Source organism: Caulobacter sp. LARHSG274 (genome assembly GCF_052871235.1).
In genome coordinates this window covers 394,523-616,224 of record NZ_JBIXJO010000002.1, presented here as the reverse complement: position 1 = coordinate 616,224, position 221,702 = coordinate 394,523, and the positions used below count along the sequence as shown (strand labels likewise).

At 69.8% G+C, this 221,702-nt stretch carries 213 protein-coding genes, 1 tRNA gene and 2 pseudogenes (2 of these 216 running past the window's edge); 108 read left to right on the top strand and 108 right to left on the bottom strand.

Annotated elements, in window-relative coordinates; all coding sequences use genetic code 11:
• The 4 genes from ACIPQB_RS07200 to ACIPQB_RS07185 form a co-directional block, all read right to left on the bottom strand.
• On the bottom strand, window positions 1-124 hold the 5' portion of the coding sequence (locus ACIPQB_RS07200; protein ID WP_446484532.1) for a copper resistance system multicopper oxidase. Its footprint begins 1,745 nt before the window's first position; 124 of the gene's 1,869 nt are visible here — the first part of the coding sequence; its start codon is at window positions 122-124; its stop codon lies off the left edge, out of view.
• 112 nt (window positions 125-236) lie between these two features.
• On the bottom strand, window positions 237-812 hold the full coding sequence (locus ACIPQB_RS07195; protein WP_446484531.1) for an RNA polymerase sigma factor: 576 nt from the start codon (window positions 810-812) through the stop codon (window positions 237-239).
• Window positions 809-1,249: a periplasmic heavy metal sensor gene (locus ACIPQB_RS07190; protein WP_446484530.1), complete on the bottom strand. Its 441-nt coding sequence runs from the start codon at window positions 1,247-1,249 to the stop codon at window positions 809-811. Before ACIPQB_RS07190 ends, ACIPQB_RS07195 begins: the two co-directional genes overlap by 4 nt.
• A complete protein-coding gene (locus ACIPQB_RS07185) occupies window positions 1,246-1,536 on the bottom strand; it encodes a hypothetical protein (RefSeq protein ID WP_446484529.1) in 291 nt (96 codons plus the stop codon). Before ACIPQB_RS07185 ends, ACIPQB_RS07190 begins: the two co-directional genes overlap by 4 nt.
• Window positions 1,537-1,698: 162 nt before the next feature.
• Here ACIPQB_RS07185 and ACIPQB_RS07180 point away from each other — a divergent pair, with 162 nt between their 5' ends.
• Both ACIPQB_RS07180 and rpmG read left to right on the top strand, forming a co-directional pair.
• Complete coding sequence (locus tag ACIPQB_RS07180; protein WP_446484528.1) at window positions 1,699-2,427, top strand: NUDIX hydrolase; 729 nt, start codon at window positions 1,699-1,701, stop codon at window positions 2,425-2,427.
• A gap of 162 nt (window positions 2,428-2,589) precedes the next feature.
• The gene (gene rpmG, locus ACIPQB_RS07175; RefSeq protein WP_007673017.1) at window positions 2,590-2,757 is read left to right on the top strand and encodes a 50S ribosomal protein L33; all 168 of its coding nucleotides are present in this window, start codon (window positions 2,590-2,592) and stop codon (window positions 2,755-2,757) included.
• A gap of 63 nt (window positions 2,758-2,820) precedes the next feature.
• On the opposite strand, the gene ACIPQB_RS07170 is transcribed toward rpmG, so the two are convergent.
• From ACIPQB_RS07170 to ACIPQB_RS07160, 3 genes are all read right to left on the bottom strand, one after another.
• Window positions 2,821-3,288: a hypothetical protein gene (locus ACIPQB_RS07170; RefSeq protein WP_446484527.1), complete on the bottom strand. Its 468-nt coding sequence runs from the start codon at window positions 3,286-3,288 to the stop codon at window positions 2,821-2,823.
• 243 nt (window positions 3,289-3,531) lie between these two features.
• Entirely contained in the window at window positions 3,532-4,896 is a 1,365-nt protein-coding gene (locus ACIPQB_RS07165) for a PleD family two-component system response regulator (RefSeq protein ID WP_446484526.1), read from the bottom strand.
• A gap of 4 nt (window positions 4,897-4,900) precedes the next feature.
• The gene (locus ACIPQB_RS07160) at window positions 4,901-5,269 is read right to left on the bottom strand and encodes a response regulator (RefSeq protein ID WP_446484525.1); all 369 of its coding nucleotides are present in this window, start codon (window positions 5,267-5,269) and stop codon (window positions 4,901-4,903) included.
• Between the two features lie 122 nt (window positions 5,270-5,391).
• Here ACIPQB_RS07160 and ACIPQB_RS07155 point away from each other — a divergent pair, with 122 nt between their 5' ends.
• Together ACIPQB_RS07155 and ACIPQB_RS07150 are read left to right on the top strand one after the other, a co-directional pair.
• Window positions 5,392-6,039, top strand: coding sequence for a hypothetical protein (locus ACIPQB_RS07155; protein WP_446484524.1), 648 nt, complete (start codon window positions 5,392-5,394; stop codon window positions 6,037-6,039).
• Complete coding sequence (locus ACIPQB_RS07150) at window positions 6,036-7,292, top strand: DNA polymerase IV (RefSeq protein WP_446484523.1); 1,257 nt, start codon at window positions 6,036-6,038, stop codon at window positions 7,290-7,292. The genes ACIPQB_RS07155 and ACIPQB_RS07150 overlap by 4 nt, the downstream gene beginning before the upstream one ends.
• A gap of 187 nt (window positions 7,293-7,479) precedes the next feature.
• Here the strand turns inward: ACIPQB_RS07150 and ACIPQB_RS07145 are convergent, their stop codons facing one another.
• Window positions 7,480-8,040 (bottom strand): gamma-glutamylcyclotransferase, encoded by a 561-nt coding sequence (locus ACIPQB_RS07145; RefSeq protein WP_446484522.1) that lies wholly within the window; start codon window positions 8,038-8,040, stop codon window positions 7,480-7,482.
• A 26-nt stretch (window positions 8,041-8,066) separates the two neighbouring features.
• Between ACIPQB_RS07145 and ACIPQB_RS07140 the strand changes: the two genes are divergently transcribed.
• The 7 genes from ACIPQB_RS07140 (at window position 8,067) to ACIPQB_RS07110 (ending at window position 14,728) form a co-directional block, all read left to right on the top strand.
• Window positions 8,067-9,077 carry a DUF2125 domain-containing protein gene (locus tag ACIPQB_RS07140; protein WP_446484521.1) on the top strand — a complete coding sequence of 337 codons (1,011 nt, stop codon included), beginning with the start codon at window positions 8,067-8,069 and terminating at the stop codon, window positions 9,075-9,077.
• 104 nt (window positions 9,078-9,181) lie between these two features.
• Entirely contained in the window at window positions 9,182-9,982 is an 801-nt protein-coding gene (locus tag ACIPQB_RS07135; protein ID WP_446484520.1) for a chorismate mutase, read from the top strand.
• Window positions 9,983-10,019: 37 nt separating this feature from the next.
• Entirely contained in the window at window positions 10,020-11,147 is a 1,128-nt protein-coding gene (gene hisC, locus ACIPQB_RS07130) for a histidinol-phosphate transaminase (protein ID WP_446484519.1), read from the top strand.
• Window positions 11,144-12,082, top strand: coding sequence for a prephenate/arogenate dehydrogenase family protein (locus ACIPQB_RS07125; RefSeq protein ID WP_446484518.1), 939 nt, complete (start codon window positions 11,144-11,146; stop codon window positions 12,080-12,082). The genes hisC and ACIPQB_RS07125 overlap by 4 nt, the downstream gene beginning before the upstream one ends.
• 75 nt (window positions 12,083-12,157) lie before the next feature.
• Complete coding sequence (locus ACIPQB_RS07120) at window positions 12,158-12,460, top strand: EF-hand domain-containing protein (RefSeq protein ID WP_446484517.1); 303 nt, start codon at window positions 12,158-12,160, stop codon at window positions 12,458-12,460.
• A gap of 333 nt (window positions 12,461-12,793) precedes the next feature.
• On the top strand, window positions 12,794-14,011 hold the full coding sequence (locus ACIPQB_RS07115; RefSeq protein ID WP_446484516.1) for an RtcB family protein: 1,218 nt from the start codon (window positions 12,794-12,796) through the stop codon (window positions 14,009-14,011).
• A 111-nt stretch (window positions 14,012-14,122) separates the two neighbouring features.
• Window positions 14,123-14,728 (top strand): LysE family translocator, encoded by a 606-nt coding sequence (locus tag ACIPQB_RS07110; protein WP_446484515.1) that lies wholly within the window; start codon window positions 14,123-14,125, stop codon window positions 14,726-14,728.
• A 9-nt stretch (window positions 14,729-14,737) separates the two neighbouring features.
• Here ACIPQB_RS07110 and ACIPQB_RS07105 read toward each other — a convergent pair whose 3' ends face one another.
• From ACIPQB_RS07105 to ACIPQB_RS07095, 3 genes are all read right to left on the bottom strand, one after another.
• The gene (locus ACIPQB_RS07105) at window positions 14,738-15,010 is read right to left on the bottom strand and encodes a helix-turn-helix domain-containing protein (protein WP_446484514.1); all 273 of its coding nucleotides are present in this window, start codon (window positions 15,008-15,010) and stop codon (window positions 14,738-14,740) included.
• 106 nt (window positions 15,011-15,116) lie between these two features.
• A complete protein-coding gene (locus tag ACIPQB_RS07100) occupies window positions 15,117-15,557 on the bottom strand; it encodes a hypothetical protein (protein WP_446484513.1) in 441 nt (146 codons plus the stop codon).
• Window positions 15,558-15,623: 66 nt separating this feature from the next.
• Window positions 15,624-18,455: an ATP-dependent DNA helicase gene (locus ACIPQB_RS07095; protein WP_446484512.1), complete on the bottom strand. Its 2,832-nt coding sequence runs from the start codon at window positions 18,453-18,455 to the stop codon at window positions 15,624-15,626.
• A gap of 60 nt (window positions 18,456-18,515) precedes the next feature.
• On the opposite strand from ACIPQB_RS07095, the gene ACIPQB_RS07090 reads away from it, so the two are divergent.
• From ACIPQB_RS07090 to ACIPQB_RS07080, 3 genes are all read left to right on the top strand, one after another.
• Window positions 18,516-20,999 carry a ligase-associated DNA damage response DEXH box helicase gene (locus ACIPQB_RS07090; protein WP_446484511.1) on the top strand — a complete coding sequence of 828 codons (2,484 nt, stop codon included), beginning with the start codon at window positions 18,516-18,518 and terminating at the stop codon, window positions 20,997-20,999.
• 20 nt (window positions 21,000-21,019) lie between these two features.
• The gene (gene pdeM, locus ACIPQB_RS07085) at window positions 21,020-21,724 is read left to right on the top strand and encodes a ligase-associated DNA damage response endonuclease PdeM (protein WP_446484738.1); all 705 of its coding nucleotides are present in this window, start codon (window positions 21,020-21,022) and stop codon (window positions 21,722-21,724) included.
• 68 nt (window positions 21,725-21,792) lie between these two features.
• Complete coding sequence (locus ACIPQB_RS07080; RefSeq protein ID WP_446484510.1) at window positions 21,793-22,260, top strand: hypothetical protein; 468 nt, start codon at window positions 21,793-21,795, stop codon at window positions 22,258-22,260.
• 2 nt (window positions 22,261-22,262) lie between these two features.
• On the opposite strand, the gene ACIPQB_RS07075 is transcribed toward ACIPQB_RS07080, so the two are convergent.
• Together ACIPQB_RS07075 and ACIPQB_RS07070 are read right to left on the bottom strand one after the other, a co-directional pair.
• Window positions 22,263-22,739, bottom strand: a complete 477-nt coding sequence (locus ACIPQB_RS07075; RefSeq protein ID WP_446484509.1) for a DUF3429 domain-containing protein — start codon at window positions 22,737-22,739, stop codon at window positions 22,263-22,265.
• A 157-nt stretch (window positions 22,740-22,896) separates the two neighbouring features.
• Window positions 22,897-25,839 carry a peptidoglycan-binding protein gene (locus tag ACIPQB_RS07070; protein WP_446484508.1) on the bottom strand — a complete coding sequence of 981 codons (2,943 nt, stop codon included), beginning with the start codon at window positions 25,837-25,839 and terminating at the stop codon, window positions 22,897-22,899.
• A gap of 297 nt (window positions 25,840-26,136) precedes the next feature.
• Between ACIPQB_RS07070 and ACIPQB_RS07065 the strand changes: the two genes are divergently transcribed.
• Window positions 26,137-26,349: a hypothetical protein gene (locus ACIPQB_RS07065; RefSeq protein ID WP_446484507.1), complete on the top strand. Its 213-nt coding sequence runs from the start codon at window positions 26,137-26,139 to the stop codon at window positions 26,347-26,349.
• Here ACIPQB_RS07065 and ACIPQB_RS07060 read toward each other — a convergent pair.
• A complete protein-coding gene (locus ACIPQB_RS07060; protein WP_446484506.1) occupies window positions 26,309-27,982 on the bottom strand; it encodes a phosphatidylglycerol lysyltransferase domain-containing protein in 1,674 nt (557 codons plus the stop codon). The genes ACIPQB_RS07065 and ACIPQB_RS07060 overlap by 41 nt on opposite strands.
• A gap of 189 nt (window positions 27,983-28,171) precedes the next feature.
• On the opposite strand from ACIPQB_RS07060, the gene ACIPQB_RS07055 reads away from it, so the two are divergent.
• The 4 genes from ACIPQB_RS07055 to ACIPQB_RS07040 all read left to right on the top strand — a co-directional run bounded on the left by ACIPQB_RS07055 (window position 28,172) and on the right by ACIPQB_RS07040 (window position 31,711).
• Complete coding sequence (locus tag ACIPQB_RS07055) at window positions 28,172-29,377, top strand: acyl-CoA dehydrogenase family protein (protein WP_446484505.1); 1,206 nt, start codon at window positions 28,172-28,174, stop codon at window positions 29,375-29,377.
• Window positions 29,378-29,391: 14 nt separating this feature from the next.
• The gene (locus tag ACIPQB_RS07050; RefSeq protein WP_446484504.1) at window positions 29,392-30,003 is read left to right on the top strand and encodes a DsbA family protein; all 612 of its coding nucleotides are present in this window, start codon (window positions 29,392-29,394) and stop codon (window positions 30,001-30,003) included.
• A 1-nt stretch (window position 30,004) separates the two neighbouring features.
• On the top strand, window positions 30,005-31,138 hold the full coding sequence (locus ACIPQB_RS07045; RefSeq protein WP_446484503.1) for an acyl-CoA dehydrogenase family protein: 1,134 nt from the start codon (window positions 30,005-30,007) through the stop codon (window positions 31,136-31,138).
• 72 nt (window positions 31,139-31,210) lie between these two features.
• Window positions 31,211-31,711: a pyridoxamine 5'-phosphate oxidase family protein gene (locus ACIPQB_RS07040; protein WP_446484502.1), complete on the top strand. Its 501-nt coding sequence runs from the start codon at window positions 31,211-31,213 to the stop codon at window positions 31,709-31,711.
• Window positions 31,712-31,717: 6 nt separating this feature from the next.
• Here the strand turns inward: ACIPQB_RS07040 and pyk are convergent, their stop codons facing one another.
• The 7 genes from pyk to ACIPQB_RS07005 form a co-directional block, all read right to left on the bottom strand.
• The gene (gene pyk / locus ACIPQB_RS07035) at window positions 31,718-33,148 is read right to left on the bottom strand and encodes a pyruvate kinase (RefSeq protein WP_446484501.1); all 1,431 of its coding nucleotides are present in this window, start codon (window positions 33,146-33,148) and stop codon (window positions 31,718-31,720) included.
• 186 nt (window positions 33,149-33,334) lie between these two features.
• Window positions 33,335-34,351 carry a LacI family DNA-binding transcriptional regulator gene (locus tag ACIPQB_RS07030; protein WP_446484500.1) on the bottom strand — a complete coding sequence of 339 codons (1,017 nt, stop codon included), beginning with the start codon at window positions 34,349-34,351 and terminating at the stop codon, window positions 33,335-33,337.
• Window positions 34,352-34,507: 156 nt separating this feature from the next.
• Window positions 34,508-35,497 carry a glucokinase gene (glk, locus tag ACIPQB_RS07025; protein ID WP_446484499.1) on the bottom strand — a complete coding sequence of 330 codons (990 nt, stop codon included), beginning with the start codon at window positions 35,495-35,497 and terminating at the stop codon, window positions 34,508-34,510.
• Between the two features lie 12 nt (window positions 35,498-35,509).
• Complete coding sequence (gene edd, locus ACIPQB_RS07020) at window positions 35,510-37,321, bottom strand: phosphogluconate dehydratase (RefSeq protein ID WP_446484498.1); 1,812 nt, start codon at window positions 37,319-37,321, stop codon at window positions 35,510-35,512.
• A gap of 4 nt (window positions 37,322-37,325) precedes the next feature.
• Window positions 37,326-38,024, bottom strand: coding sequence for a 6-phosphogluconolactonase (gene pgl / locus ACIPQB_RS07015; protein ID WP_446484497.1), 699 nt, complete (start codon window positions 38,022-38,024; stop codon window positions 37,326-37,328).
• Window positions 38,025-38,026: 2 nt separating this feature from the next.
• Window positions 38,027-39,490, bottom strand: a complete 1,464-nt coding sequence (zwf, locus tag ACIPQB_RS07010; RefSeq protein ID WP_446484496.1) for a glucose-6-phosphate dehydrogenase — start codon at window positions 39,488-39,490, stop codon at window positions 38,027-38,029.
• A gap of 232 nt (window positions 39,491-39,722) precedes the next feature.
• On the bottom strand, window positions 39,723-40,025 hold the full coding sequence (locus ACIPQB_RS07005) for a hypothetical protein (RefSeq protein WP_446484495.1): 303 nt from the start codon (window positions 40,023-40,025) through the stop codon (window positions 39,723-39,725).
• 174 nt (window positions 40,026-40,199) lie between these two features.
• On the opposite strand from ACIPQB_RS07005, the gene ACIPQB_RS07000 reads away from it, so the two are divergent.
• Entirely contained in the window at window positions 40,200-41,081 is an 882-nt protein-coding gene (locus ACIPQB_RS07000; RefSeq protein WP_446484494.1) for a sigma-70 family RNA polymerase sigma factor, read from the top strand.
• A 197-nt stretch (window positions 41,082-41,278) separates the two neighbouring features.
• On the opposite strand, the gene ACIPQB_RS06995 is transcribed toward ACIPQB_RS07000, so the two are convergent.
• From ACIPQB_RS06995 to fliL, 5 genes are read right to left on the bottom strand one after another with little or no spacing between them, the layout of a single operon-like run.
• Window positions 41,279-44,146, bottom strand: coding sequence for a tetratricopeptide repeat protein (locus ACIPQB_RS06995; RefSeq protein WP_446484493.1), 2,868 nt, complete (start codon window positions 44,144-44,146; stop codon window positions 41,279-41,281).
• A gap of 21 nt (window positions 44,147-44,167) precedes the next feature.
• On the bottom strand, window positions 44,168-44,959 hold the full coding sequence (locus tag ACIPQB_RS06990) for a MotE family protein (protein WP_446484492.1): 792 nt from the start codon (window positions 44,957-44,959) through the stop codon (window positions 44,168-44,170).
• Complete coding sequence (locus tag ACIPQB_RS06985; RefSeq protein WP_446484491.1) at window positions 44,956-45,549, bottom strand: DUF6468 domain-containing protein; 594 nt, start codon at window positions 45,547-45,549, stop codon at window positions 44,956-44,958. Before ACIPQB_RS06985 ends, ACIPQB_RS06990 begins: the two co-directional genes overlap by 4 nt.
• Window positions 45,546-46,673 (bottom strand): flagellar motor switch protein FliM, encoded by a 1,128-nt coding sequence (gene fliM, locus ACIPQB_RS06980; protein WP_446484490.1) that lies wholly within the window; start codon window positions 46,671-46,673, stop codon window positions 45,546-45,548. Before fliM ends, ACIPQB_RS06985 begins: the two co-directional genes overlap by 4 nt.
• A gap of 33 nt (window positions 46,674-46,706) precedes the next feature.
• Window positions 46,707-47,315: a flagellar basal body-associated protein FliL gene (gene fliL, locus ACIPQB_RS06975; RefSeq protein WP_446484489.1), complete on the bottom strand. Its 609-nt coding sequence runs from the start codon at window positions 47,313-47,315 to the stop codon at window positions 46,707-46,709.
• Between the two features lie 222 nt (window positions 47,316-47,537).
• Here fliL and flgF point away from each other — a divergent pair, with 222 nt between their 5' ends.
• The 14 genes from flgF to ACIPQB_RS06905 all read left to right on the top strand — a co-directional run bounded on the left by flgF (window position 47,538) and on the right by ACIPQB_RS06905 (window position 61,387).
• Window positions 47,538-48,275 carry a flagellar basal-body rod protein FlgF gene (gene flgF / locus ACIPQB_RS06970; protein ID WP_446484488.1) on the top strand — a complete coding sequence of 246 codons (738 nt, stop codon included), beginning with the start codon at window positions 47,538-47,540 and terminating at the stop codon, window positions 48,273-48,275.
• Window positions 48,276-48,288: 13 nt separating this feature from the next.
• Window positions 48,289-49,077, top strand: a complete 789-nt coding sequence (gene flgG / locus ACIPQB_RS06965) for a flagellar basal-body rod protein FlgG (protein ID WP_446484487.1) — start codon at window positions 48,289-48,291, stop codon at window positions 49,075-49,077.
• 4 nt (window positions 49,078-49,081) lie between these two features.
• On the top strand, window positions 49,082-49,834 hold the full coding sequence (gene flgA, locus ACIPQB_RS06960) for a flagellar basal body P-ring formation chaperone FlgA (protein WP_446484486.1): 753 nt from the start codon (window positions 49,082-49,084) through the stop codon (window positions 49,832-49,834).
• A gap of 14 nt (window positions 49,835-49,848) precedes the next feature.
• Window positions 49,849-50,571, top strand: a complete 723-nt coding sequence (gene flgH / locus ACIPQB_RS06955; protein ID WP_446484485.1) for a flagellar basal body L-ring protein FlgH — start codon at window positions 49,849-49,851, stop codon at window positions 50,569-50,571.
• Between the two features lie 117 nt (window positions 50,572-50,688).
• The gene (locus ACIPQB_RS06950) at window positions 50,689-51,216 is read left to right on the top strand and encodes a hypothetical protein (protein WP_446484484.1); all 528 of its coding nucleotides are present in this window, start codon (window positions 50,689-50,691) and stop codon (window positions 51,214-51,216) included.
• A 119-nt stretch (window positions 51,217-51,335) separates the two neighbouring features.
• Complete coding sequence (locus tag ACIPQB_RS06945; protein WP_446484483.1) at window positions 51,336-52,097, top strand: FadR/GntR family transcriptional regulator; 762 nt, start codon at window positions 51,336-51,338, stop codon at window positions 52,095-52,097.
• 75 nt (window positions 52,098-52,172) lie between these two features.
• The gene (gene trxC, locus ACIPQB_RS06940) at window positions 52,173-52,613 is read left to right on the top strand and encodes a thioredoxin TrxC (protein WP_446484482.1); all 441 of its coding nucleotides are present in this window, start codon (window positions 52,173-52,175) and stop codon (window positions 52,611-52,613) included.
• A 67-nt stretch (window positions 52,614-52,680) separates the two neighbouring features.
• A complete protein-coding gene (locus ACIPQB_RS06935; RefSeq protein ID WP_446484481.1) occupies window positions 52,681-54,024 on the top strand; it encodes a PQQ-dependent sugar dehydrogenase in 1,344 nt (447 codons plus the stop codon).
• A gap of 81 nt (window positions 54,025-54,105) precedes the next feature.
• Window positions 54,106-54,627, top strand: a complete 522-nt coding sequence (locus tag ACIPQB_RS06930; protein ID WP_446484480.1) for an RNA polymerase sigma factor — start codon at window positions 54,106-54,108, stop codon at window positions 54,625-54,627.
• Window positions 54,624-55,703 carry a FecR family protein gene (locus tag ACIPQB_RS06925; protein ID WP_446484479.1) on the top strand — a complete coding sequence of 360 codons (1,080 nt, stop codon included), beginning with the start codon at window positions 54,624-54,626 and terminating at the stop codon, window positions 55,701-55,703. The genes ACIPQB_RS06930 and ACIPQB_RS06925 overlap by 4 nt, the downstream gene beginning before the upstream one ends.
• Window positions 55,704-55,759: 56 nt before the next feature.
• Window positions 55,760-58,324 (top strand): TonB-dependent receptor domain-containing protein, encoded by a 2,565-nt coding sequence (locus ACIPQB_RS06920; protein WP_446484478.1) that lies wholly within the window; start codon window positions 55,760-55,762, stop codon window positions 58,322-58,324.
• Window positions 58,325-58,437: 113 nt separating this feature from the next.
• A complete protein-coding gene (gene treF / locus ACIPQB_RS06915; protein ID WP_446484477.1) occupies window positions 58,438-60,024 on the top strand; it encodes an alpha,alpha-trehalase TreF in 1,587 nt (528 codons plus the stop codon).
• A gap of 75 nt (window positions 60,025-60,099) precedes the next feature.
• A complete protein-coding gene (locus ACIPQB_RS06910) occupies window positions 60,100-60,768 on the top strand; it encodes a class I SAM-dependent methyltransferase (RefSeq protein ID WP_446484476.1) in 669 nt (222 codons plus the stop codon).
• Window positions 60,769-61,129: 361 nt separating this feature from the next.
• A complete protein-coding gene (locus ACIPQB_RS06905; RefSeq protein ID WP_446484475.1) occupies window positions 61,130-61,387 on the top strand; it encodes a GlsB/YeaQ/YmgE family stress response membrane protein in 258 nt (85 codons plus the stop codon).
• Between the two features lie 70 nt (window positions 61,388-61,457).
• Here ACIPQB_RS06905 and ACIPQB_RS06900 read toward each other — a convergent pair whose 3' ends face one another.
• Together ACIPQB_RS06900 and ACIPQB_RS06895 are read right to left on the bottom strand one after the other, a co-directional pair.
• A complete protein-coding gene (locus ACIPQB_RS06900; protein WP_446484474.1) occupies window positions 61,458-62,795 on the bottom strand; it encodes an MFS transporter in 1,338 nt (445 codons plus the stop codon).
• A 367-nt stretch (window positions 62,796-63,162) separates the two neighbouring features.
• A complete protein-coding gene (locus tag ACIPQB_RS06895) occupies window positions 63,163-64,515 on the bottom strand; it encodes an FAD-dependent oxidoreductase (protein ID WP_446484473.1) in 1,353 nt (450 codons plus the stop codon).
• 300 nt (window positions 64,516-64,815) lie between these two features.
• Between ACIPQB_RS06895 and ACIPQB_RS06890 the strand changes: the two genes are divergently transcribed.
• From ACIPQB_RS06890 to ACIPQB_RS06880, 3 genes are all read left to right on the top strand, one after another.
• On the top strand, window positions 64,816-65,385 hold the full coding sequence (locus ACIPQB_RS06890) for an NUDIX hydrolase (protein WP_446484472.1): 570 nt from the start codon (window positions 64,816-64,818) through the stop codon (window positions 65,383-65,385).
• Window positions 65,386-65,470: 85 nt separating this feature from the next.
• Window positions 65,471-66,199 carry an endonuclease III domain-containing protein gene (locus ACIPQB_RS06885; RefSeq protein WP_446484471.1) on the top strand — a complete coding sequence of 243 codons (729 nt, stop codon included), beginning with the start codon at window positions 65,471-65,473 and terminating at the stop codon, window positions 66,197-66,199.
• 48 nt (window positions 66,200-66,247) lie between these two features.
• Window positions 66,248-66,985, top strand: coding sequence for a DUF72 domain-containing protein (locus tag ACIPQB_RS06880; RefSeq protein ID WP_446484470.1), 738 nt, complete (start codon window positions 66,248-66,250; stop codon window positions 66,983-66,985).
• Here ACIPQB_RS06880 and ACIPQB_RS06875 read toward each other — a convergent pair.
• The 3 genes from ACIPQB_RS06875 to ACIPQB_RS06865 all read right to left on the bottom strand — a co-directional run bounded on the left by ACIPQB_RS06875 (window position 66,933) and on the right by ACIPQB_RS06865 (window position 70,049).
• On the bottom strand, window positions 66,933-67,931 hold the full coding sequence (locus ACIPQB_RS06875) for a M15 family metallopeptidase (protein WP_446484469.1): 999 nt from the start codon (window positions 67,929-67,931) through the stop codon (window positions 66,933-66,935). The two genes, ACIPQB_RS06880 and ACIPQB_RS06875, sit on opposite strands and share 53 nt — an antisense overlap.
• 25 nt (window positions 67,932-67,956) lie before the next feature.
• Window positions 67,957-69,453 (bottom strand): CoA-acylating methylmalonate-semialdehyde dehydrogenase, encoded by a 1,497-nt coding sequence (locus ACIPQB_RS06870; protein ID WP_446484468.1) that lies wholly within the window; start codon window positions 69,451-69,453, stop codon window positions 67,957-67,959.
• Window positions 69,454-69,527: 74 nt separating this feature from the next.
• Complete coding sequence (locus tag ACIPQB_RS06865) at window positions 69,528-70,049, bottom strand: flavin reductase family protein (RefSeq protein ID WP_446484467.1); 522 nt, start codon at window positions 70,047-70,049, stop codon at window positions 69,528-69,530.
• A 618-nt stretch (window positions 70,050-70,667) separates the two neighbouring features.
• On the opposite strand from ACIPQB_RS06865, the gene ACIPQB_RS06860 reads away from it, so the two are divergent.
• A complete protein-coding gene (locus ACIPQB_RS06860) occupies window positions 70,668-73,508 on the top strand; it encodes a TonB-dependent receptor (RefSeq protein WP_446484466.1) in 2,841 nt (946 codons plus the stop codon).
• Window positions 73,509-73,547: 39 nt separating this feature from the next.
• Here ACIPQB_RS06860 and ACIPQB_RS06855 read toward each other — a convergent pair whose 3' ends face one another.
• The 4 genes from ACIPQB_RS06855 to ACIPQB_RS06840 form a co-directional block, all read right to left on the bottom strand.
• Window positions 73,548-76,754, bottom strand: coding sequence for a family 78 glycoside hydrolase catalytic domain (locus ACIPQB_RS06855; RefSeq protein ID WP_446484465.1), 3,207 nt, complete (start codon window positions 76,752-76,754; stop codon window positions 73,548-73,550).
• Window positions 76,755-76,823: 69 nt separating this feature from the next.
• Entirely contained in the window at window positions 76,824-77,564 is a 741-nt protein-coding gene (locus ACIPQB_RS06850; RefSeq protein ID WP_446484464.1) for a GNAT family N-acetyltransferase, read from the bottom strand.
• A gap of 77 nt (window positions 77,565-77,641) precedes the next feature.
• Window positions 77,642-77,845: a cold-shock protein gene (locus ACIPQB_RS06845; RefSeq protein WP_446484463.1), complete on the bottom strand. Its 204-nt coding sequence runs from the start codon at window positions 77,843-77,845 to the stop codon at window positions 77,642-77,644.
• Between the two features lie 172 nt (window positions 77,846-78,017).
• On the bottom strand, window positions 78,018-78,650 hold the full coding sequence (locus ACIPQB_RS06840) for a TlpA family protein disulfide reductase (protein WP_446484462.1): 633 nt from the start codon (window positions 78,648-78,650) through the stop codon (window positions 78,018-78,020).
• Between ACIPQB_RS06840 and argH the strand changes: the two genes are divergently transcribed.
• The 3 genes from argH to lysA all read left to right on the top strand — a co-directional run bounded on the left by argH (window position 78,651) and on the right by lysA (window position 81,800).
• A complete protein-coding gene (argH, locus tag ACIPQB_RS06835; protein WP_446484461.1) occupies window positions 78,651-80,075 on the top strand; it encodes an argininosuccinate lyase in 1,425 nt (474 codons plus the stop codon).
• Window positions 80,072-80,386, top strand: a complete 315-nt coding sequence (locus tag ACIPQB_RS06830; RefSeq protein ID WP_446484460.1) for a hypothetical protein — start codon at window positions 80,072-80,074, stop codon at window positions 80,384-80,386. The genes argH and ACIPQB_RS06830 overlap by 4 nt, the downstream gene beginning before the upstream one ends.
• 148 nt (window positions 80,387-80,534) lie before the next feature.
• On the top strand, window positions 80,535-81,800 hold the full coding sequence (gene lysA / locus ACIPQB_RS06825) for a diaminopimelate decarboxylase (RefSeq protein WP_446484459.1): 1,266 nt from the start codon (window positions 80,535-80,537) through the stop codon (window positions 81,798-81,800).
• Window positions 81,801-81,959: 159 nt separating this feature from the next.
• Here the strand turns inward: lysA and ACIPQB_RS06820 are convergent, their stop codons facing one another.
• From ACIPQB_RS06820 to fucP, 11 genes are all read right to left on the bottom strand, one after another.
• Window positions 81,960-84,923: a TonB-dependent receptor gene (locus ACIPQB_RS06820; protein WP_446484458.1), complete on the bottom strand. Its 2,964-nt coding sequence runs from the start codon at window positions 84,921-84,923 to the stop codon at window positions 81,960-81,962.
• Between the two features lie 484 nt (window positions 84,924-85,407).
• Window positions 85,408-87,129 (bottom strand): PAS domain S-box protein, encoded by a 1,722-nt coding sequence (locus ACIPQB_RS06815; protein ID WP_446484457.1) that lies wholly within the window; start codon window positions 87,127-87,129, stop codon window positions 85,408-85,410.
• Between the two features lie 123 nt (window positions 87,130-87,252).
• Complete coding sequence (locus ACIPQB_RS06810) at window positions 87,253-88,107, bottom strand: fumarylacetoacetate hydrolase family protein (RefSeq protein WP_446484456.1); 855 nt, start codon at window positions 88,105-88,107, stop codon at window positions 87,253-87,255.
• Between the two features lie 27 nt (window positions 88,108-88,134).
• Window positions 88,135-88,863, bottom strand: a complete 729-nt coding sequence (locus tag ACIPQB_RS06805) for an SDR family oxidoreductase (RefSeq protein WP_446484455.1) — start codon at window positions 88,861-88,863, stop codon at window positions 88,135-88,137.
• Window positions 88,864-88,877: 14 nt separating this feature from the next.
• Window positions 88,878-90,077 carry a UxaA family hydrolase gene (locus tag ACIPQB_RS06800; RefSeq protein ID WP_446484454.1) on the bottom strand — a complete coding sequence of 400 codons (1,200 nt, stop codon included), beginning with the start codon at window positions 90,075-90,077 and terminating at the stop codon, window positions 88,878-88,880.
• 2 nt (window positions 90,078-90,079) lie between these two features.
• Window positions 90,080-90,376: a UxaA family hydrolase gene (locus tag ACIPQB_RS06795; protein WP_446484453.1), complete on the bottom strand. Its 297-nt coding sequence runs from the start codon at window positions 90,374-90,376 to the stop codon at window positions 90,080-90,082.
• Window positions 90,373-91,413, bottom strand: a complete 1,041-nt coding sequence (locus ACIPQB_RS06790) for an aldo/keto reductase (RefSeq protein WP_446484452.1) — start codon at window positions 91,411-91,413, stop codon at window positions 90,373-90,375. The genes ACIPQB_RS06795 and ACIPQB_RS06790 overlap by 4 nt, the downstream gene beginning before the upstream one ends.
• A 100-nt stretch (window positions 91,414-91,513) precedes the next feature.
• Entirely contained in the window at window positions 91,514-92,278 is a 765-nt protein-coding gene (locus tag ACIPQB_RS06785; protein WP_446484451.1) for an IclR family transcriptional regulator, read from the bottom strand.
• A 7-nt stretch (window positions 92,279-92,285) separates the two neighbouring features.
• Entirely contained in the window at window positions 92,286-93,110 is an 825-nt protein-coding gene (locus tag ACIPQB_RS06780) for an amidohydrolase family protein (protein ID WP_446484450.1), read from the bottom strand.
• Window positions 93,104-94,117 carry a zinc-binding alcohol dehydrogenase family protein gene (locus ACIPQB_RS06775; RefSeq protein ID WP_446484449.1) on the bottom strand — a complete coding sequence of 338 codons (1,014 nt, stop codon included), beginning with the start codon at window positions 94,115-94,117 and terminating at the stop codon, window positions 93,104-93,106. Before ACIPQB_RS06775 ends, ACIPQB_RS06780 begins: the two co-directional genes overlap by 7 nt.
• Entirely contained in the window at window positions 94,117-95,424 is a 1,308-nt protein-coding gene (gene fucP / locus ACIPQB_RS06770) for an L-fucose:H+ symporter permease (protein WP_446484448.1), read from the bottom strand. Before fucP ends, ACIPQB_RS06775 begins: the two co-directional genes overlap by 1 nt.
• A gap of 117 nt (window positions 95,425-95,541) precedes the next feature.
• Here fucP and ACIPQB_RS06765 point away from each other — a divergent pair, with 117 nt between their 5' ends.
• The 3 genes from ACIPQB_RS06765 to ACIPQB_RS06755 all read left to right on the top strand — a co-directional run bounded on the left by ACIPQB_RS06765 (window position 95,542) and on the right by ACIPQB_RS06755 (window position 97,060).
• On the top strand, window positions 95,542-95,895 hold the full coding sequence (locus ACIPQB_RS06765) for an L-rhamnose mutarotase (RefSeq protein ID WP_446484447.1): 354 nt from the start codon (window positions 95,542-95,544) through the stop codon (window positions 95,893-95,895).
• Window positions 95,896-95,987: 92 nt separating this feature from the next.
• Window positions 95,988-96,908 (top strand): NADP-dependent oxidoreductase, encoded by a 921-nt coding sequence (locus ACIPQB_RS06760; RefSeq protein WP_446484446.1) that lies wholly within the window; start codon window positions 95,988-95,990, stop codon window positions 96,906-96,908.
• Window positions 96,908-97,060, top strand: a complete 153-nt coding sequence (locus ACIPQB_RS06755; RefSeq protein ID WP_446484445.1) for a hypothetical protein — start codon at window positions 96,908-96,910, stop codon at window positions 97,058-97,060. Before ACIPQB_RS06760 ends, ACIPQB_RS06755 begins: the two co-directional genes overlap by 1 nt.
• 87 nt (window positions 97,061-97,147) lie before the next feature.
• On the opposite strand, the gene ACIPQB_RS06750 is transcribed toward ACIPQB_RS06755, so the two are convergent.
• Together ACIPQB_RS06750 and ACIPQB_RS06745 are read right to left on the bottom strand one after the other, a co-directional pair.
• Window positions 97,148-99,484, bottom strand: coding sequence for a glycoside hydrolase family 31 protein (locus ACIPQB_RS06750; protein ID WP_446484444.1), 2,337 nt, complete (start codon window positions 99,482-99,484; stop codon window positions 97,148-97,150).
• A 188-nt stretch (window positions 99,485-99,672) separates the two neighbouring features.
• Entirely contained in the window at window positions 99,673-101,118 is a 1,446-nt protein-coding gene (locus ACIPQB_RS06745) for a glycosyl hydrolase family 28 protein (RefSeq protein ID WP_446484443.1), read from the bottom strand.
• A gap of 370 nt (window positions 101,119-101,488) precedes the next feature.
• On the opposite strand from ACIPQB_RS06745, the gene ACIPQB_RS06740 reads away from it, so the two are divergent.
• The 3 genes from ACIPQB_RS06740 to ACIPQB_RS06730 are packed head-to-tail and all read left to right on the top strand — an operon-like array spanning window position 101,489 to window position 104,883.
• Window positions 101,489-102,754, top strand: a complete 1,266-nt coding sequence (locus ACIPQB_RS06740; protein ID WP_446484442.1) for an oligosaccharide MFS transporter — start codon at window positions 101,489-101,491, stop codon at window positions 102,752-102,754.
• A gap of 3 nt (window positions 102,755-102,757) precedes the next feature.
• Window positions 102,758-103,966, top strand: coding sequence for a glycoside hydrolase family 88 protein (locus ACIPQB_RS06735; RefSeq protein WP_446484441.1), 1,209 nt, complete (start codon window positions 102,758-102,760; stop codon window positions 103,964-103,966).
• Window positions 103,963-104,883 (top strand): ROK family protein, encoded by a 921-nt coding sequence (locus ACIPQB_RS06730; RefSeq protein ID WP_446484440.1) that lies wholly within the window; start codon window positions 103,963-103,965, stop codon window positions 104,881-104,883. The genes ACIPQB_RS06735 and ACIPQB_RS06730 overlap by 4 nt, the downstream gene beginning before the upstream one ends.
• A gap of 182 nt (window positions 104,884-105,065) precedes the next feature.
• Here ACIPQB_RS06730 and ACIPQB_RS06725 read toward each other — a convergent pair whose 3' ends face one another.
• From ACIPQB_RS06725 to ACIPQB_RS06715, 3 genes are all read right to left on the bottom strand, one after another.
• On the bottom strand, window positions 105,066-106,139 hold the full coding sequence (locus ACIPQB_RS06725; RefSeq protein ID WP_446484439.1) for a LacI family DNA-binding transcriptional regulator: 1,074 nt from the start codon (window positions 106,137-106,139) through the stop codon (window positions 105,066-105,068).
• A gap of 117 nt (window positions 106,140-106,256) precedes the next feature.
• Window positions 106,257-107,978 (bottom strand): glycoside hydrolase family 43 protein, encoded by a 1,722-nt coding sequence (locus tag ACIPQB_RS06720; protein ID WP_446484438.1) that lies wholly within the window; start codon window positions 107,976-107,978, stop codon window positions 106,257-106,259.
• Window positions 107,979-107,989: 11 nt separating this feature from the next.
• Window positions 107,990-110,011, bottom strand: a complete 2,022-nt coding sequence (locus tag ACIPQB_RS06715) for a glycoside hydrolase family 97 catalytic domain-containing protein (protein WP_446484437.1) — start codon at window positions 110,009-110,011, stop codon at window positions 107,990-107,992.
• A gap of 236 nt (window positions 110,012-110,247) precedes the next feature.
• On the opposite strand from ACIPQB_RS06715, the gene ACIPQB_RS06710 reads away from it, so the two are divergent.
• Entirely contained in the window at window positions 110,248-111,825 is a 1,578-nt protein-coding gene (locus tag ACIPQB_RS06710) for an aldehyde dehydrogenase (NADP(+)) (protein WP_446484436.1), read from the top strand.
• A gap of 203 nt (window positions 111,826-112,028) precedes the next feature.
• Here the strand turns inward: ACIPQB_RS06710 and ACIPQB_RS06705 are convergent, their stop codons facing one another.
• Both ACIPQB_RS06705 and ACIPQB_RS06700 read right to left on the bottom strand, forming a co-directional pair.
• Window positions 112,029-115,616, bottom strand: a complete 3,588-nt coding sequence (locus ACIPQB_RS06705; protein ID WP_446484435.1) for a hydantoinase B/oxoprolinase family protein — start codon at window positions 115,614-115,616, stop codon at window positions 112,029-112,031.
• Window positions 115,617-115,691: 75 nt separating this feature from the next.
• On the bottom strand, window positions 115,692-116,258 hold the full coding sequence (locus ACIPQB_RS06700) for a TMEM165/GDT1 family protein (RefSeq protein WP_446484737.1): 567 nt from the start codon (window positions 116,256-116,258) through the stop codon (window positions 115,692-115,694).
• Window positions 116,259-116,605: 347 nt separating this feature from the next.
• On the opposite strand from ACIPQB_RS06700, the gene ACIPQB_RS06695 reads away from it, so the two are divergent.
• Entirely contained in the window at window positions 116,606-118,780 is a 2,175-nt protein-coding gene (locus ACIPQB_RS06695; protein ID WP_446484434.1) for a prolyl oligopeptidase family serine peptidase, read from the top strand.
• 6 nt (window positions 118,781-118,786) lie between these two features.
• On the opposite strand, the gene ACIPQB_RS06690 is transcribed toward ACIPQB_RS06695, so the two are convergent.
• The gene (locus tag ACIPQB_RS06690) at window positions 118,787-119,524 is read right to left on the bottom strand and encodes a DUF2793 domain-containing protein (RefSeq protein ID WP_446484433.1); all 738 of its coding nucleotides are present in this window, start codon (window positions 119,522-119,524) and stop codon (window positions 118,787-118,789) included.
• A gap of 90 nt (window positions 119,525-119,614) precedes the next feature.
• Window positions 119,615-120,622: an NAD(P)H-dependent flavin oxidoreductase gene (locus ACIPQB_RS06685; protein ID WP_446484432.1), complete on the bottom strand. Its 1,008-nt coding sequence runs from the start codon at window positions 120,620-120,622 to the stop codon at window positions 119,615-119,617.
• Window positions 120,623-120,790: 168 nt separating this feature from the next.
• Here ACIPQB_RS06685 and ACIPQB_RS06680 point away from each other — a divergent pair, with 168 nt between their 5' ends.
• The 3 genes from ACIPQB_RS06680 (at window position 120,791) to ACIPQB_RS06670 (ending at window position 124,940) form a co-directional block, all read left to right on the top strand.
• Entirely contained in the window at window positions 120,791-122,248 is a 1,458-nt protein-coding gene (locus ACIPQB_RS06680) for a methylmalonyl-CoA mutase subunit beta (protein WP_446484736.1), read from the top strand.
• Window positions 122,245-124,398 (top strand): methylmalonyl-CoA mutase, encoded by a 2,154-nt coding sequence (scpA, locus tag ACIPQB_RS06675; protein WP_446484431.1) that lies wholly within the window; start codon window positions 122,245-122,247, stop codon window positions 124,396-124,398. The genes ACIPQB_RS06680 and scpA overlap by 4 nt, the downstream gene beginning before the upstream one ends.
• A gap of 71 nt (window positions 124,399-124,469) precedes the next feature.
• Window positions 124,470-124,940 (top strand): hypothetical protein, encoded by a 471-nt coding sequence (locus ACIPQB_RS06670; protein WP_446484430.1) that lies wholly within the window; start codon window positions 124,470-124,472, stop codon window positions 124,938-124,940.
• 105 nt (window positions 124,941-125,045) lie between these two features.
• Here the strand turns inward: ACIPQB_RS06670 and ACIPQB_RS06665 are convergent, their stop codons facing one another.
• The gene (locus ACIPQB_RS06665; RefSeq protein WP_446484429.1) at window positions 125,046-126,311 is read right to left on the bottom strand and encodes an amidohydrolase family protein; all 1,266 of its coding nucleotides are present in this window, start codon (window positions 126,309-126,311) and stop codon (window positions 125,046-125,048) included.
• A 169-nt stretch (window positions 126,312-126,480) separates the two neighbouring features.
• Between ACIPQB_RS06665 and ACIPQB_RS06660 the strand changes: the two genes are divergently transcribed.
• Window positions 126,481-126,756 (top strand): hypothetical protein, encoded by a 276-nt coding sequence (locus ACIPQB_RS06660; RefSeq protein ID WP_446484428.1) that lies wholly within the window; start codon window positions 126,481-126,483, stop codon window positions 126,754-126,756.
• Between the two features lie 143 nt (window positions 126,757-126,899).
• Here the strand turns inward: ACIPQB_RS06660 and ACIPQB_RS06655 are convergent, their stop codons facing one another.
• The 4 genes from ACIPQB_RS06655 to rlmJ form a co-directional block, all read right to left on the bottom strand.
• The gene (locus tag ACIPQB_RS06655; protein ID WP_446484427.1) at window positions 126,900-127,367 is read right to left on the bottom strand and encodes a DUF4112 domain-containing protein; all 468 of its coding nucleotides are present in this window, start codon (window positions 127,365-127,367) and stop codon (window positions 126,900-126,902) included.
• 45 nt (window positions 127,368-127,412) lie between these two features.
• Window positions 127,413-128,078, bottom strand: a complete 666-nt coding sequence (locus ACIPQB_RS06650) for a hypothetical protein (protein WP_446484426.1) — start codon at window positions 128,076-128,078, stop codon at window positions 127,413-127,415.
• Between the two features lie 82 nt (window positions 128,079-128,160).
• Window positions 128,161-129,441: a chromate efflux transporter gene (chrA, locus tag ACIPQB_RS06645; protein ID WP_446484425.1), complete on the bottom strand. Its 1,281-nt coding sequence runs from the start codon at window positions 129,439-129,441 to the stop codon at window positions 128,161-128,163.
• The gene (gene rlmJ, locus ACIPQB_RS06640; RefSeq protein WP_446484424.1) at window positions 129,438-130,268 is read right to left on the bottom strand and encodes a 23S rRNA (adenine(2030)-N(6))-methyltransferase RlmJ; all 831 of its coding nucleotides are present in this window, start codon (window positions 130,266-130,268) and stop codon (window positions 129,438-129,440) included. Before rlmJ ends, chrA begins: the two co-directional genes overlap by 4 nt.
• 116 nt (window positions 130,269-130,384) lie before the next feature.
• On the opposite strand from rlmJ, the gene ACIPQB_RS06635 reads away from it, so the two are divergent.
• The 5 genes from ACIPQB_RS06635 to ACIPQB_RS06615 are packed head-to-tail and all read left to right on the top strand — an operon-like array spanning window position 130,385 to window position 134,352.
• Complete coding sequence (locus ACIPQB_RS06635) at window positions 130,385-131,401, top strand: DNA topoisomerase IB (RefSeq protein WP_446484423.1); 1,017 nt, start codon at window positions 130,385-130,387, stop codon at window positions 131,399-131,401.
• 58 nt (window positions 131,402-131,459) lie between these two features.
• Window positions 131,460-132,062, top strand: a complete 603-nt coding sequence (locus tag ACIPQB_RS06630; protein WP_446484422.1) for a DUF2975 domain-containing protein — start codon at window positions 131,460-131,462, stop codon at window positions 132,060-132,062.
• On the top strand, window positions 132,062-132,310 hold the full coding sequence (locus ACIPQB_RS06625) for a helix-turn-helix domain-containing protein (protein WP_446484421.1): 249 nt from the start codon (window positions 132,062-132,064) through the stop codon (window positions 132,308-132,310). The genes ACIPQB_RS06630 and ACIPQB_RS06625 overlap by 1 nt, the downstream gene beginning before the upstream one ends.
• A gap of 24 nt (window positions 132,311-132,334) precedes the next feature.
• Complete coding sequence (locus tag ACIPQB_RS06620) at window positions 132,335-133,183, top strand: alpha/beta fold hydrolase (protein ID WP_446484420.1); 849 nt, start codon at window positions 132,335-132,337, stop codon at window positions 133,181-133,183.
• 53 nt (window positions 133,184-133,236) lie between these two features.
• Window positions 133,237-134,352, top strand: a complete 1,116-nt coding sequence (locus ACIPQB_RS06615) for an NADH:flavin oxidoreductase/NADH oxidase (protein ID WP_446484419.1) — start codon at window positions 133,237-133,239, stop codon at window positions 134,350-134,352.
• Between the two features lie 6 nt (window positions 134,353-134,358).
• Here the strand turns inward: ACIPQB_RS06615 and ACIPQB_RS06610 are convergent, their stop codons facing one another.
• Window positions 134,359-135,339 (bottom strand): helix-turn-helix transcriptional regulator, encoded by a 981-nt coding sequence (locus ACIPQB_RS06610; protein ID WP_446484418.1) that lies wholly within the window; start codon window positions 135,337-135,339, stop codon window positions 134,359-134,361.
• Window positions 135,340-135,433: 94 nt separating this feature from the next.
• On the opposite strand from ACIPQB_RS06610, the gene ACIPQB_RS06605 reads away from it, so the two are divergent.
• Together ACIPQB_RS06605 and ACIPQB_RS06600 are read left to right on the top strand one after the other, a co-directional pair.
• Complete coding sequence (locus ACIPQB_RS06605) at window positions 135,434-135,778, top strand: hypothetical protein (protein ID WP_446484417.1); 345 nt, start codon at window positions 135,434-135,436, stop codon at window positions 135,776-135,778.
• A 221-nt stretch (window positions 135,779-135,999) separates the two neighbouring features.
• On the top strand, window positions 136,000-136,821 hold the full coding sequence (locus ACIPQB_RS06600; RefSeq protein WP_446484416.1) for a flagellin: 822 nt from the start codon (window positions 136,000-136,002) through the stop codon (window positions 136,819-136,821).
• Window positions 136,822-136,878: 57 nt separating this feature from the next.
• Here the strand turns inward: ACIPQB_RS06600 and ACIPQB_RS06595 are convergent, their stop codons facing one another.
• The 8 genes and pseudogenes from ACIPQB_RS06595 to ACIPQB_RS06560 form a co-directional block, all read right to left on the bottom strand.
• Window positions 136,879-137,367 carry a GNAT family N-acetyltransferase gene (locus ACIPQB_RS06595; protein WP_446484735.1) on the bottom strand — a complete coding sequence of 163 codons (489 nt, stop codon included), beginning with the start codon at window positions 137,365-137,367 and terminating at the stop codon, window positions 136,879-136,881.
• A gap of 280 nt (window positions 137,368-137,647) precedes the next feature.
• A complete protein-coding gene (locus tag ACIPQB_RS06590; RefSeq protein ID WP_446484415.1) occupies window positions 137,648-137,848 on the bottom strand; it encodes a hypothetical protein in 201 nt (66 codons plus the stop codon).
• 106 nt (window positions 137,849-137,954) lie between these two features.
• Window positions 137,955-138,332, bottom strand: coding sequence for a Rieske (2Fe-2S) protein (locus ACIPQB_RS06585; protein WP_446484414.1), 378 nt, complete (start codon window positions 138,330-138,332; stop codon window positions 137,955-137,957).
• Window positions 138,329-139,336 (bottom strand): fumarylacetoacetate hydrolase family protein, encoded by a 1,008-nt coding sequence (locus tag ACIPQB_RS06580; RefSeq protein ID WP_446484413.1) that lies wholly within the window; start codon window positions 139,334-139,336, stop codon window positions 138,329-138,331. Before ACIPQB_RS06580 ends, ACIPQB_RS06585 begins: the two co-directional genes overlap by 4 nt.
• Window positions 139,337-139,363: 27 nt before the next feature.
• Window positions 139,364-140,647: a homogentisate 1,2-dioxygenase gene (gene hmgA, locus ACIPQB_RS06575; RefSeq protein WP_446484412.1), complete on the bottom strand. Its 1,284-nt coding sequence runs from the start codon at window positions 140,645-140,647 to the stop codon at window positions 139,364-139,366.
• A 28-nt stretch (window positions 140,648-140,675) separates the two neighbouring features.
• A pseudogene (locus ACIPQB_RS06570) lies at window positions 140,676-140,767 on the bottom strand (hypothetical protein); the annotation flags it as partial.
• Window positions 140,768-140,791: 24 nt separating this feature from the next.
• Window positions 140,792-141,853, bottom strand: coding sequence for a 4-hydroxyphenylpyruvate dioxygenase (gene hppD / locus ACIPQB_RS06565; RefSeq protein ID WP_446484411.1), 1,062 nt, complete (start codon window positions 141,851-141,853; stop codon window positions 140,792-140,794).
• Window positions 141,854-141,947: 94 nt separating this feature from the next.
• A complete protein-coding gene (locus tag ACIPQB_RS06560) occupies window positions 141,948-143,069 on the bottom strand; it encodes a pyridoxal phosphate-dependent aminotransferase (RefSeq protein ID WP_446484410.1) in 1,122 nt (373 codons plus the stop codon).
• 511 nt (window positions 143,070-143,580) lie between these two features.
• Here ACIPQB_RS06560 and ACIPQB_RS06555 point away from each other — a divergent pair.
• The 3 genes from ACIPQB_RS06555 (at window position 143,581) to ACIPQB_RS06545 (ending at window position 145,209) form a co-directional block, all read left to right on the top strand.
• Window positions 143,581-144,069 (top strand): VOC family protein, encoded by a 489-nt coding sequence (locus ACIPQB_RS06555; RefSeq protein WP_446484409.1) that lies wholly within the window; start codon window positions 143,581-143,583, stop codon window positions 144,067-144,069.
• Between the two features lie 307 nt (window positions 144,070-144,376).
• Window positions 144,377-144,829, top strand: a complete 453-nt coding sequence (locus tag ACIPQB_RS06550) for a hypothetical protein (protein WP_446484408.1) — start codon at window positions 144,377-144,379, stop codon at window positions 144,827-144,829.
• 62 nt (window positions 144,830-144,891) lie between these two features.
• Complete coding sequence (locus ACIPQB_RS06545; RefSeq protein WP_446484407.1) at window positions 144,892-145,209, top strand: hypothetical protein; 318 nt, start codon at window positions 144,892-144,894, stop codon at window positions 145,207-145,209.
• A gap of 41 nt (window positions 145,210-145,250) precedes the next feature.
• Here ACIPQB_RS06545 and ACIPQB_RS06540 read toward each other — a convergent pair whose 3' ends face one another.
• From ACIPQB_RS06540 to ACIPQB_RS06470, 15 genes are all read right to left on the bottom strand, one after another.
• The gene (locus ACIPQB_RS06540) at window positions 145,251-145,721 is read right to left on the bottom strand and encodes an Lrp/AsnC family transcriptional regulator (protein WP_446484406.1); all 471 of its coding nucleotides are present in this window, start codon (window positions 145,719-145,721) and stop codon (window positions 145,251-145,253) included.
• Between the two features lie 149 nt (window positions 145,722-145,870).
• Entirely contained in the window at window positions 145,871-147,403 is a 1,533-nt protein-coding gene (ftsZ, locus tag ACIPQB_RS06535; protein ID WP_446484405.1) for a cell division protein FtsZ, read from the bottom strand.
• 573 nt (window positions 147,404-147,976) lie between these two features.
• Window positions 147,977-149,302: a cell division protein FtsA gene (gene ftsA, locus ACIPQB_RS06530; RefSeq protein ID WP_446484404.1), complete on the bottom strand. Its 1,326-nt coding sequence runs from the start codon at window positions 149,300-149,302 to the stop codon at window positions 147,977-147,979.
• 30 nt (window positions 149,303-149,332) lie between these two features.
• The gene (locus ACIPQB_RS06525) at window positions 149,333-150,244 is read right to left on the bottom strand and encodes a cell division protein FtsQ/DivIB (RefSeq protein WP_446484403.1); all 912 of its coding nucleotides are present in this window, start codon (window positions 150,242-150,244) and stop codon (window positions 149,333-149,335) included.
• Window positions 150,213-151,199, bottom strand: a complete 987-nt coding sequence (locus ACIPQB_RS06520) for a D-alanine--D-alanine ligase (protein ID WP_446484402.1) — start codon at window positions 151,197-151,199, stop codon at window positions 150,213-150,215. The genes ACIPQB_RS06525 and ACIPQB_RS06520 overlap by 32 nt, the downstream gene beginning before the upstream one ends.
• A 79-nt stretch (window positions 151,200-151,278) precedes the next feature.
• Window positions 151,279-151,479 carry a hypothetical protein gene (locus ACIPQB_RS06515; RefSeq protein ID WP_446484401.1) on the bottom strand — a complete coding sequence of 67 codons (201 nt, stop codon included), beginning with the start codon at window positions 151,477-151,479 and terminating at the stop codon, window positions 151,279-151,281.
• A 268-nt stretch (window positions 151,480-151,747) separates the two neighbouring features.
• Entirely contained in the window at window positions 151,748-152,632 is an 885-nt protein-coding gene (locus ACIPQB_RS06510) for a TraB/GumN family protein (protein WP_446484400.1), read from the bottom strand.
• Between the two features lie 49 nt (window positions 152,633-152,681).
• On the bottom strand, window positions 152,682-153,608 hold the full coding sequence (locus ACIPQB_RS06505; protein WP_446484399.1) for an alpha/beta fold hydrolase: 927 nt from the start codon (window positions 153,606-153,608) through the stop codon (window positions 152,682-152,684).
• A 45-nt stretch (window positions 153,609-153,653) separates the two neighbouring features.
• The gene (locus ACIPQB_RS06500; protein WP_446484398.1) at window positions 153,654-153,848 is read right to left on the bottom strand and encodes a helix-turn-helix transcriptional regulator; all 195 of its coding nucleotides are present in this window, start codon (window positions 153,846-153,848) and stop codon (window positions 153,654-153,656) included.
• A complete protein-coding gene (locus tag ACIPQB_RS06495) occupies window positions 153,845-154,255 on the bottom strand; it encodes a hypothetical protein (protein ID WP_446484397.1) in 411 nt (136 codons plus the stop codon). The genes ACIPQB_RS06500 and ACIPQB_RS06495 overlap by 4 nt, the downstream gene beginning before the upstream one ends.
• Window positions 154,256-154,278: 23 nt before the next feature.
• Window positions 154,279-154,512 carry a hypothetical protein gene (locus ACIPQB_RS06490; RefSeq protein ID WP_446484396.1) on the bottom strand — a complete coding sequence of 78 codons (234 nt, stop codon included), beginning with the start codon at window positions 154,510-154,512 and terminating at the stop codon, window positions 154,279-154,281.
• Window positions 154,513-154,622: 110 nt separating this feature from the next.
• Entirely contained in the window at window positions 154,623-154,895 is a 273-nt protein-coding gene (locus ACIPQB_RS06485) for a hypothetical protein (protein ID WP_446484395.1), read from the bottom strand.
• A 130-nt stretch (window positions 154,896-155,025) separates the two neighbouring features.
• Window positions 155,026-155,898 (bottom strand): kinase, encoded by an 873-nt coding sequence (locus ACIPQB_RS06480; protein WP_446484394.1) that lies wholly within the window; start codon window positions 155,896-155,898, stop codon window positions 155,026-155,028.
• 170 nt (window positions 155,899-156,068) lie between these two features.
• On the bottom strand, window positions 156,069-156,953 hold the full coding sequence (locus ACIPQB_RS06475; RefSeq protein ID WP_446484393.1) for a TraB/GumN family protein: 885 nt from the start codon (window positions 156,951-156,953) through the stop codon (window positions 156,069-156,071).
• Between the two features lie 79 nt (window positions 156,954-157,032).
• On the bottom strand, window positions 157,033-158,052 hold the full coding sequence (locus tag ACIPQB_RS06470; RefSeq protein WP_446484392.1) for a 2'-deoxycytidine 5'-triphosphate deaminase: 1,020 nt from the start codon (window positions 158,050-158,052) through the stop codon (window positions 157,033-157,035).
• A 173-nt stretch (window positions 158,053-158,225) separates the two neighbouring features.
• On the opposite strand from ACIPQB_RS06470, the gene metZ reads away from it, so the two are divergent.
• Window positions 158,226-159,410: an O-succinylhomoserine sulfhydrylase gene (gene metZ, locus ACIPQB_RS06465; RefSeq protein ID WP_446484391.1), complete on the top strand. Its 1,185-nt coding sequence runs from the start codon at window positions 158,226-158,228 to the stop codon at window positions 159,408-159,410.
• Window positions 159,391-159,855 (top strand): Co2+/Mg2+ efflux protein ApaG, encoded by a 465-nt coding sequence (apaG, locus tag ACIPQB_RS06460; protein WP_446484390.1) that lies wholly within the window; start codon window positions 159,391-159,393, stop codon window positions 159,853-159,855. The genes metZ and apaG overlap by 20 nt, the downstream gene beginning before the upstream one ends.
• Window positions 159,856-159,868: 13 nt before the next feature.
• Here the strand turns inward: apaG and ACIPQB_RS06455 are convergent, their stop codons facing one another.
• Complete coding sequence (locus tag ACIPQB_RS06455; RefSeq protein ID WP_446484389.1) at window positions 159,869-160,363, bottom strand: hypothetical protein; 495 nt, start codon at window positions 160,361-160,363, stop codon at window positions 159,869-159,871.
• Window positions 160,364-160,424: 61 nt separating this feature from the next.
• The gene (locus tag ACIPQB_RS06450) at window positions 160,425-161,345 is read right to left on the bottom strand and encodes an Hsp33 family molecular chaperone (protein ID WP_446484388.1); all 921 of its coding nucleotides are present in this window, start codon (window positions 161,343-161,345) and stop codon (window positions 160,425-160,427) included.
• A 141-nt stretch (window positions 161,346-161,486) separates the two neighbouring features.
• Here ACIPQB_RS06450 and ACIPQB_RS06445 point away from each other — a divergent pair, with 141 nt between their 5' ends.
• Window positions 161,487-162,629 carry a hypothetical protein gene (locus tag ACIPQB_RS06445; protein ID WP_446484387.1) on the top strand — a complete coding sequence of 381 codons (1,143 nt, stop codon included), beginning with the start codon at window positions 161,487-161,489 and terminating at the stop codon, window positions 162,627-162,629.
• A 12-nt stretch (window positions 162,630-162,641) separates the two neighbouring features.
• Here ACIPQB_RS06445 and ACIPQB_RS06440 read toward each other — a convergent pair whose 3' ends face one another.
• The 4 genes from ACIPQB_RS06440 to ACIPQB_RS06425 form a co-directional block, all read right to left on the bottom strand.
• Window positions 162,642-162,881, bottom strand: coding sequence for a DUF2164 domain-containing protein (locus tag ACIPQB_RS06440; protein ID WP_446484386.1), 240 nt, complete (start codon window positions 162,879-162,881; stop codon window positions 162,642-162,644).
• Window positions 162,882-162,889: 8 nt separating this feature from the next.
• Window positions 162,890-163,825: an ornithine carbamoyltransferase gene (argF, locus tag ACIPQB_RS06435; protein ID WP_446484385.1), complete on the bottom strand. Its 936-nt coding sequence runs from the start codon at window positions 163,823-163,825 to the stop codon at window positions 162,890-162,892.
• A 115-nt stretch (window positions 163,826-163,940) separates the two neighbouring features.
• Window positions 163,941-165,155, bottom strand: a complete 1,215-nt coding sequence (locus tag ACIPQB_RS06430; RefSeq protein WP_446484384.1) for an acetylornithine transaminase — start codon at window positions 165,153-165,155, stop codon at window positions 163,941-163,943.
• A gap of 130 nt (window positions 165,156-165,285) precedes the next feature.
• Window positions 165,286-166,107, bottom strand: coding sequence for an ABC transporter permease (locus ACIPQB_RS06425; protein ID WP_446484383.1), 822 nt, complete (start codon window positions 166,105-166,107; stop codon window positions 165,286-165,288).
• A 247-nt stretch (window positions 166,108-166,354) separates the two neighbouring features.
• Between ACIPQB_RS06425 and gcrA the strand changes: the two genes are divergently transcribed.
• From gcrA to xseA, 3 genes are all read left to right on the top strand, one after another.
• Window positions 166,355-166,873, top strand: a complete 519-nt coding sequence (gene gcrA, locus ACIPQB_RS06420) for a cell cycle sigma 70 cofactor GcrA (protein WP_446484382.1) — start codon at window positions 166,355-166,357, stop codon at window positions 166,871-166,873.
• A gap of 303 nt (window positions 166,874-167,176) precedes the next feature.
• The gene (locus tag ACIPQB_RS06415; protein ID WP_446484381.1) at window positions 167,177-167,683 is read left to right on the top strand and encodes a hypothetical protein; all 507 of its coding nucleotides are present in this window, start codon (window positions 167,177-167,179) and stop codon (window positions 167,681-167,683) included.
• A gap of 202 nt (window positions 167,684-167,885) precedes the next feature.
• The gene (xseA, locus tag ACIPQB_RS06410) at window positions 167,886-169,466 is read left to right on the top strand and encodes an exodeoxyribonuclease VII large subunit (protein WP_446484380.1); all 1,581 of its coding nucleotides are present in this window, start codon (window positions 167,886-167,888) and stop codon (window positions 169,464-169,466) included.
• A gap of 234 nt (window positions 169,467-169,700) precedes the next feature.
• Here the strand turns inward: xseA and ilvC are convergent, their stop codons facing one another.
• Window positions 169,701-170,720, bottom strand: a complete 1,020-nt coding sequence (ilvC, locus tag ACIPQB_RS06405; RefSeq protein ID WP_446484379.1) for a ketol-acid reductoisomerase — start codon at window positions 170,718-170,720, stop codon at window positions 169,701-169,703.
• A 167-nt stretch (window positions 170,721-170,887) separates the two neighbouring features.
• On the opposite strand from ilvC, the gene ACIPQB_RS06400 reads away from it, so the two are divergent.
• Window positions 170,888-171,823, top strand: coding sequence for an NAD(P)H-dependent oxidoreductase (locus ACIPQB_RS06400; RefSeq protein ID WP_446484378.1), 936 nt, complete (start codon window positions 170,888-170,890; stop codon window positions 171,821-171,823).
• Between the two features lie 47 nt (window positions 171,824-171,870).
• Here the strand turns inward: ACIPQB_RS06400 and ACIPQB_RS06395 are convergent, their stop codons facing one another.
• A complete protein-coding gene (locus tag ACIPQB_RS06395) occupies window positions 171,871-172,818 on the bottom strand; it encodes an RcnB family protein (RefSeq protein WP_446484377.1) in 948 nt (315 codons plus the stop codon).
• 104 nt (window positions 172,819-172,922) lie between these two features.
• On the opposite strand from ACIPQB_RS06395, the gene ACIPQB_RS06390 reads away from it, so the two are divergent.
• The 5 genes from ACIPQB_RS06390 to ACIPQB_RS06370 all read left to right on the top strand — a co-directional run bounded on the left by ACIPQB_RS06390 (window position 172,923) and on the right by ACIPQB_RS06370 (window position 176,416).
• Complete coding sequence (locus ACIPQB_RS06390; protein ID WP_446484376.1) at window positions 172,923-173,477, top strand: DUF924 family protein; 555 nt, start codon at window positions 172,923-172,925, stop codon at window positions 173,475-173,477.
• Window positions 173,478-173,546: 69 nt separating this feature from the next.
• Window positions 173,547-174,497: an SH3 domain-containing protein gene (locus ACIPQB_RS06385; protein ID WP_446484375.1), complete on the top strand. Its 951-nt coding sequence runs from the start codon at window positions 173,547-173,549 to the stop codon at window positions 174,495-174,497.
• Window positions 174,498-174,595: 98 nt separating this feature from the next.
• Complete coding sequence (locus ACIPQB_RS06380) at window positions 174,596-175,435, top strand: thymidylate synthase (protein WP_446484374.1); 840 nt, start codon at window positions 174,596-174,598, stop codon at window positions 175,433-175,435.
• Between the two features lie 64 nt (window positions 175,436-175,499).
• Window positions 175,500-176,015, top strand: coding sequence for a dihydrofolate reductase (locus ACIPQB_RS06375; protein ID WP_446484373.1), 516 nt, complete (start codon window positions 175,500-175,502; stop codon window positions 176,013-176,015).
• Window positions 176,015-176,416 carry a hypothetical protein gene (locus ACIPQB_RS06370; RefSeq protein WP_446484372.1) on the top strand — a complete coding sequence of 134 codons (402 nt, stop codon included), beginning with the start codon at window positions 176,015-176,017 and terminating at the stop codon, window positions 176,414-176,416. Before ACIPQB_RS06375 ends, ACIPQB_RS06370 begins: the two co-directional genes overlap by 1 nt.
• A gap of 133 nt (window positions 176,417-176,549) precedes the next feature.
• Here ACIPQB_RS06370 and ACIPQB_RS06365 read toward each other — a convergent pair whose 3' ends face one another.
• From ACIPQB_RS06365 to ACIPQB_RS06355, 3 genes are all read right to left on the bottom strand, one after another.
• The gene (locus ACIPQB_RS06365; protein WP_446484371.1) at window positions 176,550-177,641 is read right to left on the bottom strand and encodes an NADH:flavin oxidoreductase; all 1,092 of its coding nucleotides are present in this window, start codon (window positions 177,639-177,641) and stop codon (window positions 176,550-176,552) included.
• A gap of 351 nt (window positions 177,642-177,992) precedes the next feature.
• Window positions 177,993-178,304: a hypothetical protein gene (locus tag ACIPQB_RS06360; RefSeq protein WP_446484370.1), complete on the bottom strand. Its 312-nt coding sequence runs from the start codon at window positions 178,302-178,304 to the stop codon at window positions 177,993-177,995.
• A 104-nt stretch (window positions 178,305-178,408) separates the two neighbouring features.
• Window positions 178,409-179,104 carry a TerB family tellurite resistance protein gene (locus tag ACIPQB_RS06355; protein WP_446484369.1) on the bottom strand — a complete coding sequence of 232 codons (696 nt, stop codon included), beginning with the start codon at window positions 179,102-179,104 and terminating at the stop codon, window positions 178,409-178,411.
• Between the two features lie 311 nt (window positions 179,105-179,415).
• On the opposite strand from ACIPQB_RS06355, the gene ACIPQB_RS06350 reads away from it, so the two are divergent.
• Entirely contained in the window at window positions 179,416-180,303 is an 888-nt protein-coding gene (locus ACIPQB_RS06350; protein WP_446484368.1) for a hypothetical protein, read from the top strand.
• A 139-nt stretch (window positions 180,304-180,442) separates the two neighbouring features.
• Window positions 180,443-181,018, top strand: coding sequence for a Uma2 family endonuclease (locus tag ACIPQB_RS06345; protein WP_446484367.1), 576 nt, complete (start codon window positions 180,443-180,445; stop codon window positions 181,016-181,018).
• A 134-nt stretch (window positions 181,019-181,152) separates the two neighbouring features.
• Here ACIPQB_RS06345 and ACIPQB_RS06340 read toward each other — a convergent pair whose 3' ends face one another.
• A complete protein-coding gene (locus ACIPQB_RS06340; RefSeq protein WP_446484366.1) occupies window positions 181,153-181,758 on the bottom strand; it encodes a DUF1134 domain-containing protein in 606 nt (201 codons plus the stop codon).
• Between the two features lie 144 nt (window positions 181,759-181,902).
• Between ACIPQB_RS06340 and lepA the strand changes: the two genes are divergently transcribed.
• The gene (gene lepA / locus ACIPQB_RS06335; RefSeq protein ID WP_446484365.1) at window positions 181,903-183,711 is read left to right on the top strand and encodes a translation elongation factor 4; all 1,809 of its coding nucleotides are present in this window, start codon (window positions 181,903-181,905) and stop codon (window positions 183,709-183,711) included.
• A 115-nt stretch (window positions 183,712-183,826) separates the two neighbouring features.
• Here the strand turns inward: lepA and ACIPQB_RS06330 are convergent, their stop codons facing one another.
• Window positions 183,827-184,561 (bottom strand): DUF3800 domain-containing protein, encoded by a 735-nt coding sequence (locus ACIPQB_RS06330; RefSeq protein WP_446484364.1) that lies wholly within the window; start codon window positions 184,559-184,561, stop codon window positions 183,827-183,829.
• Between the two features lie 115 nt (window positions 184,562-184,676).
• Between ACIPQB_RS06330 and ACIPQB_RS06325 the strand changes: the two genes are divergently transcribed.
• Complete coding sequence (locus tag ACIPQB_RS06325; protein WP_446484363.1) at window positions 184,677-186,311, top strand: NAD(P)/FAD-dependent oxidoreductase; 1,635 nt, start codon at window positions 184,677-184,679, stop codon at window positions 186,309-186,311.
• Window positions 186,312-186,326: 15 nt separating this feature from the next.
• Window positions 186,327-186,950, top strand: coding sequence for a glutathione S-transferase family protein (locus tag ACIPQB_RS06320; protein WP_446484362.1), 624 nt, complete (start codon window positions 186,327-186,329; stop codon window positions 186,948-186,950).
• Here the strand turns inward: ACIPQB_RS06320 and ACIPQB_RS06315 are convergent.
• Window positions 186,947-187,729 carry a DUF3883 domain-containing protein gene (locus ACIPQB_RS06315; protein WP_446484361.1) on the bottom strand — a complete coding sequence of 261 codons (783 nt, stop codon included), beginning with the start codon at window positions 187,727-187,729 and terminating at the stop codon, window positions 186,947-186,949. The two genes, ACIPQB_RS06320 and ACIPQB_RS06315, sit on opposite strands and share 4 nt — an antisense overlap.
• An 86-nt stretch (window positions 187,730-187,815) precedes the next feature.
• On the opposite strand from ACIPQB_RS06315, the gene ACIPQB_RS06310 reads away from it, so the two are divergent.
• On the top strand, window positions 187,816-187,998 hold the full coding sequence (locus ACIPQB_RS06310; RefSeq protein ID WP_446484360.1) for a hypothetical protein: 183 nt from the start codon (window positions 187,816-187,818) through the stop codon (window positions 187,996-187,998).
• Window positions 187,999-188,049: 51 nt separating this feature from the next.
• On the top strand, window positions 188,050-188,643 hold the full coding sequence (locus ACIPQB_RS06305) for a hypothetical protein (protein WP_446484359.1): 594 nt from the start codon (window positions 188,050-188,052) through the stop codon (window positions 188,641-188,643).
• Between the two features lie 18 nt (window positions 188,644-188,661).
• Here ACIPQB_RS06305 and ACIPQB_RS06300 read toward each other — a convergent pair whose 3' ends face one another.
• Window positions 188,662-189,384 (bottom strand): sensor histidine kinase, encoded by a 723-nt coding sequence (locus ACIPQB_RS06300; RefSeq protein ID WP_446484358.1) that lies wholly within the window; start codon window positions 189,382-189,384, stop codon window positions 188,662-188,664.
• 317 nt (window positions 189,385-189,701) lie between these two features.
• On the opposite strand from ACIPQB_RS06300, the gene ACIPQB_RS06295 reads away from it, so the two are divergent.
• The 6 genes from ACIPQB_RS06295 (at window position 189,702) to ACIPQB_RS06270 (ending at window position 193,454) form a co-directional block, all read left to right on the top strand.
• Window positions 189,702-189,950 (top strand): hypothetical protein, encoded by a 249-nt coding sequence (locus tag ACIPQB_RS06295; RefSeq protein WP_446484357.1) that lies wholly within the window; start codon window positions 189,702-189,704, stop codon window positions 189,948-189,950.
• Window positions 189,951-190,064: 114 nt separating this feature from the next.
• The gene (locus ACIPQB_RS06290; RefSeq protein WP_446484356.1) at window positions 190,065-190,199 is read left to right on the top strand and encodes an entericidin A/B family lipoprotein; all 135 of its coding nucleotides are present in this window, start codon (window positions 190,065-190,067) and stop codon (window positions 190,197-190,199) included.
• A gap of 301 nt (window positions 190,200-190,500) precedes the next feature.
• Complete coding sequence (locus ACIPQB_RS06285; RefSeq protein ID WP_446484355.1) at window positions 190,501-190,884, top strand: DUF983 domain-containing protein; 384 nt, start codon at window positions 190,501-190,503, stop codon at window positions 190,882-190,884.
• 64 nt (window positions 190,885-190,948) lie between these two features.
• Window positions 190,949-191,104 carry a DUF3309 family protein gene (locus ACIPQB_RS06280; RefSeq protein WP_081684590.1) on the top strand — a complete coding sequence of 52 codons (156 nt, stop codon included), beginning with the start codon at window positions 190,949-190,951 and terminating at the stop codon, window positions 191,102-191,104.
• A gap of 97 nt (window positions 191,105-191,201) precedes the next feature.
• Complete coding sequence (locus ACIPQB_RS06275) at window positions 191,202-192,650, top strand: MFS transporter (RefSeq protein WP_446484354.1); 1,449 nt, start codon at window positions 191,202-191,204, stop codon at window positions 192,648-192,650.
• A 66-nt stretch (window positions 192,651-192,716) separates the two neighbouring features.
• A complete protein-coding gene (locus ACIPQB_RS06270; protein ID WP_446484734.1) occupies window positions 192,717-193,454 on the top strand; it encodes a DUF599 domain-containing protein in 738 nt (245 codons plus the stop codon).
• Here the strand turns inward: ACIPQB_RS06270 and ACIPQB_RS06265 are convergent.
• Window positions 193,451-193,798 carry an MmcQ/YjbR family DNA-binding protein gene (locus ACIPQB_RS06265; RefSeq protein WP_446484353.1) on the bottom strand — a complete coding sequence of 116 codons (348 nt, stop codon included), beginning with the start codon at window positions 193,796-193,798 and terminating at the stop codon, window positions 193,451-193,453. The genes ACIPQB_RS06270 and ACIPQB_RS06265 overlap by 4 nt on opposite strands.
• Window positions 193,799-193,966: 168 nt before the next feature.
• Window positions 193,967-194,590, bottom strand: a pseudogene (msrA, locus tag ACIPQB_RS06260) (peptide-methionine (S)-S-oxide reductase MsrA); the annotation flags it as partial.
• Between the two features lie 152 nt (window positions 194,591-194,742).
• Between msrA and ACIPQB_RS06255 the strand changes: the two are divergent.
• Window positions 194,743-194,832 (top strand) — tRNA-Ser (locus tag ACIPQB_RS06255).
• 182 nt (window positions 194,833-195,014) lie between these two features.
• On the opposite strand, the gene ACIPQB_RS06250 is transcribed toward ACIPQB_RS06255, so the two are convergent.
• A complete protein-coding gene (locus tag ACIPQB_RS06250) occupies window positions 195,015-195,800 on the bottom strand; it encodes an alpha/beta fold hydrolase (RefSeq protein WP_446484352.1) in 786 nt (261 codons plus the stop codon).
• Window positions 195,801-196,217: 417 nt separating this feature from the next.
• On the opposite strand from ACIPQB_RS06250, the gene ACIPQB_RS06245 reads away from it, so the two are divergent.
• From ACIPQB_RS06245 to ACIPQB_RS06220, 6 genes are all read left to right on the top strand, one after another.
• A complete protein-coding gene (locus ACIPQB_RS06245; protein WP_446484351.1) occupies window positions 196,218-196,649 on the top strand; it encodes a DUF427 domain-containing protein in 432 nt (143 codons plus the stop codon).
• Window positions 196,650-196,677: 28 nt separating this feature from the next.
• A complete protein-coding gene (locus tag ACIPQB_RS06240; RefSeq protein WP_446484350.1) occupies window positions 196,678-197,556 on the top strand; it encodes a hypothetical protein in 879 nt (292 codons plus the stop codon).
• Window positions 197,557-197,766: 210 nt separating this feature from the next.
• Window positions 197,767-198,150: a response regulator transcription factor gene (locus ACIPQB_RS06235; protein WP_446484733.1), complete on the top strand. Its 384-nt coding sequence runs from the start codon at window positions 197,767-197,769 to the stop codon at window positions 198,148-198,150.
• A 187-nt stretch (window positions 198,151-198,337) separates the two neighbouring features.
• Window positions 198,338-199,123, top strand: a complete 786-nt coding sequence (locus ACIPQB_RS06230; protein ID WP_446484349.1) for an SDR family oxidoreductase — start codon at window positions 198,338-198,340, stop codon at window positions 199,121-199,123.
• 5 nt (window positions 199,124-199,128) lie between these two features.
• Window positions 199,129-199,905, top strand: a complete 777-nt coding sequence (locus ACIPQB_RS06225) for an SDR family oxidoreductase (RefSeq protein WP_446484348.1) — start codon at window positions 199,129-199,131, stop codon at window positions 199,903-199,905.
• A complete protein-coding gene (locus tag ACIPQB_RS06220; protein ID WP_446484347.1) occupies window positions 199,902-200,564 on the top strand; it encodes a hypothetical protein in 663 nt (220 codons plus the stop codon). Before ACIPQB_RS06225 ends, ACIPQB_RS06220 begins: the two co-directional genes overlap by 4 nt.
• Window positions 200,565-200,692: 128 nt before the next feature.
• Here ACIPQB_RS06220 and ACIPQB_RS06215 read toward each other — a convergent pair whose 3' ends face one another.
• Entirely contained in the window at window positions 200,693-201,448 is a 756-nt protein-coding gene (locus tag ACIPQB_RS06215) for an SDR family oxidoreductase (protein WP_446484346.1), read from the bottom strand.
• A gap of 381 nt (window positions 201,449-201,829) precedes the next feature.
• Between ACIPQB_RS06215 and ACIPQB_RS06210 the strand changes: the two genes are divergently transcribed.
• The 4 genes from ACIPQB_RS06210 (at window position 201,830) to ACIPQB_RS06195 (ending at window position 204,397) form a co-directional block, all read left to right on the top strand.
• The gene (locus ACIPQB_RS06210; RefSeq protein ID WP_446484345.1) at window positions 201,830-202,291 is read left to right on the top strand and encodes a carboxymuconolactone decarboxylase family protein; all 462 of its coding nucleotides are present in this window, start codon (window positions 201,830-201,832) and stop codon (window positions 202,289-202,291) included.
• A gap of 161 nt (window positions 202,292-202,452) precedes the next feature.
• Window positions 202,453-202,863, top strand: coding sequence for a hypothetical protein (locus ACIPQB_RS06205; RefSeq protein WP_446484344.1), 411 nt, complete (start codon window positions 202,453-202,455; stop codon window positions 202,861-202,863).
• On the top strand, window positions 202,860-203,417 hold the full coding sequence (locus tag ACIPQB_RS06200) for a helix-turn-helix domain-containing protein (RefSeq protein WP_446484343.1): 558 nt from the start codon (window positions 202,860-202,862) through the stop codon (window positions 203,415-203,417). The genes ACIPQB_RS06205 and ACIPQB_RS06200 overlap by 4 nt, the downstream gene beginning before the upstream one ends.
• A 140-nt stretch (window positions 203,418-203,557) precedes the next feature.
• The gene (locus ACIPQB_RS06195; protein ID WP_446484342.1) at window positions 203,558-204,397 is read left to right on the top strand and encodes an alpha/beta fold hydrolase; all 840 of its coding nucleotides are present in this window, start codon (window positions 203,558-203,560) and stop codon (window positions 204,395-204,397) included.
• A 44-nt stretch (window positions 204,398-204,441) separates the two neighbouring features.
• Here ACIPQB_RS06195 and ACIPQB_RS06190 read toward each other — a convergent pair whose 3' ends face one another.
• Together ACIPQB_RS06190 and ACIPQB_RS06185 are read right to left on the bottom strand one after the other, a co-directional pair.
• Window positions 204,442-205,788, bottom strand: coding sequence for a sensor histidine kinase (locus ACIPQB_RS06190; protein ID WP_446484341.1), 1,347 nt, complete (start codon window positions 205,786-205,788; stop codon window positions 204,442-204,444).
• A gap of 3 nt (window positions 205,789-205,791) precedes the next feature.
• The gene (locus ACIPQB_RS06185) at window positions 205,792-206,502 is read right to left on the bottom strand and encodes a response regulator transcription factor (protein WP_446484340.1); all 711 of its coding nucleotides are present in this window, start codon (window positions 206,500-206,502) and stop codon (window positions 205,792-205,794) included.
• 194 nt (window positions 206,503-206,696) lie between these two features.
• Here ACIPQB_RS06185 and ACIPQB_RS06180 point away from each other — a divergent pair, with 194 nt between their 5' ends.
• Both ACIPQB_RS06180 and ACIPQB_RS06175 read left to right on the top strand, forming a co-directional pair.
• Window positions 206,697-209,756, top strand: a complete 3,060-nt coding sequence (locus ACIPQB_RS06180; protein WP_446484339.1) for a two-component regulator propeller domain-containing protein — start codon at window positions 206,697-206,699, stop codon at window positions 209,754-209,756.
• Window positions 209,749-210,384 (top strand): response regulator, encoded by a 636-nt coding sequence (locus ACIPQB_RS06175; protein ID WP_446484338.1) that lies wholly within the window; start codon window positions 209,749-209,751, stop codon window positions 210,382-210,384. Before ACIPQB_RS06180 ends, ACIPQB_RS06175 begins: the two co-directional genes overlap by 8 nt.
• Here the strand turns inward: ACIPQB_RS06175 and ACIPQB_RS06170 are convergent.
• A complete protein-coding gene (locus ACIPQB_RS06170) occupies window positions 210,381-211,499 on the bottom strand; it encodes an acyltransferase family protein (RefSeq protein ID WP_446484337.1) in 1,119 nt (372 codons plus the stop codon). The genes ACIPQB_RS06175 and ACIPQB_RS06170 overlap by 4 nt on opposite strands.
• Window positions 211,500-211,508: 9 nt before the next feature.
• A complete protein-coding gene (locus ACIPQB_RS06165) occupies window positions 211,509-213,827 on the bottom strand; it encodes an alpha-N-acetylglucosaminidase (protein ID WP_446484336.1) in 2,319 nt (772 codons plus the stop codon).
• Window positions 213,828-214,267: 440 nt separating this feature from the next.
• On the opposite strand from ACIPQB_RS06165, the gene ACIPQB_RS06160 reads away from it, so the two are divergent.
• Window positions 214,268-215,638: an FAD/NAD(P)-binding protein gene (locus tag ACIPQB_RS06160; RefSeq protein ID WP_446484335.1), complete on the top strand. Its 1,371-nt coding sequence runs from the start codon at window positions 214,268-214,270 to the stop codon at window positions 215,636-215,638.
• Here ACIPQB_RS06160 and ACIPQB_RS06155 read toward each other — a convergent pair.
• Window positions 215,627-216,460, bottom strand: a complete 834-nt coding sequence (locus tag ACIPQB_RS06155) for a LysR substrate-binding domain-containing protein (protein WP_446484334.1) — start codon at window positions 216,458-216,460, stop codon at window positions 215,627-215,629. The genes ACIPQB_RS06160 and ACIPQB_RS06155 overlap by 12 nt on opposite strands.
• Window positions 216,461-216,590: 130 nt before the next feature.
• Between ACIPQB_RS06155 and ACIPQB_RS06150 the strand changes: the two genes are divergently transcribed.
• The 6 genes in view from ACIPQB_RS06150 to ACIPQB_RS06125 are tightly spaced (at most 11 nt apart) and all read left to right on the top strand, a layout consistent with a single transcriptional unit that may run on beyond the window.
• Window positions 216,591-217,412: an ABC transporter permease gene (locus tag ACIPQB_RS06150; protein ID WP_446484333.1), complete on the top strand. Its 822-nt coding sequence runs from the start codon at window positions 216,591-216,593 to the stop codon at window positions 217,410-217,412.
• Window positions 217,409-218,221: an ABC transporter ATP-binding protein gene (locus tag ACIPQB_RS06145; protein WP_446484332.1), complete on the top strand. Its 813-nt coding sequence runs from the start codon at window positions 217,409-217,411 to the stop codon at window positions 218,219-218,221. Before ACIPQB_RS06150 ends, ACIPQB_RS06145 begins: the two co-directional genes overlap by 4 nt.
• Window positions 218,218-219,390 (top strand): acyl-CoA dehydrogenase family protein, encoded by a 1,173-nt coding sequence (locus ACIPQB_RS06140; protein ID WP_446484331.1) that lies wholly within the window; start codon window positions 218,218-218,220, stop codon window positions 219,388-219,390. The genes ACIPQB_RS06145 and ACIPQB_RS06140 overlap by 4 nt, the downstream gene beginning before the upstream one ends.
• A complete protein-coding gene (locus ACIPQB_RS06135; protein ID WP_446484330.1) occupies window positions 219,387-220,337 on the top strand; it encodes a D-isomer specific 2-hydroxyacid dehydrogenase family protein in 951 nt (316 codons plus the stop codon). The genes ACIPQB_RS06140 and ACIPQB_RS06135 overlap by 4 nt, the downstream gene beginning before the upstream one ends.
• An 11-nt stretch (window positions 220,338-220,348) precedes the next feature.
• The gene (locus ACIPQB_RS06130) at window positions 220,349-221,200 is read left to right on the top strand and encodes a class II aldolase/adducin family protein (RefSeq protein ID WP_446484329.1); all 852 of its coding nucleotides are present in this window, start codon (window positions 220,349-220,351) and stop codon (window positions 221,198-221,200) included.
• Window positions 221,200-221,702, top strand: partial view of an ABC transporter substrate-binding protein gene (locus ACIPQB_RS06125; RefSeq protein WP_446484328.1) — the 5' portion only. 487 nt of this gene lie beyond the right edge of the window; 503 of the gene's 990 nt are visible here — the first part of the coding sequence; it begins with the start codon at window positions 221,200-221,202; its stop codon lies off the right edge, out of view. Before ACIPQB_RS06130 ends, ACIPQB_RS06125 begins: the two co-directional genes overlap by 1 nt.

The window sequence follows — 221,702 nt, the reverse complement described above, 5'->3', positions numbered from 1 at the left end:
GCAGCCCCGAAGTGGCGCTCTGCGCCCAACCCGGCAGCAGGGCGTCGAGCGCCGCGGCCGCCCCGGCGCCGGCGGCGACCTGAAGCAGGCGTCTGCGGTCGAGGGCCAGGGAGGGTCGGCGCATGACAAGGTCCTGTCGGCAAAGGTCGCGAAGGCGGACTGGCCATCATCGGAACGGCCGGCGGCTGGCCGCTTCCTACACATACGCGCGAGGCGGGCCGATCCCTTGCGCCCTGTCAAATGTCATCGTCGGAAAGCCATTCGCCCAGCTTGCGCCGGGCGCGGTAGACCCGCGTCTCCACCGCCTTGACGCTGACGCCGAGCAGGTCGGCGGCCTGCTGCTGGGAAAAGTCCTCCAGCCAGGTGAGGATCAGCGGCTCCTTGAGACTGGCCGGCAGCCGGGCGATGGCGGCCTCGAGGGCGGCGCGCCGGCGGCTGGAGAGCAGCGCCTGCTCGCCGCCCGGGGCGGGGTCGGCCTGGCGCTGGGCCTCCGGGGACTCAAGGTCGCGGTCGCCGAACACCAGCCGGCGCACGGCCCGCCGCCGCCCTCGGTCGCGACACTTGTTCAGGGCGATGGCCCGCAGCCAGACTGGGAACGACCGGGCGGCGTCAAAGCGCTTCAACGCCTTCCAGGCCGAGACGAAGGTCTCCTGCACGATGTCCGCCGCGGCGTCGGCGTCGCCGACATGACGCCGCGCGAAGGTGAACAGCCCCGCCTGGTGGCGGCGCATCAGCAGGGTGAACGCCTGGTCCTCGCCGTTCGCCGCCCGCCTGGCCAACTGCGCGTCGTCGCCGCCGTCGGACACGGTCACGAGGCCGGTTCGGTCAGGGCCTCGCTGACTTTGCGGTCGAACTTGGCCGCCTGCTGCGGCGTCAGCACCTTCCGCATCGCCAGCACGTGCTGGACGGTCTCCTTCTGCAGCTCGCCCATCGCCTGGTCGAAGCGCTCGACCGCCGCCTGCACCTGCGGCGAATAGTCGTGCCGCGCCTGGATGGCCGCCGCCAGCTGGGCGTTGGCGGCGCGCAGCTCGGCCTCGCGGGCCCGGCGGCGCACCGCGAAGTCGCGCTCCAGGGCGTCCAGCTGTCGTTCCTGGGCCGGCGACAGGTCGAGCTCCTCATGGACCAGCTCATGCAGCGAGGGCCTGTGGTGGGCCTTGAAGACGTAGGCGGCCCCGATGCCCGCCCCGCCGGCCCCGGCCAGGACCGCCAGCAGGACGGTCAGGACCAGGCCCCGGCTCAGCCGCCTCATCGATGGCCGCCCAGCAGGCTTGAGGGGGCCAGATAGGCGTCGACCGAAAAGGCCGAGATCTCGTGGGCGTCGCGGGCCGAGGTCGCGGCTGCCAGCCCGCCGCCGGCCATGCCGGCGCCCAGGGCCGCGAGCACGCAGGCCGCCCGGACCGGAACCATGACGGGGGCGAGCCGCCGCGACTCGCGCACCGCCTCGATGCGACGCCAGACGGCCTGCTCCAGCCCACCGGGCGCGGCCGGGACGACGCCCTTGAGGGCCTGAAGTTCAGCGTCGAGCCTGTCGCCCATGGGTCGTTCCTCCGCTCGCTCCCAAGCTATACGTCCGCCGCGGCCGTTCCCCTCGCCCGCGAGCTTGGGCGGGGCCGCGACGAGGGTCAAGCGAAGGTCCGAGGCCTTGCTTCATCGCAAGTGCGGCTGGTTTCCCGCGGCCGCCCGACTAAGCTGTGCATCATGGACGAGCCGCCCGACGCCAGATTCGACACCCGCCACGACGGCGACGTCCGCGACGCCGGGGCCGCCGCGCTGCGGCCGCGCCACGCCGCCACCCTGATCATCGTCCGCGACGACGGGCCCAAGCCGCGGCTGCTGATGGGCCGGCGCAACCGCGGCCTGGCCTTCATGGCCGACAAGTGGGTGTTCCCCGGCGGCCGGGTCGACCGCGGCGACTTCGCCGCGCCCGCGGCCAGCGAACTGTCGCCGGACACCGCCGCCCGCCTGGCGGTCGAGCCGCGCCACCCCGCCCCCGCCCGCCTGGCCCGCGCCCTGGCCCTGGCGGCGGTGCGCGAGACCTTCGAGGAGGCCGGCCTGCTGCTGGCCCGTCCCGCCTCGCCGCGGCCCGGGGCCGGGCCCTGGCGGCCGTTTCTCGAGCAGGGCGCCCTGCCCGACCTGGCGGCGCTGTCGTTCGTGGCGCGGGCCATCACCCCGCCCTATCGCAGCCGCCGCTTCGACGCCCGGTTCTTCATGGCCCCGGCCAGCGCCCTGCTCAGCCTGGAGCGCCAGCCCGACTGCGGCGAGCTGGATGAGATCGGCTGGTTCGACTTCGACGAGGCCCGCGCCCTGGACCTGCCCAACATCACCCGCTTCATCGTCCAGGAGACCGCCCAGCGCCTGGCCGAGCCTGGACGTCCGGCCCCGTTCATGCGCTTCCTGCGCGGGGCGCGACGGCTGAGCTATCTGTAGGGCGCTTACATCGAGGGCGAAATCGGCGGCCAGGCCGGGGGCGTCGATTTCCCGTGCAAACGATGCCCGACCGGCAATTGACTTTGCTCCGCCGATGAGTATGTTCCGCGCCTCTTATTTCGACCGCGTAGGGACCTGCGCGACCATCGCAGGGATTCGACCATGGCCAAACCGGCTTCCATCAAGATCCGCCTGAACTCGACGGCGGACACCGGCTTCTTCTACGTGACCAAGAAGAACGCCCGCACCAAGACCGAAAAGATGGTGCTGAAGAAGTACGATCCGGTCATCCGCAAGCACGTCGAATTCAAGGAAGGCAAGATCAAGTAGGATCCTGCCCCTTCGAGCGACGACATCGAAAGAGCCCGGCGGCGACGCCGGGCTCTTTTGATTCTAGGTTTGCGGCGGTGCGGCTGGCAGGGCCAGGCCGGCGGCGGTGCGGCTGGCCCGAAGACTGTCGATGTCCTGCCGGGTCAGGGCGGCCATCTCGCGGAACACCCGCAGGCTGCACCACAGATAGCCCCACATGAAGCCCGCTGCGGAGAAGAAGATGATCGCCGCGCCGGCGGCGACGACCGCCCCCGGCTTGCCCACCTGATCGCCCACCGCTTGGAACAGCTGCCCCATGCGCGCGGCCAGCGGCCCCAGCTGCACCAGGGTGGCGCCGACGATGATCTTGGTCAGCCAGTCGGAGATCTGTTCGAGATTGGTGTTGGGCAAGATGCGGTTGGTGTCCGCCTGGGGGTCGGCCTGGAAGCGCGGCACGCCGAACAGGAAACCCAGCAGGCTGCCGCTGAGCCAGGCCGCGCACCCGACGAGGAAGATGATGGCGAAGGTGCGAGCGCCGTCGCCGACAGCCATGGCGTAGACGGCGCTGCAGCAGGCCGGTGACGAAGGCGAAGATCGCCATCTGCTCCCAAAACGCCAAGGCTTCGGGCCATCGCTGGGCGATCCCGGAACGCCCGCCCCGCCTGCCGGGCGCGTTGACGCCCCCTGTGTGAGCGCCCTCCGTGTGGCCGCCGGTCTTGTCGCCGCTCGCGTCGGTCATTGACGATCCTCCACCACCCGCAAAGGTAGAGCAAGGATCAAGTCGGGACAACGACCTTAAGCCGCCTTGCCCACCACGGCGTTGCGGCCCAGCTTCTTGGCCTCGTAGACCGCCTCGTCGGCGCGCTTGAGCAGGGCCTCGGGGCTGTCATTGGGGCCGCTGGTGGCCGAGACGCCGATCGAGATGGTCACCGTCAGCAGCTCGCTGCCCTGGGCCACCCGGAACGGCGAGCCGGACACGTGCATGCGGATCCGTTCGGCGATGCGCAGGGCGTCGGTCATCTGGGTGTCGGGCATAATCACCGTGAACTCCTCGCCGCCGTAGCGGCAAGGCAGGTCGATGGCCCGGACGTTGGAGGCCAGGCGTAGGGCGAACTCGCGCAGCACCTCGTCGCCGACATCGTGGCCGAAGCCGTCGTTGATCTTCTTGAAGTGGTCGATGTCGATCAGCAGGGCCGCGACCGGGTCGCCGCCCAGGGCCGCGCGCTTGGCCAGGGAGTCGAGCTGGCCGGACATGTAGCGGCGATTGTGCAGCCCGGTCAGCTGGTCGGTGACCGCCAGTTCCAGGCTGTTGTCGAGATTCTGCCGCAGATAGTCGGTGTAGCGCTTGCGCTGGATCTGGGTCTTGACCCGGGCCGACAGCTCCTGCGGGTCGATCGGCCGCGGCAGGATGTCGTTGATGCCGATCTCCAGCGCCTTGACCAGCCGGGCGCGCTCGTCCGGGTCGACCATGGCCAGGATCGGCAGGTGGCGGGTGCGCTCGTCCGAGCGCAGGCCGGCGGCGAAGCGCAGGCCGTCGAAGCCCTTGGCGGCGGCGTTGATGATCACCAGGTCGACGGGGCCGCCGGCGGTGATCTGGGCCTTGGCGGGATCGGACTCGACCACCGGCCGATGCTCGACCGCCAGTTCGGCCGCCACGCGCTGGGCCTGGCGTTCGTTGTCGTCGACGACCAGCACCCGGCCGCCCAGGCCGTCGAGGCGCGAGGCGGCGCCGGCGATCACGCCGATGCGCCGGCCCGAGGCCTCGCGCTGGCGCAGCTCGTCGATCACCAGCTTGAAGCGGGTCAGGCTGCGCACGCGGGCGAACAGCATGACGTCGTCGATCGGCTTGGTCAGGAAGTCCGAGGCCCCGGCCTCCAGGCCCTGGATGCGGTCGGCGCGGCCGTCCAGCGCCGTGACCAGCACGACGGGGATGTGGCGGGTGGCCGGATCGTCCTTCAGACGGCGGCAGACGGTGAAGCCGTCCATGCCCGGCATCATCACGTCCAGCAGGATGACGTCGGGCAGCTCATCGGCCGCCATCGCCAAGGCCGTCGGGCCGTCGTGGGCCGTCGAGACCTGATAATATTCGGCCGAAAGCTTGGCCTCGAGCAGGCGGACATTGGCATCGATGTCGTCGACGACCAGGATGCGCGCGCTCACGAGCCTACCTCTCCAGCAACCGGGTGATGGTGTCGAGGAAGTGTGACACCGAGATGGGCTTGGAGATATAGGCCTCGCAGCCGCCCTCGCGAATGCGCTCCTCGTCGCCCTTCATGGCGAATGCCGTAACGGCGACGACGGGGATATGTGACAGATCGTCGTCCTCCTTGAGCCACTTGGTGACTTCGAGGCCGGAGATCTCGGGCAGCTGGATGTCCATCAGGATCAGGTCGGGACGGTGCTCGCGAGCGATCGACAGCGCCTGCAAACCCTCGCGGGTCTGCAGGATCTGGTAACCCTGGGCTTCGAGCAGATCATGAAACAGCTTCATGTTCAGCTCATTATCCTCCACGATGAGGACCTTCTTCGTCATCCTGACCCCGACCATTCCGGTCCGTGGCGACGCGTGAGGGATTCGCGCCGCTTCTGAATTCCAGATCGCACGAATATCCTTAAGCCCGCGCTAATCGCGTTTACCTTGCTCTATCGTAGATCATGGAACCCTGTTTTTCAGACCTCCAGGCCTGCACGGTTCAACCCCAGGCGCCGCTCGTCATCGTCGACGTCGACGAGGTGCTGGCCCAGTTCATGGCCGGCTTCGGCGCGTTCATCGCCCGCCACGGCTTTGAGCTGCGCATCGACCGCTACGCCCTGTTCCAGAATATCTACCGCCCCGGCGAGGCCGAGCATGTCGACCTGATCGTCGGCCGGGGGCTGTTCGACGACTTCTTCCGCGACGGGGCCGAGGACCTGCCGCCCGCGCCGGGCGCCGCCGACGCCCTGGCCGACCTGTCGACCCGGGCCGGGGTGGTGATTCTGACCAACGCCCCCGAGCACGGCCGCCAATCCCGGATCCGCTGGCTGAAGACCCATGGCTTCGACTATCCGCTGGTGATCAACAGCGGCCCGAAGGGACCGGCGGCCGCCGACCTGGCCGCCCGGACCACCGGTCCGTCGGTGTTCATCGACGACCTGCTGCCGCAACTGGACTCGGTGGCCGAAAGCGCTCCGGCCGTGGCCCGCTTCCAGATGGTGTCGGACACGCGGCTGCGGCCCCTGGCCCCCTGCGCGCCCGAGCGCCACGTGCGCATCGACCTGTGGCCGGAGCTCAAGACCGCCGTCGCCGGCAGGCTGTTTCCGTGAAGTCTCTCTGCCGCGACTGCCTGTGGACGGGGGACGTGACGGCCCCGCGCTGCCCGGCCTGCGGCTCGCCGCGCACCCTGTTCCACGAGGAGCTGGGCCAGCTGACCATGGCCCACCTGGACTGCGACGCCTTCTACGCCTCGGTCGAGAAGCGCGACGATCCGAGCCTGCGCGACAAGCCGGTGATCGTCGGCGGCGGCAAGCGCGGGGTGGTGACCACCGCCTGCTACATCGCCCGCCTCAGCGGCCCGCGCTCGGCCATGCCGATGTACAAGGCGCTGAAGCTGTGTCCCGACGCCGTGGTCATCAAGCCAAACTTCGCCAAGTACAAAGCCGAGAGCCGGCGGATCATGGCCAAGCTGGAGGCCCTGACCCCGCTGGTCCAGCCGCTGTCGCTGGACGAAGCTTGGATCGACCTGGCCGGCACCGAGCGCCTGCACCGGGCGCCGCCGGCCGCCATGCTGGCCCGGGTCCAGCGCGAGATCGAGGCCGAGGTCGGCATCACCGTCTCGATCGGCCTGGCGCCCAACAAGTTCCTGGCCAAGATCGCCTCGGAGCTGGACAAGCCGCGCGGCTTCTCGGTGATCGGCGCGGCCGGCATCGAGGCGTTCCTGGCCCCGCGGCCGGTGTCGATCCTGCCCGGTGTCGGCCCGGCCACCGTCACGGCCCTGGCCGCCGAGGGCCTGCGCACGGTCGGCGACATCGCCCGGGCCGACCTCAAATGGCTGGTCAAGACCCTGGGCTCGGGCGGCCTGCGCCTGCACCACCTGGCCCATGGCCGCGACGCCCGGGCGGTCGATCCCGAGCAGGAGCGCAAGACCATCAGCGCCGAGACCACCTTCAACGACGACCTCTACAGGCGCGAGGACTTGGAGGACGAGCTCTGGCCCCTGTGCGAGAAGGTCGCCCGCCAGGCCCGGGCCGGGGCGGTGGCCGGAAGGGTGGCGACCCTGAAGCTGCGCACGCCCGACTTCAAGATCCACACCCGCCGCCGCACCCTGCCGGTGCCGATCCAGACCGCCCGCACCCTGTTCCAGGTGGCGCGCGAACTGCTGGCGGCCGAGCCCAAGGGCCTGTCCTACCGGCTGATCGGGGCCGGCCTGACCGACTTCGTCCCGGCCGCGGGCGCAGCCGACGACTTCTTCGCCGGCGACGAGCGGCGGGCCCTGAAGAGCGAGACGACGATCGACGCCCTGCGCGGCAAGTACGGCGCGGGGGCGGTGATGACTGGGCGGGCGCTGAAGGGCAAGTGAGGGGCCGGGGACGCTGGCGCGGGATGGTGGACGGCGCCCCCATCTTCCCCCCCGCCCCCCCGGCGCAGGCCGGGGCCCAGGTTCAGTCGTCGTATTGGACGCTTATCCGAAACACACCGCCTTATGATCTGGGCCCCGGCCTTCGCCGGGGAGACGGAGTAGGATGGAGGCGTCGGGCCTCGGCCTGCTAGGCCGCCTCGCGCGCCTCGACCATCTTCAGCAGAGTCTCCATCGCATGGTCGCGCACCCCGTCCTCGCGCAGGTGTTCGACCAGGTCACGCAGGTAGTCGACATTGCGGCCCGACAGGCCCGAGGCCCCGGCGATCAGCTCGGCCTGTTGCTCCAGCGACAGGGCCCCGGCCCACTGGCCATGGCTGCGGTCGGACAGGAAGATCAGGGCCGGGGTCTTGCCCCCTTTTTCGCCAGGAGGCCCGTCGATGCGCACTTCGGACCAGGCTTCGAAATAGGTCTCGGTCGGCTGTTCGCGCTCGCGCAGATAGGCGTAGACCTCAGGCCAGGCCTCGCCCGCCACCCGGTAGGCCGCCCCGCGCACCGCCCCGCCCGGCGCCAGGCCCAGCACCAGGCCGGGCCGCTCATAGGTGCCGCGGTGATGCACCGAATAGATGCAGAAGGCGCGCCGCCGGCCATGGAGCACCGCCGTTCTTCGCTCTATGAACGGGAACCCGGGACGCCACATCAGCGATCCATACCCGAACACCCAGCGATCTTCGCTGTCTGTCGCCATCATGCTTCCCGACCGGAGCCGCCCATTCCATGACCCATAACGCCGCCGCTCCATCCCGCAAGCCCCGGCGTCGCGGTCTTTGGGCTCCTTTCGTGGTGCTGGCGATCGTCGCCTTCGCCTGGAGTCTCGGCTGGCTGTGGTTGCGCGGCCAGGCCGAGCAGCGGATGGACGCCACGGCCCTGTCGATGAAGGCCCGCGGCTACGACCTGTCGTGGAAGGTCCGCACCTTCACCGGCTATCCGTTCCGGATGGACGTCGACCTGACCGACGCCCGGATCGCCGAGCCGTCCGGCTGGGCCGTGCGCGCGCCCGAGCTGAAGGGCGAGGCCCTGGCCTATGACATCGGCCACTGGGTGGTGACCGCCCCGGCCGGGGTGGTGATGACCCGCCCGGTCGGCGGCGACGTGGCGATCACCGGCCAGGCCCTGCGGGCCAGCTTCGCCGGCTTCGACCAGTATCCGCCGCGCATCTCGGTCGAGGGGGCCAATCTGGTCTTCACCCCCGCCCCGGGCGCCGCGCCCTTCCCCTTGCTGTCGACCGCCGGCCTGCAGTTGCACATCCGGCCCGGTCCCGACGACCAGGGCGCGGTGCTGTTCAAGGCCGACGGCGCCAAGGCCCGTTTCACCGGCCTGCTCGGCCGCGTCGCCGCCGACCGCACCGCCGCCCTGTTGTGGGACGCGCGGCTGAGCAAGGTCAGCGCCCTGCGCGGGGCCAGCTGGGCCGACGCCGTCCGCGACTGGACCAAGGCCGGGGGGGCCCTGACCGTGCAGCAGGGTCGGCTGACCGCCGGCGAGGCGCTGCTGGAGGCCCGCTCGGGCGCGCTGAGCGTCGGGGCCGACGGCCGGCTGCGCGGGGCTCTCGAGGTCACGGTCCGCGAGACCCCGACCCCGGGCCAGGCCTTGAAGAGCCCCGAAGCCGCCGCCGCAGCGGTCGCCCAGGCGATGGGCGAGGATCCCGCCCTGTCGGCCACCCTCAGCTTCGAGGAGGGCCGCACCCGCCTGGGCCTGTTCGACACCGGGCCGGCGCCGCGCATCTATTGAGCGCTCAACCGGCGCCAACCACGCAAGTTTCTTGCCGCCGACACGGCCTATTGCGCCCTCGGCGGCAAAGTCTATGGTCCGCCCTCCAATTTCGGGGACAAATCATGGGTAGCGACGCAGGCGACGCGACGCCTTCGCTGGACGAGGTCCGATGGCGTATCGACGCCATCGACGGTGAGCTTCTGGCCCTGATCGACGAGCGCGCCAGCCTGGCCCGGGCCGTGGCCGCGGCCAAGGCGGCGGCCGGCGACACCGGCTTTGGCCTGCGCCCCGGCCGCGAGGCCCTGATCGTCCGCAAGCTGCTGGCGACTCCGCGCACCGCCGCCGGCGACGCCCTGGTCATCCGCGTCTGGCGCGAACTGATGTCCGACAGCCTGGCGCGCCAGGGCCCCTATCACCTGACCGTCTGGGGCGGCCGCGACCCGGCCCGGGCCGTCGAGCTGGCCCGGCTGCGGTTCGGCGTCGCCCCGCCGATGCGGGTGGCCGCGACCGACAAGGACGCCCTGGCCGCCGCCAAGACCCCGTGGGGCGTGGCCGTGCTGGCCCTGTCGCCCGACAGCGCCTGGTGGGCCCGGCTGCTGGCCGAGCCCAGACTGAAGATCTTCGCCGCCCTGCCCTGCCTGGAGCGCTGGGGCCCGCAGGCGGCCTTTGCGGTGGCCGAGGTCGAGGTCGAGCCGACCGGCGGCGACCAGACCTTCTGGGTCACCGACAGCGCCAGGAGCGCCGCCGCCGTGGTCGAGGCCCTGGCGGTCGATGGCGTCGCCGCCGAGCTGGTGGCCGAGGCCGGCGGGCTGAAGCTGTTCTCGCTGCTGGGCTTCTACCAGGCCGGCGACGAGCGCCTGGCGCGCGCCCCGGGCCATCTGACGGGCGTCATCGGGGCTGCGCCCACCCCCTTCGACGTGTAAGAAGACCCGCTCTCCGCTACCCCCCGGAATTTCCAGAATGACCGCTCCCGCCGCCGACCGCTTCGCCGCCCCGCGCCCCGTTCCCAAGCCCGGCGTGCTCGACATCGCCGCCTATGTCGGCGGCAAGTCGAAGGTGGAAGGCATCGCCCATCCGGTGAAGCTGTCGAGCAATGAGAACGTCCTGGGCTGCAGCGAGGCGGCCCGGGCGGCCTTCCGCGACGCCGCCGACCGCCTGCACATCTATCCCGACGGCAAGGCCAGCGCCCTGCGCGCCGCCGTCGCCGCACACTACCGTCTGGAGCCCGAGCGCCTGACCTTCGGCGACGGCTCCGACGAGATCTTCGCCCTGCTCAACCAGGTCTATCTCGAGCCCGGCGACAACATCATCCAGGGCGAGCACGGCTTCGCCGCCTACGCCATCGGGGCCCGGGCCTGCCAGGGCGAGGTCCGCTTCGCCCGCGAGCCGAACCAGCGCATCGACATCGACGAGGTGGTCAAGTGCGTCGACGAACGCACCCGCCTGGTGTTCATCGCCAACCCGGCCAACCCGACCGGCACCTGGCTGACCGGCGAGGAGGTCCGCGCCCTGCACGCGGCCCTGCCGCCGTCGGTGATCCTGGTGCTGGACGGGGCCTATGCCGAGTTCTGCACCGATCCGCGCTTCGAGGACGGCCTGGACCTGGCCCGCACGGCCGAGAACGTCATCGTCACCCGCACCTTCTCCAAGCTGCACGGCCTGGCCGCCCTGCGGGTCGGCTGGGCCTATGCCCCCAGCGGGATCATCGACCCGATCGAGCGCATCCGCCCGCCGTTCAACACCTCGATCCCCGGCCAGCAGGCCGCCATCGCCGCCCTGGCCGACCTGGAGTTCCAGAAGCGCTCGGTGGCCCTGGTCGAGCAGTGGCGGCCGTGGCTGGCCCAGCAGCTGGGCGGGCTGGGCCTGGAGGTCACCCCCTCGGCCGCCAATTTCGTGCTGGTCAGCTTCCCCGACGCGCCCGGCAGGACCGCCCGCGAGGCCGAGGCCTTCCTGGCGTCGAAGGGTTATCTGGTCCGCGCAGTCGCCAATTACGGCCTGCCCAACGCCATCCGCATCACCGTCGGGCTGGAGGACCAGAACCGGGCGGTGGTGGAGCTGATCGCCGCGTTCCTGGGCCGCAAGGCATGACCCACCCCGGCATCCTGTACCCCAAGCTCACCGTCATCGGCTTTGGCCTGATCGGCGGCTCGATCGTCCGCGCCGCCCGCGAGCAGGGGCTGGTCGGCGAGGTGGCGGTGGTCGACGCCAACCCCGCCCACCGGGCCCGGGTCGAGGAACTGGGCCTGGCCGACAAGGTCACCGCCGACGTCGCCGAGGGCGTGGAGGGCGCCGACCTGGTGGTCATCGCCACCCCGGTCCTGGCCACCGGCGAAGTCGCCGCCCAGGCCGCCGCCGCCCTGAAGCCGGGCGCCACCCTGACCGACGTCGGCTCGGTCAAGGCCGGCCCGGCCGAGGCCATGCACGCCGCCGCCCCGGCCGGCGTCCACGTGATCCCCGGCCACCCGATCGCCGGTACCGAGCATTCCGGCCCCGACGCCGGCCTGGCCGAGCTGTTCGAGAACCGCTGGACCATCCTGACCCCGAAGATCGCCGACGACGAGCCCTACGCCCTAGCCGTGGCCCGGCTGTCGAGCTTCTGGCGGGCCATGGGGGCCAATGTCGAGCTGATGGACGAGAAGCACCACGACCTGGTGCTGGCCGTCACCAGCCACCTGCCCCACCTGATCGCCTACACCATCGTCGGCAGCGCGGCGGACCTGGAGAACGTCACCGAAAGCGAGGTGATGAAATATTCGGCCGGCGGCTTCCGCGACTTCACCCGCATCGCCGCCAGCGACCCGACCATGTGGCGCGACATCTTCGTGGCCAACAAGGACGCGGTGCTGGAGATGCTGGGCCGCTTCACCGAGGACCTGCAGGCCATGAGCCGCGCCATCCGCTGGGGCGACGCCGACACCCTGCACGCCCACTTCACCCGCACCCGCGCCATCCGCCGCGGCATCGTCGCCGCCGGCCAGGAAAGCGCCGAGCCGAACTTCGGCCGCGACCGCGGGAAGCATTAGGGCGGCCGCTCGCCCCAATAAGGCCGCAACACCCGCGCAGATGGTCGCCAAGGGACCTATCCAGGAAAGACGCCCATGCGCCGCAAGACCGCCCTCCTCGCCCTGGCCTCGGCCGCCCTGCTCGCCCCGCTGGCCGCCCAGGCCCGGATGCCGTCGCCGGAAACCATCTTCAAGGCCTGGGACAAGAACGCCGACGGCGCTATCGACAAGGCCGAATGGGTCGCCGCCGGCCGCAAGGAAGCCAGCTTCGGCAAGGTCGACGTAGACGCCGACGGCAAGATCACCCTCGAGGAACTGACCGCCGCCATGGCCCGCCGCAAGGCCCGCAAGCAGGAGCAAGGCGCCCCGGAACAGACGCCGCCGCCGGCCGAGCACTAGGCGATCCCCGGAGCGTGGCTTTTGCGCCACGCTCCGCACAACCTTGGCGCGCCCCTCTTCCCATCGTCCGGCGAACGCTGTAATCGCTCGCCTCCCGAAGGATGAGGACCATGGCGCACAAAGCCCCGACCTATCTGCCCGCACTCAATCAGTTTGACCGCCTGGTCGAACAGATGGGCGCGTGCGCGTCGGTAGGGGTTCCGGTCTAGGGTTCGTCTGAACTCGGGATGTTCGTAGGAGCCCCTCCTGGCCTGGCCGGAGGGGTTTCTTCGTTTTGTGCGGGAAGTTCTCCGACCAGTCGCCAGGAGGGGCGGTTTGGAAAAGGAGAAGCCCATGAGCGGCTTCACACACATCGAAAGCGACGGCGCGCCGATCAAGGCGTGGACGCGGGGCGTGGCCATCGAGGACGCGGCCCTCAAGCAGCTGCGCAACGTCGCCGCCCTGCCCTTCATCCACAAGCACGTGGCGGTGATGCCCGACGTGCACTGGGGGATGGGCGCGACGGTCGGTTCGGTGATCCCCACGGTGGGGGCGATCATCCCCGCCGCCGTGGGCGTCGACATCGGCTGCGGCATGATGGCGGTGCGCACCTCGATCCGCGCCGAGCACCTGCCCGACACCCTGGCCGGCGTCCGTTCGGACATCGAGGCGGCCGTCCCGCACGGCCGGACCGACAACGGCGGGCGCAACGACGTGGGCGCCTGGCAAGTCGAGCCGCCGGCGATCGCGGCCGAGAAGTGGACCAACCTGAAGGAGGGCTACGACGCCGTCGTGGCCAAGCACCCCAAGGCGGCCCACCCGCGCGGCTTCGGCCACCTGGGGACGCTCGGCACCGGCAACCACTTCGTCGAGTTGTGCCTCGACGAGGCGGGCGACGTCTGGGTGATGCTGCACTCCGGCTCGCGGGGCGTCGGCAACCGGTTCGGGACCTACTTCATCGAGCGAGCCAAGCACGAGATGCGGCGGTGGTACATCAACCTGCCGGACCAGGACCTGGCCTACTTCGCCGAGGGCAGCGAAGGGTTTATTGACTACGTCCGGGCGGTTTCCTGGGCGCAGCGGTACGCCCGGGCCAACCGCGAGGTGATGATGGACCAAGTGCTGGCCGTGCTGCGGCGCACGTTCCCGGATCTCGCGATCACGCAGGAGGCGGTGAACTGCCACCACAACTACGTCTCGCGGGAGAAGCACTTCGGCAAGGACGTGTACCTGACCCGGAAGGGCGCGGTCTCGGCCAAGGACGGAGAGCTGGGGATCATCCCAGGCTCGATGGGCGCCAAGTCGTTCATCGTGCGCGGTCGGGGCAACCCGGACTCGTTCTGCACGTGCTCGCACGGCGCGGGACGGGCGATGAGCCGCAACGAGGCTCGGCGGCGGTTCACCGTCGCCGATCACGTGGCCGCCACCGCCGGCGTCGAGTGCCGCAAGGACGCCGAGGTGATCGACGAAACGCCGATGGCCTACAAGGACATCGACGCGGTGATGGCCGCCCAGAGCGATCTGGTCGACATCGTCCACACGCTGCGCCAGGTGGTGTGCGTGAAGGGGTGACGGGCGCCGCCCGGTCGAAGGACCGGGCGGCGTCTCCGATCGTCGACCCCGTCATGGCCGGGCGCTCCAAAATCATATAAGGATATCTTTATGTGATTTTGGAGACTCGGGATGCCCTTCGATGCGGCCAATGCCGGCCTATTCACCCTCGCCGCCGTCGCTCTGTTGGGCTCGCCGGGTCCCGGCATCGCCGCCCTGATCTCGGTCGGACGCGCCAAGGGGTGGGTCGGCGGTCTGCGGTTCTATGGCGGATTGCAGCTGGGACTAGCGGTTGCTGCGGCGATCTCGGCGGCGGGCCTGTTCTCGGCGGTCCAGGTCGCGCCTCTGCGGCCTCAGCTGATGATCGCCGCCACGGCCTATCTGCTGTGGCTGAGCTGGCGGATCGCCAGCGCCCCGGTAGGACGCACCGGCGACGATCGGCCTTCCGGCTTCACCGACACCGCCATGGGCGGCGCCCTGCTAGGCCTCACCAATCCCAAGGCCTATATCGCCTTCGCCGCGCTGTTGGCCGCCTATCCGATCTTCGCCGCTCGCCCGACTACCGACCTGGGCGTCAAATGGCTGATCTGCATCGCCGTCATGGTGGTGGTCGACCTGGCTTGGCTCGCACTGGGCGTGGCGGTGGGCAAGGCCCCGCTTCCGCCGCACGCAGAACGGGCGATGAACCTGACGATGGGCGGACTGATCCTTGTCACCGCCCTGCTGGCGCTCGCCTAGCCCCTTCCCCTACAGCCCCGCCCGGCCCAGCGCCTCGCCCACTGCGTCCGGGGCGTGGTCGATGACCCGCAGATAGGCGGTTAGGGCGGCGTCGGGGCGGACCTGGCCGGACTCCAGGGCGGCCAGCTGATCGAGGGGGATGTGGAAGGCGCGGGCGAACTCGCCCTGCGACAGGCCGCTGCGCCAGCGCACCGCCTGAACCAGGGCCCGGGCGGAGCGGGCGGCGCCGGGATCGGCGGTTTCGTCGATGGCCAGGTCGGCGGTGGTTTCGGCTCTGGTCATGGCGACGCTCCTCGCACTGGCCCCCTAGCCCGAGCGAGGGTGTAGCCCGGTTCCGTTGCAGCAATTGGACCGCAATGCGTCTTCGCAGCGACCCTGTCGGGGCGGGCTAGCGGGGAGATTGCGCCGTCATCGCCCTCGCCCGGGCCTCGACCGCCTCGACGCCCTTCAGCGGGTCGCCGGCGGCTTCGAGCATGGCGTTGAAGCGCCTGAGATCCTTGGTGCTGATCTTCTGGACCTGCTTGTCCTTGGCCCATTCCAGGCCGATCAGCTGGCCCAGGCGGCAGGCCTTGGGCAGCAGGACCGGCTGCTCGGCCGGGCCGCCCTTGGCCAGCAGCTTGCCGACGATGTCGTTCCAGTTGGGCGAGCCGGAGAAGCAGAACGACAGGTGGTCGCAGGTGCCGGTCCAGAACCGCTTGTACCAGCGCAGGTGCTCGTCGGTGTCGAAGGTGATGGCCTCGGTCGGCTTGACCACCAGGCGGCAGTCGGCCCGCACGAAATCGCCGGCCTGGGCGACGGAGGCCGCGCCCAGCACGACCGCGGCGGCCAATAACGCCCCTGCTGCTTTCGACGACACGGCTTTCCCCGACACGCTACTCAAGGTCGCCGGTTTAGATCAGCCTTCGGACAGAAATGCGGCCGTGGCCTCGATCGCCTCGACCAGGCTGACCCGTTCCAGGGTCACCCCCTCGGGCAGGCTGGAGAACAATCGGGTGGGCGCGGCGGCGTCGAGCATCACGAACACGCCCTTGTCGTCGGCCCGGCGGATCAGCCGGCCGAAGGCCTGGCTGATGCGGGCCCGGGCGGTCGAGTCGTCATAGCCCTTGCCGCCGAACCGGGCGCGGCGGGCCTTGTGCAGCACGTCGGGGCGCGGCCAGGGCACGCGGTCGAAGACCAGCAGCCGCAGGCTGCGGCCCGGCACGTCGATGCCGTCGCGGATGGCGTCGGTGCCCAGCAGGCAGGCGTCCTCCTCGGCCCGGAAGATGTCGACCAGGGCCCCGGCCTCCAGCGGGTCGACATGCTGGGCGTAGAGGGCCAGGCCCCTGTCAGCCAGCGGGGCGGCGATGCGCTCGTGCACGGCCTTCAGCCGGCGGATGGCGGTGAACAGGCCCAGGCCGCCGCCGCCGGCCGCCAGGAACAGCTCGCGCATCGCCGCCGACACCTGGCGCGGGTCGTCCTTGCCGACGTCGGTGACCACGAAGGCCTTGGCGTTGCTGGCATAGTCGAACGGCGAGACCAGCTTCAGCACCTTGGGGCTCTGCGGCAGGCGCGCGGCCCCGGTGCGCATCTCGGCCAGGGCGAAGGGGTCCTCCAGGGCCGGGTCGGTCAGGGTGGCGCTGGTCACCAGCACCCCGTGGGCGGGGCTGAGCACCGCCGCCCGCAGCGGCTCGGTCGGGTCCACCCAGTGCCGGCGGCAGGCGGCGTCGACGACGCGGCCGTACAAGAACGTCGCTTCGAACCAGTCGACGAAATCGGGATCGTCCTCGGCGTCCTCGTCGATGGCCTTGAGGATCGAGCGCCAGGCCGGCAGGGTCATGCGGGCCCGGCGGTCCAGGCCGCGCAGCGCCCCCTCGATCCGCGCCCGCTCCGAGGTGGGCAGGGTGTCGGCCTCCTCGTCGAGCACGTCCTCCAGGTGGCGGGCCAGGGCCAGCAGCGGGGCCTCGATGCCGGCCAGGGCCTTGGCCGCCTCGCCGGCCCGCTCGCGCACCAGTTCGATGGCCGGGCGGGCGGCGCATTGCAGGCCCTGCTCGGCCGCGCCGGGGCGGTCGGTGACCCGGGCCCGCAACTGCTCGATGACGGCGACCAGGAAGGACTCGATCGGGCCGATCGGATTGACCTGGCCGTCGGGCGGCGCGATCCGCCCCGACCACCCTTCGCCCGGCAGGGCCGCGGCGGCGTGCAGGGCGGCGGTCAGCGAGGCCCGCGCGCCCTCCCGCTCGCCGATGATGTCGAGCAGCCGGGCCTCCAGCCCCCGGCCCCTGCGGCCGCGCCCTTCAGGGCCTCGCAACCACCGTCGCAGCTCGGCGGCTTCGGCCCCGGACAGGGCGGCCGAAAAGGCGCTGTCGGCGGCGTCGAACAGGTGGTGGCCCTCGTCGAAGACGATGCGCTTGAGCGAGGTGGTCTCGTTGTCGCCCTTCAGGCCGCGCGCCGCCCGGGCCCCGTCGAAGGCCGCCTGACTGAGCACCAGGGCGTGGTTGGCGATGACGATGTCGGCCCGCTTGCTGGCCCGCACGGCCTTTTCGATGAAGCAGACGCGATAGTGCTGGCAGCCGGCGTGGATGCACTCGCCGCGCCGGTCGACCAGGTTGGCCGGGCCGGCCTGGGCCGCCGGCGCGATCGCGAACAGGGTCGGCAGCCAGGCCGGGAAGTCGCCGCCGGTCATGTCGCCGTCGCGGCTGGCGCGGGCCCAGCGGGCCGCCAGGGCCAGGCCGATCAGATCGCCATTGCCCAGCTGGGCGGTGTTGACCTGTTCCTGGAAGTTCAAGAGGCAGATGTAGTTCTCGCGGCCCTTGCGAACCACGGCCTTACGGGCTCGCACCGCCGGGTCGGGATAGATCGAATGGCTCTCGCGCTCGATCTGCCGCTGCAGGGCGCGGGTATAGGTGCTGATCCACACCGAGGGGCCGTTGGCCTCGGCCCACAGCGAGGCGGGGGCCAGGTAGCCGAGGGTCTTGCCGACCCCGGTGCCGGCCTCGGCCAGCATCATGTGCGGCTCGCCCTCGCGCTCGCGGGGGGCGAAGGCGAAGGCGGCCTCGCGGGCGAAGGTGTCCTGGGCGACGCGCACCTCGTCCAGGCCCGAGCGCTGCAGCAGTTCCTTCAGCCGCTCGCTGGCTCGTTCGGGATCGACCGGCCGCGAACCGGGCTCGCCGGCCGGGGCCTGATCCTCCCATTCGGTCGCGCGGGCCCAGACGTCGAGGCCGGAGCTGCGGAACTGGTTGCCGACCGGGGCCGAACGCAGCGCCCCGATCACCGCCGCGCCCCAGGCCCAGCCGGCCCGGGCCATGGTCTCGGCCACCGCCAAGGCTTCCTCGCGCGACGGCCGCGGGGTCAGGGCCAGTTCGCGCAGCAGGGCGTCGGCGGCCTCGCGCAAGGTCTGGGCCTGGGCCGGCGCGCCCTTGGGCTCGGGCAGGCCCAGGGCCGTGGCCAGCCCCACCGCCGACGGCGCGCAGAAGGTGGCTGGACGGGTGAAGGCGTAGAGCTCCAGCACGTCGAACACGCCCTGGCCGCGGGTCGGGGCGTGCAGGTTCAGCCGCTTGGCGGTCATCGCCGCGTGGGCCACCAGCACCGGGCCGTGCTCGAACAGGTCGCGGGCGTCAGGCGTACGCAGCGGCCGGCCGCCGCCCTCGTCGCCCGGACGGCCAGGACCGCCGTCGGCATAGCCGGCGCGCGGCCCCGGCAGCACCACCAGGGCCGGGGCGAGATCGAGGGTGGGAATCTGTGCGCTCACCCGTGTTTTACTAACCCGGATCGCATGGAAACGGAACGGGAACATGCTATAGGCGAAGCGATGCTCGCGGCGAACGCCCTTCCTCCCCGTTTTTCCGACTGGTTCGCCGCTCGCGGCTGGACGCCCAGGCCGCACCAGCTGGCCATGGTCGAGAAGGGCCGGCAGGGCCGCGACGTGCTGCTGATCGCCCCGACCGGCGGCGGCAAGACCCTGGCCGGGTTCCTGCCCAGCCTGATCGAGCTGGCCGAGCGCCCGCCGCGCAACGCCCCCGCCGGCGTCCACACCCTCTACATCTCGCCGCTGAAGGCCCTGGCCGTCGACATCGAGCGCAACCTGGCCACGCCGATCCGCGAGATGGGGCTGAAGATCGTCGCCGAGAGCCGCACCGGCGACACCGGCGAGGCCCGCAAGCAGCGCCAGCGCCTGCGGCCGCCCGACATCCTGCTGACCACCCCCGAGCAACTGGCGCTGTTCTGCGCCTGGGAGGGGGCGCGGGAATACTTCGCTGACCTGTCCTGCGTGATCATCGACGAGGCCCACGCCCTGTGGCCGTCCAAACGCGGCGACCTGCTGGCCCTGGGCCTGGCCCGGCTGCAGACGTTCGCGCCGAAGATGCGGCGGGTCGGACTGTCGGCGACGGTGGACGATCCGGACCTGGTGCGGCGGTGGCTAGGTCATCACCACCCCCCTGCCCCTAGCGGGGAGGCGACGAGAGGCTCGCACGCCGTCGACCTCGTCCTCGGCTCCGGCGGGGCCCAGCCGATCGTCGAGGTGCTGGTCAGCGGCGGCCGCGTGCCCTGGGCCGGCCACACCGCCGAGCACGCCATGGCCGAGGTCTATCAGATCATCCGAAGCGCCAAGACCGCCCTGGTCTTCGTCAACACCCGCTTCCAGGCGGAATTTGCCTTCCAGGAACTATGGAAGCTGAACGACGACGGCCTGGCCATCGCCCTGCACCACGGCAGCCTGGCGGCCGAGCAGCGGCGCAAGGTCGAGGCGGCGATGGCGCGCGGCGAGATCCGCGCCGTGGTCTGCACCTCGACCCTCGACATGGGCATCGACTGGGGCGACGTCGATCTGGTGATCCAGCTGGCCGCGCCAAAGGGGGCCTCGCGGATGGTCCAGCGCATCGGCCGCGCCAACCACCGGCTGGACGAGCCGTCGCGGGCCCTGCTGGTGCCGGCCAGCCGCTTCGAGATGCTGGAGTGCCGCGCCGCCGCCGCCGCCATCCTCGGCGGCCACCTGGACGGCGATCCGGCCCGGACCGGTACGCTCGACACCTTGGCCCAGCACATCATGGGCTGCGCCTGCTCCGAGCCGTTCGCCCTGACCGACCTGCATGACGAGATCCGCGCCGCCGGCCCCTATGCCGACCTGTCCTGGGAGGACTTCGAGGCGGTGGTCGATTTCGTCTCGACCGGCGGCTACGCCTTGAAGAGCTACGACAAGTTCCGCCGCATCGTGCCCGGCCCGGACGGCCTGTGGCGGGCCCGCAATGCGCAGACCGTGCTGCGGCACCGGATGAATGTCGGGGCCATCGTCTCGCCGGCGACGATCAATGTCCGCATCGGCGGCGGCAGGCGGCCGATGGGAGGCCGCAAGGTCGGCGAGGCCGAGGAAGGCTTCTTCGAGCAGCTGAAGCCGGGCGACACCTTCATCTTCGCCGGCCAGGTCTGGCGGTTCAACAGCCTGGTCGGGGCCGACGCCTTCGTCACCCCGGCGCCGGACAAGGACCCGATGATGCCCAGCTGGGGCGGGTCGAAGTTCCCGCTCTCGACCTATCTGGCCAGCCGGGTGCGCAAGATGATGCACGACGAACGCGAATGGGGCGCCCTGCCCGCCGACGTCCAGGAATGGCTCGGCTATCAGAAGGTCCGCTCGCACATTCCCGAGGAAGACGAGCTGCTGCTGGAGACCTTTCCGCACGGCAAGCGCTTCCACCTGGTGTTCTACAGCTTCGAAGGGCGCCTGGCCCACACCACCCTGGCCATGCTGCTGACCCGGCGGCTGGACCGGATGGGCGTCGGGCCGCTCGGCTTCGTGGCCAACGACTATGCGGTCAACATCTGGTCGCTGAAGCCGATGGACGAACTGGACCTCGACGAGCTGTTCGCCGAGGACATGCTCGGCGACGACCTGGAGGCCTGGCTGAACGAGAGTTTCCTGATGAAGCGGGCCTTCAAGGCCTGCGCCCTGATCGCCGGCCTGATCGAGCGGCGCCATCCGGGTCAGGAAAAATCCGGCCGCCAGGTGACCTTCTCGACCGATCTGATCTATGACGTGCTGCGCCGCCACCAGCCCGACCACCTGCTGCTGCGCTGCGCCCGGGCCGACGCCGCCACCGGCTCGCTGGACGTGGGCCGGCTGGGCGACATGCTGGCGCGGATCAAGGGCTGCATCCGTCATGCGGCGCTGGACCACGTGTCGCCCTTCGCCGTACCGATCATGCTGGAGATCGGCCGCGAGCGCGCGCCGGGCGATGCGGCCAGCGAAATGATCCTGGCCGAGGCCGAGGAAGACCTGATCGCCGAGGCGATGTCGTGAGAGTATGCAGCGTGACCAGCCTGGCGTTCCAGATCGGCGATTGCGGCGGCCTGCGGGTCGAGATCGCGGGAGCGCGCGCGGTGCTGCGCCCGTCCGGGGCCTTGTGGCTGGAGAGCGCGCGGACCCTGGTGGTCGCCGACCTGCACTTCGAGAAGGGCAGCAGCTACGCCGCCCGTTTCGGCCAGATGCTGCCGCCCTATGACACCCGCGAGACCCTGGACCGGCTGGAGCGCGAACTGACCGCCCTGTCGCCGGCGACCCTGGTGTTCCTGGGCGACAGCTTCCATGACGGCGCCGGCGAGGACCGCCTGCCGGCCGACGACTACGCTCGCATCGCCGCCCTGGCCCTGGGCCGCGCCCTGGTCTGGGCGGTGGGCAATCACGACGCCGACGGGCCCAGGACCCTGCCCGGCGACCTCGTCGACGAGGCGCGGATCGCCGGCCTGACCTTCCGCCACGAACCCCTGCCCGGCGCCCAGCCCGGCGAGGTGGCCGGCCATCTGCATCCGGCCGCGCGGGTGACCAGCGGCCGCGCCACGGTGCGCCGGCGCTGCTTCGTCACCGACGGCGCGCGCCTGGTGCTGCCGGCGTTCGGGGCGTTTACCGGCGGGCTGAACATCCTCGACCAGGCCTTCGCGCCGCTGTTCGGCGGTCCGCCCCTGGCCGCGGCGCTGGGCGCGCGGCGGGTGCATGCCGTGGGTTGGAAGTCGCTGCGGCCGGACTGAGATCTGGCGGGACGGATCACCCTTCCCGCCCGGGCGTTTGATTTCCGGGACGTGGAAGGAGTACCGTCATGCGACCGATCCTGATCGGCGTCGGCGCCGTTCTGGTCCTGTCGGGCGCGCCCACGGCCGCCGTGGCTGGCGAAGCCCCGGTCAAGACCGTGGCCAAGCTCGACGCCAAGGATCCCAAATACGACACCGAAGCCTGCAAGGCCCTCCGCACCAAGGCCATCGACTACGAAGAGCCCGGACTGGTCAAGAAGGCGCTGAAGATGGGCGGCAACGCCGTCGTACCGCTCGCCGGAACCGTGGCCTCGGCCGCCTTGGGCATGAAGCAGGACAGCAAGGCGGAAAAGCTGAGCAAGCAGGTGGCGGCGGCCTGCGTGTCCGACCCGCTGAATGAAACGACACCGCTGATCAACGCGCCGAAGTCGGAGGCCAGCGCGGCCGTGATTGCGGTCCAGGCGCCGGTGGCCGATGTCGCCACGGCCGCGGCGGTGAACGCGGCGGCGACCGAAACGGCGGCCACTACTCAGTAGACTTAGAGGTGGAGCGCCTGCTCCAGCGCGAAGGCCAGCGAGATAGCGGCGCCGGAGGTCAGCAGGGTGCGCAGGCGCGGGCGCCAGGCCGGGCCGTCGTGGTTGGTGACGTCCCACAGCCATTGCAGGATGAAGACCAGCAGGAACCCCGACAACTGCCAGGCCGGCTCGAACTTCAGTCCGCCCAGCAGCAGGCCGAACCCGGCCAGGGGCGACAGCAGCGACAGGCCCAGGGTCAGCCAGCGGGGACGCGGGCGCTCGATCTCGAGCCCGCAGCGGACGCCGCCCAGATAGGACAGCATGGCGGTGGAATAGGCCAGCAGGCTGATCAGCGCCACCTGGCGCATGTCGATCGGCCCATAGCAGAACAGCGCCGAACAGACGACAAACGGCGCCAGGGTCGCCAGGCCGCAAACCCAGACGGCCAGGGGGACCGGCACGCGATCCGGCATGTGATCGGTTGCTGCTTGAAACGCCATATCCACTCCTTCGGAAGGCGGCCAAGGCCGCTTCTCCCGTTCCCCCCGGAATGGGCGACTATTACCGACCTCGGCCCACAGGTCCACGGAGGATATTTAGCCGCACAGCACAGCTTGCGACCGAAAGGGAGGCGTTATCGCCTCCCGCCCGCCAAGTCTAGCGCGAGAACACCGACAGGCGGTTCAGCGTCTCGCCGTCCAGGCCGCCCGAGCTGGGCAGATTTTGGTCGCGCTGGTAGGCGGCGATGGCCATCTGCAGGGCGGGCGAGGCGGCGCCGTCCTGGGGACCTTGATAATAGCCCAGCTTCGACAGGGCCCGCTGGGCGGTGGCCAGGCCGGCGCTGGGCGCGGCCGCGGCGGTCTGGGTCGGGGCGGCGGAGGCCTGCGAGCGGAAGCTGTAGGCCGAGCGCTCGGCGATCCGCTGGCCTTCGGCGGTCAGCTGGGCGCGCAGGGCCATGGCCCGGCCGCGCGCGGCGCCGTCGCCGGCCTTGGCGGCGATCAGGTACCATTTGTAGGCCTCGGCCGGGTTCTGGCTGACGCCCCAGCCGCCTTCATAGAGCTGGGCCAGATTGAACTGGCTGTCGACCAGGCCCAGGTCGGCGGCCTTGCGGAACCAGCTAGCGGCCTTGGTCGAATTGCGCTCGCCGCCGTCGCCCTTGTAATAGTAGAGGGCCAGGTTGTGCATGGCGCGGGGCTCGCCGGCCGTGGCGGCGCGTTCGGTCCAGCGGCGGGCCTCGGCCAGGTCCTTCTTCACCCCGCCCTCGCCGACCTCGTACATCTTGGCGAGATAGAACTGGGCGCGCGGCAGGCCGAGATTGGCGGCCTTGCGCAGGGGCTCCAGGCCCGAACGGTCCTTGGCCTCGATGCGGCGCACGCCGTCGTCATAGAGCGCCACGGCGTTTTCGGCTGGCGGCGCGAGGACCGGCGTCGTCTCGACCAGGGTCGCGGCGGGATCGGTGGAAACCTGCGAGGTCAGGGCGATGGCCGCGCGCGGTCCGGCCGGGCTGGTGTCGGCTTCCGGGGCGCGGATCTCGCCTTGCGACCGCTTGCCGGCCGCGGCCATGGCCACGCGATCGGGAACGGCGCCCGTGCCATGAGCCATGCTCATGATGTAGCCGGCGGCGCCGACGCCCAGGCAGGCGGCGGTCGCCGACACCATCAGCCCGGTCTTGATCGTCGAGCTGTTCTTGCGCTTCTTCTCGGAGCTCTTGACGCCGAAACCGGCGAACAGCGAGGTTCCGGACTTCTTGGCCTTGTCCTTGCCCTTGGCGTCGCCGGCGGCGGCGGCCTGGCGGGCGGCGGCGCGGGCCTGCTCGATGACTTCGCGCGTCGACAGCGGACGCGGCGGCGCAGCGGGCTCGGCCTCGGGTTCAGCTTCGAATTCGGGCGCGAAGTCAACGCTGTCGTCCGGCTCGAACTCCGGTTCGAACACCGACTCCGGTTCGGGCGCAGCGACCGTATCGAAGCCGTCGGCGGCCTCGAAATCCTCGTCGCCGAACACCGGATCGATCGGCTCGCTGGCCGGGAAGGCCGGGGCGGCGAATGTCGGGGCTTCGAAGGCGGCGGGGGCCACGGTCCGGGCCGGGGTCGAAACCGGCGCCGGGATGAACGCGGCCGGCTGATGGAAGACGTCCTCGGGCACGGCCTCGCCGCCGAACGAGAAGCGCTCGCCGTCGAACGGCGACGGCTCGTGGCGCGGCGGGGGCGGGGCGGCGACCGTGGCGGCGGCCTGTTCGGCCAGGCGGCGCTGGGCCTCGCCGAGCTTGGCGTCGATCTTCTCGCGGGCTTCCTCCAGCAGGCGGGCGGTGCGCTCCTCGCTCTGGCGGATGCGGTCGACCAGCTCCTGCGAGCTGCGCTCGTGGCGCTGGTTCAGGCGGTCGGTGACCCGGGTGACCTGGTCGCCGACATCGTCGATGGCCAGGGCGTTGCGGCGCTCGGCGTTGCTGATCCGCTCGGCCAGCTTCTCGGTGATGCGGGCGATCTCGCCGCCCAGCTTTTCCAGAGCCTGGGCCTGGACGCTGTCGGCGCGGTTCAGCTTCTGCTCGACGGTGGTGGCGATACGGGCCACCTCGCCGCCGATCTGCTCGACGGCGGCGCTGGTGCGGGCTTCCGAGGTCTGGACGCGGCGGTTCAGGGCGTCGGCCATGCCGACCACTTCGCGGCCCATGCGCTCGATGGCCTGGGCCGAGCGCTGCTCGGCGGCCTGCACGTGGGCGGTCATTTCGCCCAGCTTGTGCTCCATGCGATCGAAGCGGCCGTCGGCCGACTCGCGCAGCTTGGCCGCCATTTCCAGGCGCGCGGCCTCCATGCGCTGGATCAGGCCGTTGGACAGGTCGTCGAGCCGCTGCTGGACGCCGCTGGCCGGATCGGCGGTCTCGACCACGTTGAGGCGGCCGTCGAGGGCGCTGAACGACGCGCCCAGGGCCTGCAAGGCTTCGGCGGTGCGCGCCTCGGCGGCTTCCAGCCGCTGGCCGAGCCGGGCAACGACCTCTTCCACCAGGGCGGAAGGATCGGCCGCGCCCTGGTTGTCCAGGCGGGCTTCGAGACTGGCGATGGTCTCGCGGGTGCGGGCCTCGCCTTCATAGAGGTGGCCGGCGACCTTGCCCAAGGCGCCTTCCAGCGCACGAAGCGCTTCGGCCGAGCGCGGGCCGACGGCCTCGGCCTCCATGCGGCGCAGGCGTTCGGCGGCGCGGGCCTGGTCGGTCTTGATCTCGTCGACGGCGCCCTCGAAGCGGGCGGCGACGGCGACCTGTTCGCGCTCGGCCTGGGCCAGGCGCTGCAGGGCGCCGCGCACGGATTCGTCGATGCCGGAGATGGCCTGGGTCGAGCGCCGCTCGGCGGCCTCGATGCGATGGGTCAGGCGGTCGAGGGCGACAGCCACGCGACCGACCTCGTCGGCCGGATGCTCGAGCGCCTCGATGCGGGCCGGCGCGTCGCGGCGGCTGGTCTCGTAATAGCTGCTGCCGGCAGGACTGTTGGCGGCGCCGCTATTGGCGGGAAAGGGGGGACGTCCGGCGCCGCTGAAGGTTTCGAGGGCTGCTGCGGGATCGCCGCCTTCGCCCTCGATGATCATGCGGTTGAGCCATTCGCCCAGGGTCATGCCGGAGCGACGCGCGAGGTCCTTGGCGACCTCCCGTGCCTTGGGGTCTATCCCCTTTACGCTCCATGGCGCCGCGGCCGTCATCCGAATCGATCTCCCAACACCTGGGGACCAACGCTAGACACCGATTCCTAGCGTGTAAACGCGACCAAAAACGCTACATATAGCGTCGGTCAATCTTAGCTGTGGATGGTTAACAGACACAACTCCGACCCCTATGTACCTAAGATTCGGCCAGACGTGGTTAACGACCGTTAACCATTTGCATGGCCGATTGTCGCAGGCCATGAGGGGCCGATGGACCTGATCACGACAAGCATCGCCGCCCTGGTCGCCCTCGCCCTGGCCGTGTTCTGCGGCTGGCGCGGGGCGCGTCCGATCAATGTTTTAAAGGGCCCGCGGATGATTCCGTGGCGGGTGCTGATGATGGGCTCGGCCGTCGTCCTGCTGCTGATGGCCGCCCATCTGCTCAACCTGCTGGGGCTGAAGACGGGCGACCCGCGCTACTAGGTCGCGGCCGTTTCGTCAGTCCGGAGACGCCGCCGGACGACAGCAGGCCGATGTCGGCGAGCAGAAAAGGGATCGCCCACTTGTGGGGCGCGGCAATGTAGCGCGGCTGCCAGACCGGATCGTACTTGTCCTTGTAGCGCCGCACGCCCTGGAAATTGTAGATTTCCTCGCCGCGCTCGTAGAGCAGCCGGCCCACCCGCGACATGATCGGGGCCAGCGGGCGATCCTCCAGGCCGGCCAGCGGCGCGACGCCGAACTCGAACGCCTGGTAGCCCTGCTCCTTGCCCCACTGCAGCAGCTCGACGAACAGGTAGTCCATGACGTTCTTGGGCGCGTCGTCGGAATAGCGCATCAGGTCCATGGAGAACGACACCTTGCCGGCCGTGGTCCACAGGGTGGCGAAGGCGACGATCTGGTCCTCGACGCGCACCAGGGCGACCGGGAACTCGGCCACGTAGCGCTCGTCAAAACCGCCCATCGAGAAGCTCTTCTCGCCGCCGGCGTGGTGGGCCAGCCAGGCGTCGGAGATCGCCTTCAGCTCGTCCATCACCGCCACGGCCCCGCCGACCGGCAGCACCTCGAAGGCCGCCCCGCCTTCGCCGGCCTTGCGCCAGTTGCGGCGCAGCACCTCGCGGCGGCGACCGGCCAGGGAGAAGGCCTCCAGCGGCACGGCGGCGCTCTCGCCGGTCTTCTGGATCGCCAGGCCCAGATCGACGCTGTCGGGCAGGTCGGCCGGGCCCAGGGCGTAGAAGCCGGCCCGGGCGGCATGGGCGTCGGCCAGCTCGCGGAACCGCCAGAACAGCTCCATGCGCTCGTCGTCGCGGCCGACCGGCGGTCCCATGGCGATCCACGAGCGGCCGCGCACCCCGAACATCAGGAAGCTCTCGCCCGAGGCCGAGAACAGGAAGCGCTTGTCGCCCAGCAGGGCCAGGTTCGACGGCGGCTCGGCGTTCTCGGCCTTGGCCAGGATGGCGCGCACCTTGTCGAAATCCGGGTCGGCGTCGTCGACGACCGGCGGGGTGGCCGGGGTGGCGATCAGCCGCCAGACGCCGATGGCCATCAGCACGATGGCGGCGGCGGCGGACGAGCGGATGGCCCGCGCCGCCTCCTGGTCGCCCATCATCTTGATCCACGACTGGTCGGCGTATTCGGTGTGGGTGAAGGTCCACCAGCCGCACAGGGCCACGCCGACCAGGGCGGCGGCGGCCGAAAGCAGCCAGCCGGGAGTGATCTCCATCCGCGACAGGGCCGCCTTGCGCGGGAAGGCCTCGTGGAACGGCAGCATGGCCAGCAGGATGGCGGTCAGGATGACCGTCTCCTCCCAGTTCAGGCCCTTGAACAGGGCCAGCACCGCCCCGGCCGCCAGGGTGAACAGCGCCGCCCACCAGGCTGCGTCCAGCCGCGCGCGCAGGCCGAAGGCCAGCAGCACCAGCACCAGGCCCAGGATCGACGACACGAAGTGGCTGACCTCGATCAGCGGCCCGGGAGCGATGGCCACCCACAGGGCGAAGCGGGTCGGTTCGGACGGCGTGGCGCCGGAGGCCAGCAGCAATATGCCTGCGCCGGCGGCGAGAACCGCCGACAGGGTCGGCGCCACGGCCAGGGACGCAGGTCTCAATTCAGGCGCGGACATCAAGACCCCTGATCGGCGAATCCCTGAGGGACACGTCATCGGCCTTCACTATAGCGCGCCCGGCGGGGCGCGGTCGCCCGCCCCATGACGAACGGTCGTTTGAATCTTGGCTTGCTCCGCGCGCCGCCTGGCGTAGTCTGCGCGCCGACGACGCGGAAAAGCGGCGCGGACGACATCGGGAGCACGGTCATGGCGGATTTCGGCGGCGGCGATCTGGAGACCTTTCGCGCCGAGACGCGCGCCTGGCTGGAGGCGAACTATCCGCCGTCGTTGAACGCGCCGATGGGCGAGGACGAGGCGCCGTGGGGCGGCCGCCAGGCGGTGTGGAGGAACCCCGACGCCAAGCTGTGGCTCGACCGCATGGCGCAGCGCGGCTGGACCGCGCCGATGTGGCCGCGGCAATACGGCGGCGGCGGCCTCTCCAAGGACCAGAACAAGGTGCTGGAGCAGGAGCTGCACCGGCTCAAGGCCCGCCCGGCCCTGCTGAGCTTCGGGGTCTGGATGCTGGGCCCGGTGCTGCTGGAATACGCCACCGAAGAACAGAAGCAGCGCTTCATCCCGCCGATCGTGCGCGGCGAGATCCGCTGGTGCCAGGGCTATTCCGAGCCGGGAGCCGGCTCCGACCTCGCGGCCTTGCAGACCCGGTGCGAGGACCAGGGGGACCATTGGCTGATCAACGGCCAGAAGGTGTGGACCAGCTATGCCGACCAGGCCGACTGGATCTTCTGCCTGGTGCGCACCGACACCAGCAAGAAGCACGAGGGCATCTCGTTCGTGCTGTTCGACATGACCTCGCCCGGCATCGAGGCTCGGCCGATCAAGCTGATCAGCGGCTCCTCGCCGTTCTGCGAGACCTTCTTCGACAATGTGAAAGTCCCCAAGGACCAGCTGGTGGGCAAGGTCAATGGCGGCTGGGACATCGCCAAGCGGCTGCTGCAATACGAGCGCCAGAACATCTCGGCCTCGGGCTTCGGGGCCGGCGGCGGGCTGGACCTGGTCGAGGTCGCCAAGCAGGAGGTCGGCGTCGACGCCGCGGGCCGGCTGGCCGACGGCGACCTGCGCGGCCGCATCGCCCAGCACCGCATGGACGCCCAGGCTTTCACCCTGACCGTCCACCGGGCCGAACAGGAGTCCAAGGCCGGCAACGGCCCCAGCGCCGCGGTGTCGATCATCAAGTACGCCGCCGCCAAGCTGAACCAGGATCGCTTCGAGCTGATGGTCGAGGCCATGGGCCTGCAAGGCCTGGGCTGGGCGGGCGAGGGCTTCACGCCCGAGGAACTGGCCGTCACCCGCGGCCTGCTGCGCTCGAAGGGCAATTCGATCGAGGGCGGCACCAGCGAGGTCAATTTGAACGTCGTGGCCAAGCGGGTGCTAGGCTTGCTGGATCACCAGTAAGCGCGCGAGGGACCATGATCGAGTTCTGGTACGAGTTCGGCTCCACCTACAGCTATCCCGCCGCCATGCGGGTCGAGCGGCTGGCCGCGCAGGCCGGCGTCGCGATCGAATGGCGGCCGTTCCTGCTGGGGCCGCTGCTGCACGACCAGCAGGGCCTGGAGGACAGCCCGTTCAACGCCTTCCCGGTCAAGGGCGACTACATGTGGCGCGACCTGCAGCGGATCTGCGACCAGGAGGGCCTCGCCCTGGTCCATCCCAGCCAGTTTCCGCGCAACGGCCTGCTCGCCGCCCGCGTGGCGATCGTCGGCCTGGACGCCGGCTGGACCCCCGCCTTCAGCCGCACCGTCTACCAGGCCAATTTCGTCGACGACCGCGACATCTCGCAGGCCGAGGTGCTGGCCCCGCTGATCACCGCGGTCGGGGCCGATCCCGACCAGGTGTTGGCCGCGGCCAACAGCGATCCAGTCAAGGCCCAGCTGAAGGACCATGTCCGCCAAGCCCGCGAGCGCGGCCTGTTCGGCGCGCCGAGCTTCATCACCGCCGACGGCGAGCTGTTCTGGGGCAACGACCGTCTCGAAACCGCCCTGGACTGGGCCGTCCGCCACCAAAATCTGGAGCAAGCCTGACATGGCCGTCCTGACCGAAGAACAGTCGATGCTGCGCGACGCCGCCAAGGGCTGGACCCAGGACAGCGCGCCGGTCGCGGCCCTGCGCCGCCTGCGCGACGGCGGGTCGGGACAAAGCTTCGAGCCGGCGACCTGGAACGAGATGGCGGCCATGGGCTGGGCCGGGGTGCTCGTGCCCGAGGCCCATGACGGCTCGGCCTTCGGCTATCTGGGCCTGGGGCTGATCCTCGAGGAGACCGGCCGCAACCTGGCGGCCTCGCCCCTGCTGTCCACCGCGATGATCGCCGCCAGCGCCCTGGTCCTGGGCGGCTCCGAGGCCCAGCAGGCCGCCTGGCTGCCCAGGATCGCCGCCGGGACGGCGATCGGGACCCTGGCCGTGGACGAGGGCTCGCACCATGCCCCGCTGAACACGGCGCTGGCGGCCACCCGCACCGGCGACGGCTTCGTGCTGAACGGGACCAAGACCTTCGTGATCGACGGCGAGACGGCTGACCTGCTGGTCGTCGCCGCCCGCACCGCCGGCCAGCCGGGCGACAGCGACGGGATCACCCTGTTCCTGGTTCCCGGCGACGCGGCCGGCCTCACCCGCACCCACCTGGCCCTGGCCGACAGCCGCGGCGCGGCCCGCATCGCCTTCGACGGCGTGGCCGTGGCGGCCGAGGCGGTGCTGGGCGAGGTCGACCAGGGCTGGGCGATCCTCGAGCCGGTGCTCGACCGCGCCTATGCCGGCCTGGCCGCCGAGATGCTCGGCTCGGCCACGGCCGCCTTCGAGATCACCCTCGACTATCTGAAGACCCGCACCCAGTTCGGCCAGCTGATCGGGACCTTCCAGGCCCTGCAGCACCGCGCCGCCAAGCTGTTTACCGACCTGGAGACCACCCGCTCCTGCGTAGAGGCGGCGCTGGAGGCCGCCGATGCCGGTTCGGACACCCGGCTGCTGGCCTCCATCGCCAAGGCCAAGGCCAGCGAGGTGCTGCACCTGGCCTCCAACGAGATGGTCCAGATGCATGGCGGCATCGGCATGACCGACGCCCACGACGCCGGCCTCTACATGAAGCGGGCCCGGGTCGCCGAGGCCCTGTTCGGCTCGGCCGCCTTCCACCGCGACCGCTATGCGCAGCTGTCAGGGTTCTAAGACCTTGGCCCTGGGAACTCCCCCGCGATCCTGACGGTTCTCCCTCCTCTCCCGCGAGCAAGGAGGTCCGCCATGAGCACCGACCCCGACGACAGGGCCGCCGTCGAGAAACGCCTGTGGAAGGAGCTGGAGGACGCCCGCGTCGGCATGCTGGGCCTGATCGACACGCGCCAGCACTTCCAGCCGATGACCGCCTTCGCCGAGCCCGAGCACAACCTGATCTGGTTCTTCACCCGGGACGACACCGACCTGGCCGACAGCGCCAAGGGCGGGGCCGAGGCGATGCTGGTGGTGCAGTCCAGGGACCACGATTTCCACGCCTGCATCAGCGGGGCCCTGTCCCTGGCCCGCGACCCGCTGCGGATCGACAAGTACTGGGGTCCGGTGGTCGCCGCCTGGTTCCCGGAGGGCAAGGACGATCCGCGCCTGACCCTGTTGCGCCTGGACGCCCGCGACGCCGAGCTGTGGATCTCCAAGGGCGGCCCGATCCGCTTCGCCTGGGAGGTGGCCATGGCCAACCTGACCGACACCACCCCCGACCTCGGCGACACCGCCCACGTCAGGCTGGGCTAAGCGCGCCTACCGCTTGCGCGTCGGGACCGGCGCATGGGCCAGCCGCAACAGGTTGGCCGCGCCGGGGGCGCCGAACGGCGTGCCGGCGACGATCAGCACCCGCTCGCCCGGCCCGACCAGACCCAGTTCGGCGGCCTTGGCGACGGCGTCGGTGGTCACCACCTCCAGGCTGTCGGGCTGGGCCGAGACCCGGGCCTCGACGCCCCAGACCAGGCACATCCGGCGAACGGCGTTGATCCGCGGCGACAGGGCCAGCACCGGCTGCAACGGCCGCTCGCGGGCCAGGCGGCGGGCCGTGGCCCCGGTGGTGGTGAAGGCCACCAGGCACTTGGTCGAGCCGGCCTTGGCGGCCTGGGCGGCGGCGACCACCAGCACGTCGGCGTCCTCGTCGTCGTGCGGCTGCTCGGCCTGCATCAGTTCGGGCCAGCGCGGGTCGCGCTCCACGCGCTCGATGATGCGGTTCATCATCGTCACGGCCTCTTCCGGATACTCGCCGGCCGCCGATTCCGCCGACAGCATCACCGCGTCCGCGCCCTCATAGACGGCGTTGGCGACGTCCGAGGCTTCGGCCCGGGTCGGGATCGGCGAGGTGGTCATGGATTCCAGCATCTGGGTGGCGACGATCACCGGAATGCCGCGCTCGCGAGCGGCGCGCAGGATGACCTTCTGGGCCACCGGCACCTCCTCCGGCGCCATCTCGACGCCGAGGTCGCCGCGGGCCACCATCACCCCGTCGCAGAGGTCGAGGATCGGGCCCAGGACCTGCAGGGCCTGCGGCTTTTCGATCTTGGCCAGGACGGCGGCCCGGCCCTCGACGATGCGGCGCAGCTCGGCCATGTCCTCGGGGGCCTGGACGAACGACAGGGCGATCCAGTCGACGCCCAGGCGCAGGGCGAAGGCCAGATCCTCGCGGTCCTTCGGCGTCAGCGGCGACATCGGGATGACCACGTCGGGCACCGCCACGCCCTTGCGCTCCGACAGCTTGCCGCCGTTGACGACGGTGGTGTTGGCGTAGCCGGGGCCGGCCTCGACCACCGTCATCCGCAGCTTGCCGTCGTCCAGCAGCAGGGTCGCGCCCGGCCGCATGGCGGTCAGGATTTCCGGATGCGGCAGATAGACTCGGGTGGCGTCGCCGGGCGTGGGGTCGTTGTCGAAGCGGAACGCCTGGCCCGCCTTCAGCATCACCGGCCCCTCGGCGAACTTGCCGACGCGCAGCTTGGGGCCTTGCAGGTCGGCCAGCACCCCCAGCGGCCGGTCCACCACCGCCTCGGCGGCGCGAATGGCGGCGTAGGAGGCGGCGTGGTCGTCGTGGCTGCCGTGGCTGAAGTTCAGGCGGAACACGTCGGCCCCGGCCTTGGCCAGGGTCACGATCATCTCCGGCGAGCTGCTGGCCGGGCCGATGGTGGCGACAATGCGGGAGCGGCGCGCGCGGATCATGAACCTGGTCCCGTGAGGCTAAACTATGCTGCGACGCGACATAAAATGCCGCACAGCGGAAAGGATTTGTCTCGGCCCAAGGCCATTTGTCGGTTTTCGCGCCCGACAAGGCCGGACAACGTTGACGTTACGTCTAGCGTTCCGAAGCCGGATTCGCCACCGTTCAAGTGTGAAGGCCCCGCGGGCTTAGCGTGCGGGACCCGTGGATTCGCGAACCACCAGTTCGAAGTCGAGCAGGCGCGAGGGCGGGCCCTCGCCCTCGCCGCCGGTCGTGCGGCTCAGCAGCAGGTCGGCGGCGGCGGCGGCCATGGCCTGGATCGGCTGGCGCACCGTGGTCAGCTGCGGCCAGACCACCTTGGCGCCGGGGGTGTCGTCGAAGCCGGCCACCGACAGGGTCTCGGGCACGTTGAGGCGCAGGCGGTTGGCCACCGCCATCACCCCCAGGGCCATGTCGTCGTTGGAGGCGAAGACGGCGGTCGGGCGATCCTCGCCGGCCAGCAGCCGTTCGGCCGCCTCGAAGCCGGAGCGGAACGAGAAATAGCCCTGCTCCACCCGGTCCTCGCGCACCGGATGGCCATGCTCGGCCATGGCCGTCGCATAGCCCTCATAGCGCAGGTGCGAGGCGCCGTGGTCGGGGTGGCCCTTGATGAAGCCGATGTCCACATGGCCCAGGCCGATCAGGTGGGCCGTCATCTCATAGGCGGCGCGCACATCGTCCATCCGCACATGGGCCGAGCGTCCCCGGTCCTGGTCGGGCGACAGCCGCACATAGGGCACGCCCTCGGCTTCCAGCACGTCCAGCACTGTCGGGTTGTCGCAGACCGGCGGGGTCAGGATCACCCCGTCCATCCGCAGGGTGGCCAGCATCGGCTGCACCTGGGCCGCGACGTCGCCCTCGGAGTCGATCGGCTCGACGATCAGGTGATAGCCCTCCTCCCGGCAGCGGGCGATCGCGCCCAGCTGCACGTCGGTGACGTAGGCGGGGCTGGGATTGTCGAAGAACACCCCGATCAGATAGGCCTTCGAGCCGGCCAGGCTGCGGGCCGAGATGTTGGGCCGGTAGTTCAGGGCGGCGACCGCCTCCTGCACCCGCGTGCGGGTGTCGTTCTTCACATTGGGCTCGCGATTGAGCACCCGCGACACGGTCTTGATCGAAACGCCCGACAGGCGGGCGACCTCGTGGATCGTAACCTTGGAATTCAAGACGGCCTCGCCCAGCGTCGGAAATCGACAAGCCCCGCAATAAGCCATGACAACCTTGTCATGGCGAGCCCACTTTTTGACATGGCCCGCAACATCGCGCGTCCGTTGGGACCCGCCAGGCTGGTCCCTCAGGATTAGGGATTCCGGGGCGACCGCCTAAGCGATCGCGGCCCGGCCGTCGGGCGTCATGGCCACGGCCGCGCCGATCAGGGCGGTGTGGGGATTCATCACCACATGGGTGGGGATGGCGCGGGTGTAATCGCTGAGCCGGCCCTTGGACTCGAAGCGGGCGCGGAACGCCCCGGCCTCCAGCAGGTCGATGATGCGCGGGGCGATGCCGCCGGCGATGAACACCCCGCCGCGCGCGCCCAGGGCCAGGGCCAGGTCGCCGGCCGCCGAGCCAAGGATCGCGCAGAAGCGTTCGATGGTGATCTTGCAGCATTCGTCGCCGGCCATGCCGTGCTCGGTGATCTGCTTGGCGGTCAGTTCGTCGGTCTTGCGGCCTTCGACCTCGGCCAGGGCCATGTGAAGGTCTTCCATGCCCGGACCCGACAGGATCCGCTCGATCGAGCAGCGGCCGAAGCGCTTCATCAGGATGCGCAGGATCTCGATCTCGACCTCGTCGAACGGCGCAAAAGCGATGTGGCCGCCCTCGGTGGTCAGGGGCGTCTCGACGCCGTGCCGGCGCACCATGCCCGCCGCGCCGAAGCCGGTGCCGGGGCCGATGATCGCCAGGTCGCCCTCGCCGGAGGTCTGCAGCGGCCCGATCTGGCGCAGGTCCTTGGGCGCCAGGCGCGGCGCGGCCAGGGCCTGGGCGGTGAAGTCGTTGATCAGCCTGGCCGAGCGGAAGCCGCCGGCCCGGCGCAGGCTGTCCTCCGACAGCTTCCAGTCGCTGTTGGTGAAGTGGACGGCGCCGTGCTCGATCGGCCCGGCGACGGCGACCACCGCCTGGTCGGGGTGCTTGAGCCCCATCTTGGCCAGATAGGCCTCGATGGCGTCCTCGGCCTGGCCGTAGTCCTCGCCCCTGTAGGAGGTCGGCTCGATCAGCTGGGGATCAGGTCCATCGAAATCGACCAGGGCGAACCGCGCGTTGGTGCCGCCGATGTCGCCGACCAGGCCTAGTCCGATGGAGTTCAAGCCGCTCATCTGTGTCTTTTCCTAAGCAAACAGCACGGAGCCGCCGTGGTCGGACGCGCCGACCCCCGCGCGCATCCAGCCGAACAATTCCCGCCCGAAGCCCGGCTTGGACGCCGGGACGCTCGCCGGCGTGCGGGCGCGCAGGGTCGCCTCGTCCACCAGGATTTTCAGTTCGCCCGTCTGGGCGTTCAGAGAGATGATGTCGCCGTCCTGGACATAGGCCAGGGCCCCGCCCTTGGCCGCCTCGGGCGTCACGTGGATGGCCGCCGGGGTCTTGCCCGAGGCGCCCGACATCCGGCCGTCGGTGACCAGGGCCACCTTGAAGCCGCGGTCCAGCAGCACCGAGATCGACGGCGACAGGTTGTGCAGCTCGGGCATGCCGTTAGCCGACGGGCCCTGGAAGCGGACCACGACGACGACGTCGCGGTCGAGCTCGCCGCGCTTGAAGGCGGCGATGAAGTCTTCCTGCTCCTGGAACACGGCGGCCGGGGCGGTGATCACCTGGTGCTCGGGCTTCACGGCCGAGACCTTGATCACCCCGCGTCCCAGATTGCCGGTCAGCAGGCGCAGGCCGCCCTCCGGATTGAACGGATCGGACGCCGGCCGCAGGACGTTGAGGTCCAGCGACTCTTCGGCCCCCTCGCGCCAGGCCAGCTCGCCGTCGATCAGCACCGGCTCCTGGGTGTAGCGCGACAGGCCCGGGCCGGCGACGGTCAGCACGTCCTCGTGGGCCAGGCCGGCCTTCAGCAGTTCCCTGACGACGAAATGGATGCCGCCGGCGGCCTGGAAGTGGTTCACATCGGCCGAGCCGTTCGGATAGACCTTGGCCAGCAGCGGGGTGACCTTGGAGATGTCGTCCAGATCCTCCAGCGTCAGGATGATGCCGGCGGCGTGGGCCATGGCCACCAGGTGCAGGGCCAGGTTGGTCGAGCCGCCGGTGGCCATCAGCCCGGCCACGCCGTTGACCACGGCCTTCTCGTCGATCACCCGGCCGACCGGGATCCAGTCGTTGCCCTTGTGGGTGATGGCCGCGACGCGCTTGGCGGCTTCCTTGACCAGGGCGGTGCGCAGCGGGGTGTTGGGATGCACGAAGGCCGAGCCCGGCAGGTGCAGGCCCATCAGCTCCATCAGCATCTGGTTGGTGTTGGCCGTGCCGTAGAAGGTGCAGGTGCCCGGGCCATGATAGCTGGCGCTTTCGGCGGCCAGCAGTTCCTCGCGGCCGACCTTGCCCTCGGCGTAGAGGGCGCGGATGCGGGCCTTCTCCGAATTGGGCAGGCCCGAGGTCATCGGCCCGGCCGGCACGAAGATCGCCGGCAGGTGGCTGAAGGTCAGGGCGCCGATCAGCAGGCCCGGCACGATCTTGTCGCAGACGCCCAGATAGAGCGCGCCGTCGAAGGCGTCGTGGGTCAGGGCGATGCCGGTGGCCATGGCGATGACGTCGCGCGAGAACAGCGACAGCTCCATGCCCGGACGGCCCTGGGTGACGCCGTCGCACATGGCCGGCACGCCGCCGGCGAACTGGGCGGTAGCCCCGACCTCGCGCGCCGCCGCCTTGATCAGCGCCGGATACTCCTCCAGCGGCTGGTGGGCCGACAGCATGTCGTTATAGGCCGAGACGATGCCCAGGTTGGGAGCGTTGACGTCCAGGGCGCGGACCTTGTCGACCGCCGGCGAGGCGGCGAAGGCGTGGGCCCAGTTGGCGCAGCTGAGCTTGGCCCGGCCCGGCTGGGCGGCCGCGGCGGCGTCGAGATTGGCCAGGTAGGTCGCGCGGCTGTCGCGGCTGCGCTCGATGATCCGCGCGGTGACTTCGGCGATGACGGGGTTCATGACCATGCGACTACTCCGCCCAGAGGATACGGACCGGGGCGCGGTCCTGATTGAGAATGGCGGCGATCGGCAGGCCGGGATCGACCGGAGCTTCGAGCAGGGCCTTCTTCGCTTGGCCGGTGACCAGCAGCACGATCAGCGACGCCTGGATCAACGCCTGGAAGGTCAAGCTGATCCGCGGCAGGTCGGGCGCGGGCGAGCCCGGCGGCACCGCGATCACGCTGCGCGCGGTCTTCGGATCCAGACCCGCCTCCAGGGCCGGATTGCCGGGGAACAGCGACGCGAAGTGGCCGTCGCCGCCAACGCCCAGCAGCACGACGCCGAACGGCAGGGCCGCGGCGACGCCGTCCTGGGCCTTCAGCGCCGCCTCTTCCGGGTCGGCGCCGTCGAAATAGAGCGGCGCGAACGCCGCCTTGGCCGCCGCGCCGACCAGCAGATGGCGACGGACCAGGCCCTCGTTGCTGCTGGCGTCCGAGGGCGGCACGAAGCGCTCGTCGGTCAGGGTGACGGTGACCTTGTCCCAGGGCAGAGTCAGGGTCGCCAGGCGGTCATAGACCGGGGCCGGGGTGGTTCCGCCGGTGGCGGCGAAGCCGGCGTGGCCGCGCTTGGCCACCGCGTCGTTCAGCGCCGCCACCAGCACCGAGGCCGTGGCGTCGAACAGGGCCTCGCGCGAGGCGAAGGCTTCGATCTTGGGAGGGGCCATGATCATGCCTATTCGTTCCACGCCCGGCCTTGCGGCGAGATCAGGGCGTGGGCGCTCTGCGGTCCCCAGGTGCCGGCGGCGTAGGGCGCGGGCTCGATGCCGGCCTGGGCCCAGGCGGCGGCGACGCCGTCGACGAACGTCCAGGCCTGCTCGACCTCGTCGCGGCGCACGAACAGGGTGCGGTCGCCGCGGAACACGTCCAGCAGCAGCTTCTCATAGGCGATCCGCCGGCGGCTGCCGGGCGCGGCCATGGTCAGGGACAGCGGCAGGGACTGCAGGCGCATGCCCTCCTCCGACAGCCCCGGACGCTTGGTCATCACCGTCAGCGAGATGTCCTCGTCGGGCTGCAGGTCGATGACCAGCCGGTTGGCCTTGGTCTCGCGCTGGGCGGCCGAGCCGAAGATGTTGTGCGGCACGGGCTTGAACTGCACGACGATCTGGGTGCGGCGGTCGGGCAGGTTCTTGCCGGTGCGCAGGAAGAACGGCACCCCGGCCCAGCGCCAGTTGTCGATGTCGACCTTCATGGCCACGAAGGTCTCGGTCTTGGTGCCCTTGCCGACTTCTTCCAGATAGCCCTCGCGGGCCGTGCCCTCGACCACGCCGGCCACGTACTGGCCGCGCACGGTGTCGTGGGCGACATTGGCCTTGGTGAAGGGGCGCAGGGATCGCAGCACCTTGACCTTCTCGTCGCGGACCGCATCGGGATCGAAGCCCGAGGGCGCCTCCATGGCGACCAGGCAGAGCAGCTGCAGCAGGTGGTTCTGCAGCATGTCGCGCAGGGCGCCGTACTCGTCGTAATAGGGCCAGCGCTCGCCGACCTTCTCGGTCTCGGCGATGGTGATCTGCACGTGGTCGATGTGGTTGTTGTCCCACAGGGGCTCGAACAGCACGTTGCCGAAGCGCAAGGCGGTCAGGTTCTGGACCGTCTCCTTGCCCAGATAGTGGTCGATGCGGAAGATCTGGCTTTCGTCGACCACGGCGCCGACTGCGGCGTTGGTGGCGCGCGAGCTCTTCAGGTCGCGGCCGATCGGCTTTTCCAGCACCAGGCGGGTGGCCGGTCCGGTCAGGCCGGCCGATTGCAGGGCGTTGCAGACCGAGCCGTAGAGGCTGGGCGACAGGGCGAAATAGATGACCAGCTCGCCGTGCTCGCCGACCTTGTCGGCCAGGGCCTTGGCGCCGGCGTCGGTGGTGATGTCGACCGACAGGTAGTCGAGGCGGGCCGCCAGGCGGTTCCAGGCGGCGTCCTCGACCGTGGCGCGCTTGCCCAGCTGTTCGCGCACCAGCTTGCGATAGCTGTCGGCGTCATGGTCGTGGCGGGCCAGGCCGATGATCCGCAGGTCGTGCGGCAGCAGGCGGTCGACCTCGAGGAAATAGAGGGAAGGCAGCAACATGCGCAGGGCCAGATCGCCCGCGCCGCCCAGCAGGACCAGCACTTCGCGGCCCGCTTCGCCGGTGTTCGTCTCTTTGGTCAATGCTTCCACCCTATGACAACGTTGTCATGCCATGCCCGTCCGAGCAATGCAAGCGGGCCCCTGTCGACGTCCCGGCAAGACCGCGCGCGCGGCGCTTACCTAAGGGGTTTGCGCCGCCAGGACCATATGACCAATCGCTTTTCCGGGGGGAAGTTTACCCGGCGGCAGCATGAAAAGCGGCCGCCGAGGGAACGGCGGCCGCTTGAAACGCAGATTGCCGAAAAAGCCGGCCCTAGAGGCCGTGCGAGGCCAGCAGGTTCAGGCCCAGCCGAATCGTCTCCGGCGGCGCCTCGCAGCGTTCGCCGATCTCCTTGGCGTAGGCCTTGAAGGTCGGCAGCTCGACCAGGGCGCTGGCGTCCTCGTCGCGGGTGTTGACGAACAGGTGGACGAAATTGACCCCGTCGCGGAACAGCGCATAGGCCACGTGCTCAGGCTGGGTGATCTTCAGCTCGTTGAACACCGCCAGCGACAGCGCCTCGTTCTCGTCGGCCCGGTCCGGCTTGGCCGCATAGCGCACCAGTGTCACTCTTTGCATGATCTTGGTCCTCGTGGAGCGGCGCGCGAAAGTGCGGCCCTCGGGAACAAGGACGACGGGACGGACCGAAAGGATTCGGCGCGAAAAATTCAGGGCCGCCGCGAATCCTTCGCCGCGCGCCGGACGTCATCAAGACGGGCCGTCGTTGGCGATGGCGAATCGAGAGGAAACCACATGGCGGACGGCGGCTTGGCTCCCGAGGCGTTCAGCCGGTTGATGGCGGACCTGCGCCCCAGCCTGCATCGCTACTGCGCGCGGATGGTCGGCTCGGCCTTCGACGGCGAGGACGTCGTCCAGGACGCCCTGGCCAAGGCGGCCTTGGCCTGGTCCGACGCCGGCCAGATCGAGCGTCCCGACCGCTGGCTGTTCCGCATCGCCCACAACACCGCGCTGGACGCCTTGCGTCGCCGCAAGCGCCAGGCCGTGCTCCGCGCCGACGAGGACCTGGGCGACGTCGCCGACCTCGCCGCCGCGACAGACGCCCGGGTGGCGGCGACCGCCAGCCTGGCCGTGCTGCTGCGCTTGCCGGTCGCCCAGCGGTCCTGCGTGGCCCTGGTCGACGTGCTGGGCCACTCGCTGGACGAGACCGCCGAGCTTCTCGACTTCACCCTGGCGGCCGCCAAGGCGGCCCTGCATCGCGGCCGCGTGCGGCTGAAGGACCTGGCGCAGGAACCGGACGAGGCCCCTCCCCGGCTGGACGCCGCCGAGCGCGAGCGCCTGCGCGCCTATGCCGACCGCTTCAACGCCCGCGACTTCGACGCCCTGCGCGCCCTGCTCAGCGAAGACGTCCGGCTCGATTTGGCCAACCGCGCCCGCCTGGACGGCCGCAAGGACGTCTCGGTCTACTTCACCCGCTACGACGCCATCTTCGACTGGCGGTTCGAAGTCGGCCTGGCCGAGGGCCGCCCGGCCCTGCTGGTCAGCGACCCCGCCGACCCGACGGCCGCCGTCCGCTACGTGGTGCTGCTGGACTGGCGAAGCGACGAGATCGCCGCGATCCGCGACTATCTCTATGCGCCTTACGTGATGGACAGCCTGGCGGTGGCGCGAGCCTAGAAACCTACTGATTTCAGACCGACGCGCCCTTCCCTCCTCCGTCTCCCCGGCGAAGGCCGGGGCCCAGATCGTAGGACTGTGTATTTCGGATAAGTGGCCAACACGACGGCTGAACCTGGGCCCCGGCCTTCGCCGGGGAGACGGGTGAAAACGGGTGAAAGGGGGTTCCAGCCTTCAATCATCATGCTGTTGCCGCCCTACCCCCGCGCCTGGGTCCGGAAGCGGTCCTTCATCTTGGCGACCCAGCCGTTGAAGGCTTCGTTGTCGGCGGTGACCTTGCTGAAGTCGCTGCTGGACAGGGCGCCCGGATCGGCGCCGGCCAGGGCCACGCGCAGGCCGTCGGGATTGCGCGCCCCGTCGACGAAGCCGCTGTAGCGCTGGCGCAGCCGGCCCAGCGAGGCGTCGTCGTCGGCCAGGCTGAAGGCGACCCCGGCCCGCAGCAGCTTGGCCTCCTCGGCGGCGGTCAGGGTCCCCGACGTCTTCCAGCGGTCGGCCAGGGCCCGCTCGTACATCGCCCCGGCCAGGGGCCAGGCGTGCTGCTTCCAGGCGGTGTCGGCGCGGATGTCCTCGGCGTCGCGGCTCTTGTCGCTCTCGATCACCTCCAGGGCGGCGTCGTAGCGGCCCAGGCCCATCAGGGCGCGGGCGGTGGCCAGGCGGCGCTCGGCGTTGAGGGCCGGCGGCAGGACGGTGGTGCGGGTGTTGTTGATGGCGTCCAGGGCGCTCTCGGGCTTGCGGTCCATCAGGTAGATCCAGGCGAGATCCGTGGCCACCTGGGCCTTGGGCACGCCGTTCAGGCGGTTGTCGACCTGGTACTTCAGCAGCTTGGCGGCTTCGTCCAGCAGATCGACATCGACCAGGCGGCGCACCAGGTTGCGGACCATCTGGTCGCCGTCGGCGCCGATCGGGGTCAGGTCCTGGAAGTCGTAGAACAGGCCCACGGCCTGGATCGGCTGCATGCCGTCGGCCAGGCCGTCGAGGAACAGCGCCCGGAAGGCGGTGTTGAGGTCGTTGCGCAGCGCCACCGCCTGCGGCAGGTCGGGCAGGTTGTTGCCTGCCGAATGCAGCACCTCCAGCGCCTCGCGGTAGCGGCCCTGGCGGATCTGCAGCTGGCCCAGCGCCCGGATGGTGTCCAGCTCGACGCCGTCGCCGCGCCAGCGGAAGCGCAGCTGGTCCAGGCCCTTGGCGGCGAGGTCGGGACTGATCTGGTTCTTGGCCAGGCGCAGCTGGATGGCGTGCAGGGTGGCGGGCGCGGCCAGCCGGTCGATCCCCGACCGGGCGATGGCCTGGAACACCGGCAGGGCCCGCGAGTCGCCCTTGGCCTCGAAGGCCTTGGCCAAGGTCAGGCGCAGCTCCAACTGGTCCTCGACCGGGATGTTGGGCAGCTTCAGGGCCTGGTTGACCAGGCGGATGGCGGTGTCCGGCGCGCCGCCGCCGACCGCCGCCTCGGCCTGGGCGCCCAGGAACCGCGCCTGCCACAGGGCCGGGAACATGTTCAGGGCCCGCTGGCCGTCGGCGAACCTCTGGTTGGCGTCGGTCCACTGGCCGGCCTTGGCGGCGACATAGCCCCGCCACAGGGCCGCCGACGGATCGTCGGCCAGGACCGGCGAGGCGAAGTCGGTCTCGGCCTCGGCGTAGCGGCGGGCCAGCACCTTGGCCACGCCGCGCAGGCCGCGGAACTCGGCGTCGCCCATCAGGGTCTGGTGGGCGCGGCCGGCCGCGTTGAGCACGCCGATCGCCTCATAGGACAGGTTCGAGCCGACAAGGAAACGGGCCAGGGCCATGCGGGCGGCGGTGTCGTCGCCCTTGCCGGCCCCGTCGCTGGCCGCCGGGATCGCGCCCAGCAGGGCGTCGTAGCGGGCCATGAAGCCGCCCGATCCGGTCTTGGCCCAGTGCTCGGGATCGATCAGGGCCGGCATGGCCAGGGCCTGGGGCGCGCCGACCAGGCTCTCGCCCCGGGCCTGGCCGCCGGCCGCCGCCGACAGCTGCAGGCCCTTGGGCCGGCCGATGCGGACGATGTCGCCGTCGGCGGTCATCTGCAGGTCGCCGGAATAGCTTTCCACCGCCAGGCCGGTAGCCGATTGCAGCAGGGCCATCTCGACATAGTCGCGGCGCGACGGCAGGCCCTTGGCCGGCGCGAGCGCCGTGGCCACGGCGATGCGGTCGCCGACGGCGGGGTCGGCCACCCACAGGGCCCTGGTCGCCCCGGCCACGGTGGCGGTCAGGGTGGCGGGACTGGCGGTGTCGTCGCGGGCGATGTTGATCGGATCAGGCGCATCCATGATCCCCGAGCCCAGCGACACCGTCCAGTTGGCGCCCACGCCCTCGGCGTAGAACGCGCTGCCCTGGGGCGTGCTGATGCGCAGGGCCGCGTAGTCCTCGCCCTTGAAGACCTGGATGTGGCCGTACTGGCTGGTCGAGGGCGGCAGCCGGCCGACGTCCAGCCGGGCGGGGGCGTCGAACACCACCCAGACCGCCTCGCCGCGGCGGAACACCGCGGCCCCGGCCGGCGCGGCCCAGTCGAGGCTCAGCCGCACCTGGCTTCCGACCTTGGAGAACTTCACCGGCACGACGCCGCTGGCGGGCAACGGATTGGGGCGGCGGGAGACCGGCGCGGCCTCCGGCGTCGGCGCGGCGGCCGTCGGCGGACGGGCGAACAGGTTGACGAAGTCGTCGCCGTCGGCGTTGCCGGCCCGGAAATCGGCGTCCTCGTCCAGGGCGACGACGATCTCGACGACGCCGCCGACATGGCGCGCCTCGGCGGTCCTGACCCAGCGCGGCGGGGCGATCTTCAGGGTGGTCAGGTTGGGATTGGCGTCACGCGGAAACCGCAGGACCAGGTTGGATCCGTCGCGATGGGCCTGCATGCCGCGCGAGCCGGGAAACTCCAGCCGGGTGAAGTCGGGCGCCTGGGCGACGCGCACCTCCAGGCCGCGCGAACTGGTCGGGCGGGAAACGGGCTTGGCGGCGCGATGCGACGGCGCGGCCGAGATCGCCGCCGTCGGGGTCGCCACCCCGAGGATGCAGATCGCCGCGACGGTCGATCTCAGGAACGCCCCCAGCCTCATGCCCCTGCCTTCACGTCCTCTCTAGCCGGCCTTCTTGGCGGCGGCCGGACCGGCGCCGGCCAGCGGCACAGCCGCGGCCTGGCCGCTCGGCGCCGCGCCGCCGGCGGCCGGCGCGGCTTCGGTCAGGGCGGCCCGGCCCTTGGCGATGGCCTCGCTCGACATCCGGTTGGCCAGCCGCTCGGTCAGGATCTTGGCGTCGTTCGGCGACATGTTGGCCAGGATCATGCTCAGCGTCCGCTCCTTCATCTTGGCGGCGATCGGCAGGCGCACGCTGTCGTCGAGCACGCTCATGCGGGCGGCGGCGTCCTTGGGCTTCATGGCCGAATAGACCAGCACCATGCGCTGGGCCTCGGCGTCCTTCTGGGCGTCGGCCTGGCCCAGCAGGCCCTGGATCTCGCCCTTCATGCCGTTCAGCGCCTTCATCTTGGCGTCGAGCTTGGCCTCGGCGGCGGCCAGCAACTGCAGCTGGACGTCGATGTCCTGCTCGCGCTGGTCCAGCTGGCCGCGACGCTGGCCCAGGCTCTGCAGCACGCGCAGCTCGGCGGGCGACAGGCCGGCCTCTCGGGCGAGGTCGGTGGACGACGGGGCGCAGACGCGCGGCGGCGGCGCGCTGGCCGCGGCGTCCTTGCCGGCGTCGGCGGCCGAGGCGGCCTTCTCGCCGGCCTTGGCGTCCGACTTGGCGGCGCCCTCGGCGAAGGCCTTGGCCCCGCTCAGCAGGCCGGGCAGCGACTTGGCGCCGGCCAGGGCGTTGAGCGCCAGCACGCCGACCACGGCGACCCCGACGATGGGCAGGATGCGCGGAACAGTCTTCATCGGCGGCCTCTGAAGGTCGAGCCGGGGCGCGGCGGATCTTCCGGGCCCTCGAACAGGTCATCATCGATCCGCGCCCGTGAACGCGGGGTTTCTTTCGGCGCTGGGGCGCGCGGCGAGGGCGGAGCCGGCGGCGCGTTGCGCGGCAGGCGGGCCTCGCGCTCCAGCAGCTTCTCGAAGTCTTCGGCCCGCAGGCGGCGGGCGGTTTCGGCGGGGCGCTCCGGCTCGGGGGCCAAGCGTTCGGAGGCGGGGCGTTCGACCGGCGGACGCGGCGCCGGCCGCTCCAGCGTCTTGGCCGGCGGCGGGGTGACCATCGGCCGGTCCAGGCGCTCGTCGAGCTGGGCGGCCAGCGCCTTGGCCTGGTTGATGCGGTCAGCCAGGGTGTCGGCGGCCTCGTCGGTGGCGGCGCGCAGGTCGGCCAGGCCCTGCTCGGCCCGCATGGCGGCGCGGTCGAGGTCGGCCACGGCCTTGGCGAAGCCCTCGTGGCTGTCGCGCAGGGCCTTCAGCCGCCGCTCCAGCCGCATGCCGAGCGCCAGGGCGACCAGCAGCAGGATCGCCAGCAGACCGTTGAGGGCGATGGCCGTCATGCTCATTTCAGCTTCTGAACCGCCTTCTTGGCCGCCATGGTCAGGGGCGCGTCGGCGCGCACGGCGATCGAGTGGTTGCGGCGGCCCATCCGGCCCCGGGTCAGCGGGATCGAGCCGGCGCGCAGCTCCACCGGGCTGTCGGGCGTGGCGTTGAGCATCAGGGTGTCGCCGACCTGCAGGTTCAGCACCTTGGAGAGCGGCAGCTGCTGCTCGTCGAGCACGGCGCGCACCTCCATCTGGGTGGTCCAGAGCTCGGTGGCCAAGTGGCCTTCCCAGATGTTGTCGCGGCCGAACTTCTCGCCCATGAACTGCTGCAGCAGCATCTTGCGGATCGGTTCGAGGGTCGCATAGGGCAGCAGAAGCTCGATTCGACCGCCGCGGTCTTCCATGTCGATCCGAAGCTTCACAAGAATCGCGGCGTTGGCCGGCCGGGCGATGGCGGCGAAGCGCGGATTGGTCTCCAGGCGGTCGAGGGTGAAGCTGACCGGATGCAGCGGCTCGAAGGCGGCCTTGGCGTCGTGCAGCACCACCTCGACCATCCGCTGCACCAGCACCCGCTCGATGGTGGTGTAGGGCCGGCCCTCGATGCGCATGGCCGCGGTGCCGCGACGGCCGCCCAGCAGCACGTCGACGATCGAATAGATCAGGTTGGAGTCGACCGTCAGCAGGCCGTAATTGTCCAACTCCTCGGCCCGGAACACCGCCAGGATGGCCGGCAGCGGGATCGAGTTCAGATAGTCGCCGAAGCGGATCGAGCTGATGTTGTCGAGGCTGACCTCGACGTTGTCGCTCGTGAAGTTGCGCAAGCTGGTCGTCATCAACCGCACCAGGCGGTCGAAGACGATTTCCAGCATCGGCAGGCGCTCGTACGAGACCAGGGCCGAATTGATGATCGCGCGGATGCCGGTGCGGTCGTCATTGCCGTCGCCGGACATGTCGAAGCCCAGCAGGCTGTCGATCTCGTCCTGGTTTAGGATGCGCTCGGCGCCCATGCCGTCGCCGCCGCCGTCGTCCCAGCCGCCCATGCCGCCGCTGAAGTCGCCGAACTGGTTGTCGCCGACGCCGGGCTCCGGCGGGTTTTCCGAGGCCCACTGGGCCATCGCGGCCTGATCGTCTATTTCTTCCGCCATGCTTGGTTCGCCTTCAAGCAGGCCCTTGCGGGCCTAGTTGATCAGCATCTCCTCGATCAGCACCGCATTCACCTTCGAGGGCGCGGCGACAAGGTTTACACGACGCAGCAGCTCGGCGCGCAGCTGGTAGCTGCCCTGGCTGCCGTTGAGGTCTTCGGGGCGCAGTTCGCGCAGGAAGGTCTGGAACATGTCCTGCAGCCGCGGGAGGTTCGGGGTCAGGGCCTCGGCCGTGTCCTCGTCGGGCAGCTCGAAGGTCAGCTTCAGCTTCAGGAAGGTCGAGCGGCCGTCGGCCGCCTGCATGTTCACCACGATGTCGGGCAGGGTGTAGAACACCACCCCGTCGGGGCCTTCCTTGATCACCGGAGCGCCGGCCGCCGCAGCGCCGTCCTTGCCCTCGCCGTGACCGCCCTTCTCGTCCTTCTTTTCCTTTTTCTTCGGCTTTTCGTGGCCCTTTTCGGCGTGCGCCTCGGGCTTGGGCTTCAGCAGCAGGAACGCGCTGACGCCGCCGCCGATCACCAGGACGCCGGCGGCCGCCGCGATCAGGATGATCATCGGCGGCTTCTTCTTGGCGGGAGCTTCGCCCTCGGCGGCGCCCTCTTCGCCTTCGGGGGCGGGGGCTTCCTTGGGGGGTTTGTTGGCCACGCGCGCGGTTCCTTGGAATCTACCGGTCTACTCATGCGCGGGCATGGTTAACGATCCCTTTTGAAGGCCATTTCGCCGCAGGCTGAATCTGCCCGGCAGACTCCGCCGCCGAGTGCGCGTTAACCTTTCTTTTCGTTGAAATTGCTTGGCTTTTCGAGTTGGCACGAGGGTTGCTTGCCAGAGTGCGGCGCATTTGTCGCGCCAGCCGTTTCGGTAACCGCCATGGACAACGCGCTGTATGTAGGACTTTCGCGGCAGATGACCCTGCGCCGCGAACTCGACATCGTGGCCAACAACATCGCCAACGCCAACACGACCGGCTTCAAGGTCGAGCAGCTGATGGTGCGCACCGAGCCGGCCAAGCCGGCCCGGACCGTGGGCGGCTCCTATCCCGTCAAGTTCGTGCTCGACGACGGCGTGGCCCGCGACTTCAGCCAGGGCGCGCTGAACCAGACCGGCGGCGATTTCGACCTGGCCATCGAGGGCCAGGGCTTCTTCAAGGTCTCGACCGCCAGCGGCGAGCGCTACACCCGCGACGGCCGCTTCACCATGAGCCCCGAGGGCAAGCTGGTCACCCAGAACGGCGCGCCGGTGCTGGACGACGGCGGCGGCGAGATCCTGATCGACCCGCTGAAGGGCGCGGTGACCATCGCCCGCGACGGCTCGGTCAGCCAGGGCGCCGAGCGCGTCGGCAAGATCGGCGTCGTGCGCATGGCCGACCTGGCCTCGCTGCGCAAGGACGGCGACAACCTCTATCGCAACGTCTCCAACGACACCCCCCAGCCGGCCACGGACGCCATCGTCCACCAGGGCATGCTGGAAGCCTCCAACGTCCAGTCCATCCAGCAGATCACCAAGCTGATCGAAGTGAACCGCGCCTACGAGAGCGTGGCCAAGATGATGGATCAAACCACCGAACTTTCCCGGTCCGCCGTCGAGCGGATGGGCAAGGTCCAGTAAGGGATAACTGAAGATGCAAGCGCTCCGCACCGCCGCGACCGGCATGTCGGCCCAACAGCTGAACGTCGAGGTCATCTCCAACAACATCGCCAACATGAACACCGTCGGCTTCAAGCGCGGACGGGCCGAGTTCCAGGACCTGATCTACCAGACCATCGAGCGGGCCGGCGCCCAGTCGTCCAGCGACGGCAACATCGTGCCCACCGGGGTCCAGGTCGGCGGCGGCGTCAAGGCCGGCTCGGTCTATCGGATCCACGAGCAGGGTACGCCGACGATGACCAACAACGAGTTCGACGTGGCCATCCAGGGCAAGGGCTTCCTGCAGATCCTGCTGCCCTCGGGCGAGACCGCCTACACCCGGGCCGGCAACTTCTCGACCAACGACCAGGGCCAGTTGGTCACCGAGGACGGCTACACCGTCCAGCCCGGCATCACCATTCCGCAGAACGCCGTGGCCACCACGATCAGCAAGACCGGCCTGGTGCAGGTGACCATGGACGGCCAGACCACGCCCCAGACGGTCGGCCAGCTGGAACTGGCCAACTTCATGAACGAGGGCGGCCTCGAGGCGGTCGGCGACAACATGTACATGGAGACCGCCGCCTCGGGCCCGGCCAACATCGCCGCCCCCGGCCAGCCGGGCTTCGGCACCCTGCTGCAGAACTACACCGAGGCCAGCAACGTCGACTCGGTCAGCGAGATCACCGCCCTGATCGTCGCCCAGCGCGCCTACGAGATGAACTCCAAGGTCATCACAACGGCCGACCAGATGCTCCAGACCACCTCGAACCTGAGGTCGTAAGCGGATGAAAGCCCTGGCTCTTTCCCTCGCCGCCCTGCTGGTCGCCACGCCCGCCCTGGCCGGCCAGGCCGTGTCCCTGCGGTCGGACACCACCGACGGCGACGGCCGCATCACCCTGGGCGAGCTGTTCGACGGCGCCGGCGCGGCCTCGGACGTGGTCATCGGCCTGCGGGTCGGTCCCAGCGCGGTACTCGACGCCGCCCAGGTGCAGGTCGCCGCCCGCCGCGCCGGCCTGGACTGGTCCAACCCCAACGGCGTGCGCCGGATCATCGTCCGCGGCGGTTCGGACAGCGCCCTGGCGGGCGCCCAGCCCGGCGCCCTCCGCGGCAATGTGGAAGTTCTTGCCTACGCCCGCAGCCTGGCGGCCGGCGAGATCGTCCAGCCCGAGGACCTGGTGTGGATCAAGGCCGCCGCCGGCCCCGCCGACGCCCCCAACGACGCCGACGCCCTGATCGGCATGAGCGCCAAGCGCCCGCTGCGCCAGGGTTCGGCCGCCAGCCTGCGCGACGTCTCCACCCCGCAGGTGATCAAGGCGGGCGATATTGTCGCAGTCACCTACGAGGACGCCGGCGTGGCGCTCACTTTGCAAGGGAAAGCCATGGCGGCGGGGGCGGTCGGCGAAAGCCTGATGGTCCAGAACACCGCCAGCAAGAAGATCATCGAGACCGTGGTCACCGGGCCCGGCTCGACCGCCGTCGGCCCGCAGGCGATGCGCCTGAAGGCCTCCCGCAACACCCTGCGCTACGCCGCGCGCTGACAAGGTTCCATCCGATGCGCCCCGCCCTCGCCGCCCTCCTGCTGCTCGCTCCGCTCGCCGCCTGCTCGACCGTCGCCGAGGCCGTCAAGGGTCCGGAACTGGCCCCCGTCGGCTATCCGGCCCAGTTGGCGCCGATGACCCAGCAGATCATCGCTCCGCGCGAAACCCCGGCCGCCTCGTCCAACTCGCTGTGGCGGGTGGGGGCGCGGGCCTTCTTCAACGACCAGCGGGCCAGCAAGGTCGGCGACATCCTGACCGTCAATATCGACATCGACGACAGCGCCACGACCAAGAACCAGACCAATTCGTCGCGCGCCTCCAACGGCTCGCTGGGCGTGCCCAACTTCCTGGGCCTGGAATCCAGCCTGGGCAAGGTCCTGCCCGGCGGCTTCGATCCGGCCAACATGGTCAGCACCAAGTCGGGCTTCTCCAACGCCGGGGCCGGCGCGATCACCCGCTCGGAAAAGATCAGCCTGACCATCGCCGCGGTGGTGTCGGGCGTGCTGCCCAACGGCAACCTAGTGATTCAAGGCACCCAGGAGGTGCGCACCAACAGCGAACTGCGGCAGCTGACGGTGGCCGGCATCGTGCGGCCCGAGGACATCTCCTCGGCCAACACCATCAAGCACACCCAGATCGCCGAGGCGCGCATCAGCTACGGCGGCCGCGGCGACCTCAGCCGCGTCCAGAAGACCCCGGCCGGCCAGTCGCTGGTCGAGAAGTTCTCGCCGTTCTGACCGCCAGGACACGGACCGCCTGCCAGACGGCTTGAACGGGCGAACGCGCGGGGCCAAGTTACCCTGCGTCACAGCGTTCGCCCGGACCGAGCCGGGCTGTCGATCGGAGCTGTCCCCATGAGCACCGCGCGCGTCTTCGCCGGCCTGTCCGGCGCCGTCCTGCTGGCGGCCGCCCTGCCCCATGCCGCCCAGGCGCAGGCGGCGGGCGCCCAGGCCTTCAGCGGTCCAATGGGCGTGGCCGGGCGCTGGGCCATCGACCTGCCGCGCTCGAAGTTCAATACCGCCCTGACCGGCCCGCCGCCGCTGAGCGGCGAACTCGACGTCACCATCGATGACGGCAAGGCCCTGGCCTGGACCCTGGTCGAGGAGGACGAGTCCGGCGTCGCCGCCCTGCAGTTCGCCCACGCCACCCTCGACGGTGCCCCGACCAAGGCGGTGGTCAATCTCAACCGGGTGACCATCAGCGTCGAACGCGTCGGCCCCAGCATGGTGACCGTGACCACCCACGGCGAGGCCGGCTCGCGCCATCAGTCGATGAAGGTGACCCGCACCGACCCCGACACCCTGCTGGTCGAGCAGGACATCGACGGCCGTCCCGGTCCGCCGGACCAGACGCTGATCCTGACACGCGTGAAGGGACGCTAGCTGCGCCTTGCTCGCAGGCGATTTGTCAGGCCAATTGTCAGGTGCGTGGCCGTAGCGTCCTGACCAGGCTTGCTCTACCCTAGCGTTATTCGGCGATGTGCGCCGAGCGGGAAAGTTCCATGACCACTTCGACCGCCGAAACCCGTAAGCTCTACCAGCAGGTCGCCAGCGCGATCGCCGAATCGATCCGCGAGGGCGCCTACCAGCCCGGCCATCGCCTGCCCTCCGAGCGCGACCTGGCCGAGGATTACAAGGTCAGCCGGCCCACCGTGCGCGAGGCGATGATCGCCCTGGAGATCCGCGGCCTGGTCGAGGCCCGCCACGGCTCGGGCGTCTATGTCACCGAGGCCGCGCCGGCCGAGGTTCCCGCCCCCGAGCTCGACATCGGCGCCTTCGAGCTGACCGAGGCCCGCCGCCTGATCGAGGGCGAGTCCTGCGCCCTGGCCGCCACCACCATCACCGACCAGGAACTGATCGACCTGGAAAAGATCCTCGACGACATGGTCGAGGAGAACGAGAACGACGTGCGCGGCGACCTGGCCGACCGCCGGTTCCATGTCACCATCGCCCGCGCCACCCGCAACAGCGCCCTGGTCACCGTCATCGAGAATCTCTGGGACCTGCGCTACAAGTCGCCCCTGTGCCGGGCGATGCTGGAGCGGGCCCGGCAGGTCGGCGTGCGGCCGCTGATCCACGACCACCAGGAAATCCTGACCGCCCTGCAGGCCCGCGACCCCAAGGCGGCCCGCAACGCCATGCGCGAGCACCTGGGCCGGGTGATCGACAACCTGCTGACCGCCACCGAGATCGACGCCATGCAGCAGGCGCGCAGCGAGGTGGCGGCCCGCCGCAGCGAACTGGCACGACGCTCGCAGATCTGAGCATTTCTGGCCGCGGCGGGCGGCCCGACGCATCCCAGGCCCGCGCCTGTTCGTTGAAGGGCGTGAAGGAAGGTCATGGCGCAAACCGTCAACATCGTCTGCCCGCACTGCGACGCCACCAATCGCCTGCCGGCGGCGCGCGATGCGCGGGCGGCCAAGTGCGGCCGCTGCGCCAGGCCGCTGTTCGAGGGCCAGCCGGTCGACCTGACCACCGCCCGCTTCCGCAAGCACCTGGCCGCCAGCCAGGTGCCGATCGTCGCCGACTTCTGGGCCGCCTGGTGCGGCCCCTGCCGCGCCGTCGCCCCGGTGTTCGCCAAGGCCGCCGCCGAGCTGGAGCCGCGCGCCCGGTTCGTGAAGATCGATGTCGACGCCGAACCGGCTCTCGCCCAGGCCTATGGCGTGCGGGGCATCCCGGCCCTGTTCCTGTTCAAGGACGGCAAGGTCGCCGCCAACCAGGCCGGCCTGCCCGACCCGGGGTTCTTCCGCCGCTGGCTGGACGAACACGCGCCGGCCTAGCTGTCCCGGACCCCGGCAGGCCGTGCCGCGTTTTACTTCGGACGCAACGGCGTGACGGAAGATCGCGATGTCCAGATTGAGCCGTGTCCTGCTGATCCTGGCCCCCGCGGCCCTGGCGCTGTCGGCCTGCGGCGGCGGCCCGGCCTTGCCGCCCGAGCAGGGCTATGGTCCAAACCCCACGCTCCCCGCCGCCCAGAAACAGCTGCTGCCGGTGATGAAGATCGCCCCCGCCGTCGGCTGGGCCGAGGGGCAGACGCCCGAAGCCGCGCCCGGCTTCGTCGCCACCGCCCTGGTCCGCGACCTGGAGCATCCGCGCTGGCTCTATGTGCTGCCCAACGGCGACCTGCTGGTCGCCGAGACCAACGCCCCGCCCAAGCCGGAGGACGGCAAGGGCATCCGCGGCTTCTTCCAGAAGATGCTGATGAAGCGGGCCGGGGCGACGCCGCCCTCGGCCAACCGCATCACCCTGGTGCGCGACGCCGACCACGACGGCACGCCCGAGGTCCGCACCACCTTCCTGTCGGGCCTGAACTCGCCGTTCGGCATGGCCCTGGTCGGCGACACCTTCTATGTCGCCGACAGCGACGCCCTGCTGGCCTTTCCCTACCAGGCCGGCCAGACCCGGATCACCGCCCCGCCGCGCAAGGTCGCCGACCTGCCGGCGGGGCCGATCAACCACCATTGGACCAAGAACGTCATCGCCAGTCCGGACGGGTCCAGGCTCTATGTCACCGTCGGCTCCAACAGCAATGTCGGCGAGAACGGCGTGGCGGCCGAGGAACGCCGGGCCGCCATCCTGGAGGTCAATCCCGCCACCGGGGCCAGCCGCGTCTTCGCCTCGGGCCTGCGCAACCCCAACGGCATGGGCTGGCAGCCGCAGAGCGGCGCCCTGTGGGCGGCAGTCAACGAGCGCGACGAGATCGGCAACGACCTGGTCCCCGACTACATGACCGCGGTCAAGGACGGCGGCTTCTATGGCTGGCCCTACAGCTATTACGGCCAGATCGTCGACACCCGGGTCAAGCCGCAGCGGCCGGACCTGGTGGCGCGGGCCATCAAGCCCGACTACGCCCTGGGGGCCCACACCGCCTCGCTGGGCCTGACCTTCTACGACGCCGACGCCTTTCCGGCCCGCTATCGCGGCGGGGCCTTCATCGGCCAGCACGGCTCGTGGAACCGCAAGCCGCTTAACGGCTACAGGGTGGCCTTCGTGCCCTTCGCCGGCGGCCGCCCCGCCGGTCCGGCCGAAGACTTCCTGACCGGCTTCGTCAACGCCAAGGGCGAGGCCCTGGGCCGGCCGGTGGGCGTGACCGTCGACAAGGCCGGGGCCTTGCTGGTCGCCGACGATGTCGGCAACGTGGTCTGGCGGGTGACGGCCAACCGCGCGCCGCCGGCGGCCGGGGCGAAATAATTTTCCGCCTTCGCTGTGGGTTGGGCGACGGTGCGCGTCATGCACCGTGAGACAAGCTTCGAAACCCCTTGGGCGGAACCCGTGCGGCCAGCCATCGAGCCAGATCTGAACGGGCTGAACCGGCGCTATCGGCCGGCGCTGATGGCGTTCTTCATGCGTCGCGCCGCCAGCCACAGCGACGCCGAGGACATGACCCAGGAGCTGTTCGCCAAGCTGGCCACAGCCCAATCTGGTCCAGCGGGGGCCAGTCCGATGGACAATCCCGACGCCTACATCTTCCAGATGGCAGCCAACCTGCTGCGCGACCGCGGCCGGCGCGAAAAGGTGCGGGCCAATTACCGCGCCAGCCTCGACACCGGCTCGGTCGACCTCGAGCCCCTCGATCCGGCCCGGGTGCTGCTGGGCCGCGAGAGCCTGGGCGAGGCGGCCGACGCCCTGCGCGAACTGCCCGAGCGCACGCGGGCGATCTTTCTCCTGTTCCGCCTGGAGGGCATGAAGCAAGCTGAGCTGGCCGCCCTCTACGGCGTCTCCATCAGCGCGGTGCAGAAGCACATTCTCAAGGCCATGACCCACCTGACCCGACGCTTGAGGGCCGGCGAATGACCGCCTCGTCATCCCAGGCCCATCTGGACGCCGCCCGCGAACAGGCGGCGCTGTGGTGCGTGCGGCTGGCCGACGGCGACCTGACCGCGGCCGAGCAGGCGGCGCTGCAGGCCTGGTTCGAGGCCGACGAGGCCCATCGCGGCCTGCTGGACCTGGCGGTCGAGGCCTGGCGCGCGGTCGAGGAGCAGGCCGCCCATCCCGGCATGATCGCCCTGCGCGGCGAGGCGCTGGAGGACCTGCGCCGCGCCCAACGCCAAAGGTGGCGGCGACCGGGTCGCCGGCCGGCCGTCTGGGCCGCCCTGGCCGCCTGCCTGGTGGCGGCGGTCGCCGGCGGCCTCGCCTGGCGCGCCGCCCAGCCGGACGTCTATCGCACCACCGAGGGCGAACGACGCATCGTCGAGCTGGCCGACGGCTCACGCGCCTCGCTCGACAGCGCCACGGTGCTGAAGGTGAAGTACGAGAGCGGTCGCCGCCGCCTGTGGCTCGACCGCGGCCGGGCCAAGTTCTCGGTCGCCAAGGATCCGCTGCGTCCGTTCTCGGTGGCGGCTGGCGGCAAGCTGGTGGTCGCCACCGGCACGGTGTTCAGCGTCGAGCGCCTGACCGGCCAGATGCGCGTGGTGCTGTACGAAGGCCACGTGGCGGTGCTGGACGACAAGACCGGCCGCGACGACGCGCCCCGCCCGGTCCGGATCGGCGCCGTGCCGGCCGAGAAGCTGCTGACCCCCGATCACGAGCTGGTCACCTCGGCCTCGTCCGACGCCACGGTGGTCAGCCCCACCGACCCGGCCCGCGCCAGGTCGTGGGAGAACGGCCAGCTGGTGTTCCAGGACGAGCCGATGGACCTGGCCGTCGAGCGGGTGAACCGCTACGCCCGCGACAAGCTGCGGATCGGCGATCCCGGCGTCGGCCGGCTGCGGATCAGCGGGGTGTTCACCTCGGGCGACACCAACGCCTTCGTCGACGGCGTCACGGCCGTCCTGCCCATCCACGCGGTTGCGACGGGCGGCGTCACCGTGCTCAAAATCGATCGCGGACAAAAAAATTCGGCGCCGGCCGGTGTGTCTTCGACGAGCTGAGGCGTCTCACCTCCAAAGCGCCGCAATGCACGTCGGCGCGTAAGGGAGGGAAGACCATGCGCAGATCCTTCGACCGCCGCCTCGCCTGGGGCTCCACCGCCGCCGCGGCGCTGATGCTCCTGGCCGCCCCCGCGGCCGTCCACGCCCAGCAGCAGCGGGCGACCTACAGCTTCGACATTCCGGCCCAGGACCTGAGCAGCGCCCTGCGCGCCTTCGGCCAGGCCTCGGGCCAGCAGCTGGCCTTCGACGAGGCCACGGTGCGCGGCAAGCGCGCCCCGGCCCTGACCGGCGCCTACACCGCCGACGCCGGCCTCAAGCGCCTGCTGAACGGCACGGGCCTGACGGCCCAGTCCACCGCCAGCGGCGTCTACGCCATCCGCGCCAAGACCCTGCTGGTCGCCACCAGCGCCCAGGTCGAGGCCGCCCCGGCCGCCGCCGTCGAGCCGCAGCCCGAGACGCCCTCCGAGGTCGAGGAGGTGATCGTGGTCGGCACCCCCGGCGGCAAGGGCATCGACAAGCTGAGCGCCAGCTTCGCGGTCACCACCGTCAACGCCGACGACATCACCAAGGCCTCGCCCAAGAGCACCGCCGAGCTGCTGACCCTGGTGCCCGGCGTCTGGGTCGAGACCTCGGGCGGCGTGGCCGGGGCCAATGTCTTCGTGCGCGGCTTCCCCGCCACGGGCGACGCCGAGTTCCTGACCATCCAGTTGCAGGGCGCGCCGATCTATCCGCCCTCGACCCTGTCGTTCCTGGAGAACAGCTCGATCTTCCGGGTCGACGAGACCATCTCGCGGATGGAGGCCCTGCGCGGCGGCCCCAACCCGATCTTCTCCAACGGCCAGCCGGGCCTGACCACCAACTTCCAGCTCAAGGACGGCGGCGAGGAGACCCACGGCCTGGTCAAGGCCTCGACCTCGGACTACGGCCTGCGCCGCATCGACGGGGTGCTGAGCGGCAAGCTGTCGGAAGACCTCTACTACATGGTCGGCGGTTATGCGGCCCGTTCGCACGGGGTGCGCGACACCCAGTTCGACAACGAGGACGGCCAGCAGTTCACCGTCAACATCACCAAGCGGATGGAGCACGGCAAGTTCAACCTCTATGGCCGCTTCACCGACGACCACGGGGCCTGGTACCTGCCGTTCGCGGTCAATGTGCCCGGCATCGACAAGGGCGAATACACCCAGCTGGGCGAGGCCAGCCGCTTCCAGACCCTGCAGGTCCACGCCAACGGCGCCACCCGCAGCTTCGACCTGGCCGACGGCCGCGGATGGAAAGGCTATGTGGTCGGCGGCAGCTTCGAGCATGAGTTCGGCGAGGGCTGGACCCTGCGCGACCGCTTCAGCGTCACCAAGGGCGACGCCGACACCTACGGCCTGGTGCCGGACGGCGGGGCGGTGACAGTCTCGGCCCTCAACGCCGTGGTTCCCGGCGCGATCACCACCCGCGGCGGCGCGACCCTGGGCGCCAACGACTATGTGCAGAGCTGGGGCGCCTGGATCGTCGAGAAGCAGATCAAGGCGATCACCAACGACTTCAGCGTCTCCAAGACCCTCGGCGCCCACGCCCTTTCGGCCGGCTACTACGCCTCCAGCTTCTCGTCGGACGACTTCTGGACGATCGGCAATTTCGAGGCCATGCAGGTCAAGGCCAATGGCGACTACCTGAACGGCGTCACCTGCGCCCAGATCCAGGCGGCCGGCAGCGGCGGCAGCTGCTTCAAGTTCGGCCTGACCTCGGCCGGCGACGGGCGGGTCGACGCCCTCTACCTGGCCGATTCCTGGCAGGTCTTCGAGCCGCTGCGCATCGACCTGGGCGTGCGCCGCGAGCGCTTCAAGACCGACTATGTGGTCGACGACGGCCCCGGCTTCCCCGACGGCCTGGCCCCGCGCACCACCGACTACAGCAACAGCAAAACCAGCTACACGGTCGGGGTGAACTACGACATCAACGCCAGCTCGGGCGTGTTCGGCCGCTATTCGCGCGGCTACAAGTTCCCCAGTTTCGACAACTTCCGCGAAGGCCTGACCGACACCCTCAGCGTCGACCAGTACGAACTGGGCTACAAGCTGCGCAGCGGGCCGTTCGAGCTCTACGCCACCGGCTTCGCCAACGAGTTCAAGGGCGCCAAGTTCGCCGACGTCGGCGGCGTCCAGGAGAGCAACAGCAACAAGGCCCACGGCCTGGAGCTGGACGGCCGCTGGCGCTCGGACTTCGGCCTGTCCCTGGCCCTGAACGGCACCTTCCAGAAGACCGAGATCACCAAGTCCAGCATCCCCGGCAACAAGGGCAACAGCGCCCAGCGCCAGCCCGACTGGATGATCCGCTTCACCCCCAGCTACGACGTGACCCTGGGTTCGGTGAAGTCGACCTTCTACGGCACGGTCAGCGCGGTCGACGACCGCTATGCCGACAACGCCAACACCCAGGTGCTGAAGGGCTACACCAAGGTCGACCTGGGGGCGATCTTCGACGTCTCCGACTTCACGGTCCAGGTCTCGGCCGACAACCTCACCGACAGCCACGGCCTGACCGAGGGCGACCCGCGCTCGACCAGCGGCGCCAACGCCCGGCCGATCTTCGGCCGCTCGTTCAAGCTCAGCGTCGGCTACAACTTCTGACCGGTTCCCTCCCCAACGGATCGGGTTCTCGCGGACCCGATCCGTCCTTTTTGCCGTTTGAACCTGGAACGTTTTTCAACCGCCGGGATGAGCGGAAAATTGGAGGCTCTTTCGTGAAGCACCGCACCCTCCTCGCCTCCATCGCCTGGCTCGCTCTCGCCTCGCCGACCTTCGCCCAGGTCCAGACCGCCGCCCAAGTCCCCTCCCCCGCCGACACCTATGGCGAGCTGTTCCACCAGGTGCAGATGCGCAAGCTGTTCCCGGACGGCAAGACCTTCGTCGACGCGACGCCCAGGCGCCCGCCGGCCCAGATCCTGGCCGCCTACCGGGCCCATGCGACCTTCACCGACGCCGAGCTGAAGCGCTTCGTGCGGGCCAATTTCGCGGTGCCCGAAAGCGCTCCGCCGCCGCCGCCGACCAAGAACCGCACGACGCTGAAGGCCCACATCGCCGCCCTGTGGCCGGTGCTGACGCGGCCGCCCGTCAAGGCCGTCGACGGCGGCTCGGCCCTGCCGCTGGACAAGCCGTTCGTCGTGCCCGGCGGGCGTTTCCGCGAGATGTACTACTGGGACAGCTATTTCACGATGCTGGGCCTGGCCGCTGACGGCCGCCAGGACGCCGTCGAGAACATGGTCGACGACTTCGGCGGGTTGATCGACCGCTACGGCCACATCCCCAACGGCACGCGCAGCTACTATCTCAGCCGCTCGCAGCCGCCGTTCTATTTCGCCATGGTCGGCTTGGCGGACAAGACCGACAAGGCCCGGTTCAAGGCCCGGGTCGACCTGATGCGCCGCGAGCACGCCTTCTGGATGGACGGCGAAAAGACCGTCAAGCCGGGCCAGGCCTGGCGTCGGGTCGTCGCCCTGCCGGACGGCGCAATTCTCAACCGCTACGCCGACGACCGCTCCACGCCGCGCGACGAGTCCTATCGCGAAGACGTGCTGACCGCCCGCGAGGTCGCCAATCGCCCGGCCGGCGACGTCTTCCGCGATCTGCGCTCGGGGGCCGAGAGCGGCTGGGACTACAGCTCGCGCTGGCTGGCCGACGGCAAGACCTTGAAGACCGTCCAGGTCACGGCGATCGTCCCGGTCGACCTCAACAGCCTGCTCTACGGCCTGGAGACGGCGATCGCCGCCGGCTGCGCCGACCTGGCCGACCAGCCCTGCGTCGACGATTTCACCGGCCGGGCCAAGGCGCGGCGGGCGGCGATCGACGCCTATCTGTGGGACGCCCCGCGCGGCCTCTATCTCGACTACCAGTGGCGCGACCGGACGCGACTGGACCATCCCAGCGCCGCGATGCTCTATCCACTGTTCGCCGGGGCGGCGAGCCCGAACCAGGCCAAGGCCGTGGCGGCGGGCGCCCGGGCCCTGCTGCTGGCCCCCGGCGGCCTGCGCACCACCACCGTCTCCACCGGCCAGCAATGGGACGACCCCAACGGCTGGGCCCCGCTGCAATGGGTGGCGATCTCCGGCCTGCGCCGCTATGGCGAGGACGCCCTGGCCAGGGACATCGGCGAACGCTGGCTCAAGACCGTGGCCCGCGAATACCAGGCCAGCGGCAAGATGCTGGAGAAGTACGACGTCGAGGAGGCCAAGGCCGGCGGCGGCGGCGAATATCCGCTGCAGGACGGCTTCGGCTGGACCAACGGCGTGACCCGGGTGCTGCTGGATCTCTATCCGCAGGCGGCGCAGTAGAAGCTCGGCTGGCTTTCCACGAACTTTGGCGCCATATCCGGCCGGGTTCGAGAATAGCCGTTCGAGGGTCGCCTGTTGGTCAAGAAGCGTTTCGCCCGTCCGGCCGATCCGCGCGACTTCATCCAGGCGAACCTGCGCATCGCCCCGGTCCCGTCCCTGCCAGAGATCCGGCTCTACACCGCCCATCCGGGCAGCGGCCTGTCGCGGCTGCTGGACGCCGACGACGCCCCGCCGCCCTATTGGGCGCACCATTGGGCCGGAGGCGCGGTGCTGGCCCGCTACGTCCTTGACCATCCGCAAACCGTCGCCGGCCGCCGGGTTCTCGACCTCGGGACCGGGTCGGGGGTGGTCGGCATCGCCGCGGCCCTGGCCGGAGCGGCCGAGATCGTCGCGGCCGACATCGATCCCTACGCCATCGCCGCGCTCGACCTCAACGCGGCGCTGAACGGCGTGACGCTGGCCGCCCGCTGCGAGGACCTCATCGGCGGCCCGCCCCCGCCCGTCGACCTGGTCCTGGTCGGCGACCTGTTCTACGCGCCGGACCTGGCCCTGCGCGTCACCGCCTTCCTCGACCGCTGCCTGGCGGCGGGCCTGGAGGTGCTGATCGGCGATCCGGGTCGCAGCTGCCTGCCCCTCCCGCGGCTGCGGCTGCTGGCCGAGCGCCGGGTCCCCGACGTCGACCAGGTCCGCGACGGCGCCCTGGCCCTCAGCGGCGTGTTCTCGCTGCAACACAAAGGCGGCTGACGGGCGCCGGCGTCGGCGTGTCACATGGCGGCCATGGTCTGCTGGCTCTAAGAGGCCGTTTACCGCAGCTTTCCAGTCCCTGGGGATTCCATGAGCCTGTCCTTCCTCGTCGGCGCCGTCATCGGTTCGGGCGCCTTCATCCTCCTCGGCCGCGCCCCCGCCCAGAAGCTGGTCGCCGCCGTCCAGGCCCGAATCGGCAAGCCGCGCTGACCTTGGCTGGAAGCATCGCCGTCGATTGCTGAAAGTCTTCGCGCCGAAAGAGCCACCGAACACGCAAGCGTGTCGGAACGAACTCTTGACTTGAGCCTTGAATCCACATCGGCGCGCGGTTCGCACGCCTTTCGATGCCAAGGAGGCGTATATGTCTATTCTTGCCTGGATCGTACTAGGCCTGGTGGCCGGGTTCATCGCCAGCAAGTTGGTCAGCCGCAGCGGCGGCAGCCTGGTGGTGGACCTGGTGCTCGGGATCGTCGGCGCCGTGGTTGGCGGCTTTCTGTTCAACCAGTTCGGCGCCGCCGGCGTTTCCGGCCTCAACCTCTACAGCCTGCTGGTTGCCGTGGTTGGCGCGGTGGTCGTACTGGCGATCTATCACGCGTTCAGTGGTCGCCGCGCCCTATAACGCGCTTGGCGGTCGAACGTAAAAAAGCCCGGGCGTGGAAGCGCCCGGGCTTTTCGTTGGTCGAAAGCGGCTAGTGGCCGCTGGCGACCGCGTCTTCCTGGATCTCGTGGATCGGGGCGCTGCGGGCCGCGAACGAGAACCACAACACATAGAGATAGCAGACCAGCGGCACGACGAAGGCCAGCGAGCGGGCCCCGACCGGGAAGTGGGCCACGAACTGGTCGACGGTGAAGCCGTACAGGATCGAGATGAACCCGCCGCCGCAGATGGCCATGCACATCAGGCCCGAGGTCGCCGAGGCCGGGGCGGACGACCGCTCCAGGGTCAGGGTGAAGATGGTCGGGAACATGATCGAGTTGAACAGGCCGATCAGGATGGCCGCGATACCGGGGATAAAGCCGGCGGTCAGCGGGGCGACGAACTGGCCCGGCAGGGTCACCGAACCGCCGAGCGGGGTGGCCGGCATCTGGTAGGTGGCGATGACGATGCCGCACAGGGCCGCGGCGCAGGCCGCCACGATGGCCAGCATGGTCGTGGCCTTGACATAGCGCAGCAGCATCGAACCGCCGAAGCGCCCGAACATGGCGAACAGCATGAAGATCGGTCCGACGAAGCCCGCCACCTGCGACGGCACGTTGAGGATCTGCTTCTGCTCAAGGAAGAAGATCATGCCCGAGATCACGCAGACCTCGGCGCCGACATAGAGGAAGATGCCGAGCGAGCCGAGATTGGCCCACTTCGACTGCAGGGCCTTGAACGGCGACTCGGTGTGGGCGGCCATGGCCGGGGCGTGGGCGGTGATGGTGTTGCGCACCAGGAACACCGCCAGGGTGAAGACCGCCAGGATCGCGGCGATCATCAGATAGACGTGGGTGACGAAGCCCAGGCCGGCGGCCTTCATGGCGTCGGTGATGACCACGTTCTGCTCGAACAGCGGGCCCTGCAGCAGGAACTTCGCGCCGAAGATCCCGCCGACATAGGCGCCCATCGAGTTGAAGGCCTGCGACAGGTTGAGGCGGAAGTGCGACTCCTTGGGATCGCCCATCGAGGCGATCAGCGGGTTGGCCGCCACCTGCAGCAGGGTGATGCCCGAAGCGGCGACGAACAGGCCCAGCAGCACGGTGATGAAGTTATGCGAGAAGGTCGTCGACCAGGCGATCAGGCAGCCGGCGACGATGCCGATGAGGCCCAGGATGATTGACTTGGCGTAGCCGTTCTTGGCCAGATAGGCCCCGGACGGGATCGACATCACCCCATAGGCGATGAAGAACGCGAACTGGTTCAGCTGGGTCTCGAAGTCCGTGAGCGTGTAGATGACCTTCATGCTCTTGACGAGCGGGTCAATCAGATTGGTCACGAACGCCCAGATGAAAAACAGCGCCGTGACGTAGACGACGGCCAGGATCACGCCTCGCCCTCCGGACGTCTTGCCGGCCGAGCCGTTCGTCGGCGCGACTGCACCCATACCTGCCATTTGGTCTCACTCCCTGTCCGTCGTTGCGGGACGCGACATCCACCCCAACGGTGACAACGTTGTCAAGCGCAGAGGACGAAAGTCGCCTTCTCCGAACCGTCAGGGAACCGGTCGCGCGATTCGACGGCTGGGGCGAAAACTCCGACAAATCGTCGCAAATGGGAAGCCCCGATGCCGAGATCGTTGCGATCTGTGTGCCCGGCGCGGGTCCGCCGAGCGCATCGCGGGAAAAGCAGCCGCCGGTCTTCCGCCCAGAAAAAGCTGGGGAAAGCTGGGCGATTCCGTCATCGCGCGGCCGGCTCTAGGCGGCGAAGCGCCCGGGTTCGGGGACCGACGAGGCGCTCCAGACATCGTGGGCGGCGTCGCCGGCCAGGATGTTCTCGGCGGTCAAGAGGCCGCTGAGGGGGGCGTGGTCGCGCTCGCCATTGCGGTGCAGGCCGTTGCGGCCGGCCAGGTGCAGGGTGGGAAACCGGGCCTTCAGGTCCAACCGGATCACCGCCAGGTGCTCGGCGCAGGCCTCGTCCTCGATCGGCAGCACCTTGCGCTGGCGCACGACCCGGGCGTCCTGGATCGCGCCATCGTCCATCAGCCCCATGGCCGCGGCCTCGCGGCGAGCCAGGGCGATCAGGTCCTCGTCGCCGGCCGCCCACAGGCCGTCGCCCTCGAAGCAGAAATATTCCAGCCCCAGGCAGCTGAGGTCGCCGCCGGGTCCCATGCCCGGCGACCAGGCGCGGAAGTTCTGCACCCGCCCGACCTTGAGGTCGGCGTCATGGACCGCGATCGCCGTCTCGCGCAGCAGCTTCCGCGTCCGCCCGACCAGGGCGACCGTCACCTGGTCGCGGTACATCAGCTCGCCTGCGTGGATCAGGCTGGCCGGCGCCGGACTCAGGGCGGCGATCAGGTCGCGCAGCGGCGCGGTGGAGACGATATGCTCGGCGGTGTGCTGCTCGGCGACGCCGTCGGACCGGCGAACCCCGACCGTCCACTGCTGGCCGATCGCGTCGAAACGCAGGCTCTCGACCCGTCGTCCCAGCCGGATCTTGCCGCCCAGGGCCACGATGCGGGCCGCACAGGCCTCCCAGACCGCCCCCGCCCCTTCGAGCGGGTAGCGGAAGCTGGCGGTCGGCCGCGCCGTCCCGCCCCAGCCGACCGGCATGTCGTCGCAGCCCAGGCCCGACACCTTTTCGGCGAAGGGGGTGAACAGGATCGAGGACAGCCGCGCCCCGAAGCGGTTGCGGGCCTCGTCGCCGAAGGTGCGCGGCGCCTTGATCGGCCGGATCTTGGCCAGGCCGAACGAGGCCAGGCAGGCGGCGCTGCGGCGGGCGCCCAGATGGGCCAGGGTCTCCAGCGGCTTCAGCGGATAGGCGTAGAACCGGTCGTGGTGATAGATCCGCGACACCCGCGGATGTTCGACGAAGCCGTCGGGCAGCAGTTCTGACCACAGGTCGAGCACCCGGGGCGAGGCCGACTCGTAGGCCTCGCCGCTGAGGTCGATGCGGAACCCGCCGTGGGTGATGGTGCGGCTGGCGCCGCCGACCTGGTCGGGATCCATCTCCAGCACGGCGACGCTGCGGCCCGCCTTGGCCAGCACATAGGCCGCGCTCAGGCCGGCCGGCCCGGCCCCGATCACCAAGGTTTCGACGTGCTGGCCCATGGCGGCTCATCCCCGTTCGGGGACAGGGTCGCCGCAGAGGGTTAAGGTCTAGCTTCCGGCCGCCGGTCTTGGGACGCTATGTCGCGGCCGCCGGCGGCTCGAATATGAGCGATTGAAGCGGCTCCGGTTCGCCTCGATGGGCGTTATGCGCCATAAGGATCACCTGCGGGGTTTCGCCACGGACGGTATCGACGACTCACACGATCACGGGCGCTATGGTCTACGGCGGCGCTTGGCGTCGAGGCTCGGACCGTCCGCCGGACGGGGCCGTCGGCGTGCTGTTTTCGGGTTCTGGATGAAGTGAGCGATCAGGCGAACGGAAAGCAAAGGCCCAACAAGGCCAGGCCGCGGCGCCATCAGGTCGCCGCCCTGCCGTGGCGCGTCCCGGATCCGGCCGGCGGCGGCCTGGAGATCCTGCTGGTCTCCTCGCGCGAGACCCGCCGCTGGGTGATTCCCAAGGGCTGGCCGATGAAGGGCAAGACCGACCCCCAGGCCGCGGTGCAAGAGGCCTATGAGGAGGCCGGTCTCGACGGCCGCATCGTCCCCGCGCCGATCGGCGGCTACGAATATCTCAAGCGCCTGAAGAGCGGCGCCGCCCGGCTGGTGTGGGTCGACGTCTATCCGTTCGAGGTCACCGGCGAGCACGCCACCTGGCCCGAGAAGGAGCAGCGCACCCTGCGCTGGATGAGCCCGGTCGAGGCGGCGCTGGCCGTGCAGGAGCCGCAGCTGCGCGACCTGATCGCCCGCTTCGCCGGCGTCGCCCTGCCGGAGGAGGAGCGCCCGGCCCCGGTCCCGGCCCCGACCCCGGTCCGGGTCGCCGTCGAGCGCCTGCGCCGCCGGGTCACCGCCCTGTGGGGCCGCACCCGCTAGGCGGGCTTGCCCATAGGCTGGGGATAACTCGACAATCGCCGCGACCGCCCCTATGTTCTCATTCTGTTCCAGAACGAGAATCGGCATGCAGCTCTCCCTCGATCTTTCGACCTCGCCGCTGGAGGCGGTGCGCGACGCCCTGCTGACGACCTTCGGGCCGCAGCGGCCGACCCGGCGGCTCGACCCGGTGTCGCAGCTCGTCAAGTCAGCGATCAGCGGCCGGACCAAGGACGCGGTGTCCTGGGCCGCCTTCGAGCGGCTGCGCGACCGGTTCAAGACCTGGGAGGCCCTGGCCGAGGCCCCTGACGCCGCCGTGCGGGCGGTGATCCACGACGTCACCTTCCCCGACGACAAGGCCCGTCACCTGCCGCACGCCTTGCGCCTGATCCAGGTGCGCAGCGGCTGGAAACTGACCCTCGACCACCTGAGCGAGCTGGAGCTCGACTCCGCCCGCTGGTGGCTGCAGGGCCTTCCAGGCGTCGGGGTCAAGGTCGCCGCCTCGGTGCTCAACTTCAGCCCGCTGAACATGCGGGCCCTGGTGGTCGACACCCATGTCCACCGCGTCGCCGCCCGGCTCGCCCTGATCCCGGCCAGCTACGACACCGCCCATGCCTACCGCGCCCTGATGGACCTGGTCCCCGATCACTGGACGGCCGAGGACCTCTACGAGTTGCACTGGCTGATGAAGGGCCTGGGCCAGCTGCTGTGCGGCCATCACGCCCCGCGCTGCGGGGCCTGCGCTCTGAAGGCGACCTGCCCGCGGATCGGCGTGGAGCGCAGCGCCGACATCCTGGCCTGGCGGCCACGCGCCTGAAGCCGGCGGGAGCGGTGAACCGCTTCCGCCCTCGCACGCTCCCTCCCCATGGCCCACGACATCCGCATCGGCACGGCTGGCTGGAGCTTTCCCCGAACGCTCAAGGTCTTTCCCGCCGAAGGCTCGGGCCTGGAGCGCTACGCCGCCGTGTTCAACGGCGTCGAGATCAACTCGTCGTTCTACCGTCCCCACCGACGCAAGACCTACGAGCGCTGGGCCGCCTCGACCCCGGCCGGGTTCCGGTTCGCCGTGAAGGTCCCCCGGACGGTCACCCATGAACGGCGACTGGTCGACTGCGGCGAGCCGCTGGCCCGGTTCCTCGACGAGTGCACAGGCCTGGGCGACAAGCTCGGCCCGCTGCTGATCCAGCTGCCGCCCAGCCTGGGGTTCGACGCCGGGGCCGTGGAGCGCTTCCTCGCCGCCTGGCGCAAGGCGACCGGCGTCGCGACGGTGCTGGAACCCCGCCACGCCACCTGGTTCGACGCGCCGGCGCAGGCGCTGTTGCAGGATTTCGAGGTCGCGCAGGTCGCCGCCGATCCCGCCGCGGTCCCCGCCGCCGCCCGCCCCAGCGGCTGGAGCCAACTGGCCTATCGCCGCCTGCACGGCTCGCCCGACATGTACGCGACGTCATATGACGACGGACGGCTCGAGCCCCTGGCCGAGCAGATCGCCAGCGAGATCGGGGCCATCGAAAGCTGGTGCGTGTTCGACAACACCCGGTTCGGCGCGGCGACTACCGACGCCCTGAAGCTGATGGCTCTCGTCGCGCCGTCGCCAGTTCGCTGAAGGTCTGGGTTCCGATGCCGTAGCGGCGCCAGTCCTTGTAGTCGAAGTGCCACCATTCCTCGCGATAGACCTCGAAGCCCTGGGCGACCATGGCCTCGCGCAGCGTCGCGCGCATCGCCCGCTGCCGGGTCGTGCCGCCGATGAAGTCGGCGTAGGAGCGGCCCGACATCTCGTCATAGCGGCTGGGCATCTCCACCGGCTTGCCGGTCTCCAGGTCGTAGAGCGTCAGGTCCACCGCGCAGCCGCGGTTGTGGCGCGAGCCCTGGGCCGGATCGGCGACGAACATGTGGTCCTCGGGCGGGGTGGCCTCCCAGAACATCCAGGTGACGAACCAGGGCCGGTAGGCGTCGTGGACCAGCAGGCCGTAGCCCTGGGCCTCCAGCACCTTGGCGGCCCGGGCCAGGGCCTGGGCGGCCGGACGCTGCATGTAGGCGGCGGGGCGTTCGTAGAGCGGCAGGCCCATGAAGTTGTCGGAGCCGGCATAGCGGATGTCGAAGCGGATCGGGGCGTCGAGGCTCGCCAGGTCGACGAGGTCGGCGGGCAAGTGGTCGGCGGTCTCGACCGGCGGCGTGGCGGCCAGGGCCCGGGCCCGCAGGGCCTGCGGATCGGCCCGCACCGCCGCCCGGATGCCGGCCTCGACCTCGGCCCCGAAGTCGTGGCGCGGCAGCCGGGTGCCGTCCAGGCGCACGGCCACGGGCTCCAGCACCAGCTCGCCGCCGTCCTCGATGCGATAGCGGCGGCGGCCCAGCGGCGTCAGCCGGGCGTCGGCATGGCTGCGGCCGTCGACCCGCAGCCCGCCGTCGCGCTCGAACACCGTCAGCGGCGCGGCGCGCTCGCCGTACTGGCCGACGGCCGCCATCTCGGCGGGGTCGAGGGATTGGGCGAAGGCGGCGTCGGTCAGGATCAGCCCCATCAGGACGGCGGCGGCTTTGAAGGATCGGACCATCTTCGCACGCCTCCGCCCTGGCCGCCTATTGCATCGTCGGGATGACGAAGGCGTTGTCCTCGACGGCGCCTTCGGGCCAGCGGGCGGTGACGGTCTTGAGCTTGGTGTAGAACTTCACGCCCTCGGTGCCGTACTGGTTGGTGTCGCCAAAGCCCGAGCGCTTCCAGCCGCCGAAGCTGTGATAGGCCACCGGCACGGGGATGGGCACATTGATGCCGACCATGCCGACATTGACGCGGGATGCGAACTCGCGGGCGGCGCGGCCGTTGCGGGTGAAGATCGCCACGCCGTTGCCGTAGGGGTGCTCGGACGGCAGGGCCAGCGCCTCCTCGAAGCTCTCGGCCCGGACGATCTGCAGCACCGGGCCGAAGATCTCCTCCTGGTAGGTCTTCATGGTCCTGGTGACGCCGTCGAACAGCGACGGGCCGATGAAGAAGCCCTGCTCGAAGCCCTGCAGCGCGAAGTCGCGGCCGTCGACCACCAGCTCCGCGCCTTCGTCAATTCCGACCTGGATGTAGTCGGCGATCTTGCGGCGATGGGCGGCGCTGACCACCGGGCCGTAATGGGCGGCGGCGTCGGTGGAGATTCCCACCTTCAGGGTCTCGATCTCGGCCACCAGCCGCTCGCGCAGCTCATCGGCCGTTTTCTTGCCGACCGGGACTACCACCGGCAAGGCCATGCAGCGCTCGCCGGCCGAGCCGAAGGCCGCCCCCGACAGGTCCTTGACCACCTGGTCCAGGTCCGCGTCGGGCAGCACGATCCCGTGGTTCTTGGCCCCGCCCATGGCCTGGACGCGTTTGCCGTGGGCCGTGCCCGTTTGATAGACGTACTGGGCGATGTCGGAGCTGCCCACGAAGCTGACGGCCCTGATCAGCGGATGGGCCAGGATGGCGTCGACGCAGGCCTTGTCGCCATGCACGACGTTCAGCACCCCGGCCGGCGCGCCGGCCTCCATGAACAGCTGGGCCAGCATCACCGGCACGGTCGGATCCTTCTCCGACGGCTTGAGGATGAAGCTGTTGCCGACCGCGATCGAAATCCCGAACATCCACATCGGGATCATGGCCGGGAAGTTGAACGGGGTGATGCCCGCGCAGACCCCCAGGGGCTGGCGCATCGAATAGACGTCGATGCCCGGGCCGGCGCTCTCGGTGTAGTCGCCCTTCAGCACATGGGGAATGCCGCAGGCGAACTCGATGACCTCCAGGCCGCGCTGGATGTCGCCCTTGCTGTCGGCGATGACCTTGCCGTGCTCGGACGACAGCACCTCGGCCAGGGCGTTCATGTCGCGCTCGATCAGCCGCTTGAACTCGAACATCACCCGCGCCCGGCGCTGGGGGTTGGTCGCCGCCCACCCGACCTGGGCCCGGGCCGCCGCCTGCACCGCCGCATCCAGCTCCGCCTCGGTGGCCAGCTGCACGCGGGCCTGCACCTGGCCGGTGTTGGGATTGAAGACGTCGCCGAAGCGGCCGGAGGCGCCGGGCAGGATCTCTCCGCTCACGAAATGGTCGATGGTCCGCATGCTGCGCTCCCTAGGTCTGGTGTGGCGCATCGACGGCCCGGGCCGTCCGCGCCGTCTCGCATGTCGTCATGCCGTCAGTCCTCGACATGGACCCGGCGGAATCGTCCCTGCAGATAGACCAGCGGCTCGTGGCCGGGGTCGTAGCGCAGCTTGACCACCCGCCCGACATAGACCCGATGATCGCCGGCGTCGAAGACGTGGTGGGTCCGGCATTCGAAATTGGCCATGCAGCCGGGCAGGACCGGGGTTCCGGTCTCCCAGGCCTCGGTGTCGACCCCGGCGAAGCGGTCGCCCTCCTTGAGGGTGAACTGCCGGGCCATGGCCTGCTGGTCGGCGTGCAGCACATTGACGGTGAAGCGGCCCGCCGCCTCCAGGGCCGCCAGGCTCTTGGACTTCAGGTCGATGCAGACCAGGGCCAGGGGCGGGTCCAACGACACCGAGGTGAAGCTGTTGGCGGTCAGGCCGATGCGGCCGCCGTCCTCGCCCAAGGTGGTGACCACGGTCACCCCGGTGGTGAAGCACCCGAAGGCGTGGCGCAGGGCCCGGGCGTCATGCGCGCCGCCCTCGCCCAGTTCGATCGTGACCGCCTGACTCATTCGCTCACAAGTGGGGCAAAGCGCGTGGGCGGGCAAGCGCCGACCGCCTCGCACGGCCCCTTCGGAAGAGGTCGGCCGCCCAAGGCGTGGGGCGGATCTTTCAAGGAGTGACCGGCGCGAGCGATACAGGACGATTTTCCAGGCGCTCGCGCCGTGGCCGACGGCGAGGATGCGCGTTGCTTGAAATTCAGATTATTTCTAGAATCTTGATATTTGAAATAATCGGTTCAAACAAGATCGGCCACGGACGTTCGCAGCCGTCATCTCCAGCGCTCTCGGCCTAGTCACGCGGAAGGGCGCCCGGGCGTATTGTTTATTTTGTCCGAGTATATTCCGGCGCCGATGCGCCAGCGCGCCTTTGACCGTTCAAGGGCCAAGGCCGAGAACGGGACTGTTTCTTAGGTAAGACAATAGGGGGAGCGCGCCGCGCCCCTTCTAAAGCTCTTGCCCCCTCGATTTTCGACGCGATTCAGGCCTCCATGGCGCCAAACGCCCGCCGACCGCCATGGGATTAATATTATCAATCCTATTGACGACTGATGACGAGGCAGGCAGGTTTAGTCAGACAAAATGCCATCACGGGGAAAATACCTCGTGTTCAATCATTAGGGGGGATTCATGAAACGCCTTGCGTTCATGCTGTCGGTCGCGCCGATGGCGCTTTTAGCCATGCCTGTCGCAGCCCAGACGATGGCTGCAAATTCGGTATTGTCCGACAAGCCGGCCCAGACCAAACAGGTCGCCTCAGCCGATGCGACCCCGGCGTCGGCCGACGCGGCGGTGGATGAAATCGTCGTGACCGGCCTGCGGGAGAGCCTGCGGTCGGCCCAGCAGATCAAGCGCAATTCGGACGCCATCCTCGACGCCGTCGTCGCCGAGGACATCGGCAAGCTGCCGGACAACACCGCCGCCGAGACCCTGGCCCGCATCACCGGCGTGCAGGTCGAGCGGTTCAGCGACGAGGCCAACCGCGTGCTGATCCGCGGCCTGCCGGACGTCGCCACCACCTATAACGGCCGCGAAATCTTCACCGCCGAGCTGCGCCGCGTGCAGCTGCAGGACTTTCCGGCCCAGGCCCTGGCCGGGATCGAGGTCTACAAGTCCGGCACCGCCGACATCGTCGAGCCCGGTCTGGCCGGTCTGATCAATGTCCGCACCCGCCGCCCGTTCGACTTCAAGGGCGCCTTCCTCGGCGGCGGCGTGCGCGGCACCTACAACGACCAGACCAAGAAGTACGATCCGAACGGCAACATCCTGGTTTCCGACCGCTGGGAGACGCCGATCGGCGAAATCGGCGTCCTGGCCAACGCCACCTACGCCCAGTCGCAGTATCGCAACGGCGTGCGCTACAACAACCAGGGCATCGCCACGGTCAGTCCCGCCTCCAGCGTCTCGCCGGCCAGCGCGGGCCATAACTTCAAGTATCCCTACTCCGTCGGCCTCTATAACGACGGCGGCAAGCGCTACCGGCCGTCCGGCAATATCGCCATCCAGTGGCGGCCGACCGACAAGCTCGAGGTCTATGTCGACGGCATCTATCAGGGCTACCGCGGCCGGCAGGCGACCGACAATCTGGACGTCAACCTGCGGGACTGGGATTCGACGGTTCGGCAGGACCCGACCCTGACCAACGTCACGTTCGTTCCGGGAACGACCGACCAGGCCGCGGGCTTCACCAAGACCGGCGGCGTCGCGCCCCAGGCCTATCGCTCCACCGGCGCGGACCATACCAACACCTATCAGGGTGCGGTCGGCGCGGTCTGGCGCGGCGATCGCCTGACCCTGTCCACCGACCTGGCCTACGAGGACAGCGAGTACGAGGCCCGCAACTGGAGCCTGGACAGCGCCTTCGCCTCGCCGCCGACCGTGGTGGTGAAGTTCAACGAGAAGGACGGCGCGGCGTTCGACATCACAGGCTTCAACGCCGCCGACCCGGCCAACTACCTGTGGCGCGGCTATTACGAGCGGCACTACATCGCCAAGGGCAGCGGGGTGCAGTGGCGCGGCGACGGGGTGTTCAACACCGGCGCCTCATGGCTCCCCGAGATCAAGTTCGGACTGCGCTTCACCGATCGCGACGCCTCGCTGATCCAGGGTTCGCGCTACGCCTGGGTGCTTCCCCTCAAGCTGCCGCTGGCCGGCCTGCCCGTGGGCCAGCTGGAGATGATCGCGGATCCGTTCCGCGGCGATTCGCAGGGCTTCACCCAGTACCTGATGCCGACGCGCGACGGGATCGCCGGGAACTACGCGGGCCTGCAACAACGCTCCGTCGCCGCCTTGCAGCAGCTCGTGGCGCTCAATCCCAACGACCAGGGCTACAAAGACACGCTGAAGGCCTTCAGCAGCCCTGAGGTGCCGCTGGACAAGGCCGGCGCCTTCAGCGCCACCGAGCAGAGCTACGCCGAATATGTCCAGGCCAAGTACAACTTCGAGGTGGGCTCGGTCGATTTCGACGGCGTGATCGGAGTCCGGGTCGTCCAGACCCTGGGCGACTATTCCGGCACCTCGCGCGTCACCACCAACGGCGTCACCACCCTGGTCCCGCGGACAAACCGGCAGAACTACACCGACTTCCTGCCGAACGTCAGCCTGCGGATACGGCCCGTCGACAAACTGCAGCTGCGCCTGGGCTACACCCAGACCCGCACCCGCGTCGACTTTGGCGCGCTCAACCCGGCTGTGAACGTCACCCAGGTCATTCGCGACCCCTCGCAGCCTATCGATCCCAACGCGCCTCCGCAGCCGAACGCCTACGGCTGGGGCGGCAATCCCGATCTGGTCCCGCTCACCTCAAACAACTACGACGTCAGCGCCGAATACTACTTCTCCAGCACTGGCAACATCAGCATCGCGGGGTTCTATCGCGACCTCTTCGGCTTCACGAACAACTACACGCGGCGTGTCCAAGATCCTGTCTACGGCCTGATCGAGATCAATCGTCCCGAGAACTCCGGGGCCGGCAAGATCAAGGGCGTGGAGATCGGCGCCCAGACCTTCCTGGATTTCCTGCCGGACGCGCTGAAGGGCTTCGGCGTCCAGGGGAACGTCACCTATATCGACGGCAAGAAGCGGCAACCCGCCGTGCTGGGCGGCGACGGGGCATTCGTCCCGATCGAGGGCCTCTCCAAGTGGACCTACAACGCCGCCGTCTTCTATGAGCGCCACGGCGTGACGGGACGGCTGTCCTACAATCACCGGTCTTCCTGGGTTAATTACTACCGCCAGACCTCCGACGGCTCGCTATATACCGGCGTCGGAACCAAGGCGACGTCCCGCCTGGATGCGTCCCTGAGCTATGACATCTCCAAGCAGCTGACCATCAGCGCGGACGTCTCCAACCTGCTGGCCAAGCCGTTCGAGAACACCAACAACTACCAGCCCGATCGGAACTATCCGGTCGATGTCCGCTACGAAGGCCGCTATTACGGCCTGGGCCTGCGCTTCCGCTTCGGCGAATAGGACAGGGACGGCCAGCGGCGACGCCGCTGGCCGTCCTGGCTACCGGGCCGACGGCCCCGAAAACACATAGTCGCCCGCCCCGACCTCCAGGGTCAGCCGCCCATCGGTTGAACCCAGACGGCGAACGTCGGCGCGGCCCTGGAGCGGTCTTCCACCTTCCCGCCACGAGCGTTCGGCCGGCAGGCTGACCTCGGCCGTCGCGTTGGGCGGCACGGTCAGCTTCAGGCGGGTCAAGCCGCCGGCGTCGCCGCTCACCTCGGTGGCGATCAGGCCCAGGCTGGACCGGTAGGACGCCTTGACGCCGCCCACCTGGGGCAGGAACAGCGGATCGACCTTGATCCTCCGGAAACCCGGCGCGGCCGGGGCGATGCCGGCCAGGCGGCGGTAATAGAAGCCGCACACCGCCCCATAGGCGTAGTGGTTGAAGCTGTTCATCCCCAAGTCGCCGGTGTCGCCGTTCCACCGCTCCCACATGGTCGTGGCCCCCTTGATCGGCATATAGCCCCACGAGGGATAGCCGGTCTGCAGCAGCAAACCGGCGACGACATCGTGATGGCCCGCATCAGCCAGCACGTCGAGCAGGTAGGGCGTTCCCAGGAACCCCGTCGACAGCTTCATGCCGCGCCGCCGGATGTCGTCGGCGAGCGCCTGGGCCGAGCGCGCCCTGTGCTCCTCAGACACGAGGCCGAAGTGAAGCGCCAGGACCTGGCTGGTCTGGCTGCCATTGCCGGCCGCGCCGTCGGGCCGCATCAGGTTGGCGGCGAAGGCTTGCTTGATGTTGTCGAACAGGCCGCGATACCGCGCCGCCTCCCCGGTCCGGCCGGTCGCCGCCGCCATCTCGGCCATGATCCGCGCGCTGTGGCCCCAATAGGCGGTCGCGCACAGCACGCGCGGCGTCGTCTCGTCGCCCGCTGAGGTCCCGTCGACCGACAGCCAGTCGCCCAGGTCGCAGCCGCGGCCGTTCCGCCAGATGAAGTCCCGGTTCTGGGCGGCCAGAGAGTCCATCCACCGCGTCATCGCCGGCCAGTTCTCGTCGATGACCGCGGTGTCGCCGTAGCGGTTCCAGAGCGTCCAGGGCAGGATCAGCCCGGCCTCGGACCAGCCGGCCGTAAGCGTCTCGCCGAACGAGCGCGGGGCCGGGGTGACGATCGGATAGGCGCCGCCCGGACTCTGGCCGGCCCGGACCTCGGCCAGGTAGCGGCGGATGAAGGCGTCGACGTCCATGTTGAACGCGGCGGCGTCGAGGAACACCTGGATGTCGCCCATCCACCCCAGCCGCTCGTCGCGCTGCGGGCAGTCGGTGGGCACGCCGAAGAAGTTCGACCTCTGGCTCCACAGGGCGTTGCTCCAGACCTTCTGCAGCAGGGCGTTGTCGAACGACATCTCGCCGGTCGGCGCGCAGTCGCTGAACACCACGACGCCCTCGACCTCCGCCGCCGAAGGCTTTCCGGGATAGCCCTCGACCTGGACGTAGCGGAAGCCGTGATAGGTGAAATGCGGCGCATAGACCTCCCCGGCGGGGTCGCCGCGCAGGGTGTAGACGTCGCGGGCCAGCGCCTCGCGCAGGTTGGCCTGGTCGACCTCGCCCGAGGGCTTCAGATATTCGGCGAACCTGAGGGTGACCGTCCGGCCCGCCTCGCCCCTGACCTTCAGGCGGACATGGCCGGCGAAGTTCTGTCCGAAGTCGACGACGTAAACGCCCGGCCGGGGTTCGGTGATCTTTTCGGCCATCAGGACCTGTTGGGCCTTCAGGCGCGGGCTGGTCTGGGGGACGAGCCGGCCACGGGGCGCGGCGCCGACCTTGGCCGTGGCCCAGCCGCTGGCGTCGAACCCCGGCAGGTCCCAGCCAGGAACCTCCAGGCGGGCGTCATAGACCTCGCCGTTATAGATCTCCGACTGCAGGATCGGCGCGGGGGCCACGCGCCAGTCGGGGCCGGTCACGATCCAGTCCTGGCTTCCGTCGGCATGGTCCAAGCGCAGCTGCAGACTTAGGCGACGCGGCGGCGGACCGAAGCTGTAGCGTTGATTATGCCAGGTGAAGGCGCTGGCGTAGAAGCCGTCGCCGACCAGGGCGCAGAGGCTGTTGGGCCCGTCGGTGATCAGGTCGCCGACGTCATAGACCTGGTAGAAGACGTGGTCGTCGGCGACGCTGATTTCCGGCGCCAGCCGCGCCTCGGCGACCGACCGGCCGTTGATCGAGGCCTCGTAGGCGCCCAGGGCGGTGGCGTAGAGCCGCGCGCCGACGACCCGTTTGGCCGGGGTGAAGCCTGTGCGCATCAGGATGCCGGGCTCGGCCGGCAGGGGATCGCACTTGGCGCGGTCGTTGACCGGGCGGGCCGCCGTCCACCCCTGAGGATCGAAGCCGGGCTCGGTCCAGTCCGGCGGCGGCTGGACCGCGCCCTTCCAGTTGGGGCCGCTGGCGATCCGCTGGATCGAACCGTCGGCGAGATGCAGCCGGATCAGGCTGGCCATGGCGCCGCCGGTCGGCGGAAAGAAGTCCGACGTGCTTTGCGAGACCAGCAGGCAAAGCGAGTTCCGGCCCGGGCGGACCTGCATCGGAACCGGCCGCAGCACGCCCCAACTGGTATTATGCCAGGGAACCGGCTGGCCGTTGGCCCAGACGGCGCGCAGCGTGTCCTTGGCGGTCACCAGCACCTCGGCCCGGACCAGGGTCGGCGGGGCCTCGAAGTCCAGCCGCAGGGCGTGCGGCGTGTCGTTCAGGGCCTCGCCGGCCCAGACCCAGTCGACGCCGGCGGCGCGGTCGGCCGCGGTGAAGGGATCCTCGGCGATCAGCCATGGCGCCCGCCAGTCGTCCGGACCGGTCAGGCCGGCCTCGAACCAGGCGGGCGCCGACACCACGACGCGCCCGTGGTTGTCATGCGCCTCGACGGTCCACCAGACCCGCTGCTGCGAGCGCAGCTCCGGCCCGCCGAAAGGAATGTCCAGGCTGGCGGCGGAACGGACTAGGCCGCTGTCCCAGAGATCGGCCCGGCCCGCCGCCAGATCGTCCCGCCGGGCGGCGGCGCGGATCCGATAGGCGGTCTGGGCCAGGCCGCGCTCGGCGCCGGTCATTCGCCAGGAGAGCCGCGGCCTTTGGACCGCCGTGCCCAGCAGCTGCGCGGTGTTCTCCGCCCGCAGGTCGACGACGGCCAGCTTCGCCGACGCCGGCCCGGCCGAGGCGGGGCCCGCCGCGACCGCGACCCCAGTCCCGAGGCTGGAGGCGGCGAGGAATCGGCGGCGGTTCATGGACGGCATGCGACACCTCGCGAACAAACAACGAAGAGATCGAGGTCGGGCGAGAACCTCCGGCGTCCCCTACCCCTCGGCCACCCAGTAGCGATAGCCGTAGGCGGGGGTGAAGCCCAGGCCGGCATAGAGGGCGATGGCCGGGGCGTTGTCGGCCTCGACCTGGAGATAGGCCTGCCGCGCGCCCAGGGCCTGGGCCTCGTTCAGCAGCACCCCGAGGATTCGCCGCGCCAGACCCTTGCGGCGATGGCCGGGGGCGGTGCGCATGCCGAAGATCCCCACCCATGGGCCGTCGACCGCGATCGCGCCCAGGGCGGCGGTCTCGCTGCCCTGGTCCAGGCGCGCGAACCGGGCCGGCGCCGGGATGCGCGACAGGGCGTCCAGTCGTTCGCGGGCGTCGGCGGCGTTGCCGGCGGCGCTGGCGACGAACACGGCCTCGAAGGCCGGGTCGGGGGCGGACGACAGGCTGGCGCCCGGATCGGCCTGGCCGACGGCGGCCCCGGTCATCACCACCGTGCCGTGGGTCGGATAGTAGCCACGCGCCCGCAGGTGCTCGGACAGGTTGGCCGGGACCACCGCCCCGTCGGCCAGCTTGAAGCGGGCCGGCAGGCCGCGGGCGGCGTAGAAGGCCTCGGCGGCGGCGATGGCCTCGTCGACCGGTCGGTCCGGCTCGCCCAGCGGCCAGCAGGCGTTGATGCGCAGCGACCAGCCATCCGAGGCGTTCAGCCGCCAGCCGCCCAGGGCGGCGCTTTGGCGGGCCGGCCAGGCGCGGTCGGCGACGGTTTCGAGATGGCGGGGATCGACGGTCATGCGTTCGCCATAGCAGACCCGCGCCGGTTGTGGCCAACCGGCGCGCGCAAATCTCGCCGAATTCGGCCGGAAGGCGGCTATAGCGGCTTCAGATTGGCCGCGGCGACCTTGCCGCGCTCCTCGGCGGTGTCGAAGCTGACCTTCTGGCCTTCGTCGAGGCTGCGCAGGCCGGCCCGCTCGACGGCGCTGATGTGCACGAACACGTCCTTGCCGCCGTCATCGGGCTGGATGAAGCCGAAGCCCTTGGTGCCGTTGAACCATTTCACCACGCCGGTCGCCATTGGAGATCTCCTAGAGAAAGCCGATCCGATGCCCGGACAAAGCGGGCGGTAACAATCGCAGTTGTCCGGGTAGCGGAAGCAGGCCCAAAGCCAGGATTGCACGGCAGAGTGGGCACGCCCCCGTTTGGGGGTCAATTCAAAAAACGTCGATATTCCCAGCCCGCGCCCGCCCTCAGTGTTCGGCCAGCAGGGCCTCGACCAGGGCGTGAGCCTCGGGGCTGGACCAGTCGGCGTCGCCGGCCAGCCGGGCCCGCTCGCGGCCCTGGCGATCGTAGATCACCGTGGTCGGATAGCCGGCGGCGCGCGGGTCGAGCTCGAACGACAGCTTGTAGCCCGGGTCGCGATAGACCTGCAGCGGCGGATTGGCGGCCATCTCGGCCTGGACCAGGTTGAGGTCGTCGTCGCGGTCGACGCTGATCGGCAGCACCTTCAGCGGCTGGGTCGCGTAGCGGGCCTGCAGCTTGGCCAGAGTCGGCATCTCCTTCTTGCACGGCGCGCACCAAGTGGCCCACAGGTTCATCACCACCACCTGGCCCTTGAAATCGGCCAGGGTCAGGGATTTTCCGGCCCCGTCGGTGAACACCGTGGCCGGCTGGCCGCGCGGCTGGGCCGGCACATCGAGCTTTTCCAGCGAGGCTTTCTTGAATTCCTTGAGGTCGGCGACGCCTGCGGGTTTGAACGAAGCCTGAGCGATGACGTATAGAACCGCCGCGACGCCGATCAGCAGAACGGCGCCGATCGCCCACTTCAGCGGGCTGCGCCTGCGCGGCGCAGCGCCGTCCTCGTTCGACTGGATCTGGTTCATATGACCGACGACGCCTCCGATAAGCCCCCGACCGCGACGGGCGGACAGGGCCAAGCCATGTGGGGCGGCAGGTTCTCGGCCAAGCCCGCCGAGCTGATGCAGGCGATCAATGTCAGCATCGGCTTCGACAAGCGCCTGTGGGCGCAGGACCTGGCGGGCTCCCGCGCCCATGCGCGGATGTTGATCAGCCAAGGCGTGATTGCAAGCGGGGACGGCGCGGAAATCCTCAAGGGGCTGGACGCCATCGAGGGCGAGATCGCCGCTGGGGCCTTCCCGTTCCGCGACGAATACGAAGACATCCACATGAACATCGAGGCGCGGCTGCGCGAGCTGATCGGCCCGGTCGCCGGCCGGCTGCACACCGCCCGCTCGCGCAACGACCAGGTGGCGGTCGACTTCCGCCTGTGGGTCCGCGAGGCCTGCGACCGTTCCGCAGCCCAGCTGGAGGCCCTGCAAAAAGCCCTGCTCGCCCAGGCCGACGCCCACGCTGACGCCCTGATGCCGGGCTTCACCCACCTGCAGCCGGCCCAGCCGGTGACCTTCGGCCATCACCTGATGGCCTATGTCGAGATGTTCGGCCGCGACGCCAGCCGCTTCCGCGACGCCCGGGCCCGGATGAACGAGTGTCCGCTGGGCGCGGCGGCCCTGGCCGGCTCGCCGTTTCCGATCGACCGCCACGCCACCGCCGCAAGCCTGGGTTTCGACCGCCCGACCGCCAATTCGCTGGACAGCGTCTCGGCCCGCGACTTCGCCCTGGAGGCCCTGTCGGCCGCCTCGATCTGCGCCACCCACCTGTCGCGCCTGGCCGAGGAGATCGTGCTGTGGACGACGCCGATGTTCGGCTTCGTCAAGCTGACCGACGCCTTCACCACTGGCAGCTCGATCATGCCGCAGAAGAAGAACCCCGACGCCGCCGAGCTGGTCCGCGCCAAGGTCGGCCGGATCCTGGGCTCGTTGACCACCCTGACCGTGGTGATGAAGGGCCTGCCGCTGGCCTATTCCAAGGACATGCAGGAGGACAAGGTCCCCACCTTCGAGGCCTTCGACGCCCTGGAGCTCTCCTTGCTGGCCATGGCCGGCATGGTCGCCGACTTGACGCCGAACACCGAAAAGATGGCCGCCGCCGCCGGGGCCGGGTTCTCGACCGCCACGGACCTCGCCGACTGGCTAGTGCGCGAGCTGAACATGCCTTTCCGCGACGCCCACCACGTGACAGGCTCGGCCGTGAAGGCGGCGGAGGGCAAGGGCGTGGATCTGGCGGAACTGGCGCTGGCCGACTTGCAAGCGATCGAGCCGCGCATCACTTCTGAAATCTACACCGTGCTCACCCCCGCCGCCTCGGCGGCCAGCCGCATCAGCTATGGCGGGACCGCTCCCGCCCAGGTTCGCGCCCAGATCGCGCGTTGGAAGGAACTGCTCGGATGATCCGCCCCGCCACCCTCTTGACCCTCGCCGCCCTGGCCGTGTCGGGCGCCGGCCTGTCGGCCTGCGGCAAGCAGGCTGCACTGGAACGTCCCGCCCCGCTGTGGAACGCCCAGAAGAAGGCCGCCTACGAGGCCCAGCGCCGCCAGTCCTCGGCCCAGGCCAACCAGCCGGCCCGGCCCAACGGCGCGCAGGAGAACATGGACCCGGCGTCGAGCAACCGCACGACCCGCGCCGCGCCGCTGGGCGGCACCCAGACCGACCCGTTCGGCGGCCCCTCCGGCCCCGGCTTCCCGAGTTCGACGGGGAACTGACCCGTTACGCCGCACATGAAATCCTCGTCCTTCGACGAGCTCAGGATGAGGATTTCAATCGCAACGCCCCTGCTCCAGCCCTCATCCTGAGCCTGTCGAAGGACGAGGACGGACCCACCGACGCCGGCGGGCCCAGAAAGACCTCGACGTGAACCATTTCGAATACGGCCCCGAAGGCCTCGCCTGCGAAGGCGTTCCGCTGGCCAGGATCGCAGGCGAGGTCGGCACGCCGGTCTATGTCTATTCCCGCGCCACCCTGGAGCGGCACTTCAAGGTGTTCCACGGCGCCCTGGTCGCCGCCGGGATCGCCGACCCGCTGGTCGCCTATGCGGTCAAGGCCAATTCCAATGTCGCGGTGCTCAAGGTGCTGGGCAACCTGGGGGCCGGGGCCGACACGGTGTCGGAGGGCGAGGTGCGCCGCGCCCTGGCGGCCGGCATCCCCGGCGAGCGCATCGTGTTCTCCGGGGTCGGCAAGAAACGCGGCGAGATCGCCTTCGCGCTGCAGGCCGGCGTCGCCGAGATCAATGTCGAGTCCGAGCCCGAGCTGAACCTGATCGCCGAGGTCGCCGCCGAACTGGGCGTCAAGGCCAGGGTGGCGTTCCGGGTCAATCCCGACGTCGCCGCCGGCGGTCACGCCAAGATCGCCACCGGCAAGTCCGAGAACAAGTTCGGCGTCTCGTTCGCCGAGGCCGCGCGCCTCTACGCCAACGCCAGCAACCACGCCCACCTCGAACCGATCGGCGTGGCCTGCCACATCGGCAGCCAGATCACCGACCTGACGCCGATGCGCCAGGCCTTCGGCAAGATGCGCGGCCTGGTCGAGCAGCTTCTGGGCGAGGGCCTGCATGTCGAGCGCCTCGACCTCGGCGGCGGCCTGGGCGTGCCCTATTTCGACATGCCCGAACCGCCCTCCCCGGCCGAGTTCGCGGTGATGGTCGCCGAGGCGGTCCAGGGCCTGCCGGTGAAGCTGGCCTTCGAGCCGGGCCGGGTGATCGCCGCCAACGCCGGGGTGCTGGTCAGCGAGGTGATCCACGTCCACGAACGGCCGGAGGGCAAGCGCTTCCTGGTCATCGATGCGGCCATGAACGACCTGATCCGTCCGGCCATGTACGACGCCTTCCACGACATCCGCCCGGTGATCCCGCGGACCGGCGAGACCAGTTACGACGTGGTCGGGCCGATCTGCGAGACCGGCGACACCTTCACCCGTGACCGCGCCTTGCCGCCGCTGGCGGCGGGCGACCTGGTGGCCTTCATGTCGGCCGGCGCCTATGGCGCGGCCATGGCCAGCGAGTACAACACCCGACCGCTGGTCCCCGAGGTGCTGGTCGACGGCGACAAGTTCGCAGTGATCCGCGCGCGGCCGTCTTATGAGGAAATGCTGGGGCGGGATGTGGCGCCGGAGTGGGTGTAGGGCCGGCGCGACCATTCTCTCCTTAGGCGAGTTGCCGATAGGATCAGGTCCAAGGACAGGCTCGACCAGAGCCCCGCGCGGGCTGGAGGTTCCGCCCAAGAAAAAGAGCGCCGCCCCAGGGGGGACGGCGCTCGAAGTGGGGGAGATGGAAGAAAGGGATCAGCCGCCGAACTTGTAGCGGAGGCTCACCCCGTAGATGCGGCCGTTGGCGTAGGCCTGGCGCAGGATGTCGGTGTCGTAGCCGTGGTCGGGCTCGCCCACATAGCGCTGCGGCGCCTTGTTGGTGAGGTTCGACGCCGTCAGCGACAGGGTCAGGTCCTTGCGCAGGTTGAAGTTCACCGAGGCGTCGAGCAGGCCGTAGCCCTTCAGGTAGCGCCCATCGATCGGATTGGGCGAGATCCCGAACAGCACGAAGTCGGAACGGTAGGTGTAGACGAGCCGGGCCGACATGAAGCCGCTCTCGTAGAGGCCGGCGATGCTGTAGTTGTCGTCGGACTGGAAGGGCTGGCGGACGATGGTCGTCGGGCCGGTCGAGCCCGACAGTTTCACCGGCAGCTCGGTCTTGACGTGGGTGTAGGAGCCCTGGACGCCGAAGTTCTTCAGCACGTGTGGCAGGAAATCGTAGTCGAAGAAGGTCTGGAAGGCCAACTCGACGCCCTTGGCCGTACCCGGATCGGCGTTGGTCGGCGTGGTGATCTGATACTGACCGGCCGGGCAGCTGTTGGACTGGGCCGTAATCGGGCCCGCCGTCGGAACGGTCTGGCAGCTGTCCACGCCCAGAACAAAGCCGTCAATCTTCTTGTAGAACGCCGCGACCGACACATAGCTGGTGCCGTTGAAGTACTTCTCGAACGACAGATCATAGCTGTCGGCGCGCAGCGGCTGCAGGTCGGCGTTGCCGCGTGATCCCGTGCCGATGGTGCTGTTGACCGAAATGGTCGGGTTGATGTCGCCGACGTTGGGCCGGGTCATGCCCTGGCCGTAGCCGAACCGCAGCAGGGTGTCGGGGGTGATGTAGCCGGTGACGTTGAAGGTCGGCAGGATGTCGGTATAGGCGTTGCTGCTCTTGTTCGGGACGATGACCGGCACGCCGCTGCTGGAGTCGGTGATCCGGGCCTCGGCGTCGAGGTTGGTGTGCACGACCCGCACGCCGACATTGCCGCGGATCTTGTCGTTCAGGAAGCTGAAGTCGGCCACGCCGTAGCCGGCGAAGGTCTCCTCGGTCGCCAGGCGGCGCGACAGCACGACTTCCGGCAGCGAGTCCTCGGCGGGAATGCCGGCCAGCGGGAAGCGGTTGCGGACGTTGTCGCCCAGCAGGGCGTCGGGATTGAAGGTCAGGAAGCCGCCGCTGTAGCCGGCGTCGCCGCCGAGCCAATTGGTGTGCGAGCCGTTGACCAGGTCCGCGACGCCGGTGGCGAAGATGCCGTTCGACTGGGTGGCCGTCAGGGCCAGGCCGTCGGTCGTCAGGTTCTTGCCGTTGAACGAGTAGTTATAGAACTTCGACTTCTTGCGGTAATACCGCGTGCCGAACTTGATATCCTCGATGAAGCTGTCGTGCAGCTTGTACTTGCCGTCGAACTGGGCGGCCAGGCCGGCGTCGTCATAGACGTTGTTGGTGCCGTTGGCGTAGTTCAGCATCGTCCACGTGCCGGGGCTGCCGAGATCCGGACCCGAGATCGAGACCTGTTGCGGCAGGCCGATCGAACGGGTGGTGTTCCAGGCCAGGCCGGTCCGGGGAACCATGACGACCGCGCGGTTGTCCTGGTGCTGGTCGGCCTTGACGTAGGAAAGGTCGAGCTTCAGGTCGAGGTCGTCGGTCGGGCTCCACTTGGAGCCGCCAGCCAGGATCCAGGTCTTGTAGAGCCGGTGCTCCTCGCCGCCGGTGTTGCTGAAGGTCGAGCCGACGAACGTGCCGCTGGCGAAGCGCTGGCCGGCCAGGACCGCATCCTCGCCGCCGTTGGCGTTGCGGCTGGTCAGGCCTTCGGTGGTGCTGAACGGCGTGGTCGTCAGGTTCTGGACATAGCGGCTGTCGCTCGAATTCAGGAACCGGTAGCTCTGGTGATAGAGGTAGGAGTTGTAGTTGCCGTCGACGTAGAATTCGAGGTTCGACTTCGGCTTCCACTGGAAGGCGCCGTTGAGGCCCTTGCGGGTGCGCTGGATGTCCTCCTCGTTTTCGTTGACCTGCACGCCGGCGAAGTTGATCAGGTTGGCGCGTTGGGCCGGGGTCATGGCCAGAGCGTCGGCGTTGCTGACCGAGATCAGGCAGTTGAGGTCCGAGCGGCCGGCCAAGGCCGCGTTATAGGCTCCGCCCAGATTGGCGGCGCTGCAGTCGCTGCTGTTGGCCGCGGCCGACCGGCGCAGCTGGGCGCCGCCGGGGCCGGGGGCGTTGTCCGAGCGGTTCCAGCTCTTCTGGTAGTTGCCGGCCAGCAGCAGGCCCATCTCGCCGTCGCCGACGTTCCAGCGGTTGGCGATCAGGCCGAAATATTCCGGCTGCAGGCTTTTGACCATGTCGTTGTACTTGCCGGAGATCGCGGCGCTGGCGGTGAAGCCCTTCAGGTCCAGCGGCCGGCGGGTGCGCACGTCGACCAGGCCGCCGATGCCGCCTTCGATGTGCTCGGCCGACGGGTTCTTGTAGACGTCCAGGCCCGAGATCATGCCGGGGATGGCGGCTTCGATGTTGAACTCGCTGCCGCCGGCGGTGAAGTAGACGCGGCCGTCGACCTGCGACGCCGTCTGACCCGACAGGCCGCGGATGGTCAGGCCCGAGCCGACGCCGACCGGCGAGGCGCCTTCGCCGCCATAGCGGTAGCCCTGCACGCCCGGCACCCGGGTCAGGGTTTCGGCGACGTTGGGGTCGGGCAGCTTGCCGATGTCCTCGGCGCGAATGGAGTCGACCACCTCCATGGTGTTCTTCTTCATCGCCACCGACGACTGCAGGCTCTGGCGGATGCCGGTGACGACGACTTCGGCGACGGCGGTGTCGTTGATCGGGGCCGCGGCCGGGGCCGGCGCGGTCTGGGCGTGGGCAGCGCCCGCGGCGCCGGCCAGCATGGCGACCATCGAGGCGGTGGCCAGGAGCCGGCCCTGCGCGGACCGGCGGTGAATCTTGCTGCAAGTGTTCATGGTGTCCCCTCCGTTTGTTCGGTTGACGCCGCGCCTCGTTGGGTCGCGACGCATGTTTCAATGGGCGGCGTTCGACGCCGAAGGCCTTCGGACAAGGCGGATGTTCGGGCCTGGCGGCGCGACGGTTTCACTCCCTGGGCGACCTCGTCGCGGTGACGCGGGGGTCGTTTCTCACGTGGCGGCTCTAGCGCCGTGTGAATGTGATATCGTTATCATTCGAACATGGCAATAGGTAATCATCATACAATTTAACCGCGCGCCGGCGACACGAGGTCGCAGCCCCGCTCGTCGACCCTCCCGAGGCGGCCGGGCAGGAGGGCGAGCAGAACCCCGTCGTTATTGATTTGCCGGAGGAATGGCCCGGCGCGCAGGCCTTTGTTGCTGCGCCGTTACTGTCGCGTCCGGCCGTCGAGCGAAGCCGGGAGCGCCGACGTCGAAAGACAATAGTCAGACATTTGAAAGAGGTCGCGAAGGGCCGTCGCCGCTACCGGGCGATGCGCACCGGAAGCACCGCCTCCACGCCGTCGGGCGCGAAGATCAGCTTCGGCTGGCCGCCCAGATCGGCGGCGAGGCCGCCGTCCAGCAACCTGGAGCCGAAGCCCTTGCGACTCGGCGGCTTGACCGGCGGGCCGCCGGTTTCCTTCCAGCGCACGACGGCGCAGTCGTCCTCGATCCGGTCCCAGTCGATCGCCACCTGGCCGGCCGGCGTCGACAGCGCGCCGTACTTCACCGCATTGGTGCCCAGCTCGTGGATGGCCAGGGCCAGGGACAGGGCGGCGCTGGGACCCACGCGCAGATTGCCGCCGCGGATCGTGATCCGCCCCGGCTCGCGCTCGTCGACGAACGGCCGCACGCCCTGGCGAATGACTTCGTCAATCGCCGCGCCCTCCCAGTTCTCGCGGGTCAGCACGTCATGGGCGGTCGACATCGCCAGCAGCCGGTCGATCAGCCGTTCGCGCACATGCGGCGGGGTCTCGCCGACCCGCAGGGTCTGGCGGGCGATCGACTGGATCGAGGCCAGGGTGTTCTTGACCCGGTGGTTCAGCTCGTTGATCAGCAGCCGCTGGCGCGCCTCGGCCGCCTTGGTCTCGGTCAGGTCCATGGCGATGCCCAGATAGCCCTGGAACTCGCCGTCCGGCCCGAAGCGCGGCTTGGCGTTGGCCAGCATCCAGCGATAGCCGCCGTCGCTGCGGTAGAACCGCGCCTCGAAGCTGTAGGGCAGCAGGCTCCCGCGAGCCTCGGCCCGCTTGGCCAGGACGCCGGGGATGTCGTCCGGATGAATCAGGCTCACCCAGACGTCGCCCAGCAGGTCCTCGCGGCGGAGGCCGGCGAACTCGGCGAAGGCCTCGTTGGCGAACTCGATGCCGCCCGCCGCCGTGGTCATCCACACCGGGGCCGGGGCGGAATCGGCCATGGCCCGGAACTGGGCCTCGCTCTGCCGCAGGCGCGCCTCGGCCAGCCTCTGTTCGGTGACGTCGGTATGGACGCCGACCCATTCGTGGACCGAGCCGTCGGTCTCGGGCACGGGCACGGCCCGGATCACGAACTCCCGCCAGACGCCGTCGCGCCGCCGCACGCGATGCTCGAAGACGAAGGGACGGCCCTCGGCGACCGCGGCGGTCCAGGCCTGCAGGGTGGGCTCGACATCGTCGGGGTGGACGGCCTGGGTCCAGCCCAGGCCCTGGTACTCGTGCGGCGCCTGCCCGGTCAGGGCGGCCCAGCCCGGCTGGTCGCCGGCCATCTCCCCCGTAGCGCTGTTGGTCCACAGGATGCCCTGCACCGCGTCGATGGCCGCCCTGAACCGCGCCTCGCTGCCAGCCAGCCTGGCCATCACCTCGCGCCGTTCGGAGATGTCGCGAATGAACCCCAGGAACAGCGGCGACCCGACATCCTTGGACAGGGTGATCGAAAGCTCGACCGGGAATTCCGACTGGTCGCGCCGCAGGGCGCTCAGTTCGAGCAGGCGGTCCAGCACGGTCTGTCGGCCGGTCGCCAGCAGGCGCGCCAGGCCCAGGCGATGGGCCTCGCGGAAGCGGGGCGGAATGATCACCTCGCCGAGATTGCGGCCCACGACCTCGTCGCGAGACCAGCCGAAGACCTGTTCGGCCTTGCCGTTCCAGTCGACGATCACGCCGCCGGCGTCCATCACCACGACCGCGTCGATCGCGGTGCGCAGGATCGGCTGCAGCGTGGCGAGATTGAACAAAGGCCGCTCCCCCTCCGCCCCGTAGTCACGATAGTGCTACAGGACAAGGCGGGCGGTGGGAATGGCCGCGCATACGGCCCTGGACGGACCTAGGGCGTCCCGGACCGCATGCGGATTAATTTGTCAGCCGACGCGCGTTTCGGCGACCACCGTCTGGCGCTGGATTCCCAGGCCTTCGATGCCCAGTTCCATCACGTCGCCGGGCTTCAGGTACAGCGGCGGCTTCTGGCCCATGCCGACGCCGGGCGGGGTGCCGGTCGAGATCACGTCGCCCGGCTGCAGGCTCATGAACCGCGAGACGTAGGAGACCAGGAAGGCCGGCTTGAAGACCATGGTCTTGGTCGAGCCGTTCTGGAAGGTCTGGCCGTTGACGGTCAGCCACATGGCCAGGTCGTCGATGTCGCCGGCCTCGTCCTGGGTGACGAGCCACGGGCCGGTCGGGCCGAAGGTGTCGCAGCCCTTGCCCTTGTCCCAGGTGCCGGTGCCGTCGATCTGAAAGGCGCGTTCGGAGACGTCGTTGATCACGCAATAGCCGGCCACATGGTCGAGGGCGGCCTCCTCGGAGACGTAGCGGGCCTCGGTGCCGATCACCACGCCGAACTCGACCTCCCAGTCCAGCTTGGTCGAGCCGAGCGGCTGGATGACGTCGTCATTGGGGCCGACGACGGCGCTGGTGGCCTTCATGAAGATCACCGGCTCGACCGGCACCGGCAGATTGCTCTCGGCGGCGTGGTCGGCGTAGTTCAGGCCGATGCAGATGAACTTGCCGATCCGGCCCACGCAGGGGCCGATGCGGCCCGGTTCGGCGACCAGCGGCAGGGCCTCCGGGTCCAGCGCCGCCAGCTGGGCCAGCACCGCCGGCGACAGCGACGGGCCGGCGAGGTCGTCGATGATCGCGCCGAGGTCGCGGATCTGGCCGGCGGCGTCCAGCAGGCCGGGACGTTCCTGGCCGGCGGGGCCGAAGCGGAGCAGTTTCATGGGAAATCCTTGCTGGCGCGGGCCGGATCAGTTGATCCAGCCGCCGTCGATGATGTGGATCTGGCCGGTGGTGAAGGCGGACTCGTCGCTGGCCAGATAGAGGGCCAGCTGGGCCAGCTCCTCGGGCTTGCCCAGGCGGCCCATCGGCTGGCGGCCGATGAAGGCCTTGCGGGCGGCCTCGTAGTCGCCGGTGTCGACTAGGCGCTGGTTCAGGGACGGGGTCTCGACGGTGCCGGGGCAGATGGCGTTGCAGCGCACGCCCTGGCCGACGAAGTCGGCTGCCACCGCCTTGGTCAGGCCGATCACCGCGGCCTTGGTGGCCCCGTAGGCGAAGCGGCCGGGCACGCCCTTGATCGAACTGGCCACCGACGACATGTTGACGATCGAACCGCCGCCGGCCTCCAGCATGGCCGGCAGGAAGGCGCGGATCATCCGGTACATGGCGTTGACGTTGAGGTCGTTGGAGAAGCTCCAGGCCGCCTCGTCGCAGTCGAGGATGGTGCCCGAATGGACGTAGCCGGCGCAGTTGAACAGCACGTCGATCGGACCGAGCTCGGCGGCCAGGGCCTTGATCGCCTCGGGATCGAGCACGTCGAGCCGCCGCGCCTCGCAGCCTTCGACCTGGGCCAGCAGGGCGTCGTTGATGTCGGTGGCGATCACCCGCGCCCCTTCGCGGGCGAAGAGCTCGGCGCTGGCCTTGCCGATGCCCTGGGCGGCGGCGGTGACCAGGGCGGTCTTGCCGGAAAGTCTTCCCATGTCTCGCGAACTCTCTAGCTGGCCCGCCGCAGGGGCAGGCAGGCCGGACCGATCGGGTCGAAGGCCTTGTAGGTGAGGATGAATTCCTGGTGGCCCAGTTCCTCCGACAGCGTCCGCTGGCCGCCGGCCACGGCCAGGACCAGATCGTGGATCTCGCCGCCGACCTCGTCCAGCGTGCCGCGGCCCTCCATGATCCGGCCGGCGTCGACGTCCATGTCGCCCGACAGCTTGCGGTAGGTCTCGGGATTGGCGCAGATCTTGATCACCGGCGAGATCGCCGAGCCGACCACCGAGCCGCGGCCGGTGGTGAACAGGGTGATGTGGGCGCCGCAGGCGATCAGCTCGACGATCTCGGCGTTGTCGGAGATGTTGGGGAAGCCGAAGCGCGGTTCGCCGTCCGGCACCACGTCGAGCAGGTAGAGGCCGCCGGTGGGCGGTTGGTCGCCGGGCTTGAGGATGCCCACGATCGGGGCCGAACCCGACTTGGAATAGGCCCCCATCGACTTTTCTTCCTGGGTCGTCAGCCCGCCCTCGGCGTTGCCGGGCGCGAAGCTGCCATAGCCCATGACGGTGTAGTAGGCCTCGGCCTTCTGGACGCTGAGCTCCAGCTCGCGGCCCAGTTCCGGCGTGATCGCGCGATCGGCCATGATCGTCTCGCAGCCGACCAGTTCGCCGGTCTCCTCGAAGACGCAGGCCGCGCCGGCCGCGCCCAGGCGGTCGAAGGCCCGGCCGACGGCGGGGTTGGCGGTGATGCCGCTGGTGCCGTCCGACCCGCCGCAGATGGTGCCGATCACCAGTTCGGAGACGTCCATCGGCACGACCGGCGTCTGGTCGGCGATCGCCTTCAGCCGGGCCACGGCCTCGCGACCCTTCTGGATGGTGCTGGCGGTGCCGCCGTTTTCCTGGATGACCAGGGTCTCGACCGGCCGGCCGCTGGCCTCGACCGCGGTGCGCAGGGCCTCGCGATTGAAGCTCTCGCAGCCCAGCGAGACCAGCAGCACGCCGCCGACGTTAGGGTGCGTGCCGATCGCCTGCATGACCTTCAGGGCGTAGGCGTTGGGATAGCAGCCCGGGAAACCGATCAACTGAACGTCGGGGTCGTCGCTCTTGGTGACGATCGCCCGGGCCACGTGATGGGCGCACTCGACCAGATAGGCCACGGCGATGACGTTGCGAACGCCCTTGCGGCCGTCGGCGCGCAGATAGCCGCGCATGGTCAATGTCCTTCCGCGCCGGTCGCCAGCCGAGTGTGGCTGGCGATGTAGTCGCTCTTCATGTTGTGGAGGTGGACGTGCTCGCCGGCCGCAGCCGGGGCGGTCATCGAGCCGATCGGCGCGCCGTACTTCAGCACCTTGTCGCCGACCGCCAGGGCGCGGCGGGCCAGCTTGTGGCCGACGCCGACGTCGGCCGAGGCGATCACCGCCTGGCCGTCGATCGTCAGCCGGTCGCCGGCCCGCACCGGCGCGCTCAGCACCAGCACGTTGTCGTCGGGATGCAGCAGGATCTGGCTCATGCGGTCACCGGAGCAGAAGGTGCGGGCGCGTCGGTCCGCAGCAGGCCCTGGGTCCGCAGGTCGTCCCACAGGGCGTCGGGAACGGGAGTCGCCAGCCAGGCCTGGGCCTGGGCGACCTGGGCGGGGCTGGCCATGCCGGGAATGACGCTGGCCACGGCCGGGTGGGCCAGCGGGAACTGCAGGGCCGCGGCCGGCAGCGGCACGGCGTGGGCCGCGCAGACCGCCGCCAGCCGGCCGACCCGGTCGAGGATCTCGGGCGGCGCCGGGGCGTAGTCGTAGTGGGCGGTGCGGCCGGGCCGGACGCCCTCGACCAGTATGCCCGAATTGAACGGCCCGCCGATGATCACCGACACGGCGCGGGCGACGCACAGCGGCAGGAAGCGGTCGAGGGCGTCCTGCTCCAGGAGCGTGTAGCGGCCGGCCAGCAGGATGACGTCGAAATCGGCGTGGCCCAGGGCCTCCTCGCAGATCGCGGTCTCGTTGACGCCCAGGCCGATCGCCCCGGCCGCGCCGGAATCGCGCAGGTCGCGCATCGCCCGGTAGCCGCCGTCGAGGAACTGCCGGAACAGGCGCGGATGGTCGTCGCCATGGGTCAGCCGGCCCAGGTCGTGGGCCAGCAGCACGTCGACGCGGTCGCGGCCGAGCCGCTTCAGGCTGGCCTCGAACGAGCGCATCACCCCGTCATGGCTATAGTCGAACACCGGCTCGAACGGCGCGGCTCCGACGAAGCCGTGGCGCTCGGCGGCCGGATCGGCGTCGGGGGCGGGCTTCAGCACTCGGCCGACCTTGGTCGAGATTCGGACCTCGGCGGGCAGGGCCCGGCCCAGCCGGGTCTCGCTGAGGCCGAAGCCATAGTGCGGGGCGGTGTCGAAATAGCTTAGGCCGGCGTCCAAAGCGGCCTGGACGGTCGCCTCGGCCTCGGCGTCGGACACGGCGGCGTAGAGATTGCCGATCGCCGCGGCCCCGAAGCCGAGAGTCGGAAGCGGGTCCGGGCGAACGGCCGGCGGGCGGGGATCGGAAACGACTGAGGTGGCCAAGGCTTCCGCCCGTTTATCTTTAAAAGCGTTGTTGCTGGTAAAATCGGCTTCCGGGCGCGCGAAGTCAATCGCGCGGGCGTTGGATCTTGGCCTCAGGCGCTCAGCCGCCGCCCAATTCGGTGGAAATCTCCCGCGCCGCGGCCTGCAGGGCGGCGATGGTGGCGGGGACGGGAATGGCGGCCGGGGTTTCGATATAGGGCGAGGTTAGGGCGGCGGCGACGCCCTCGGCGTCCATCACCGGCACCGACAGGTCGAGCACATGCTTGGTCACGTCGCTGGCCGCCTGCACATAGCCGTCGGCGCAAGCCTGGGCCGCCTTGGCGTCGAACGCCTTCCAGGCCGCCGGCGCCATGGTCGGCGCCAGGCGCTCGGCCCAGTCGCGGCGAACGCGCTCCGGCTGGAAGGCGTAGAGCACCAGGCCCGAGGTGGCTTCGACCAGGGCGCCCCGCCGGCCGACGCGTACCGAGAAGCCCTGGTCGCCGGGGGCCTCGACCCGGGCCACCACCACCATCTGGCTGCCGCTGGCCACGGCCAGGTGGCAGGACTGGCCGATGGCGTTCGACAGCCGCCGCATGGCCGGCAGCGCCGTCTCCAGCAGGTCGCGGACCGGGGCCCGGGTCATGCCCAGGGCGAACAGTTTGTCGGTCAGCACCAGGCCGTCTCCGCCCGGCGCCTGGGCGACATAGCCGCGGAACTCCAGCACCTGGACCATCCGGAACAGCTCGCTGACCGAACGGTCGAGGGCCGACGAGATCTGCGACGGGGTCAGGGGCGCGCCGCGCGCGGCCAGGAGCTCGAGCACGTCCAGGCCCTTTTCGAGGGCGGGGGCGCGGTAGCGGCGGTCGGGATCGTCGGAGTCGGCCATAGCGGGACTATAGCCGATAGAATCGGCGGGCCGTCTCGCCGAACAGATCGGCCAGGTCGGACGCCGCCGTCAGGCCGCTGAGCGTGCGGGCCAGGTCGAGCCAGCCGCCGTAATCGCCGGCCAGGTTGAGCACCGGCCAGTCGCTGCCCCACATCAGCCGCCGGGGCCCGAACGCCGCGACCAGATGGGCGACATAGGGCGCCAGGGCCTGCGGATCGGCGCCCGGCGCGGCCTCGGTCAGCAGGCCCGACAGCTTGCAATGGACCTGGGGCAGCTCGGCCAGGGCGGCGATCTGGTCGGCCCAGGGCTGAAGTTCCCCAGCCGCGATCGGCGGCTTGGCGCCGTGGTCGATGACGATGGCCAGGTCCGGACGGCGCTCGGCCAGGCGGCGCAGGTGCGGCAGGTGGCGGGTGAAGACCAGGGCGTCGAGCGACAGCCGGCCGGCGACCATGGCGTCGATCGCCGGGTCGAGGGCCGGATCGGCGATCCAGGCGTCGTCGGCTAAGTTCTGCAGCATCGGCCGCAGGCCGCGCAGCTTGCGCCGTTCGGCCAGGGCGGCGATCCGCGCCGGGGCGTCCGGCGCGGCGAGATCGGCCCAGCCGACGACGCCCAGCACTTGCGGCTCGTCTTCAGCCAGGTCCAGCAGCCAGTCGGTGTCGCGGTCGCTGGGCTGGGACTGGACCAGGACGCCGCCCGCCAGGTCCAGCGGCGCGCCGACGGCGGCCAGGTCCTCGGGTAGGAAGTTGCGATGGATCGCCGCCAGGTCCGGGGTCGGCCATGTGCAGTCGTTCTGGCCGATCCGCCAGAAATGGTGGTGGGCGTCGATCAGCAAGCCACGATCGCCTTAATGACTCCCGCCTGCGGCTCCATCCAGCCCGGCAGGGCGTTGGCGACCTCCGCCAGGGTGGCGGCGTGGGTGTTCAGGGCCTTGGTCGGCACCTTGCCGGCCCGCATCGCCGCGACCACGGCGTCGAAGTCCTCCGGCGTGGCGTTGCGGCTGCCCAGCAGCGTCGCCTCGCGCTTGTGGAACTCCGGGTCGGAGAAGGTGATGTTGGCCCCGACCACCGAGATCAGCACATAGGATCCGCCATGGCCGACATAGGCGAAGCCGGCCTCCATGGCCTTGGGGTTGCCGGTGGCGTCGAAGACCACGTCGAAGAAGTCGCCGTTCGTGAGGTCGGACAGGGCCTGGCGCGTGTCCTCGCCCAGGGTCGCCACATGGTCGACGCCCAGGTGGTCGCGGCAGAAGTCCAGGCGGTCCTGGCGGCCGTCCAGCGCCGTGACGATCCCGCCCTGGAGCTTGGCGAACAGCGCCGCGGCGATGCCGATCGGCCCCGCGCCGACCACCAGCACCGACTGTCCCGGGGAGACGGCGGCGCGGCGCACGGCGTGGGCGCCGATGGCCAGGAACTCGATCATCGCCGCCTCGTCCAGGCTGATCCCGTCGGCCTTGCGGACGAAGCCCGCCGGCACGGCCAGGTACTGGGCCATGCCGCCGTCTCGGTGCACGCCCAGCACCTGGATGTTCATGCAGCAGTTGGGCTTGGCCTTGCGGCAGGCGGCGCAGGTCCCGCAGGACATGTAGGGCATCACATAGACCGGATCGCCCGTGACTAGGCCGCTGCCGGCCGGGGCCTGGGCGACCTCGCCGGACAGCTCGTGGCCCATCACCCGCGGATAGGCCAGGAAGGGCTGGGTGCCGCGATAGATGTGCATGTCGGTGCCGCACACCCCCACGCGGCGCACGCGGATCAGCACCTCGTCCTCCGTCGGGGCCGGGATGGGACGACGCTCCAGGACCAGTTGGCCCGGGGCGGCGCAGACCAGGACATCCATCATTACGCGTGCGCTCCGGCGGTGGCTTTCAGGTCCGCGCGGGTTGCGGGACCGGCGGTGAAGCCGAACAGGCTGACCACCGCGAAACAGGCGGACGGCACCAGGATGGCGAAGGTGATGGCGCTGACGTCGGAGATCGCGCCCATCACCGCCGTCAGCACCGCGCCGCCGATGATGCTCATGACCAGGAAGGACGAGCCGGTCTTGGTCAGCGGGCCCAGGCCCTTCAGCGAGCTGGCGAAGATGGTCGGGAACATGATCGACATGAAGAAGCTGGTCGCCGCCAGGGCGTAGAGTCCCACCTGGCCGCCGACCAGGGCCGCCGTCAGGGTCAGGACCACGTTGATCGCCGCGAACACGGCCATCAGCAGCGAGGGGCTGACCCGGTTCATCAGCGCCGTGCCGATGAAGCGCCCGGCCATGAAGCCGACCAGCGACCAGGACAGATAGGCCGCGGCGGTCTTCTCGCCCATGCCGGGGATCTCGTGCTGGGCGTAGCGGATCATGTAGCTCCACACCCCGACCTGGGCCCCGACATAGAAGAACTGGGCGACCACGCCGAACAGGAAGCGCGGGCGGGCGAACAGGCCCGAGATCGCCTGGCCGGCCGGCAGGGCGGCGTCGGCCTCGTCGGCGTCGGGACGGCCGGCGGCGTGCGGAAAGCGAGTGATCGCCACCAGCACCGCCCAGACCAGCACCACGGCGGCGATGATCAGGTAGGGGATCTGGGTCGAGTGGGCCTCGGCGGTCTGGAACGCGGCCAGTTGGGCCGGGCTCATCGCCGCGAACTCGGCCTTGGTCGGTTCGACGCCCGACAGGATGAACTGGCGGCCGACGACCACGGCGGTGATCGAGCCCAGCGGATTGAAGGCCTGGGCGAAGTTCAGCCGCTGCTCGGCCTTGGCCGGGTCGCCCAGCACGGTGATCAGCGGGTTGGCCGAGGTCTCCAGGAAAGCCAGGCCCGAGGCGATGACGAACAGCGCCCCGAGGAACAGGCCGTACTGCTGCACCTGGGCGGCCGGGTAGAACAGCAACGCCCCGAGGCCGAACAGCAACAGGCCGACGATCACCGCGGTCTTGTAGCCATACCGGCGCATGACCAGGCCGGCCGGCAGGGCCAGGAAGAAATAGCCCAGATAAAAGGCCGACTGCACCAGGCCCGAGCGCAGGTCGGTCAGGAAGAACGCCTTCTTCAGGTGCGGGATCAGCACGTCGTTGAGATTGTTGGCCACGCCCCACAGGAAGAACAGGGTGACGATCAGGATCATGGGCGCGAGCGCCGTCTTCGGGTGGTGGGTGTCGCTGGCCATGCGGGCGTTCCTCACTGGTCGCGCCCGTTGACCCGGCGCAGTTTGTCTGGAACGAAAGCATCATAGATAAATTGCCTCGTCAAATATGAAAATGGCGAGCGGGTGGAGACCATCGGCATGACGACCCAGCGACGCTGTTTCGCGCTCGACCTCAAGGATGACCCGGCGCTGATCGCGCGCTACCGGGAATGGCATGCGCCCGGGGGGCCGCCGGCCGCCGTGACCCGGTCGATCCGGGCGGCGGGCATCGAGAGCCTGGAGATCTGGCTGACCGGCAACCGGCTGTTCATGATCATGGAGACCGGCCCGAGCTTCTCGCCCGAGGCCAAGGCCGCCGCCGACGCCGCCGATCCCGACGTCCAGGCCTGGGAGACGCTGATGTGGACCTTCCAGCAGGCGCTGCCCTGGGCCGCGCCGGGCGAGAAGTGGATCGCGGCCGAACAGATCTACGACCTTTCCGACCACGCCTGACCGCCGCCGCCGTCCGATTTTCGCCCGCGCGGGGAACCCATGCGGGGCCGATCGGGTTCGATGGGTTTCCGACCGACATCAGGAGGCCTGTCATGAAGGCGGTGCGGATCCATGAATTCGGCGGTCCCGACGTCCTGCGCCTGGAGGACCTGCCCACCCCCGACCCGGCCCGGGACGAGGTCCTGGTCCAGGTGCGCGCCTCCAGCGTCAATCCGGTCGACTACAAGATCCGTCGCGGCGGCTATCTGCGCGAGGACCAGCTTCCCCTGACCCTGGGCCGCGACATCGCCGGGGTGGTCAGCCGCTGCGGCGAGGCGGTGACGACGCTGAAGCCGGGCGACGCCGTCTACGCCATGCTGCCGCGGGACAAGGGCGGCTATGCGCAGTTCGTCTCGGTCCCCGCCGCGCTCTGCGCGCCCAAGCCCGCCCGGTTGGACTTCGTGCAGGCCGCCGCCGTGCCGCTGGCCGCGCTCACCGCCTGGCAGGGGCTGTTCACCCAGGGCGGCCTGCTGGACGGCCAGACCGTGCTGATCCACGGCGCCAGCGGCGGGGTCGGCCATTTCGCCGTGCAGCTGGCGGCCGGCCGCGGGGCCATGGTGATCGCCACCTGCGCCGGCCAGGACCACGACTTCGTCCGCGGTCTGGGCGCGGCCACCGTGGTCGACTACAAGGCCCAGGACTTCCGCGAGGCGGTCCGGGCCGTGGACCTGGTGCTCGACCTGGTCGGCGGCGAGACCCAGGACCGGTCCTGGGACGTGGTCCGTCGCGGCGGCTTGCTGGTCTCGACCGTCGGCGAACCCGACCAGGCCAAGGCCGCCGCCCGCGAGGCCATGGGCCTGACCTATCTCACCGAACCGGACGGCGCGCAGCTGGCCCAGATCACAGGCCTGATCGACGAGCGCCGCATCATCCCGCACATCGACCGCGTCTTCCCGCTGGAGGCCTCCGACCAGGCCGAGCGGCGGCTCGAGCGCGAGCACGTCCGCGGCAAGATCGTGCTGCAGGTGGCCTGATGAGCCTGCCCCCGCAGCGCGACCCGCGCTCGCCGCCGATCCCGCCGGAGATGCCGGCCGGCCCGCCGCCCCCGGACGGACCGGTGTTCCCGACCCCGGACAGCCCGCCCGGCGCCCCGACCACCCCCGACGACGGCCGGCCGGTGGTCTGAAGCTTGGGGGCTTGGGTTCGCCTCTCGCTTCCCTTTGACCCGTCATAGCGGGCCTCGCGCCGCCAGACAGCAGGACGGCGGGAGCCCTTAAGGCGCGCTCACCACCACCTGCTGGCCGACATAGCGGACCACCTTGGCCGGGGGCGAGGTCGCCAGGCCCGCGCCGGTCCCCTCGCCTGTCCAGACGATGTTGAAGGTCCGCTCGCGCGGCATGCCCGGATACTGGCCCTGGCGCGGACCCAGGGTCAGGGTGCGGGCCGCCTCGTTCCAGCGCAGCTCGATCGTCGCCTGGCGGCCCTGGCGATAGCCCTGGCCGTCGCCCTCGTCGTCATAGAGGGTGAAGGCCCCGTCGGCCCCGCGATAGACGCGGATCTCCAGCGGCGCGTCGGCGCCCGCCTGGGCGTGGGAGACCACCGGCCCCAGGGGGACGATGGCGCCGGCCCGCACATAGATCGGCAGGCGATCGAGCGGCGCGGCGGCCGTGACCGTGGTCCCGGCCTGGTGCCGCCGGCCGGTCCAGAAGTCGTACCAGGGCGCCGCGCCAGGCAGGTAGACCGTGCGGGTCTCGGCCCCGCGCTGGGTCACCGGATTGATCATCAGGTTGGGCCCGAACAGGTACTGGTCGGGGATGTTCCAGGCCAGCGGGTCGGCGGCGAAGTCCATCTCCAGCGGCCGCATCATCGTGTAGCCCTTGGCGGTGACCTGCCAGGAGGTCGCATAGATGTAGGGCAGCAGGCGATAGCGCAGCTCGACCGAGCGCCGCAGGATCTGCTGCGCCGGCTCGTCGAACCGCCAGATCTCCTTGGCCGGACCGGTGCCGTGGACGCGGAACATCGGAGTGAAGGCCCCGAACTGGAACCAGCGCACGAACAGCTCGCGATAGTTGGGGTCGGCCGGCTCGCCGCCGAAGAAGCCGCCGATGTCGGTGTTCCAATAGGGAATGCCGCTGGCCACGAAGTTCAGGCCTGCCGGGATCTGCCGGCGGAAGACGTCCCAGTCGCCGTGGATGTCGCCCGACCAGGTGACGGCCGCGTTGCGCTGTTGGCCCAGCCAGGCCGAGCGGGTCAGGATGAACGGGCGCTTGCCGGGCGCGTCCTTCAGCTGGCCTTCGAACACCCCGGTCGTGTGCATCAGCGGATAGGCGTTATAGACCTCGCCGCCCGGTCCCGCCGCGGTCTTCAGGGCCCGCAGTTCGCCCCAGTCGCCGCCGAGCTCGGCCTCGCTGGCGTCGAGCCAGTAGCCGTCCAGCCCCTGGGGCGTGAAGCCCTTGGAGACCTGCGACCAGTAGAGGTCGCGATTGGCCTTGGAATAGGGATCGTACCAGCGGCCGAAACCGACCGGATAGACGTTGCGATAGGTCGGGGCCAGCAGCGCGCCGGCGGCGTCGAGCGCCTTGGTGTTGTCGAGGCCGACGTCGAGGCGCGGCCAGACCGAGACGATGGCGTGCACGTCCATGCCATGCAGCGTGTCCATCATCGCCTTGGGATCGGGATAGCGGGCCGGGTCGAACTGGTGCGAGCCCCACTGGCCCGGCGCCCAGTACTGCCAGTCCTGGATCACCGCATCGAGCGGGATGTTCATCTGCCGATAGCGGCGGGCGACGCCGACCAGTTCGTCCTGCGAGGCGTAGCGTTCGCGCGATTGCCAGAAGCCCCAGGTCCAGCGCGCCATCATCGGCGCCGCCCCGGTCAGCCGCCGATAGCCGGCGATCACCGCATCGGGATTTTCGCCGGCGATGAAGTAGTAGTCGATCCCGCGCCCGACCTCCGACTGAAACACCAGCTTGCCGCCGGCCTGCGGCGGGCCGACGTCGACGGTGGTGACCGCGGGGTTGTCCCACAGGATGCCATAGCCCTTGGTCGACCACAGCATCGGCACGGCGACGTCGGTGTTGGCCTGCTGCAGCAGCACGTGGCGGCCGTTGCGGCTGAGCACGCCGTCGGCGTGCTGGCCGAGGCCCAGGAAGGTCTGGCTTCCCTCGAAGGCGAAGGCCTGGCGGACCTGGAACAGTCCCGGGCCCTGCGCCGGGGCCGGCGTCAGGCCGTCATCGCCCGGCTTGCCCGCCTCGCGCGCATAGACCTGGCCGGCGGCGTCCTTGAAGGTCACCGCGCCGGTCTGGCGGGAGACCAGGACCTTGAGCGCCGGCGTCGAGATCTCGACGCCGTCGGGGGTTTCCAGGGCGTGGAGCGCCTGGGTCGGCCGCGGGGCGTTGACCGCCAGGCTGGCGCCCTCGGGCGCGGCGCCGCGATAGTGGCGGACCCGGACGATCCCGTCGCCCCAGACCTGGACATTGACCGCCCCGGTCGCCGTGCGCACGGTGACGCCGTCGGCGCCCTGCTCGACCGCCGCGGCGGCGGGCTGGGCCTGGGCGACGGCCGCAGTCCCGGTCGCCAGGCACAGCGCCAGCGCCGTGCTCGCCAGCATCGTTCGAAGCGGCCGTGTCGATGATCGTCCCATTCCTGATTCCCTGCTTGGCGGCCGCCCCTTGCCGAGGCGGCCTTGTTTCCGAAAGCCTCACGGCCTTCAGTTACCGCTACCAATAACTCAGACAAGACAGGGCGGCGACAGGCAATTGCTGGCGCATCACATACGGCTGATCCGGCGTCGCCGGCCTACTTAAAGGTCACGCCGTCGACGAACGGGCCGATCTCCAGCACGCCCTCGGCCGGGCCCTTCAGCTTGCGGCCGGCGATCACGACATTGTCGAACGAGACGTTGCGCACCCGACGATCCGCCGCCAGGCCGGCCAGGATCGACGGCCCCGCCCAGCCCGCGCCGGAATAGCGGATGTCCTTGAAATGCACGCCGTCGACGGCCAGGCCGGGGCTGGTGTTGTACTTGGCGTTATAGACCACGCGCACGTTGAACAGCTTGCCCTCCTGGACGTGCTCGACCCGGATGTCGCTGAAGGTGACGTCACGCACGGTGTTGGTGTCGCCGGCGCTGATCGCCATCGCGCCTTCGTATTCGGGATCGTCCTCGTCCAGCTCCAGCACGTCGATGTCGCTGAAGGTGATGTGCTCGAGCGTGTTCGGCTTCTGGCTGTCGCCGTGCAGGCCCACGAACATGGCGTGGGCCACGTCCGGCCAGAACACCGAGCGGCTGACCGTGATCCGCCGGGTGTCGCCCACCCCCTCCTTGCGGGTCGCATAGACGGCGACGCTGTCGTCGGAGGTGCGGATGAAGGCGCGGTCGATCTCGACGTCGCTGCAGGCGAAGATGTTGATCCCGTCCGACCACTGGCCGGCGCTGAAGGTCTTGATGTCGCGGAACTGCACATGGTTCGAGCCGCTGCAGGCCAAGGTCCCGTGCAGGGGCGACAGGAAGGTCAGGCCCTCGACCAGCACGTTGCTGGAGTTGTGGACCACGAACTGGTCGGCCGGCTCGTCGATGATCCCGCGGCCGAGGATCCTGACATTGTCGACGCCGGTCGGCCGGAAGGTCCCGCGCATCACCGCGCCGCCGGCGATGTAGATGGTCTGGTTCGACGCCACGGGGAAATAGGTCTCCCCCTCGGGCGGCGTGTGCAGGCCGGGCTCGTAGATCACCACATCGGGCCCGGGGGCCGGCGGGGTGTCGAGGCCGCCGGCCAGCACATGCAGGTTGTGCAGCCGGTCGCCGTCGAACTCGACCGACAGGTTCTGGGGCGCATCCAGCGTGAAATAGACGATCCCGTTGCGGATCGTCGGCTTGACGCCGTTGCGGAGGGGACGGATGTCCACCTGGCGGAAGACGCCGTTGTTCTTCTGCACGGCGACCTCGACGCGGCCGGCGAAGTCGAACTGCACCACAGAGGCGTCCTGCGGTTTGTCGAGGTCGACCTTGACGTTGTACTCGTAGAGATCGCGCCAGGGCCGGCCGGGCTTGCGCACCCGCACCGTGAAGTCGTCATTGTGGTGGCTGTAGAGCAGCTTGGCCGGGATCGAATAGATCCGCAGGTCCCCGTCGGCCGCCGCGCCGGAGACCGCCTGCGACCACGCCGGGGCGCCGCCGGCCAGGGCCAGGGCCGCGACCGCCGCCAGCAGGCGCGACCGCCGTCGTGAAAGACCAGACCGCATGCGCTTTCCTCCCCTCGGCGGTTGACCGCCGTCGCTTTGATGTCGTGACGATCGGCCGGAACGCCGCCGCCTTCCATACAGCTCGAATCCTCGCCGCCGGGCGGAAAAGACCGGGGCGCCGGCCATGCCGGCGCCCCGCCTCGGCAGGGGGGGATCAGGCCCGAGAAGGATGCAGGGGCGGCTCGACCGAACCGCGATATTATTGGTATCGTTATCACAAGCGTGGCGCAAGTCCGACGTTTCGCCGCACCCCGTTCACGGCAAATTTGGTTGGTATCGTTATCAATATCGACTATAGCCAGGGAGACCGGGGCGTGCGAACGCGTCGCGCCGAAGCAGCGCGACGATCGCCTGGGCAGGGAGTGACGCGATGACAGGCCTGAAGAAGAACTATGTGCTGCTCAGCGCCTTCCTCTTCCTCTATTTCTTCGCCCAGGCGATGAGCATTTCGCTGCTGGCCCTGTGGCTCAAGCGCACCCTGGGCCTGACCGGCGCCCAGACCGGCGTGGTGTTTTCGGCCAATTTCGTCTTCGCCATGGCCTCGCAGCCGCTCTACGGCTTCCTGTCCGACAAGGTCGGCTTCAAGAAGACCATCCTGTGGGCCATCGCCGTGCTGGTGATGCTGTCGGGCGGCTTCTTCGCCTTCGTCTACGGCCCGCTGCTGAAGACCAACCTGCCCCTGGGCGCGGTGCTGGGCGGGCTCTATCTGGGCGTCACCTTCATCGCCGGCAGCTATGCGCTGGAGTCCTATGTCGATCGGGTCGGCCGCAAGGACGGCTTCGAATACAGCCGCGCCCGGCTGTGGGGCTCGCTGGGCTTCGCCTTCGCCGCCTTCTTCTCGGGCCGGCTCTACAACATCGATCCGCTGATCAACTTCTCCCTGGCCTCGGTCGCCGGCCTGCTGCTGCTGCCGATCCTGGCCCTGACCCGCGTGGAAGCCGCGCCGCAGGAGCAGAGCCGCGCCGAGAGCCTGAAGCCCCTCGACGCCCTGGCCATCCTGCGCCTGCCCAAGTTCTGGGGCTTCATGGTGCTGATCCTCGGCGTGACCAACCTCTACCTGGTCTACGACCAGCAATTCCCGGCCTATTACGCCGCCCAGTTCGCCGATCCCAGGCATGGCGCGGCGATGTTCGGCTATCTGAACTCGGCCCAGATCTTCGTCGAGGCGGGGATGCTGTTCGTCGCCCCGTTCATCGTCAACCGCATCGGGGCCAAGACCGGCCTGCTGCTGGCCGCGGCGATCATGATCTTCCGCATCGCCGGCTCGGGCCTGGTCGAGGGCCCCGTCGCCATCTCGGCGATGAAGATGCTGCACTCTCTGGAGCTGCCGATCCTGGCGGTGTCGATCTTCCGCTACATCGCCGCCCATTTCGAAAGCCGCCTGGCTTCGACCCTCTATCTGGTCGGCGTCAGCTTCGGCCATTCGCTGGGCCTGGCCGTGCTGTCGCCGATCGTCGGCAAGAGCTACGACCTGATCGGCTTTCCCCACACCTACCTGCTGATCGCCCTGGGCGCGGCCCTGTTCTGGACCGCCTCGCTGTTCAGCCTGTCGCCGACCCCGCCGACCGCCGGCCGCCGGGGCGACCGCCGGCTCGCCACCCCGCTTCCCGACGCCGACCTGGCCAAGGCCGACTAGTTCATGACCCAAGCTTCCCCTCCCCTCTCCGCCGCCGGCCGCGAGCCCCTGCGCCTGGGCCCGGCCCTGCGCGCCCGCCCCCCGACCGGACGCGACCGACTGGACGCGATCCTTGCCGCCGTCCTTGAGCGCATCGACCGCAACCTGGCGGTCTTCACCGACGCCTTCCCGGCCCCGTCGAGCGTCGACGGCGTCTATCCGGCCATCGACAACAGCGAATGGACCAACGGCTTCTGGACCGGGATGCTGTGGCTGGCCTACGAGGCCAGCGGGCAGGCCCGCTACCGCCAGGCCGCTGAGGTCCAGGTCAAGACCTTCAAGCGGCGGATCGACGACCGCATCAATGTCGACCACCACGACCTGGGCTTTCTCTATTCGCTGTCCTGCGTGGCGGCCTGGAAGCTGATCGGCGACGCCTGCGCCCGCGACACCGCCCTGCAGGCGGCCGACCTGCTGCTGGAGCGCTACCTGCCGGCCGCCGGCATCATCCAGGCCTGGGGCGATCTTTCCGACCCCGCCCAGGCCGGGCGGATGATCATCGACTGCAACCTGAACCTCCCCCTGCTCTACTGGGCCAGCCAGGTCACCGGCGACCCCGACTACGCCCGCGCCGCCGACAGCCACATCGCCCAGGCCGCCCGCTACATCGTCCGGCCCGACAGCTCGACCTTCCACACCTTCTTCATGGACCCGGTCACCGGCGCGCCGCGCGAGGGCAAGACCCACCAGGGGTTCAGCGACGACTCCTGCTGGACCCGCGGCCAGGCCTGGGGGATCAGCGGCTTCCCGCTGGTCCACCGCTACAAGGCCGATCCGGACCTGATCGCGCTGAGCGCCCGCCTGGCCACCTACTATCTCAACCGCCTGCCCGACGACCTGGTCTGCTGCTGGGACCTGGTGTTCACCGGCCCGCCGCACGAACGCGACAGCTCGGCCGCCGCCATCGCCGCCTGCGGCCTGCTGGAGCTGGCCCGGGCCCTGCCGCTGCTCGACCCCGACCGCGCCGCTTACGAGGCCGCCGCCCTGGCCACGGTCGAGACTCTGGGAACCCGCTACCTGCTGCCGCTGGGTGAGCCCGGGACCGGGATCCTGGCCCATGGCGTCTATCACATGCCCAACAGGGTCGGGGTCGATGAGGCCTGCCTGTGGGGCGACTACTTCTTCCTCGAGGCGCTCGTGCGGCTGACTCGGGCCTGGGAGCCCTACTGGTGATCCAGATCGGCATCGATTTCGGCGGCACCAAGGTCGAGGCCGCGGCCCTGGACGCCTCGGGCGCTTACCTAGCCCGGGTGCGCGCGCCCAACCCCGGGGCCTATGACGCGGCGATCGCCACGGTGCTGGACCTGGTCGCCCAGGTCGAGCAGCAGGCCGGCGGCCGCGGCACGGTGGGCGTCGGCGCGCCCGGCTCGATTTCGCCGACCACCGGCGTCATGCGCAACGCCAACTCGGTCTATCTGAACGGCCGGCGCTTTCGCGAGGACCTGTCGGCGGCCCTGGGACGGCCGGTGCGCCTGGCCAATGACGCCAACTGCCTGGCCCTGTCCGAGGCGGTCGACGGCGCGGCGGCCGGGGCCAAGGTCGCCTTCGCGATCATCCAGGGCACCGGCTGCGGCGGCGGCCTGGTGGTCGACGGCCAGTTGGTCGAGGGTCCCAACGGCATCGCCGGCGAATGGGGCCACATGCCCCTGCCCTGGCCCTCGCCGGAGGAAACCCCCGGTCCGCGCTGCTGGTGCGGCCAGCACGGCTGCCTGGAGATGTGGGTGTCGGGCACCGGCCTGCGGCACGACTACGCCCGCCACGCCGGCCAGGCCCTGACCGGCGAGGAGATCATCGCCGGCTTCCGGGCCGGCGAGCCCTACGCCGTCGCCGCCTTCGAGCGCTACATCAACCGCCTGGGGCGGGCAGTGGCGGTGCTGTGCAACATCCTCGACCCCGACGCCATCGTCCTGGGCGGCGGACTTTCGAACGTCGCCGAGATCTACCAGCGGCTGCCGGAGGCCATCGCGCCGCGGGTGTTCTCCGACCGCTGGCGGGCCAGGATCGCCCCGGCCGTCTGGGGCGACGCCTCCGGCGTGCGCGGCGCCGCCCGGCTGTGGAACGCGGCGCAGACGGTCGAGACGGCGGGATAGGGCGCGCGGAACGCGATTTCGATTCCGTCTTCCCCTACTCCGTCTCCCCGGCGAAGGCCGGGGCCCAGATCGTAAGGCTGTGTGTTTCGGATTAGCGTCCAATGCGACGGCTGAATCTGGGCCCCGGCCTTCGCCGGGGAGACGGGAGAAGTGCGGTCACCGCACTCAACACCCCAGCCGCCTCAGCCCGCCGGCGGTCCCGACGAGCCGCGCTTGATCAGGGTGAACTTCATCAACTGGTGGCTGGGCTTGGGATCGGCGCCGGCCTTCTGGGCCTTGACCTCGTCGACGATCAGGGCGACCGCGGCCCGGCCCATCGCCGCGATCGGCTGGTGGATGGTGGTCAGTTCCGGCCAGACCGTGGTGGCGACGGCGGTGTCGTCGAAGCCGCAGACGGTCAGCATGTCCGGCACGCTGATCTGCTGGCCGTGGGCGACGGCCAGGACCGCGGCGGCCATGTCGTCATTGCTGGCGAAGATCGCGGTCGGCCGTGTCGGTCCGGTCAGCAGCAGCTCGGCCGCAGCCAGACCCGAGCGATAGGTGAACATCCCCGGCACGACCCAGTCGGGCGCGATCGCCAGGCCGGCCTCGGCCATGCCGGCGACGAAGCCCTCGTAGCGGACCTCGGTGGGGGTGTGCTGCGGGTCGCCCTGGATGAAGCCGATCCGGGTATGGCCCAGCTCGACCAGGTAGCGGGTCATGGCCAGGGCGCCCTGGAAGTCGTCGATGCGGACCGACGACACGTCGCTGACCGGCCGGGCGGTGGCCATGGCCAGCACGGTCACCCCGGCGGCGTGCAGCATGTTGATCGTCGGCCGCGAGTCGCACAGCGGCGGCGGCAGGATCACCCCGTCGACCCCCGCTTCCAGCAGGCGCTTGACCGCCGTCTTCTGGCTGGCCAGGCCGCCGCACTTCTCCAGCACCAGCTGGCTGGACAGGCGCGAGCTCTGCTCCAGCCCGCCCATCATGAACTCGCTCAGATAGGAGGCGCTGGGGTTGCTGTAGAGCACGCCGATCCGCGCCGCCGTCAGGCCCGAGCGGGTGTTGCGGGCCGCGACATTGACCGAATAGTTCAGCGCCTTGACCGAGGCCATGACCTTGGCCTGCATCGCCGCGCTGACATATTTGCCGCCGTTGATCACCCGCGACACCGTCATCGAGCCGACCCCGGCGTGGCGGGCCACGTCGTGGATCGTGACCGCGCGCCCGTTGTCGGGAACCGTCGGGGCCGAAAGATCGTCGCGCGCCTTGACCAAGTCGTGGCTCCTAAGGATGTCGACGGGGCGAGGCCTGGCGCACGGCGCGCCGCCCGCTCCCCTCATAGGAAGAAGAATCTCCCGGTTCAACCGGCGCTGCGGGCCCGCCGGAGCGCCTCACGGCGTCACCCGGAAGCCGTCGACGTCGGTCCAGCCGATCCGGGTGGCGGTGTTGGCCGCCGTTCCGGCCGGCGCCTGGGCGAACAGCCCGACCTGGGCGCCGACCCAGCGTCCGGGACGGCTGATGAACGGCGCGCCCAGCTCGACATAGGTCACGCCGTCGAAGCTGTAGCTGAACCGGACCTTGGCGTGGGTCGAGCGCAGCATCGACGGCCAGTAGGGCGAAAAGCCCGGCGGCGGGTCGGCGACGGTGACCGGCTCGGCCGTCAGCCGCAGATAGACGGTAGCCGGAGCCTTCTCCGCCCCGACCGTCACGGTCTCGGGCTTGAAGGCGTCCGCCCCGGTCCGGTCGACGCGGACCAGCCTCAGGCCCTCGGCCCGGTTCTCCAGGCCGATCCAGGCGTAGTCGGCGCCGAACATCACCAGGCCGGCCCGCTCGCCGACCGCCTTGGGCGCGGCGGTGAGCTTGGTGGTGGCCGTGAAGCGCGGCCCGGGCAGCTTCTGGGTCAGCAGCGCCCCGGCCTCCCACAGGTTCTCGGGCGAGGAAATGGACTTCAGCCGCAGGAAGCCCGCACGGGCGTCCAGGCTGCTCCAGTCGTCCTGGGGATTGGCGTTCCACTGCCAGGCCAGGGACAGCGGGCCGTCGAAGGCGTCGTCGGTCGGCGGCGCGGTGGGTGCTCCCGCCGAGGCGCCGGCCGGCTTGCGCCAGGTCAGCACCGGCTCGCCAATGCCGTTCCCGTCGCGGTCCTGGCCGATCACCGGCCAGCCCTTCTTCCAGCGCATCGGCTCCAGCCAGACCCGGCGGCCGTAGGAGTCGGTGTCCTGGAAATGCAGGAACCAGTCCTCGCCGGCCGGAGTGGTCACCCAGGCCCCCTGGTGCGGCCCGTTGATCGGGGTCGAGCCCTGGTCGAGCACGTCGCGGCCCTCATAGGGGCCCTGCAGGGCGCGCGACCGGAACACCCCCTGCCAGCCGCCCTTCACGCTGCCGCTGGGCGCGAACACATAGTACCAGCCGTCGCGCTTGTAGAGCTTGGGGCCCTCGGTGGTCATCCACGGCATCGGCCCGCGGGAGGTGGCGACCTTGGGCAGCTTGTCGGCGTCGATCAGGGTGATCGCCTCGCCTGCCGTCCGGTCGCCGGCGGCGTTCAGCCGCTTGGCGCTGATGATGTTGTTGATCCCCGCACGGCTCTTGGCCCAGCCATGGACCAGCCAGCCCTGGCCGTCGTCGTCCCAGAACGGGGCCGGGTCGATCGCCCCCTTGCTGTCGTCGACCAGCACCGGATCGCTCCACGGCCCGGCCGGATCGGTCGCCGTGACCAAGAAGATCCCGAAGTCCGGATCGGGATAGTAGATCATGAACTTGCCGTCGCGATGCCGGATGGCCGGCGCCCAGACGCCGCCGCCGCGCCGCGGAACGGCGTGATGGGCGGCCGGGGTGATCTTCGGCAAGGCGTGGCCGATCAGGGTCCAGTTGACCAGGTCCGTCGACTTCAGGATCGGCAGGCCGGGGACGTTGGTGAACGACGAGGCGGTCAGGTAGTAGGCCTCGCCCACCCGCACCACGTCCGGATCGGAATAGTCGCCCGCCAGCACGGGGTTGGCGTAGGTCCCGTCGCCGCGGTCCGGCAGCCAGACGGCCTGGGGCGCTGCGGCGTCGGCGCGGGCCGTCGCCAGGCCGGCGAGGGTCAGCAGCAGGACCAGGGCGAGACTCGACTTCACGCGCATCTCCATCACAGCGGCTCGAACAGGATCGCCTGGCCGCCGCTCGGCTTGAGGTCAAGCGCCAGGGTGGTTCGCGCCTCGACGATCTGTTCGCGGATGACCACCGGCGTGTCGCTGGCCGCGCCGGCCGCAGGGCCGTCCGCGAAGATCGTCGCCTTCCACCGCCCGGCGCCGAGAAAGGCCAGGGCGGTCGGCAGCACCCTCGCCTGCTCGTTGGTCATCGCGCCCAGGAACCAGCGGCGGCCGTGGCGGCGGGCGACGACCACATGCTCGCCGATCGCCCCTGACAGGGCCCGGGTCTCGTCCCAGGTGGTCGGGCATTCGTCGAACCAGCGCAGGTCGGGCCAGTCGCGGCCGGCGTATTTGTCGGGGGTGTCGTACCAATAGAGAAAGGTCAGCGGGTTGTAGTAGACCGCCGCCATGGCCAGCTGGTGGGCGTTGGTGGTCTGGTTCCTGGGGTTGGCGTAGCAGATCGTGTAGTCGATCGGCCCGGCTGCGGCGCGGGTGAACGGCAGGGTGACATTGTGGCGAGCGGTCGGGAACTGCTCGTTGCCGCGCACCCCTTCCAGCGCGACATAATTGGGCAAGGTCCGCTCCAGCCCGGCCGGGCGCAGGTTGTCATGCAGATTGACCAGCAGGCGATGCTCGCCGCAGGCCTTGACCAGATCGAAGATGAAGTCGTTGTCGGCCTGCCGCCCCTCCCATACGAAGCCGAACTTGATCCCGGCCACGCCCCAGGCCTGGTAGGTCTTCAGGATGGCGTCGCGCTGGCGCATGGCCGGCACGCGGTCGACATAGAGGATCATGCCGATCCCCTTGGCGCGGGCGGCGGCGATGATCCGCGGCATGTCGAGGGCGGGAATCGGCACGGTGGCGTCGCCCGGATCGGTCCCGTCGCCGTACCAGTGGGCGTCGAACTCCACATAATCGAGCTTGCGGGCGGCGGCGAAGTCGACCACCGCCAGGGCGCCGGCGGTGCTGTAGGGCTTGCGGATCCGCACCGCCCGGCCCGGCTTCACCCAGCCGACGTCGCCCAGGATGTTGGGCGTCGCCAGGGTCGGGATCAGGTCGGCCCGCTCGATCAGGCCGGCCGGCTGGTCGGCGACGACCAGCACCCGCCAGGGCGTGGCCTGGCCGACATCGAGGACGAAGGTCGGGGCCAGCGGCGTGTCGCCGGGACCCGACCAGCCGGTCGCCCGGCCGGGGAACTGCATCAGGTGCGTCGCCAGCCCCTCGGCGGGGTCGGCGGCCGGCCGCAGCATGGCGCGCGGATAGTGCAGGCGGTCGGACTCGGCGATCAGCATGGTCGCGCCCTTCAGCACGGCGGTGACCGGCAGGTCGGCCAGCGGCCCGACATCGGAGCTGCCGGTCAGGTCCGGATGGGCCGCCGGCCCCAGCCCGGCCGGCGCGGTCCGCTGGTACTCGCCCTCGTCGCGGCTGGCATAGACCTCGGCCCCGCCCGGCAGGTTGAAATGGGTCGCCTCGCCGGCCAGGGTCAGCCCCGCCCCGCCGGGCGCGCCGCACAGGACGTAGCGCACGGCGCAGCCGGCGTCATAACAGCGCCCGACCACCGAGAATTCCACGCCGGTGTGCGGGTCGCGCAGGTCGACGGTGATCTCCGAGGCGGCCTGGTCATAGCGGTCGCGCAGGCCGAAGGTCGGCGTCCAGCTCCCCGACAGCCGTCGGCGGCGCACGCCGGTCACCCGGGCGCCGGGGCCCAGCGGCGTTCCGTCTTTCAGGATCAGGCCCAGGCGGCTGGGGGCCAGCACCGCCTGGCCGTCGCGGCGGACGGCCCAGCGCGGCCATGGGCCGTGGAAGCTGAGCTCAAGCCGCAACCGGCCGTCGGGCGAGCTGACGCCCAGTGGGTCGGAAGCGGCCGCGAGGCTGGCGGAGGCGGCGCCGGCCAGCGCCGCGCCGGCAATGCCGGCCGCGGACGACAGCCACAGGCGGCGGGTCATGCGCGCGTCGGCAGGGTTCAGGGCGATCGAAGCCGGTCCAAGCCGCGCCGGCCGAGGCTCGCGATCCGCCATGTGCTTCCTCCCGGTCGTCTTCTTATGGTATCGATATCTTTGCTCGCCTGGCCCGACCTTGGCAAGCGACGGTTTGATCCTCGGCCCGCCATGCCCTCCGGCGAGGGCGGGACTGGGCCCCATCGGTTCGCGCCCGCGGCGATCGGAATGCAGCCTCCGCGCCCCGCGCCGCCTTGACGACCATGGGAGCGGTATCATCTAAGGGCGTCCTGACGCCTGCATGGAAGGACCGCCCCTTGCCCCTCACCGGTGAACTCCTGATCGACGGCGCCGCACGCGCCGGAACCGGCGGCCCGATCCATGCGGTCGACCCCAGCACCGGCGAGGCCCTGGCCCCGGCCTTCGGCGGCGCCACCCGCGACGACCTCGACGCCGCCTGCGCCCTGGCGGCGGCGGCCTTCGGCCCCTATCGCGCCACCTCGCCCGAGCAGCGCGCCGCCTTCCTAGAAACCATCGCGGCCAAGATCGAGGCGATCGGCGACGAACTGATCGTCCGGGCCATGGCCGAGACCGGCCTGCCCCGGGCCCGCCTCGAAGGCGAGCGCGGCCGCACCATGGGCCAGCTGAAGATGTTCGCCGGCGTGCTGCGCGACGGCGGCTGGCTGGACGCCCGCATCGACCCGGCCCTGCCCGATCGCAAGCCCCTGCCGCGCCCGGACCTGCGCCTGCGCAACGTGCCGCTGGGCCCGGTGGCGGTGTTCGGCGCCTCGAACTTCCCGCTGGCCTTCTCGGTGGCCGGCGGCGACACCGCCTCGGCCCTGGCGGCCGGCTGCCCGGTGGTGGTCAAGGCCCACCCGGCCCATCCGGGCACGTCCGAGCTGGTCGGCCGCGCGGTCCAGGCCGCCGTCGCCGAGGCCGGCCTGCCCAGCGGCGTCTTCGCCCTGCTGCACGACGCCGGCATCGAGATCTCGCAGGGCCTAGTGGCCGACGCGCGGATCAAGGCCGCCGGCTTCACCGGCTCGCGCCGCGCCGGCCTGGCCCTGCTGGCCATCGCCCAGGGCCGGCCCGAACCGATCCCCTTCTATGCCGAGATGAGCAGCATCAACCCGGTCCTGCTGCTGCCCAACGCCCTCAAAGCCCGCGGCGGCGCCATCGCCCCCGAGTTCGTCGCCGCCCTGACCCAGGGCGCGGGCCAGTTCTGCACCAATCCCGGGCTGATCCTGGCCATCGACGGCCCCGAGCTGGACGCCTTCCTGACCGCCACCGCCGAAGTGGTGGCCAAGGCCCCGGCCGGCCTGATGCTGACCCCCGGCATCTGCAAGGCCTATACCGGCGGCGTCCACGCCCTGGAGACCACCGAAGGCGTCACCCCGGTCGCCCACGGCCAGGACGGCGGCCACGGCCACGGCCGCGCAGCCCTGTTCTCGGTGGCCGCCGAAACCTTCCTGGCCACCCCGCACCTGCAGGACGAGGTGTTCGGCGCCGCCTCCCTGGTGGTCCGCGCCAAGGACCTGGCCCAGCTGCTGGCGGTGCTCGCCGCCCTCGAAGGCCAGCTGACCGTCGCCGTGCACATGGACGAGGCCGACACCGACCTGGCCCGCGCCCTGCTGCCGACCCTCGAGCTGAAGGCCGGCCGGGTTCTGATCAACGGCTTCGGCACCGGCGTCGAGGTCGGCCACGCCATGGTCCACGGCGGTCCGTTCCCCTCGACCTCCGACAGCCGCACCACCTCGGTCGGCTCCCTGGCCATCTTCCGCTTCCTGCGGCCGGTATCTTACCAGAATCTGCCGGCGGCCCTGCTGCCGGCCGAGTTGCAGGACGCCAACCCGCTGGGCATCGCCCGGCGGGTGGATGGCAAGGTGGTGCTGGGCTAAGCGCTCAATTTATATCGCCATCCTCCGCTTCATGCGGGGATGGCGGTCTGATGACGCACTTAAAGTTCCGCTCATCCCGGCGAATGCCGGGACCCAGATGGAATGGCTTTGAGGTGGGTTCCAAGAACTCAGCACTCATCCAATCCACCACAAAGCTATGGGATCTGGGTCCCGGCATTCGCCGGGATGAGCGGATTTAGGGATTATGCAGGGCCATACCCCCCACCCCCCGGCGTCTCGATGACGATCGCGTCGCCCGCCGCGACCTCGACCGCGTCGGTCGCGCCGAGCGCCTGAACCGCGCCGTCCGCCCGCTCGACCCGCGCCGATCCCAACCGTCCTGCCTCGCCGCCGCAAAGCCCGAACGGCGCCACCCGGCGGCGGTTGGACAGCAGGGTGGCGGTCATCGGCTCGCGGAAGCCGATCCGGCGCACCACCCCGTCGCCGCCGCGATGGGTCCCGGCCCCGCCCGAGCCGCGGCGGATCGAGAAGGCCTCGACCAGCACCGGATAGCGGCTCTCCAGAACTTCCGGATCGGTCAGGCGGCTGTTGGTCATGTGGGTCTGGACCGCGTCGGCGCCGTCGAAGTCCGGCCCCGCCCCGGCCCCGCCGCAGATGGTCTCGTAGTACTGGCGGCGGTCGTCGCCGAAGGTGAAGTTGTTCATCGTCCCCTGGGCGGCGGCCATCACCCCCAGGGCGCCGTAGAGGGCGTCGACCACCACCTGGCTGGTCTCGACATTGCCGGCCACCACAGCGGCCGGATAGCGCGGCCGCAGCATCGAGCCCTCGGGGATGACCAGCTCGACGGGCCGCAGGCAGCCGTCGTTCATCGGGATCTCGTCGTCGACCAGGGTGCGGAACACATAGAGCGCCGCCGCCCGGCAGATCGAGGCCGGGGCGTTGAAATTGGTCGGGACCTGGGCGCTGGTGCCGGTGAAGTCGACCCGGGCGGTGCAGGCCGCGCGGTCGACGCTGATCGCCACCTTGACCACGCTGCCGTCGTCCAGCTCATAGGCGAAGGCCCCGTCCGATAGGGTCGCCAGCACCCGCCGCACCGCTTCCTCGGCATTGTCCTGGACGTGGGCCATATAGGCCTCGACCACGTCCTGGCCGAACTCGGCGACGAGGCTGGTCAGGCTTTCGGCGCCGCGGGCGCAGGCGGCGACCTGGGCCTTGAGGTCGCCGATGTTCTGGTCGGGATTGCGGGCCGGCCATTTGCCCGAGGCCAGCAGGGCCCGGACCTCGGCCTCGCGGAACCGCCCGTCCTCGACCAGCAGGAAGTTCTCGATCAGCACCCCCTCCTCCTCGACCGTGCGGCTATTGGGCGGCATCGAGCCCGGCGTGATCCCGCCGATGTCGCCCTGGTGGCCGCGGGCCGCGACGTAGAAGGTCAGGACCTCGTTCTGGTCGAACACCGGCATGACCACCGTGACGTCCGGCAGGTGGGTGCCGCCGTTATAGGGGGCGTTGAGCATGTAGACGTCGCCGGGCAAGAGGCCCCGGCCGTCGTGCAGACGCCCGTCGCGCACCGCCCGGACGCTGTCGCCCATCGAGCCCAGGTGCACGGGCATGTGCGGGGCGTTGGCGATCAGCTTCCCGTCGCGGTCGAACAGGGCGCAGGAGAAGTCCAGCCGCTCCTTGATGTTGACCGAATAGGCGGTGTTCTGCAGGGCGAAACCCATCTCCTCGGCCACGGCCATGAACAGGTTGTTGAACACCTCCAGCATCACCGGATCGGCGTCCGCGCCCGCCGCCTGGCGCTTGGGCGTGGCGACCACGCGGTCGAGGATCAGGTTCAAGTGAGCGTCGACCCGGGCCCGCCAGCCGGGCTCGATCACCGTGGTGCCGGTAGCCTCGCGGACGATGGCGGGGCCGGCGACCTGGGCGCCGATCGGCAAGGCGGCGCGGTCGAAGACCGGGGTGGCGTGCTCGGCCCCCGCCATCCGGGCCAACACCGTCGCCAGAGGGACGAAGGCCTCCGAAGGCGCGCCGCAGCCGAGGTCGGGCGCCGCGCCGGCGTCGGCATGACCGATGGCCTCGACCGCCAGGGCCTCGACCACCAGGGCGGTGGCCGGCGAGACGAAGCCGAAGCGGCGCTGGTGCAGGGTCTCGAAAGCCGCGCGCACAGCCGGCGGGTCGGCGAGCGGCACGCGCAGCGGGGTGTCGGTCCCGGCATATTTGACCAGCAGGCTGGCGACCGTCTCGACCCGGACCAGCGGCACGTCCTGAGCGCGCAGGGCGGCCTCCGCCTCGGTCGCCAGGGCCGCCGCGCGGGCCGCAAGGTCATCGGCCTCCGCCAGCGGCCGCTCGACCGTCGCCTCGCGCAGGGTCCGCAGGTCGGCCAGGCCCATGCCGTAGGCGCTGAGCACCCCGGCGAACGGGTGGATCATCACCGATCGCATGCCCAGGGCGTCGGCCACCAGGCAGGCGTGCTGGCCGCCGGCCCCGCCGAAACAGGCCAGCACATAGCGGGTGACGTCGTAGCCGCGCTGGATCGAGATCTGCCGCACCGCCTTGGCCATGTTCTCCACAGCGATGGTCACGAAGCCCTCGGCGATCGCCTCCGGCGTCATCGCCTTGCCGGTGGCGGCGAGGATTTCGGCGGCCAGGGCCTCGAACCGCGCGACCACGACCTCGCGATCCAGCTGCTGGTCGGCGTGCGGCCCGAACACCGCCGGGAAGAAGTCCGGCGACAGCTTGCCGAGCATGACGTTGCAGTCGGTGACGGTCAGCGGCCCGCCGCGCCGGTAGCAGGCCGGGCCGGGATTGGCCCCGGCCGAGGCCGGCCCGACCCGGAACCGCGCGCCGTCGAACGTGCAGATCGAGCCGCCGCCGGCCGCCACGGTGTGGATGTTCATCATCGGCGCGCGCATCCGCACCCCGGCCACCACCGTCTCATAGGCCCGCTCGTACTCGCCGGCGTAGTGGCAGACGTCGGTCGAGGTGCCGCCCATGTCGAAGCCGATCACCCGCTCGAACCCGGCCTGGGCGGCGGTCCGGGCCATGCCGACCACCCCGCCGGCTGGACCGGACAGGATGGCGTCCTTGCCCCGGAAGGCGCGGGCGTCGGTCAGGCCGCCGTTGCTCTGCATGAACAGCAGCCGTGTCTCCCGGCCCAGGGCGTCCGCCACCCGGTCGACATAGCGGCGCAGGATCGGCGACAGATAGGCGTCGACCACCGTGGTGTCGCCGCGCCCGACCAGCTTCATCAGCGGGCTGACCTCGTGGCTGGCCGACACCTGGGTGAAGCCGATCTCCCGGGCGATCGCCGCGACCCGGGCCTCGTGATCGGTGAAGCGAAAGCCGTGCAGCAGCACGATCGCCACCGCCCGGAAGCCGGCGTCGAGGGCGGCCTGCAGCCCGGCCCGGGCCGCGGCCTCGTCGAGCGGCCGCAGCACCGTCCCCTCGACGCTGATCCGCTCGTCGATCTCGACCACGCGGTCGTAGAGGGCCTCGGGCTTGACGATCTGGCGGTCGAACAGCCGGGGCCGGGCCTGGTAGCCGATGCGCAGGGCGTCGGCGTGGCCGCGGGTGATCACCAGCACCGTCGGCTCGCCCTGGCGTTCGAGCAGGGCGTTGGTGGCCACGGTGGTGCCCATCTTGACCGCGTCGATGACGCCCGGCCCGTCGCCGAGAATCGCCCGCACCCCGGCCACGGCGGCGTCCTCGTACTGTTCGGGATTGTCCGACAGCAGCTTGCGGGTGACCCGGCCGCCATCCGGACGCCGCGCGACGATGTCGGTGAAGGTGCCGCCGCGGTCGATCCAGAACTCCCAGCCGCGCTCGGTCATGTTTCGTGGGACTCCGGTCAGGACCTTCTTTTGGCGGTGGGGGAGGTTCGCATCAAGGTGAGATGCGCCGCCGGGCTAACCCATCGCCGCGATCGCCGCCCAGACGCCCAGGCCCAGGAACACCAGGGCCGCGCCCAGGCGAACATATTTCAGCGGCACGATCTTCGTCGCGGCCTCGCCCAGATAGACCGCCGGGATGTTGGCCGCCATCATGCCCAGGGTGGTGCCGGCCGCGACCCACAGGACGTCGTGGAACCGCGCGCCGAGGGCGACGGTGGCGATCTGGGTCTTGTCGCCCATCTCGACCAGGAAGAAGGCGACGGCGGTGGTGACGAACACCCCGTAACGGCCCGCCCCGCCGGCCATGTCGTCGTCGGCCTTGTCGGGGATCAGGGCCCAGGCGGCCATGGCCAGGAACGAGATGGCGATCGCCCACTTGAACCAGGCGCCGTCCAGCAGGCTGGCGGCCCACGACCCGGCGAGGGCGGCCAGGGCGTGGTTGGCCAGGGTGGCCACCAGTATGCCCAGGATGATCGGCGCGGGCTTCTTGAAGCGCGTGGCCAGGATGATGGCCAGCAGCTGGGTCTTGTCGCCGATCTCGGCGATGGCCACCACCAGGGCGGATACGAGCAGGGATTCCATGGGTTCAAACAGGTCCTGGGCCGAGCGCACGCCAATAGCGTCGGAGCCCCCGCCCAGCCCGGAACGGAAACCGACGCCATTGGTCTCGCCGCGGAAGCCGATGGCCTCCTTCACCCGCGCCATGCCTCAAGAGACAAGTGTGTTGACGGCGGGCCCCGCTGATCGGCGCGGGCGGCTACTCCCCAAAGGTGGGCGAGGGAGTAGCGGGACAACGGACGGCGGTCAATGCGCCTGACACGCGCATTATTGGGCGGAACGGCCGACGGGCGCCCAGGGACCACTCACCGAGCTTGACCGACGACGCGATCCCACCCCTCACTGCGAGCGCAACCATTGGGGGTCCTGGGATGCGGACGATCGGTCTGGGCGCGGCGATCGCGCTGCTGTCGGCCAGCATGACGATGGCGGCCCAACCGCCCAAGGCGGCGACCAAGCCCCATGTCGACCACTATTTCGGTGAGACGGTCGTCGACGACTATCACTGGATGGAGGCTCGCGACCCGGAGTTCGCCGCCTGGATGAAGGGACAGGACGACGTCACCCGCGCCGAGATCGCCGCCCTGCCCGGCCGCAAGGCGCTGGGCGAGTCCATCGCCGCCTTCACCGCCGCCACCGCCACACCCACGTCGCTGGACGTGCGCGGCGACAAGGTCTTCTTCCTGCTGCGTCCGCCCGGCGCCGGCGTCCCCAAGCTGTTCGTCCGCGATCTTGCCGGCGGCGAGCCACGGATGCTGATCGATCCCGAGCCGATGAAGGCCGACGGCGGTCCGGTGTCGCTGAGCGCCTACGTCCCGTCGCCCGACGGGCGCAGGATCGCCTACACCCTGACCAGCGGCGGCTCGGAGGATGCGGTCCTGCACGTGCTCGACGTGGCCAGCGGCCAGGCCCTGCCGGAATCGATCGACCGCGCCCGCTTCGCCCAGCCCGACTGGGCGCCGGACGGCAAAAGCTTCCTCTACACGCGGCTGAAGATCCCGACCCCGGGGATGCCGGAACAGGAGCGTTTCCAGGACGAAGTGGTCTGGCGCCACGTGGTCGGCGAGGATCCGGCCAAGGACGTCAAGATCTTCGAGGCCAGCCGGCCCGACTCCGGAAACGGCCGCGACGGCATTCCCTTCGCCTACCAGCCCAAGGGCGCCGACGTCGTCTTCCTGCTCATCCAGGACGGGGTCTCGCCCTATGGCGAGGCCTGGATCGCACCGGCGGCCAGCGTCGCCGCCGGCCGTCCCGTCTTTCGCAAGATCGCTTCGTTGGCCGACAAGCTGGTGATCCTCGGCCTGGGTTCGGGCGGCTCGATCCTGCCGGCGGTGAGGGGCGGCAAGGCCTGGGTGGCGACCACCCTGGGCTCGCCCTATGGCCGGATCGTCGAGCTGGACCTGAGCAAGCCCGACATGGCCCATGCCCGCCAGGTCGCCCCGGGCGAGGGCGGCGCGCTGTCCGCCCTGGCCGTGGCCGCCGACGGCCTCTATGTGGCCCGGGCCGAAGGCGGAGCCTACGCCGTCTCGCACATCGGCTGGAACAGCGCGATACGGCCCGTCTCCGCGCCGTTCGTCGGCTCGGTGGACGCCCTCACGGCGGAAATCGACCAGCCTGGCGCGCTGGGCCTGTTCCAGTCCTGGGCCCGGCCGCCCGAAGCCTTCCGCCTGTCCGCCGACAAACCCGCCGCCAGCCTGGCGCTGGCCAGGCCGTTCCCCTTCGACCTGTCGGCCATCGTCGTCGACCGCATCGAGGCTAAAGCCCCGGACGGCACGATCATCCCCGTCGACGTGCTGCACCTCAAAGGCATGAAGCGAGACGGCTCGGCGCCGACCCTGCTGGAATCCTACGGCGCCTATGGCATCTCGGCGGATCCCTTTTTCCAGCCGCGGATGCTGCCCTGGGTGCTGCGCGGCGGCGTCTACGCCAACGCCCATGTCCGCGGCGGCAGCGAATATGGCGAGGCCTGGCACCTGGCCGGCAAGGAAGCGACCAAGCCCAACACCTGGCGCGATTTCATCGCCGCCGGCGAGGCGCTGATCGCCGAAGGCTACACGTCGAAGGCCAAGCTGGCGGGCACCGGCACCAGCGCCGGCGGCGTCCTGATCGGCCGCGCGGTCACCGAACGGCCCGACCTGTTCGCCGCGGCCTTCATGGGCGTGCCGATGGCCGATATGCTGCGGTTCGAAACCACCGAGGGCGGCCCCGCCAACGTCAATGAGTTCGGCTCGACCCGGACCGAGGCTGGCTACCGGGCGCTGAAGGCCATGAGCCCCCTGGTCCATGTGGCCGACGCAACCGCCTATCCGGCCACCATCATCTCCGCCGGCATGAACGACCACCGCGTGCCCGGCTGGGTGCCGGCCAAGATGGCGGCGCGGATGCAGGCGGCCAGCACGGGCGGCCCGGTGCGGCTGCGGGTGGACTTCGACGCCGGCCACGGCTTCGGCTCGACCAAGGCCCAGCGCGACCAACTCTATGCCGACGTCGAAGCGTTCCTGCTCCAGGCGCTGGGCGACCCGGAGTTCCAGCCCAAGGCGCCCTAGGCCCCGTCAGGCCGCCGCCGGCGGATCGAACCGCATCAGGTGGATGGCGACCCGCACCTTGCCGCCGGTGAAGGTCCCGCCGGCGGCGGTGATCACCACCGGGGTGTCGGCGTAATAGGCCGTCGGGCCGACCACCCCGATGTTGCTGGCGTTCTTGGCCACGCCGAGGCTGGAGCCGAACTTGCCCGTCTCGCCGGCCACGCCGCAGCTGTAGGACGTTGCGCCAGTCACCGCGACGCTGGTTCGGGTCGAGACGCCCAGCACGATCGCCCGGCTGGGGATCATCACCGTCGTGGCCGTGGCGGCGCCGGCCAGGGTCACCTCCTGTTCGAGGATCTCGAGCCGGGTGTTGGCCAGCAACGGCGAGCGGGCGGCGGTCAGGCTCCTGAAGGTCGCCGACAGCGGCGTCCAGGCCGCCCCGTCGAAGACCACGGCGACGCCCTCGTCCTTGACCCAGGCCAGCCAGCCGGCCGCCGGCGTCAGCAGGTCCCAGGCCCCGGCCTCATGGCGGGCCAGGACGCCCGCCGGCTGGCCGGCCCAGGCTGCGCCGGCGGCGCCGGCCGGCAGGATGTAGACCGCTCCGTCGGCGGGCGCGGCCGGCTGGGCGGCGACCGCCCGGCTCTCGACCGCCAGCTGGACGAGGCCGTCCAGGCGGGCGAAGGCCTCGTTGACGGTGATGTGTTTCTGGGCCTGGCCGGCCGCCACATAGGGCAGCGACAGGCGGGGAGTGGCGTCGTCGGACATGGCTTGCTCCTGAAGGGTTCGACCCCTGCAGTTTCAGCCCGCCGCGAGACAGGGAGGACCAATCTGTGTCGATCCCCGCTCCATCCCCGCCTACTGGGCCGCGAAAGCCAGGCGGTTTCCCGAAGTCAGGGCGGTCTTGGCCGCCAGCTCCGCCTTGGCGTCCTCGTATTGCTCTGCGAACTTGGCGATCAGCTCGGCCGCCGATAGCACCGTGTCGATCGCCCCGACGCCCTGGCCCGAGCCCCAGATGTCGCGCCAGGCCTTGGCGTCCTGGTTGCCGCCCGAGCCGAAGTTCATGGCCGACGGGTCGCTGACCGGCAGGTTGTCCGGGTCGAGGCCGGCCCGGACGATCGACTGGCGCAGATAGTTGCCGTGCACGCCGGTGAACAGGTTGGAATAGACGATGTCGTTGGCGCTGGCCTCGACGATGGTGTCTTTGTAGCCCTGCGGGGCGTTGGCCTCCCGGGTGGCGATGAAGGCCGAGCCGACATAGGCCAGGTCCGCGCCCATGGCCTGGGCGGCCAGGATCGAGCGGCCACAGGCGATGGCGCCCGACAGCGCCACCGGCCCGTCGAACCAGCGGCGGATCTCCTGGACCAGGGCGAAGGGCGACAGCACCCCGGCGTGGCCGCCGGCTCCGGCCGCCACCGGGATCAGGCCGTCGGCCCCCTTCTCGATGGCCTTGCGGGCGTGGCGGTCGTTGATCACGTCGTGCAGGGTGACGCCGCCATAGGCGTGGACCGCCTGGTTCAGGTCTTCCCGCGCGCCCAGCGAGGTGATCACCACCGGGACCTTGTGCTTGACGCAGAGGGCGACGTCCTCCTCCAGGCGGTTGTTGCTCTTGTGGACGATCTGGTTGACCGCGAACGGGGCCGAGGGCGCGTCGGGATTGGCGCGGTCGTGGGCCGCCAGTTCCTCGGTGATCCGCGCCAGCCATTCGTCCAGCTGCGAGATCGGCCGGGCGTTGAGGGCCGGGAACGATCCGACCACCCCGGCCTTGCACTGGGCGATCACCAGGTCGGGATTGCTGATGATAAATAACGGGGACGCGATAACCGGCAGGCGCAGGCGGTCGCGCAGGATCGGCGGCAAGGCCATGGAACTGGTTTCCTTTCGACGACATACCGCGCCGGGCATATGAACAGCGTTAGCTTAAACGGTTGTTCGCCGGCCGCGCAAGCGCTTGACCTCCGTTGGGGCAGAGCGGCATCTGCTGGCAAAATAAGAAGATACCGCGTGCAGGAGACAGACGTCGTGACTGAGGCGATCACGCCGCTGGCCGAGGATTTCGGCCCCCCGGACCGGGTCCAGTGGCTGGCCCTGGTCGAAAAGACCCTCAAGGGCCAGGCCTTCGACGACGCCCTGGTGACCCGGACCGCCGACGGCGTCGCCATCCGGCCGCTCTACACCGTCGAGGACGGCGTGCTGGTGGCGCGCGACTTGCGGGCCCGCGATCCGGACCGGCCGTGGGACCTGCGCATGCGCGTCGCCCACCCTGACCCCCGCCAGGCCGCCGCCGAGGGCCTGAAGGACCTCGAAAACGGCGGCGCTTCGCTGCTGCTGGCCCTGGATCCGTCCGGCGTCAACGGCGTCGCCGTCGGGGCGCTGCAGGACCTGGCCCAGGCCCTGAACGGCGTGATGCTGGACCTGGCCCCGGTGGCCCTCGACGCCGGCTTCCTGGGTCCCAAGGCCGCCGACTGGCTGGGAACCCTGGCCAAGGCCGCCCCCAACGCCCCGCTGGCCTTCCACCTGGACCCGCTGACCGCCTTCACCCAGGCCGGAACCAGCCCCGGCCCGATCGAGGCCCACCTGGTCTCGGCCGCCACGGTCGGGGCGCGGCTGGCGGAGACCTATGCCAAGGCCAGCCTGTTCCTGGCCAGCGGCCGCGCGGTCCACGAGGCCGGCGGCTCCAACACCGAGGAACTGGCGGTGATGGCCGCCAGCGCCCTGGCCTACGCCAAGGCCCTGGTCCGCGCCGGCCTGTCGATGCAGGAGGCCTTCTCGCGCATCGTCCTGGGCGTCAGCCTCGACGCCGAATATTTCACCGGCGTGGCCAAGCTGCGGGCGGCCCGGGCCGTCTGGGCGCGGATCACCGAGGCCTGCGGCGTGTCGGCCCCGGCCGTGATCGAGGCCCGCTCCTCGCAGCGCATGCTGACCCGGGCCGACGCCTGGACCAACCTGCTGCGCCTGACCAGCGCCGGCTTCGCGGGCGCGGTCGGCGGGGCGGACGTCGTCCAACTGGGCGCGTTCAGCGACGCCTTGGGCCTGCCCACCGCCTTCGGCCGTCGCCAGGCCCGCAACACCCAGCTGGTGCTGATGGAGGAGAGCCACCTGGGCCGCGTCGCCGATCCGGCCGGCGGCTCCTGGTACCTCGACAGCCTGACCGACCAACTGGCCCGCGCCGCCTGGGGCGGCTTCCAGGCCATCGAGGCGGCCGGCGGGATCGTCACGGCGCTGGAAAGCGGCCTGGTCGCCGACATCGTCGGGGCCACCCGCGCCGCCCAACAGGCCCAGTTCGCCGACAAGAGCCGCAAGATTCTCGGCGTCACCGCCTTCCCCAACGCCGACGACAAGCCAGTGGAGGTGGCGACGCCCGACCCCGCCGACTTCGCGGTCGACGCCCCCAGCGTCCGCCTGCCTGGCCCGGACTCCCGTTGTCCGCCCCTGTCCCCGATCCGCTTTTCCGCCGCCTTCGAGGGAGCCCCCATGGGGGTACAGGCATGAGCAAGTTCCCCGATTTCAAGGACGTCGCCTACGAAGCCGGCGCGACCGCCGCCGCGCCCGAAGGCGCGGCCTGGGCCACGCCCGAGGGGATCGAGGTGGCGCCCGCCTTCACCCCGGCCGACACGGCGGACCTGGACTTCACCGGCGGCTATCCCGGCGTCGCGCCCTATCTGCGCGGCCCCTATCCGACCATGTACGTGACCAATCCGTGGACGGTGCGGCAGTACGCGGGCTTCTCGACCGCCGAGGACAGCAACGCTTTCTACAGACGCAACTTGGCCGCGGGCCAGATGGGCCTGTCGGTGGCCTTCGACCTGGCCACCCACCGCGGCTATGACAGCGACCACGAGCGGGTGAAGGGCGATGTCGGCATGGCGGGCGTCGCCATCGACTCGATCCTCGACATGCGCACGCTGTTTTCCGGCATCCCGCTCGACAAGATGAGCGTGTCGATGACCATGAACGGCGCGGTGCTGCCGATCCTGGCGCTCTATATCGTCGCGGCCGAGGAACAGGGCGTCGGGCCCGAGAAGCTGTCGGGGACCATCCAGAACGACATCCTCAAGGAGTTCATGGTCCGCAACACCTACATCTATCCGCCCGGCCCCTCGATGCGGATCATCTCCGACATCTTCGCCTTCACCTCGGAGAAGATGCCGAAGTTCAACTCGATCTCGATCAGCGGCTACCACATGCAGGAAGCCGGGGCGACGGCCGACCTGGAGCTGGCCTACACCCTGGCCGACGGGGTCGAATACGCCCGGGCCGGCGTGGCGGCGGGCATGAGCATCGACGCCTTCGCCCCGCGCCTGTCGTTCTTCTGGGCGATCGGCATGAACTACTTCATGGAGGTCGCTAAGATGCGCGCCGCCCGCCTGCTGTGGGCGCGGCTGATGAAGCGCGAGTTCGCGCCCAAGGACGACCGCTCGCTGTCCTTGCGCACCCACAGCCAGACTTCGGGCTGGTCGCTGGCCGCCCAGGACGTGTTCAACAACGTCGCCCGCACCTGCGTCGAGGCGATGGCGGCGGTCAATGGCCAGACCCAGAGCCTGCACACCAACGCCCTGGACGAGGCCCTGGCCCTGCCGACCGACTTCTCGGCCCGCATCGCCCGCAACACCCAGCTGTTCCTGCAGATGGAAAGCGGCACGACCCGCGTCGCCGACCCCTGGGGCGGCAGCTACTATGTCGAGCGCCTGACCCACGACCTGGCGGTCAAGGCCCTGGCCCATATCGAGGAGGTCGAGGCGGCCGGCGGCATGGCCAAGGCCATCGAGCAGGGCATCCCCAAGCTGCGCATCGAAGAAGCCGCCGCCAAGACCCAGGCCCGCATCGACGCCAATCGCCAGAGCGTGGTCGGGGTCAACCGCTACAAGCCGGAAGTCGCCGACGTCATCCCGATGCTGAAGGTCGACAATTCGTCGGTCCGCACCCAGCAGCTGGAGAAGCTGGCGCGGCTGAAGGCCGAGCGCGATCCGGCCGCGACGGCGGCGGCGCTGCAGGCGCTGGAGGACGGGGCCCGGGGGACCGGCAACCTGCTGGCCCTGGCGGTCGACGCCGCCCGCGCCAAGGCCACGGTCGGCGAGATCAGCCTGGCCATGGAGAACGTCTTCGGCCGCCACCGCGCCACCATCCAGGCGATCCAGGGCGTCTATGGCGCCGAGGCCGGCGCCGATCCCAAGGCCGCCCGGGCCCGGGCCATGGTCGCCGCCTTCCAGGAAGCCCACGGCGGTCCGCCCCGCATCCTGGTGGCCAAGATGGGCCAGGACGGCCACGACCGCGGCCAGAAGGTGATCGCCAGCGCCTTTTCCGACCTCGGCTTCGACGTCGACATCGGCCCGCTGTTCCAGACCCCGGCCGAGGCCGCCAAGCTGGCGGTCGACAACGCCGTCCACATCGTCGGGGCCAGCTCGCTGGCGGCGGGGCACCTGACCCTGGCCCCGGAGCTGAAGGCGGAACTGGCCAAGCAGGGCCGCCCAGACATCATGATGGTGGTCGGCGGCGTGATCCCGCCGCAGGACTTCCAGGCCCTGATCGACGCCGGCACCGCGGCGATCTTCCCGCCCGGCACGGTGGTCGCCGAGGCGGTGATCGAGCTGCTCGACAAACTGAACAGGCAGCTGGGCTATACGCAGGGCGAGGCGGCGTAGGGGGGCGCGGACGGGCGACTACCTGCATCGTCTCTTGATGGCATATCCCTGAAAGTGACGCTCCAGGGCGCATGCGACCGACGCATGGTGAAGAACTCATCCGCCACATCGCCCAAGGCCCGTTCATGCTTTTGCCCTCCGCCCGGGAGAAAACCACAAAGGCGCGCGTCGTCCTTGGCATCGTGTTCTGCTTCCTGTTCCCCAGCTGGGTGATCGGCATCGCATTCGGCGGTTCAGCCGGAATCGTGCTCGGCCCTCTGCTTGGCTTGTTCCTCGGGTGGCCGTTCGTCGGCGTCGCCTGCGGACTCTGGGCTCTGCTGCACGGCGCGGCATTGCACCACAAGGCTTGCGCCGCAACCGTGGGCGTGGCGGCGGGTTTGGCGGTCAGGCAGATCATGTTTCAGGCGGATCTCGCTCGTCCGCCCCTGATCGGCTTCGTTGTTCTCGGCGTCGCCACCGGACTAGGCGCCTGGTGGATCGCCTATTGCCGCCAGGACAGTGTGCCCGAACCCGTCGTCACACGTCCGCCGCTGAGCCTATGACGGACGGACCTGCCGCCGATCCGCTGAGCGCGCGCGGCGCGTCTCTCACGAACCGCGCCGCCCAAGACCCCTCGGGAGTCTCAGGCGGCGCGTGATCGCGCGATTCTAGAACGGCAGGTTGTAGAGCTCGACCGCGTTGCGTTCCAGAACTCGGCGGCGCACCTCGTGGTCGTAGGCGCCGAGCGATTTCATGATGTGATCCTGCACGCCCGGATACAGCGAGGTCGGGTGCGGGAAGTCGGTCTCGAACATCACCTTGTTGATGCCGATCGTCTCCAGCAGCTTCTGCGGACCGACCGTCTCGAACCAGTAGGTCACCCAGAAATTGTCGCGGAAATAGTCGTGCGGCCGCTTTTGCAGGACCTTCGACTTGTTGGGCAGCATTTCCCGGAACTGGTGCTCATAGGCCTCCAGCGCGAAGGGCACCCAACCCATGCCGCTCTCGATCAGGCCGATCTTCAGCTTGGGATGGCGGTCCAGACGGCCGCTGACCATCCAGTTGCCCATGGTCGCGGCGTTGCCGATCGAGAACATGGTCGCGACCACGGCCAGCGACTGTTCGAACTCGAAGCCCTTCCAGACCAGGGTGTTGGGATCGATCGCGGCGTTGAGGTGGAAGTTGATCGGCGCGCCGTAGGCTTCGCACATCTCCAGGAACGGGGTCCAATAGTCGTCCAGGAACGACGGCAGGCCCAGGCGCTCGGGCGTGTCGGGCAGCACGAAACCCTTCAGGCCGCCGTCGAGGACCCGCCGCGCCTCGGCTTCCATCGCCGCCTTATCCCACAGCGGCAGATGGGCCATGGTGAAGAGCCGCTGGCCGGACTCTTCCTGCCGTTCCATGGCGGCGTCGTTGTAGAGCTTGATGATGGTGACGGCGAGTTCGTTGTCGCCCAGCGCCATCAGCGATCCGGCCTGGGTGACGCCCGAGTTCTGGAAGCAGATCTGGGCGTACACGCCCATGTCGTCCATGGCCTGCAGGCGCGCCTTGGTCTGGTAGGCGCCCAGATGGCCTTCGTCGATGGTCGGGAAGGCCAGACGGCCCAGGACCTTGTTGTTGTCGGCGCGGATCACGTTGCCGCCCAGCGAGCCGAAGTTGCGGTCGCCGACGAACCAGCGGTCGACGCCGTCGACGCGGCGCACCTCGGGCACCTGGCCCTTGAACTTGCCCGGCGCGCGCGAGGTGAACAGGTCCGGCGCCTCGGTGATGTGGGTGTCGGTGTCGACGATCTTGATGCCCGCGAGGGCGGGATCGAGGCCGCGCGAGGCCGCGGCGTAGTCGACCTCCCGGATGACTCCGCCCGCCTTGTAGCCCTCTTCGTTCCAATAGGTCCGCGCTGCGCTGGCGAGTTCCGGTGCTTTGTCTTGGCTCATGGCGTCCTCCATCACGGCCAAAGTCCCCAAGACGCGCCCTTATTCAACTCTCGGCGTGCAGATATCGCCGGAGCGCAAAATCACCTCTTTCTGCGTCTGAACCGACGACAAGATCGCCGATTTGGGGCCACTGCTTGACCTCATGCTCGCCGGGACGCAAGGAGCCGCCATGACCGAGAGGCAGACCCGCGAGGCGCAGGCGATCGCCGATCGCGTCCTGGAGTTCGCCGAAGAGGTCGAGGCGTCGGGCCAGTCCGCCGTCGACGGCGCGGCCCTGGAGGCCGCCCGGGCGGCGCTGCACAGGTGGGTCGACGGCCTGACCGGCGTGGTGGTGATGCCCGCCTTCGGACGGGTCACCGTCATCCATCAGAACGGCAGCCAATCGACCATCTCGTCCCCCGACCTGCCCTTCGCCATGAGCGCGCCCGTCGGCAAGGGCTCCTAGCGCACGTTTACTTCAAGTTGAATCGTAGCTCTCAAATCCCCGTCTCCCCGGCGAAGGCCGGGGCCCAGGTGAAACCCACGAGCCGCTCAGGATGAATCTGGGTCCCGGCCTTCGCCGGGAAGACGGAGGAAGGGGAGAGCGCTTTAACGCCGCCAGCCGGTCCAGCGCCGCTTGCCGGCCGACCGCTTCAGCGCGACCTCGTCCGGCGGGCCGTGGCGGGCCTCGATGTCCTTCTGCAGGGCCTTGGCGGCCATCAGGTGGCCGGGGAACAGGGTGTCGACGGCCCAGCCCAGCACCGGCACGGTGTCCGACAGGTTGTCGGCGGCCAGGTAGGCGGCCATCCGCGCCAGGGTCATGGGCGAGGCCTTGGCCTGGACGCCGTGATAGAGCAGCAGGCCCCCGGCGCCGAGGCCGTAGGCCAGGCCCGCGCCCGGGACCCAGGCCAGCACGCCGTCCAGTCCCAGGCCGAACGGACCGATGCCGATCAGCCGGTCCGACAGCCGCTTGATCGTCTCGGCCCGACGCCAGGCCTGGTGGGCCGTTCGACGGGGATCGGCAGGGCCTTCGTCGACGACATAGCCCTCGACAGGCTCGGCGATGCGCTGGTTCATCCTGGATCAACGCCCAGTGCGCAGGTTGGTTGTCGACCGGGCGACCTAGAGGTTCGCCAGCCGCTTGGCCTGGGCCACCCAGGCGTCGCGCTCGGCCCGGCCCTTGAGGTTGAGCTTGACGTCGAAATCGGCCAGCTCTTCAGGCCCCCAGGCGGCGATCTGGGCGAAGCGGGTGACGCCCAGCTCGGCCAGGGAGGCCGAGAGCTTGGGACCGATGCCGACCAGCAGGGTCAGGTCGTCGGCGGCCGCCTCGGCCGTTTCGGCGGCGGCTTCGACGACGGGTTCCGGCTCGGGTACGACCGTTTCGACGACCTCGGGGGCCGCGGCCTTGGCGTCTTCCAGCACCGCCTCGGTCGAGTCGGCGACGGCTTCGACCACCGCGGCGGCCGCCTGCACCGGCGCTTCGAGGATTTCGGCGGTCGCGGCGACCACCTGGGCCGGGGCGTCGAGGGTTTCGACCGCCGCTGAGGTGGCGACCGGCGCCTCGATCACCGGATCGAACACCAGTTCCGGCTGCGGCGCGGGCGTCTTGGCCATCACCGCTTCGAGATTGACGGCCTCGCGCCAGCGCGAGGACCACCACCACCAGGTCGCCCCGGCCATGGCCGCGCCGCCGAACATCAGCCACAGGGGCGAGGCCGCGCCGGCCAGCAGGTTGGGACCCTTTTCCGGATCGATCTTGGGGACGTCGGGTAGGAACGGCAAGGTCATGCGCAGGCTCCAACAACCGTTTTGTTGCAACGCAGCATAACACAGTTATGGGCTTCGCAATCGCGAAAATATCGATTTCAGGTCAGACCAGGCCGACGGCGCCCAGCGCCAGGCCAGCGGCGACCATCGCCCCCACCACCGCCAGGATCGGGGCGCGCAAACCCAGCACCAGCATGCAGGCCAGGCCGGTCAGGCCCAAGGCGGCGAGGTTCAGGCTGTGCACGTCGGGCAGCTCGACGCGCAGCGGGCCCCAGCTTCGCAGCTCGCCGACCCGGAACAGCAGGTGGACGGCGAACCACACCGCCAGGTTGGCGATCACCCCGACCGCGGCGGCCGAGACCAGGGCCAGGGCCCGGGCCGGGCGAGGTCGGGCCCGCAGCCGCTCGATCAGCGACCCGCCGGCGAAGATCCACAGGAAAGACGGCGCGAAGGTGGTCCAGGCCGCCATCAGCCCGCCGCCCAGGCCGGCGATCCAGGCCAGCTCCGGCGGCGCGTTCTGATAGGCGCCGACGAAGCCGACGAAGACCAGCACCAGGACCAGCGGCCCGGGCGTGGTCTCGGCCAGGCCCAGGCCGTCGAGCATCTGGGTCGGGGCCAGCCAGCCATAGGTCCCCGCCGCCTGGCTGACATAGGCCAGGGCCGCATAGGCGCCGCCGAAGCTGACCACCGCCAGGGTGCTGAACACCCCGCCCATCCGGGCCACGGCCGAGCCGGGCGCCAAGGCCAGGGCCGCGGCGACCGGCGTCAGCCACACGGCCAGGCAGACCAGGGCCGTCCGCCAGGCCGGCCGCAGGGGCGCCGCCGGCGGCTCCTCGGCCGCGACCGGACCGCCGCCCAGGGCCCAGCCGGCGGCGCCGGCCGCCAGGATCACCAGCGGGAACGGCAGGCCGGTGATCGCCAGGGCCAGAAAGGCCAGCCCCGCCGCCCACCAGGTCGCCGCGTCCTTGATCGCCCGCCCGCCCATCCGCAGCAGGGCCTGCAGCACCAGGGCCACCACCGCCGCCTTCAGCCCCAGCAGGGCCGGCCCCGCCCAGGCGGCTTGGCCATGGACGACGTACAGGGCCGAAAGCCCCAGCATCACAAGCAGGCCCGGCAGCACGAACAGCAGGCCCGCCGCCACCCCGCCGCGGATCCCGTGCAGCCGCCAACCCAGCCAGGTGGCCAGCTGCTGGGCCTCCGGGCCCGGCAGCAGCATGCAGAAGCTCAGGGCGTGGGCGAAGCGGGCCTCGTCGATCCAGCCGCGGTGCTCGACCACCTCGCGATGCAGCAGGGCGATCTGGCCGGCCGGGCCGCCAAATCCCAGGCAGCCGACCTTGAGCCAGACCCAGAACGCCTCGCGGAAGCTGGGCGGGCCCTGGGTCAAGCCGCGCCCGCGCGCCAGATCCGCGCCGAGGCCCCCGCCTCGCCCAGATGGTCGGCCAGCCACTGGGTGACCTCGACGACCGCAGGCTCGACCGCCTTGGGCGCGCCGACCAGCACCATGGCGCAGCCGTTCATCTTCATCGGGTCCCGCAACGGCCGCAGCCGCAGCTCGGCGGCTAGCACGTCGTTGGTGACGGTTTCCACCCCGCGCATGAAGGCGTCGAAGGTCTCCAGGTCCTTCAGCGGCGTCCAGACCGCGATCACGGCGCGCGGGTCGCGGGCCAGTACCGCCCTGATGGCGGCGACGGTCTGGGCGTAGTCGTCGCTGCGTTCGAACGGCGGGTCGATCAGCATGAAGGTTCGGCCGCCCTTCCCCGCCCGGGCCGCGGCCGTGGCGTAGCCGTCGTCCTTGACCGCCTGGGCGAAGGCGTAGGGGGCCAGCGAGCGGCGCAGGCTGTCGAAGTCGTCGGGCCGCAGCTCGCAGGCGGCGTAGCGGTCGGCCTTGCGCAGGTGGCGGGCGATCAGCAGCGGCGAGCCCGGATAGAGCGGCCCCTCGCCGCCGCCGTTCAGCGCCTTCACCGCCGCCACCAGGGGGGCGAACACGGCCGGCAGGTCCTGGCTCGCCAGCAACCGGCCGATCCCCGCCGCCGCCTCGCCCGAGCGCTGGGCCATGTCGCCGCCGAGGTCGTAGGCGCCGGCCCCGGCGTGGGTGTCGATCACCGACAGCGGCGAGGCCTCGGCCGTCAGACTCTGGAGCAGGGCGATCAGGATCGCGTGCTTCTGCAGGTCGGCGAAATTGCCGGCGTGGAAGGCGTGTCGGTAGTTCATGTCTGGCGCGTCGCTCCCGGAACCGGCGCTCCGTCTATCACGTTGGCGAAGAGAGTTGGGGCGAAGGATAGGTGGGAAGCCGGCTCCCCGGCCCGGTGTTTTTCGACGTGGCGACCATGGCGCGTGATACGGCCTCCGATCCTTCCCCGCCCGTCCCCTCCGCCCTGACCTATGTCCACGACCACGAGCCGGGCCTGCGCCGCCTGGTCCGCGGCGACGGCTTCGCCTATGTCGATGCGGACGGCCGTCCGGTGAAGGACGCGGCGACCCTGGACCGCATCCGGCGCCTGGCCATCCCCCCGGCCTGGACCGAGGTCTGGATCTGCCCCGACCCGAACGGCCACATCCAGGCGGTCGGCCGCGACCAGAAGGGCCGCAAGCAGTACCGCTATCATCCTAACTGGCGCGCCGACCGCGATGCGCGCAAGTACGGCCGCATGGCCGCCTTCGGCCGCGCCCTGCCCCGGCTGCGGCGGCGGGTGGCGGCCGACCTGTCGCTCAGGGGCCTGCCGCGCGACAAGGTGCTGGCCGCGGTGGTCAGCCTGCTGGAACTAACCCTGATCCGGGTCGGCAATGACGAATACGCCAAGGCCAACAAGAGCTTTGGCCTGACGACCCTGCGCAAGCGCCACCTGAGGCTGGCCGGCGGCGGGGCGGTGTTCGAGTTCCGGGGCAAGAGCGGCAAGGTCCACAGGACCGGCTTTCGCGACCGCCGCCTGGCCCGGATCATCGCCGCCTGCGAGGAACTTCCCGGCCAGCGCCTGTTCCAGTATGTCGACGACGACGGCCACCGGCGCGCGGTCGAGAGCGGCGACGTCAACGCCTATATCCGCGCCGCCTGCGGCGACGACTTCACGGCCAAGGACTTCCGCACCTGGGCCGGCTCGCTGGCGGCGCTGGAAGCGCTGAGCGTGCAACCGCGCCCCGCCAGCCCGGCCGAGGCCAAGCGCGCGGTGAACCTCTGCGTCAAGGCCGTGGCCGGCCTGCTGGGCAACACCCCCGCCGTCTGCCGCGCCGCCTACATCCACCCCAAGGTGCTGGAAGCCTTCGAGGCCGGCCAATTGCCCCGACGCCGGGGCACGCCCTCGCCGAGAGCCCGCGAACTGGCGCTGCTGCGGCTGGTCGGCGATTGAATTATTATCGATTGACAGAAATTATTTTCGGAACGACCTTGGCCTCAAGGAGAACGCCATGGCCGCCATCATCAGACTTGCCTCCCGCATCCGCTCCACCCCCAAGACGACTGAGACGCCCGCCCAGCGGCGCGTGCGCCTGGGCAGCCGGGGGTTGGAGATCCTGTTCACCGCCCTGTTCGGGCTGTGTGTGCTGGTCGCCCTGGCCGCGTTCGCGACCATGCTGTTCTACAAGGGCGAGCTGGTGCGGATCGGGCCCGACAACTGCTATATCGGCGAGGGCCCGGCCAATTCGGTGGCCTTCGGGTCCCTGCCCCTGATCCACCGGCTGGTCTATGTGCTGGTCGGCGTGGTGCGGGCTACGCCGATCATCATGATCTTCTGGAGTCTACGGGGCCTGTTCCGGCTCTATGCCCGGGGGCAGGTGTTCGCGCCCGCCAACGCCGCCCAGTTTCGGCGGATCGGGGTGTGGCTCTGCGTCTACGCCCTGTCGCCGTTCGCCTGCCACCTGTTCCTCAGCGCCACCGGCTACGAGATCGACAAGAACTGGGCCCACATGGCCAGCCTGCAGGCCTTCGTCCTGGGCCTGCTGGTGTTCGTGATCGGCCAGGTGATGCAGGTCGGGCGCGAGATCGAGGAAGACCGCGAGGCGTTCATCTGATGCCGATCATCCTGCGCCTCGACGTGATGCTGGCCCGGCGCAAGGTGCGCTCCAACGTCCTGGCCCGCGCCATCGGCATCACCGAAGCCAATCTCTCCCTGCTCAAGTCGGGCAAGGTCAAGGGCATGAAGTTCGAGACCCTGGAGGCGATCTGCGCCTACCTCCAGTGCCAGCCGGGCGACATCCTCGAATATGCGCCCGAGCAAACCCCGGAGCGGGACCAGGACGCGTTCAAGCGCGCCGGCTGACCGGCGCTTCAACCGGAGACTTCGATGCGACTGTTTTCAACGCCCGCCGCGGCGATCGCCCTCGGCTGCCTGCTGCTCGGCGCGCCGCTGACGGCTCAGGCCGCGCCCAGCTTCGCCGCCGTCGAGGGCGGCAAGATCGCCTACGAGACCTGCGGCGCGGGGCCCAAGACGATCGTCCTGCTGCACGACGGCATCCTCGACGACTCGGCCTTCGACGACGCCTCGCCCCTGCTGTGCGCGCGCTTCCACGTCGTGCGCTACGACCGTCGGGGCTATGGCGCCTCGCCCGCCGCGACCGCGCCCTATAATGCCGCCGCCGATCTGGGCGCAGTGATGAAGGCGGCGGGCGTCGCCCACGCCACCCTGGTCGGCTCGTCGTCCGGCGGCGGGATCGCCGTCGACTTCGCCCTCGCCCATCCGGACACGGTCGATGGGCTGGTGCTGGTCGGAGCGGCGGTGAACGGCTTCCGGCCCACCCAGCACTTCATCAACCGCACGATCGGCATCATGACACTCGCCGCCCAGGGCAAGATCGCCGAGGCCGCCAAGGACCCCTACATCCTGACGCCCGGGGCGGACGCGGCCCGCGCCAAGGTGGTGGCCGACCTGACCGCCCACCCCGGCAATCTGGGCGCGGCTCAGATGATCGCCGACGGCCCGCCCGCTATGCCGCGCCTGGGTGAAATCAAGGTCCCGACCCTGATCGTCACCGGCGAGGTCGACATCGCCGACGTCCACGCCCATGCCGGCGCCCTGGAAGCGCTGATCCCCGGCGCGACCCGCGTGGTGATGACCGGCGGCGGCCACTTCATCTACCTGGAACAGCCCCAGGCCTTCGCCGATCTGGTGGCCGGATTCGTCGACAAGGAGTAGCGATCGGCCGCGGCGTTCATAGGTTAGGTCTCCAGGCCCGACCGGAGACCCCCATGAGCGCCGCGAAACTGTTCACCCCCTTTCGCGTCGACGGCCTGGAGCTGGCCAACAGGATCGTGATCGCGCCGATGTGCCAGTATTCGGCGGTCGAGGGTCAGATGACCGACTGGCATGTGGTGCATCTGGGCCAGCTGGCGCAGTCGGGGGCGGCCCTGCTGACCATCGAGGCCACCGCCGTGCTGCCCGAGGGCCGGATCAGCTATGGCGACGTCGGCCTCTATTCCGACGACACCGAGGCGGCCATGGATCGTGTGCTGGACAGCGTCCGGCGCTGGTCGGACATGCCGATCGCCCTTCAGCTGGCCCATGCCGGCCGCAAGGCCTCGACCGAGGTCCCCTGGAAGGGCGGCGGCCAGATTCCCGCCGACCACGACCACGGCTGGCCGACGGTCTCGGCCTCGAACATTCCGTTCGGCGACAAGGACGCCGCTCCGGCCGCCCTCGACCGCGACGGCCTGAAGCGGGTGCGCCAGGCCTTCGTCGATTCCGCCAAACGCGCCGTCCGCCTGGGGCTGGACGCGGTGCAGCTGCACGGGGCGCACGGCTACCTGCTGCACCAGTTCCTGTCGCCGCTGTCCAACCGTCGCGACGACGACTACGGCGGCTCGCTGGAGAACCGCATGCGCTTTCCGCTGGAGGTGTTCGAGGCCGTGCGCGCCGCCTTCCCGGCCGGGCGGCCGGTGACCATGCGGGTCTCGGGCTCCGACTGGGTCGAGGGCGGCTGGACGATCGACGACACCGTCGCCTTCGCCCAGGCCCTGGAGACGCGCGGCTGCAGCGCCATCCACGTCTCCAGCGGCGGGCTTTCGGCCCGGCAGCAGATCCCGGCCGGGCCCAGCTACCAGATCCCGCTGGCCCGGGCCGTCAAGCAGGCGGTGAAGATGCCGGTGGTCGGGGTCGGGCTGATCACCGAGTTCGAACAGGCCGAGGCGATCATCGGCGCCGGCGACGCCGACCTGGTCGCCCTGGCCCGGGCCATGCTCTACGACCCGCGCTGGCCCTGGCATGCGGCGGCCCATTTCGGCGCCCAGGTGACCGCGCCCAACCAGTACCTGAGGTCGCAGCCGCGCCAGCACAAGGACCTGTTCGCGGCCCCGCGCGACCGGTAGCCAAGATCACCCCGCGTGCGCCTTCAGCGCCGTCTTCAGCTCCTCGACCATCATCGCCTTCAGCGCCGGCGGCGAGACGATCTCCACCGCATCGGCCCAGGTGAACAGGTGCCAGGACAGTTCCAGCATGCCGCTGGCCCGGAAGGCGACGATCACCGAGCCGTCCGCCTCCTGGGTCACCGTCTGATTGGAGTGGAAGCGCCAGCGTAGGGCGTCGGCGGCGCGATCGGGGCGGATGCGCAGAACGACGTCGTACATCTCACCGTGATAGATGCCGAAGCTTTCGTCGGCGAAGGCCTGCAGCGAGAAGTCGGCCGGCGGCGGGGCCGGCCTGTCGAGCACCGCGATGTCGTGGATGCGGTCCAGCCGCCAGGAGCGCGGGCGCGGATTGCTCCCTTCCAGGGCCACCAGATAGTTGCTGCGGCCGAACAGTATGCCCAGCGGCGTCACCTCGCGCACCCGGCCGGGGGTGCCGCCGCCCTGGTAGCGGAACGACACCGCCTGCAGGCTCTTGACCGCCGTGCGGATGGCGGCCAGCACCTGTTCGTCCTCGAACGGCCGCGGGCCGGCGTGGACGGCGATGGTCTCGGCCTGGACCAGGGCCTCGACGTCCGGCGCGACCCGACGACGGGCCGCGCCGCGCAGGGCCGACAGCAGCTTGCGCTCCAGGGCGTACAGCGCCGCGGCGCGGGCGTCGGCCCCGGCGGCGGCGTAGCTGTCGGCCGCCGTGCGCAGGGCGGCCAGCTCCTCGGCGGTCGGGGTCTGGAACAGGCTGTCCAGGCCCGAGGGGATGCGGAAGCGCTTGGTCGGCGGATCCTCGATCGCCTCCATCTGCGGGAAGGCGGCCCACACCGCGTCGCGCATCCGCTCGGCCGTGCGCCGGCCCACGTCCATGGCGCGGGCCATCTCGTCCAGGGTCATGCCCTCGGAGGATCCGGCCAGCATCCGGGCCAGGTCCAGCAGGCGGGTGGCTTTGTCGTGACGCATGGCGCATCAATACGACCGTTTTTGACGTAAGGCACCTGCAAAAGAGAGGCTCAGAACACGCAAGGGGCCAAACGCCCCGTCAGGAGCCCCGATCATGACCCGCCTTGCTTGCCAGACCTGGCATACCGCCCCGGTCAGCGCCGCGATGATCTCGGCCGTGCTGGACTTCGCCGACGTCCATCGCGACCTCGGCGGCGGTCGCACCCTGCTGCGGCTGAGCCTCGAACGGGCGGCGCGGGCCGACGTCATCCTGCGGCTGGGGCGCGACGCCGAGCGGGCGGTCGACATCGGCCTGGTGTGGAACGACCGCGAGGACCAGATCGTGCGGGTCATCGACGACGCCGCCCTGCGCGCCTCGCGCCAGGCCGCCTGGGAGGAAGCCTTCGACCTGTTCGACGCCGAAGAGTCCGAACCGCCGCCGCAGCGCCTCTATGCTTGAGGACTTGAGACCAGCGGTCAAATCTTGAACTTGAAGGCGTGAAGGGACGCGAAAACTATATCTCGAAAAGCGTGCACGTCCTGAATCGGCTGTTAATCACCTCGGAAATTTAGTTTCCATGATTCACGCGACGTAAATCACGAGCTGGGAAGTTCGGGGCGAGCAAAATGCTCCCGATCGTCAAAACGACGTCGGATCCCTTGAATTAGGAACCCGCCGAAATGGCTCTGAACAGCATCAACACGAACTCGGGCGCGATGATCGCCCTGCAAAACCTGAACTCGACCAACGCCGAGCTGCAGGTCACGCAACAACGGATCAACACCGGCAAGAAGGTCGGCAACGCCAAGGACAACGGCGCGATCTGGGCGATGGCCAAGAACCAGTCGACCACCGCCAACTCGCTGAACGCCGTGAAGGACTCGCTGCAACGCGGCCAGTCGACCATCGACGTGGCCCTGGCGGCCGGCGACACCGTCACCGACCTGCTGGGCAAGATGAAGGAAAAGGCTCTGGCCGCTTCCGACACCTCGCTGAACACCGCTTCGTTCAACGCGCTGCAATCGGACTTCAACTCGCTGCGCGACCAGATCACCAAGGCCGTGACCAACGCCAAGTTCAACGGCGTTTCGATCGCCGACGGCAGCACCACCAAGCTGACCTTCCTGGCCAATGCCGACGGTTCGGGCTTCACGGTCAATTCCAAGACCCTGTCGCTGGTCGGCCTGGGCCTGAGCGCCACGTCGTCGTTCACGACCGCTGCGGCCGCCAAGACCATGATCACCACGATCAGCAACGCCCTGGGCACGGCCACCAACAAGCTGGCCTCGCTGGGCACCAGCTCGACCGGCCTGGACACCCACCTGACCTTCGTCGGCAAGCTGCAGGACAGCCTCGACGCCGGCGTGGGCAACCTGGTCGACGCCGACCTGGCCAAGGAAAGCGCCAAGCTGCAGTCGCTGCAAACCAAGCAGCAGCTGGGCATCCAGGCGCTGTCCATCGCCAACCAGTCGTCTTCGTCGATCCTCAGCCTGTTCCGCTAAGCCGAAACGGACTGAACCAAGCGTAGGAGAGGGGCGGGTCTTCGGATCCGCCCCTTTTTATTGAGCCAAGCCCGGCAGCGCCTTGCCCATCCGCACCAGCGGCACCGCGATCCCCGTCGAGGTCGAGGCGGAGAACCGTTCGATCTCGCGATAGCCGCAGGCCCGGTACAGCGGCTCGCCGGCCATGGTGGCGGCCATCTCGCAGCGGGCGAACCCCTCCCCCGCCGCGGCGGCCTCGCAGGCATCGAGGATCAGGCGGCCGACGCCCTTCCGCACATGGTCGGGGTGGGTGTACATCGCCCGCACCCGGGCCGCGTCGCGAGCGGGATCGAGCAGGGCCGCGTCGCGCCCGGCCGAGTGGTCGCCGCCGAACAGGGTGGCCCGCCGGCTCCAGCCGCCGCAGCCGGCCAGCGCCCCCTCGTCCTCGACCACGAAATAGGTGCCGTCGGCGACCAGCTGGCTGTCGAGCCCCATGATCTCGAACGAGGCCGCCACTTCCTGCGGCGGCAGGAAGGGATTGAGCAGCTCGCCGATCGCGGCGTTCATCAACGTGCGGAGCGCTTCCAGGTCTTCGGGGACGGCGAGACGTAACGTCAGACTCACGGGCGGCTCCTGCGGTGTCGGCCCGAACTTGGCGATGAACCGGAGCCACGCCAAGCCGCCGGCGCCGGCCGCGCCAAGGTTTTCCGTCCACCGCGAATTAATTTGCATGACAACGTTGTCACGAACATCGGATTGGGCTACAAGGTTCTCAGCCCTCTGGGCGTTTCCTCCTATGCGACTTCGGCCGTCTTCTGCTCCTGGAAGGCGGCCTTTCTTTTGCGCGTCAGGTCCGTCCGCCGATCCGGGCCAGAGCCCCGACCGCGCCGGCCGCGAACAGCCCGCTGCGCCAGGCGCTCTCGCGGTCCGGGGCCCGGCCGCTGGCGGCGACCCGGGCGTCGAAATCCATCACCTGCCAGGTCCATTCGTCATTGCCCGCGTGGATCACCACCGCGTAGTCGCGCACCTGCATCTGGTCGAAAGGCATCAGCCGGCTCCCTGCTCTGTCGCGGCAGGTTAGGAGCGCAAGGTCGACCGATCATGGCGTCGCTTTCCAAGGGCGGCGCAAAGGCGGTGGAGGTTCGGTGCAGCGATTAGGCGGTGACGATCCGCCCGTCCACCACCACCACCGGCCAGGGCGACAGCTTCGCCCCGACGCACGGTCCGCCGACGCAGGCGCCGGTCTGCGGCTCGAACAGGGCCCCATGCCAGGAGCAGGCGATCAGGCCGCCGTCCGGGGTCAGGTACTGGTCCAGGACCTGGGCCAGCGGCAGGCCGGCGTGCGGGCAGCGGTCGACATAGCCGAACGCCCGCCCGCCGCGCCGCACGACGAAGCCGTGGAAGCGCTTGCCGCCGATGCTCAGGACGTAGTTTCGCGCGCCGGGGTCGGGGATCTGGTCGAGCGGGCCCAGCCTCACCCCCGCGGGGGTGGTCCAGACCCGCTCGACCAAGACCTCCGACCCGTCGCTCAAGCTTCGGCGACCGTCTGTTCGATGGCCCCGAAGATCGTGTGGCCCTTGGCGTCGCGCATCTCGATGCGGACGGTGTCGCCGGCCTTCAGGAACGGCGTCTTGGGATGGCCGGTCTGCAGGGTCTCGATCGTGCGCAGCTCGGCCAGGCAGGAATAGCCCAGGCCGCCCTCGCCGACCGGCTTGCCCGGACCGCCGTCGGCGTCGCGGTTGCTGACCGTGCCGGAGCCGACGATGGTTCCGGCCGCCAGCGACCGGGTCTTGGCGGCGTGAGCCACCAGGGTTCCGAAATCGAAGGTCATGTCGATCCCGGCGTCGGCCCGGCCGAATTCCTGGCCGTTCAGCTCGACCAGCAGCGCCCCCGACAGCCTGCCGTCCTTCCAGGCCTCGCCCAGGGCGTCGACCGAGACGGCGGCCGGCGAAAAGGCGCTGGCCGGTTTGGACTGCACGAAGCCGAAGCCCTTGGCCAGTTCGGCCGGGATCAGGGCCCGCAGCGAGACGTCGTTGACCAGCATCACCAGGCGGATCGCCGCCAGGGCCTCGTCGCGGCTGGCCCCGCGCGGCACGTCGCCGGTGACCACGGCCACCTCGCCCTCCAGGTCGCAGCCCCAGGCGGGGTCGGCCAGCGGGATGGCGTCGCGCGGGCCCAGGAAGCCGTCCGACGCCCCCTGGTACATCAGCGGATCGGTCCAGAAGCTCTGCGGCATCTCGGCCCCGCGGGCCTGGCGCACCAGCTGGACGTGGTTCACATAGGCGCTGCCGTCGACCCACTGATAGGCGCGCGGCAGCGGGCTGGCGGCCTCGTGCTCGTGGAACCGCTCCTGGGGCACGCCGCCGACCTCGAGGCTGGCGGCCAGGGCCCGCAGCATCGGCTCGCAACGCTCCCAGTCGTCGAGGGCGGCTTGCAGGGTCGGGGCGATCGTTCCGGCGTCGGTGAACCAGGCCAGGTCGTTGGAGACCACCACCAGCCGGCCGTCGCGGCCGCCCTTCAGAGACGCGAGCTTCATGGGCGCTTCCTCTTTGTTTCGTTGTTCTTAAGGCAGGCGGGCCTTGGGAAAGCCCGTCCAGCACGCGTCATAGTCGGCCTGAAGCGCGGAAGTCTCCAGCGCGAACTTCGTCGGCCGGATCACCCAGCGGCTTTCGAACATGAAGGCCAGGGTGTCTTCGATCCTGTGCGGCTTCAGATCGGCCGCGCTGGCGGCCTGGTGGCTGGCCAGGTCGGGGCCGTGATCGCTCATGGCGTTGTGCAGCGAGGCCCCGCCCGGACTGAAGCCGCCGGCCTTGGCGTCATAGGTCCCGGTGACCAGTCCCATGAACTCGCTCATCACGTTGCGGTGGAACCAGGGCGGACGGAAGGTGTGCTCGGCCACCATCCAGCGCGGCGGGAAGATCACGAAATCGACATTGGCCGTGCCGGCCGTCTCGCCGGGCGCGGTCAGCACGGTGAAGATCGACGGATCGGGATGGTCGAAGCTGACGGTGTTGATGGTGTTGAACCGCGCCAGGTCGTAGCGGTAGGGGGCGAGGTTGCCATGCCAGGCGACGACGTCGAGCGGGCTGTGGTCCCAGGTGGCCATCCACAGGCCGCCCTGGAACTTCTGGATCACCTCGGTCGGCCGCTCGACGTCCTCGAAGGCGGCGGTCGGGCTCTCGAAGTCGCGGGCGTTGGCCAGGCCGTTCGCGCCGATCGGCCCCAGCTCCGGCAGGCGGAAGGCCTGGCCGTAATTTTCGCAGACATAGCCGCGGGCCGGGCCGGACAGCTCGACCCGGAAGCGCACGCCGCGCGGGATCACCGCGATCTGGCCGGGGCCGATATCGATCAGCCCCAGCTCGGTGACCAGCCGCAGCGCGCCCTGCTGCGGCACGATCAGCAGCTCGCCGTCGGCGTTCTGGAACACCCGGTCGATCATCGAGCGGTTGGCCAGGTAGAGGTGGACGGCCATGCCCGCCTGGGTGCTCACGTCGCCATTGCCGCCGATCGTCACCAGGCCGTCGACGAAGTCGACCGGTTCGGGCGGGACCTCCAGCGGGTCCCAGCGCAGGCGGTTGGGGGTGGGCGCGGCGGCGGCGAACGGCCCGCTTTGCAGGCGCTCTTGGAGGTAGGGCGCATAGGGCCCGTGGCCGGCGCTGGGCCGCAGGCGGTAGAGCCAGCTCCTGCGGTTCTCGTGTCGCGGCGCGGTGAAGGCCGTGCCCGACAGCTGCTCGGCATAGAGCCCGAACGCCGGCCGCTGCGGCGAGTTCTGCCCCACCGGCAGGGCCCTGGCGACGGCCTCGGTCGCGAAGTGGTTGCCGAAGCCGGACTGGTACTGGAGGTCCATGGTTGGGTCCTGGATCGTCGCCAATGCAGAGGAGCCGCCCTCGTCCTTCGACAAGCTCAGGATGAGGGCTACCTCAGATGTCGCAGTAAACACCTCATCCTGAGCTTGTCGCCAAGACAACCTTTGGGGGACGAGGTGTGGTCCCTAGGCCTCGACCGTGATCACCCCGCGGCGGATCTGGTCCAGCTCGATGCTCTCGAACAGGGCCTGGAAGTTGCCGTTGCCGAAGCCTTCGTTGCCCTTGCGCTGGATGATCTCGAAGAAGATCGGCCCGAACAGGTTCTCGGTGAAGATCTGCAGCAGGAGGCCCTCCTCGCCGACCTTGCCGTCGAGCAGGATGCGGTTCTTGCGCAGCCGCTCGACGTCCTCGCCGTGGCCGGGCACGCGCTTGTCGATCAGCTCGTAATAGGTCTCGATGGTGTCCTGCAGCTTGACGCCCCGGGCCCGCAGCCTCTCGACGGTGTCGTAGATGTCGGCCGTGGTCAGGGCCAGGTGCTGGATGCCCTCGCCGTTGTACTGGCGGATGAACTCCTCGATCTGGCTCTGGTCGTCCTGGCTCTCGTTGAGCGGGATGCGGATGGCCTTGTCGGGGGCGATCATCGCCTGGCTGAACAGGCCGGTGGCCTGGCCCTTGATGTCGAAATACTTCTGCTCCTCGAAGCCGAAGACGTCGCGGTAGAAGCGCGACCAGGTGCGCATCTGGCCCCGGCGGACATTGTGGGTCAGGTGGTCGAGCAGGTCGAGGCCGACGCTGTTGGCGGCCTCGGCCTCCGCCGCGCCCGGCACGGCGTCCCAGGCGTCGTAGACCGCGCCCTCGCCCGCGACCAGGTACAGCATCGAGCCGCCGATGCCCTCCAGCACCTTGGCGCCCCGGCCCAGCACGGTCGGGCCGGGGTCGGCGGCCACGGCTCCGCGCTTGATGGCCTCGGCATAGGCCTGCTCGACATCGTCGACCCGGAAGGCCATGCCGTTGGCCGAGGGGCCGTGGGCGGCGCGGAACTCGGCGGCCTGGCCGGCGGGCTCCTCATTGACCAGCAGGTTGATGCGGCCCTGCTTGTAGCGGGTCACGGCCTTGGTCGGATGGGTGCTGGCCGGCACGAAGCCCAGCTGCTCGAACAGCGCCTTCATGGCCGCCGGGTCGGGACTGGTGAACTCGACGAACTCGAAGCCGTGGAGGCCGAGGGGGTTTTCGGTCGTGATCGTCATGGGATGGCTCCAGCGACGCGATCTAGAAGAAAGGTGGTGCGCCCTCGTCCTTCGACAAGCTCAGGATGAGGGCGAATGCCGAGGCGGGTCCCCGTTACACAGCCAGGGCGGCCGGCAGGGCGGCGATCAGGCGGTCGTTGTCGGCCGGGCGGCCGATGGTGATCCGCACCCAGCCGCCGGGCACGGGCGTGGGCCGGACGATAAGCCCTTCGCGCAACAGACGCGCGGCGGTCGCTTCGGCGCCGGCGGGGCTGCGCAGGAAGACGAAATTGGCGGCGCTGGCGGTGCGCTCGACGCCCAGGACGTCCAGGGCCGTCTCGACCCGGCCGCGCTCGGCGATCGTCAGGGCCACGGTGCGGGCCAGGTGCTCCTGGTCGTCCCAGGCGGCCAGGGCGGCGGCCTGGCTGAGGGCGGTGACGTTGAACAGCGGCCGCAGGCGGTCCAGATAGCCGACCAGCTGGGCCGACGAGCAGATCCCGTAGCCGACCCGCAGGCCGGCCAGGCCATAGGCCTTGGAGAAGGTGCGGCCAGACACCCAGGTCCCGCCCCAGGCCTTCAGCAGGTCCAGGGTGTCGAAGGCGTCGTGATATTCGCGATAGGCCTCGTCGACCAGGACCACGGTCGAGCGCGGGGTGACGGCCAGGATCTCGCCCAGGTCGACGCCGGAGAGCGCATTGCCGGTCGGGTTGTTGGGCGTGCACAGCACTATCAGCTTGGGGCCCTTGGCCGCCTCGCGCTTGAAGGCCTCGACGTCGAGGTCGAAGCCCGGCCGCCGCGGCACGTCGATGAACCGGGCCTCGGCGCAGCGGGCGAAGATCTCGTAGGCCGGGAAGGTCGGCGAGCTCAGCAGCACGCTGTCGCCCGGGTGCAGCACGGCGCGGAACAGGTAGTCGATCAGGGCCTCGGAGCCCGGGGTCATGACGATGCGGGCCGGATCGACCGCCAGCCGCGCGCCGATCGCCGCCCGCAGGGTCTCGCAATAGGGGTCGGGATAGATCTCGGGACTGGCCAGGGCGGCCAGCACGGCGTCGGCGACCCTGGGGCTGCAGCCCAGCAGGTTTTCGTTGCTGGCCAGCTTGGCGAGGTCAGTGCGGCCGGCCAGGCGTCCGGCCTGGGCCAGGGTCATGCCGGGCCGATAGGCGACGACGCCCTCCAGGGCCGGGCGGACCGGCGAGATCTCGGCGGGCGACAGGGACTTTTGATCGACAACCAGCATGCGCCGCGCTCCGCCTGAATGAACCGGGGCAGGTTAACGCGGAGTGGAAGGCATAACCTGGCGATTGTGACCATTTTTCCGGATATGAAGGTCATATTATGGCGAATTTTATCCACTTTCGTCACACTTCTTCTTCCCCCTTCCCCCTGGAGGGGGGAAGGGCCGGGGATGGGGTGGAAGCGTTTCAGGATGAATCGCAGGCGCAGAAGCTTTCGCCGGCGGCGGCCTCGGACCTGAAAGTCATCCACAGGCTCATCTTTTGGAGGGGGGAAGCGCTTCAGGATGAATCGCAGGCGCAGCAGCTTCCGCCGACGGCGCCACCCCCATCCCCAACCCTTCCCCCCTCCAGGGGGAAGGAAGCACGCTGGAGTTATCCACAGGGTGGCGCGGCGCCTAGAGACTTGACATGGCCCGGTCGCTGGCGTTCCGATCCGCCCGGGCTCAACTCAAGGCCGCATCCGAGGGAGCGGAGGCGGGCTTGCGCCAGGTGGAAATCAAAAGGGAGAAGACGATGGCCGGCAAGATGACCAACTGCCTGTGGTTCGACCGTGGCGAGGCGCGCAAGGCGGCGGAGTTCTATGCGAGCGTCTTCCCCGACAGCCATGTCGGCGCGGCCATGATCGCGCCCGGCGACTTCCCCGATGGCGTGGAAGGCTCGGAGTTGACGGTGGAGTTCACCGTGCTGGGCGCGCCGTTCCTGGGGCTCAACGGCGGCCCGACCTTCAAGCCCAACGAGGCGGTGTCGTTCGTGGTCGAGACCCAGGACCAGGCCGAGACCGACCGCTACTGGAACGCCATCGTCGACAACGGCGGCGCGGAGAGCGCCTGCGGCTGGTGCAAGGACCGCTGGGGCTTTTCCTGGCAGATCACCCCCCGCAAGCTGATCGAGGGGATCACCGATCCGGACAAGGCGGTCGCCAAGCGGGTGTTCGACGCGATGATGACCATGGGCAAGATCGACGTGGCCAAGATCGAGGCCGCACGGCGAGGCGAGGGCTGAGCGAATGGTCTCTGGCGTGGCCTGAGGTTGCGGCTCAACCTTAGGCCATATTTTGGTCGAACCAAGCCTCTTGATAGCTCGCGACGCATGCGAGAAAGGGGCGATTGTGAAGCATCGAATGCCCGTGGCGGGCCGGGAATGCGGCGCCTGCAGTGCGTGTTGTTTCGTTCCGCCGATCGATACGCCCGAGCTCCAGAAGCAATCGCTGACGGCTTGTCGAAGTTGCCTGCCTGGGGGCGGCTGCGGCGAGCATGCAACGCGGCCTTCCGTATGTCGCGAATGGTTTTGCGGTTGGCGGCTCCTGCCGATGCTTGACGACGGCTGGCGACCAGATCGCAGCGGGCTCCTGATCGTTTTCGACGAAGAGCACATCCCCCCTTCCTATGAGGAACGCGTGGGTCTGAAGTTCATTCTATTCGGTTCCCTGGCCGCGCTGCTGAACGTGAAGACGATGCAGTATCTCGCCGCCCTGATCCACGCGGAGGTGCCGGTCTTTCTGTCGGTTCCGGGCCCACCCGAGCATCACCTAGCGAAGGCGTTCCTGAACGACAGGCTGAAGGCCGCTGTCGAACGCCGGGATGGTGGGGAGATCGCGGCTCTGCTGACTGGAATTTACACCGGCCTTCGTCACGGTGAATTCGAGCCGGTGCGCCTTCTTCATGCGCGAGCCTCGGGCGGCGGCCTCAGACAAGGTCGCCACGGGTCGCTTCCGCGCCCTCCTGATGGTCCGGCAAGCAGATCGCCGCTCCGCGGCCAGTAAGATCCGGTGGCGCTCCAGGACACTGCGGCTTAGCTTCATTGCGATGAGAGATCGAGGCGCCGGTGATAAGGGAATTCCAGGAATCGCGGGTCTGGGTCGCGGCGAACCTCGTGGGCGTCGCGACGTTCCTCTGGCTGGCCTCTAGGACCTGGATCGAACCGGAACTCCGCGGCGAAGACGTGGCGGGCGGCGGCGACGCTGTTGTTTGGGTCGTTACGGCGATGCCGGTCCTCGCAGCGGTCTTCGCTCTGGATCTCATCTGGTGCGCCATGGTCTTCACCAAGGTGGCGAAAACACGGACTTGGCGCGCGCTGTCGCCCCTGGCCGCCATGGCCTTTCTCTGGCTCTGCGCGGTCCTCATCGACCTCGCCAAGCGGTAATGTTTCCCCGCCGCGTCCGCAGGCCGCCTGACGCCCCGCCCCTACTCCAAATACTCCAGCGGCAGCGCCGTGGCGTCCTTGATCGTCTCCAGCACGAAGCTGGAGCGGATGTCCTTGACCGCCGGCATCTTCAGCAGGCGCTTCATGGTGAAGTCGGCATAGGCGTCGAGATTGGGGGCCACCACCCGCAGCAGGTAGTCGTAGCCGCCGGTCATCGCGTGGCAGCCGACCACCAGGGGTTCGCGCAGGATCGCCTCCTTGAAGGCCTCGGCGGCGGTCTCGCTATGGCGGTCGACCTGGACCTCGACATAGGCCAGCAGGTCCAGCCGGGCCTTGCGGCGGTCGAGCAGCGCCACATAGCCGCTGATCAGGCCGCTGGCCTCCAGCGCCTTGACCCGCCGCAGGCAGGGGCTGGGCGACAGCCCCACCCGCTCGGCCAGTTCAACGTTCGTGACCCCGCTGTCCTGTTGCAGGATCTCCAGGATCTTCCGGTCGGCGCGGGTGAGCTTCATCGTGACCGTTCGGCGCTGAAGATTGGCAGGATGTGCCAAGCTAGCATGTTCACGCCCCTCGTGGCGCGGGACACAGCAAAACGCCCGGGGCTCTCACCCCGGGCGTCTCGTTTACGCTTACTGGTACGCCACTAAACTCTTGGAGACTTTCAGTTGGCCAGACGGCGCAGGAAGGACGGGATTTCCAGGTCCTCGCCGTCGTCGGCCTGCGGGGCGTCCAGCGGCTGCAGGGCCGGACGGGCCGAGCCGGTCTGGCGCTGCGGCTGGGCCGGCTGCTGCTCATAACGCTGCTGGCGGCCGCCGCCGAACAGGCTCATCCAGCCGCCCGACTTCTGGGTGCGGCGGTCTTCGTAGGTTTCGCTGTACAGCGGCTCGTCCTCGGGCTCGGCGACCATCGGGTCGACGATGCGGGTGACGCGCGGCGGGGCGGCGGCGATGCGGGGCTCGGGCGCGGCTTCCATCACCGGCGCTTCGAACTGCAGCTCCTGGGCCTCGGCGACCGGGGCGGGCTCCTCATAGGCCGGCTCCGGGGCGTAGGACGCGGTCGGGGCCGAGGCGGGGCGCTCGATCGGGCGCGGCTCGTAGCGCATGCCGGGGCGGGTGGCCTCGACCTGCGGCTGGGGGGCCGGCTGCGGGGCCGGGCGGGTCGGCTCGACCACCAGCGGCTGGGCCGTGGTGTTGCGCGACACCGACTTGGGCTCGATCTGGGCGATGGAGGCGCCGTCCATGCCGGTGGCGACCACCGACACGCGGATCACGCCGTCCAGCGACGGGTCGAAGGCGGCGCCGAAGATGATGTTGGCTTCCGGGTCGACCTGGTCGGAGATCGCGTTCGCCGCTTCATCGACTTCAAGAAGCGTCATGTCCATGCCGCCGGTGACGTTGACCAGCACGGCCTTGGCGCCCTTCAGCGAGACTTCGTCCAGCAGCGGGTTGGCGATCGCGTTCTGGGCGGCCATCAGGGCGCGGTCCTCGCCCGAGCCTTCGCCGGTGCCCATCATCGCCTTGCCCATCTCGGTCATCACCGTGCGGACGTCGGCGAAGTCGAGATTGATCAGGCCCGGCAGCACCATCAGGTCGGTGATCGAGCGGACGCCCGAGTGCAGCACCTGGTCGGCCATGCCGAAGGCCTCGGCGAAGGTGGTGCGCTCGTTGGCGACGCGGAACAGGTTCTGGTTGGGGATGACGATCAGGGTGTCGACATAGCGCTGCAGCTCGCCGATGCCGGCGTCGGCCAGGCGCATGCGGTGGCGGCCTTCGAAGTGGAAGGGCTTGGTGACCACGCCGACCGTCAGGATGCCGCGCTCGCGGGCGCACTTGGCGATGATCGGGGCCGCGCCGGTGCCGGTGCCGCCGCCCATGCCGGCGGTGATGAACACCATGTGCGCGCCGTCCAGGTGTTCGCCGATCTCCGGGAAGCTTTCCTCGGCGGCGCTCATGCCGACCTCGGGATGGGCGCCGGCGCCCAGGCCCTGGGTGACCTGCACGCCGAGCTGGATGCGACGGTCGGTCTTGGCGAACTGGAGCTGCTGCGCGTCGGTGTTGGCCACCACGAACTCAACACCTTCGAGGCCAGCCTCGATCATGTTGTTGACAGCATTGCCGCCAGCGCCACCAACGCCGAACACCACGATACGCGGCTTCAGTTCAGTGGTGCGCGGCGCGGAAAGAGAAATTGCCATGGGACCCTCGCGTCCTAAACGCCGAATTCGTCAACTACCGAGCGGAGCAACCGCCGGGAGTCATCTCGACGATCGGGTTAACAGAACAACCACCAACCTTAATCGGTGGTTAACTGCATAAGCTGAGTCGGCCTCGGGTCGATGCCGGCGGAGCGGAAAAAATCCAGTTATCCAAAGGAATCGCTTGGGATTCCTGGGGTTCGCGAACCTAGTCGACGACGTTGTGCGACGGAACGCCGCTGACCGAAAAAGGCTCGCGAAAGCCGGTTTTTACAGGGGATAAAACTAAGCCGTCAGGTGTTTCCGACACTTAGATCGTAAACAGTCATGCTTAAATTCTGTTAAGACTTTGAAGCTCTGCTTGGGGCCGCCGAAACAAGACAAAAATTTTCGTGGTCACAAAAATTTACAGTCGCGCTTCAGAAGCGTGACTGTCCCCTTCCCCGTCTCCTCGGCGAAGGCCCAGGTGAAACCCGCGAGCCGCTCAAGATGAATCTGGATCCCGGCCTTCGCCGGGAAGACGGCGCTGGGGACGAAGCGCCTCAGCGAGCAAACACGCCCAAAGTCATCCGCTCAAAGATTGTCGCGCAGCCAGGCGGCGGCCTTGGCGACCGGGCTGGCGTTGGGGTCCATCGGGCGCTTGCGGATCGCGGCGCCGGCCAGGGCCTTGGGCGAGACCACCTCGCGCGGGCCGAAGGCCGAGCGGTGCAGCACGCCGGCGGCGGCGCAGAAGGCCGGACCGGAGGCGGCGTCGGCCAGGTGCGGCACCCGGCGCGGACGGCCCAGGCGGACGGGACGGTCAAACACCCGCACGGCGACTTCACGGACCCCGGCCAGCTGGCTGGCCCCGCCGGTCAGGACGATGCCCGCCCCCGGCTCGACCGGCGCGCCCGAGGCCTTCAGCCGCTCGCGCAGCAGTTCCAGCGTCTCCTCGACGCGCGGCTGGATGATGCCCTTCAGCAGCGACCGCGGCGCGATCACCGGGCCGGCGCCCGGATCGTCGCCGCGCGGCGGGGCTTCGATCATCTCGCGGTCCTCGTTGGCCGAGGCGATGGCCGATCCGTGCAGGGTCTTGATGCGTTCGGCCCCGGCGACCGAGGTCTGCAGGCCGCGGGCGATGTCCTGGGTGACGTGCCCGCCGCCGACGGCCAGGCTGTCGACGTGGCACAGGGCGCCGTTGTTGAACACCGCCACCGAGGTCGAGCCGCCGCCCATGTCGATGCAGACCGCGCCCAGGTCCATCTCGTCCTCTTCCAGGGCCGCCAGGGCCGAGGCGAAGGGCGCGGCGACCACGCCCTCGAACGACAGGTGGGCCCGCTCGACGCAGTGGGCCAGGGTGTGGAAGACGTTCTCGTTGATCGAGACGACCAGCAGCTCCAGGCCCAGGGCCCGGCCGAACATGGCCCGCGGGTCGCGGATGCCCTTCTGGCCGTCCACCGACCAGGCGATCGGCAGCAGGTGGATCGGCTTGCGGCCGGGAATGCGGACTTGCGCCAGGGCCGAGGCGATCGCGCGCGACAGGTCGCCGTCGGCGATCGGCCGGGCGCCCAGCGACACCTGGGTGTGGACGCGGTGGCTGGCCAGCTGGCCGCCGGCCGTGCAGACGGAAACGCCCTGGACATTGACGCCGGCCACGGTCTCGGCCCGCTCGACGGCCTGGGCGATGGCCTGGGCGGCCTCGTCGAGATTGACGATCGCCCCGCCGCGCACGCCGCGCGACTGCACATAGCCGACGCCGGCCGTGGTCAGGGTGCGGTTGTCGCGGTGGATCCCGTCGGCCTTCATGATGAAGCAGGTGACCTTGGACGCGCCGAGGTCGACGGCCGCGACGGCCGGCTGGCGCACGAGCGTCGCCTTCAGGCCTTCACGGGCCTGTTTCCGGTCATCCAGTCGCGACATCGTTAAAGCCACCTCACGCCCATTGTTGATCTAAGCCCCGCCGGCCACGGGCTGCCCGGGCAGCGTCGCGTCGCGAGGCCTGACGGCCACCATCTCGGGATCGCGCAGGTCGATGCGCGCGAAGCCGAGATCGAGGATTCGTTGTCTTTGATCGAGCTGGTCCAATTGAATCAGCGCGGACTCTTCGTCAATGGCCGGCAGCTGGATCAGCGAACCATCTTTCAAACGCAGGTCCCAGCGGCGGTCGTCGACGCGCACCAGCGCCTCCAGGCGGTCACGCAGCCGGGGCCGGGCGTTGACGGCCGGCAGGATGGCGCCGGCGGCCTGGTCGGCCCCCTGCCCCACCACCAGCGGCAGTTGGGGGAAGCGCGCGGCGTCGGCCTCGCGGATGATCCGGCCCTCGCCGTCGATGACCCGCATGGCGCCCGAGTGCTGCCAGACGGCCAGGGCCGGGCGCTCCTCGACGGAGATCAGGACGGTGTCGGGCAGCAGGCGTACGACCTTGGCGGCCTTGACCCAGCCCACGCCTTCGACGCGGCTGCGCAGGTCGGCCAGGTCCAGGCCCAGGGTCGGCTGGTCGAGATAGAGCGCCGTGGCGTTCATGATGTCGGCCTTCGCCATCGGCGAGGCGCCCTCGATGGTCACGGTCTTCAGCTTGAAGCCCAGGTCGGCGAACTCGCCGTCGACGCCGCGCCCCAGGGCTGCGCCCAGGCGCTCGAGCCGATGGCCGGTGACGAGGGTGGCGACCAGGGCGGCGAGCAGGGCCGCGCCGGCCACGCCGACGGCCAGCCGCGGCGAAACGCCGACGCCATTGCGGGCGGCGTGCAGCTTCCCGGCCGGCGGCGCGTTGCGCGCGGCCGAGCGGGCCTTGTTCGGACTTGCGGGCGCTTCGGCCCGGGGGCGCGTCGGCTTACGCGGTCCCCCCCGCATGGCAGCGGGCATAAGCGTCCTCCACGATCCAGAACACCAAACGATCAAACGCGAAACCGGCGAGGTCCGCCTGCTCGGGAACGAGCGAAGTGGGTGTCATGCCGGGCTGCGTATTGACCTCCAGAAGGACCAGAAGGTCGTTAATGTCGTCATAACGAAAGTCGGATCGGGTCACACCCTGGCAACCAAGAAGGGTGTGGGCGCGCTCGGCCATGCGCATCGCCCGGTCCCTTGCCGCGTCCGGAATCGGGGCCGGATTCAGGTGGATCGAGCCGCCTTCCGCATACTTGGCGGCGTAGTCGTAGAAACCTGTGGACGAGCGGATCTCGGTCACTCCCAAAGCTCTCGGACCCGTTGTCCCGCTTAGGGTTGCAACCGAAAGCTCCAACCCCGGGATGTAGGGCTCGACCAGCACCTCCTCCCCGAAAGCCCAGTCCGGCGCGGCCACTTCGCGCGGCGGCCCGTTGGCGCCCTGGCGGACGATGAACACCCCCAGCGACGAGCCGCCGGCGTTGGGCTTGGCCACATAGGGCGGCTGCATCACATGGTCGCGGGCGACATCGTGGCGGTCGAACAGGCCGCCGCCGGGCACGGCCAGGCCGCCCGCCGCCAGCACGGCCTTGGCCCGGGCCTTGTCCATCGCCAGGGCCGAGGCCAGGACCCCCGAATGGGTGTAGGGCAGGCGCAGGGTCTCCAGCACCCCCTGCACGCAGCCGTCCTCGCCCCAGGCCCCGTGCAGGGCGTTGAACACCAGGTCCGGCGCCAGGGCGGCCAGGACCTGGGCGACGTCGCGGCCGGGATCGACCCGGCTGACCTTGGCCCCCAGCCGCTCCAGCGCCGCGGCGCAGGCCTCGCCGCTGACCAGGCTGACCTCGCGCTCGGGCGAAGGGCCGCCGAGCAGCACGGCGACGTGGCGGCCGGCCAAGGGCGCGGGATCGAGAGGCGCGGGATCGAGGGTGTGGGTCATGGCCCCTGCCCTAGCCCTCGCCGGTGCAGCAGCGACGGAGACCGCCTGGAATTTCAGCGCAGGGCCTTGGAGCGGAAGCTCAGCTCATCGCCGCGTTGAGCTTGTCCACGATGAAGTCGGTCTCGCCGTTCAGGGTCACCTCCGAGCCGTCGCCGAAGGCCACCACCGAATAGGCCTCGTCGTCATCGACCCGCAGCGACCGCACCGACTTGACGTGGTCGGGGTTGATGAAGAACGGCGTGTCGAAATCGACGTGCCTGAACCCGACAAGCTTGGCCATCACTGCATCCCCTGACTTCGAAACCCGGCCTAGGTCCCATTGGAACGCCATCGGCGGGCGATTGACAATGGCGCCGCTCGCCGCGGACGAGCGAAATGGGCGTCTGGAGCGTATTGATTTAGATCGACGCGCGCGCACTTCCTCCGTCTTCCCGGCGAAGGCCGGGACCCAGATTCATCCGGAGCGGCTCGTGGGTTTCACCTGGGCCCCGGCCTTCGCCGGGGAGACGGGTTTGAGAGACGCGATTCAATTTGAAGCAAACGGTCGTCTACTTCACCGCCTTGGCCTTGATCCCCAGCCGGGCCAGCTGGACCTGCAGGCTGTCGGGGCCGGTCAGGTGTCCCGCCCCGACGGCCACGAAGCTGACGCCCGAGCCGGCCAGCTTGGCCTTCAGCTGGCCGGCCCAGTCGCGGTTGCGGTCGACCAGCAGCAGCCGGTAGAGGTCGGGATAGTCGCCGCGCATCTCGTCGACCATCTGGCGCTTCAGTTCGCCCTGGTCGCCGGCCGCCCAGGCCTCGACCAGGGCGTCGATCTTGGCCGGCCCCTCGTCGATGTCGGACAGGGTGGAGTCCAGCAGCTCCCGCTCCTGCTCGGGGGTCATGTCGGCAAAGAAGCGGATCTGCTGCTCGGCGGTCTCGAAGGCCGAGATCGGCTTGCCGGCCGCCTTGGCCTGGGCGGTCAGCAGCTTCTCGACGCCGCTTTCGGGGTCGTAGCCGGCCCGTATCAGCGGGGTCAGCGACACCGTCAGGGCCGCCAGCCACGGCCGCATGGCGTCCAGGGCCTGGGGCGGAAAACCCATGCCCTGGGCGGCGGCCTGCAGCCGGCGATAGGAGTCCGGGCTGAGCCGGGCCGACAGCGGCTTGACCCGGTCGATGCCGTATTTGAGCATCAGGGGCTGCATCGCCGCCGGATTGTCGGGCTGCTCGATCTCCATCACCACGTCGCCGGCGGCGTCGAAGGCCCGGGCGACCTTGGCCGAGCGCCACTGGGTCTGCGGCTTGAGCACATGCACCGTGCCGAACAGGTAGATCGTCGAGTCGCGGTCCTTGATCGCCCACAGGCTGGGCTCGGCCAGGGCCGGGCCGCCCCCCAGGGCCAGCAGGGCCAGGAGGGCGAGGGCGCCGCGGCGCATGGCGTTCAGCAGAATCATCATGCCGCCGAGCATCCCGGTCCCGGCCGGCCGGAGCAAGGCGCCTCTCCGCCTACGATCCCGGGCGCAGGAAGCTTTCGATCTCGGCGGCGAAGGCGACCGGCTGGTCGAGCATGATGAAGTGCAGCGAACCGTCGATGCGCTTGACCTTGGCCGCCGTCATCGGGGCGTAGGCGCTGGTGTAGAGGGCGTCATAGGCCTCCTGCGGGGCGCCGGTCGCCGCGTCCCAGGGGTAGAGCATCACGGTCGGGGTCGTGATCGCCGCGATCTCGCCGCGCAGGTCGGTGGTCAGGTCGTCATAGAGGGCGCGGCCGCTCACCGACGGGTCGGAGGCGATGGCCGCGGCGGTGGCGGCCTTCAGGCCCTCGGGCGACTTGACCAGCCGGGCCAGGGTCCGGGTCTCGCCGGCCGCCCAGGCTTCGGGGGTCGACTTCTCGGCCATGTCGCGCAGGGCGGCGGCCTGGGGCTTCACCGTCTCGACGGTCGCCGCTGGCGAGAACACCACGGGATAGAAGGGCAGGCTGTCGACCACCATCAGCCGGCCGACGTCCTCCGGATGCTGGCGGGCCAGCATCAGCCCCATCAGCCCGCCCATCGAATGGCCGATCACCGCCGGGGCCTTCAGGTGGGCGGACCTGATGTAGCCGTCCAGGGCCTCGACGCTCGGCTGGATCACCGGCCCCTCGGCGTTGCCGCCGACGGGGGCGCCGGCGAAACCCGCCACCTGGATCACGTGCAGGCGGTAGCGGCCTTGCAGCTGAGCGACCGTGGCGTCCCAGACCGCGGCGGACGAGGCCAGGCCGGGGATCAGGATCACGTCCGGCCCCTGCCCGGTCACCGTGACGGTGAAGCGCGGCGCGGCGGCCGAGGGAACGGCGATCGGCGCGGCGGCCCAGGCCGGGTGGAAGACGGCGGCGGCGGCGAGGGCGGTGACGGCGCAGGCGAAGGCGGCGCGCGCCAGGATGGGGCGGACGGTCATGGAAATCTCCAAGGGTTTGGATTCAGGCGGACGACCGACCGGGGGTCAGGCTTCGTCCTGGAAGATGGTTTCGATCGGCAGGGCGAACAGGCGGGCGATCTTGAAGGCCAGCGGCAGGCTGGGGTCGTACTTGCCCGTCTCCAGGGCGTTGACGGTCTGGCGCGAGACCTCCAGCCGCTCGGCCAGGTCGGCCTGGCTCCAGTCGCGCTCGGCCCGCAGGACCTTGAGGCGGTTCTTCACCGGTACCTCCAGCGCACCAGCGGCTGGGCCAGGCCCATGGCCGCGCAGAAGATCGGGAACACCAGGTACAGCGGCAGGTGCGGCACGAGGTCGACGTTCTCCAGGAACCCCCAGGCGGTGCAGCCGGCCAGGGTGACGCCGATCCCCCACAGCATGGCCTGGACCAGCAGGGCGCGGACGAACTCGTCGGTCTCCTCGATCAGGTACAGGCCCATGATGGCGATCACCGCGATGATCGGCGCGGCCGGGGCGATGGCCAGGGCCCAGAGCAGCGGGCCGTGCGGGGCCTGATGCTTGATCAGCCAGACCGAGGCGAACAGCACCGCGACATAGGCGGCCATGGCGGGAAAGAACCGGGCCAGATAGCGCCTGGCGGCCGGGCTCATGGTCTTGGGTTGGCAGAACATGTCTTGCGCTTTCCGGGTCGGGCTCAGGATTGTTCGTTCAGCCAGGCGCCCACCGGGCGGACTAGCCGGCTGGCGGCCTTCAGGACGGCGGCGACCAGCAGGGCCGACAGCACCACGCCGCGGGCCGAGGGCGACAGGTTTGGCCCGCCGGCGCCTAGGAAGGCGGCGATGGCCAGGCCAAGGCTGGCCAGGGATGCGCCCAGCAGAGTGCGGGCGATAAGGTCTTCGCGGCTCAGGGCAGCGAATGGGTTTTGCATGACAAGCCTCCTCGTCGTTTTGACAAGGAAGCTTGTCTTACATCCGCACAGCTATGTCAAGCAAGCTTGTCAAACTATCAAGGAACAGCGACAGTCGGGGCGGCCGTCCGTCAGGCCGCCTGGGCCTGATCGTCGTCGTGCACGTGCACGGCCTTGCCGAGCGAAAGGCCCAGGGCCTGGGCCAGCCAGCCCTGGCCGCGGCCGTCGACGATGGTCCAGCCGTAGCGCGAGAAGCGGTCTTCGAAATCGGTCCAGCGGATCACCCGGCCGCGCTCGTCGCAACGCCAGATCGACTTGTCGCAACCGGGAATGGGCGCGGCCTTGCTCCAGATCGCGACGCGTCTGGCGTGGGTCGAAAACGGCCCGCCGAAGAGTTCGCTCAAGATCAAAGCCTCCGCCAAGTCGGCCCCGGGTGAGTCGCGCCGCTGACAGGGACAAACTAGCACTAGTGGAAGCTCGATTTGCGCCCCACCACATCTAGTGCGACCCCGTGACGCGCGACCGAATAGCCGATCACAGGTTCGTCGAACGACGGTCGGCGTCGAGGCGGATGACGAGGTCGGCGCGGGCCGGCATTTCGGCCGCGATATGCCGCGTCAACCGCTCGTAGTGCTGGACGAACTGCACCACCTCGGCATCGTCCATCGCCCGAGCGCCGGACGGGCCGGCGGCCGCCAGCCGGGCGCGCAGCTTGCGCTCCTGCTCCTGGCGCCAGGCCAGGACTGCGGCGAAGTCGGGGGCCAGGAACTGGACCAGCAGGTCGATGCGCGCGAACAGCGGCCGGTAGGGTCCGGCCAGGGCGGCGTTGACATGGGCCCGCCAGGTCCCGTCCGGGTCGCGCTCGCGCTCCAGGGCGTTGACCGGCGCGGCCAGGGCCTTATCCGGCTGCGGCCGCGCCCCGACGCACCAGCCCTCGAACAGCACCACGTCGACCGGCCCCTCGACCACCGGCCAGGACTCCGACGGGGCGCGGGTGTCGGCGGCCTTGTCGAAGCGGGGGATGGCCGTGCGGCCGGGGCCCGCCAGGCCGTCCAGCACCGCCAGCCCCAGGCCGACATCGTGCGTCCCCGGAACCCCGCGGGTGCGCAGCAGCGGATGGACGTCGCGGGCCAGGGCCTGGCGATCCTCGATCGGCAGGTAGAGGTCGTCGAGCGACAGGATGGCGACGCGCAGACCCCGCGCCTCCAGCAACCGACGCAGCACCAGCACCGCGGTCGACTTGCCGCAGCCCTGCGGCCCGCAGAGCCCGACCACGAAGGCCGGCCCCATGGCCACCGCCGCGATCCGCGCCGCCAGCGGGACATGCAAGCGCTCGACCTCAGCGGCGAAGCGCTCGGGCAAGGCTTCGTCGCGCAGCAAGGCGGCCAGCCAGTCGGGATCGGTCATGCAGCCCCCTTCCCTTCTCCCCTTGCGGGAGAAGGTGTCGGCGCAGCCGACGGATGAGGCGTCGCACGGCGCGGACGCCGCGGACAAGCCCCATGCGGACAGGTTTATCGACCCCTCATCCGACCCCGCTCCGCGGGGCCACCTTCTTCCGCAAGGGGAGAAGGAAGAGCTCACTGCACCCGCCGGACCTTGAACCCGCGGGCCTTCATCAGGGCCGGCAGGCCGTCGTCGCCGGCCATGTGCAAGGCGCCGACCGTGACCAGCTGGACGCCGGGCTTGGCCATTTCCTCGGTCAGGGTCGCGGCCCAGGTCGCGTTGCGGCGCTTGAGCAGGGCGTCGTAGAGGGCCGGCCGGTCGCGCCGCAGGCCGTCGACCACCCGCGGGCCCAGCCGGTCCATCCGCCCGCCGAGCCACGCCGACTGCAAGGCCACGCCGTGGCGCGGCGGCGACAGGGTCTCGGCGGCGACGTCGTCGAGATACTGCACCTCGACCGCCTCGGGCAGGTCGGCGAACAGCCGCACCTGCTGTTCCAGGGTCTCGAAGGCGGCGACCGGCTTGTCGGCGGCGCGGGCCTGGCGGGTGACGGCGGCGTCGGCCCCGGCCTGGACCGAGGCGCCCTGCTGGGTCATCGGCAGCACCGACAGCATCATCGCCGCCGCCCACGGCCGCAGACGGTCGACCCGGTCCAGCGACGCCCCGTCACGCTCCAGCGCCGCCCGCAGGGTCGCCACGGTGCGCGGCGGCAGCTTCTCGGTCAGGGAGCGGGCGGGGTCGACGCCATAGCGGTCGACCAGGGCCTGGACCTCGGCGGGATCGGCGTCGGCCCGGGTCTCGAACCAGACCTTGTCGGCCCGGGCATAGGCGCGGTCGAAGGCGCGGGTGCGCCATTTCACGCTCGGCTGCAGCACGTGCATCGCACCGAACAGATAGATGCGGGTGTCCTTGTCGCGGACCTCCCACATCGCCGGGGCGGCCTGGGCGAGGCCGGCCGCCAAGGCGCAGGCGAACGCGCAGGCAACGGCCAGCCCTCGACGACGCAGACCCGATCCCGACAAAGCCATCCCTCGACGCTGAAACACTGGCGTCCAGCCTACGAAGACAGCGGTTAACCGCGAAAGCCGCGCGGCGCGCGACCTATCGCCACGCCTTGAAGTGCTTGGACAGCTTCAGTCCCTGGCGCTGGTAGTGCGAGCCGCCCTCGCCATAGAGCCGCACCGGCCGGGCGGTCAGGGGCTCATAGACCAGCCGGGCCACGGTCTGACCGTCCTCCAGCAGGAACGGCGTCTCGTGGCTGCGCACCTCGAGCACCCCCTTGGAGCCGACCGCCCCGGCCTCCTCGGTGCCGAAGCCCGGGTCGAAGAAGCCGGCATAGTGGACGCGGAACTCGCCGACCGACGGATCGATCGGGGTCATCTCGGCCGCCTCCAGCACCGGAATCTCGATGTCGTCCTTGGAGGCCAGGATGTAGAACTCGCCGGGATCGAGCAGCAGTTCGCCGTGGCGGGTCTCCAGCGGCTCCCAGAAGTCGCGGGGATCGTGGCCGTCCTCGTGGTCGAGGTCGACGACCCCGGCGTGGCGGCGGCCGCGGAAGCCGACGACGCCGGTGGTCAGGTCGACGCCGACGCTCTTGATCGCCAGCTTGGCCGGCTGGCCGCGCTTGAGGCGCAGCTGGTTCAGCCGGGTGCCGGCCCGCACCAGCACCGAAAAGGTCTGCGGCGCGATCTCGATATAGAGCGGCCCCTCATAGCCGGCCTCGACGTCGTCGAAGGCCTTGCTGTGGTCGGTCAGCAGGCGGACAAACACGTCGACCCGGCCGGTCGAGCTCTTGGGATTGCCGCGGGCGGCGACATTGGCCGGCAGGGCCAGGCTTTCCTGCAGCTCGGCGATATAGACGCAGCCCTTCTCCAGCACCGCCCCCTTGGTCAGGTCGAGCTCGTGCATGGCCACGTCGCGCAGGCGGTCGGGCACGCGCCGGGCCAGGCCCGGCAGGAACGAGGCCCGCACCCGCCAGCACCGGGCGCCCAGGCGCAGGTCGAGGCTGGCCGGCTGCACCTGGTCGGTGTCGAACGGAGTCTGCGAGGTGATCGCCTCTTGCGCGATCAGCTCGTCGATGGATTGGCAGGGCAGAATCCCCGCGGCGTGGGCGTCGGTCATCGGGGCGACACTCGCTAAACCCGGCCCTGAAGGCAAGGCTTGCGGACGATCGGCCGGCCCGCCGGGCCCGCTTGTGACAATTCTAGTGTTGAAATCGGACTTGTCCGCCTTGACCCTGGGGCCGCTGAAACCCCTTATGCCGCCCGTTTCCAGCGTTGAAGGAGGGAACCGCCATGGCCGAGGATCCGAAGGACTGGGATATCGCCACCAAGCTGATCCGTGGCGGCCTGGCGCGCTCGCAATATATGGAGACAGCGGAAGCCCTCTACCTGACCCAGGGCTTCACCTATGACAGCGCCGAGGGCGCCGACCGCCGGTTCTCGGGCGAGGATCCCGGCTTCGTCTATTCGCGGTTCAACAATCCGACCGTCAAGATGTTCGAGGACCGCCTGGCCCTGCTCGAAGGGGCGGAGGTGTGCCGCGCCCAGGCGACCGGCATGGCCTCGATCCACGCCGCCCTGATGGGCCTGGTCCGGGCCGGCGACCACGTGGTGGCGGGCCGCGCCCTGTTCGGCTCGTGCCGCTGGCTGATCGCCGAGTGGCTGCCGCGCTTCGGGGTCGAGACGACCTTCGTCGACGCCACCGATCCCAAGGCCTGGGAGGCGGCGATCCGCCCCGGCACCAAGGCCGTGCTGATCGAGACCCCGTCCAACCCGGTGCTGGAGATCACCGACATCCGCGCGGTGGCGGAACTGGCCCACGCGGTCGGGGCCAAGGTCATCGTCGACAACGTCTTCGCCACGCCGATCTTCCAGCAGCCGCTGCAGCTGGGCGCCGACATCGTGGTCTATTCGGCCACCAAGCACATCGACGGCCAGGGCCGGGTGCTGGGCGGAGCGATCCTGACCAGCGAGGCGATCAACGAGGAGTTCTATCGCGACCCGCTGCGCCACACCGGCCCGTCGCTGTCGCCGTTCAACGCCTGGGTGCTGGTCAAGGGCCTGGAGACCCTGGACCTGCGCGTGCGCCGCCAGAACGACACCGCCGCGGCCCTGGCCGACGTGGTCGCCGAGCACAAGGCGGTCAAGCAGGTGCTCTACCCCTTCCGCGCCGACCATCCGGGCCACAACGTCGCCAGGTCGCAGATGAGCGGCGGCGGCACGGTGCTGGCCCTGGACCTGGGCTCGCGCGAGGCGGCGTTCAAGTTCCTCAACGCCCTGGAGATCGTCGACATCTCCAACAATCTGGGCGACGCCAAGTCGATGGCCACCCACCCGCCGACCACCACCCACCGCTCGGTGCCCGAGGAGATGCGGCCGTCGCTGGGCGTGGTCGAGGGCGGCGTGCGGCTGTCGGTGGGCCTCGAAAGCCTGGCGGACCTGACCCGAGACGTGACCCGTGCGCTCGATCAGGCGTGAGTCCTCCCCGCCGCTGAAGCGCATCCGCCGCCGGCGCGGGGCGGACGCCGGCATCTACGAGGCCCGCACCCGCGACATCGTCGTGCGGGTCTCGCCCGTCTACCTGCCCGACGAGTCCGCGCCGGAAGAGGGCCTGTGGCTGTGGGCCTACACCGTCGAGATCGAGAACCACGGCGTCGAGACCGTGCAACTGGTCGCCCGCCACTGGAAGGTCACCGACGCCCTCAACCGCAGCAACGAGGTCGAGGGCTCCGGCGTGGTCGGCGAGCAGCCCGAACTGCGCCCGCGCGAGGCCTTCCGCTATGTCAGCAACTGCCCGCTGCCCACGCCCTCGGGCGCCATGGTCGGCCGCTACCAGATGATGACCCAGGCCGGCGAAGTGTTCGACGCCGAGATCCCGGAGTTCTCGCTGCATCTGCCGGGAGCGACGCGGCGGGTGAATTGAGACCGGAGCGCCTTTAGACGTCCAGGAGACCGGGCGGCCAACTCTGGCCGAGAAGCTGGACGCCGCCCTCGGAAACCTCGAACGGCATGTCGAATTCGAACAGGGCCGCCACACTCCCATCGGGCGCCGTGATCAGGCAGCCGTCCAATGAGAAGAAACCGGGATACTTCCTCAACAGCTCCAAGCCGTCCGACAAAGTCATCAATGCGGCCGCGTCTTCATCGATCTGCCATCCCACGAACACGCTTAGCGCGGGAAGCCGAACGCTGGCGACGGATCGCAGCGCCGCGGACGCCTGGCTCGTCAAGTCAAACACCCTGGCCTGCGCCTTGGGCAGAGTCCTAACGGCGGCGACCAGCGTGTCCTGCGCGGCGTCCGAGAGCATTGAAAAGGCGAACGGAAAATCCGCCAGTTCTTCGATCAGCCGTTCACGCGCCTCGCGTCGCGCCCGACGGTTGGCGTGTTCGCGGAGTCGTGCGGCCGTCTTCTCTCGCATGGTCCAGATCATGCGAGACTTGATACCCGAAACGCACGGATGGCGTTAGCTTCACCCCGGAGAAGACCGCGCCTCAGCCCGCCGCCTCCGGCGCCAGCGCATAGACCCGCGAGCAGTATTCGCAGGTCACGTGGATCTTGCCGTCGGGTTCGACCATCTCGGCCTTTTCCTCGGGGGTGAAGGATTGCAGCACGGCGCTGATGCGGTCTTCCGAGCAGCGGCAGAAAGCGTGCAGCGGCTTTTCTTCGAGCAAGCGCACGCCGTCCTCGTTGAACAGCCGCCACAGCAGGGTGGTGGTCGGCACGGTCGGGTCGATCAGCTCGTCCTCGCCGGTGGTCTCGAACAGGGCTTGGACGTGGGTCCAGGCGTCCTGGGTCTCGCCGCGGCTCTCGTCGCCGGCGATGGCCTGGATCAGGATGCCGCCGGCCCGCCACTTGGGGCCTTCGCCGGCGTCGGCCTGGCCGACCGCGAGCCGCACCCGGGTCGGGGTCTGCTCGGACTGGGCGAAATACTGCTCGGCGCACAGGGCCAGGGTCTCGCCCTCGATCGGGGTGATGCCCTGGTAGCGGTCCATGTCCGGACCCTGGTCGACGGTCATCACGAAGGTGCCGCCGCCCAGCAGGGTGCGGGCCCCGGGGCGCACGAAGCCCTCCGAGGCCTTGGCGACCTCGTCCGGATCGAACCGGCAATAGCCGCGCAGAGCGCCGCTGGTGTCGTAGTCGACGACCACGTAGCGCACCGGCCCGTCGCCCTGGGCCTGGACGATCAGCCGGCCCTCGAACTTCAGGCTCGAGCCGACCAAGGCGGCCAGGGCGCAGGCCTCGCCCAGCAGGTTGGCGACCGGCTCGGGATAGTCGTGGCGGGTCAGCACCTCGTCGACCGCCGCGCCCAGGCGCACGGCGCGGCCACGCACGGGCAGGCCCTCGATCTGGAAGGCGGAGACGAGGTCGTCGTCGGCGGCGGCGAAGGCGGGATTGGCGGCGGTGTCGGTCATGGGGCGGTTAAATAGTCGCTCGCGGCGAAAATGCGAGCCCCTGGGCCGTTCGCCGGGGCGGAACGTGATTGTCATCGCCCGACGATTGACCGCGATTACAGCTCAAGGCTGTATGAGACCTTGACTGTCCCGGAGACCCCCATGCTGACACGCCGCCGTCTCGCCGCCTCGGCCCTGGCCCTGCCCTTCGCCTCGTCGTTGGCGTGCGCCGCCCGGGCCGATGCGCCACCGATCACGGCCGCGATCCGCCTGACCGACAATCGCGTGCTGATCGACGCCCTGCTCGACGGCAAGGGCCCCTATCCCTTCGTGATCGACACCGGGGCCGTCGTCAGCGGGGTGCGCGACCAGCTCGTCCAGCAATTGAAACTACGCAAGCTGCGCGACGTCTCCCTGAACGGCGGCAAGAGCTTTCCGCTCTATGCCGTGGACGACCTGGTCCTGGGCGGCGCGATCCGCCAGCAGGGCGTGGCCCTGTTCGGCCTGGCCGGAAACAATCTCGGCGGCGACGGCCTGCTGGCCGCCGGCCTGGTGACGACGTTCGACAGCGAGCTCGATTTCGAAGCCGGCCAGTGGCGGGTCTATCCGACCGGCGGGCCGGACCGCGCCGGCTACACGCGGCTGGCTTCGGAACTGCGCGACGAGCCCGGCGCGAACGGGTCCAGGCGCATCTTCGCCGACGTGGCGCTGGGCGAGGCGACGCTGCGGCCGGTGCTGGACACCGGCATGCCGTGGGTCCTGACCATGCCCCACGGCGACGGCCTCAGGCTGGGCCTGTGGAGCGACGACAGACCCTACGCGCCGGTGCGCCTGGCGGGCATAGCCGGCCCCGGCAAGTCGCCGGCGCGGCTGGTCCGGGCCTCGCGACTGAGGGTCGGCGAAGCGGACTACGCCGCCCCGCTGGTGGTGGTGCGGCCGCCCGACGCCGTCGGCGCCGCACCGGTGCTCGGCCTGCCCGTGCTACGCACCCTGAACCTGTCGATCGACCGCGCCGCCAAGGCCGTCTGGGTCAGGCGCAACGGCCTGGCGCCGACGGAAAGCCGCTATGGCGGTTCGGGCCTGTGGGTGGACGCCGAGGACGGCAAGGTCCGGGTCGCCGAGGTCGGCGCCGGCAGCCCGGCGACCAAGGCCGGCGTCCGGCCCGGCGACGTGATCGACGGCCTCTCCACCCTGCGCGAGGCGCTGGCGGTGCTCGGGGCTCCAATGGGAACCTCTGTGTCGCTGAAGCTGCGGCGTCCGGACGGACCAGCCACCGCCGATTTCACGCTGTCCGCCTATCTGTAGCCGTCCCCCCCCTCAGTCGACGAACGGCTTCTCGATCTCGTAGACGGCGTCTTCCAGCTTGTCGCGGAACAGCTGCTGGGCGTCCTGGACGCCTTGGTTGTAGTAGTAGGGGCCCATCTGTTCGGAGATGAAGTCGAGCAGGAAGCCGGCCTGCAGCGGGCTGGTCTCGCAGTCGAGTTCGCGGTCCAGATAGCGGGTCAGCTTGGCGAGCAGGGCGTCGCGCTTCTGCTTGTTGAACTCGATCTTCGACATGGCCGTCCCTACCCGATCGCCCCGAAGCACCAGGCCAGCACCGACTTCTGGGCGTGGATGCGGTTCTCGGCCTCGTCCCAGGCCAGGGAGCGGGGGCCGTCGAGCACGCTGTCGGTGACCTCCTCGCCGCGGTGGGCCGGCAGGCAGTGCAGGAAGACGCCGTCCGGCCTGGACAGGTCCATCAGGGCGTCGTCGACTTGGTAGGGCTCAAGCGCCGCCAGGCGCTCGTCATGGTCGGTGTCGCCCATCGACACCCAGGTGTCGGCCACCACCACGTCGGCGCCGCGCACGGCCTCGCGCGGGTCGTCGGTCATCGTCACCCGGCCCTGCAGGTCGGCGGCGCGGGCCAGGTCGACCAGGTCGGGGTGGTAGACGGCCGGGCAGGCGATCTTCAGCGAAAAGCCCAGCAGCGGGGCGGCGTGGATGAAGCTGGAGCAGACATTGTTGCCGTCGCCGACCCAGGCGATGGTCTTGCCGCCGACGTCGCCGCGGTGCTCCTCGATGGTCAGCAGGTCGGCCATGATCTGGCACGGATGGCTCTTGTCGGTCAGGCCGTTGATTACCGGCACGGTCGAGACCTGGGCGAAGCGCTCGACGTCGGCGTGGCTGTTGGCGCGGATCATCACCGCGTCGACCATCCGCGACAGCACCCGGGCGGTGTCCTCGATGGTCTCGCCGCGGCCCAGCTGCATGTCGGCCGAGGTCGAGATGATCCCCGACCCGCCCAACTGGCGGATCGCCGCATCGAACGAGAAGCGGGTGCGGGTCGAGTTCTTCTGGAAGATCATCGCCAGCACCCGGTCGGCGGCCGGGGCGTCGGCGTCGACGCGGCCCTTGGGCCAGCCGGCGCGGGCGGCCTTGCGGGCCTTGGCGTCCTCGAGCAGGACCCGCAGGGTGGGGCCGTCGAGCTTCCACAGATCGATGAAGTGTCTGGGCTGGGTCATCTTATGTTCCCCCTACCCCGCTCACCCCGGCGAAGGCCGGGGCCCAGATTCATCCTGGAAAGAAGCGGGCTTGATCTGGGTCCCGGCCTTCGCCGAGATGAGCGGAATAAAGAAATCAGGCGGCGGCTTTGGCGCGGGCGGCCTCGCAGGCCTTCTCGAACTTGGCGATCGCCTCGCTGGCTTCCGCGATCGTCAGGTTCAGCGGCGGCAGCAGGCGCACGCAGTTGTCGCCGCCGCCGGCCACCAGCAGCTTCTGGTCGCGGGCCAGGACCATGAACTCGCGGTTGTTGGGGATCAGCTTGACGCCGATCAGCAGGCCCTTGCCGCGGATGTCGACGATGACGTCCGGAAAGCGGTCCTTCAGCCCGTTCAGCTGCTGGGTGAAGTAGCCGGCCACCTGCTTGACGTTGTCGAGGATCTCCGGGGTGTTGATGGCGTCGAACGCCGCCTGGCCCACGGCCATGGCCAGGGGATTGCCGCCATAGGTCGAGCCGTGGACGCCCACGGTCATGCCCTTGGCCGCCTCGGTGGTCGCCAGGCAGGCGCCGACCGGGAAGCCGCCGCCCAGGGCCTTGGCCACGCACATGATGTCGGGGGCGGCGTCGCCCGCCCACTCGTAGGCGAACAGCTTGCCGGTCCGGCCCATGCCGCACTGGACCTCGTCATAGATCAGCAGCACGCCGGCCTCGCGGGTCATGGCCCGCAGTTCGTCGAGCTGGGCTTCGGTCAGGGCGCGCGCCCCGCCCTCGCCCTGCACCGGCTCGATGATCACCGCCGCCGTGGTCTCGTTGATCGCCGCCTTCAAGGCCGCGAGGTCGCCGAACGGCAGCTGGCTGTAGCCCGGCAGGCGCGGACCGAAGCCGTCCAGATAGCCGGGGTTGCCCGAGGCGTTGACGGCGGCGTAGGAGCGGCCGTGGAACGAACCCTCGAAGCCGACGATGTCGACCCGCTCGGCGTGGCCGTCGACGACATGATAGCGCCGCGCCGCCTTCAGGGCGCACTCGATCGCCTCGGTGCCCGAATTGGTGAAGAACGCCACGTCGGCGAAGGTGTTGGCGCACAGCTTGTCAGCCAGCGCCTCCTGTTCGGGGATCCGGTAGATGTTGGAGACGTGCCAGAGCTTCTCGCCCTGGGTCTTCAGCGCCTCGACCAGGGCCGGGTGGGCGTGGCCCAGGCCGTCGGTGGCGATGCCGGCCACGCAGTCCAGGTACTCCTCGCCGTCGGTCGAGAACAGGCGCGCGCCTCGGCCGCGCTCGAACGCCAGCGGAGCGCGGTTGTAGACGCCCATGATGTGCTGTTGCGAGGGGCTAGACGACGTCGGACTGCTCAAGACGGCCTCCCAAAAAGGCAAGAAGCCCCCGCGCTGGAGGCGCGGGGACCGGAAGGCCCAGGGTTGTCGCCGTGTAACCTGGCGCTGTCAACAAACCGGCGGCGAAATTCGGGCGCCAGGGGGCGACGAACTAGCTCTTCAGCCGATAGCCGCTGCGGAACAGCGCCCAGCACCACAGGAACAGGCCGATCGACAGGGCGGCCGTGACCGTCGCGCCGATGGCGATCGAGCCGTCGGCATGGCCGATGAAGCCGTAGCGGAAGCCGTCGATCAGGTAGAAGAACGGGTTGAAGTGGCTGGCCGAGCGGAACGGCTCGGGCAGCTTGTCGACCAGGTAGAAGGTGCCCGACAGGAAGGTCATCGGCATGATGACGAAATTGGTCACCGCCGCCAGCTGGTCGAACTTCTCGGCCCACAGCCCGGCCAGCACCCCGGCCAGGCCGAGGATGAAGGCCGCGCCGATCGCGAAATAGAAGATCGCCCACGGGTGCGAGACCTGCAGGCCCGCGCCCGGCAGCAGGCCGATGACCAGGGCGGTGACCGCCCCGACCACGACGCCGCGGGTCGCCGCTCCCAGGCCGAACGCCGCCACCTGCTCCAGCGGCGACAGCGGCGGGGTCAGGAAGTCCGGCGTCAGCCCCATCATCTTGGCCTGGATCAGCGACGAGGAGGCGTTGGCGAAGGCGTTGTTGAGGATGGCCATCATGATCAGGCCCGGGGCGACGAAATGGCCGAAGGTCACGCCGCCGACCGCCGGCCGGCTGCCGCCCACCGCCACCACGAACACCAGCATGTAGAGCAGCGTCGTGACCACCGGCGCGGCCACCGTCTGGGTGCCCACCTTCCAGAAGCGGCGGATCTCGCGCTGATAGAGAGTGAAGAAGCCGCTCCAGTTCCAGCCGTGGTAGTCGCGCGGCTGCGGGGGGATGACGGCGCTGATGGTGTCTTTCATGGGGCCCAGGGTCCTAACGACGCCCTCGCCATGTGCGCCCGGCGCCGCCGCGGCGCAAGCGCCCTGCCGGCAGAATCAATATCTAGTTCCTGTGGACAGACAGCCTGGCGCCTATTGTGTGTTTTAACGTATTCTTTACACTATGTGGTAGGCCAACCGCCGGCGGGGCGGTTCGTACACTAGATGTAGGGTCTATGGCGAGTCTGGGGTGACGCGCCATGGCTCTTTTCACAGGCGGAGATGGGTCATGAGCTGGACTGACGAACGGGTCACCACCTTGAAGAAGCTCTGGCTGGACGGTCTGTCCGCCAGCCAGATCGCCAAACAGCTGGGCGGCGTGACGCGCAACGCCGTGATCGGCAAGGTCCACCGGCTGGGCCTGTCGGGCCGCGCCGCGCCCTCGCAGCCCGCGCGCCCGGCCTTCAAGGCCCCGCGCCCGGCCCGTCCGGCCGCCACCGCCATGCCCTCGGCCCCGCGCCGGGTGATCGCCGCCGAGCCCAGCGCCCTGCCGGCCGTCGCCGCCCAACCCTCGGTCCCGGCCTTCCGCGCCGAGGAGCCGGGTTCGGCCACCGTGCTGACCCTGGGCGCCCACATGTGCAAGTGGCCGATCGGCGATCCCTCGGCCGACGGCTTCACCTTCTGCGGCCGCCGCTCGTCGGACGGCCCCTACTGCAACGAACACGCCCGGGTCGCCTACCAGCCCCAGCAGACCAAGAAGAAATCGGGCCCGACCGAACTGGCGCGCTCGCTGCGCCGGTATATCTAGCTTCGCGGCGATCGTTCCGACCAACGCGATCCCGGACGGCCGAGAGGCTGTCCGGGATTTGGTGTGTCTGGGGGCTGGTCACACTCCCTTCCCCTTGATGGGGGAAGGGCCGGGGATGGGGGTGACTGCTGAGCCGGTGGCGCAAAGAACGCTACGCGTTCACCCCCATCCGACCTGCTTCGCAGGCCACCTTCCCCCATCAAGGGGGAAGGAGTCCGAGTCGAGTCACGCCCAGGTTGACAGGGCCGCACTGGAGCTTCGAGGATGCCGCCGCGCCGCGGGGCGCGCAGGGGGAGCACCAATATGACGTCCTGGCGCGACATCAGCGTTCCCGAGCGATCCACGACGATCACCGGCTCGCGGGGCAAGAGCCTGCTTTCCCTGGCCGTCAGCCTGGGTTTCGTGGCGATCGGTGTCTTCCTGTTCCGCGACCCCCGCCAGATGACGATCGCCTGGCTCTGCACCGGGTTTTTCGGCCTGGGCGCGGCGATGTTCGCCTGGCTGCTGGTTCACCCCCACACCCTGGTCCTGGACGAGCGCGGCTTCACGCTGAGCGGCGGTCTGGTTCGCGCCCCGAAGACGACGTCCTGGCGCGATGTCGAGGGCTTCTTCACCTACCGGCTGCCCAGGGGCGGCAAGATGGTCGGCTACAATTTCGCGCCCGGCGTCCGGAAGGACACGGTGATGGCCAAGATCGTTCGCGGCCTCGCCGCCGACCGCGTCCTGCCCAAGGGCTGGCCCCAGTCGCCCGACAAGATGGCCGAGACCCTCAATGCCTATCGCGCCCAGGCCCTGGCTGCGAGGCGCTGAGCGGTGGAGCGCTCCCTTCCCCCTTGATGGGGGAAGGGCCGGGGATGGGGGTGACTGCTGAGACGGCGGCGAGAAGAACGCTGCGCGTTCACCCCCATCCGACCGCTTCGCGGCCATCTTCCCCCATCAAGGGGGAAGGAGACTTCGGGGGACCGCCGTCGCCCATTTCCCCCTCCCCCGCATCCGTCCTATCTAGTCCCCCATGACCGACGCCGACCTCGATTCCAACGCGCCGGCCTATTCCGTCTCGGAACTGGCCTTCGCCCTGAAGCGTACGCTGGAGGACCGCTACAGCTTCGTGCGGCTGCGCGGCGAGCTCAGCAAGGTCACCCACCACGGCAACGGCCATGTCTACCTGACCATCAAGGACGACAAGGCCGCGATCGACGGCGTGGTCTGGAAGGGCAATGTGCGCCAACTAGGGATCCGGCCCGAGCACGGGCTGGAGGTGATCGTCACCGGCAAGATCACCACCTATCCAGCCGGCTCGCGCTACCAGATCGTCATCGAGACCATGGAGGCGGCCGGGGTCGGGGCGCTCTTGGCGCAGCTTGAGCGCCTGAAGGCCAAGCTGAATGCCGAGGGCCTGTTCGCCGCCGACCGCAAGCGCCCCCTGCCCTCGATGCCGGCCGTGGTCGGGGTGATCACCAGCCCGACCGGGGCGGTGATCCGCGACATCCTGCACCGCATCCGCGACCGCTGGCCCTGCCAGGTGCTGGTCTGGCCGGTGGTGGTGCAAGGCGACGCCGCCGCCGGCCAGGTCTGCGCGGCGATCCGCGGCTTCAACGCCATCGTCCCGGGCGGGCCCGTGCCGCGGCCCGACATCCTGATCGTCGCCCGCGGCGGCGGCTCGGTCGAGGACCTGTGGGCCTTCAATGACGAGACCCTGGCCCGCACCGTGGCCGAGGGGACCATCCCGCTGATCTCGGCGGTCGGCCACGAGACCGACACCACCCTGATCGACTTCGTCTCCGACCGCCGCGCCCCCACCCCGACCGCCGCCGCCGAGATGGCCACGCCGGTGCTCAGCGAGCTGAAGGCCCTGGTCGCCGACTATGACCGCCGCCTGAGCAACTGCGGCGGCCGGGCGATCGAGGAGCGCCGCACCCGCTTGGTCAGCGCCGCGCGCGGCCTGCCCCGCCCCGCCGACCTGTTGGCCCTGGCCCAGCAGCGGCTGGACCTGGCGGTGCGCGGCCTGCCGCGGCTGGACGACCTGACCGCCCCGGCCCAGCGCCGCTTCGACCAGGTCGCCGCCCGTCTCGACGCGGCCCTGCAGCGCAACACCGACATCCACGCCCGCGACCTGCTGAAGGTCACCGCCCGGCTGTCGCCCGACACCCTGCACCGCCAGCGGGTCGAGGCCGGCCGGCGGACCGTCGACCTCGGCCGCCGCCTGGACCTGGCCGCCCGCCGCGCGCCCGAGCGCATCGCCCAGCACGCCCGCCTGCCGGCCCTGCAGGATCGCCTCAACGCCTGCGCCCATCGCCGCCTGGAGCGCGAGGCCGACCGCCTGGCCGGGCTGGAAAAGCTGCGGCAGTCGCTCAATCCCGAACGGCCGCTGGAGCTGGGCTTCGCCCTGGTGCGTAAGGTCGACGGGACCCTGGCCCGCTCGGCCGCCGAACTGGCCGGCGGCGAGCGGGTGAACCTGAAGTTCAAGCATGGCGACCGCGACGCGGTGATCGACGGCCAGGGCGCCGAGCCGGCCCCGCCGCCCGCGCCGCCGCGTCCGGCCCCGAAGCCCAAGGCCCCGCCCCCGCCCTCCGGCCAAGGCAGCCTGTTCTGACTTCGGAGCGGGCCACAACGAAAAACGGCGGGCCCTCGCGAGCCCGCCGTTCGTCTTTTTGCTTCCGTGAACCGCCGGAATCCAAGGTGGATCGACGTTTAGCTCTGGGGCTCGAAAACCTCGTCCTTCGACAAGCTCAGGATGAGGTTTTCTACTGCCTGGGCCTATAAATGGTCCTCATCCTGAGCTTGTCGAAGGACGAGGACCACGCATGACCCTTGAAGGTCTATCTGCCTAGTTCTTGGCGACGTCGACCAGCTTGTTCTTGGCGATCCAGGGCATCATGGCGCGCAGGCGGCCGCCGACTTCCTCGATCTGGTGCTCGCCGGCCCGGCGGCGGGTGGCCTTGAACGAAGGCTGGCCGACCTGGTTTTCCAGCATGAAGTCGCGGACGAACTTGCCCGACTGGATGTCTTCCAGCACCCGCTTCATCTCGGCCTTGGTCTCGGCGGTGACGATGCGCGGGCCGGTGACATATTCGCCGTACTCGGCGGTGTTGCTGATCGAGTAGTTCATGTTGGCGATGCCGCCTTCATAGATCAGGTCGACGATCAGCTTCAGCTCGTGCAGGCACTCGAAATAGGCCATTTCCGGCGCATAGCCGGCTTCCACCAGCACTTCGAAGCCGGCGCGGATCAGCTCGACCGTGCCGCCGCAGAGGACGGCCTGCTCGCCGAACAGGTCGGTCTCGCACTCTTCGCGGAAGTTGGTCTCGATGATGCCCGAGCGGCCGCCGCCGATGGCGCTGGCATAGGCCAGGCCCAGGTCCAGGGCGTTGCCGGTGGCGTTGTGGTGCACCGCGATCAGGCAGGGCACGCCGCCGCCCTTCTGGTACTCGCCGCGCACGGTGTGGCCGGGGCCCTTGGGCGCGACCATCAGCACGTCGATGGTGTCCTTGGGCTCGATCAGGCCGAAGTGGACGTTCAGGCCGTGGGCGAACAGCAGGGCCGCGCCGTCGCGGATGTTGGGGGCGATCTCTTCGTTATAGATCGCGCGCTGGTGCTCGTCGGGGGCCAGGATCATCAGCAGGTCGGCCCAAGCGGCGGCCTCGGCGACGGTCATGACCTGCAGGCCCTCGGCCTGGGCCTTCTTGGCGGTGGCCGAACCGGCGCGCAGGGCGACGGCGACGTTCTTGGCGCCGCTGTCCCGAAGGTTCAGGGCGTGGGCGTGGCCTTGCGACCCATAGCCTACGATGGCGATCTTCCGGTCCAGGATGCGGGCGAGGTCGGCGTCGCGATCATAATAGACGCGCATGATTTGGTCTCCAGGACTGGTCAATCTGGCCGCCGCGCGCAACGGCGGGGCGACAAAGGCCGGGCGTTTGAGCGTTTTTTTGCCGTTTCGTCAAGGCGACGACGGCAAAACGCTGTGACCTTAAAGCCTCTGCGGCCACGTTTTAGACGCTGAGGCGTTTGACCGCCATGGCCCTTGTTCCGGAACCCGCCGCCGAAACGCCGATCGCGCCGCCCCGAGCGACCGAGGAACGCCCGCTGCGGGTGCTGGTGATCGCCGGCTCGCAGCGCCGGCACAACAGCTGTCCGGGCCTGGATTCCAAGGCCCGGGCCCTGATGCACCGCATGGTCGCCCGCCTGCCGCCCGAATGGCAGATCGACCACGAGGACCTCGGCAACCAGCACGGCCGGCCGAAGATCCAGGCCTGCAACGCCTGCGTCTCCTCGTCGATGGCGCTGTGCGTCTGGCCGTGCAACTGCTACGGCCCGCGCAGCCAGACCCAGCCGGACCTGATGTGGGACCTGGACCTCTACGGCCGCCTGGCCCGCGCCGACGCCTGGGCCCTGATCGGGCCGACCAACTGGTACGGGCCCAGCAGCAATTTCAAGCTGATGTTCGACCGCCTGGTCTGCGCGGCCGGCGGCAATCCGCGTCCCGACCTGATCGACAAGAAGGACACCCTGAAGGCCCAGGCCCTGGAGCGCTCGCCGCAGTGGCGGCGGCTGACCCGCAACCACCTGGAGGGCCGCACGGCGGCGTTCTTCACCTATTGCGACGGCGGCGCCAACGAACTGGGGGCGGACCGGCGGCCCAAGCTGGTCGCGCACAAGGACTGGTTCGATCCCGACCAGGAGCCCTATCCCGACGAGCGCCTGGCCTACCAGGCCCTGGTCTGGCAGTGCCGCTACAGCGGGATCGAGGTTCCCGACGCTCTGTGGGCCGTGGGGACCTTCGGCGAGGGCGTGCCCTATGCCGACGACCAGGCCGACGACATGGCCGCCGATGCGGATGGACTGGCCGGCTTCGACGCCTGGACTGAACGGTTCATCGCCCACGTGGCGCTGAAAGGGATCGTGGCGACCAAGGAAGACGAAGCGGCGGCGAAATCGACGACGAACGTCTAGCTCAGCGCCTGTCCCTCCCCTTCATGAAGGGGAGGGAAGGTTCGTTGTCACCAGAACAGGTCGTAGTAGACGCTCAACACCTGGCCGCTCCAGACGTCGACCAGGACGGCGTCGTCGCCGACCCGCACCCACTCGCAGCCGACCGGCGGCATCGGCAGGTCGTAGCGGAACCAGTCGAGATAGTAGGGCTGGCTGTACCAGCCGCCCGGCAGATAGTCGCCGAACGACCAGCGGTGGACGTAGAAGCCGCGCGGATAGCGGTAGGCCGGCACGCGGTAACGCTGCGGGGCGTTGTAGAACGGCCGGTAGCGGCGCTGGTCGTAGCGCGGACGGTCGCGGTCGCGGTCGCGCCACTGGCCGGGACTGGGGCCTCTGTAGCCGGGATTGCTGTAGCCGGGACGACGACCGTCGCGGTCCCAGCCGCCACGGTCCCAGCCGCCGCGGTCACGGTCGCGGTCGCCACGATCCCAGCCGCGATCACGGTCGCCGCGGTCACGGTCACGGTCGCGGTCGCCGCGGTTGTGGTCGTCGCGGTTCCAGTCGCGCTGGCGGCCGCCGCCGTCGCGGTTCCAGTCGCGGCGGTCGCCGTCGCGGTCGCGCGGCGCCTGGGCCTGGGGCGGGGGCGGGGCTTGCGGCGCCTCGGGGGCTGGACGGCCGCCGCCCCAGTCGGGCCGGCCGCCGCGATCGGGGCGTTCACCGCGATCAGGACGCTCGCCACGATCCGGGCGATCGCCGCGACGCCAGCCGCCACGGTCGCCGTCGTCCTGCCGGGCCTGGGGCTGCGGCTGCTGTTGCGGACGCTGTTCCGGCGCCGGGGCCGGGCGTTGTTCCTGCCGCTGACGCCAACCGCCGCCTTCGCGGGGCGGACCGCGGTCGCCGTCCTGCCGATCCTGCTGGGCCTGTCTCTGGGCGACCACCGCCCCGGCCGCCCCAGCCTGGACCGCGGTTCCGCCCAGCATCGACAGGACCATCGCTGTCGTGATCAGACGTTTCATCTCATACTCCGCAAGGCCTTGCGCCAGGCCCGGTGCTCATCCCTTGTAGACAAGCATCGGCCTTGCTCCATGAACCGCGTTTGAACGACTTGCGGAGGACCTCCATGCTCGCCAAACCTCAGGACGTCCTGGGCTTCTGGACCGCCGCCGGCCCCGACAAGTGGTTCGCCCGCTCCGACGCCTTCGACGCGGCCATCCGCCTGAAGTTCGAGCCCGTGCACATGGCCGCCGCCCGCGGCAAGTACGACGGCTGGGCCGTCGAGCCCGAGGGCGCCCTGGCCCTGGTGATCCTGCTCGACCAGTTCCCGCGCAATCTCTACCGGGACAGCGGCCACGCCTTCGCCACCGACGGCAAGGCCCGGGCGATCGCCAAAGGGGCGATCGCAGCCGGCTTCGATCGGCAGGTGGACCCGGCCCTGCGCAGCTTCTTCTACCTGCCCTACGAGCACTCCGAATCCCTGGCCGACCAGGACGCCGGCGTCGCCCTGTTCGAGGCGCTGCAGATCGAGACCGGCGACACCGAAGGCCTGAAATGGGCGCTGATGCATCGCGACATCATCGCCCGCTTCGGCCGCTTCCCGCATCGCAACCCGGCCCTGGGCCGGACCACCACGGCCGCCGAGCAGGCGTTTCTCGACGAGGGCGGTTTCGCGGGATGAGAGCTCTGCTTGGCGGAACTCGCCTCGCGGTCTAGGGTGGGCTCCAAGCTTGAGGGCGAGGGGCGCATCATGAAACTGTTGTCCGGACTGGCGGCGACCACCGCCATGCTTTCCATTCTCACCCCGGGCGCGGTCCTGGCCCAGGCCAAGCCCAGCAAGGCCCAGCAGATGCAGACCCAGGCGGTGGCCGAGGTCCCGCACTGCGCCCGCAAGCTGGGCACGGTGTCGATCATGGACGGCGACGACCCCCGCGGCTGGATGCAGTACAATCTGGCCTCGCCGCAGAAGCTGCTGAAGGCCATCGTCCAGAAGTCGGGCTGCTTCAACCTGGTCGACCGCGGCGCGGGGCTGAACGCCGCCCAGATCGAGCGCAATGTCGGCGGCAATCTGGGCCTGCAGCGCGGCTCCAATGTCGGCCAGGGCCAGATCAAGGCCGCCGACTACGTGCTGGTCGCCGAGGTCCAGGCCAGCGACAGCAATTCCGGCGGCGGCGCGGTGGCCGGGGCCATCGGCGGCATGCTCGGCGGCCGGGCCGGCGGCCTGATCGGCGGCCTCAAGACCAAGAAGCTGGAAGCCAACACCGTCCTGTCCCTGACCAATGTCCGCACCACCGAGACGGTGGCCGTGCAGGACGGCTATGCGGTCAAGAACGACATCGGCTGGGGCGCGGGCGGCGCCTACGGCTTCGGCGGCGCGGTCGGCGGCGGCTATGAGAGCACCGACATCGGCCGCATCATCACCCTGGCCTTCATCAACAGCTACACCAAGCTGGTCACCGACCTGGGCCTGCTGTCGGCCGACGTCCCGGCCGCCCAGGCCGCGCCGGCCAAGACCTTCGTGGCCACGCGGGTGACCAACATGCGCGCCACGGCCGTCGCCGGCGGCAAGCTGATCCGCGCCCTCCCGGCCGGCGCCATCGTCTATCCCACCGGCCAGAAGAACGGCCTGTGGTGGGAAGTCGCCGACGAGAACGACAATGTCGGCTGGGTGCTCAACACCGGGCTGGAGCCGGCGCGGTAGGCTCCGCAAGCCTCCCGACCAAAACGCCCCGCCGGAACCCGCCGGCGGGGCGTTTTTGTGATTGGCCATCGCCTCGATTCGCGTAGGACAGTGTCGCCATGAACGCCGTCCTGCCCATCCACGCCGCCGCCCCCGCCGACCATCCCGAGCGGCAGTACCTGAACCTGCTGCAGGACATCCTCGACAACGGCGTCGAGCGCGGCGACCGCACCGGGACCGGCACCCGCGGGGTGTTCGGCCGGCAGATCCGCTTCGACCTGGCCCAGGGCTTCCCGGTCCTGACCACCAAGAAGCTGCACCTGCGCTCGATCATCGTCGAACTGCTATGGTTCCTTCGCGGCGACACCAATGTCCGCTGGCTTCAGGAGAACGGCTGCAAGATCTGGGACGAATGGGCCGACGACAACGGCGACCTCGGCCCCGTCTATGGCAAGCAGTGGCGGTCGTGGGCCGCGCCCAATGGTCAGACGATCGACCAGATCGCCAACCTCGTCGAGGGCCTGAAGACCAATCCCAACAGCCGCCGCCACATCGTCTCGGCCTGGAACCCGGCCGATGTCGAGGACATGGCCCTGCCGCCCTGCCACTGCCTGTTCCAGTTCTTCGTCGCCGATGGCAAGCTCAGCTGCCAGCTCTATCAGCGCAGCGCCGACGTCTTCCTGGGCGTGCCGTTCAACATCGCCTCCTACGCCCTGCTGACGATGATGGTCGCCAAGGTCGTCGGGCTGGAGCCGGGCGAGTTCGTCCACACCTTCGGCGACGCCCACCTCTATCTGAACCACCTGGACCAGGCCCGCGAACAGCTGACCCGCGAGCCCCTGCCCTTCCCGACCATGACGATCGCCGACAAGCCCGACCTGTTCGCCTTCGACTACGCCGACTTCCAATTGGAAGGCTACGAGGCCCACCCGCACATCAAGGCGGCGGTGGCGGTCTAGGCAAGTCGCCCACGCCGCGGCGCAACAGGTGGTGGTTCCGGCCGGAGCAGCGTAACATCGCAGCATGTCCGTGATCCTCACCGTCGGCCCCGTGGCCCGCTCGCTCAACGGCGTCATCGGCCGCGACAACGACCTGCCCTGGCGCCTGAAGTCGGACCTGGCGATCTTCAAGGCCGTCACGCTCGGCAAGCCGGTGATCATGGGCCGCAAGACCTGGGACAGCCTGCCGCGCAAGCCCCTGCCCGGCCGGATGAACATCGTGCTGTCGCGCGACGGCTCGTTCGAACCCGCCCAGGCGGTGGTCTGCGAGAGCTTCCTGGAGGCGGTGCAGATGGCCAAGGAGCAGGCGGCCGAGGACGGGGTCGACGAGGTCTGCGTGATCGGCGGCCGCGCTCTGTTCGAGACGGCCTTGCCCAAGGCCCGTCGCCTCTACCTGACCGAGGTGCAGGCGCAGGTCGAGGGCGACGTCGCCTTCCCAGCCTTCGACGAAGCGGCCTGGACCGAGGTGCGGCGCGAAGAGCACCCTGCCGGTCCCGACGACGACCATCCCTTCGTGTTTCGTGTCCTGGAGCGCCGCTGATGCGCCGATCGCTCGCCCTGCTCTGCGCCCTGGCGCTGTCGGCCTTCGCCGCCGCCCTGCCCGCCGGAGCCACGGCCAATATCGACATGGACGACAACCTGGCCCGAGCGGCGGCCACCGACGTGGTGGTGTTCAACGTCCTCAAGGTCCGGCCGATCAGCCGCGGCGAGGTCGCCACCTGCCGGGTGTTCGGCCGGGCGATCCGGGCCGAGCGCGGCGCGCGGTTCAAGCCGCGCCAGTCGGTGCGGCTGACCGTGCCCTGCGCCGACCAGGGGGCCGAGGCCTCCGACGCCACGCCCAAATGGATCGACCGCCAGGCCCTGCTGCGCTCGGCCCACGGCCGCGCCTTCCTCGGCCGCAACGGCGTGCTGATCGCCTATGAGCTCTACGACCTGAACTAAGCTTTCACCCGTCTCCCCGGCGAAGGCCGGGGTCCAGATCATAGGGCTGTGTGTTTCGGATAGGCGGCCAGTACGACGACTGAATCTGGGCCCCGGCCTTCGCCGGGGAGACGGATTGGAGAGGCCGCCGCGTTTAGTAGAGCACCCCGAGCGCCGAGCGTTCGAAGCTCTTGAGCTCGCCCGTCCGCCCTTCGCGGACCTTCACCACCCATTCGGGGTCCTGCAGCAGGGCCCGGCCGACGCCGACCAGGTCGAACTCGTCGCGTTCCAGCCGCGCCAGCAAGCCGTCCAGCGCCGCGGGCTGGCTGGACTCGCCGCCGAACGCGGCGATGAACTCGCCCGACAGGCCCACCGAGCCGACGGTGATGGTCGGGGCCCCGGTCAGCTTCTTGGCCCAGCCGGCGAAGTTGAGGTCGCTGCCGTCGAACTCCGCCTCCCAGAACCGTCGTTGCGAGCAGTGGAAGATGTCGGCCCCGGCGTCGGCCAGCGGCTGCAGCCAGGCCTCCAGCGCCTGCGGGGTCTCGGCGTTCTTGACCGCGTAATCCTGCTGCTTCCACTGCGACAGCCGGATGATCACCGGATAGTCAGGACCGACGGCGGCGCGCACGGCCTTGAGGATCTCGGCGGCGAACCGGCTGCGTTCGGCGATGGTCGGGCCGCCCAGGTGGTCGCCGCGGACATTGGTGCCGTCCCAGAAGAACTGGTCGATCAGGTAGCCGTGGGCGCCGTGCAGCTCGACGGCGTCGAAGCCCAGAGCCTTGGCGTTGCCGGCGGCGCTGGCGAAGGCGGCGATGGTGTCGGCCACGTCCTCGTCGCTCATCGGTTCGGCGAAGGGCTCGCCGCCGGCCTTGGACAGGCCCGAGGGGCTGTCGACCTTGCCCAGCACCGCCTTGCCCTTGGCCGAGCCCACATGCCACAGCTGCGGCGCGATCAGGCCGCCGGCGACGTGGACCTCGTCGACCACCTTCCTCCAGGCGGCCAGTTCCTGCTCGCCATGGAAACGCGGGATGTCGGGATCGTTCAGCGAAGCCGGCCGGGCCACGCCCGTGCCCTCGGTGATGATCAGCCCGACCTGGTTTTCGGCGCGACGGCGGTAATAGGCCGCGACCTCGTCGGTGGCGACGCCGCCGGGCGAGAACGACCGCGTCATCGGCGCCATCGCCACCCGGTTGGGCAGCTTCAGCGACTTGAATTCGAACGGTCTGAACAGGGCGTCGAGGGCCATGAAGCGCTCCAGGAGAGGGTCGTCGTCGACCGGACTATAGGAGCGGGTTTCGATTGTGGACTATGCAGAAATACTGCAACCGCCTCAGTGCTTATATCAAGCGCCTTTGAGTTCGACTCCTCACCTCCTTGCCGTCATCCCGGGCCTCGTGCCCGGGACCCATTTGTCCGCCGCAGGTGCAAGAGGGTGGCGCGCTGGCGCGCCAAGGCGCCTCACTGTCAGCTGAACCCTGGGTCCCGGGCACGAGGCCCGGGATGACGGCTGAGGTGACGGTGAAGGCGGCCGAAATCAACAGCCGCGCGCCTTATCGAGCGGAAGCCGGTTTGGAACACGGCGAAGTTTGGATCCGGCCTAGCGCCGCTCGTTCCAGCCGTAGGCCACCCAGGAATGTCCGCCCATGTGGCGGGCTTCGAGCAGGCTGGGGTCGCTGGGGGCGGAGGGGGTCGCGTGGCGGGCGCGCAGGGCGAAGGCGGCCAGGCCGAGCAGGGCCGTGGCCATGAAGCCGATGACCACCAGGGTCGCGGCGAACACCACCGCGAGGACGGCGGCGACGACGACGGCGATCGAGGTCGCCGCAGCGCCGGCGATCCGGGCCAGGCTGCGCCAGGCGACGCCGCCGGTCTTGCCGCTCTCGCCGGCTTGGGAAGTGGTGAACTTCTCCATCATCGTCCTCGTCAGGCGAGCCCCGCCCATGGAACCAAGATGGGGCGCCAGTCGTGAACGTCAACTGAACACCCGACCGATGGTTCCGTAAAATGAATTCGACGCTAACCCGCCGCGAATCCGGCCAATTCGCGTCGTTCGCGCATCACCGTGCTGAAGGCCGCATTGATCGCCGCCGACTTGGCCTCGGCCACCTCGATATATTCGATCGGCAGGCCGCGAGCCCGGGCGCGGTCGGGGTGGGCGGCCGACAGCGCGGTCTTCCAGGCCGACCGCACCACCGCGTCGTCGGCGTCGGCCGGCACGTCGAGGATGCGGTACGGGTCGTCCGGCTCGGCGCCGATGTGAGTCGCGGTCAGCCGGCGGAACGACAGCGGCGACATGCCGAACAGGTCGGCGACCCGCTCCAGATAGGTCAGCTCGTCCGAGGTCACCGCGCCGTCGGCCTTGGCGATGTGGAACAGGCCGTCGAGCACGTCCTCCAGCAGCTGCGGGCAGGTGCGGTAGCGCTTGGCCAGCCGCTTGGCGTAGCTTTCGAAGCCGTGGGTGGTCTGCCGGGCCAGGTCGTACAGGCGGTGGATGTTGCCTTCCGAGGCCGGGTCGGGATGGAAGACCTCGGCGAAGGCGGCGAACTCGTCATGATCGGCCGAGCCGTCGGCCTTGGCCAGCTTGGCGCCCAGGGCGGTGACAGCGGTCGAAAAGGCCGGGTCCTGCCCGGGCAGGCCAGGCGGACATTCCTGGCATTCCGCCATGTCCAACCGCCGCGCGGCGAGGCTTGCGATATTGCGCCAGAAGGTCATGGAGCGACGAAAGTCCAGAAGCGTGGCGGAGTGATGACGGACGAGATACGCGCGTCCCGCCAGCGGATCACGCTCCCGTTCCGGCTTCTAGCACAAAAACGCCGCCGCCCCACCCCGCGCCTGCTGCACCGCACATTGAAAGTTCGTAACCTGCGGCGCGCCGAAAATCTTCGCAGTCCGAGGGAGCGTTTCGTCCGGTTGCGCCGTTATGGTCGCGCTTGGCGGCTCCGGCGCCATGCTCTGGTCCCATTGGGGCCGGAAATGCTCTATTCGACGCGCACGACGCCCCTATCAAGAGGACCTCCGCCCGCATGGCGACCGCTCTCCTTCTCGCCCTGGCCCTGCTGGCCCAGGACGCCCCCGTCTCCACGGCGCCGACCGCTTCCGCTCCCCCGCCCCGCACGACCCCGGCCGCCACCCCGCCGACCGACGACTACGGCTATGTCGGCTGGTGCTACGGCGCCCTGGGCGGCTATGTCGAGCTCTACGACAAGGTGATGCCCGAGGTCACCCGCATCGAGAAGGCCTTCCCCGGCCCCGACGGCTTCAACGCGGCCATGAAGGAATATCCGGCCATGCGCGACCAGGCGCGCAGCGACCTGAAGGTCTATCGCGCGGCGATCGTCGCCGCCGAGAAGGCCAGCCCGCGCCCGATCGCTGAATATGGCGCCGCGGCGATCAAGAAGGGCCACTCGGTCTGGGGCGGCGCCGACCAGGTCGAAAAGGCCCGCCTGGCCCAGGTGTGGATGAGTTGGAGCCCGCCCGGCGACTGCGACAAGCGCGCCAAGGCCCTGGAGACCCGCTCCAACCTGTTCGGCCAGGCCCTGAACTACAACGTCAAGAAGGACGCGCCGCCGCCCGAGCCGGCGCCCGAACCCGCGCCTCCGGCCGAGTCCCTGCCGGTCGAGACCCCGACCGCCGAAACCTCAAGCCCGCTGCCGCTCGGCGCGGCGCAGGCCGACCAGACGCCGCCGCCCCCGGCCATGGACGCCCCTGCCCCCGCGGCGCCCGCCAAGACCTCGGGCCTGCCGCCGATCGGCGCCAAGCCGGCCGCCAAGCCCCTGGCCAAGAAGACCGCGGCCAAGCCGGCCGCCCCGATCGGGACCGTCGTCGACCCCGCCAATCCCCAGCCCTGCGCCGGCAGCCTGGTCCCCGCCAAGCGCGGCGGCAAGGACGTGCTGATCTGCAAGGCCGACTAAGAAAACCGGCTCCTTCTCCTCGGCGGGAGAAGGAGCCGCGCGATCTCTCCCGACCCTCTTCAACACCGTGCTCGACGGATCACCGTGCGGGCCCCGCCCACCCGTCGCGGCGCGCCCTGACCCGTGATAATCTCCCCCCATGAACGCGCCCGTTCGCCCCTCCCCTGACCTGCCTCGCCGGCTGTTCACCACGCAGGACGTGTTCCGCATGATCGAGGCCGGCGTGATGCAGGAGGACGAGAACGTCGAGCTGATCGAGGGGGAACTCGTGGTCATGGCCGCCAAGAAGAACGATCACGAGATCGCCAAGAGCGCCTTCAACGAATGGCTGGTGAAGGGCAAGGCCGACGACCAGCGGGTCGGCGTCGAGACCACGCTCTACCTGGCCGAACTGCTGTTCGTCGAACCCGACCTGATGCTCTATCCGCGCGCCTTCAAGCCGCAGGAGCTGTCGGGCGGCGACATCACCCTGCTGATCGAGATCAGCGACGAGAGCCTGTCGCGGGACCTGGGTTTGAAGGCCGCGACCTACGCTCATCACGGCGTGCGCGACTACTGGGTCGTGGATGTCGAGACCCGACGGGTGATCGTCCATCGCGATCCGTCGGATGAGGCCTACAGGTCGATCGAGACGTTCGAGGCCGATCGCGAAGTGGCCGCGCGGCTGGCGCCGGATCTGAGGGTCCGGCTGGGCGATCTGCTCGGCGACGCGTGACCCGGCGCGAAGCGGAACGGCTGGGCGAGGCGGTTGGGGTTTGAGAGGCCCTCACCTTCAGCGGTCCTGCCGTGTGAGATCGCGAGACCGTGGATGAAAACGCTCCCGGTCGCGACGCTCTCTCCCGCCCAAACCTAGAACGGCAGGATGTTGCGCTGGCGGCTATAGGCCAGGTAGCCGATATTGGCCCCCAGGCGCAGGCCGACGCCGGCGCGGATCGGGGCCAGGGTGATGTCGTCGGCGCGCTGGTAGTTCACGCCCAGGCCGCCGACCAGATAGGCCGTGCCCTCCACGCCCGGGAAGCGGCGGAAGATGGCGTCGGGATATTGCAGGTTATAGCACAGGGTGAAGACCCGGCTGGCGTTGCCGCCCCAGTCCCAGCCCACCGACGGTCCCTGCCAGAACACTTCCTGGGTCGGGCGTCCCTTCATGTAGAGCAGGCCGCGGCCGTAGCGCAGGCCGATGGCGATGGCGCCCGAGCCTTCCTCGCCGGCGATGTAGCCGGTCGGCTGGCCGTTGTCGCGGAAGGCCCGCTCGACCGCCGCCCCGGCGCTTTCGGCCGTCACTCCGAGGAAGTCGGAGGTGTTGCGGATCATCTCGTCGGCCGAATAGGTCTGGGCTCGCCCCGTATCGTACTGCGACCGGGGCGGCGGCTCGCCCGGGCGTTCCTGGGCGGTGCTGGCGCAGGCGCTGAGGCCGGCGGTGGCCATGCTCGACAGGATCAGCTTACGACGGTCCATGGATTGCTCTTCTCGTTCCGACAGGCGTCACTGTCGCAAGGCTTTGAGTCGGGTTTGCGGCCTTGAGCTTAACGCAGGGTTAACCATGCCCGGCCCGGGAGGATCGCGCTCGCGAAACCCCGCAAATATGCTAGACGCAGCCCCATGAGCTCGACGCCCCTTGACCGCATTCGCAACTTTTCCATCGTGGCCCACATCGACCACGGCAAGTCCACGCTGTCGGACCGCCTGATCCAGGAGACCGGCGGCCTCACCGCGCGCGAGATGACCGCCCAGGTCCTCGACAACATGGACATCGAAAAGGAGCGCGGGATCACCATCAAGGCCCAGACCGTGCGCCTGGACTACAAGGCCGACGACGGCCAGACCTATGTCCTGAACCTGATGGACACCCCCGGCCACGTCGACTTCGCCTATGAGGTCTCGCGGTCGCTGGCCGCCTGCGAGGGCTCGATCCTGGTGGTCGACGCTTCGCAGGGCGTGGAAGCCCAGACCCTGGCCAACGTCTATTCGGCCATCGACAACAACCACGAGATCGTCCCGGTCCTCAACAAGATCGACCTGCCGGCCGCCGAGCCCGAGCGGGTGCGGGCCCAGATCGAGGACCTGATCGGCCTGGACGCCAGCGACGCGGTCCTAGCCAGCGCCAAGTCGGGCGTCGGCATTCACGAGGTGCTGGAGGCCATCGTCACCCGCCTGCCGCCGCCCAAGGGCGACGAGAACGCTCCGCTCAAGGCCCTGCTGGTCGACGCCTGGTACGACGCCTATCTCGGCGTGGTGGTGCTGGTCCGGGTGATCGACGGCCGCCTGCGGGCCGGCCAGAAGATCAAGATGATGCAGCACGGCTCGACCCACCTGATCGACCGGGTCGGGGTCTTCAAGCCCAAGAACACGCCGGTCGAGAGCCTCGGCCCCGGCGAGATCGGCTTCATCACCGCCCAGATCAAGGAAGTGGCCGACGCCGCGGTCGGCGACACCATTACCGACGAGAAGAAGCCCACCGCCCAGGCCCTGCCCGGCTTCAAGGACGTCCAGCCGGTGGTGTTCTGCGGCCTGTTCCCGGTCGACGCCGCCGACTTCGAGGACCTGCGCGCCGCCGTCGGCAAGCTGCGGCTGAACGACGGCAGCTTCACCTACGAGATGGAGAGCAGCGCCGCCCTCGGCTTCGGCTTCCGCTGCGGGTTCCTCGGCTTGCTGCACCTGGAGATCATCCAGGAGCGCCTCAGCCGCGAGTTCGACCTCGACCTGATCGCGACCGCCCCCTCGGTGGTCTACAAGATCCACATGCGCGACGGCACGGAGATCGAGCTCCACAACCCAGCCGACCTGCCCGACGTGATGCAGATCGAGAGCATCAGCGAGCCCTGGATCAAGGCCACCATCTTCACCCCCGACGAATATCTGGGCGGCGTGATCAAGCTGTGCCAGGACCGCCGCGGCATGCAGCGCGAGCTCAGCTATGTCGGCAGCCGGGCCATGGTGGTCTACGACCTGCCGCTGAACGAGGTGGTGTTCGACTTCTACGACCGGCTGAAGTCGATCTCGAAGGGCTATGCGTCGTTCGACTACCAGGTCGAGGACTACCGGCCCGGCGACCTCGTGAAGATGTCGATCCTGGTCAACGCCGAGCCCGTCGACGCCCTCTCCATGCTGGTCCACCGCGACCGCGCCGAGAGCCGCGGCCGCGGCATGTGCGAGAAGATGAAGGAGCTGATCCCGCAGCACATGTTCGTCATCCCGATCCAGGCGGCGATCGGCGGCCGGATCATCGCCCGCGAGACGGTTAGAGCTTTGCGCAAGGACGTGACGGCGAAGTGCTACGGCGGCGACGCCAGCCGCAAGCGCAAGCTGCTCGACAAGCAGAAGGCCGGCAAGAAACGCATGCGCCAGTTCGGCAAGGTCGAGATCCCGCAGGAAGCCTTCATCGCGGCGCTGAAGATGGACGGGGATTGATGTGGCCGGCGCAATTTGCGCCGACGGCTGTGATCGCTTACATTTACGATCAAATGGACTGGGGTTTCTCGGTCGGCGCTGGGCTCCTGGGATCTCTCGGGGGCCCTTCCGCTTTCTAGGGGAATACCTTCAGGCCATTTGGCGCGAGCTTGAGGCGCAGAATTTCGAAAGCCCGATTTTCCTGCATTGGCCGCAGCACTTTGAGCCCGATCGGACGCGCAATCAGGTCCGCCAATTGCAGACCTGACGAATTGCTCTTCTTGTCCGTGAATATCGCCTCCCAACGCAGGCGGGTGAAATCGAGCCTCTGCCGCCCCCAACCCGCTTCGTTGGCGACGATGCGGCGAAAATGCAGTTCCAATTCGCGGTCCTCGCGCTTGCCGCGTCCTTCGAAGACGACATGCACCGTTCTGCCATCCTGGCCCAACACGAGAAGTCGTTCCAGGAGCTTCTCAAGGCAGAAATGCAACGCCAGCTCATAAGGGCTCCAAGGATCAGCGTATCGTGCGACCAGGCGGACCTTGTCGATCACGGCCGCGATCACCTCGAACGCCGCCTGAGCCACGATGGCGTTGACGGCCGCGATAAAGACCTCGCGGGCCTCGGCATCGACCTGCAGGAACGCAAAGTCCTTTTGCTGCCTACGAATGTCCCGCTCGTGAAGAACAAGCTGGTCGTGTCCAACGGCTTCAAACTTCAAGCGCTGAAGCCGAGGGACGACATCGCCGACATAAGCTTCCTTGCTGACCAGAACAGCGCCAAGAACAAACAGCGGGAAGGTGGGATCGGGGTTTTCGAGGACGGGAGAGCCGCTCTCGTCCATGAAAATGATATAGTCGGCGAAGGCCATGCTCTACTTTTACGAGAGACCAAGGCGCAGGCAAGTTCTAGCCACCGCTCCATGGGATTAAGCCTTGCCATCGCGTCCGATGGCGCGGCAGATCCATAGCGGCTAAACCCGCGCCATGCTCCGCCTCTCCAACCTGTCGCTCCCCCTCGGCCACCCGCCCGAAGCCCTCGCTCCCGCCATCTGCCACCGCCTGGGCGTCCCCGAACACGACCTCCTCAGCCACACCATCGCCCGCCGCGCCCATGACGCGCGGAAGAAGACCGCGATCCTGATGGTCTATACGGTCGACGTCGCTCTGCGCGACGAGGCCGCCGTGCTGGCGCGGTTCGAGCGCGACAGCCAGGTGCGGCCACGGCCCGACACCGACTACCGCCTGGTCGCCCAGGCTCCGAAGGACCTCAAGGGCCCTCGCCCTGTCGTCGTCGGCGCCGGCCCCTGCGGCCTGTTCGCCGGGCTGATCCTGGCCCAGATGGGCTTCAGGCCGATCATCCTGGACCGGGGCAAGGTGGTGCGCGAGCGGACCAAGGACACCTGGGGCCTGTGGCGGCGCGGCGAACTGAACCCGGAGTCCAACGTCCAGTTCGGCGAAGGCGGCGCCGGCACCTTCTCGGACGGCAAGCTCTACAGCCAGATCAAGGACCCCCGCCACCTGGGCCGCAAGGTGCTGGAGGAGTTCGTCAAGGCCGGCGCCCCCGAGGAGATCCTGACCGAGGCCCACCCCCACATCGGCACCTTCCGCCTGGTAACCATGGTCGAGAGTATGCGCGAGACCATCGAGGCCCTGGGGGGCGAATACCGCTGGCAGCACCGGGTCGACGACTTCGACATCGAGACCGCCGCCGACGGCGCGCGCAAGCTGAAGGGCCTGCGCCTGTCGACCGGCGACTATCTTGCGACCGACCACGTGGTGTTGGCCGTCGGCCACAGCGCCCGCGACACCTTCCAGGTGCTGCATGACCGGGGCGTCCACATCGAGGCCAAGCCGTTCTCGATCGGCGTGCGGATCGAGCACCCGCAGTCGTGGATGGACAAGGCCCGGTTCGGGGCCTGCGCCGGCCACCCGGACCTGGGCGCGGCCGACTACAGCCTGGCCCACCACTGCGCCAACGGCCGCACGGTCTACAGCTTCTGCATGTGCCCCGGCGGCACGGTGGTGGCGGCGACGTCGGAGCCGAACCGGGTGGTGACCAACGGCATGAGCCAGTATTCGCGCAACGAGCGCAACGCCAACTCCGGCTTCGTGGTCGGCATCGATCCCGAGCGCGACTATCCGGGCCACCCGCTGGCCGGCATCGAATTCCAGCGCCAATGGGAAAGCCTGGCCTATGCAGCAGGGGGCTCGACCTACGCCGCCCCGGCCCAGAAGGTCGGCGACTTCCTGGCCGGTCGGCCGTCGGAAGCGCTGGGCGAGGTGCAGCCCTCGTACAAGCCCGGGATTCGGATGACCGACCTGGCGCAATGCCTGCCGGCCTTCGCCATCGAGGCCATGCGCGAGGCCCTGCCGGTGTTCGGCCGCCAGATCGCCGGCTACGACCATCCCGACGTGCTGCTGACCGGCGTGGAGACCCGCACCTCCTCGCCGATCCGCATCACCCGCGGCAAGGACTTCCAGAGCCTGAACGTCGCCGGCCTGTTCCCGGCCGGCGAAGGCGCGGGCTACGCCGGCGGCATCCTCTCGGCGGCCGTCGACGGCATCAAGGTCGCCGAGGCGGTGGCGGCGGCCTATGTTGGGACCCCGACGACGGCCTAGACGGAGACCTGCCCCATGCTCAAGATTCTCGGCCGTACGTCCTCGATCAACGTTCGCAAGGTGCTGTGGACCTGCGACGAGCTGGGCCTGGCCTATGAGCGCGAGGACTGGGGGACGGGGTTCGCCTCGCCCCGGAGTCCCGAGTTCCTGGCCCTCAATCCCAACGGCCTGATCCCGGTGCTGATCGACGAGCAGGGGGCGCTGTGGGAGTCCAACACCATCTGCCGCTACCTGGCCGCCCGCTATGACGGCCATCACCTGATCCCGGCCGAGCCGCGGCCGCGGGCCGTGGTCGAGCAGTGGATGGACTGGCAGGCCACCGGGCTCAACCCGACCTGGGGCTACGCCTTCCTGGCCCTGGGCCGGCCGACGCCGGGCTACGACAACCCAGCCAGGATCGCCGCCAGCGTCGCGGCCTGGAACGCGGCCATGGCCATTCTCGACCAGCGTCTGGCCCAGACCGGCGCCCACGCCGCCGGCCACGACTTCACCCTGGCCGACGTGGTGCTGGGCCTGTCGGTCCATCGCTGGCTGAAGACCCCGATGGACCGGGCGGACCTGCCGGCGGTCGAGGCCTATTGCGCCCGGCTGAAGGCCCGCCCGACGTTTGGGCCGTGGGCGCGGGACGACGTGCCCTAGATCGGCGCGCGCACCCGAAACACCCGCGCCTCGCGGCCGAGGTCGTAAAGGCGATAGACTTGGAACGCCTCCGGCTCGGCCCGGCTGAGGGCTAACTCCGCCTCGGTCAGGCGGAACGGCGTGGCGGGACCGCCGGTGGTGGTCTTGACGGCGATGCGGCGGGGGGCGCCGGTGCGGCTGAAGCCGAGCAGGTCGCAGCCCTCGATCGGCGGCAGGGCCAGGCGGACCTCGTCGGCGAGGTCGGGGCGGCCGCGGGCGATCAGCCGTTCCTGCTCGTAGGCCAGGGCGGCGGCGACGCCGATCCGCGCCAACGGCCGAGCCTCAAGGTCGCGTTCGGCCGGGTCGAAGCGGGCGATCAGCCGCCGGACCCGCTCGCCCGGCGCGGGCGGAGCGACGGGCGGCGGCGCGCCCTCGGCCAGGACGGGAGCGGCGATCTTGCCCAGCAGGGCCGGCGGTTGGGACAGGTCCCTGAGCACGGCCGGCCGGGACGAAAGCCAGCGGTCGACCGCCTCGACCAGGCCGTCGGCGACGTCCCAGCGCGGCGGGTGGTCGCGCAGGGTCGGCAGGCCGATCCAGGCCAGGACGGCCGAGATCTCGCCCTGCAGGAAGGCGATCGCCCCGCCCGAGCGGCCGCTGACCAGCCGCAGGCCGCGCTGGTGGCCGACCGGATCGCAGGGACGGCCGGTCATCGCCTTGTCGAGCATGACGAAATAGTCGCCGACCACCAGATCGTATCCGGCCTCGGTCCAGGTCTTCGCGTTGATCGCCGGCTCGCCCACGGGCGGACGATGCCCCAGGGCGAGAGTCGACGCCAGCGCAGCTTGTAGGGGAGGCGCGCGGCGGCGGGGCGTGGTAGAAGGCGCGGATGACCGACCAGCCCGAAGACCCGCCCGAGATTCCCGGCGAGACCCCGATCCAGCGCGCCCTGCGCCTGAAAAAGGCCGCCCTGGCCGCCAAGCCGCAGCCGCCGCGCGGCGGCCGCTTCCAGCGCGAGCAGGCCGCCGCGGCCGCCTCCAGCAGCAAGAACAAGCCCTGGATGACGCGCTAGGGCAATCGATCCGCCTTGAGAAGGCCGCGCTTTGACGGCACGGTGGCGCTCATGCGTTCCTTCGCCCTCGCCCTGATCCTGTGCCTCGCGGCCGGTCCCGTCCTGGCCCAGGCCAAGGCGCCGACCGCCAAGGCCGCGGCCCAGACGGCTCCCAAGCCGCCGCATGAGCCGCCGACCCCGGTCTCGCCGGTCATCGTCATGCCGCGCACCGAAAAGCCCAAGGTGGTGGCGACCTGGCCGGCCGCCGGCCAGGCGATCGCCCCCGGGGTGCTGGTGCTCAAGGTGGTGTTCGACCAGCCGATGACGCCTCGCGACTTCGCCTACGGCCCCGGGACCGGCGGCGAGGCGCCCGAATGCCTGAAGACCCCGCGCCTGCTGAACGACGGCAAGACCTTCGTGCTGCTGTGCCGGACCCTGCCGGGCAAGACCTATGCGGTGTCGCTGAACAAGGCGCCCGGCGTCGGCCCGACCGGCGGCTTCGCCAACCTGGCCGAGAACCGCGCCGACCCGACCGAGCTGACCTTCACGACCCAGACCGGCGAGCCGGTCAGCAAGCTGCGCGACGCCATCAAGGCCGCCGGCCTGGGCGACATCGACGTGCCGGTCGAGGAGTCGCCGCGCCTGGCGACGGCCGCCAAGCCCTGAGCCGAGCCCTGGGCTTGCTCAGCGGCGGTCGGAATGGAACGGCACCACGGTGTGCTCGCCGGAGCGGGCGCCCAGGGTCAGCCGCACCGTCAGGCCCAGGCCGTCGGACTCGTAGGCCAGGGACGCGCCGAGCTGGCGGGCCAGGCCGCGCACCACGCGAAAGCCCAGTCCGCCGTCGTGCTGGGGATCGAAGTCGTCGCTGAGTCCGACGCCGTCGTCGGCGACCTCGACCACCAGCCCCTCGGCGCGGGTCCGGCAGCTGACCCGGATGCGGCCGGAGACCCCGGCCGGATGGGCGTATTTCAGGGCGTTGGTGACCAGTTCGCTGACGATCAGGGCCACCGGCGTCGCCTGGTCGGGCCGCACATGGCCGTGGCCGGCGTCGTCATAGGCGATCACCGTTTCGCCGGCGAAGCTGAGACTGCTCTTCAGGCTCTCGCACAGCCTGGCCAGGTAGCGGCCCAGGTCGACGCCGGCCTCGGCCCGGCCGGGCATGTCCGACAGCAGCCGGTGCAGGTCGCCGACCGTCTCGATCCGCGCGGCCACCTCCTCCAGGGCGATGCAGGCCTCGCGCGGCGACAGCGGCGCATCGGTTCTCTGCACGCTGGCGGCCTGCAGGCGTGCATAGCCGGCGATGAGGGCCAGGTTGTTGGCGATGCGGTGTTGAGCTTCGCTGAGCCGGTCATCAGACCCGACATGGCGAACGACCGCGTCGCCGAATTCTCGGCGCTCGACGTCCATGTACAGGAACTTTCGTTAGCGGCGGGTCATTCCGTCGCCGCATGTAAGCACAATCGAGATCGAAATACGAACACTTTATTAATGATTGATTCTAGGATCTCATCTTAGCTTTAAAAATGGGAGATGAATATGACAATACTTAAGACGCGCCCAATCATCACTTGATGCATCGATCGTGGAATGGGGCCTTTGCAGGAAATGAGTAAGGAACGCATTCTACGCCTAATGCGTTTGCACTAGGACTGAACGGCCATGACGGCGCGCCGCCTGGCTCGTCGAGAAAAGGAGAACCGCCCCCGCCTGGGAGGCCTGAGACCATGAATGCTTTGACCCGACCTGAACGCCTGCAGATCATGCTGACGCAGGAGGAACTGGCCGCCCTGGACGACTGGCGCTTCACGCGCCGCATGCCCAGCCGGGCGGCGGCCGTGCGCGAGCTGCTGAAGCGCGGCCTGGAAGCCGAAGGCATCCAGATGGCCGACGGCAAGCGGCGCTCGCGCGACTTCGGCGTCGTCGACGGGCCGCTGCGTTCGCACGGCTCGAACGGCGGCGAGGCGGCCGAATAGGGCGACCATCAAACCGCCCGAATCCGGCGTGAAATCCCAAGCGCCGCCGCTTGAACGGCGACGCTCGGCAAGGTTAAGTTCGCCGCCCTTCCTCTCCAGCCCCTGGACCTCCCCATGCGCAAGATCCTGATCCTGGCCGCCGCGGCCGCCGCCCTGATGGTTTCGGCCTGCAACACCGTCGAGGGGATGGGCCGCGACGTTTCGGCCGCCGGCCGGGCCGTCAGCAACACCGCGCACGACGCCAAATAGTCGCAGGATCAAAGGTTGCGGGCTCTGCTCAAGTAGAGTCCGCGCCCTCCGACTTGGTTAAGTGTCACGGCATCACAGCCACGCTTGCGGATGAAATTCTCAAGCTTGACGGCAGCTTATCGGCCCTTCGCCGAAAATCTTGTGGTTAATGGACAACCTTTTGGGGTATTATTACTCGCGCGACTCGCGAGCATAGTCTTCGACGCTCGCCATTTCATCTTGACGAGGCTGATTTCCGGAACCGCGCCTGCGACCGCGCGCCCCCTTTCATCAGGACCCAAGCGGAGGCATATGCACCGCCATGAGTGAACCTTCCTCTCCCAGCGTCCTGATCGGCATGAAGCGCGGCGTACGCCATCGTTGCCCCAACTGCGGCGAGGGCCGGCTCTATACGCGTTACCTGAAGGTCGACATCGACTGCGAGGTCTGCGGCCACGACCTGGCGCGCTATCCGGCCGACGACGGCCCGGCCTATTTCACCATCCTGATCATCGGCCACCTGTTCGTGGCTCCGCTGCTGCTGTTCCCGTTCATCTGGAAGGTATCGCCGCTGCTGGTGGTGCCGCTGACCGTCCTGCCCCTGGCCGGCCTGACCCTGCTGCTGCTGCCCCGCGTCAAGGGCGCGGTGATCGGGGCCCTGTGGGCCATCGGCCTGCGCAAGGCCCAGGACTGCCCCGGAACCTAGGCCAAATACCGGCATTCCTTTCCCGAACCGGGCGCACAAGGCGCCGGGATACCGGGAGATTGAAATGCTCGGCACGATCCTGATCATCATCCTGATCCTGGCCCTGATCGGCGCCCTGCCGACCTGGGGCCACAGCCGTTCGTGGGGCTATTACCCCTCCGGCGGCCTCGGCCTGATCCTGATCATCCTGATCATCCTGGTGTTGATGGGCCGAATCTAGCGGAACCGGATCCCGGCGGGGGAAGACGCACGCGCCCCCTCCCCCGCCGATCGATGTTCGCCTAAGGTCGCCGCCGGAACGACAAACGGGGGGACAGATGATCGACACCGCCGCGACGGCGACGCCGCAAGCCGCCCCGCTGAGCGCCTGGCGCCGCGCCCGCGCCATCCTCGGCGGCGCGGCGGGCAATCTGGTCGAGTGGTACGACTGGTTCGCCTACGCCGCCTTCTCGATCTATTTCGCCAAGGTGTTCTTCCCCAAGGGCGACCCGACCGCCCAGCTGATGCAGACCGCCGCCATCTTCGCGGTCGGTTTCGGGGCGCGGCCGGTCGGCGCCTGGCTGATGGGACTCTATGCCGACCGCAAGGGGCGCAAGGCCGCCCTGACCCTGGCGGTCGGATTGATGTGCCTGGGCTCGCTGGTCATCGCCCTGTGTCCCGGCCATGCGGCGATCGGCGACGCCGCCCCGATGATCCTGCTGCTGGCCCGGCTGCTGCAAGGCCTGTCGGTCGGCGGCGAGTACGGGGCCAGCGCCACCTATATGAGCGAGATGGCCGGGCGAAAGCGCCGCGGCTTCTGGTCCAGCTTCCAGTACGTGACCCTGATCATGGGCCAGCTGCTGGCGGCCCTGGTGCTGGTGGTGCTGCAGAACACCCTCGACAAGGGCCAGCTGGACGCCTGGGGCTGGCGCATCCCGTTCTTCGTCGGCGCGGTGCTGGCCGTGGTGGTGTTCTGGATCCGCACCGGCATCGAGGAAAGCATCTCGCACCAGCAAAGCGCCCGGCATGAACCGGTCAGCGGCCGGCAGCTGGCCAGCGTCGGCGGCCTGCTGCTGGGGGCGGTGGCGGCGATGATCGTCGGCTTCACCGCCTGGCCGATCGCCGGCGCGGCCCAGTACGGCGCGGTGGCGCTGCTGGTCCTGACCTATGCCGCCCTGGCCGCGCCGCTGGTCGCGCGCCATCCCAAGCCGACCCTGGCGATCATCGGCCTGACCGCCGCCGGATCCTTGGCCTTCTACGCCTACACCACCTACATGCTGAAGTTCCTGACCAACACCGCCGGCTTCTCCAAGGCGACGGCCGGGGCGGTCAACCTGGCCACCCTGGCCGGCTTCATGCTGATCCAGCCGCTGTTCGGCTGGCTGTCGGACAAGGTCGGCCGCAAGACCATGCTGGTCTTCGCCTTCGGGGTCGGCGCGCTGATCGCCTGGCCGGTGTTCAGCCTGACCGCCAAGGCGACGAGCCCGCTGGTCGCCTTCGGCCTGATCTTCGCCGCCCTGGTCGTGCAGTCGGGCTATACCGCGATCAGCGCCGTGGTGAAGGCCGAGCTGTTTCCCACTCACGTCCGGGCGCTCGGCGTGGCCCTGCCCTACGCCATCGGCAACGCCGCCTTCGGCGGCACGGCCGAATATGTCGCCCTGTGGTTCAAGCACGGAGGCATGGAGAGCGGCTTCTACCTCTATCTGTCGGGGATGATGGTGGTCGGCCTGGTCGTGGCGCTGCTGCTGCGCGACACCGGCAAGCACAGCCTGATCCTCGAGGACTGACCCTCCCCCCTTCACCGACTCCCGTTCCCGACCTAAGCTCCGCCCATGCCCGCCCACGCCCTGCCCCTGCCGATTCTCGACATCGTCGTCCTGGCCTTCTTCAGCTTCTGCTGGCTGTTCTACGAGCCCCTGCTCAAGCGGCTGGGCAAGGGCCGCAACGTCATCAACACCGACATGACGGTGATCCGCCGGCGGTGGATGGCCGAGATGGCGGTGCGCGAGATCGCCCTGCTCGACGGCCAGCTCTTGGGCCACGCTCTGAACTCGGCCTCGTTCTTCGCCTCCAGCAACCTGATCCTGATCGCCGCCGCGGCCGGGGTGCTGTTCGGCGGCGACACGGCGCTGAAGAGCATCGAGGGCCTGGCGGTGCTGGCCCCCGCCTCGACCCTGGTGTTCCAGATCAAGCTGGGGGTGGTGCTGGTCGCCCTGGCCCGCGGCCTGCTCGACTTCATCTGGTCGATCCGCCAGATGAACTACTGCCTGGCCGCGATCGGCGCGACGCCGATGTGGTCGCCGCGCGCGGTGCTGGAGGAATATGCCGAGGCGGCCGGCGCCATCCTCAACCCGGCCCTGTCGGCCTTCAACGCGGGGGTGCGCGGCTATTATTTCGCCCTGGCGGCGGCGGCCTGGCTGCTGGGCCCGATCGCCTTCGCGGTGGCGACCGCCGGCGCCATGGTCCTGCTGCTCTGGCGCCAGCGCCGCAGCCCCGCCTCGGCCGCGGTGCGCAAGGTGCGCGAGATCCTCGAACGCCAGCCCGTGGTCACCGGCCCGCACCTGGCCCAGAACGACAGCGAGCGCCTTTAGAGCCCCAGCTCCGCCCGCGCCTTCCGGGTCAGCTTGGCCGCGATCAGGCTGTGGGCGGTCTTCAGCCAGTCGGCGACCTCGGCTTCGTCCTGGGCGGCCAGGTCCGAAAAGTGCAGCCACTGGGCCCGAGCGAGGTAGGGAGCCGGGGTCGCGCGCCCCGTCTCGACCAGCACCTCGAACGCCACTTCCGAGGCCTTCAGCGAAAAGCCGTTGCGCCCCACCGCCCCGCCCAGCACCGCGAACATCTTGCCGCCCACCTTGTAGACATGATCGTCGCCCCACTGGATGGTCATGGTCGCGCCCGGCAGGGCCATGGCGGCGGCGTCGAAGGCTTCGGGTGTCATGAATTATCCTAAGGTACGACCGTCCCTCCCCCCTGTGGGGAGGGTGGCGGCGAAGCCGACGGGTGGGGGCCGGTGCAGGGCGCCATGGCGACGGGGACCCCACCCGAGCCCTTCGGGCCCACCCTCCCCATAAAGGGGAGGGAAAGCCCAGAGGTCTAGACCCCACCCCCCCATCGGATAGGCCACGCCTGTTCCGCCGCCCCCGCAAGCCTCGTCGGGGTTCCTCGCCAGGTGCTGCTGGTGATGGGCTTCGGCGAAATAGAACGGGCCGGCCGCGCCGATCTCGGTGGCGATCGCTCCAAGGTCGCCGGCGTCCAGCGCCTGCTGATAGACCTCCTTCGACGCCACGGCCGCGGCGGCTTGGGCGTCAGAGGCCACATAGATCCCTGAACGGTGCGAACCGCCAATCTCGGCGCCCTGGGTCGGGTCATGGTTCTCCCAGAAGGTCCGCAGCAGGGTCTCGTAGCGAAGCGCCCTGGGGTCGAACACCACCAGCACCGCCTCGGCATGGCCGGTGCGGCCGCTGCGGACCTCGTCATGGGTGGGGTTGGGGGTGATCCCCGCCGTATAACCGGCGGCGGTGACATGAACGCCCGGCAGCGTCCAGAACAATGGCTCCGCGCCCCAGAAACAGCCCATGGCGAACACCGCCGTCTCCATCCCGTCCGGATAGGGCCCCTTCAGCGGATGGCCGTTGACGACGTGGCTGCGGGCGGTCGCCAGCGCCGCCTCCCGGCCCGGCGGGGCGTTGTCGACCGAGGCCGGATCAGCGGTTTTCGGGATGGACGGCATGGCTTGATCTCGCGACGAAACCCGGCCCGCGAATATAAGTCGCCCGCGGTCGCGTTTCACCCGGATGGCCGCTTGCCCCCGCAACCTTCCTGAGTATATTGCGCCCCTTCCTGCGTCGGGGGCCTCAACCGCCTTCCGCATCTGGTGCGCATGGTGAGGTGGCCGAGTGGTTGAAGGCGCACGCCTGGAACGCGTGTATAGGGGAAACTCTATCGAGGGTTCGAATCCCTCTCTCACCGCCACTATTCTCTTGTAAAATCAACTACTTATAATGCGGCAAGAGCGTCAGCGCGGCAGAGGGTGACGTGTGCGGACCTGTGCTCACCCTCGAAATCCATGGCTGTTCTCGCGTCGACGCCCACGCCGCCATCCGGGGCGTTGGTGGCTTGCGGAAGAATCCGCAGGTGACGCTGCGGCCAAGGCCTCACCGGGCCGACGCGGCGTCCTCGATCAGCGCGGCGACCTTGTCGGGGTGAGAGACCATCAGCGCATGGGAGCCGCCCTCGACCGCGACGGTTTTGCGCGCGTGGGCCCGTTCGGCCATGAACCGCTGGGTTTCGGCGGGGATGTTGCGGTCGGCCGAACCGTAGATCACGTACGACGGAAGCCGCTTCCAGGTCGGCGCGGTCGCCATGTCGGAAAGCGCGCGTCCCGTCACCGGACGCTGGGTCGCGGCCATCAGGGCGGCCTTGGCGGCGGGCACGTCGGCGGCGAACTGGGCCTGGAACTTGGCGGGCTGGATGTAGAAGTCCTCGTCGCCATCCGGCAGCGCCACCGGCGCCAGGGCGGGGGCGAGGGTGGCGCCCGGGAACTTGCCGGACAGCGAGAGCGCCGATTCCCCGGCCTCGGGCAGGAAACCGGCGACATAGACCAGCGCCTCGACATTGCCATTGCCGTTCGCCGCCTCGGTGATCACCTCGCCGCCGTAGGAATGGCCCACCAGGATGACCGACCCGGGGATCGACTTGACGAGCGCCGACACCGTCGCGGCGTCCGAACCGAGGGCCCGCAGGGGATTGGCCGCGGCCACCACCCGGTAGCCGTCCCGGTTCAGCCGCGACACCACGTCGTTCCAGCCCGAGGAGTCGGCGAAGGCGCCGTGGACGAGGATGATCGTCGGCTTTTCGCCTTGCGGCGCGGCTTGCGCCGCCGCCGCGCCCGACAGGGCGAGGACGGCGGCGAACGACAGGGCTTGGAAGGGCTTGCGCATCGATGTCTCCGTGGCGGCCAGGGCGGCCTTGAGCGAAGAATGCGTTGCCGGGCGGGCGCACGCCTATCTCGCGAAAGGGCCTGCCCGCCCCTTCCCAAGGTCTAGGACGACCACGCCGCGGGCGCGGGACCGACCGCGCCAGAGCAGCGTCACGAAACCGGGCCTGGGCCAGGGTTAGCCGACCTAGACCAAAGTACAGTTCCGTTCAGACGGCCCTCGCCGATAACAACGCTGCCGAGCCGTGTTAATCGGACGCGACAGGGATGGCGAACGTAAGAGTTTTTCCGATTTCATCTTACGGCCGACGAAGCGGCAGACGAGCGTCCAACCTGTCCGGCTCAATTGCACGGCGCCCGCGGTCCAGGACCCAAGGCGCGGGCGCCGTGCCCCGACCGCCGGCCAGCGAGGAGACCAGCCATGACGCCCCCCGACCAAAGCCCTTCGACCACCGTCGCTCGTGAGCGCGGTCGCGTCCGCGTGTTATTCGAAGGCCATGACATCGCCGACAGCGACGACGTGGTCGTGATGCACGAGGCCGGCCGTCCGCCGGTCCGTTACTTCCCGCGCAAGGACGTGTTCATGGTCTTCCTGAGCCAGGCCGACAAGACCACGCGCCATCCCGACAAGGGCGAGGCGCGCTACTTCACGATCTATCGCGACCAGCACCTGGTCGAAAACATCGCCTGGTCCTACGAGACGCCCGGCGCCGCCTTCGCCGAGATCGCCGGCCGCATCGCCTTCCGTCCCGAACATGTCGAGTTCCAGGTCCACGGACACACGCCGGCCGACACGGCGATCGAAGACGAGGCCGTCGAGACCGACGGTCTCGGTCGCGAACCAGCGGCCTGATGCGATACGCACGCCAGAGGAGGACAGGATGAGCCAGGCCCCGATCAAGATCCTGCTGCAGACCACCATCGTTCCGACCGCGGACGACTGGTCGATCGCCCGCTTCAGCAAGCTGGGCCAATTGCTCGCCGCGCAGGTCGGACCCGACGGCCGGCGGCTCTATGAGGTGACCTCGCGCGACCGCGATCCGCCGGGCGCGCCCGACGCAGTGCTCTCGACCCTGGACCACAGCGACTTCGACCAGCTCTGGCTGTTCGCCGTCGATGTCGGCGACGGGCTGACGCCGGAGGACTGCGGCGCGATCTCGCGCTTTCGCCAGGCCGGCGGCGGCCTGATGGCGACGCGCGACCACATGGACCTGGGGTCGTCGCTCTGCACCCTCGGCGGCGTCGGCGGCGCGCACTATTTCCACACGCGCAACCCGCATCCCGACCCGTCCGAACGCCGGCCGGACGATCCGTACACGACCGCGATCTCGTGGCCGAACTTCCACTCCGGCGCCAATGGCGACTACCAGGTGATCACGCCGGTCCTGCCGGTGCATCCGGTGCTGAGCGATCCGGCCTCCCCCACCGGCGCCCTTCGATACCTGCCGGCCCATCCGCACGAGGGCGGGGTCCGCGCGCCCGAAGGGACGAGCGCCCGCGTCATCGCCACCGGAACCAGCAAGGTCACGGGCCGGCCGTTCAACATCGCCGTGGCCTTCGAGGCTGACTCGACCGGCGGCCGGGCGATCGCCCAGAGCACCTTCCACCATTTCGCCGACTACAATTGGGACGTCCGGTCGGGCAGTCCCAGCTTCGTCGTCGAGCCCCCCGGCGACGGCCTGATCACCACGCCCCAGGGCATGGCCGACACCCAGCGCTACGTGCTCAATCTCGCCAGCTGGCTCGGCGCCAAGGCATAGGCCGGCCGCACGCCTGCCGCCCGCAAGCCTTCGACGAAGAACGCCCGCTGCCTTTCGTCCCGCATCCGTTCGCGCCTGACAGCCTCCAGCACGCGTTCGCGAAAACCCATCTGGGCTAGACCTTTGGATAGCTGTCGCCGGGTGAGATTTGAGCCGAAGAAGAGGGCTCGGGGCTAAACCAGCCGCGCAAGGGCCCGTAACTTGTCCATTGTGCCTCTTTTCGCGATCGTCGACGACGACAAGGCCATGCGCGAAGCTCTGTGTGAACTGATCGAAGTGTTCGACTTTGCTTGTCTCACCTTCGACGGGAGCGAAAGCTTTCTGGCCGCCCACGCGCCGGGGCGCTTCGCGGGCCTGGTCACCGATCTCAACCTGCTGGGCGAAAGCGGGCTGCAACTCCAGCAACGCCTGAAGACGCTCGACCCGGCCCTGCCGGTCATCATCATCTCCGCCCAGGCCGACCTGGCCACGCGAACGCGGGTCCTGGCGTCGGGGGCGATGGCCTATCTCACCAAGCCCATCAACGACCAGGTCCTGCTCACGCACCTCAACGCCGCCCTGGTCCAGGGCCGCGAAACCTTCGAGCCCAACTGAGTTCCTGCGGGAGCTCGACATCCTTCTGACCCAAGCGCCCCGAGCGGTCGTCTCCAAGTCGGTTCAACCAGGCGGCGGCGACCTATACCAGGGGATAGCCCGCCCCCGCCCTTTCGCCCAATCGACCCATGACCGCTTCCAGTCCTAGCCTTGGAGCCTCGGCGTTGGATCAGGCTTGGATAGCGACATGAAGATCGTGGTGGTAGGCGGCAGCGGACGGATCGGCGGCGAGCTCGTCTACAATCTGCGCCAGGACGACTACAAGGTTCTCGAAGCCTCGCCGACCTTCGGCGTCGACACCGTGACCGGCGCCGGACTGGAACAGGCCCTGGACGGCGCGACCGTGGTGGTCGACGTGACCCAGTCGCCGTCGCTGGACGGCCCGGACGCTAGGGCCTTCTTCGAGACCTCGGGCCGCAATCTGATCGCCGCGGGCTTGGCCGCCGGGGTCCGGCATCACGTCGTGCTGTCGATCGTCGGCACGGAGCGCCTGCAGGCCAGCGGCTATTTCCAGGCCAAGAAGATCCAGGAAGACCTGCTGCAGGCCTCGGGGCTTCCCTTCACGATCCTGCGCTCGACCCAGTTCTTCGAATTCATCGCTGGCGTCGTGCAGGACGGCGCCGACCGCGACGTGGTGATCTCGCCGGCCCTGGTGCAGCCGATCGCCGGCGAAGAGGTCGCCGAATCCCTGGCCGACATCGCCCTGGGCCCGCCCCTCGGCCGGATCGTCGAGGTGGCCGGTCCCGAGCGCCTTGGCCTCGACCGCCTGGCGACCCAGGTCCTCACCGCCTACGAGGACCCCCGCCGCGTCGTCGCCGACGTCCACGCCCGCTATTTCGGCGCGGAGCTCGACGACCGGTCCCTGCTTCCAGGCGGCGACGCGCGCATCGCCGTGACACGCTTCGATGACTGGCTGCGCCAAAGCCTGCAGTCGCCGGCCCCCGCCGCTCGTGTCGCCAACCGCAAAGGCTGAACATCATGAAGATCGTTGTCACGGGCGGTACCGGCGTTGTCGGCTCCAAGATCGTCAAGATCCTCGCGGCCCAGGGCCATCAGGTCACGAGCGCGTCGCAGCGGACCGGCGTCGACGTGATCACCGGGCAAGGCCTGGACGAGGCGCTCGTCGGGTCCGAGGTCGTCGTCGACGTCGTCAATTCGCCGGCCTTCGACGACGCCACGGCCCTGCGGTTCTTCGAGACCTCAAGCCGCAACATTCTCACCGCGGCGGCCGCCACCGGCGTGCGTCACTACGTGGCCCTGTCGATCGTCGGATCCGAGCGGCTGTCTCAGAACGGCTACTTCCGCGCCAAGCTGGTCCAGGAGGCATTGGTCAAGGACGGCGGCGTGCCGTTCACGATCGTCCGCTCGACCCAGTTCTTCGAATTCCTCGACGCCGTGGTCGACGCGGCCGCGGACGGCGAGGAGGTTCGGCTGTCGCCGGCCCGCGTCCAGTTCGTCGCCGCCCAGGACGTCGCCAGCGCCCTGGCCGACGTCGCCGTGCGCGCGCCGATGAACGAAACCCTCGAGGTCGCCGGCCCCGACCCCTTCCGTCTGGACGACCTGGCCAGACGCTATCTGGCGGCGCGCGGGGACAGCCGGCGCGTCGTAGCCGACCCGCAGGCGCTCTATTTCGGCGCGGTCCTCAACGATGAGACCCTGATCGCGGGCGCGGTCCCGCGGTTTGGCCACACCGAGTTCGACAGCTGGCTTCGGCAACAGGCCGTCGCCCTCCAGCCCCAGGACGCTCGGCCATGACCGACATCGCTCCCGTCGACCTCGCTCAGTTGCGCGCGGAATTCCCCGGCCTGCCGGCGTCGCCGCTGATCGACCGGGCCTTCGACTACGCCCGCGAGCGCAGCCCCGCCTTCCTGTTCAACCACGTCGCCCGCTCGTGGATGTTCGCCGCCAGGCTGGCGGCGCTGGAGCAGGTGGTCCATGACGCCGAGGTGCTGGCGGTCTCGACCCTGCTGCACGACCTGGGCCTGACCGATCACGCCCCGGGCCCCAATCGCTTCGAGGTCAACGGGGCCGGGATCGCGGCGGCCTTCGTGCGCGACCAGGGTTTCGACGATCGGCGCGCCCAACTGGTGTGGGACAGCATCGCCCTGCACGCGACCCCCTCGATCAGCGCCTTCAAGGAGTCGGAGGTCGCGCTGTGCGCGCGCGGCATCGGGATCGACTTCGGAACGCCTGACAACGACGTCCTGGGCGCGGCGGCGATCGCCTCGACCCTCGCCGTCGCCCCCCGGCTGGACATGAAGCGCCGGTTCACCGCCTGCCTGTGCCACATGGCCCAGACCAGGCCCGAAACCACCTACGCCAATTTCATCCGCGATTTCGGCGAGCGGCTGGTACCCGGCTACAAGGCGCCGTCCTGGGTGGATGCGGTGTTCAACGGTCCCTTCTCCGAATAGAGCATCGCGCGGAAAAGCGGCCGCCGGTTTTCCGCAAAAGCGATGCGAAAACAAGAAACTGGACCCCTGGAACATGGAAAGGGCCGGCGCCGATGAGGCGCCGGCCCTGAAATCTGGCGGGCTCCGCGTCAGTCCGCGGCCATGGACTCGTCGAGCCAGGCCTCGAAGGTCGTCTCGCCCAGGGTCGCGCCGGCGCCCGGAACCAGGGTCCGATCGTCCAGCACGGCGCCGAAATAGAGCGCCTGGGGATCGGCCACGACCTCGCGGGGATCCTGCTGGGCGCTCAGATACTGCTCGGCGAAGGCGTCCAGGCGGAAGGTCTCGGGGCCGGCGACCTCGAGCGTGCCGTTGACCGGCCGCCCAACGACCACCTTGGTCAGGGCGGCGGCGACGTCGTCGGCCGCGATCGGCTGGATCAGGACGGGCGGCAGGCGGATGGCGTCGCCGGCGGCCGCCGCATGGACGATGCCGCCCACGAACTGGAAGAACTGGGTCGACCGCAGGATGGTGTAGGGCGTCGAGGCGGCCTTGATCAGGGCCTCCTGGGCCAGCTTGGCGCGGAAATAGCCGCTGGCCTGCAGGCGCTCGGTCCCCACCACCGACAAGGCGACGTGGTGCTTGACGCCGGCGGCCTGCTCGGCGGCCAGGAGGTTGCGGCCGGCGGTCTGGAAGAAGGCCATCGCCGCGTCGTCCTCGAACGACGGCGAGTTGGCGACATCGACGACGACCTCGGCGCCGGCCAGCGCCTCGGCCAGGCCCTCGCCGGTCAGGGTGTTGACCCCGGTGTTCGGCGCGGCGGCGATCACCGCGTGGCCCAGGCGGGACAGGTTGTCGACGGTCTTGGACCCGATAAGCCCCGTTCCGCCGATGACGACGATCTTCATGTCATATCTCCTCGACTATTGTCGTCGAAGAATAATATGGAGACCTAGAGGAACGCCACGGATCGACTTTAGTCAAAACGTATAAAGAAAGGCACCCATGGGATCATGTATACGTGCGAATGACATGTCAAATGTCACGATCGTTACATTTCCAAAGTCGATCCATGTCCTTTGGTGTATGAATGGGTGTAATTTCGGTGAATTATCCAATGAAACCTACACCGGTAAGCGACCGGAGTTAGGCAGTACGCCACGCGACCTGTCCCGGCGGCCACGCTCTCCTATGCCCGAGGCCTAGTCCGGCGGGCTTCGCGAACGGTGGCCGCCATCCCGGCGGGCCCGGCATCCTCGGGGCTCTTCAACGCCACCCGAGGACCAGACATGACCCCGCGCTTCGCCCCCTTCAAGATCGTTACGGACCTGACCAACGCCCTGCTGGCCGTCGAAAAGGCCCTGGCCGCAGCGAGCATCGAAACCAGCCTCGCCGACCTGGTGAAGATCCGCGCCTCGCAGATCAACGGCTGCGCCTTCTGCGTCCACATGCACGTCACCGCCGCCAAGGCGCACGGCGAAACCGACATGCGCCTGTTCCTGCTCGACACCTGGCGGGAGTCGCCGCTGTTCACCGATCGTGAGCGCGCCGCCCTGGCCTGGACCGAGTCGCTGACCAAGATCGCCAAGACCGGCGCCTCCGACGCCGACTACGCGCTGGTCAAGAGCCAGTTCACGGAGGTCGAGATCGCGACCCTCTCGGTGATGATCGGCCAGATCAACACATGGAACCGCCTGCAGGTGGCCGCTCGCGCCGTCCACCCGGTCCAGCCCGCCGCCGCGGCCGCCTAGGCGGCGTCACGAGATCCGAAGCCCGCGCTTCGGAGATCCGCGGAGACGACAGTCCTCCCTCCCCCAGGACGAGACGTCGCTCTCCGTGCGCGCCTGGGCTCCCCCCCCCCCAACGAGCCCAGGCGCGGCCGCCGGCCCGCCGCCTCTTGAAAGGGACCATCATGCTGAAATCCACCTGCATCGGCCTGGCCGTCCTGCTCGGCGTCGCGGCCCTGGCCAACGGCGTCTTCATGCTGCTCGCCCCGGAGGCCTGGTACTTCGCCGTGCCCGGCGTGACGACGACAGGGTCGTTCAACCAGCACTTCCTCCGCGACATCGGCCTGATCTTCCTGTTGATCGGCGCGGGCTTCCTGGCCGGCGCGTTCCAGCCTCGCCAGCGCCTCCTCCTCTGGGCCGTCCCGACGATCTGGCTTACAGGCCATGCGCTGTTCCATTTCTGGGAAGTGGCGGTCGGCATCTGCTCGGCCTCGGCCATTCCCCGGGATTTTCCGGCGGTGACCCTGCCGGCGATCCTGGGCTGGCTGCTGACGGCCTGGGCGTTCCGCGCCCGCACGGCGAAGGCGGCGACATGACCCCGCAGTCCGCGACCTTCACCGACCAAGGTCCAACGCGCCGCGACGATGCGTCCACCGCCTCGGTCGTCGCCGACCTGATCCAGGCCGCGCTGGGCGCCGCAGAAGCCCGCAGCTTCAGGCGCCTTGACGAGGGGCCGGCAGATGGCGAGCCGGATTGGGACAGGGACCGCCGCCGTCCTCCGTCGAAAGGCGCCCGGCTGCCGACCTGGCGCATCCGAAAGATCGAGCGCTTCATCGCAGAAAACCTGGATCGTCCGCTGCCCCTGGAGACCCTGGCGCCGCTGGTCCGGCTGAGCTGCAGCCACTTCGCGCGCGCCTGCAAGAACACCTTCGGCCTGACGCCGCGCCAACTGGTCCTGCATCACCGCATCGAACAGGCCCAGGCGCTGATGCGCGACGCGCTCACGCCGCTCAGCCAGGTCGCCCTGGCCTGCGGCTTCGCCGATCAGGCCCATTTCTCGCGGCTGTTTCGCCAGACCGTCGGGACCACCCCGCGCCAATGGCGCCGCGACAATCTCGCCTCCAGCCTCAACAGAAGAGACGCGCCATGAACCCGCAGAACCACCACGCCTCGCGCCGCGTCGTCATGACCGCGGGCCTGGGTCTCGCCGCCGTGGCGACCCCACGGCCCTTGACTGGCGTCGCTCAGGCCAATCCTTCCTCCTCCTCGCAAACATCAGGAACCAGGACCATGGGCAGCGGCTACGTCACCACCACGGACGGCGTGCAGATCTTCTACAAGGACTGGGGGCCCAGGACCGCCCAGCCGATCGTGTTCCACCACGGCTGGCCGCTGAGCGGCGACGACTGGGACAACCAGATGTTGTTCTTCCTGTCGCAGGGCTTCCGCGTCATCGCCCATGACCGCCGCGGCCATGGACGCTCGACCCAGACCGACGCCGGCAACGACATGGACACCTATGCCGCCGATCTGGCCGTGCTGACGGCCCACCTGGGCCTGAAGAACGCCATCCACGTCGGCCACTCGACCGGCGGCGGCGAAGCGGCGCGCTATGTCGCCCGCTACGGCGGCGAGGGCCGCGTGGCCAAGGTGGTGCTGATCGGCGCGGTGCCGCCGATCATGCTGAAGACGCCGGCCAATCCGGGCGGCCTGCCGATCGAGGCCTTCGACGGCCTCCGGGCGGCGCTGGCGGCCAATCGCTCGCAGTTCTACCGGGACCTGCCGTCGGGTCCGTTCTACGGCTTCAACCGCCCCGGCGCCAAGGTCAGCCAGGCCCTGGTCGACAACTGGTGGCGCCAGGGCATGATGGGCGGCGCCAAGGCCCAGTACGACTGCATCGCGGCCTTCTCGGCGACCGACTTCACCGACGACCTGAAGACGATCGAAGCGCCGGTGCTGCTGATGCACGGCGACGACGACCAGATCGTCCCGATCGCCGACGCCGCCCTGGTGGGGATCAAGCTGCTGAAGAAGGGCGCCCTGAAGGTCTACAAGGGCCTGCCGCACGGCATGGCCACCACCCATGCCGAGATCATCAATCCGGACCTGCTGGCCTTCTTCAAGAGCTGACTATCGCGCGTCAGGCGGCGAGGTCTCCAGACGATCCGGGAACATCAGCCGCCTGGCCGGGCGTCCCGCCGGACCGGCAGGATGACGCGGAACACCGCGCCGCCCGCGGGATGGTTGGCGACGGCGATCCTGCCGCCGTGCTCGGCGATGATCGACTGGCAGATCGCCAAGCCGATCCCCATGCCCGTGTCCTTGGTGGTGAAGAATCCGTCGAACACGCGGTCCAGGTCCGCCTCCGGGACGCCGGGGCCAGTGTCGTGGATCGACAAGGTCACGGCGTCGGCCGCATCGGCGTCGATCCTCAGTGCGATACGGCGCTCCTGCGGATCGGCCTGCGCGATCGCTTGGATGCTGTTGATGAGCAGGTTGACGACCACCTGCTGAAGCTGCACCCGATCGCCGACCACGGGCGGAAGCGCGCCGACCTCGGCGCGCGACAGGGTGATGCCCCGCGCGTCGAGATCGTGGCGCACGAAGTGCAGCGCCTCGTCGACCACCTCCGCCAGGTCGAGGATTACCCGCTCCGGCCCCTGCTTGGCCGCCATGCTCCGCACGCGCTGGATGATGTCGTTGGCGCGCTGGGCGCTCGCCGCGACGCGGGTGATCAGTTCGATGGCTTTGGCGAGGTTCGGCTCCTCCCGCGCGAGCCATCGCAGGCTGGTCTCGGCGTTGGTGACGATGGCCGCCAGCGGCTGCTTGACCTCGTGGGCGATCGAGGTGGCCAGCTCGCCCAGCATCGAGACGCGCGCGGCGTGCGCGAAATCCGCCTGCAGGCGGCGAAGTTGCGCCTCGGTCCGCAGGCGCTCGGTGATGTCCTCGATGGTGATGAAGGTGGTGTCCAGGTGCTCCGGCGGCGCGGGATAGGTGACCGAGAACACGACGTCGCGCACCTCGCCGTCGAAGGTCGCCATCCTGGCTTGTTCGACATAGTTTCGCCGGCCCTGGAAAAGGGCCACCATCATGCGCTTGGCCATCTCCGGGGTCGCGGCGAACAGATAGCGGACCGGCCGGATCAGGTCCGCGGCGTTGGCGGCCCGGAACAGGGCCACGGCCGCCCGGTTGATCTCGGTGACCAGGACGATGTCCTGGGCGATCTCCACCAGCTCGGGATGCGCATCGAGATAGGCGGCGATGTCCGTCACGCCCTCGGCGCGAAGACGCTCGAAGACCTCGCCCGCGCCCCGCGCATCCACGTACCAGAGGGGCGTGGGCGTATGGTGGATCAACATCCGAAAACGGTCTTCGCCCGCCTGGCGCGCCGGGATCGTGGCCTGAACGACTTCGTCGCGATCACCTCCGGAGCGAGCGGGCCTCGGCATTTTCCATTCCTGGTCCAAGCCGCCGCGCCCTTCCGCAGCGATGGGATCCAAGCCCGACAGACGCCATGCCATGGTCTAGGGACGCCTTTCGCGCAGGTCTTGCGGGATCGCTTCCCAGGCGCGGATCAACTCGCCGACCGAGCCGGCCCGCATCTTCCGCATCACATTGCTGCGGTGAAGCTTCACGGTGATCTGACTGATGCCGAGGTCGAAGGCGATCTGCTTGTTGAGGCGGCCGCGCGCCACCTCGGCCAGCACCTGGCGCTCGCGCGGCGTCAGTGCGGCCAGCAGGTCGAGATGGCGTTTGACGGCGTGGGCGTCGGCCCGCTGGGCGAGGTCCCGCTCGATCCCGGCCGCGACCGCGTCGAGGAGAGTCTGGTCTCGCACCGGCTTGGTGAGGAAGTCGACCGCGCCGGCCTTCATCGCCTGGACTGTCATGGGGATGTCGCCGTGTCCCGTAAGGAAGATGATCGGCTTGGGATCGCCGCTCCGCGCCAGATGATGCTGCAGGTCCAGGCCGCTGGAGCCGGGCATCCGCACGTCGAGGATCAGGCAACCCGGGCGGTCGACCCCGCCGGACTCCAGCCACTCCCGGGTCGAGCCGAACGTCGCGGCGTCGATCCCCACCGATTCCAAAAGCTCGGCCAGGGCCGTTCGGACGTCCAGGTCGTCGTCGACGATCAGGACAAGCGGGTGTTCCGCCAGGCTGGCCTCGTCGCCGATCTTCGCGCCTCGCGTCGCGGGCGTCGCCGGGCTTGGGGGCTGGCGCCGCGGCTCCTGGTTCATGATGGCCTCCCTCGGGTTGACGACGCGCGCATTCTCCACGGATGGCCGATCGGCGGCGCCCCTGAACCGGTTGGCGGCTCGGCCTGGATCGAGGGATGTTCGCGCCCCTGACTCGGGGGTAGCATCAGGTCCTTTCCAGGCGGCAAGTAGGTGGCGACCTCGGACTTGGGAGCCAGGGAAACGGCGGGACGGCTGTGCGATTGATCAAGGCGATTCTCGTCGCGGCGATGCTGCTGCCCGTGGCGGCGTCAGCGGCCGAGCCGCCGCGACGCCTGGCCCACTACACCCATCAGCGCTGGACCGAGGAGGGCGACGCCCCCGCGCCCGTGCTGGCGATGGCGCAGGGCCGGGACGGCTTTCTCTGGCTCGCCACCGGTGAAGGGCTGTTTCGATTCGACGGGATCAGCTTTGAGCCTATCGAAGCCGAGGAAGGCGACGAGCAACACGACCTGCCGAGCGCGCTGCTCGTCGCGCGCAATGGCGACGTCTGGACCAGCTTTAGCCGGTCGCGCCGCTTCGCGGTCTATCGAGACGGCAAGCTTCGCGTCCTCGCCACGCCGGCCGCGCCCGACCGGGTGACGGCGTTGGCCGAAGGCGTGGATGGGACGGTCTGGGCCCTGACGGCCAAATTCGAAGCCGAGCTGCTGGCGCTTCGCAACGGTCAGTGGCGGCTGTTCGACGCCGACCAGGGCCTGCCGCGCGACGACGCCCTCAGCCTGCTGGTGGCGGCCGACGGCGCGGTCTGGATCTCCCTGTGCAATTCGGTCGTCCGGTTGCCGCCGGGCGCCGAGCGGTTCGAAACCGTGCTGAAAACCCCACGCGCCAACGGCATGCTTTCGCAGGATCCCGCCGGCCGTATCTGGCTGTCCGAGAAGGCGGGGAGCTATCCCATCACCGGACCCGGCGGACGAGGTCCGCCGCCGCCGCTGGCCTCGCCCTACCCCACCGACGACACGCTGATCCGCGGCGCGCCGATGTTCGACCGTTCGGGGAACCTCTGGATCGCCATGCGCTATCAGGGCGTGCAGCGCGTCGCCTCGGCCGCGCCGGCGGGCCCGCCTCCGCAAGGACGTCCCCACGACAGGGTTGAATCGATCCGCGGGCGCGATGGCCTGTCCTCGGACGTGACCACCCAGGTCCTGGAGGATCGAGAAGGCAATATCTGGATCGGCACGGAGAAGGGCCTGGACAAGTTCCGACCCGCGACCCTGCGGTCCGAGCCCGAGCTGACCGATCCCGCCGCGTTCGGCGACAAGCTGATGACGGCCTCCGACGGCAGCGTCTACATCGGCCAGGCCAGGACGGTGTACCGCGTCGCGCCGGGCGGCGATCCGCAGCCCATCTTGCGCGACGTCCGCGAGCCGCAGAGCCTTTGCGAGGCGCCGGACGGCGCCATCTGGATCGCCTTCGCCACCCGTATCGCCGTGTGGAAGAAGGACCGGCCCCTCAGAAGCTTCGCCCGTCCCGACACCGACAGCATCGTCTACGACTGCGCGTTCGACGCACGCGGCGACTATTGGATCTCCGCGGCCTCAGGCGGCCTGCTCCGCTATCGGCGCGGACGGTGGGAGGCGATGTTCGAACCGCCGGGCGCCGGACATCCCCAGCCGATGACCATGGTCCGTGACGCTCAGGGCCGGCTGGTCGTGCAATGGACCGACCGCAAGCTGACCTGGATCGACCAGGCCACGCGCACGATCGCACCGCTGGACGTCGGGGCCGGCGAGCCCACGGCCTTGACGCTCTATCCGACCTCCAACGGCGACCTCTTCGCCGCCGGGGGCTTTGGTCTCTCGCGCTTCCGCGCCGGACGCGTGGAGACCCTCTGGGCCGATCGGACCTCCCCCGACAGCCGCATCAGCGGGATGGTGCGAACGCCGGAGGGCGATACCTGGATCGCCTATCCCCGGACCTTGGCCCGGATCGGTCCGCAGGAGCTGGAACGCGCCTTCGCCGCCCACGTCCTTGCGCCGGCCGCGCTTTCCCTGGGCTTCGGCGACGGCCTGACCAGCCGACCCCATTCGCACACCCAGCGCTCCCTGGTTCAAGGCGGCGACGGGCGACTCTGGGTGGCCACCGAGACCGGCGCCCTGTGGATGGATCCCAGGCGCATCGCGCGGACCCACCTGCCGCCGGGCGTCGCGATCAAGTCCCTCACCGGCAACGACCGCCTCCACCGGGACCCCGGCTTCCTGAAGCTTCGGCCCGCGACGTCCAATGTCGAGATCGACTACGCGGTCCTGAACTTCGCCGACCCCAAGCAGGTCAGCGTCCGCTACAGGCTCGAAGGCTTCGACGAGGCGTGGATCGACCCCGGTCCACGCCGGCAGGCCTTCTACACCAACCTCGGCCCCGGCAAGTATCGCTTCCGGGTGATCGCCGCCAATAACGAGGGCGTCTGGAACCAGACCGGCGCCGCAGTGGACTTCGAAATTCCGCCGACCTTCCTGCAATCGCGCGGGTTCCTGGCCCTGTGCCTGGGCCTGGCGTTCGTTCTCCTCTGGCTGCTCTATCGTCTTCGCGTCGCCCAGATCGGGCAACGCTTGCGGGTCGGGCTCGAGGCGCGGCTGGGCGAGCGCGAGCGCATCGCCCGCGAGCTGCACGACACGCTGCTGCAAAGCGTCCAGGGCCTGGTGCTGCGCTTCCAGTCGGTCGCCAACAAGATGCCGGCCGGGGATCAGTCGCGAGACCTGCTGGAATCCGCGCTCAAGCGCGCCGACGACGTGATCGTCGACGGACGTAACCGGGTCCGCGACCTCAGGATCGCCGAAAGCCCCGGCGACCTGCGCGCGGTTCTTGAGGAGGGCGTGGCCGCGGCCGGCTTCGATCCGCCGATCACCGTCCGCATCGTCGCCGACGGCGCGCCCCGCGCGGTCCATCCCCTGGTCTCGGCCGAGATCGGCCGGATCGCCGGCGAGGCCCTGTTCAACATCGCGCGCCACGCCAGGGCCCAGTCGGTCGAGATCGCGATCAGCTTCGCCGGACACCAGCTGAGCGTTCGGATCCGTGACGACGGCGTCGGCATCCCCGAGGACGTGATGGCCACGGGGCACAAGCTCGGCCATTTCGGCCTGGTCGGCATGCGCGAGCGTGCACAGAGGATCGGCGGCGTCTTGACCATCGAAAGCCAAGCGGGCGCGGGCACGGAAGTGGCCGTGAAGCTGCCCGCCAGACTGGCCTTCGCGGACAAGACGCCGGGCAGGTGGCGGCTGTCCTCGTTGTTGCGTCGTTTCAGGAGTGCGTCCGTTGCCTGACCCCAGTCCCAGTCCGATCCGCGTCCTCGTCGTCGACGACCACCCCATCCTGCGCGAGGGCGTCGCCGCGATCCTCGAGGACCGGGCCGACATGGTGCTGGTCGGCGAGGCCCGGGACGGCGTCGAGGCCATCGTGCGCTTTCGCGAGCTGCTGCCGGACGTCACCCTGATGGACCTGCAGATGCCGGGCATGGGCGGGGTCGAGGCGATCAAGGCGATCCGCGCCGAGCACGCGAGCGCCCGCATCGTCGTGCTCACCACCTATGACGGCGACGCCCAGGCGGTGCGCGCGCTGAAGGCGGGCGCGACGGGCTATCTGCTCAAGAGCAGCCTGCGCACCGAAATGCTGGACGCCATCCACGCCGTGCACCAGGGCCGCCGTTACCTGCATCGCAACATCGCCGACGAGATCGCCATGCACATCGTCGACGACGCCCTCAGCGACCGCGAGGTGGCGGTGCTGCAACTGGTCGCCGTCGGCAAGGCCAACAAGCAGATCGCCTGGGAGCTCGGGATCTCCGAGGAAACCGTGAAGGGACACCTGAAGGCCATCTTCGCCAAGCTTGACGTCTCCGATCGCACCCATGCGGTCACGGTGGCGGCCCGCCGCGGCATCATCGAGCTCTAGAGCTTCACCACCAAACCCCGCCGGGCCATGACATAGCCGAGCAGCCAGCAGACCAGCATGTAGGCGATCGCGCACAGCAGCGAGCCCAGCGCGCCCGGGACCAGCGCCTGGAAGAGGTTCACCCCCACCCAGCCATAGAGGTCGACGCCGGGCGCGACCTCGAACTGGCGCAGGGTGATGACGAAGAGTTCCGAGAACAGGTAGATGATCAGCGGATTGAGGCCGAACACCTGGAAGAAACGAGCCGCGGGATTGGGCTCCCGGCCTTCCAGCGCGAGCGCCAAGCCGGCCAGGGCCAGCAGGTCGATCCCCACCGTCAGCACGACGAAACTGCTGGTCCACAGCTTCTTGGCGATCGGGAACACCAATCCCCAGGCCAGGCCGCCGGCGACCAGGACCAGGCCCGCCAGGGCCAGCTGCGCCACGGCCCGGCGCGCCTCGGCCGAGGTCTTCAGGACCCGCGCGGCCAGATAGCCGGCCAGGACGTTGACCGTCGCCGGCAAGGTCCCCAGCAGGCCTTCGGGGTCGAAGCCGCCATCCTTGCGGTAGAGGTGGTCCCGACCCAGCACGATCAGGTCCAGCCGGGTGCCTGCGTTGCCCAGCTTGGACAGTGGCGCGGCCGGATCGCCCAGGCCCAGCAGGATCGCCCAGTAGCCCAGCAGGACCACGACCGACAGGATCGCCAGCTTGGCCGGCGACAGGTAGCGGACCGCGAAGGCGGCCAGGGCGTAGCACAGGCCGATCCGCTGCAGCACGCCCAGCACCCGGGTGTGCGAGAACGGGATCAGCGTCCAGGCCCCGTCGACCTTGTGCACGAACGGGTACCAGTACATCAGGAAGCCCAGCAGGAAGATCAGCGCCGCCCGCCGCAGCACCCGGGCCGCGAACGGGCCCGCCGGGACCGGCCGCGAAAAGGCGAAGGCCATCGAACAGCCGACCGCGAACAGGAACGAGGGGAACACCGCGTCGGCCGCCGTGAAGCCGAACCACTTGGCGTGGACCAGCCAGGGATAGGCCGGGGCCCCCGGTCCTGAGGTGTTGACGATGATCATCAGGCAGACGGTCAGGCCGCGGAACACGTCCAGCGACAGGAAGCGGGAAGACGGCTTGTCCATGGAAAGGTCCTAGGCCCGGTCCAGCCGGGCGAGAAGAGCCGCCGTCGCGGCGACCGGATCGGCCGGGCGCCGGCGGCGATAGACGGTGTCGCGATCCACCCACGCGTGCTCCCAGGCGACAAGGCCGCGGACCACGGCCGGCTCGTCGAACGGGCCCGTCCCGGCCGCGCGCAGGGCGTCCAGGAAAAGGGACCAGCGCGGCAGGTAGAAGTCGGCATAGAGGCCTTGCCAGGCCTTGGAGGCGTAGTCGTTGAGATTGCCCTCCCCGCCCCAGATCGTCACCTGGGCCTTGGCGTTTAGGACATAGGCGCGGGCGTCGGCCGGGGTGTCGCCATAGGCGCGGGCGGCGTCGATCCAGGTGGCCAGGGTTTCGGGCTGGACGCCGAGCAGACCGTCGACCGCCAGGGCCAGGTCCTCGATCTTGCGCCGTGCGGCGTCGCCACTCGCCAGGTCGCCGCGCCGGTAGGCCAGGACCGCGGCCTGCAGCTGAAGATCGATGTCCTCGCTGGCCAGGTGGCGGGCCGCGTCGACCAGATCGATGATGAACAGCGGCTGGTCGGCGAAGCCGGGCGCCAGGCGCGTCAGCTCGCGGACCGCCGCCGCCAGCTTGGTCCGATCACCGGGATGGGGCGGAAAGTCCTGGATGGCCGCGGTCGGCCGCTTGAAGAACAGGTAGGCGCCGGCCTTGCTTTTCCACCAGCGCGGCGACCAGTAGCGGGTCGAATAGGCCGCCTCGACCAGTTGGCCCAGCGCGGCGTCGAGCGCCGGCGTCGTCCGCCCATAGCGCGACCGGGCATAGGTCGAGAGCCAGGCCGCCTGCGAGGCCTCGCCCGCGTTCCAGGCCAGGTCGTAGGCCGCCTCATAGACGATCGAATTGCTGTGCAGCCCCTCGGGGAACATGCCGAAACCGGCCAGGCGCCTGGTCTCAGGATTGGCCGTCAGGGCCGCGAGGTCGCGGCGGTAGTAGTCCAGGTCGCCATAGACCGGGTTGCTGCCGCCGTAATTGTGGACATAGCCGTAGATCCACGGCTTGCCGCCGAACGCCTGGGCGTTGCGCCAGGTGTCGGGATAGCGGTCGTTGCCGATGTCGAGGATCATCAGCCGGTCGTCGGGGACCTGGCTCAGATAGGCGGCGATGGCGGCCGGATCCCAGAAGTGCTGGTCGGCCCCGAACAGCCAGCCCTGCATCACCCAGACCGCGTCGGGCTGGGCCTGGCGGATGGTGTCGTAGATCGCCTTGCCGTAGGCCGCCAGCCGCCGGGCCTTCAGCGCCGGGTCGATCTCGACCTTGTCCTTGGTCGCCGCCGCCGTATTGGCCTTGCCGTCGCCATAGGTCGCGGCCCGGGCGTCGGCCCCGTCGTCGGCGATCGGCGGCAGCATCTCGTTGAAGGAGTCGGCGAGATAATAGGTCCCGGCCCCGTAGGTCTCGGCGTAGAGCGCCATGAACCGCGCCGCGAGCTTGGCGAACAGCGGATCGGCCGGATCCAGCCAGTAGGTCTCGTGGAAACCCTCCCAGGCCCGCATCCGGTAGATCCTGGCCTCGGGATGCTTGAGGGCGAAGGCCTTGGGCACATAGCCGCCGAAGGCGGGCAGGATCGGGGTCATGCCCAGCTCCCGCATCCGGGCCAGGATCTGGCGCTGCAGGACCTTTTTCTTGTCGATCCAGGCCGGCGGCAGCGGGGCGCGATAGCCCTCGATATTGCCCATGCGCTGCCAGGGCGTGAAGGCCGGCCCGGAAAAGTAGTCGGCCAGTTCCGGCTCGGACAGGCCCGCCTCGCGCCACAGGTCGCGCCAGACATGTTCCTGGCCCTCCATGGCCAGCGGCATGTCGACGCCGTGGACCGCCATCCAGTCGATCTCGCGGCTCCACCGCGGCCAGTCCCACCAGGGCGTGGTGTAGCCGTAGGTGCAGGTGTTGAGATAGGCGCGGTGGGCGAACGGCGTGGCGACCTTGCCGCCCTTCGCGTCGGGGAAGCGGTCAGGCAAGGCCGCGCGGTCCCCCTCCCAACTGACCAGGGCCGCGCCGATGGATCTCAGGTGGGCGTAGACGCCGCGGGTCAGGGCGATCGCCGTGTCGCCGCTGACGGCAAGCCGCCCGCCCCGGCTTTCGACCGCATACCAGGAGCCTTCCGTGGCCGTGGCGCGCGGAACAAGGGTCAGGTCGATCCGCCCGGCCCGATCGCCGAAGCGCCGGACCAGCACCGCCCTGGCCGCCTTGACCGCCTCGGCCTGCGCCGGCCCGGCCGAGGCCGAGGCGGGGATCGAGACCGCCGCGGCGGTGGCGAGCGCCTGCCGCAGCGCCTGACGGCGGGAAGGTCGAGATGGCATGCGCTCAAGCCCCGGCGATCGTTGAAGCCACTGAAAAATCTGGTCGCCGCGAGCGTCCGAGACAGATCAAGGAGCAGACCATTTAAAGACCTATCTAGCCTGTTGGCCGGATCAGCCTAGGTCGAAACGCCCGGCCGACAAAGATCATAAACTGTTATTTTTGATGATTTTTCCTGAGAGATCACGCCTTTGGCGCCGCCTTGGACTTCATCCGGCGGCCAAGGCGGCGCTCCGTGGAGAATTTTTCACAGAAATTCAAAATCTTATCTTGAAAGCGTAGAGAGACCCCGCCGGCCGAAATAGCACCAATCTAGTGCCTTTCCTGTAATCAATGACGCCAGCGTGGCGCGGGAGACGCGCCCGACAACGCCACCCGGATATTTGGCGCTCGCGCGCCGACGTCTCTGGATTATGCGTAAAATCTACCTAACAAGTAGGTTATGGCCTCCAGCAAAGCCCCACCCGTCGTCGCCGTGATCGGCGCAGGCTTCAGCGGCGTGATGACCGCCCTGCACCTGCTGCGCCAGGGCCGGCCGATCAAGGTCGTGCTGATCGAGCGACGCAGCCCGATCGGCCTTGGCGCCGCCTACGCCACAGACGATCCGGCCCACCGCCTGAACGTCCGGGCCGGCAATATGAGCGCCTGGCCCGACCGGCCCGACGATTTCGTCGCCTGGCTGAAGGATCGCGGCCTCGACATCGGCCCCGGCGGCTTCGCCACGCGGGGCGACTACGGGCGCTATCTGCAAGGCATGTTGTCGGGCCTGGCCGAAAGTCCCGAGGCCGCCGGCCGGCTGGTGATCATCCCCGACGAGATCACGGCCATCGCGCCGACCGAGGGCGGCTGGGCCCTGACCTGCGGCATGGGACGGGCGATCGGCGCCGACGCCGTCGTCCTGGCGCTGGGCAATCCGCCGCCGCGCGCGCCGGAGACCGTCACCCCCGAGCTGGAGGCCTCCGGCGCCTATGTCGCCGATCCCTGGCGCTGGAGTCTCGAGACCGCGCCGGACGGCGAGGGTCCGATCCTGCTGCTGGGCAGCGGCCTGACCATGGTCGATGCGGCGCTTTCGCTGGACCGGCTCGCGCCCGGACGGCCGCTGATCGCCCTGTCGCGGCGGGGCCTGATCCCGCGCGAACACCAGGGCGCCCCGCCCTCGCCGCCGCCGGCCCCGCCGCCGGCGCCGCTGCCGCCGCTCGCCGTCCTGGCCTGGCTGCGCGAGGCGGCCGACCGGCATGGCTGGCGGACCGCCATCGACGCGGTGCGCCCCGCGACTCAGGACCTGTGGCGGGGCTGGAGCCTGAAGCAGCGCGCCGCCTTCCTGCGCCACGCCCGGGCGTTCTGGGACGTCCACCGCCATCGACTGTCGCCCGAGGTCGCCGAGCGGCTGGCGCGGATGCAGGCCGACGGCCGGCTGCGCGTCCTGGCCGGCAAGCTCGACCGGACCGACCGGCTGGAGGACGGCCGGGTCGGCGTGGCCTGGCGGCCGCGCGGCGGAACCCGGACCCGGCGCCTGGAGGTCGACCTGGTGGTCAACTGCACCGGCCCCTCGTCGGACGTCGAACGCTCGACCGACCCCCTGGTCGCCGCCCTGGCGGGCCGAGGCCTGGTCCGCGCCGATCCCCTGCGGCTGGGACTGGACATCGACGCCGACCACCATGTGCGCGACGCGCGGGGCCGCATCCAGCCTACCCTGTTCGCCGTCGGCCCCATCACGCGCGGCGCGCTGTGGGAGATCAACGCCGTGCCCGACATCCGCGTCCAGGCCGCCCGCGTGGCGGCGACCGTGTTCGAGACCCTGTCAGAGTTCTAGCGCGGCCTGGTGCATCAGCCCCGACAGCCTGGCGATCGACGGGTGCGGCGCGGCGCCGATCCGGCTGACATAGGCCACCTGCGGCACGGCCGGCAGGCCCGCCTCGATCGGCGGGGTTCCGGGCCGGAACAGCGCGGTGCGGCAGGTGACGGCCAGGCCCGCCTCGACCGCCGCCCGCAGGGCCGACAGGCTGGGTGTCTCCAGGGCGACGCGGAACGGCCGCCCGTCGCGCTCCAGCGCCGCCAGCGCCGCGTCGCGGAACCGGCAGGGCGGGGCCAGTATGGCCAGGGGCAGGACCGCGGCCTTAGCCAGGTCCGGATCGCCATGCCAAACCATCGGCGCCACGCGGGCGGCATGGGGATCGTCCGGCGCGCCCATGCACAACACCACGTCCAGCCGATCGCCGCTCAGCAGGTCCAGCAGCTCGGGCGAACCGGCCACCCGGACCTCCAGCTGGACCTCGGGATTGAGCTGGCTGAAGCGGGCCAGCACCCCCGACAGCAGGGTCTCGGCGAAGTCCTGCACCAGTCCCACCCGCACTGGCCCGACCAGGGCGTCGCCGGTCAGGGCGACCACGGCCCGGTCGTTGAGGGCCAGGATCTCGCGGGCGTGGACCAGCAGGGCCTGGCCGGCCGGGGTCAGCACCAGCCGCCGGCCGTCGCGGTGGAACAGCGGCGTCAGCACCGTCTCCTCCAGGCGCTTCATCTGCAGGCTCAGCGCCGACTGGGTGACGAACACCCGCTCGGTCGCCTTCAGCATCGATCCGGAGTCGACGATGGCGACGAAACTGCGCAGCAGCTCGGTGGGCAGGTTGGTGGCCATGGGCGCCCCCTATGAGAAACTCTGATATGACCCCTGAGGATAAGTCTATTGATCCAGTAGGGTTTCAACGCCTTTCTCTCTGGAGCAAAGGCGTTCGCGCCGCAACGGTTCACGGGACGGCACACCCTCAATGTCTCTGGCGGCGACCCATAGAATTTCTGAAGCTTCGCCATGGCGAGGCCCGCGGCGCTGGCCGCGCTGGTCGCGGGCCCGCTGGCTGTCGCCGGTGGCGCTGCTGCTGCTCTGGGAGCTCAGCTCGCGCCTCGGCGTCATCCCCGAACGGGTGCTGGCCGCGCCGTCGATCGTGGCCGAGACCTTCTGGTCGATGATTCTGTCCGGCGAGCTGCCGGGCAATCTGGCCGTGTCGCTGGGCCGGGCCGGGACCGGCCTGGCCATCGCCCTGGTCGTCGCCGTCAGCCTGGGCCTGGCCTCGGGCCTGTCGCGCTGGGGCGAGACCCTGGTCGACCCGCTGATGCAGATCAAGCGCACCCTGCCCGTCGTCGCCCTGACCCCGTTGTTCATCGTCTGGTTCGGCATCGGCGAGACGCCGAAGATCGCCCTGATCGCCGTGGCGGCGGTGTTCCCGCTCTATCTGAACCTGTTCGCCGGCATTCGCGGGGTCGACGTGCGGCTGGTCGAGGCGGCGCGCAGCTTCGGCCTGGGCGGTCGCGAGCTGGTCCTCAACGTCATCCTGCCCGGCGCCCTGCCGTCGTTCTTCGTCGGCCTGCGTTACGCGCTGAGCATCAGCGTGGTGATGCTGGTGATCGCCGAGCAGATCAACGCCCAGGCCGGACTGGGCCACCTGATCAACAACGCCCGCGACTTCATGCGCACCGACATCATCGTCGTCTGCCTGCTCGTCTACGCCCTGCTCGGCCTCGCCGCCGACGCCCTCGTCCGCACGCTGGAGCGCAAGGCGCTGGCGTGGCGGCCCAGCCTCGTGGAGCAATGACCATGGCCCAGCCTCGCGTCCGCGCCTTCGCCGCCGTCGAAGCCGCCCCCGCCCCGACCGTCCGCCTGAAGGGCTTCACCCGCCGGTTCGGCGACCACGTGGTGATCGACGGCCTGGACCTGACCATCGCGCCGGGCGAGTTCGTCGCCCTGCTGGGGGCCAGCGGCTCGGGCAAGACCACCCTGCTGCGCACCCTGGCCGGCCTCGACTCCGCCGAAGGCCAGGACGTGACCACCCCCGCCGCCCGGGCCGTGGTCTTCCAAGACGCCCGCCTGCTGCCGTGGAAGAAGGTCTGGCGCAACGTCGCGCTGGGCCTGAGGGACAACGAAGTCCGGGCCCGCGCCGAAGCGGCGCTGACGGAGGTGGGCCTTGGCCATCGCCTCGACGCGTGGCCCGCCACCCTTTCCGGCGGCGAGGCCCAGCGCACCGCCCTGGCCCGGGCCCTGGTCCGCGAGCCGGCCCTGCTGCTGCTGGACGAGCCGTTCGCGGCGCTGGACGCCCTGACCCGGCTGAAGATGCACGACCTGGTGCTGTCGCTGTGGCGCCGGCACCGGCCGGCGGTGCTGCTGGTCACCCACGACGTCGACGAGGCTGTCGCCCTGGCCGACCGGGTGCTGGTGCTCGACAAGGGCAAGATCGCCGTCGAGGAGCGCATCGCCCTTGAACGACCGCGCCAGCCGGACGCCCGCTTCCACGCCGTTCGCCGCCGCCTGCTCGGCCATCTCGGCGTCGAGGCCCCCCAGGCCGCGCCGGCGCCCGGTCCGGAGCGGGCCCTGGTCGCCTTCCCGACCGGCGAGGTGGTGCTGTGAGCGCCGCCGCCCTGCGCCTGAACCGCGAGCCGCGGCTGCCCGACCTCGACGCCGTCCTGCCCCGCCTGACCGCCGCCTTTGCCGCCACCGCCGGCCAGCACGACCGAGAGGCCAGCTTCCCGTTCGCCAATTTCGAGGCCCTGCGCGAGGCCGGCCTGCTGGCCCTGACCGCGCCGCGGCGGCTGGGCGGGCTGGAGGCCGACCTGCCCACCGCCCTGAAGGTGGTCTCGGCCGTCGCCCGCGGCGAGCCGGCCACGGCCCTGGTGCTGGTCATGCAGTACCTGTTCCACGCCTCGGTCGAGGGCCGCTCCGGCTGGCCCGAACACCTCAAGCAGCGGGTGATCGGCGAGGCGATCGCCGACGGCGCCCTGATCAACGCCCTGCGGGTCGAGCCGGACCTCGGCACCCCGGCCCGGGGCGGCCTGCCCGGCACGGTCGCCCGCCGCACGCCGGAAGGCTGGCGGATCAGCGGCCGCAAGATCTATTCCACCGGCTCGACCGCCCTGACCTGGCTGGTGGTCTGGGCCCGCTCCGACGACCCCGAGCCGCTGGTCGGCGGCTGGCTGGTGCGCGCCGACACCCCGGGCGTGGTCATCGAGGAGAGCTGGGACCATCTGGGCCTGCGGGCCAGCGCCAGCCACGACGTGGTCTTCGAGGACGTGCTCGTGCCGCTGGACCACGCCCTCGATCCGCAGCCGGTCGGCGCGCCGCCGCCCTACCCGGCCAGCTTCGCGACCTGGTCGGCGGTGCTGACCGCGGCGATCTACGACGCCCAGGCCCGCGCCGCCCGCGACTGGCTGGTCGACTTCCTGGCCAACCGCAAGCCGGCCAATCTGGGCGCGGCCCTGTCGACCCTGCCGCGCTTCCAGGAGGCGGTCGGCGACATCGACGGCCTGCTGCTGTCCAACCGCGTGCTGCTGGACGCCGCCGCCCAGGGCGAGCTCGGCGGCATCGAGGCCGGCCTGGTCAAGCACCTGGTCACCGAGAACGCCATCAGCGCGGTCGAGAAGGCCCTGAAGCTGACCGGCAATCCCGGCCTGACCCGCCACAACGCCCTGGAACGCCACCATCGCGACGTGCTGTGCGGCCGGGTCCACACCCCGCAGTCCGACGTGGTGCTGACCAGCGCCGGCAAGGCGGCGTTCGCGGCCTATGAGGCGGCTCGATGAGCCGCCTGGTCGTCGCCAGCCAGCTGCCCGAGCTTTTCAACAGCGTCTTCGCCCAGCATGTCGGCGACGCCGAGATCATCGCCGTGCCGCCGGGCCTGGCCGCGCCCCTGCCGGCCGAGGCCAAGGTCCTGGTCGCCGCCCCGTTCCGCAAGGCCGGCGGCGTGCTGCCGCCCGCGCCGCCCAAGGGCTGGCCCTACGACGTGAAGTGGGTGCAGCTGGTCTCGGTCGGCATCGACTTCTATCCCGACTGGCTGTTCGACGGCCCGGTGGTGACCTCGGCGCGCGGCTCTTCCGCGGTCGCCCTGGCCGAGTTCGCCCTGGCCGCGATCCTGGCCGAGGCCAAGCGCCTGCCCGACATCTGGATCGACAAGGCCGAGCGCTGGGCGCCGCAGCCGTTGAAGCTGGTCGCCGGCACGACCCTGGGCCTGGTCGGGTTCGGGGCGATCGGCGAGGCCCTGGCCCCGCGCGCCCAGGCCCTGGGCCTGAACGTCATCGCCACCCGCCGCTCGGACAAGCCGATCCCGACCTCGGGGGTCGAGCGGGTGGCGGACCTCGCGACCCTGTTCGCCCGCAGCGACCATGTCGTGCTGGCCGCCCCGGCCACGCCGGAGACCCGGCGCCTGATCGGCCGCGAGGTGCTGGCCGCCGCCAAGCCCGGCCTGCACCTGATCAACATCGCCCGCGGGGCCCTGATCGACGACGAGGCCCTGCTGGCGGCGCTGGACGACGGGCGTGTGGCCCGCGCCAGCCTCGACGTCACCCATCCCGAACCGCTGGGCGAAGGGCATCCGTTCTACAGCCACCCGAAGGTCAGGCTGTCGCCGCACACCTCGGTCCATACGCCCGACACCCGCATCAACCTGGCGACCCGCTTCGCCGAGAACCTCGCCCGCTTCCGGTCCGGCGCGCCCCTGGCCGACGTCGTCGACCTGTCGCGCGGCTACTGAAGGACATTCCAATGACCGCCATCAGTCCCGCCAACAGCTTCACAGGCAGGGCCTTCCCAGGCCCTCACCCGGCCAAGATCGAGACCGTGCTGCCGGAGTTCGGCGCCAAGGTCCTGCCAGTGCAGCCGACCCACGAACAGGAGCGGCTCTATCGCAAGCAGCGCCTCGCGGCGTCCTACCGGCTGTTCGGCCGCTACGGCTTCGACATGGGCGGGGCCGGCCACATCACCGCCCGCGACCCGGAACTGACCGACCACTTCTGGGTCAATCCGTTCGGCGTGCACTTCTCGCGGATCAAGGTCTCGGACCTGATGCTGGTCAGCCATGCCGGCGAGATCGTTCAGCCGCCCGCCAAGGTCCCGGCCCGGCTGAACCGCGCCGCCTTCGCCATCCATTCGCAGCTGCACGCGGCGCGGCCCGACGTGGTCGCCGCCGCCCATTCGCATTCGCTGTACGGCAAGGCCTGGTCGGCCCTGGGCCGGCTGCTCGATCCCCTGACCCAGGACTCGGCGGCCTTCTACGACGACCACGCCCTGTTCGAGGAATTTTCCGGCGTGGTGCTGGACGCCAGCGAGGGCCAGAAGATCGCCAAGGCCCTGGGGCCGAAGAAGGCGGTGATCCTGCAGAACCACGGAATTCTCACTGTCGGCCAGTCGGTCGAGGCCGCCGTCTGGCGCTACCTGGCGCTTGAGAACGCCTGCCAGACCCAGCTGCTGGCGCAGGCCGCGGGCCCGACCAAGCCGATGCCGCCGGAAGTGGCCAAGCACACCGCCGGCCAGGTCGGCGGCGAGGCGGGCGGCTTCTGGGCCTTCCAGCCCTATTGGGACGTGGTCACCGAGGAAGAACCGGACCTGTTCGACTGATGATCCTGTCCCGTCGCTACCTGCTCGCCGGCGGCCTTTCTGTTGCCAGCCTCTCGGCGCTGGCCGCCTGCTCGCCCGCCAAGCCCGCCGGTCCGAAATCCCTGGACGCCCTGACGCTGCGGACCGCGACCTATCGCGGCAATCTGGAGACCTTCTTCGACCAGGCCGGCGTCGCCGACACGCCCTACAAGATCGCCAAGTCCGAGTTCGCCAGCGGCAACCTGATCGCCGAGGCCATCAACGCCGGGGCGCTGGACGTCGGCGGCATGAGCGAGATCCCGCCGATCTTCGTGGCCGGCGCCCCCGGCAACCAGGTGCGGATCGTCGCGGTGCTGCAGGGCGACGTCAACAACCAGGTCGTGCTGGTCCCCAAGGACAGCAAGGCCCAGGCCTTCGCCGACCTGAAGGGCAAGCGCATCGGCTATGTGAAGGCCACGACCTCGCACTACATCCTGCTGCGCCTGCTGGACGAGGCCGGGCTGAAATGGACCGACATCCAGCC

What these genes read in the sequence shown, in the direction of transcription:
- ACIPQB_RS07190 (WP_446484530.1), bottom strand. Translation starts at nt 1,249, where the DNA reads ATGAGGCGGCTGAGCCGGGGCCTGGTCCTGACCGTCCTGCTGGCGGTC.
- ACIPQB_RS07185 (WP_446484529.1), bottom strand. Translation starts at nt 1,536, where the DNA reads ATGGGCGACAGGCTCGACGCTGAACTTCAGGCCCTCAAGGGCGTCGTC.
- ACIPQB_RS07180 (WP_446484528.1), top strand. Translation starts at nt 1,699, where the DNA reads ATGGACGAGCCGCCCGACGCCAGATTCGACACCCGCCACGACGGCGAC.
- rpmG (WP_007673017.1), top strand. Translation starts at nt 2,590, where the DNA reads ATGGCCAAACCGGCTTCCATCAAGATCCGCCTGAACTCGACGGCGGAC.
- ACIPQB_RS07170 (WP_446484527.1), bottom strand. Translation starts at nt 3,288, where the DNA reads ATGGCTGTCGGCGACGGCGCTCGCACCTTCGCCATCATCTTCCTCGTC.
- ACIPQB_RS07160 (WP_446484525.1), bottom strand. Translation starts at nt 5,269, where the DNA reads ATGACGAAGAAGGTCCTCATCGTGGAGGATAATGAGCTGAACATGAAG.
- ACIPQB_RS07155 (WP_446484524.1), top strand. Translation starts at nt 5,392, where the DNA reads ATGGAACCCTGTTTTTCAGACCTCCAGGCCTGCACGGTTCAACCCCAG.
- ACIPQB_RS07145 (WP_446484522.1), bottom strand. Translation starts at nt 8,040, where the DNA reads ATGATGGCGACAGACAGCGAAGATCGCTGGGTGTTCGGGTATGGATCG.
- ACIPQB_RS07140 (WP_446484521.1), top strand. Translation starts at nt 8,067, where the DNA reads ATGACCCATAACGCCGCCGCTCCATCCCGCAAGCCCCGGCGTCGCGGT.
- ACIPQB_RS07135 (WP_446484520.1), top strand. Translation starts at nt 9,182, where the DNA reads ATGGGTAGCGACGCAGGCGACGCGACGCCTTCGCTGGACGAGGTCCGA.
- hisC (WP_446484519.1), top strand. Translation starts at nt 10,020, where the DNA reads ATGACCGCTCCCGCCGCCGACCGCTTCGCCGCCCCGCGCCCCGTTCCC.
- ACIPQB_RS07125 (WP_446484518.1), top strand. Translation starts at nt 11,144, where the DNA reads ATGACCCACCCCGGCATCCTGTACCCCAAGCTCACCGTCATCGGCTTT.
- ACIPQB_RS07120 (WP_446484517.1), top strand. Translation starts at nt 12,158, where the DNA reads ATGCGCCGCAAGACCGCCCTCCTCGCCCTGGCCTCGGCCGCCCTGCTC.
- ACIPQB_RS07115 (WP_446484516.1), top strand. Translation starts at nt 12,794, where the DNA reads ATGAGCGGCTTCACACACATCGAAAGCGACGGCGCGCCGATCAAGGCG.
- ACIPQB_RS07110 (WP_446484515.1), top strand. Translation starts at nt 14,123, where the DNA reads ATGCCCTTCGATGCGGCCAATGCCGGCCTATTCACCCTCGCCGCCGTC.
- ACIPQB_RS07105 (WP_446484514.1), bottom strand. Translation starts at nt 15,010, where the DNA reads ATGACCAGAGCCGAAACCACCGCCGACCTGGCCATCGACGAAACCGCC.
- ACIPQB_RS07090 (WP_446484511.1), top strand. Translation starts at nt 18,516, where the DNA reads ATGCTCGCGGCGAACGCCCTTCCTCCCCGTTTTTCCGACTGGTTCGCC.
- ACIPQB_RS07080 (WP_446484510.1), top strand. Translation starts at nt 21,793, where the DNA reads ATGCGACCGATCCTGATCGGCGTCGGCGCCGTTCTGGTCCTGTCGGGC.
- ACIPQB_RS07075 (WP_446484509.1), bottom strand. Translation starts at nt 22,739, where the DNA reads ATGGCGTTTCAAGCAGCAACCGATCACATGCCGGATCGCGTGCCGGTC.
- ACIPQB_RS07070 (WP_446484508.1), bottom strand. Translation starts at nt 25,839, where the DNA reads ATGACCCTGGGCGAATGGCTCAACCGCATGATCATCGAGGGCGAAGGC.
- ACIPQB_RS07065 (WP_446484507.1), top strand. Translation starts at nt 26,137, where the DNA reads ATGGACCTGATCACGACAAGCATCGCCGCCCTGGTCGCCCTCGCCCTG.
- ACIPQB_RS07060 (WP_446484506.1), bottom strand. Translation starts at nt 27,982, where the DNA reads ATGTCCGCGCCTGAATTGAGACCTGCGTCCCTGGCCGTGGCGCCGACC.
- ACIPQB_RS07055 (WP_446484505.1), top strand. Translation starts at nt 28,172, where the DNA reads ATGGCGGATTTCGGCGGCGGCGATCTGGAGACCTTTCGCGCCGAGACG.
- ACIPQB_RS07050 (WP_446484504.1), top strand. Translation starts at nt 29,392, where the DNA reads ATGATCGAGTTCTGGTACGAGTTCGGCTCCACCTACAGCTATCCCGCC.
- ACIPQB_RS07045 (WP_446484503.1), top strand. Translation starts at nt 30,005, where the DNA reads ATGGCCGTCCTGACCGAAGAACAGTCGATGCTGCGCGACGCCGCCAAG.
- ACIPQB_RS07040 (WP_446484502.1), top strand. Translation starts at nt 31,211, where the DNA reads ATGAGCACCGACCCCGACGACAGGGCCGCCGTCGAGAAACGCCTGTGG.
- pyk (WP_446484501.1), bottom strand. Translation starts at nt 33,148, where the DNA reads ATGATCCGCGCGCGCCGCTCCCGCATTGTCGCCACCATCGGCCCGGCC.
- glk (WP_446484499.1), bottom strand. Translation starts at nt 35,497, where the DNA reads ATGAGCGGCTTGAACTCCATCGGACTAGGCCTGGTCGGCGACATCGGC.
- edd (WP_446484498.1), bottom strand. Translation starts at nt 37,321, where the DNA reads ATGGTCATGAACCCCGTCATCGCCGAAGTCACCGCGCGGATCATCGAG.
- pgl (WP_446484497.1), bottom strand. Translation starts at nt 38,024, where the DNA reads ATGATCATGGCCCCTCCCAAGATCGAAGCCTTCGCCTCGCGCGAGGCC.
- ACIPQB_RS07005 (WP_446484495.1), bottom strand. Translation starts at nt 40,025, where the DNA reads ATGCAAAGAGTGACACTGGTGCGCTATGCGGCCAAGCCGGACCGGGCC.
- ACIPQB_RS07000 (WP_446484494.1), top strand. Translation starts at nt 40,200, where the DNA reads ATGGCGGACGGCGGCTTGGCTCCCGAGGCGTTCAGCCGGTTGATGGCG.
- ACIPQB_RS06995 (WP_446484493.1), bottom strand. Translation starts at nt 44,146, where the DNA reads ATGAGGCTGGGGGCGTTCCTGAGATCGACCGTCGCGGCGATCTGCATC.
- ACIPQB_RS06990 (WP_446484492.1), bottom strand. Translation starts at nt 44,959, where the DNA reads ATGAAGACTGTTCCGCGCATCCTGCCCATCGTCGGGGTCGCCGTGGTC.
- ACIPQB_RS06985 (WP_446484491.1), bottom strand. Translation starts at nt 45,549, where the DNA reads ATGAGCATGACGGCCATCGCCCTCAACGGTCTGCTGGCGATCCTGCTG.
- fliM (WP_446484490.1), bottom strand. Translation starts at nt 46,673, where the DNA reads ATGGCGGAAGAAATAGACGATCAGGCCGCGATGGCCCAGTGGGCCTCG.
- flgF (WP_446484488.1), top strand. Translation starts at nt 47,538, where the DNA reads ATGGACAACGCGCTGTATGTAGGACTTTCGCGGCAGATGACCCTGCGC.
- flgG (WP_446484487.1), top strand. Translation starts at nt 48,289, where the DNA reads ATGCAAGCGCTCCGCACCGCCGCGACCGGCATGTCGGCCCAACAGCTG.
- flgA (WP_446484486.1), top strand. Translation starts at nt 49,082, where the DNA reads ATGAAAGCCCTGGCTCTTTCCCTCGCCGCCCTGCTGGTCGCCACGCCC.
- flgH (WP_446484485.1), top strand. Translation starts at nt 49,849, where the DNA reads ATGCGCCCCGCCCTCGCCGCCCTCCTGCTGCTCGCTCCGCTCGCCGCC.
- ACIPQB_RS06950 (WP_446484484.1), top strand. Translation starts at nt 50,689, where the DNA reads ATGAGCACCGCGCGCGTCTTCGCCGGCCTGTCCGGCGCCGTCCTGCTG.
- ACIPQB_RS06945 (WP_446484483.1), top strand. Translation starts at nt 51,336, where the DNA reads ATGACCACTTCGACCGCCGAAACCCGTAAGCTCTACCAGCAGGTCGCC.
- trxC (WP_446484482.1), top strand. Translation starts at nt 52,173, where the DNA reads ATGGCGCAAACCGTCAACATCGTCTGCCCGCACTGCGACGCCACCAAT.
- ACIPQB_RS06935 (WP_446484481.1), top strand. Translation starts at nt 52,681, where the DNA reads ATGTCCAGATTGAGCCGTGTCCTGCTGATCCTGGCCCCCGCGGCCCTG.
- ACIPQB_RS06925 (WP_446484479.1), top strand. Translation starts at nt 54,624, where the DNA reads ATGACCGCCTCGTCATCCCAGGCCCATCTGGACGCCGCCCGCGAACAG.
- ACIPQB_RS06920 (WP_446484478.1), top strand. Translation starts at nt 55,760, where the DNA reads ATGCGCAGATCCTTCGACCGCCGCCTCGCCTGGGGCTCCACCGCCGCC.
- ACIPQB_RS06905 (WP_446484475.1), top strand. Translation starts at nt 61,130, where the DNA reads ATGTCTATTCTTGCCTGGATCGTACTAGGCCTGGTGGCCGGGTTCATC.
- ACIPQB_RS06895 (WP_446484473.1), bottom strand. Translation starts at nt 64,515, where the DNA reads ATGGGCCAGCACGTCGAAACCTTGGTGATCGGGGCCGGGCCGGCCGGC.
- ACIPQB_RS06885 (WP_446484471.1), top strand. Translation starts at nt 65,471, where the DNA reads ATGCAGCTCTCCCTCGATCTTTCGACCTCGCCGCTGGAGGCGGTGCGC.
- ACIPQB_RS06880 (WP_446484470.1), top strand. Translation starts at nt 66,248, where the DNA reads ATGGCCCACGACATCCGCATCGGCACGGCTGGCTGGAGCTTTCCCCGA.
- ACIPQB_RS06875 (WP_446484469.1), bottom strand. Translation starts at nt 67,931, where the DNA reads ATGGTCCGATCCTTCAAAGCCGCCGCCGTCCTGATGGGGCTGATCCTG.
- ACIPQB_RS06870 (WP_446484468.1), bottom strand. Translation starts at nt 69,453, where the DNA reads ATGCGGACCATCGACCATTTCGTGAGCGGAGAGATCCTGCCCGGCGCC.
- ACIPQB_RS06865 (WP_446484467.1), bottom strand. Translation starts at nt 70,049, where the DNA reads ATGAGTCAGGCGGTCACGATCGAACTGGGCGAGGGCGGCGCGCATGAC.
- ACIPQB_RS06860 (WP_446484466.1), top strand. Translation starts at nt 70,668, where the DNA reads ATGAAACGCCTTGCGTTCATGCTGTCGGTCGCGCCGATGGCGCTTTTA.
- ACIPQB_RS06855 (WP_446484465.1), bottom strand. Translation starts at nt 76,754, where the DNA reads ATGAACCGCCGCCGATTCCTCGCCGCCTCCAGCCTCGGGACTGGGGTC.
- ACIPQB_RS06850 (WP_446484464.1), bottom strand. Translation starts at nt 77,564, where the DNA reads ATGACCGTCGATCCCCGCCATCTCGAAACCGTCGCCGACCGCGCCTGG.
- ACIPQB_RS06845 (WP_446484463.1), bottom strand. Translation starts at nt 77,845, where the DNA reads ATGGCGACCGGCGTGGTGAAATGGTTCAACGGCACCAAGGGCTTCGGC.
- ACIPQB_RS06840 (WP_446484462.1), bottom strand. Translation starts at nt 78,650, where the DNA reads ATGAACCAGATCCAGTCGAACGAGGACGGCGCTGCGCCGCGCAGGCGC.
- argH (WP_446484461.1), top strand. Translation starts at nt 78,651, where the DNA reads ATGACCGACGACGCCTCCGATAAGCCCCCGACCGCGACGGGCGGACAG.
- ACIPQB_RS06830 (WP_446484460.1), top strand. Translation starts at nt 80,072, where the DNA reads ATGATCCGCCCCGCCACCCTCTTGACCCTCGCCGCCCTGGCCGTGTCG.
- ACIPQB_RS06820 (WP_446484458.1), bottom strand. Translation starts at nt 84,923, where the DNA reads ATGAACACTTGCAGCAAGATTCACCGCCGGTCCGCGCAGGGCCGGCTC.
- ACIPQB_RS06810 (WP_446484456.1), bottom strand. Translation starts at nt 88,107, where the DNA reads ATGAAACTGCTCCGCTTCGGCCCCGCCGGCCAGGAACGTCCCGGCCTG.
- ACIPQB_RS06805 (WP_446484455.1), bottom strand. Translation starts at nt 88,863, where the DNA reads ATGGGAAGACTTTCCGGCAAGACCGCCCTGGTCACCGCCGCCGCCCAG.
- ACIPQB_RS06800 (WP_446484454.1), bottom strand. Translation starts at nt 90,077, where the DNA reads ATGCGCGGCTATCTGCGCGCCGACGGCCGCAAGGGCGTTCGCAACGTC.
- ACIPQB_RS06795 (WP_446484453.1), bottom strand. Translation starts at nt 90,376, where the DNA reads ATGAGCCAGATCCTGCTGCATCCCGACGACAACGTGCTGGTGCTGAGC.
- ACIPQB_RS06785 (WP_446484451.1), bottom strand. Translation starts at nt 92,278, where the DNA reads ATGGCCGACTCCGACGATCCCGACCGCCGCTACCGCGCCCCCGCCCTC.
- ACIPQB_RS06775 (WP_446484449.1), bottom strand. Translation starts at nt 94,117, where the DNA reads ATGATGGATGTCCTGGTCTGCGCCGCCCCGGGCCAACTGGTCCTGGAG.
- fucP (WP_446484448.1), bottom strand. Translation starts at nt 95,424, where the DNA reads ATGGCCAGCGACACCCACCACCCGAAGACGGCGCTCGCGCCCATGATC.
- ACIPQB_RS06765 (WP_446484447.1), top strand. Translation starts at nt 95,542, where the DNA reads ATGACGACCCAGCGACGCTGTTTCGCGCTCGACCTCAAGGATGACCCG.
- ACIPQB_RS06760 (WP_446484446.1), top strand. Translation starts at nt 95,988, where the DNA reads ATGAAGGCGGTGCGGATCCATGAATTCGGCGGTCCCGACGTCCTGCGC.
- ACIPQB_RS06755 (WP_446484445.1), top strand. Translation starts at nt 96,908, where the DNA reads ATGAGCCTGCCCCCGCAGCGCGACCCGCGCTCGCCGCCGATCCCGCCG.
- ACIPQB_RS06750 (WP_446484444.1), bottom strand. Translation starts at nt 99,484, where the DNA reads ATGCTGGCGAGCACGGCGCTGGCGCTGTGCCTGGCGACCGGGACTGCG.
- ACIPQB_RS06745 (WP_446484443.1), bottom strand. Translation starts at nt 101,118, where the DNA reads ATGCGGTCTGGTCTTTCACGACGGCGGTCGCGCCTGCTGGCGGCGGTC.
- ACIPQB_RS06740 (WP_446484442.1), top strand. Translation starts at nt 101,489, where the DNA reads ATGACAGGCCTGAAGAAGAACTATGTGCTGCTCAGCGCCTTCCTCTTC.
- ACIPQB_RS06735 (WP_446484441.1), top strand. Translation starts at nt 102,758, where the DNA reads ATGACCCAAGCTTCCCCTCCCCTCTCCGCCGCCGGCCGCGAGCCCCTG.
- ACIPQB_RS06715 (WP_446484437.1), bottom strand. Translation starts at nt 110,011, where the DNA reads ATGGCGGATCGCGAGCCTCGGCCGGCGCGGCTTGGACCGGCTTCGATC.
- ACIPQB_RS06705 (WP_446484435.1), bottom strand. Translation starts at nt 115,616, where the DNA reads ATGACCGAGCGCGGCTGGGAGTTCTGGATCGACCGCGGCGGCACCTTC.
- ACIPQB_RS06700 (WP_446484737.1), bottom strand. Translation starts at nt 116,258, where the DNA reads ATGGAATCCCTGCTCGTATCCGCCCTGGTGGTGGCCATCGCCGAGATC.
- ACIPQB_RS06695 (WP_446484434.1), top strand. Translation starts at nt 116,606, where the DNA reads ATGCGGACGATCGGTCTGGGCGCGGCGATCGCGCTGCTGTCGGCCAGC.
- ACIPQB_RS06690 (WP_446484433.1), bottom strand. Translation starts at nt 119,524, where the DNA reads ATGTCCGACGACGCCACTCCCCGCCTGTCGCTGCCCTATGTGGCGGCC.
- ACIPQB_RS06685 (WP_446484432.1), bottom strand. Translation starts at nt 120,622, where the DNA reads ATGGCCTTGCCGCCGATCCTGCGCGACCGCCTGCGCCTGCCGGTTATC.
- scpA (WP_446484431.1), top strand. Translation starts at nt 122,245, where the DNA reads ATGAGCAAGTTCCCCGATTTCAAGGACGTCGCCTACGAAGCCGGCGCG.
- ACIPQB_RS06670 (WP_446484430.1), top strand. Translation starts at nt 124,470, where the DNA reads ATGCGACCGACGCATGGTGAAGAACTCATCCGCCACATCGCCCAAGGC.
- ACIPQB_RS06665 (WP_446484429.1), bottom strand. Translation starts at nt 126,311, where the DNA reads ATGAGCCAAGACAAAGCACCGGAACTCGCCAGCGCAGCGCGGACCTAT.
- ACIPQB_RS06660 (WP_446484428.1), top strand. Translation starts at nt 126,481, where the DNA reads ATGACCGAGAGGCAGACCCGCGAGGCGCAGGCGATCGCCGATCGCGTC.
- ACIPQB_RS06655 (WP_446484427.1), bottom strand. Translation starts at nt 127,367, where the DNA reads ATGAACCAGCGCATCGCCGAGCCTGTCGAGGGCTATGTCGTCGACGAA.
- ACIPQB_RS06650 (WP_446484426.1), bottom strand. Translation starts at nt 128,078, where the DNA reads ATGACCTTGCCGTTCCTACCCGACGTCCCCAAGATCGATCCGGAAAAG.
- rlmJ (WP_446484424.1), bottom strand. Translation starts at nt 130,268, where the DNA reads ATGAACTACCGACACGCCTTCCACGCCGGCAATTTCGCCGACCTGCAG.
- ACIPQB_RS06635 (WP_446484423.1), top strand. Translation starts at nt 130,385, where the DNA reads ATGGCGCGTGATACGGCCTCCGATCCTTCCCCGCCCGTCCCCTCCGCC.
- ACIPQB_RS06630 (WP_446484422.1), top strand. Translation starts at nt 131,460, where the DNA reads ATGGCCGCCATCATCAGACTTGCCTCCCGCATCCGCTCCACCCCCAAG.
- ACIPQB_RS06625 (WP_446484421.1), top strand. Translation starts at nt 132,062, where the DNA reads ATGCCGATCATCCTGCGCCTCGACGTGATGCTGGCCCGGCGCAAGGTG.
- ACIPQB_RS06620 (WP_446484420.1), top strand. Translation starts at nt 132,335, where the DNA reads ATGCGACTGTTTTCAACGCCCGCCGCGGCGATCGCCCTCGGCTGCCTG.
- ACIPQB_RS06615 (WP_446484419.1), top strand. Translation starts at nt 133,237, where the DNA reads ATGAGCGCCGCGAAACTGTTCACCCCCTTTCGCGTCGACGGCCTGGAG.
- ACIPQB_RS06610 (WP_446484418.1), bottom strand. Translation starts at nt 135,339, where the DNA reads ATGCGTCACGACAAAGCCACCCGCCTGCTGGACCTGGCCCGGATGCTG.
- ACIPQB_RS06605 (WP_446484417.1), top strand. Translation starts at nt 135,434, where the DNA reads ATGACCCGCCTTGCTTGCCAGACCTGGCATACCGCCCCGGTCAGCGCC.
- ACIPQB_RS06600 (WP_446484416.1), top strand. Translation starts at nt 136,000, where the DNA reads ATGGCTCTGAACAGCATCAACACGAACTCGGGCGCGATGATCGCCCTG.
- ACIPQB_RS06595 (WP_446484735.1), bottom strand. Translation starts at nt 137,367, where the DNA reads ATGAACGCCGCGATCGGCGAGCTGCTCAATCCCTTCCTGCCGCCGCAG.
- ACIPQB_RS06590 (WP_446484415.1), bottom strand. Translation starts at nt 137,848, where the DNA reads ATGCCTTTCGACCAGATGCAGGTGCGCGACTACGCGGTGGTGATCCAC.
- ACIPQB_RS06580 (WP_446484413.1), bottom strand. Translation starts at nt 139,336, where the DNA reads ATGAAGCTCGCGTCTCTGAAGGGCGGCCGCGACGGCCGGCTGGTGGTG.
- hmgA (WP_446484412.1), bottom strand. Translation starts at nt 140,647, where the DNA reads ATGGACCTCCAGTACCAGTCCGGCTTCGGCAACCACTTCGCGACCGAG.
- hppD (WP_446484411.1), bottom strand. Translation starts at nt 141,853, where the DNA reads ATGACGATCACGACCGAAAACCCCCTCGGCCTCCACGGCTTCGAGTTC.
- ACIPQB_RS06560 (WP_446484410.1), bottom strand. Translation starts at nt 143,069, where the DNA reads ATGCTGGTTGTCGATCAAAAGTCCCTGTCGCCCGCCGAGATCTCGCCG.
- ACIPQB_RS06555 (WP_446484409.1), top strand. Translation starts at nt 143,581, where the DNA reads ATGGCCGGCAAGATGACCAACTGCCTGTGGTTCGACCGTGGCGAGGCG.
- ACIPQB_RS06550 (WP_446484408.1), top strand. Translation starts at nt 144,377, where the DNA reads ATGCTTGACGACGGCTGGCGACCAGATCGCAGCGGGCTCCTGATCGTT.
- ACIPQB_RS06540 (WP_446484406.1), bottom strand. Translation starts at nt 145,721, where the DNA reads ATGAAGCTCACCCGCGCCGACCGGAAGATCCTGGAGATCCTGCAACAG.
- ftsZ (WP_446484405.1), bottom strand. Translation starts at nt 147,403, where the DNA reads ATGGCAATTTCTCTTTCCGCGCCGCGCACCACTGAACTGAAGCCGCGT.
- ftsA (WP_446484404.1), bottom strand. Translation starts at nt 149,302, where the DNA reads ATGTCGCGACTGGATGACCGGAAACAGGCCCGTGAAGGCCTGAAGGCG.
- ACIPQB_RS06525 (WP_446484403.1), bottom strand. Translation starts at nt 150,244, where the DNA reads ATGCCCGCTGCCATGCGGGGGGGACCGCGTAAGCCGACGCGCCCCCGG.
- ACIPQB_RS06520 (WP_446484402.1), bottom strand. Translation starts at nt 151,199, where the DNA reads ATGACCCACACCCTCGATCCCGCGCCTCTCGATCCCGCGCCCTTGGCC.
- ACIPQB_RS06515 (WP_446484401.1), bottom strand. Translation starts at nt 151,479, where the DNA reads ATGGCCAAGCTTGTCGGGTTCAGGCACGTCGATTTCGACACGCCGTTC.
- ACIPQB_RS06510 (WP_446484400.1), bottom strand. Translation starts at nt 152,632, where the DNA reads ATGATGATTCTGCTGAACGCCATGCGCCGCGGCGCCCTCGCCCTCCTG.
- ACIPQB_RS06505 (WP_446484399.1), bottom strand. Translation starts at nt 153,608, where the DNA reads ATGACCGTCCGCCCCATCCTGGCGCGCGCCGCCTTCGCCTGCGCCGTC.
- ACIPQB_RS06495 (WP_446484397.1), bottom strand. Translation starts at nt 154,255, where the DNA reads ATGTTCTGCCAACCCAAGACCATGAGCCCGGCCGCCAGGCGCTATCTG.
- ACIPQB_RS06490 (WP_446484396.1), bottom strand. Translation starts at nt 154,512, where the DNA reads ATGCAAAACCCATTCGCTGCCCTGAGCCGCGAAGACCTTATCGCCCGC.
- ACIPQB_RS06480 (WP_446484394.1), bottom strand. Translation starts at nt 155,898, where the DNA reads ATGACCGATCCCGACTGGCTGGCCGCCTTGCTGCGCGACGAAGCCTTG.
- ACIPQB_RS06470 (WP_446484392.1), bottom strand. Translation starts at nt 158,052, where the DNA reads ATGACCGACGCCCACGCCGCGGGGATTCTGCCCTGCCAATCCATCGAC.
- metZ (WP_446484391.1), top strand. Translation starts at nt 158,226, where the DNA reads ATGGCCGAGGATCCGAAGGACTGGGATATCGCCACCAAGCTGATCCGT.
- ACIPQB_RS06455 (WP_446484389.1), bottom strand. Translation starts at nt 160,363, where the DNA reads ATGATCTGGACCATGCGAGAGAAGACGGCCGCACGACTCCGCGAACAC.
- ACIPQB_RS06450 (WP_446484388.1), bottom strand. Translation starts at nt 161,345, where the DNA reads ATGACCGACACCGCCGCCAATCCCGCCTTCGCCGCCGCCGACGACGAC.
- ACIPQB_RS06445 (WP_446484387.1), top strand. Translation starts at nt 161,487, where the DNA reads ATGCTGACACGCCGCCGTCTCGCCGCCTCGGCCCTGGCCCTGCCCTTC.
- ACIPQB_RS06440 (WP_446484386.1), bottom strand. Translation starts at nt 162,881, where the DNA reads ATGTCGAAGATCGAGTTCAACAAGCAGAAGCGCGACGCCCTGCTCGCC.
- argF (WP_446484385.1), bottom strand. Translation starts at nt 163,825, where the DNA reads ATGACCCAGCCCAGACACTTCATCGATCTGTGGAAGCTCGACGGCCCC.
- ACIPQB_RS06425 (WP_446484383.1), bottom strand. Translation starts at nt 166,107, where the DNA reads ATGAAAGACACCATCAGCGCCGTCATCCCCCCGCAGCCGCGCGACTAC.
- gcrA (WP_446484382.1), top strand. Translation starts at nt 166,355, where the DNA reads ATGAGCTGGACTGACGAACGGGTCACCACCTTGAAGAAGCTCTGGCTG.
- ACIPQB_RS06415 (WP_446484381.1), top strand. Translation starts at nt 167,177, where the DNA reads ATGACGTCCTGGCGCGACATCAGCGTTCCCGAGCGATCCACGACGATC.
- xseA (WP_446484380.1), top strand. Translation starts at nt 167,886, where the DNA reads ATGACCGACGCCGACCTCGATTCCAACGCGCCGGCCTATTCCGTCTCG.
- ilvC (WP_446484379.1), bottom strand. Translation starts at nt 170,720, where the DNA reads ATGCGCGTCTATTATGATCGCGACGCCGACCTCGCCCGCATCCTGGAC.
- ACIPQB_RS06400 (WP_446484378.1), top strand. Translation starts at nt 170,888, where the DNA reads ATGGCCCTTGTTCCGGAACCCGCCGCCGAAACGCCGATCGCGCCGCCC.
- ACIPQB_RS06395 (WP_446484377.1), bottom strand. Translation starts at nt 172,818, where the DNA reads ATGAAACGTCTGATCACGACAGCGATGGTCCTGTCGATGCTGGGCGGA.
- ACIPQB_RS06390 (WP_446484376.1), top strand. Translation starts at nt 172,923, where the DNA reads ATGCTCGCCAAACCTCAGGACGTCCTGGGCTTCTGGACCGCCGCCGGC.
- ACIPQB_RS06385 (WP_446484375.1), top strand. Translation starts at nt 173,547, where the DNA reads ATGAAACTGTTGTCCGGACTGGCGGCGACCACCGCCATGCTTTCCATT.
- ACIPQB_RS06380 (WP_446484374.1), top strand. Translation starts at nt 174,596, where the DNA reads ATGAACGCCGTCCTGCCCATCCACGCCGCCGCCCCCGCCGACCATCCC.
- ACIPQB_RS06375 (WP_446484373.1), top strand. Translation starts at nt 175,500, where the DNA reads ATGTCCGTGATCCTCACCGTCGGCCCCGTGGCCCGCTCGCTCAACGGC.
- ACIPQB_RS06370 (WP_446484372.1), top strand. Translation starts at nt 176,015, where the DNA reads ATGCGCCGATCGCTCGCCCTGCTCTGCGCCCTGGCGCTGTCGGCCTTC.
- ACIPQB_RS06365 (WP_446484371.1), bottom strand. Translation starts at nt 177,641, where the DNA reads ATGGCCCTCGACGCCCTGTTCAGACCGTTCGAATTCAAGTCGCTGAAG.
- ACIPQB_RS06360 (WP_446484370.1), bottom strand. Translation starts at nt 178,304, where the DNA reads ATGGAGAAGTTCACCACTTCCCAAGCCGGCGAGAGCGGCAAGACCGGC.
- ACIPQB_RS06355 (WP_446484369.1), bottom strand. Translation starts at nt 179,104, where the DNA reads ATGACCTTCTGGCGCAATATCGCAAGCCTCGCCGCGCGGCGGTTGGAC.
- ACIPQB_RS06350 (WP_446484368.1), top strand. Translation starts at nt 179,416, where the DNA reads ATGGCGACCGCTCTCCTTCTCGCCCTGGCCCTGCTGGCCCAGGACGCC.
- ACIPQB_RS06345 (WP_446484367.1), top strand. Translation starts at nt 180,443, where the DNA reads ATGAACGCGCCCGTTCGCCCCTCCCCTGACCTGCCTCGCCGGCTGTTC.
- ACIPQB_RS06340 (WP_446484366.1), bottom strand. Translation starts at nt 181,758, where the DNA reads ATGGACCGTCGTAAGCTGATCCTGTCGAGCATGGCCACCGCCGGCCTC.
- lepA (WP_446484365.1), top strand. Translation starts at nt 181,903, where the DNA reads ATGAGCTCGACGCCCCTTGACCGCATTCGCAACTTTTCCATCGTGGCC.
- ACIPQB_RS06330 (WP_446484364.1), bottom strand. Translation starts at nt 184,561, where the DNA reads ATGGCCTTCGCCGACTATATCATTTTCATGGACGAGAGCGGCTCTCCC.
- ACIPQB_RS06325 (WP_446484363.1), top strand. Translation starts at nt 184,677, where the DNA reads ATGCTCCGCCTCTCCAACCTGTCGCTCCCCCTCGGCCACCCGCCCGAA.
- ACIPQB_RS06320 (WP_446484362.1), top strand. Translation starts at nt 186,327, where the DNA reads ATGCTCAAGATTCTCGGCCGTACGTCCTCGATCAACGTTCGCAAGGTG.
- ACIPQB_RS06310 (WP_446484360.1), top strand. Translation starts at nt 187,816, where the DNA reads ATGACCGACCAGCCCGAAGACCCGCCCGAGATTCCCGGCGAGACCCCG.
- ACIPQB_RS06305 (WP_446484359.1), top strand. Translation starts at nt 188,050, where the DNA reads ATGCGTTCCTTCGCCCTCGCCCTGATCCTGTGCCTCGCGGCCGGTCCC.
- ACIPQB_RS06300 (WP_446484358.1), bottom strand. Translation starts at nt 189,384, where the DNA reads ATGGACGTCGAGCGCCGAGAATTCGGCGACGCGGTCGTTCGCCATGTC.
- ACIPQB_RS06295 (WP_446484357.1), top strand. Translation starts at nt 189,702, where the DNA reads ATGAATGCTTTGACCCGACCTGAACGCCTGCAGATCATGCTGACGCAG.
- ACIPQB_RS06290 (WP_446484356.1), top strand. Translation starts at nt 190,065, where the DNA reads ATGCGCAAGATCCTGATCCTGGCCGCCGCGGCCGCCGCCCTGATGGTT.
- ACIPQB_RS06285 (WP_446484355.1), top strand. Translation starts at nt 190,501, where the DNA reads ATGAGTGAACCTTCCTCTCCCAGCGTCCTGATCGGCATGAAGCGCGGC.
- ACIPQB_RS06280 (WP_081684590.1), top strand. Translation starts at nt 190,949, where the DNA reads ATGCTCGGCACGATCCTGATCATCATCCTGATCCTGGCCCTGATCGGC.
- ACIPQB_RS06275 (WP_446484354.1), top strand. Translation starts at nt 191,202, where the DNA reads ATGATCGACACCGCCGCGACGGCGACGCCGCAAGCCGCCCCGCTGAGC.
- ACIPQB_RS06265 (WP_446484353.1), bottom strand. Translation starts at nt 193,798, where the DNA reads ATGACACCCGAAGCCTTCGACGCCGCCGCCATGGCCCTGCCGGGCGCG.
- ACIPQB_RS06250 (WP_446484352.1), bottom strand. Translation starts at nt 195,800, where the DNA reads ATGCGCAAGCCCTTCCAAGCCCTGTCGTTCGCCGCCGTCCTCGCCCTG.
- ACIPQB_RS06245 (WP_446484351.1), top strand. Translation starts at nt 196,218, where the DNA reads ATGACGCCCCCCGACCAAAGCCCTTCGACCACCGTCGCTCGTGAGCGC.
- ACIPQB_RS06240 (WP_446484350.1), top strand. Translation starts at nt 196,678, where the DNA reads ATGAGCCAGGCCCCGATCAAGATCCTGCTGCAGACCACCATCGTTCCG.
- ACIPQB_RS06230 (WP_446484349.1), top strand. Translation starts at nt 198,338, where the DNA reads ATGAAGATCGTGGTGGTAGGCGGCAGCGGACGGATCGGCGGCGAGCTC.
- ACIPQB_RS06225 (WP_446484348.1), top strand. Translation starts at nt 199,129, where the DNA reads ATGAAGATCGTTGTCACGGGCGGTACCGGCGTTGTCGGCTCCAAGATC.
- ACIPQB_RS06220 (WP_446484347.1), top strand. Translation starts at nt 199,902, where the DNA reads ATGACCGACATCGCTCCCGTCGACCTCGCTCAGTTGCGCGCGGAATTC.
- ACIPQB_RS06215 (WP_446484346.1), bottom strand. Translation starts at nt 201,448, where the DNA reads ATGAAGATCGTCGTCATCGGCGGAACGGGGCTTATCGGGTCCAAGACC.
- ACIPQB_RS06210 (WP_446484345.1), top strand. Translation starts at nt 201,830, where the DNA reads ATGACCCCGCGCTTCGCCCCCTTCAAGATCGTTACGGACCTGACCAAC.
- ACIPQB_RS06205 (WP_446484344.1), top strand. Translation starts at nt 202,453, where the DNA reads ATGCTGAAATCCACCTGCATCGGCCTGGCCGTCCTGCTCGGCGTCGCG.
- ACIPQB_RS06200 (WP_446484343.1), top strand. Translation starts at nt 202,860, where the DNA reads ATGACCCCGCAGTCCGCGACCTTCACCGACCAAGGTCCAACGCGCCGC.
- ACIPQB_RS06195 (WP_446484342.1), top strand. Translation starts at nt 203,558, where the DNA reads ATGGGCAGCGGCTACGTCACCACCACGGACGGCGTGCAGATCTTCTAC.
- ACIPQB_RS06190 (WP_446484341.1), bottom strand. Translation starts at nt 205,788, where the DNA reads ATGGCATGGCGTCTGTCGGGCTTGGATCCCATCGCTGCGGAAGGGCGC.
- ACIPQB_RS06185 (WP_446484340.1), bottom strand. Translation starts at nt 206,502, where the DNA reads ATGAACCAGGAGCCGCGGCGCCAGCCCCCAAGCCCGGCGACGCCCGCG.
- ACIPQB_RS06170 (WP_446484337.1), bottom strand. Translation starts at nt 211,499, where the DNA reads ATGGACAAGCCGTCTTCCCGCTTCCTGTCGCTGGACGTGTTCCGCGGC.
- ACIPQB_RS06165 (WP_446484336.1), bottom strand. Translation starts at nt 213,827, where the DNA reads ATGCCATCTCGACCTTCCCGCCGTCAGGCGCTGCGGCAGGCGCTCGCC.
- ACIPQB_RS06160 (WP_446484335.1), top strand. Translation starts at nt 214,268, where the DNA reads ATGGCCTCCAGCAAAGCCCCACCCGTCGTCGCCGTGATCGGCGCAGGC.
- ACIPQB_RS06155 (WP_446484334.1), bottom strand. Translation starts at nt 216,460, where the DNA reads ATGGCCACCAACCTGCCCACCGAGCTGCTGCGCAGTTTCGTCGCCATC.
- ACIPQB_RS06150 (WP_446484333.1), top strand. Translation starts at nt 216,591, where the DNA reads ATGTCTCTGGCGGCGACCCATAGAATTTCTGAAGCTTCGCCATGGCGA.
- ACIPQB_RS06145 (WP_446484332.1), top strand. Translation starts at nt 217,409, where the DNA reads ATGACCATGGCCCAGCCTCGCGTCCGCGCCTTCGCCGCCGTCGAAGCC.
- ACIPQB_RS06135 (WP_446484330.1), top strand. Translation starts at nt 219,387, where the DNA reads ATGAGCCGCCTGGTCGTCGCCAGCCAGCTGCCCGAGCTTTTCAACAGC.
- ACIPQB_RS06130 (WP_446484329.1), top strand. Translation starts at nt 220,349, where the DNA reads ATGACCGCCATCAGTCCCGCCAACAGCTTCACAGGCAGGGCCTTCCCA.